This window comes from Pseudoalteromonas tetraodonis (genome assembly GCF_002310835.1).
In the GTDB taxonomy this organism is placed as follows: domain Bacteria; phylum Pseudomonadota; class Gammaproteobacteria; order Enterobacterales; family Alteromonadaceae; genus Pseudoalteromonas; species Pseudoalteromonas tetraodonis.
In genome coordinates, this window is sequence record NZ_CP011041.1 from 1,581,028 (window position 1) to 1,811,713 (window position 230,686).

Below are 230,686 nucleotides of genomic sequence, written 5' to 3' on the forward strand. Positions count from 1 at the left end.
AAAAATTTGCAAGCCCATATTCTAAAGGTAAATGCCGGGCAGGGCTAGTAAGTATTGAGATTGATTACTAAGTAACGGGGGGAACAGTTATTATGAATGGAAAATAAAACAACCCGCCGAAGCGGGTTGTTTATTCGTTACAAATGATGAACGTTTGTCAGGGGATTACCAAATACGAACACGTTCGTCTTCTGGTAAGTACAACTCATCACCTGGTTTTACATCAAATGCTTTGTACCATGCGTCGTGGTTACGAGGAGCTTGTGCTCTAAAGCGACCTGGCGCATGCGTACCGCCACGTAATTGATTTAACATGCTTTGCTCAGTACGTTTTTCTTTCCATACCTGTGCCCACGCTAAGAAGAAACGTTGATCGCCGGTTACACCATCAATCACAGGGGCTTCTTTACCATTTAGGCTTAGTTTGTAGGCATGATAAGCCATGGCTAAACCACCTACATCACCAATATTTTCACCTAAGCTGTTGCGGCCATTTACAAAGTTACCTGGAATTGGCTCATATTTGCTGTACTGAGCCGCCAGTTTGTCGGCTTTAGCATCAAAAGCAGCACGGTCTTCGTCAGTCCACCAGTTACGTTGTATGCCGTTAGCATCTGATTTTGACCCTTGGTCATCAAAGCCATGGCCCATTTCGTGGCCAATCACGGCACCAATACCACCGTAGTTTACCGCAGGATCTGCATTTGGATCGAAAAACGGCGGTTGTAAAATAGCGGCAGGGAATACAATTTCATTAAATGAGCTATTGTAATAAGCATTTACACGTTGTGGTGTCATACCCCAGCGATTGCGGTCGGTTTTCTTAAGCTCTTTTTCAACGCTATCGGCTTGGAAAAACTCACGCATATTTTTTACATTAGCCATTAAATCATTTTTGCTAATGCTTAAGCCTTCGTAAGATTGCCATTCATCTGGGTAACCAATTTTTGGCACAAACGCCGCTAATTTTGCACGCGCATTCACTTTTGTTTCTGCGCCCATCCAATCTAGGTTATCAATACGCTCGCCAAGGGCTGTGCGTAAGTTTTCAACCAGCTCAGACATTTGTTGCTTTGATGACTCAGGGAAATAACGTTCTACATAAATTTTACCAATCGCAAAGCCTAGTGAACTAGTGCCTGACATTTGGCTGATCGCACGTTTCCAGCGCGGACGAGGCTCCTGCTGACCATTTAACTCTTTACCAAAGAAAGCAAAGCTGGTGTTAAATATGTCTTCTGACAACAGCCCAGCGTTACCATTAATTGCATGATATGTTAGGTAGTCTTTCCATACGCTTATATCTTCGTTGTTGATTAAATCAATCATGGCCTTTACAGGTTCAGGCTGCGACACGTTTAGCTGCGGTACTTTGTAACCTGTTTGCGCAAAGTATAAATCCCAATTAAATCCAGGGTACTGAGTACTTAACTCGTCGCGTTTTATTTGGTTTAACGTTATGTCACGATTACGGCGTTTTTCACGTGGCCAATGACCTTCTGCAATTTTTGTCTCTAGCGCTAAAATTGCTTGTGCACGTTCAGTGGTATTTTCAACACCAGCAAATTTAAGCATGTCGGCAATATGTGCAACATACGCTTCACGAGTTTTGACAAAACGCTCTGCATCTTCAAGGTAATATGAACGATCAGGTAAGCCTAAACCACCAGCACCTAACGACATTTCGTATTTATTAGGATCTAAGCGGTTAAACCACATACCACCACCAATTGGGGCGCTAACACCAGTGAGCCATGAATTACCAAAGATTTTTGCTAAGTCATCAGTTGAGTCGACAGCGTTAATATCGTTAAGCAATGGCTTAATGGGAGTCACACCGAGCTTATTTAGCGTGTCGGTATCCATGTACGAATTATAAAAATCAGCAACTAGTTGCTCTTCTGCATTTAAATTTTCACGTGCTGCAATATCTTCAATAATTTCTTTTACACGCTCTTCACTGCGTTCAGCTAACGCAGAAAACGCACCATAGCGTGTTTTATCTGCTGGCATTTCGTAGTTGTCGTACCATGAACCGCTGGCATACATAAAAAAGTCATCGCCTGGTTTTACAGCTTCATTGCGGGCAGTTAAATCAACCCCAAAAGTGCCTAATTCAGCTTGCTCAGTTGCTTGTGGTTTTTCAGCGACTGCTGCGACTTGCTCAGTTTTTGTAGTTTGTGGCTCTGAACAGCCGGTAATAAATGTAGCGGCGAGTGCCGCTGCAATTAAACTTTTTTTCATTACTTTCCCCTATGAATTCACGTTATTTAATTCGTTATATTTTTGTTATAAAAATAGCTATTTGATTGTATTGATAACTTCACTTCAAACAAACCTTTTGAGGTGAATAACCGTACCGGTCGATAAGATGAATAAAATACTATCAAAATAGCAAAAAAACACTCAACTACTTAAATCGTTCTTGAGCGGCTTAGTTTATTGCGCCTTTGACTGCTTTTGCTGTAATGCCCACATACGGGCATATTCACCGTTTTGATTTAGTAGTTCTTGGTGTTTGCCTTGTTCAATAATTTCACCAGCTTTTAAAACAATAATTGAGTCTGCGTCGGTTATGGTCGAAAGTCGGTGTGCAATAACAATACTGGTGTGATCATTTGCCACTTCACGCATTGCTTTTAAAATAGCTTGCTCTGCATGAGAGTCGAGCGCAGAGGTTGCTTCATCAAAGATTAAGATGGGTGATTGCTTTAAAATAGCACGGGCAATGGCAATCCGTTGTTTTTCACCCCCTGAGACTTTTAACCCACGCTCACCCACGAGGGTTTTATCGCCTTTGTCTAAGCTATTTATAAAGTCGGTTAAGTGCGCCATGTTAATTGCTTTATTTATTTCATCTTCAGTTGCTGAGGGTCTGCCATAGGCAATATTCTCACGGATGGTGCTATTAAACAGCACAGTATCTTGGGGGACTATCGCAATGGCTTTACGCAAGCTTGCAAGAGTAACTGTATTAATTGCTTGTTTATCTATGCTAATAGTGCCTGATGACAGCTCATAAAAGCGATACAGTAATCGGGCTAATGAGCTTTTTCCTGCACCACTTGCACCCACAATCGCGACTTTTGAGCCGGCAGCAACATTAAAGCTAATGCTTTTTAAAATAGGCCTTTTACTGTCGTAGTGAAAGCTTACTTTATCAAAGCTAATTTCACCTTGTTTAATGACCAATTCTTTAGCCTCATGAGCATCCGCCACTTTAGGTTGTGTATTAAGCAGGCCGAGCATGTTTTCAAGGTCGGTGAGGGCACGGCGTATTTCGCGATACACAAACCCTAAAAAGTTGAGCGGTAAAAAGAGTTGAATCATATACGCATTGATCATCACCAGTTCACCAATCGTTAACTCGCCCGTGACAACTTCGCTTGCGCCAAGCCACATTAATGCGGTTATTGCACAGGCAATTATGAGTGCTTGCCCTGAATTTAGCGCCAGTAACGAGAGTCTGTTTTTTAATCGTGCTTGTTCCCAGGTTGCTAAAAACGTATCGTAAGTTTTAGCTTCATACTCTTCGTTATTAAAGTATTTAACGGTTTCGTAATTTAATAAGCTGTCGATGGCGCTTGTGTTACTTTGGTTGTCGGCAGCATTTGACTCGCGAATAAAGCGGTTTCGCCATTGGGTAACTGCCACGGTAAAAAAGATATAAATAGCCACAGCAAGTAGGGTGATCAGCGCAAACCAAATAGAAAATAAGGTGCCAAAAATAATCGCCACGGTCATTATTTCAAACAACGTGGGCACAATATTAAACATTAAAAAGCGCATTAAAAAGCTCAAACCACTGGTGCCGCGCTCTATGTCTCGACTTATACCGCCAGTTTGTCTGTCTAAATGAAAGGCTAAATCTAACGAATGCAAATGTTTAAATACTTTAAGGCCAATATCACGCATGGCATGCTCGGTGACTCGAGAAAATACAGCATCGCGTACTTCACCTAAAAACACGCTGGCAAATCGCAGTGCGCCGTACATAACGAGTAATAAGGTTGGGACGAGCAGTAGCGGGTTAATTGATTTATCAACCGCATCAATTATTTCTTTTAAAGCCCATGGCATGAGCAATGTCGCGCCTTTAGCACCGACTAGCGCTAATATGGCAATCAGCACACGACCTTTAAATTTAGTGATATAAGGCCAAAGAGTTTGAATGCTTTGTTTTAAATTCATAGCGTCGGGGCGTTTTACTGAACTTTGTCTGGAGCGCATCGAGGATCTCAGTATTGTTTTTATATAAATGAAATAGCTTAATGTTGGCTATTGTATTTTAATTAGCTGCCCTTATATACTAGCTATCCTTTATTTTAGTTTTAAATGACAGATGTTAAAATTTCGCGTTTTTTTAGCTACTTGCTTGTTTTTTGCTGCACTCTTTAGTGTGCAAAGCCATGCTATGGGCGTAAAGCACGAATTAAACAGTAACCAAAGCAGTTATAGCCATGTTGTTAATGTCGAAAATTTAACTAACGCTCCCACACCGTTAAAATCGCTAGGTAATTTACAGCATAAAAACTCAAAGCATTCTGAGTTTGCTGCGCATCAACCTAGGCTAACAGCCAATAACTCATTTTTATTTTTACACAGTGCGCAGGGCGATCCTGAATACGATGTAGTGCATGAGTTTTTTGCGCTAAATGGGTGTAGGCATATTTTTTTGCGACCGCAAGCAGTCACCATAAATCAGCCTTGGTATACTTGGGTTTTTAAAAGTAAAAAGTCGCGCTTGAGCGGCTGGAAAGATGCGAATCTGTTATACACCGCTGTAACCACCTACCACGCTTAAAGTTCCTTAATTATCGTTAATTGGTTTTAACGCATCGCGTTTTGACCTTAATTTTAATTGTGCCTAATAGGTACGTTACTGAGCTATGCCTAGTAATAAGGAACAACTATGTTAAGTTTTAAAAAACAAAAAAAGCCATTTATGGCTAAATTTAAATTAAGCTATGTAGCCATGTTGGTTGTATTGGTTTTACTGGCAATAAGCGCTTTACCTAATTTATACCCGAATAAATCGTGGTTGCATATTAGTGCCGCACCTGAGGTTAAAACACAAGCAATACCAAGTACTGAAAACATAGTGCGCTTTTTAAATAGCCAAGGGTTTGAGGTCAGCCAAGGGGTAGAAAACCAAGCAACAATTAATGTGCTTTTAAATACACCTACGCAAAGTGCCCAAGCTCAAGCGGCTATAAAATCGAATTACCCAAACACACAAGTTAAAATTGTAGAACATGCAACCAGCCCTATTTGGTTACAAGAGTTTGGTCTATCGCCCATAAAGCTGGGTCTTGATTTAAACGGCGGAGTATTGTTTGTACTTGATGTTGATTTAGATAAAGCCATTGATGAGCAATTACTCAGTGCTTACCAGCAAACGAAAGCCATTATTGTTAAACAAAAAGCCTATGGTGTTAAAGCAAAGCAAACTAACCAAGGCTTTGAAATAAGTGCATTAGAAAATGCAGCTGAAAAGCTAACCTCAGTTATTAGCGACCTTAAAAGCCGCTTTGAAAATCTAACTTTAACCACATCAACTCATGGCAACTTACAGGTCGTTAAAGTGAGTTATTCTGAGCAAGGGCGCAGCGCATTTGATAAACAAGTCATGAGCCAAACACTCACTACGCTTCGCTCACGCATTGAAGAGTTAGGAATTACCGAGGCGGTTACACAGCGCCAAGGTAAGCAGCGCATTCGCATTGAGCTACCCGGCGTCCAAGACCCAGCCGAGGCAAAACGTATTATTGGTGCTACCGCGTCACTTGGGTTTTATCAACTTAAAGAGATTGGCGGACAAACATTTAATTTGCAATCGGGTGGGACTATTAAGCTCGACCCTGTGCCTATTTTTACTGGTGAGCACATTAATAATGCCAATATTGGCCGTGATGACTGGGGTAAACCTTTAGTACAACTGAGCCTAGATAGCCAAGGTGGCGATGCTATGTCGGCGTTTTCTAAGGCGAATATAGGCAAGCCGATGGCAACGCTCTATTCAGAGTATTCACAAAATGCTAAAGGTGAAGTGGTTAAAAAAAGCGAAGTCATTAATGTGGCGAATATAGCCCAGCATTTAAGCTCACGCTTTAGTATAACCAATATGCAAAGCCAGCAAGCGGCTGCCGATTTAGCGCTATTACTCCGTGCAGGATCGCTTACGGCGCCAGTAACCATAGTACATGAACAAACTATTGGTCCAAGCCTTGGCCAAGACAACATTAACAATGGATTGGCGGCGTTAATGTTAGGCATGGGGTTAACGCTTGCCTTTATGGCGCTGTGGTATCGTCGTTTAGGGCTTATTGCAAATGTTGCGTTAGTTTTAAATTTAACGTCTTTAGTGGGGTTAATGTCATTATTACCTGGGGTGGTTTTAACACTTCCTGGTATTGCAGGTTTGGTGCTAACCATAGGAATGGCAGTTGATACTAACGTGATTATATTTGAACGCATTAAAGAAGAGCGCCGCAAAGGACGTCCTCCATATCAAGCGATACAAGAGGGCTATAAACAAGCTGCGAATACGATTTTAGATGCCAATATTACCACGATGATCACCGCGATTATTTTATATGGCATAGGTTATGGCCCTGTAAAAGGCTTTGCTATAACGCTGGCGCTGGGACTTATCACATCGGTATTTACTGGTGTGTATGTATCGAAATATTTAAGCCAAAGCTTATATTTAAAGCTGGGTAAAAAAGCAGGAGTAAACGCGCATGCTTAATTCTTTTTTAAAATGTGAGGCAGGGTCTCGTATACGTTATACAGGCATGCTGATCAGCGCCATATTTGTGTTGTTGTCGGTATTCACCATTGCACAAAAAGGGCTAAACTTTGGCCTTGATTTTACGGGTGGATACTTAACAGAGTTTACCACCAGCCAAGGTGTTGAACTAAAACAGCTTGAGCAATTTATTGCAAAAAATCATCAGGGTGAATTTGAGCTAACAGCACAGGGCAATAATCATTTTCAACTAACACAAGGCCCCAATAATACAAGCAATAACGATGACTGGAAAACGGCTATTAGCCAAAACCCAACTATAAATGCTGAGGTTTTATCATCGGCATATATTGGCTCTCAAGTGGGTGATGAACTATTTGAACAAGGCTGCTTAGCATTATTTGCTGCGATGGTCGCGGTAATGATTTATTTAGCTGTTCGTTTTGAATGGCGTTTGGCATTAGGCTCTGTGGTGGCTTTATTTCATGACTTAGTGCTGGTGGTTGGCTTATTTGCATGGTTACAAATAGAGTTTAACCTAACTGTTTTAGCCAGTTTGTTGGCGATTATTGGCTACTCATTAAATGACTCAATAATAGTTGGAGATAGGGTGCGCGAGCTGTTGCGCATACCAACAAACATCACACTCAAACCAAGCAGTATTATCAACAGTGCTATTAAAAGTACCTTAACTCGTACGCTTATTACCTCCGGGACTACGCTCGCAACGGTGGCAAGTGTTTGGCTGTTAGCAGGGGCGCCGCTTCAGGGATTTGCAATTGCTCTGTTTGCAGGAATAGTCGTAGGCACGTTATCGTCCATTTGTATTGCTGCAACATTACCCGAGCTACTTGGGTTAAGTGCTAAAAACTACGATAAGCAAGTGGATCAGCAAACGCAGGCATTAATGGATATGCCATAGGCTTAAATCAGCATTGTTGTTACACAGCAAAGGGATAGTGTTAGGTGTAGCAACAATGCTAAAATGGCAAAATTATTTTACCGTATTTAGTGAATTTCCAAATGAATAAAGCCCATGTTACAGAGCACCTGCGTTTTGCCTTAGAAGAGCAGCTTAATACTGCGAAAATTGCAGCTCAAACAGCCCACGATACCGCGACCCACGAAGAAAGTATTGCAGAAACTCAATATGATACGCTCGGGCTTGAAGCTGCGTATTTAGCGCAAGGTCACGCTGATCGGGTGAATGAGTGTTATAAAGAAATACAACTATTTGAAGCCATCTACAACGACGTCGTTACAGGCACAATAGCAGTCAGTTCATTGGTGTGTTTAGAAGATGATGCAGGCACACAAAAATGGTTTTATTTAGGCCCTGCAGCTGGTGGATTAACCGTTGATATTAAAGGCACAACTATTCAAGTACTTACCTCTGGTGCACCATTAGGCCAACAGTTATTAGGTAAACAAGTCGATGATGAAGTTAGTTTAACACTCGGTGATGTAAAACATAGTTACGATGTGGTTAAAGTGCTTTGAATGTAGTATTTATTTGTCTCTTACGCTGAGACGCAGCATCTCGTAGGCCTCTTTGTTAAATAATTGCCTGAAACTTATAGAATAAAATTAGAGATGAGCCGTTTATGAACTTAGTTTTGGTTAGTGATATATTTGGTAAAACAGCGGCTTTAAAAGCATTAGCTGAAGAACTAAACGCTCAGTCTATTGTCGATCCCTATGGCGGGGTGGATTTGGCATTTAACAGTGAACAGCAGGCCTATGAGTATTTTAGTCAGCATATTGGCCTTGATGAGTATGTCGCTATTTTACAAAAAGCGATTAAACCACTCGCTGGTAACATCATATTGATTGATTTTAGTGTTGGCGCATCGGCAATTTGGTCAATGTCTGCACATCCGGCGATTAAAACGATAGCTAAGGGCATTTGTTTTTACAGCTCGCAAATTAGGCACCATACTGAGCTAAACCCGGCATTTGAAATAGAGTTAATTTTTCCTCACTATGAGCAACATTTTGATGTAAAAGCACTTCAGGCTAAGTTGGCAACAAAGCCTAATGTTTCCGCTAAGTGTGTTGATTATTTGCATGGTTTTATGAACTCGCATTCGAATAATTTTAATCAACGCGCTTACGATGAAACATTAACTGTGTTATCTAATAAGCTAATATAATAAACTAGTTAAGGAGTGTTTATAACTCGATGTTAGCCGGTTTCACTCAATCACAACTAAGGCATTTATAGCGTGAACTTATAAGATTTGCTTGAGTCTGATAATCATTAACGGATAAGCAGTTAAATAAAGGACATAAATTTAAGGGAATATTATGGAGATAGGGATTTTTACCGTCACAATTACGGGTGTTTTACTCACGGCTTTATTTATAAAGTACTTAACTTTTAGGCCTGAGCGTGTTTTTTCTGATATTGGAGAAAACGTTCTACTTTGCAAAAAACCTCACTGGTTCAATAATAATAAAAGTAGAATGCAGCTTATTCCTAAAGGGGCGATAATTAAAATACAGCTAGCGTCAAATACCGTTACTTTATTTTGTAAAAGTGGCAATGTTATTGATATACCAGTTCCAAACTCAAAGTTTACTGCCGATGTTTTGCAAAGCGCAAAAACACACTTTCACAAAGCAGAAGTAGTAATACTAGACAACTAACACACCACTATGAGAACTGAATATAGATTTTAAAATTTTTTAAAAGGCGCTGAAAATCGATTAGTTAAAGTGGATGTCAGTTTGTTAATGTAATAAAGCGCCAAGATTACGCAGGTTATTGCTGTATTTAATTGTTTATCTCAATGGGTTTAGGCTTTTTTAACAAATTTAGCCGTCACCATCATTTCACCTATGCCATCTACTTTACAGTCAAGCTCATGATCTTTTTTATCAAGTACACGTCTTACTAAGGCTTTGGTGCCAATTTTAATAACTTGTGAGCTACCTTTAATTTTTAAATCTTTAGCTACGGTTACTTTGTCGCCATCAGCAAGTAAAGTGCCGTTTGCGTCTTTCACTAAAATAGCGTCTTCGTCATTAGTAACATTCGGGTTCCACTCATAGGCACATTCTGGACAAATAAGCAGCTGTTGGTCTTCGTAAACGTATTCACATTGGCATTTAGGACAAGCGGGAAGAGACATGATGATCACTTTTAGTATTAAATTTTGGCTATTTTAAAACACAAATTAGCAATAAAAAAGTTCATCAAAAATTTTTATCTTTACGCTAAAAATATCTCGTTTGTGTGCATCTAAAAAAGGGCATATAAATCACCTGTCGCTTAAGCAATTTAAGCGCTAACGTTTATAGTAGATATTCGTTAAAGCACCTATCGTATTAAGTGATTTGCTAAATGCTGCACTTAGTGCGATAGGTGTTTCTATTTGCTGTTTTATTCGCTGAGCTAACTGATTAGCAAGGCTGCTTTGTATATTTTGACTTAACTAGGAAAAGTCGTGTTTAAAACCTTAATTGTGGTTGATAACAATGAGCAAACGCTTGCTCTTTCATTTGAAAATGTCATTACATTTGACACCTATTTGCGTGACTACCCAAAACGCAACGAACCAAAAACCCGCATAATAAACCTATGTGATGCTAGCCAGTATTTAAGTAAAGGCTATTACTGTTCGTTACTTGCTGAGGCGCGCAAGCATCAAGTATTACCGAGTGTAAAAACAATTAACGCGCTTCGAAGCAATCAAGCGTCATTACAAAATATTGGCCATATTGATGGTGCTGTTTATTTTGGTCATGCGGGAAATGATCAACAAGCTAAAGCCGCTAAATCGGTATTTAAACAATATCCGGCACCTATTTTATTTGTTGATGAGCAAGGCCTATTACAACAAGGATCATTAGCGTCACTAAGCGAGCAGCAGTATGCTGCGTTTATTGAAAAGCTAAATGAGTTTACCCAAACGCAATGGCGTATTGGTAAAGTAGAGCGCCGTTTTCGTTGGGATATGGCGATATTGGTTGATCATAACGAAAAAGTACCGCCAAGTGATAAAGATGCAATAGCCCGTTTTATAAAAGCAGCAGCGAAACATGGTATTAACGCAAAAGCACTCAGCTTTGAGGAAATAGACAATATTGCCCAATTTGATGCGTTGTTTATTCGCCAAACAACAGCGATTGATCACCCAACGTACCGCCTTGCAAGTAAAGCGCAAAGCCTAGGTTTAGTGGTGATTGATGATGCGGAGTCTATTTTACGATGCTGTAATAAAGTGTACTTACATGATGCATTCAATTATCAAAAAGTACCGAGCTTAAAAACCGTGGTGGTCGCAGATCAATCAAAAGACACAATTGAGCAACTAGAAGCGTCGTTTACTTATCCGCTGGTATTAAAAATGCCAGAAGGGTCGTTTTCTAAAGGCGTGTATAAAGTTGCTAATCGTGATGAATTAGAAGCTAAGCTTAGTGAGTTATTTGCTTTAAGTGCGCTAGTTCTGGCGCAAGAGTACATGTACACAGAATACGATTGGCGTGTAGGGGTACTTAATGGCCGTGCTATTTATGCGTGTCGTTATTTAATGGCGCGTAACCATTGGCAAATATATAACCATGACGCAAAACGCTTTTTCTCGGGTGGCTTTGAAACATTGCCTACGTTTGAATTACCTAAAGCTGTACTGGATGCTGCTTTAAAAGCATGTAAAACCGTGGGTAAGGGTTTATACGGTGTGGATGTAAAAGAGCATCAAGGCCGTGCGTATGTGTTGGAAGTAAACGATAACCCAAGTATTGATCACAAAGTAGAAGATGGTTACTTAGGTGATGAGTTATACATGATCATTATGGATGAGTTTAAACAGCGCCTTGAAGCACGAGGTCGCGGCTAATGCTTAACGCATTGTCTGATATGACGATTTTGGCAGGAGCGGGTATTAGTATTCGCCCTGCAAGCGCGAGTGATTTAAACGCCTTAGTGGCGCTTGAAAATGCCTGCTTTAGTAACGATAAGCTTAGTGCGCGAAGTTTAAAGCGTTGGCTTAGTGCTAAACATGGGATTTTATTAGTCGCCGAGCATAATTCGCAATTATGTGGTTACGGTTTGGTGTGGTGCCACAAAGGCACGCGGTTAGCGCGTTTGTATTCGTTAGCCGTATTACCGACGATGCAGGGCAAAGGAATCGCTAAAACGCTGCTTAAAGCCCTTGAAAAAGCCACTAGTGAGCGTGGGCGTATTTATTTGCGTTTAGAAGTGGCAGTAAATAACGACAGCGCCATAGGGCTTTATAAAAGTGTAGGGTATCGAGTTTTTGGTCAATACAGTGATTATTACGATGATCACAGTGATGCCTTGCGCATGCAAAAAAACATTCGCCAAACCAGCGAGTTGCAAGTTGAGCGTTTAACGCCATGGTATCAGCAAACTACCGAGTTTACCTGTGGGCCTGCGGCATTATTAATGGCAATGGGCTCGCTTGATAACAGCACAGAGCTGAGTCAGTCACATGAATTAGCTTTATGGCGTGAAGGCACCACCATTTTTATGACCTCGGGACATGGCGGTTGTCATCCGTTTGGATTGGCATTGGCTGCAAATAAACGGGGATTTAAAAGTGAGGTCATTGTTAATACCTCAGAGCCATTATTTTTAGATGGGGTACGCAGTGATAATAAAAAAACGGTGCTGGCGACAGTACATCAGCAATTTGTTGAAGGCATAGCCTCGGCTAATATTCCTGTTACCTATAAAGATGTTGAACTAACTGATATAGAAACGTGGTTAAACCAAGGTTTTAGTGTGTTACTGTTAATAAGCACTTATCGGTTTGATGGAAAAAAATCACCGCATTGGGTATGTGTTACTCATTTAGATGCGCACTGTGTGTACGTACATGACCCGTTTTGCGAACCAGGTAACGACAATCAATTAGCGATTGACTGTCAATATGTGCCAATTGCACGCAGCGATTTTAGTAAAATGTCGGCTTTTGGTAGTCAAAGGCTTAGAACGGCAGTTGCTATTGGTAAAAAATAATAGATTAGGATTTTAAGTGACATTTTTAGATTTTATCGATGTAGCCCCATACTCGTGGGCAGCTATTGGTACGGCGGCTTTTTGTGGGGCTATTATTGGTATAGAACGGCAATTGCGTGGCAAACCTGTAGGGATCCGTACTTCTGCACTGATCACCTTAGGTACTTACTTGTTTTTATCGACTGCGTTTAATTTACAAGGGGATGTGATTGATCATTCTCGCGTAGTCGGGCAAATAATTACCGGCATCGGCTTTTTAGGCGCAGGCGTAATGCTCGCAAAAGACGGTGCGGTAGTCGGGGTTACCTCTGCTGCCACCATTTGGGTACTGGCCTCCATTGGCGTGATGATAGCAACCGAAAACCTCGGGGCTGCTATTAAGCTCTCGGTGCTTGTGGTGGGTATTTTATACGGCGTTGACGTGCTAGAAGCTAAGTTTAAAAGCTTAAGTAAAGGCGTGCATGCTAAAGTGAAAAGTTATCATAAACGCTATTATCGAAAAGACAGTATTGATACCGAGCGCCACTAATTAGTGGCGTTTTTATGCGGGTAGTGCTTTGTTTTGGAAGCTAAGCGCATCTTCAATTGGTGCGGGGCGGCCAATAAAATAACCTTGTACACTGTCTACATTGAGTATTCTTAACGAGTTTAGTTCTTCTGCGGTTTCGATCCCTTCGGCAACAATGGTGCAGTCGATTGCTTTTGCAAATCCACACAGTGCTTTTGCCAGTAAAAATTTACGATCGTCTGTGTTTATATTTTGAGTCAGGCTAATATCTAATTTTATAATATCGGCCTCAAGCTCTAGTATGTGCTGAAATGAGGAAAAGCCAGCGCCTACATCGTCAATGGCCAAGCGCAGACCTTTGTTTCTGAGAGGCCTAAGTGCAGCTCGCATTTTTTCGTAATTAGAAATTGGCGAATGTTCAGTAATTTCTAATACCACCCTAGTGCAGTCAATCTGTTGTAATGTTCGTTCAAGTGCGCCGCTAAGAATGTGCGAAGGCGAGCAATTAATGGCAATGTAAGTTGTATTATTAAACTTTGCCATATTGGCTACTGCATTTTTAATGGCCAGCATTTCTAATGATTCACTTAAACCCACCTTACTCGCTTCTTTAAACCAGATATCAGGGGTTTTATAAGGGGTGGTAAAAAAACGTGCAAGCGATTCAAAACCTACAACTTTATTATTTAGTTGACTATACATAGGCTGAAAATAGATACTAATATCATTATCGCTAATAATTTGCTCAATAGTTGATTTTGTGTGGTTGTACGATACGCTTTTATCTAAACTCTTTTCAATTAATCCGGTCGCTATTTCTGAAATAATATTTAAAAAAGATAAATCGCGCTCATTTAAGCTCTCATCATGGTGTGATTTATAACAACAAAACGTACCATATAATTTCCCGTTCGACAGGTTGATAGGTACACCTATATATGCCCCTATACCTAATTTTTTTGTAACCGGCATCGCTTTGGTTATTGGGTTTGCTTTGGTATTAGTAATAATAGGGCTAAGCTTGTTGTCGGTGATTTGTTGGCAATACGTTTCATTAATCGGATCGGCATTACCCACTTTAACAATTTGGTTTTCAGAGGGGTTATCGACCACTTTAAAAACACGCTCATCGTTAATAAATTCAGATATAAAAGCAACATCCATATCTAAATGTTTACGAACCAAAGTGAGTAAGTTAGCTAGTTTAGCCTTAATGGATGCATTGTTGTGTTGTTCGACAAGCAAATTGGTTAATTCATCCATCGGCTATCTCCCTATGTTAATACCACTACACCTAATGAGTAATACTATAATTTATATATATAAAAAGATCTAATCAAGGCCTATCAATCTTTGTTCACGCATATTTAAATTTAGGCTAATTTTAGCTGTTATAGTAAGTAGGCTTACATATATGTTGTAGTTATTATCTATTTTTTAATCCTAGGCTGATATGCTTGAAGTTTATGGGAGGTAATTATTTAAAGGGATATTAATGCATCAGCATTCATTTGATAAAACAGAATCAGTCAGATTAACCGTATTCAAAAATATAAGCTTAATAATTACATTAGTTGCTTTAGTTGTCACTTACGTTAATGTGTTTATGAGTAAAAATTATGTTTTGGGCTTTATTGAACTTGCATTAGCTTTTTTTTGTATTTATACGTATCACCAAACGAGAACAAATCGCTCTAAATTATGGCATCGCTATGCTGTTATTTATACTTACTTTGCAGTTGTGTTGCTTGCTATCACCGCAATTAACTTAGAGACTGGCATATCGCATTGGGTGTGTACTCTTCCTGTATTGGTTTACTTATTGTTTGGAAAAAGCATGGCTTTATAAGCAGCTTTAGCTTTTTGATTACGTTGTTACTGCTGTTTTATGTGATCGACAAACGGTTAGTTGAAATAAATTTTAAGCTCATCATTAATCTTTCTCTGACGTATATTATCGTGTGGGGTGTTTCACATGTTTTTGAATCGATGAGAGCCTCTAATCAAGAGGAAATTATTAATTTAGCATTACGCGACAGCTTAACGCAGGCTTATAACCGGCGTGCTTTTAAAAGCCATTTTCATAACCATATCGACTTTTCTAACCCCTATTGTTTTGCCTTAGCTGATCTGGATTTTTTTAAAAAAGTAAACGATAAATATGGGCACGATGCCGGTGATGCAGTGCTGGTACAATTAACACAGTTATTTAAAAAACATTTAGGCGATGAACATGTTTATCGTTTTGGCGGTGAAGAATTTACATTGGTGGTAAATGACGACATAGAGGTCGCTATAATCACAATGGATAAGCTAAGAACTGACATACAAAATCATCAATTTACTTATATGCAGAGCACGTTAAACATCACTATTAGTATTGGCTTGGTCGGTATTGATGCACATGAGCATACTCACCTGAGTGAAATTTTAAGATTAGCCGATAATTATTTATATTTAGCTAAAAACAACGGTCGAAACTGCGTTGTCAACGGCCTGACTAAAATATCAAACAAGGGCAAAGAAACATTAACCAAATAACTTTCGTCTGACTACTTTTCTGTATTCGCTCGGGGTTTGGCTCAATACCTTTTTAAACACACGGGTTAAATGGCCTTGATCGTTATAACCAACTTCTAACGCGACTTCCTGAATTGATAAGTTCGATGAGGCCAGTAATTCTTTTGCACCTTCAACACGTAGCTGCTGCCAGTACTCTATAGGGCTTTGATTTGTAGCAAGTCGAAACCTGCGTGTAAACGTGCGGTAGCTTAAGCTAAATTGTGCCGCGACTTCTTGTAAATCTAACTCACTAGATAAATTAGTTTTTAACCAAAATTGTATTTGTGCAATAAGTTCATCAGCATGTCGGTTAACGGCGCCTTCTAAATAGCGTTGATCTTCGTAGGGTTTACGTATTTCATGTGAAAAGTTCCGCTCAACATGCTGCGCCGCTTCTTTGCCATAGTATTGGCTAATAATATGAACAATAACGTCAGCTAAGGCATTTAAACTGGCTACCGTATACATGCGCTCTGATTGGGTAATAAAAAAATCAGGTTTTAAGCTAACGTTTGGATAATCTTGAGAAAATTGCTTGGCATAATGCCAGTGAGTGGTTGCAGGGTGACCATCAAGTAAACCGGCTTCTGCGAGCAAACAATTGCCGGTACCAACACCAATAATATGGCTTCCCATGGTAAAACTCTCATTGAGCCAATTAACTATTGGTTGATTCGTTTTAACAACAGGGCGTGGATTACGCCAAATACCCGGAACAATGATTAAATCGCAATAGGGGGCGTTATCACTGCTGCAATCAGGCACGATGGCTAAACCTGTTCTGGTTGCAATAGGAGCCATATTTTTTGCAATTAAATGAATATTCAGTGCTCTGAAGTTTTTTTTACTAGTGTGTCCCTTGGCAAACGCTTCACCTGCTCTGAGCATTTCAATTGGCAAGGTTAAACTAGTTACCAGTAGGTGCGAGTAAACAGCAATGGCTATATTTAATGGTGGATTTGTTGGATTATTGCTCATTTAAATGCTCCGACCAGTTGTTTTTGGCCTTTTGTGCTTAATATTTGGCTATTAAAGCACAAAGATGTGTGCGTAATCCATTTAAACTAACTTCATATTCTTATAACACGTTTTTTAAAGGTAAATTATGACCGCATTACCCGTCATTGTCGGCATGGGAGGCATTAATGCCGCTGGCCGTACTTCTTTTCATCAAGGTTATCGTCGTATCGTGTTAGATAGCTTAGAGTCTCAAGCTCGCCAAGAAACATTTTTAGGCCTCGTCACATTAATGAATTTAGTGAGTGTTGTGAATGGACAACTACAAGACATGCAGGGCAATAATGTTGAGCAAAGCGACATAGAAGCACGTTTTGGTGAGCAAATTATTGCAGGTACATTAATTCGCAAAATTGAAAAACAACACTTTGATGTAGATGCCACGCCGTGGCAGCAAAAAATGACGTTAACCGCATCGGATGAAAACGCGATTGTGTTTGAAACACGCCGTCGTGATTTACCTTCGCCAGTACCTGAAAGTTGGCACGTTGAAGAGCTTGAAAATAAAAAAGTGAAAGTAACTATTGCGGCTCAATTTGATATTAAACATGATTCTACTCGCGATAATCCAATTAAATCTGCTGGGCAACTACCCACAGGGTTTGATCCGTCAATTATGTACAATAGCCGCTACCAACCTCGTGGTTTACAAGCTACTATTTTTGCTGCCACCGATGCAATAAAATCAACCGGACTTGATTGGCAATACATTATGAATAGTGTTGAGCCTGATAAAATTGGTACCTATTCAGCATCGGTTATTGGCCAAATGGACGATAAAGGTTTAGGTGGGTTAGTCAAAGCGCGCCAGCAGGGTGATCGCGTCAGCACTAAGCAGCTAGCACTGGGTTTAAATACAATGTCGACCGATTTTATCAATGCCTATGTTACGGGCAATGTAGGGACTACTTTTTCTACATCGGGTGCGTGTGCTACTTTTTTATATAACTTGCGCGCAGCAGTAAATGATATACAAGCAGGGCGCACACGTGTTGCAATTGTGGCAAGTGTAGAATGTGCGATTACCCCTGAAGTGGTTGAAGGCTTTGGCAATATGAGTGCGCTGGCTAATATTGAAGGTTTGCGCCGCTTAGATGATTTAAGTAATGACGATGAACCTGATTATCGTAGAAGCAGCCGCCCATTTGGCGAAAACTGTGGCTTTACTTTAGGTGAAGGCGCACAAGTGGCTATATTAATGGATGATGCGCTGGCACTTGAACTAGGTGCAGACATTATGGGCTGTGTGCCTGATGTATTTGTTAACGCCGATGGAGTAAAAAAATCAATTACTTCACCTGGGCCTGGTAACTACATTACCATGGCAAAATCGGCTGCACTTGCCAGTAGCTTACTAGGTAAAGAGGCATTACAGCAACGTAGCTTTATTTTAGCCCATGGTTCAAGCACACCACAAAACCGCGTAACTGAGTCGTTAATTTATCATAAAGTAGCGCAAACATTTGCAATAGATAATTGGAAAGTAACCGCCCCTAAAGCGTATGTTGGCCATACTATAGCACCTGCCAGTGGCGATCAGCTTGCCATTGCCTTAGGTGTATTTAGTCATAATATTATGCCGGGTATTACCACTATAGATAAAGTGGCTGATGATGTTTATGCAGATCATTTAGATATTCGTAACAGTCACTATGATTGTGGTGATATGGATATTGCATTTATAAATTCTAAAGGGTTTGGTGGTAATAATGCAACAGCCACAGTGCTTTCAGCAAAAGTAACGATGCAAATGCTTGCTAAGCGTCATGGCGATGAAATGATGGGGCTCTATACCAGCAAACATGCAGCGGTAAAAGAAGCACAACAGCACTATCAACAACAAGCAGATTTAGGTCAATACACGCTAGTTTATCGTTTTGGTGATGGGCTGATTGATGAAAATGACATTGTTATTGATGAGCACAGCATTCAGCTGCCAGGCTTTGAAAAAGCAATTATATTCAATACAACACATTCCTATCAAGATATGTTCTAAGCACACATACTTGTTAGCAAGGCGCTTTTTAAGCGCCTTTTTTAATGTATGAACCCATATTGTAGTTTAACTAATGCGCTAATTAGTTCCTTAACAAAAATATTAAAACTTCACCTCTTTGCAAATACTTCAAATTACTAATCTCTTCTTCCGCATTAAAAATAAAGCACCTTGATAAATTGAAAATATTAGGTTTGTTGCATACAATATAATAATTAATTAGTAGTATGTTATTTATTTTATTAAGTTAAAAAGTATTATTTATTATGCATCAAGAACTTTATAAATAGTTACTATAATTTTTGCTCAGATAGGTTAAATACTCAATTTTATTAATTACTTTAGGAGTAGTGATGAAATTAATACCATTAAAACGCTGGCTTATAGGGCAAAAAAGTCTCACTTTATGTACTTTACTCTTTCTGTCTAAACTTAGTTTTGCGTCTATTATTTTATTTGATGACAAACCACGTAATGGTACTTCATTGTGGTCAACCTCATCAAGTGAATCGACTTTAACTAAAATTGGTGAGCCTGTAGCTGATGGCGAAAGAGCTATATTAATGCAGGTACACTACTGGACTCAATCAGGATTACGTATTGCTCAAGTACCTCCTTTTAAAAATTCAATACTTGAGGCAAAAATATACAGAAAATCAGGAAATAAGGGCACTTTAATGTTTCGTCGCGGTAACGATTCATTAAAAATAAATCTTGATGAAACCAATAACGAATTTTGGACATTGGATGGTTTGCCTGGCCATAATAATTTTTCAGACGATACATGGCACACGATTAGAATCAATCTCAATGGCTTTAATCTTGATGAAAATGAGAAAGTCCTGGCTATTGGTATTCAAGGCCCTCTTGGAACAGGTAGATTTTACATGGACTCGGTTTCCTTTGTTGAGGGAGAGCCAGATAATAACATTTCTCCGCCGTTAGCTGGTAATTGGGAGCTGACTTTTGAAGATACTTTTAATTCAACTTTATTAAACCCTAATAATTGGCATGTTGGAAAGCAATATCTAGGAATGAGTGGTATCGCAGGTAATGCTGGGCGAGAAACTATTCGCATTGAAAATGAAATGTTACGGTTTGAAGCAGAAAAAAACACATTAAATCAAGGAACCAATCGTTACTTTTATAAAGCCGCTGAGGTAAGTACTTTTCGTAAATTTAGACAAAAATATGGTTACTTTGAAGCCAAAATTAAGTATGACTCAGTACATGGTGCTTGGCCTGCATTTTGGTTACTACCTGACAAAGGCATTTATGGTAACGATACTTATAGGAGGCAGTCATTATTAAAATTTAATCTTGATGATGTATCTACTACTATTTCTTCTGCATTATTAAGATTTAAGATCTCTGAAGCAAACACTCAAAGCAGCATAGCTGTGCATAAAACACTTTCCGCAGATTGGTCCCAAGATACTGTAACTTGGAATACTAAACCGCAGGTCGATCCCTTATGGTTTAGTCATAGCTATGGAGAGGTTACGGGAAACATAATTGAAGTGGATGTTACCAGTTATATAAGAGAGCAAAAAAGTTCTGGTAAAGAGGCGAGCTTTGCATTGATTGACAATTATATGCGTAGCCAGCTTATAAAAATTTTTAGCAGTGAAGCGAATAATATTTCTGATAGGCCCGCTTTAATTGTAAATGAAGAAAGTTTATTCCCGACTGAAGATGCTTTTGTGCGTGGAGGTAATTATGCAGATACTAATTATGGTCAAGAACCATTTCTTTTAATTAAAGACACTTGGGGAGATACCTCACCTACATTCGATCAGGGAATGGAGTTTGATATTATGGAGAGTTTAGGTATCTGGGGGGAAGACATCAGTATCTCAGCTCTGCATTGGGATGGTTACGGTAGCCAACATAAGTCAGTAAATTCCGGCGAGCTTTATCATAATTATTCCTCAGATGGTTTCCATATATATGGCATGCATTGGCAGCCTGGTTATGTCGGTATGTATATAGATGGTGAAAAAGTCTGGGAGCACTATGACGACCGAGTTGGAAGTTTACCTTCTTATATTATTTTATCGTTACAAGTAGGTGGTTGGGATGGTAATGAAAAGAATATCAGTGATGATTTTGAGGCTAACATGCTAGTAGATTTCGTTAGGGTCTGGAGTAATTCAGAGTTCAATTAACAACAAGAGCGAACCAAAGCGTTATCATTTATAAATGTCGATTATGATGCATTAAAAAAAGCACTCAAAAAATTAAATTAATCTATCTGATAAAGTGACGAAACATTTTATCGAGTATTTCCCCCACAATATATTGTGGGGGCGATTACTAAATATATTTAGCAATCAGGCTGTTTTTATTACGATATTTCCAGTTTAAGTAGCGCTTAGAGAGTAAGGCGGTAAGCACAACCACTACAGCTATCATCGCCATGGTCGCAATATAACTCATACCATACCCAGATGGTAAGCCAACAAGGGTTTCACCATAGGTCATATCACTAAAGTTAAAACCAAGAGCAGGTATTAAAAGCCAACTGATAGCATGTAGCAAATACAAGTGAGTGAGGTAGGAAAACATGCTGGTTTTACCTAGTACTTGCAGAAAATTTTGCGAAAAACTAGCCTTTAAGTGGCTCAACAGTTTTAACGCAATTAAACCAAGCCCTACAGTAAGTAACATAAATTGTAACGACAACGGATATTTAGTCGGATTTAAAAACGACATAATAGTCAGCAGTGGATCTGTATGTGTAGAAAACTGTGACATATCACCGTATAAATTAAAGCCGCGTAGTATTGAATATAGTGCTAGGCAGCTCATACCCATAATAAACGCGTAATTCATCACTTTTTTACTATAATGCTGAGATTTATAATATACACCTGCACAATAAGCCAAACACATGAGTCCAACAATAGGCGCAACGGGGTAGGTCGTTCTAATAGAAAAACCAAACGGCAGTGCTAATACATTTTTTTGATGAACGATAGACCACAGTGTATGCGCTATTGTATTAGTTTCAAAGGTAATGCCATCAAGTAAGTTATGACCAAATACCAGTAATAAGCCAGCTATAAATACAGGGTATATACCTGTTAAGCGAAGCAAGCCAAGCACCACAAAGCCCCAGCCAATCGCCCAAATTACTTGAGCATATAACATCGGGAAAAGAGGATTAAAACTCCATGACCATGACACAATTGTAAACTCAAATAAAATAAGCACTAAGCCTCGAACTATTAAAGCGTTAGCAAACTGACGAGTACACGCGTATTTATGCTCTGTAATAGCGGCAGAGAGGCCTGCTAAAAATACAAATAATGGCGCACAGAAATGCGATATAAAGCGTGTGAAAAAAGTAAGCGCATCTGTTCCGGGTATGGTCATGGGATCAGTTACTGAATAATTTAGACAATAATACATGCCGTGATCTATCACCATAAATATGATGATAATGCCGCGTAATAGATCAATATGATGCAAGCGACTTTGCGATAAAGATAATGACATAAATATAATTAACAAGAATGAAAAAAATGAACTTGATTATATGTTATATTATATCAAAAGGCGAGTTTGAAGATTGAATTTAACAGGGTGATCGCATCAGCGCTAAGCAATTAATTATAATTTTCATTATTTAAATTTTTTAACATACCTAAGCGTTATGAAGTTTATTACTGCCAACAAAATAGCTATTTCATAGCGGCTGTACGCAATAGCGATACCAATTAAACCCATATTCCAAATACTCGCAGCTGTTGCTGTTCCAGATGTAGACTGGTTATTTTTTAAAATAGCGCCGCCACCAATAAAACCAATACCTGTAATAATACCTTGTAACATTTTAGATTGCGCCTCTGCGCCCTCCAAAACTGACATAGCAATCAGTGCATAACCACATGATGCGACGGCAACTAAAGGAAACGTTCTTAGACCTGCACCATTATGGCTATGCTCTCTATCATATGCCATTGGCAGGGCAAGTAAATACGCCATGCCAAGATGAATCAAGTTATCAATAATGTCTCTCCACTGTAGATCAATTTCCATTGCTATTTCCACGGATAAATTTTAAATAAGTAGCAAAAATTGAACCAAGGTATTAATTTAAATAAAATCATTGTGTTACCTTTGTTTTATCGAGGGGGATGAGTGGCGTTAGCAATATTTACACAATAAAGTGCGTTTTTACCCAGCAATGAATTTCAGCTGCGTACCACACAAGCAAACTCTATTATGTAAAATTGTGGGGCTTACATATTTTTACAACACTCCCTTTTTAAGTCGTATATAATTTGGCTTATTTGCAACGAGAGTTTACATGCGCATTTTATTAATTATTATCTTTTCAAATGTATTAAGTGGTTGCACAGTAATGGGTATATTTTTGGATGAAACGGCGAGATCCAAGTTAAACATCAATAGCACTAATAGTTTTGTAAAGGATAAAGATAGTTTTAGTTTTAGCAAACTTGGTTACGAAACTGATAAAGCCATAATTGAATTTATAAAAGAAGATAACGGTGTGATTAAAAAGTGTAGGCAGGTTACTAAGGTCTTAAAAGAATGTGTAGAAGTAGATAAATCTACTCTACACAGTAATGAATCTAAGCCGATAAAAACTGATGATGAAATAATAAGTGTTGGTCTATAAAGCTATTAATAAAAAAGTAACTATGATCGTAGCCAGCGTGCATTTCGAGCTGCAGCGGATACGCTTTTTTATTAGCGATATCGACCAAATTTTGCGGCTTAAGCTGCTCTTCTAAAAAGTTATCAGCATCACCTTGGCTTACCAGCATAGGTAAATAGTTAGCTTGCTCGGCTTGTTGCATTAATTCGCAAGTATCGTAGTGTGCCCACGTTGTTTTGTCGTCGCCTAAGTAGCCTGTAAATGCTTTTACACCCCACGGACACGCCATAGGATTAACAATAGGACTAAATGCCGAAGAGCTGGTGTACGATTGTGGGTTTTTAAGTGCAATCATCAATGCGCCGTGCCCGCCCATTGAATGACCACTAATTGCTTTTTTATCTGTAACAGGAAAGTGTTGCTCAATTAGTGCCGGTAACTCATTAACAACGTAATCATACATATTAAAATGGGTGTTGTAGGGCGCTTTTGTGGCATTAAGGTAAAACCCAGCACCTTGTGCAAAATCATAGCTGTCTTCGTTTGGCACGTTATCACCACGTGGGCTCGTATCTGGCGCTACAATGGCGATACCCAGCTCCGCTGCTTTTTTAAATGCGCCTGCTTTTTGCATAAAGTTTTCATCGGTACAGGTTAAACCTGATAACCAGTACAGTACCGGCACCTTATTGGTTTCACTGGCGCCTGGCGGTAAAAAAACTGCAAAACGCATAGTACAACGAGTGCTTGAGGCGCTATGGCTGTATTGCTTATGCCATCCGCCAGCTACTTTAGCGGTTGAAATATTTTCTAACATAACAATCCTTAAAAGCCGTTACTTAATAGCAACGGCTTGTGATGGTAATTAAGTGAAATGGGCGTATTAGTAATGAATTACAGTACGAATACTTTTACCTTCATGCATTAAATCAAAGGCATCGTTAATTTCTTCTAGGCTCATGGTATGAGTGATAAAGTCGTTTAGCGCAAATTCACCCGCCATGTAACGCTCCACAATTTCAGGAAGTTGTGAGCGGCCTTTAACACCACCAAATGCGCTACCACGCCATACACGGCCAGTAACAAGTTGGAACGGACGAGTTGAAATTTCTTGGCCAGCACCGGCTACACCAATAATCACAGACTCTCCCCAACCCTTATGACAACACTCAAGCGCAGAGCGCATCACATCAACATTACCAATACATTCAAATGAGTAATCAACACCGCCATCGGTCATCTCAACAATGACTTCTTGAATTGGCTTGTCAAAGTCTTTTGGATTAATTAAGTCGGTAGCACCTAGTTTGGTCGCCAAGTCAAATTTAGAGGTATTAATATCAATACCAATAATACGGCTAGCACCAGCCATTTTAGCGCCAATAATGGCAGATAAACCAATACCGCCTAAACCAAAAATAGCCACGGTATCGCCCGCTTTTACTTTAGCCGTATTTGTTACAGCGCCCATACCGGTAGTAACACCACAGCCTAATAAACAAATTTCTTCTAACGACGCTTCTTTGTTTACTTTAGCCAATGAGATTTCTGGCAATACTGTGTATTCAGAAAATGTAGATGTACCCATATAGTGGTAAATAGGCTCGCCATCTTTGAAAAAGCGAGTGGTGCCATCTGGCATTAAGCCTTTACCTTGCGTTTCGCGAACTGCTGAACACAAGTTTGTTTTACCTGAAGTACACATTTTACATTCACCACATTCTGCGGTGTATAAAGGAATAACGTGATCGCCAACTTCTACACTTGAAACGCCTTCGCCCACAGCGTAAACCACCCCAGCGCCTTCATGACCTAAAATAGCGGGGAAAATACCTTCAGGATCTTCACCTGATAAAGTAAAAGCGTCTGTATGGCACACACCAGTGGCAGTGATTTTGACCATTACTTCGCCTTTTTTAGGCATCATCACATCAACTTCTTCAACGCTTAAAGGCTGATTAGGGCCCCAGGCAATCGCTGCTTTTGATTTTATAAATTCAGACATGTGTATATCCTTTGTAGTGGTTTGAATATGAATTGTAGACCCATACTGTTTGGGTGATGAGGTTATTGTATTTGTTTCTCAGATAATGATAATCTTCAATTTAATAAAACACTTTTACAGTATGGTAATAATTATGCGTTGGGAAGGTATTGATGAGTTTATTGCTGTTGGCGAAGAGGGGAGTTTTACCCAAGCTGCACAGACGTTAGGTTTATCGGTTGCTCATATTAGCCGCCATGTTACAAAGCTAGAACAACGGTTAAATACGCAATTATTAACACGTACCACTCGAAAGGTTGTGTTAACCAAAGAGGGCGAGCAGTTTTTACACCAAGTTAAACATTTACAGCACGCAATGGACGAGGCCACTCAAGGCTTAGCATCGGTACAAACCTCACCTAAAGGTAAAATTAAATTAACAGCACCGGTTATGTATGGTGAAAGTTTTATTATGCCCATTGTGCATTCATTTATGCATGATCACCCAGAGGTAGAAGTAATCGCAACGCTCTCTAACGAGCAAGAAAACTTATTAGAGGGGGGCTTTGATTTAGCCATTCGACTAGGCCATTTAAAAGATTCAAGCTTAAAAGCGCGGCGCTTGAGCTCGCGACGATTTATTATGTGTGCTTCACCTGCATATTTAGCGCGTTTTGGTGAGCCTCACACTTTGGGGGAGCTTAACAATCATCAATGTTTAATTGGCAATAGTAGTTATTGGCGAGTAAATGAAAATAATCGTGATAAACATATTAAGGTCGCAGGGCGATTGCATTGTAATAGCGGCTGGGCACTGGTTGACGGCGCTATAAAGGGTTTGGGTATTGTTCAGTTGCCTGATTACTATATTGAAAATGAAATTAAATCCGGTCAGTTAGTACCTATATTAACTGCATACCAACCACAACAAGAGGGCGTGTGGGGTCTATATCCGCCACGGCAATTTGTGGCTACTAATGTGCGGGTATTACTTGATTACTTAGTAACAGGGCTGAAAGTTTAGCAGGGTTTACTGGCTTGTTTAAAATATAGCCAAGTGTCAGATTTATAAATTATTTCTTACATTTATGGTGATATTCAATTGCGCTGAGTTCGTGCTACTATAACGCCACACTTTTGGCATTAATGTTTTAATTAATATGTTTCAACCTGTTAGCCTATTTATCGGACTCAGATATAGCCGCTCCTCTAAAGGCAATGCGTTTATTTCGTTCATTTCGTTTTTTTCTATTGCAGGTATAGCGATTGGTTTAATGGCGCTTTTTACGGTCAGTAGTGTAATGAACGGCTTTGAGAGTAGTTTAAAATCAAATATGTTGGGGCTTATTCCTCACGTTGAAATACAAGCCAAAGATCACTCCAAAGCGCAAATGAATTCGCTAAAACCTGCGCTTGAGCAATCACCGTATGTTGATCATGTTAGTTTATATCGCCACGGTGAAGCCATATTGCAAACCAATAAAGATCTTCACGGGGTGTTATTACAAGGCCTTTACGACAACAACGGCTCGCTATATAAAATCACCGACAAAATAGTGCAAGGCAATTGGCAAAATGTACTAAACAATAATTATAATATTGCAATAAGTCGTTATTTAAGCCGCAAACTTGGCGTTGGTTTAGGTGATAAGTTACGTGTAATTATGCCTAACGCATCTACGTACACCCCACTTGGGCGCATGCCAAGCCAACGTTTATTTAAAATTGCTGCTATCTATGAAACTGGCTCTGAAATAGACATGGGACTGGCATTTACCAGTGGCGTATCACTACAACGGGTTTTAAAACTTAGCAACAATACGGTACCTAATTTAAGCGTGTCACTGCATGAGCCGTTTGCACTTGACCAATTTATGCAAGACAGCCAACACATACTCAATGACTTTAAACTCACCGACTGGCGAAGCAGTCAAGGCACTTTATTTGCCGCCGTTGCGATGGAAAAACGCATCATGTCTATGCTCCTTGGCTTAATTGTGCTGGTGGCGGTATTTAATATTGTATCGGCACTGACCATGATGGTCAGTGAAAAACAAAGCGAAGTAGCAATTTTGCAAACATTAGGACTCACACCAAGCCAAGTGCAAACCGTATTTATGGTACAAGGGCTCTATAACGGAGTAATTGGCACGGCCGTGGGTGCTTTTTTAGGTCTTTTATTAAGTTTATATATAAATGAACTGCTGGCTTTGGTTGGTTTAAATTTACTATCGGGAATTTCACTCCCCGTCAAATTTGATGTGGTTAGTTTAAGTGTTATTGCCGTTTTAAGCTTAGCAATGAGCTTTTTAGCGACTTTATATCCAGCACGCCAAGCCGCTAAAGTAAACCCAGCAGAGGTATTACGTTATGAATGATTTAGTAATTAGTTGTGAAAAAATAAGTAAAGTGTACCAAGACGGGCAAAATCAGGTTGAGGTATTAAAAGGCGTTGATTTAGCCCTAACGCAAGGTGAAATGCTGGCAATTGTAGGCAGCTCAGGTTCAGGTAAAAGCACCTTGTTACATATTTTAGGCACCTTAGACACGGCCAGTGCGGGTAGTGCAAAAATAAAAAACCAAGACGTTGCTAAGTTATCTCGCTCGCAGCAAGCGGCTTTCAGAAATAAAAACTTAGGGTTTATTTATCAGTTCCACCATTTATTAATGGAATTTAGTGCGGTTGAAAACGTTGCCATGCCATTACTCATAAAAGGGTTGAGCGCGAAAGAAGCCAAAAAGAAAGCACTTAACATGCTAGATAAGGTAGGCCTTGCACATAGAAGTAGCCATAAGCCTTCGGCTCTTTCTGGTGGTGAACGTCAGCGTGTTGCCATTGCACGCGCTTTAGTGACAGAGCCTGCGCTGGTGCTTGCTGATGAGCCAACGGGTAATTTAGATAAGCAAAATGCGATTAAAATTTACGATTTAATTAATGAGTTAAATAAAAGTTTAAACACCAGCTTTGTGGTAGTGACTCATGATTTAGAACTGGCAGATAAGCTGGGTAAAATAGCGTACTTAGATGATGGTAAACTATCAATAAAAGAGTCTAGCCATGTTGCTTAGTGCCTTTATTAGTAAACGCTTTAGAGCCTATTCAGGCCATAAAGATGAAAAAAATGCCTTCGTAAGTTTTATAGCCAAAGCATCCACTATTGGTATTTTACTTGGTGTTGCCGTGTTAATTGTGGCGTTATCGGTGATCAATGGTTTTGAGCAGCAATTAGTGCATCGCTTATTGAGTGTAGTGCCGCAAGTTGAATATGTTGCCCCAAGTAGGCCGATTGCCGATTGGCCCACTAAAGTCGAAAAGTTAAAACAGCAACCACACGTAACGGGCGCAGCCCCATTTATTGCTGTTAATGGGATGGCGCAATTTAAAAGCCAATTAAAAGCGGTTGAGATCCGAGGTGTTGAGCCTTCGTTGGAAGGTGATGTGTCAGCCATAAACCAATTTACACAAGGTAAATTAGTCAGCCAGTTAACAGGTGATGATGTTATTTTAGGCAAGCAAATTGTTAAGCAACTTAATATCGCATTAGGTGATAATGTGACCTTGTTAATCCCGCAAATTAGTGAAAAAGGCCAGTCATTACTCGCCCCAAAACGCGTTACCCTCACGCTTGCCGGCATTATAGAAATGGGCGGACCAATCGACAGCAGCGCTGCTTTTATTCATCTTAACAAAGCACAACAAACCTTAGGCTATGATCAAAGCCAAGTAACAGGGTTACGCTTGCGTGTTGATGATGTGTTTTCGGCGCATCAAATAGCGCTTCGTGTTGGCCAGACCATTACCGATTATGTGTATATTTCGAGTTGGCTCAGAACGCAAGGTAGCTTGTATCAAGATATTCAAATGGTGCGCACGATTGTTTATATTGTGGTGTTTTTAATTATCGCGGTGGCGAGTTTCAATATTGTGTCTTCACTGGTAATGGAAGTGCGTGAAAAAGAAGGCAATATTGCTATTTTAAAAACCATGGGTGCCAAAGACAGTACCATATTGGCTACTTTTGTCATGCAAGGCTTAACCCAAGCATTTGTGGGTGTACTTTTAGGCTCAATTGTTGGCGTGATTTTAGCAATTAATATTAGTGAGCTATTTACTTGGCTGAGCTTATTACTGGGTGAAAACCCGCTAGAAGGTGTGTACTTTATCGAATTTTTGCCCAGTAAATTAGTTTGGCAAGATATTGTGTTGACCGTTATAGCCACCTTTGTGCTTGCGATATTTGCTACGCTATATCCAGCATGGCAAGCAACACGCGTAGATCCGGCAAAGGTATTGGGTAATTAAACACAGTATTTAATAGGGTGCTTAGTGTAACTCTGATAAACTGCGCCGCTACTAAACAGCTTTTGTTTGCTGAGCGCTTATTTACCTTGGGATTTACTTTGACAAATAACGATATTTTACGCCGTATTCGCTACACCTTTGATTTAACTGATTCAGCTATGGTTGATGTTTTCGCCGCAGCAGCGCAGAGCGTAAGCACTGAGCAGGTGATTGCATGGTTAACTAAAGAGGGCGAGCCTGGGTATACCCCAATAAGTGACACTGAATTTGCGGTATTTTTAAATGGTTTTATAAATACCAAGCGCGGCAAGCGTGAAGGTGAGCAGCCAGAGCCTGAAAGTAAATTGAACAACAATATTATTTTTATGAAGCTACGTATTGCTTTAAATATGAAAGCAGAAGACGTGATCGCGACCTTGGCGTTGGTTGATTTTGATTTAAGTAAACATGAGCTAAGCGCATTTTCACGTAAAGTTGAAAACAAGCATTACCGTGTGTGTAACGATCAAATATTGCGTTTATTTTTAACCGGTGTACAGCGTACTTTTCGCCCAGATGGCGAAAAAGCTTAATGCATTTTATGGAGGTTGAATACAACCTCCATTTTGACCTCTCCACATTTACTCAATTATCAGTCTATCCTTCTACAACTTCAGTCTCATAAAGCAGTTTATTTTGTCGCTCTCGTAAAAATGTAGAGTCGTATTTTGTTTTACTATTTTTTTAATACTTTTAACGTGTTATTCATTCAAATGGGTGTTTTTAGCATATAAATTCTTTTTTAATGAGTTTTTATACAAAAGAAACAACAATTTAATTCAACATCAAACACGTGCATCCAGTTTATCTATGATGTTAAAGTGTGAAAATAATGATCGGATAATTAATTTCTTCACTAACAATAGCATTGATCATTTTTCCTATTTCAAATTAAAAAATACCTACATGGAAGAATAAATATGAATTATATACACACAACCATTGCGCAGTTAAAACAAACGAGCCCTGCGCAATGTGAGTTTTATCAAGCAGTGGAAGAAGTGCTTGACTCACTTGAACCTGTATTTGCGCAAACAAGTCATTACCAACAACAAGCAATTATTCAAAGAATGGTAGAGCCAGAGCGCCAACTAATGTTTCGTGTGCCTTGGGTTGACGATGAGGGCAATATTCAAGTGAATAAAGGCTACCGTATTGAATTTAATTCGGCGTTAGGGCCTTACAAAGGCGGCTTACGTTTTCACCCGAGTGTAAATGCCAGCATTATAAAGTTTTTAGGCTTTGAACAAATTTTTAAAAATGCACTAACAGGTTTGCCTATTGGTGGGGGAAAAGGCGGTGCGAACTTTGATCCTAAAGGACGCTCTGATGGCGAAATTATGCGTTTTTGCCAATCCTTTATGAACGAGCTATACCGCCATATTGGCCCGACTACCGATGTACCTGCCGGCGATATTGGCGTAGGTGCCAGAGAGATTGGCTATATGTTTGGTCAATACAAACGCTTAACAGGGCGTTATGAAGGGGTGCTAACGGGTAAGAGTTTACTTTGGGGTGGATCGCTTGCCCGTAAAGAGGCCACTGGCTATGGCGCTGCCTATTTTGCTAATAATATGCTTGAAGAGCGTAACGATAGCTTATCGGGTAAGCGCTGTTTAATTTCAGGCTCTGGTAATGTGGCTATCTATGCCATGGAAAAGTTATATCAACTTAATGCAACGCCAATTACCTGTAGTGACTCTAAAGGCACTTTATACGATGAGAATGGTATTGATTTAAAGCTGATAAAACAGCTCAAAGAGCAATCAAGAGGGTGTTTAAGTGACTACTTAGACACTCATCCTCAAGCTAATTACACACCGCGTGACGAATATCCTCAAGATGGTCATACGGTATGGCGCTACAGTGCGGATGCGGCATTCCCTTGTGCCACGCAAAACGAGTTAACTCAAGCTGATGCAAAAGCGCTTCTTCATAATGGCTGTAAATTAGTATGTGAAGGTGCCAATATGCCCTCAACCAAAGAAGCGATTGATTGCTTTATTGAAGCAAAAATTGCTTATGGCCCTGGCAAAGCGGCTAATGCCGGTGGCGTGGCAACCAGCCAACTAGAAATGGCGCAAAATGCCAGTATGCAAAGCTGGACGTTTGAAGAAGTTGATGAAAAGCTCAAGCAAATAATGAAAGATATTTTCATAACAGCAAGCGATACCGCAAAAGAATTTGATCAGCCTGGTAATCTATTACTAGGCGCTAACATCGCTGGTTTTAGACGTGTAGCCGATGCAATGATTGAACAAGGCGTTGTATAGTAGCGCCTCGGCTATTTAATTAACTCTCTACTTTTATTCGTTATATCCTGAATAAGAATTGTTCAGGATATAGCAAAAATAATGTATAATATTATTTAATAAGGTAAATTTAACTCGCTAATTAATAACAATAAACTATACTTTGGATAAGGATCAGTGAGCTTATTAAGGAGAGTGCAGGTGCGACTTATTCCCGCAATTTTTTATTTTTCAAGTGCGACAGAGCACGACTTCCAAAATCAACTTAATAAAAGCTCAATGCGCCTTGCTGATGCATCACTCTACCTTGTAACACTTTTTTTATTGTCTTTTATTTTTATGGCTTGGTTTAATCAACAAGAGCCTGCTAATTCAACAATAACAATTTTACGTGTAGTTATGGTATTGCTATCGATAGTTCTGATTATTATAAATAAAACACTAAGTTCAGAGTACTTACATTCGCGCTTTTTTATTTATGCGGTTTTATTTTGTTTTTTATTTAGTTATTTCTTCTGGGTATATGTTCAGCGTTACGGTGAGTTGAAAGAGGGAGGGCCTATGCTTGTAGCGGCTGCATTTATAGCCATACCGATGCTGCACTTAGGACATAAACTGGTTTTATGGTCAATAATCGGCATTGCCTTGATATTTATTGAGCTTTTTTCTTCTACTTCGATTGTATGGACACTTTATTTTTATTTTAGCATGGTGATTGTATTGGCTATTGTGCAATATCAACTAGATACCTTATTAAGAAAGCAATATAAAGCGGAGTTATTTGAAACGGAAAAAGCTAACACCGATCAGTTAACAGGTATGCATAATCGGCATAGTTTTGATCGGCGCTGTAAAGCATTAATTAACAAGTTAGCGCCATCACAATATTTAGGGTTAGCCATGATTGATATCGACTATTTTAAAAAATATAACGATAACTACGGCCACTTAGAGGGAGATAACGTACTAATAGCAGTAGCAAACCGATTAAAACATTGTGACGCTGATATTGTGGTGCGCTTTGGTGGTGAAGAATTCATATTAGTAAAAACATTGCTAGCGAATGAGCTAGATTGGTTAAGTGACTTACCTAAGTGCTTCGCAGACGACCCCATTGCACACCAATATTCACCTTTTAACCGTATTACTGTCTCTGCCGGTATTGCAATTGATCAATACACGACATACAGACCTTCAATAAAATCATTGTTAGCAACAGCTGATGTAGGGGTTTATAAAGCTAAAAATGCAGGACGAAATATCAGTATTACCGATTTTGTTGACCCTAAACAACCTGAAATTGAGTAAGACAATGCAAAGCACTAAGCCGATAGTGCTTCGCATTGAATCGGATTACGAAAATGCAGACTCGGCGAGCTCTTCTTGCATTTGTTCACGCATTTTAAATTTTTGCAATTTGCCGGTTACCGTCATCGGGTAATTTTCAACAAAGCGAATGTATTTAGGTTGTTTAAAGTAGGCGAGTTTGTCCTTTAAAAACAGACGAATTGCCTGCTCATCAAGCACTTCACCTTCTTTAGGCTGGATCCAAGCACAGACTTCTTCACCGAATTTTTCATCACTAATGCCAAAAATAGCGGCGTCTTGTATACCCGGATAGGTGTAAAGCACTTCTTCAATTTCACGCGGATAAATGTTTTCACCACCACGAATAATCATGTCTTTAATTCTGCCAACAATGCTGACAAAGCCCTCACTGTCCATTACCCCTAAATCGCCCGAGTGCAGCCAGCCGTCATTGTCGATAGTAGCTTTGGTTTTCTCTTCATCATTCCAGTAGCAACGCATAATGCCGGCCCCACGGCTACATACTTCACCAGGCTGCCCGATTTTTTGAATGTCACCAACCTCATCAATAATTTTTACTTCGGTGTGTGCAAGTGCTCGGCCAACCGTAGTGACTTGACGCTCAATAGAAGAGTCGGTTTCGGTAATGTTATTAATTGGGCTGCATTCTGTTTGCCCATAGGCAATTACCACCTGATTCATATTCATGAGTGTTTGTACTTTACGCATCACCTGTTCAGGACAAGTTGAGCCTGCCATAACACCCGTTCGCAGTGTACTTAAGTCATACTCGTTAAAGTTATTAAGCTCTAACTCGCTTATAAACATAGTGGGTACACCATGAAGGCCGGTGCATTTTTCTTGTTGTACCACCTCTAATGTAGTTTTTGGATCAAAAGAATCACTTGGATAAATTGCAGCGGCCCCTTTACTGACACACAATAAACTGCCTAATACCATGCCAAAGCAGTGATATAGCGGAACAGGAATACAGAGCTTATCGCGCTCAGTAAAGTGCATAGCTTGTGCGACTAAAAGCGCATTATTCAATATATTTTTATGCGTCAACGTAGCCCCTTTAGGGTTTCCTGTTGTGCCAGAGGTAAATTGAATATTGATATCTTGATTGCAATCGAGGGTTTTGGCCACCGCTTGCAGTTCTAATTTATGTGCATCGGTGGGCATGCTCATAACCTCATTAAAGGAAAACATCCCATCGACGGGTTCATCACCAATACAAATTACATTTTTTAAAGTGGGTAATTTGACTGCGGTTAACTCACCTTTGTTACAACCGCTAAGCTCAGGAGCTAAACTTTGCAGCATATTAATATAGTGGCTGCCTTTAAATTCAGTGGCGGTAATAAGCGTAGAACACTCCACACTGTTTAGTGCATATTGCAGTTCACTGGGACGATACGCTGGGTTAATGCATACCATAATGGCACCTATTTTAGCGGTGGCAAATTGTGTTAAGCACCACTGTATATTGTTCGGTGACCAAATACCGACCCGTTCACCAGGTTTTACCCCTAAAGCCAGTAACCCCATAGCAAGTTGATTAATCTGCTGTTGAAATTGCTTATAGCTCAAACGTATATTTTGATGGGCAACGACTACGGCCAGAGCGTCTGGGTTATTGTCGACAATGCCGTCAAAGTAATCGCCTATGGTTTGTTCTACTAGTGGTGTGCTCTGAATTCCTTTAAAATAGCTGTTTGATAGCGGTATAGTGTTTATTTGCTCTACTTCTTTTATCACTTTTTGTGTCGCTTTCATGACATACTCCATGTTTTTATTTTTGAGAGGCCTGCTGTTTAAATAAACACGAATTGTCGACAAAAGGAAGAGGGTTAGACTAATGTATTATACCAATCGGCAATAATACTAAATCATTTTGAGGGGGCAAATCAGACGCTAGCTGTGTAAAAAATTTCTCATTTAGAACAACTACCTAACGAAATTTTTGCTTTGATATCGACACGATTTTCCTCCCTCAAAATTAGATCACTTAGTTAAGCGAATTGGTATTGCTGTTTTTATGTAGAATTTAAAGACAAAAAAACGCGTACTCTCTAGCGAATACGCGTTTTTATAAGGATGTAATTAATTTACATTTCGTCGCTGCGATACGTTTTTTTCATGATGTAAACGTAAGCATTAACAAATGCATTTTCTTGATACTTTTTAAGACCGGTGTCTTCAAACGCGATAGGTATCGGATTACGTTTTACTTGTTCTTTTATTTCGGTGGTTGAAAACACGCGTACATCGAGATTATCGATTAACTGAATAGCGGTTTCCATTTTGAATCCTTTAGCGCTGCCAGCAAACTTACCTTTAGGTTGGCGTTCGCGAATGGCAACCGAATCAATTTGATAATCTTGCATTAACTTGGCAAAATCAAATTGAAATTTACGCATTATTTCAGTGTCGTTACCGTTACCTAAGGTAAAGCGTGTTTGGCGCACGTCACGAATATCAAAAACGTCGTTATCTTTACTTAAAATACAAAGTAGTACATCGCTACCGGTAATTTCTACACCACATGTTCTCATTGTTAATCTCTACTATAACTTAATTACCGGTTATTATACGCAACACGCATTAAAATGCGAGTTTAAGCACTTTGTGTGCTGCTTTAATATAGTGCTTTACGTTAATTTGATGCGGCGTGACTGAAGAAAAATTATTAATTGCACATTTATGTTAAAAATGCGTGGTTTTTAGTAGCTTAAAACTTGTAATTAACGCTGCAGCACGCGACAATATCTTTTTTGTAGTTGAGCAGACTCAGCATCTACATTAGCCTTTGAGGGCGAAAAATAGTCAATGCTTATTCGTAAAAGCGTTGTCGAGTCATTCTCATTTAATTAATTAAAAAATACACGTGATACATTGTAGGTGTCACCACTGTATGTAAGGATTTATAATGCCAGTTATTACTCTCCCTGACGGTAGTCAGCGTAGTTTTGAAAACCCTGTAAGCACGCTTGATGTTGCAAACGATATTGGCCCTGGTCTTGCTAAAGCAACCATCGCCGGCCGTGTTAATGGCGAACGTGTGGATGCATGTGATTTAATTTCAGCCGACTCTCGTCTTGAAATTATTACAGCAAAAGATGACGATGGTTTAGAAATTATTCGCCACTCGTGTGCGCACTTAATTGGTCATGCTGTTAAACAACTTTTTCCTGATGCAAAAATGGCGATTGGTCCAACAATTGATAACGGTTTTTACTACGATATTGATATGGAACATTCGTTATCTCAAGATGATCTTGATGCTATTGAAAAGCGTATGTTACAGCTTGCAAAAACAAACTACGATGTAGTGAAAAAAACCGTTAGCTGGCAAGAAGCACGCGATACGTTTGCGGCGCGTGGCGAAACATACAAAATAGAAATTCTTGACGAAAATATTGCTCAAGATGATCGCCCAGGTTTATACCACCACGAAGAATACGTAGATATGTGTCGTGGACCACATGTTCCTAACATGAAATTCTGTCAAAACTTCAAAATTATGAAGGTAGCAGGTGCATACTGGCGTGGTGATTCTGAAAATAAAATGCTGCAGCGTATTTACGGCACAGCGTGGGGCGATAAAAAGCAACTTAAAGCGTACTTAAAGCGTTTAGAAGAAGCTGAGAAGCGCGATCACCGTCGTATCGGTAAAGCACTTGATTTATGGCACTGGCAAGAAGAAGCGCCAGGCATGGTATTTTGGCACAACGATGGTTGGAGCATTTACCGTGAATTAGAAGAATTTGTGCGTGAAAAATTACGTGAGTACCAATACGAAGAAGTAAAAGGTCCAATGATGATGGATCGTTCGTTATGGGAAAAATCAGGTCACTGGGAAAAATATTCAGAAGCCATGTTTACCACGGAGTCTGAAAAGCGTGAATACGCAATCAAGCCAATGAACTGTCCAGGTCACGTACAAATATTTAACCAAGGTTTAAAATCATACCGTGATTTACCACTGCGTATGGCTGAGTTTGGTTGTTGTCACCGTAACGAGCCATCAGGCGCACTTCACGGTTTAATGCGTGTGCGTGGCTTTACCCAAGATGATGCGCATGTATTCTGTACTGAAGAGCAAATCATGGATGAAGTATCGGCCTGTATTAAAATGGTTTACGATACGTATGAAACATTCGGCTTTGAAAAAATTGTAGTTAAACTTTCAACTCGCCCAGAGCAACGTATTGGCGAAGATGAAATGTGGGACAAAGCAGAGCTTGCACTTGCTGACGCACTTAAAGCAAATGACATTGAATTTGATTATTTACCAGGTGAAGGGGCGTTTTATGGCCCTAAAATTGAATTTACTTTGTACGATTGCTTAGACAGAGCGTGGCAGTGTGGTACAGTGCAACTAGATTTTGCATTACCGGGTCGTTTGGGCGCTACTTATGTAGCTGAAAATAACGAACGTCGCACACCTGTTATGATACACCGCGCTATTTTAGGGTCTATTGAGCGCTTTATCGGTATCTTAACAGAAGAGTACGCTGGTTTATTCCCAACGTGGCTTGCGCCTAAGCAAGTGGTGATTATGAATATCACCGATAAACAAGCACCTTATGTGCAGGAAATTGTACAAAAATTAAATAAACTTGGAATTAGAGCCGCTGCTGACTTGAGAAATGAGAAGATTGGCTTTAAAATCCGAGAACATACACTTAAGCGTATTCCTTACTTACTGGTTGTTGGCGATAAAGAAGTTGAACAACAAGAAGTAGCAGTACGAACTCGCACAGGTGAAGACCTAGGCAAATTTAATGTCGATGATTTTATCGCTAAAATCAGTGAAGAAATCAAAAATCGACAGTAAAAATCGAGCGTGTAGGGCAATCACAAACGGCCAACTACACGCTTATATTATTGATATTCTTGGAGGAACGTACCATTAGAGGCGGCAAGAAAGGGCAACAAACAGCTCAAAAAAATCGTATTAACGAAGAAATTACAGCGCTAGAAGTTCGTTTAATCGACATCGACGGCGAACAAGCTGGAATTCAGTCATTAAAAGACGCGCAAGCTATGGCTGATGCAGCGGGTGTTGATCTTGTAGAGATCAGTCCAAACGCTGAGCCGCCTGTTTGTAAGGTTATGGACTACGGTAAGTTCATCTTTGAAAAAAGCAAAGAACTAAAAGAGCAGAAGAAGAAGCAAAAGCAAATCCAGATTAAAGAAATCAAATTCCGTCCGGGAACGGATGAAGGCGATTATCAGGTTAAGCTGCGCAACTTACGTAAGTTCTTAGAAGCTGGCGATAAAGCTAAGATAACTATCCGCTTCCGTGGTCGTGAAATGGCTCACCAAGAAATTGGTATCGAATTATTAAACCGTATTAAAACCGATTTAGAAGAGTTAGCAGTTGTTGAGTCTTTCCCAAATCGTGTTGAAGGTCGTCAAATGGTTATGATGATGGCACCGGTTGCTAAAAAGTAATAATTAGGCGATAATACGCACCGAATTTAGCTCAGGTTTGCAAGTGATGTGAAAATGTCCACCTGAGTTAACCGGTTTTAAAGTAAAATTGCGGTATTTATATCGGGTTTTCACCGGAACATAGCAGTAAGTTAGGCCTTTAAAGTGGAGCTATAGCAATATATCTCACGCCTTCTTACTAAATTTAAAGCAATACAATTGGAGTTATTGCAATGGCTTACAAGCTAAAAAGTCACAGAGGCGCAGCTAAGCGTTTCAAAAAGACTGCTTCTGGCGGTTTCAAGCGTAAACAAGCGCATCTTCGTCACATTCTGACTAAGAAAACTTCTAAGCGTAAGTTACACCTACGTCCTAAGATGATGGTTCATAAAAATGACCATGGTCTAGTTTCACGTATGTTACCATTCGCTTAATAGGGGTTTTTAGAAATGGCAAGAGTTAAACGCGGCGTTGTCGCACGTGCACGTCACAAAAAAGTTTTAAAACAAGCGAAAGGTTACTACGGAGCACGTTCACGTGTTTACCGCGTAGCTTTCCAGGCTGTTACTAAAGCGGGTCAATACGCTTACCGTGACCGCCGTGCTAAGAAACGTACTTTCCGTCAACTATGGATTGCACGTATCAATGCTGCTTCACGTCAAAATGGTCTGTCTTACAGCCGTTTTATCAATGGTCTTAAAAAGACATCTGTAGAAATCGATCGTAAGATCCTTGCAGATATCGCTGTTTACGACCAAGTTGCATTCGCAGCGCTTGTAGCAAAAGCAAAAGAAGGCCTAGCGGCAGCTTAAGTTTTTGTATAAGTAATGAAAAGGAGCCCATGGCTCCTTTTTTTGTGCCTGTAATTTATTATCTTTTTTATGCGCTTGTAGGCTTTTTCCTTTATTTATTACCGTTGTGTGTTCGTTTTTTAGGTACTTATTAGCCCTTTTTATTCAGTAGATGTTGATAGCGTGGCTGGGCTGCAACTAAAAATGCCGTTGGCTGTATTTTTTTGTTGAACCACCGCAGTTTTGGCAACTAGAAAAGTTTAATTGCTATAATTTTTCTTAATTAATGGGTTTGTTAGAGAAGTATATGTTTATAAGTTTATTGGTTTTATCTGCAAGTATGGCAAATAGCAATCATTTACCGCCATTATTACCATGGGAAGGTAGTAGTACCTCACTATTGCAACAACAGGGACCCTTAACCACAGACTTTGAAATTTCTGCTGGAGTCTCGTCTCCCAATTATGCTAATACCATGGCATTTGTTGATAGATTAGTGGCTGCGAATCCCACTCAATTTAAATCAAAAACGATTGGCTATAGTAATAGTAAACGAGCAATAAAAATGTTGATTGCCAGCGAACAAGGTTTTTTTAATGCGGGGCAAATGGCCAATAGCACCAAACCAACCGTGCTTATTCAGGCTGGTATTCACGCTGGTGAGATTGATGGTAAAGATGCGATGTTTATGCTGCTTAGAGACATTGCTACGGGTAAACGACGCGATATATTAAAAAAGGTAAACATTTTATTTATCCCAATATTAAACGTTGATGGTCACGAGCGTAGTAGTGCGTTTAATCGTATTAATCAGCGTGGCCCTGTCAAAATGGGTTTTAGAACAAACGCAAATAATCTTAATTTAAATCGTGATTACACTAAGCTTGATACGCCAGAGGTTAAAAGCGTCCTTCAAGTAATTAATGATTATAATCCGAATTTGTATATTGACGTACACGTGACTGATGGGGCTGATTACCAATACGATGTAACCTATGGCTATAACCCAGTATTTGCTAGCGAGTCGCCTGCCATTTCAGATGCGCTTAACCGTTATTTTAAACCAATGATTGATCAAACCCTCACTGAGCAAGGCCATGTTCCGGGCCCTTTAGTGTTTGTTATGGATAAGCAAGAATTTAAATCAGGTTTAGCAGGTTGGGTTGCCACACCGCGGTTTTCAAACGGGTGGGGTGATTTAAAGTCATTGCCTACCATTTTAGTTGAAAACCATTCTTTAAAGCCATACAAACAACGCGTGTTAGGGACTTATGTGTTTATAGATGGTGCTATTGAAGCATTATCAGCGCATAAAGATAAACTCGCTAATGCAGTAAAAAAAGAACAAGAATTTGTTCCTAAGCAATTAATTGTTAAGCGTGGTTATTCTGAGCAGCCTGATCATATCGCGTTTAAAGGTATTGCTTATTCTAAAAGCCTGAGCCCATTGTCAAATCAACAAGAAGTAAGCTATTTGGGTAAAAAACAGGATTATGACAAGCTGCCTATTTTTTGGCAAAAAGAGGTGCAGCACACGGTTGAAGTACCAAAATCATTTTTTATTCCACCTGTTTACACCGATATTATTGAGAAATTAGCCCTGCATGGGGTGTCAGTTAATAAGCTCAGTGGTGCCAACACTCAGCCATTAAAAATGGCAAAAGTAGCGCAATATAGTTTTGATAAAGCGCCATTTGAAGGGCGTTTTAGAGTGTCGGCTAGTTTTGATTATGTACCAGCTACAAATGTGGATTTAGATGGTTGGTTTGAAGTGAGTACGCAGCAAAAGGCAGGAGAGTTAGCTGTCCACTTGCTACATCCTGAAGCACCAGATTCATTTTTTGCTTGGGGAGAGTTTAATACTATTTTTCAGCGCACTGAATATATGGAAAATTATGCTTTGATACCGTTTGCTGAAAAAATGCTTGCTGATGACCCCAAATTAGCCCAAGAATTTGATAAAAAAGTAAACCAGGATAAAGACTTTGCTAAGAACGCTGATGCACGTTTAAATTGGTTATATGAGCATAGCCCATTTTATGATCAAGCTTATTTGAAATACCCAGTTTTAATGTCATACGAAGAGAATATAGTTATTCCAGCACAAAAAGATAAAGAAATATAAGATGAAAATAATCACTATTCCCGTAACCCCGTTTATGCAAAATTGCCGCATTATAGTATGTGAACAAACCCAGCAAGCTGTCGCGGTCGACCCTGGCGGTGATGCTGAAAAAATTAATGCATCACTTAAGCAGCATAATTTATCATTAGCAGCGATTTGGTTAACCCATGGGCATTTAGATCATGTAGGCGCTGCGCATAATTTACGCGAGCAACACAAGGTAAAGATGATTGGGCCTCATGAGAATGAACGTTTTTGGTTCGACAATTTACCGATGCAAGCCACTATGTTTGGCTTTAAACCGATCAACTCCTTCTATCCTGATGAATGGTTAGCCCATGGTGATAGTATCAAGGTTGGGCAGCTTGAATTTAAAGTACTTCATTGCCCAGGGCATGCGCCAGGGCATGTTGTGTTTTATCAACAAGCACACAATACGGTTATCGTCGGGGATGTTATTTTCAAAGGTTCAATAGGGCGTACCGACTTTCCTAAAGGCGACAGCAAGCAGCTAATCGAATCTATAATGCAACATATCATGACATTACCACCGAACACTGCAATTTTAAGTGGCCATGGTGACAACACCCATGTTGCTCATGAACAGGCTACTAACCCATTTGTAAGTGGCCAGTTTGGTTGATGTGCATATTTGTTAAAAATAAGCAGACTGCTTTTTAAAAAGGCTGTATAATTTAACCAATTTATTAGATAAATAAGAAATAAAATGTCTCTAAATCACGTAGATCGCCAAATATTGGCACTTTTACAACAAGATGCAAGTTTATCAACTGCTGAGATTGCAGACAAAGTCGGACTTTCTCAGTCTCCTTGTTGGCGTCGTATTGCTAAATTAGAACAAGATGGCTACATCAAAAGTAAAGTCGCATTGCTTGATGAAAAAAAGCTGGGCTTTGATATGTTGGTTTACGCCCATGTACGTTTATCAAACCATGGTAAAAAGAATTTAGCTGAGTTTGAAAAATTAATACTTAGCTATGATGAAGTGACTGAATGTTACACCATGGCTGGCACTATGGACTTTATGTTGCGTATTATTTCTCAAGGCATAGAAGGTTATGAGCACTTTGTACGCGATAACTTGCTTAGCTTAGAATATGTACAAGAGGTTCATTCTAATGTGACCATGACGTGTGTTAAACGAAGCACGGCACTGCCACTTTAAACTTTACTAAGCAGCTAAAAACACACAGGCTGAATTAACTATAATTGTGAAATGAGCGCTAATTTGATAAAATCTAGCGCTTTTTTTGTTAGCGAAATAAAACTGAGGAACTCAATGTTTAACTTACTCAGCAGAGCGCCAAGCTCTGCTAAAAACGATATTCTCTCTGGATTGACAGTGGCACTTGCCTTGATCCCAGAAGCTGTTGCATTTGCCTTTGTTGCAAATGTAGAACCTCTTGTTGGTTTATACGCCGCATTTATTGTGGGCTTAATTACGGCTATTTTTGGTGGTCGTCCGGGTATGATTTCGGGTGCAACCGGTGCATTAGCGGTTGTGATGGTAAGTTTAGTACTTGATCACGGAGTGGAATACCTATTTGCCACTGTGTTGCTGATGGGACTACTACAAATATTGGCTGGGGTATTTAAGCTCGGTAAATTTATTCGTATGGTTCCGCATCCTGTTATGCTCGGTTTCGTTAACGGTTTAGCGATTGTTATATTTTTAGCCCAGCTTGGACAGTTTAAAGTGCCTGATGGTGCTGGCGGCCAAATGTGGATGACGGGCAGTGCGCTTTACATCATGTTAGGTTTAGTGGCGCTAACGATGGCAATTATTCACTTTTTACCAAAATTAACTACCGCGGTGCCTTCATCACTGGTTGCTATTGTTACTGTAACGGGTTTAGTGATTGGTCTTGATTTAGAAGCACGTACGGTACTTGATTTCTTAAAAGGCATGACAGGAAATGAAGCTGCAACCATTGCCGGTGGCTTACCACAGTTTCATATTCCTATGGTCCCTTTTAACCTAGAAACACTACAAATTATCTTTCCATATGCGCTTATTCTTGCAGCAATTGGCTTAATTGAATCGCTGTTAACGCTAAGCTTGATTGACGAAATTACAGAAACCCGTGGCCATTCTAATAAAGAATGTATTGGCCAAGGTGCGGCCAATGTCACATGTGGTTTCTTTGGTGCAATGGGTGGCTGTGCCATGATTGGCCAATCTATGATCAACATTAATTCAGGTGGACGTTCGCGTTTATCAGGTATTAGTGCCGCATTGATGTTACTTGCATTTATTATCTTCGCTTCAAGCTTAATCGAAATGATTCCACTGGCGGCATTAGTTGGGGTTATGTTTATGGTGGTGCTGGGTACGTTTGAATGGGCGAGTTTCAAAATGATGAAACGCGTCCCTTTATCTGATGCTTTTGTAATTGTATTAGTTTCGGGTGTAACGGTTATTACCGACCTTGCGATTGCGGTGTGTGTAGGTGTTATTGTCTCTGCGTTAGTGTTTGCATGGCAGCATGCAAAACATATTTACACAACTAACTATATTGATAAAGAAGGTTCAAAAGTGTACGAGCTACATGGGCCTTTATTTTTTGGTTCGGTTAAAAACTTTGCTGATTTATTTGATGTTAAGAATGACCCTAAAGATGTGATTGTTGAGTTTAAATACAGTCGCGTTGCGGATCATAGTGCGATTGAGGCCATCGACAGCTTAGCTGACAAATACAATAAAGCGGGTAAAAAGCTGCACTTGCGTCACTTAAGTAAAGACTGTACTGAACTACTTCATAAAGCACGTGACTTAGTTGAAGTGAACGTAATTGAAGATCCGACTTATAAAGTTGCTTCAGATAAGCTTGCTTAAAAAATAAAAGTAAACATTGATAAGCGAAAGGTGGATGCCTTTCGCTTTTTTTATGCGTTTTAAACCATCCGCAAGGGGTAATTGCAACACGAGTTTTAATTTGTTTAACGTAACAACTAAACCAGAACTGAGCATCCATCCAGTGTTTATTTAATTTATTGTTTGCGATAGGGCTATTAAAAAGTAAGACAGTTGGTAGTGCTATACCTGACGATAAATCGATATAATAGTGACAAATTTACAAGGTAATAATTAATTTTGAATTGGCAGTCTTTAATTGATAACAGACAACGTTTTTTCTGGCTTTTGCAAATTGCAGGCTGGATAGGTTATGCGTTAGTTAACTATATTGGTTCTAAAGTATTCGAAATGCGTGATATTTACGTATTCGTTATTTTACTAAACGCCTATGCGGGCTGTTTAATGACTGTGCCTCTGCGTTATATTTATCGCAAAATTTGGAATGCCTCACCTTGGGTATTAATTATTGTTGTATTTGGCGCCTCTTATATAACCGGTACATTATGGGCCGTGGTGCAAAAGTTTAACCTGTGGGAAATTTATCGCCACGGATACCGTCCTGAAGAATGGTTTTATTATTTACAACAAGGACTTGATTCTGTTTATATTATTTTGTGTTGGAGTGGTTTGTACTTTGGTGTTAAGTATTACCAGTTATTACAAAGTGAACGTCAAAAAGCCTTAAAAGCAACCACAATGGCGCACGAAGCGCAGTTAAAAATGCTTAGATACCAGCTAAATCCTCATTTTTTGTTTAATACGCTCAATGCAATATCAACCTTAGTTTTGGTAAAAGAAAATAAAGATGCTAACTTGATGGTATCTAAATTGAGTGACTTTTTACGCTATACGCTTAATACTGATCCAATTAAAAAAGTGCCGCTGGAGCAAGAGTTACATGCATTAATGCTCTATTTAGAAATTGAACGTGTACGTTTTGATGAGCGCTTACAAGTTAATGTGGACGTGAGTGAGCAGGCCAAACAAGCGCTAGTGCCAAGCTTAATATTACAACCGATCATCGAAAATGCCATTAAGTACGCCATTGCCCATATGTCAGAAGGTGGTGTTATTGATATAAAAGCGCAAGTTTTTGCTAATGAATTATTACTTGAAGTGGGCGATAATGGGCCTGGCACTGATATTGAAAATGGTCAGTTAGTTAATGCACAAGGCGTAGGGGTGGCAAACACCCGAGACAGATTAAAAACGCTCTACGAAAATAATTACTCGTTTGTATTATCACATAATACGCCAAGTGGGTTAAAAGTTAATCTGCGAGTCCCGTTTGAGAAGGCTGTGAAGAAATGACAAGAATAAAAACGCTTATTGTTGATGATGAACCATTAGCACGTAAAGGTTTAGCCGTCAGGCTTGAAGAGTTTTCTGATATTGAAGTGATCAAACTGTGTAGCTCAGGTTTTGATGCGATTGAAAGTTGTAAAAACGAAAAAATTGATCTTGTCTTTCTTGATATTCAAATGCCTGGTATGAACGGTTTTGAAGTCGCACGTGCTTTAAGTGAAAGCAGTAAAGATTTACCTGCCATTGTGTTTGTTACGGCGTTTGATCACTTTGCTGTTAAAGCATTTGAAATTCATGCTTTAGATTACATTTTAAAACCCGTTGATGATAACAGATTAAAACAGGCGGTAGAAAAAGTGCATACCTATTTAAAAACTCAGCAGGATAACGCCCATAAGAAAAAACTAGCGAGTTTCGTAGCAGGGATAACAGGCAATAACTGCGAAGAAATTTTAAAGAAATTAGCCACAGGCGATACCCTTACAGATCGTCGTTATCCTGAGTCATTGGCCGTAAAAGAGCAGGGCGAAATTGTCAGAGTACCCGTTGCTACAATACAGTGGGTAGATGCGGCAGGTGATTACATGTGTCTGCATTGCCAAGATGGGCAAACGCATATATTACGTAAAACCATGAAAGAGCTTGAACAAGAATTGGATCCAAGCTTATTTGTACGTGTTCATCGCAGCGCGATTGTTAACACCAAACAAATTAGCAAGCTGGTAACTCAGGTTAGTGGTGAATATTTATTAGTGTTAGATAACGGACAAGAGCTTAAAGTAAGTAGAAGTTACCGTGATAAAGTAAAAGCAGCATTAGCTAGCTAACTTTAATAAATAGCATAAAAAACGCGAGCTTTTAGCTCGCGTTTTTTATGCGCGTTACAGTTACGAAACTGTGACTATTTTCATCGTGTTGGTTGCACCAATCGTTTCCATCGCATCACCGTGGGTAATAATCACGGTATCGCCTGCTTGTAATGAGCCTGCGGCTACGAGTGTGCTTAGTGCATCTTTAACCATGCTATCTTTTTCACATTTTGTAGAGTCAAAAAATACAGGGTAAACACCACGATACAGCGCTGTTTGACCTAATGTACTTGCATGACGTGAAAGTGAATAAATAGGCAGTCCAGAGCTAATACGCGACATCAATTTTGCCGTGCTACCTGACTCAGTCAAGGTGATAATCGCTTTAACAGAGTCTAAGTGGTTAGCTGCATACATAGCTGATAAGGCAATTGATTCGGCATTAGAAGAAAAACGGCTGTCTAAACGATGTTTAGAAACGTGTGTTTCTTTTTGTGATTCAGCACCTAGACAAACACGCGCCATAGTAGCAACGGTTTCTTCCGGGTAATCACCAGCGGCTGTTTCAGCAGAAAGCATCACTGCATCTGTGCCATCAAGTACTGCATTGGCAACATCCATAACTTCTGCACGTGTTGGCATAGGGTTATCGATCATCGATTCCATCATCTGCGTAGCGGTTACAACGGTACGGTTCAATGAACGAGCACGACGAATAATGAGTTTTTGTTTACCCATTAGTGCAGCATCACCAATTTCAACACCTAAGTCGCCACGGGCAACCATAACAGCGTCAGACGCTAAAATAATGTCATCAACTGCCTCTTGTGTTTCTACTGCTTCAGCACGCTCAATTTTAGCTAAAAGCTGTGCATTAGAGCCTGCAGCTTCCGCAAGTGAACGCACATAACGCATATCATCGCCACTGCGAGGAAAAGAAACCGCAATGTAATCAACGCCAATTTCAGCAGCAGTGATTAAATCTTCCTTATCTTTTTCCGTAAATGCAGGTGCCGTTAAGCCTCCACCTAAACGGTTAATCCCTTTATTATTAGAAAGTACGCCGCCAACAGTCACAATGGTATGAACTAAGTGACCTTCAACACTTTCTACGGTGAGTTGAATTAAGCCATCGTTTAATAGCAATAAATCACCAGGGGCAACATCTTGTGGTAGCTCTTTGTAGTCAATACCGACGGCGTTAATATCGCCTTGGCCTTTTTCCATTTTGGCATCAAGAATAAATTTTGCACCAACAGATAAGGTCACTTTGCCTTCTTTGAAGGTTGAAACGCGAATTTTTGGGCCTTGTAAGTCAGCGAGAATCGCGATGTGCTTACCAAGTTTAGTTGCAATATCTCGAACAGCTTGTGCACGGTCTTTATGATCTTGTGCAACACCGTGTGAGAAATTTAATCGAACGACATTTGCGCCTGCACGAATAATTTTTTCTAAGTTATTATCTCTATCTGTTGCAGGTCCAAGTGTCGCGACTATTTTTGTACGTCTTAACATTAAATTCTCCTGTGTGCTTTTTTTAAGCAAGTTGACGGTTATTTTGTTTTTAGCGATTACTAATAAAGAGCAATCTTTAGTTTTATGCAATTTTTATAACATTGCGACTATTATATACAAAATGAATATGTCATCATTATGACACCGGTGTCACAGGGCGTCAATGATCTAAAAATTTAAATAGCACTGCTATTTCTTCCCCTGAGAGGGCGGTTGTTTGATATAATTGCGGCGTTTATTTTAGCTGTAATAAATGCATGTAGCTTTGCTCATGGCTGCGGTCTGAGTATAATGCACGCGGTATTATTTTAATTTACTAACCAAATAGTTGTTACCGAGGAGGGCACTAAATGCAAGTTGCATTAGTAGGGTTAGGCGTTATGGGGAAAAATCTTGCCCTGAACTTGATTGAAAAAGGGATAACGCTTGTCGCTTATGACAAAAACCCAAATGCGGGTGAAGAATTACTAAGTTGTGCTAAATCACAAGGCATGGCTGATAAACTTCACATTGTCTCTGATCTAGGGGATATGGTTAGGCGTTTAGAAGCACCGCGTTCTATTTTATTACTTGTGCCTGCTGGCGAGTTAGTTGATGCGGTTTGCAACGAGCTTATTGAAGCGGGTGTTCAGTGTAGTGATATTATTGTTGATTGTGGTAACAGTAATTATAAAGACGGTATTAACCGTAAGCTCAAATACCAAGATAAGTTTGAATTTGCCACTATGGGTATTTCAGGCGGTGCCGAGGGTGCACGTCACGGTCCAGCTATGATGGCCAGTGGTTCTGAAGGTGGCTGGGAGCGTGTCGAGCCATGGTTTACAAAGGTTGCTGCAAGCTATAAAGGCGAGTCGTGTTTTGCGCGTGTGGGCCAGTCAGCTAGCGGCCATTTTGTAAAAATGGTTCATAATGGAATTGAATACGCACTCATGCAACTGATTGCAGAAATGTATCAGCTATTGCGTCACGGCACTAATCGCTCACCTAAAGAAATTGCAGAGATATTTAACGAATGGTCTCAAGGGCAGCTAAATAGCTATTTACTGTCAATCTCAAGCCATATTTTATCACTTGAAAATTCGCATAATGTGCCGCTTGTAGATTTAATTGACAATAAAGTAGGCGCAAAAGGCACCGGTTTATGGACAGCACAAAACGCCCTTGAATTAGGTATTGCGGTACCGTCGCTAGTGGCTGCTGTACAAGCTCGTCATTTAACCAATGCGTGTAATACCACTGCCGCACAAGAAATGACATACAGCGCACAAAATACCACGCAAGTTGATATTGATTTAGATGAATTAAAAGATGCGTTTACCCTTGCGAGCCTATTGGCATACCGTCAAGGACTTGCATTAATTAAAGGCGCTTCACGAACTCATCAATGGAAAGTTGATTTAGCGAAAACGCTACAAACATGGCGTGCAGGGTGTATTATCCGTGCTGATTATCTAGATAGTGTAGCGCAAGGCGTTGAGTTTATTGATACGCTTGAAAAAGAGTCATTAGCGATGCGTAAAGTGACTGGCCAAGCCGTTATGACGGGTCTGGCGTTTCCTGTGCTTAGTGCAACACAAACCTACTTAGCAACGTTAACAACACCAAGTAATGGGCACTTAGTTCAAGCCCAGCGTGATTACTTTGGTGAGCATGGCATTAAAACCCACAGTGGTGAAACGTGTCATTTAACTGACTTAGTTGATATTGACGCAAAAGTTCGTTAATAAAATCTAAGTAATCAAAAAGGACGCTAAGTAGCGTCCTTTTTTGTTATTCGCTTAACTGATTACTTAACGGGTCAGCTCACCACGCAGGTTATCTTGCATTAAATGGCGAATTGTTTCAATTTCTAGGTTTTGACTAAACAAGTAATGCAGCTTAGTTAAGCATGCTTCTAAGGTCATATCGTAACCGCTGATCACGCCTATGTTTAACAGCGCATTACCCGTGGCATAACCGCCCATGTTCACTTGGCCTTTTAAACATTGGGTTAAATTAGTAATAATAACACCCCGTTTACTTGCTTCATCCAGAATATCTAAAAACTCAGGGTCTTGTGGCGCATTGCCTACGCCAAAGCTTAGCAGTACGAGGGCTTTAATATTGCCATTAACTAAGCTTTTTACTACTTCTTTGCTGATCCCTGGGTATAAATACAGCACGCCAATAGCTTGCGGTGTAATAGGGGTAACTTGGAGTTCATTTTCTACATACGGGCTTAATTGCCCTTTGATCAGCTGAATATTAATACCTGAAAGCGCAAGCGGCTCTAAGTTAGGTGAGGCGAATGCATCAAACCCATCTGCATGGGCTTTGGTGGCACGATTACCTCTGAACAACTGATTATTAAAAAATAAGCTGACTTCTGCAATTGGGTAGTTAGCCGCTAAATACATGGCATTAAGTAGGTTAACTTGACCATCAGAGCGTAATTGAGACAGCGGAATTTGTGAGCCGGTCACAATAATAGGTTTAGTTAAGTTTTCAAACATAAACGACAGAGCTGATGCAGTATAGGCCATAGTGTCAGTACCATGCAGTACCACAAAGCCATCGTAATCTTGGTATTTACTTTTTATGTCATCGGCGATGAGTTGCCAATGAGCAGGTGACATATCTGAAGAATCTATAAGCGGGCAGTATTCATGAATATCAAATAATGGCATTTCTTCACGATTAAACTCTGCGTTATTAACCACGGTTTCGGTTAAAAACCCTTCAGCAGGAATATAGCCGCGAATTGATTTTTTCATTCCTATGGTACCGCCAGTGTAAGCGATATAAATGCGTTTACGTTTCATAAAAAAAGCCCAGTAAAAAAACTGGGCTTAGTATAACGCTAACTGCTAATCAATACAGCCTGTTAAGGCACTATTGTGCAACTGTACACTCTAAACAGCGGGCATAAACACCTTGTGGATCGTTATAATCTTTTAGGTTTTCTACTTCACTGCTTAATTGTTTAATAACACTTTGCAGATTAGCTTGGCTGGCTAATACTGCTGTTTTTTGTGTTTCAAGCCCAAGTACTGATTTAACGGCGGCACTGCCGAAAATATCTTGAAGCATTTTTTCTTGTGGGCTAAGCGATTGCTTAATTGTTTTAACGTCATAGTAGTTAAGCTTTGCAAGCTCTGCAGCTGCTTTAATCGCATCTTGTTTATTACCAAGTTTATCAACTAAACCAAGCTCTTGAGCTTGAGAGGCAATCCATACCCGACCTTGGGCAATTTTATCAACTTGCTCTGGGGTCATATTACGTGCCTCAGCAACCACATCTAAAAAGCGTCCATACGCTTCTTCAACACTCATTTGAATAACTTTAGCCATTTTCTCGTTAAGTGGGCGAGTGATTGAAAAACCTGCCAATTCGGTGGTCGCTACGCCATCTGAATACACGCCTATTTTAGCGAGGGTATCTTCAAATGTCATAAAGGTACCAAATACGCCAATTGAACCGGTAATTGTACTCGGCGCTGCCCAAATTTCATTGGCCGCCGATGCAATCCAATAACCGCCTGATGCAGCTACTGAGCTCATTGATGCAATAACGGGTTTACCAGCAGCTTTAAGTGCAAGTACTTCAGCACGAATTACTTCTGAGGCAAACATGCTGCCACCGCCTGAATCTATTCGTAAAACCACCGCTTTAACCTTGTCATCAAGTCGCGCTTTGCGAAGTAGGGCTGCAGTTGAATCACCACCAATTTCACCAGCACGGCGCTCACCATCAACAATAGTGCCTTTAGCAACCACAACAGCGACTTTTTCAGTCATAGGGTTATCAAACTCAATAGGCGGTTTTACTAAACTTAAGTATTCACCAAAAGAGACTTGTTTAAATGTTTTTCCATCTTCATTTTCTCCAACCAATTCAATTAATTGTTGGCGAATTTGCTGATTGGTTTTTAATGAATCAACCCATTGGTTATCCAGTGCATATTTACCGGCATCACCATTAGCGGCTTGCATTTTAGCTAAATAAACATCCATTGTTTCATCAAAGTTTGACTCATCAAAAGGACGTACAGCACTAACGTCTTGCTTATATTCATTCCATAAAGCACCAAGCCATACACGGTTTGCTTCTTTAGCTGCCTCTGACATATCGTTTCTGATAAACGGTTCAACGGCCGATTTAAAGGTACCTACACGGAATATATGCTGAGTGACTTCTAATTTTTCTAATGCGTCTTTGAAGTAAAGCGGGTACATACCGTAGCCTTCAATAAGCACACTACCATAAGGATGCATCGCAATTTCGTCTGCATGCGCGGCAATGTAATATTGTGCTTGGGTGTAGTAATACCCTGAGGCAATCACTTTTTTACCAGTTGCTTTAAATGTTTCAAGTGCCTGTGTAATTTGTTTGAGCTTATTTAAATGTGCTTTTGGCATTTCTTGTAAATCAAGCAAAATAGCGCTTATACGCGAGTCTTGTGCTGCTTCATTAATTACTTCAACTACATCGTCGAGCAATATTTCACTGGGTGAGTCAGCACTGGCCGTTGCATCATTAATAGCGGCTTCAACAGGGTCTATATAGGTTTTTTCTTCGACAATAGGGCCATTAAGGTTAAGTCTAAGAACAGAGCCCTCTTCGACAATAATTTTATCACCGTCACTTGATACCGATACGATAAAAATGACGACCAAAAATAAAAACAATACGTTGAGTATTAAACGACGTGAGAAGTTGATCCCCGTCCATATACCTTTAAATACCTTTGCTATCAAAATAGCTCCTTAAATTGGTACAGCTAAAACGTTATTGCCATCTTAGCGTAGAATATAAATAAATTTAACTGCTAAATCGTAACGAAACATTTATAAATTCAATTACACTTGAGATTAAACACGTGTTTATTTAATAAATAATTACTGAAATTATGGCTGTAGTCACTACTTTTAACTCACGCTATTGGTCAAGATAAACGCAGTCAACAGGTTTTAAGTTAAAAAATTATTAAGTTTAATCTGCTCATATATTGCTTATTGTTGGTCATTAAAGCAGAATTGACTAAATGCACACAGGTTAGACCAGTTATTGGGGCACAGGATGTTAGAACAAAAATTAGAACTAAAACACACACAATTACGCAACCGTTTAGTAATGGGATCAATGCATACCGGCCTCGAAGAGGGATGGCATAATCGTAAACGCCTACGTGCTTTTTATGAAGCACGTGCTAAAGGTGGCACAGCAATGCTCATTACGGGGGGATATAGCCCTAATCTTCGCGGCAAGTTAACGCCTATTTCATCATCATTTAATAGTTATTATGATGTTTTTAAACACCGTGCTTATACGCAAGCTGTTCATCAACATGGTGGTAAAATTTGCCTGCAGTTATTGCATGCTGGGCGCTATGCCTATCATCCATTCAATCAAGCCCCAAGTGCGATAAAAGCACCGATCAACCCTTATAAACCTAAGGCTATGTCTTTAAGTTCAATTAAAAAAACCATTAAAGATTTTGCTCACTCTGCATATTTAGCAGAAAAAGCAGGTTACGATGGCGTTGAGGTGATGGGCTCTGAAGGTTACTTAATTAATGAATTTATGGCACCGCATACAAACAAACGAGACGATGAGTTTGGTGGCAGTCTTGAAAACAGAATGCGTTTAGCTGTTGAGATTGTAAAAGCAGTAAGAGCTAAAGTTTCAGATAAATTTCTAATTATTTTTAGACTGTCTGTTATCGATTTAATTCCGAATGGCTCAACTCCTGAGGAAGTAACACAACAAGCTATTGCACTTGAAAAAGCAGGTGTTGATATTTTTAATACTGGCATTGGTTGGCATGAAGCTCGAGTACCGACAATTGCAAGCATGGTACCCCCAGGCGCATTTAAAGAAGCGTCAAAGCGGTTGAAAGATGTCATTAGCGTGCCTGTTATTGCCGTAAACCGCATTAATACACCAGAAATTGCCAATGATATTTTAACGGCGGGTGAAGCTGATTTAATCTCTATGGCGCGTCCTTTACTTGCCGATCCTGAGTTTTTTAATAAATACCAAGCGAAGCGCTCTGACCATATTAATATTTGTATTGGGTGTAATCAGGGCTGTTTAGACCACGTATTTAAAGGTAAACGTGCCACGTGCTTAGTTAATCCACAAGCGGGTTTTGAACTTGATTACCCTCTAGAAAAAGCCGCAACAGCTAAAAATGTATTAGTGGTTGGAGCGGGTCCTGCTGGGCTTTCTTCAAGTTGTTACTTAGCGCAAAAAGGTCACAATGTAACGCTTATTGACCAAAAGCAGCATATGGGTGGGCAGTTTAATTTGGCCATGCAAATACCAGGTAAAGAAGACTTTAACCATACATTGGCTTACTTTACCAATGAACTTAAGCGTTTAAACGTCACTATTGAATTAGGTAAAGCATTTGATGATGGTATGCTAAGCCAGTTTGATGATGTGGTTTTTGCCACGGGTGTAAGGCCACGTGAAGCCTCTATAGAATGTAGTGATGACAAACGTGTTTTTGCCTACGATGAAGTCATTCGCGGTGAGGTTGAACTTGGTAACTCGATTGCGATTTTAGGCGCAGGCGGTATTGGTTTTGATATGGTGGCATTTTTAAGTGAACATAAATCACAAAGTATCAGCGACTTTAAAACCCAGTGGGGAATAGAGTGCGATGCTCAGCCTCACAAAGATGATCGTCAACTTTATATGCTTAAACGCAGTGAAGGGCGCTTTGGTGGTGATTTAGGTAAAACAACTGGTTGGATACATCGTCAAGTTGCTAAACAACATGGCGTTAAGCAAATTGCCAATTGCCAATACCATCGTTTTGATAAAAACGGCCTAACTATCAGTGTTGCTGGCGAAACGCAAGTATTGCCAGTTGATACTGTGATTGCTTGTATTGGCCAAGTGTCTAATGACGAACTATTTAAGGCGCAAGCAGAGAATGCCAAGGTTCATGTTATTGGTGGCGCTAAACTAGCAGCGGCTATTGATGCCAAGCGCGCTATACTTGAAGCTTTACAAGTTGCACGCAGTATTTAATATGCAATTTAAGTAAGTACACGGGTCTGATTATTTTTTAAAGATAGTTAACTTTTAATCAGACCCTTATATTGTTGTTTTTTACCTTACCCCATTCCTTGTATAGCTAATAAAGACGCTATTGCGACTTTCAATGGTGCCTCGGCTACAACGCTTAACTGGCAAAATTAAACCTATAAAGCCCCTCATTAGTTCGACCTAATTATTTACACGCAAAAGGCGAGCGCCACTTTGTAATGGCACAAATACACGGCTATTTTGGTTGCGATATTATTTGTGTGCTTTTTTAACCTAGGTACTTTCTTGATAAGCAAATAATAACAGCGGGTGCCCATTATATTTTAACCTAAGGGTTTCAATGGTATGCTATTGTTTTGTCTTTTGAGTAATTATAATGGATGCTATTGAGCTTTTATTAACCCGCCAGTCAGATGCAAAACTGACAGAGCCAGGCCCTAATGAAGAACAACTAAACATTATTCAGCAGGCTGGGCTCAGAGTTCCCGATCATGGCTGTATTGCGCCTTGGCAATATATTATTGTTCAAGGGGATGCACGTCATAAGTTGGGTGAAATTTATTATCAAAGCGCTTTGGCCGAGCAGCAAGCTGAAAAAGTAATTAATCGTGCTAAAGAGTTACCCCTTAGAGCACCCATGATCATTATTGCCATTGCAAAATATCAACAACATCCAAAAGTACCAAGAATAGAACAAGTTCAAAGTGCAGGCTGTGGCGTGCTGGCTATGCAACAAGCCGCATTTGCACAAGGGCTTGGCGGTATTTGGCGCACAGGTTACTTTGCACAAAGCCCCAGTGTTAAACACGCGCTTAACTTAAACAATGATGATGAAATAGTGGGTTATTTGTATTTAGGGACGCCAGCAGTTGAGTGTAAAAAGTCACCGCGCCATAAACCAGAAAACTATTTTAGTTTTTTGTAGCAATAGGATGAACTTTTTATATTCAATATAGTCATAATTCATTAAGTTAATCGTGTTACACTACCGCGGTTAATATTGTAGCTGCGAGAAGCGCACGGAAGCACCATACGCAATAAATCTTCTTCAGTTTGTTTTTTAATCGGTTGTTTTTTGGTAATGTATGGAAAGTCTTACCAATAATAACGATAAAGAAGACGAAAATGATGGGAAATTTATTTTTACGTGAAAAAGAAAACTGGTTTGCTTGGTCAATCTGGGGTGTTGTTGGCGCGCTTGCGACATTTTATGTTGCAATGAATACACAAACAGCTCACTTTATTGCTGCAACTGCGATGGGTGTCCTAGTACTGCTTACATGGTGGATGCAACAGTCTCGACGATTTGATTTTGGCAGAGCCTTTAAAATATGCTGCTATGTTCTATTATTCACCGTACTACCTTCGTTTGTGTTAGTTGTGATCCCAAGTGATGATTTAAACCGCTTCGATTTAATATTTCAAAGTATTGCATTTTTAACTGCCAGCTTATTGGTGTGTTTAGTATGTTCTTGGATTGCCCGCAGACCTAAACAATATTACTAGGGTTTATGACTATCCTGATTAATATTTAACTATTTAACCGGTTTTAGTAAAATAGGGCTTTACAAGCTAAGCGTATGATCTTATTATGCGCGCCGTACGGAGAGATGGCAGAGTGGTCGAATGCACCGGTCTTGAAAACCGGCAGGGGTTTATAGCCCCTCTAGGGTTCAAATCCCTATCTCTCCACCATTATTTAAAAAACCGCCTTATTGGCGGTTTTTTGCTATCTGGAGCTTTATTATGTCACAGTCCCCGGAGTTATCCTTTTCTAAACGTTTACTCAAGCACATCCTGCTATGGACTGTGTTTGGTTATTGTTACCAAAGTGCCATATCGTTATTACAAAAAATGGCCATTGATGCATACCCAGATAATGCGCTGATGATGACTTTCTTATATGGCATCGGGTTTAATCTTTTATCCGGGCATTTAATCACAAAATACGATCATTTTTGGCCAGTGTGGGGCGCGTTTTACATTGGCATTATCGGTTTGGTGGCTGTGCCTCTTTTGTTGATCGGCGTGGTCGGATTGTTGCCGATGAGCTTACTTGTTGGAATTTTGCTCAGTTTACCTGTGTGTACCTTTGCTATTGGTTTAATTAAAGAAAAACTCAATAAAAACTAGCCCCAAACGGCTTTTATTTTGTGATAGCATATACGGGTCTTTTAACTAACAAAACGTGAATAACACATTATGTCAGATAATTTTACTACAGATGCTGAAAAAGCAAGTTACGGTATTGGCTTACAAATGGGTGAGCAACTTAAGGCTAACCCTTTTGAAGGTTTAAACTTAAATTCAGTATTTGAAGGCATGAAAGATGCGTATGCAGGCAGTGCTTTTCAAGTAGAGATCCCTGAGATCCAAGCTGCATTTGAGAAAATCAACGAAGAGATCCAAGCTCGTCGTGAAGAAGAAGCTAAAGTATTGGCTGCTGAAGGTATTGCATTTTTAGAAGAAAACGCAAAACGTCCTGAAATTACAGTTACTGAGTCAGGTCTTCAGTACGAAGTACTTGCAACAGGTGAAGGCGAAAAGCCAACTGCAGAGTCTACAGTACGTGTTGATTACCACGGTACTTTAGTAAACGGTACTGTTTTTGATAGCTCATACGAGCGCGGTCAACCTGCTGAATTCCCAGTAGGTGGCGTGATCAAAGGTTGGACTGAAGCATTACAAATGATGCCAGTAGGTACTAAATGGCGTTTATACGTTCCTCATGAGCTTGCTTATGGTGAACGTGGTGCCGGTGCTGCAATCGCACCTTACTCAACTCTAGTATTTGACGTTGAGTTACACGCAATTCTTTAATTAGAATTTAGTTGTAAAAAAACCGCATTCATTATTACGAATGCGGTTTTTTATTGTCTGATTAAAAATGAGCGCGTTTTAAAAGTAGCCTCTAACGCCAAATTGGAAGTTACGTCCAGGAAGAGGTGCCGTATCTTTAATAAATGAACTATGTACAAAACCAAGTTCATCAGTAATGTTATCAACACTTAGGTATAGCTGCGTGTCAACTGCGCCTAAATCAAGTTGATAATTGGCTTGTAAATCAATTAATGTATAGCCATCCGTTGCCGTTTCGTAAGCACTAATATCATTTTGCTCAAAGTAATGGGTTCCTGTTAAGGTAAATTGCGCATTACCTAGAGTATATTGTAGTTCTGAGCCCAATTTATTGGCAGGGATACGTGGTAAATTACCTTCATTATCTTTTAGTTTGGCGCGAGTAGAGTCACCAAATACTTTTACCATGGCGCTGGGGTTTATTTGATAATGTGCATCAAATTCAAAACCATAAAGCTGCGCATCTTTACTGGTAAATTGATAAACATCAATTGCATCGCTGTGTCCATTGGCAGCAGACTCAAAGCCATCCATCTCATCAAACACTAATCCGGTGTTTTGTTGATAATAAAAGTTTTTAATATCGTTATAGAAAAAGTTGACGGTGTAGCCAAAGTCACCGCTAAAACGACGTAAACTAATATCAAGATTGGTTGAGGTCTCTTGTTTAATTTCTTCAGGTTCAAAATGCGCTTCTGCCCCTTCAATATGATAGCCCAAACCAAGCTCATAAGTACCTGTGGCAACATGCACACCATTAGAGAGTAACTCAGCTGAAAGTGGCGCACGCTCTGAATGTGATAAGCTAACGGCTAGGTTGTGACTTGGCATATACTCCCAAATCGCACCGGCTGAGGCACTTACATTAGTAAAGCTTTGGGTGTAGTTAATAGTCTCATCTGCCGATACAGGTTGTTCATCATGGCTGTGCTGATGTGTATCTACATCACTTTTGATATCATAATCTTCTAGGCGGGCGCCAAGCTCTACGGTGACATCGCCAAATGTGCGTTCTTCAAGTAAATATAACGCATGAGTGGTAGTGACACTTGCAGGCGTAAACGCTTCTTCGCCAATTGCATCGTAATCAGATTCACTATAGTGATAGCCAATCATGCCATGCCATTGGCCTAACTGATGCTCTACATTTAAACGTGCTTCAGTGGTTTCGTTACTAAACGTGGTGCCAATCGCGCCATCTTCAATTTCACTGTGAGTGTAGTCGGTGTAGCCAAGACGAAGATTAATCGATTCAATCCAGTTATCATGAAATGCATAACTTACCAGTCCTTGCCAACGATCTTGCTCTAAATGAGCATAAACGGGAGTTTCTGCGTGTTCTTCATCCGCGTGCGCTTCATGATCGCCTTCTTCTTCATGGGCATGACCGTGATCATGTGAATGCCCAGGAATGCCATAATCTGTTTCAATATTGCCGTATGAAAAGCCAACAGTTAAATGCTCACCGACATAGCTGGTACCAAAGTTTACTGTTTCACTGTCGATAAAGGTATTTTCAACTGAAGTGGCTGTTTCTTCATCGCCCTCAATGTGTACTTCACCTTCTTCATGTTCATCCGGTAGGTTAAAGCGAGGCGTTTGATAGTCATCACCACTGCGTTTGGTGCCATCAAAATGAAAATTAAAGTTATTGCTGCCTGTTTCTAATTTTGCCGCATAGGTGTTCGCATTTGAAACGGTATCGTGTGTGTATTGTGCCGCTCCCGAGAGTGCGTCAATATTATTGGTTGGAATACGGTTATCAACCACATTTACTACACCGCCAATAGCACCAGAGCCATATAGTAGGGTGCTTGGGCCTCGTAGTACTTCAATTTGTTCAGCGGCTAAGCTATCACTTGATGTTGCGTGATCTGGACCGATACGTGATGCATCACTGCTATCTAAACCGTTTTGAGTAATTTTAACACGAGGACCACCTAGGCCACGAATAATCGGACTTGAAGACACAGGACCGAAGTAGCTAGCGTTTACTCCTGGTATTCCTTTAAGTGTTTCACCTAGGGTCGGTTTCGCTTTATTTTTTAGTTCATCCCCTGATAGTACGCTTACAGGTGAAATCATTTCTAAGCTATTTTTATGCAGTGCCGAGGCATACACAACCACAGTTTCAACCGAAGACGGCTTTAATGTAACAGTAATTGTATCGTCTACATTCTCAAGCGATATACGTGAATCGATGTAGTTATCTTTACTAATATGTAATTGGCTTTTAGCATCTATGTCGATGCTAAACTGACCTTGTTCATTGCTTTTCACGCTTTGTGACTTTCCATGAACATGGATAGTTGCATTAGCAATAGGTTGTTTTTTTGAATCTGTTACTGTGCCGTTAATCGTTGCTGCTAGGGCAGAGTGAGAACACAAAACAGACAGTAGCGCTGAGGATATGAGTGTTAACTTTGTCATAATTACTTCGAATCGTGGTTGTTATGTTGTGATATAATATAACACTACAAAATGGCATCATCAACAATGTTATACTATAACTTTTAATTTTGCGTTGAATGGCAAAATAATCGCGTTAAATTTACATTACCAGCTCATTATTACAGATCAGTGCATTTGTTATATTTATTCGCTTAAGAGCGGCTGTCTATCATTAGTATGTCTAATTTTTTTTGTGCTTTGAAAGGATTTTGTTTATCGATTAGTTCAAGCATTTCACAGTCATCGTTTATCATTTCTGAAATTAAGCTTGGGTAGTGTCGGCAATCTTGAGGACGGTCATGGTAAATACTGCACGTATATTTATCTTTTTCTTGTGGATATTTTTTACTGCTAAGTACTAAAAATGGGCATTGCGTTAATTGCTCGCCTGTTTTGGGAGCAAACCATAACTGATCGTTTTTAACATATTGAAATATTTCTGGGTTGAATAACGCCCACATTTCAATTTCATCCTGATTTGTATCTAAATCTGCCGCACCATATTTAGTGCAGCATTTACCGCATTGATTGCAATTTTGCATAGGGTAGGTATTTACTATTGCGACTTAAATTAAGCGTTAAGTGTAGCACTGTAATATCCAGGTTTTTAAATTAAACCTCTGTTTTTATCGCTTATAATACTTTTGTAACAACGCAGCGCTTAATAATAATGTACTATTAGGGAATATATTTCGAATACGATGCCTTTAATAAATCAAAAAAGGCGCGTTAATAAGGTAGCAATTAATTATGAATACTAAAGTATACAAAGCGGTTCACGATTTGGCGGAAAAGCTGATGGCAGCGGCTAATAAAAATGATACTAAACAGTTTGAATCTTTATATGCTGAGCTAAAAGCTATTTGTATTGAAAACGAAAATACAGCGAAAGATCACCCTGTTCAGTGGGAAACATTGGCTGATTTCACCGAAGAGCTAGAAGAAGCTATTGAGACTTACGAAAAAGCGTTACAGAAGTCGATAGAAATTAATAACAAAGATCATATGTCGTCTGTTGCCTTTTCTATGGCTACTTTACAGCTTGAGCTGGGTGATAAAGAAGCGGCAATTAAAAATCTGCAAGATGCTAAAATCAGTGCAAATAAAATTGAAGACAAAGAATTAAAATCAGAGATCCATGAGTTATTAGAATCATTGGTTGAAGAAGAAGGCTAGACAATTTTATAGCCATTATTAATAATCAGCGTCAGTAATAATACCATTGGCGCTTTTTTTTTTTGATAAAAGCAAATTCTGCGTCATTAAATATTTATGCTTAAGTTAAGTCACTAAGCAAATCTTTTGGAGAAAACATGCTAGCGCAAATAGAACAATGGATTGATAAAACGAATAGCGAGTATGTTCATCAAAGAATATGCTGTGATACATTTGTTAGCGAATTTGCTGGCTTTTACCCGCATGATTTTTTGAAAACTGCATTTTATGTGGTTGTTGAACACATTCCCAAGCCTGACTTTACTGGTTTACGTGAAATTGGTTTAAGCGATTTTATTGACATGGATGTAGCAGGGATCACCTATAAAAACACTTATTACATATTACCTCATGTTGCGCGTAATTTAAGAGTGCATTTTCATGAGCTGGCTCATGTCGTTCAATGGCACGAGCTCGGTGCTCACGCTTTTATTATGCGCTACATCAATGAAATCCAAACCTGTGGTTATGATGATGCTCCGCTTGAAAAAATGGCCTATGCACTTGATGCGCACTTTACCAGCAATGGAAATAAATTTAATATTCCTGACTATATTACTCAACAGCTTTAGTTAATAAATATTATAAAAGGAATTTATATGTTGCGCTTTGTGCTCTATTTACTAGCTTTATCTGCCCTTGATGTAAAGGCAGCCGATTTTAATCATGATATTGTCAACGCATTGATCCACAGAACAACGCAACAAGTAACTTACGATAGCGCCTATCATAGGCTTGAATACCCTGGTGGCGATGTACCCGCTAATATTGGTGTATGTACTGATGTTATAATTAGGTCGTATCGACAGCTTGGTATTGATTTACAAAAGTTAGTACATGAAGACATGCAGGCCAATTTTCGCGCATATCCTTCTAAGCGTATTTGGGGATTAACCAAGCCAGATAAAAACATTGATCATCGACGTGTACCTAACTTACAGGTTTACTTTGAGCGCCATGCTCAAGTGTTATCTAAATCGCATAATGCAGCTGATTATAAAACCGGTGACATAGTCACTTGGATGCTGCCAGGCAATTTACCGCACATAGGTATGGTCGTTAATCAAATAGCGCAGGACAGTGGTCAACCGCTTATTGTGCACAATATTGGTCGCGGACCTGAAATGAGCGATATGCTTTTTGCTTATACAATTACGGGTCATTACCGATTTGTACCTGCTACTTATTCAGAGTAAATAACACGGCTATAATCGCGATTACTTGAGTAATAATTGCAGAAACAGGTAAGTGAATAAAGCGAGCTGTTAGGCATTATACTGTGTGGTTTGCTAGTTACTTTAAATTAATACTGATATCACCATTGGGCTTGCAGCAACACAATAGTATTTCACCATCACGCACAAAGGCTAACGGTTCTTCATTGTAATTGACTTCACCAGAGACAAGCGTAGCACGACACGCACCACAATATCCCTCACGGCACTGGTAAGCAACATCAATTTTATTCGATTCTAAGCAGTGTAAAAGAGAAGGGCAGCCAGCGGTAAAATCTAAGCACTGGCTGTTATCTGCAAGCGTGACACTTGCAGTGGTTCTATCAGTCATTATAAATCAAAGTCACCAAATTCAGCTGCATCAACCTGTGAATCAATTTGACCTACAAGGTATGAGCTAATTTCCGCTTCTTGTGGAGCAACTTGCACGTTATCAGAAACAAGCCATGAGTTGATCCATGGAATAGGGTTACTGTTATTATCAAACTGTGCTGGTAAACCAATAGCAGTCATGCGTGCATTGGTAATGTATTCAACATACTGACATAAAATATGTTTATTTAAGCCAATCATTGAACCATCTTTAAACAGGTACTCGGCCCATTCTTTTTCTTGCTCTGCAGCGTCAACAAACATCTTGATTGCTTCTTCACGGCACTGTGCAGCAACAATTGCCATTTCAGGGTCGTCTTTGCCATCTTGCATAATATTTAAAATATGCTGAGTGCCTGAAAGGTGAAGCGCTTCATCACGGGCAATAAGCTTAATAATTTTAGCATTGCCTTCCATTAGCTCACGCTCTGCAAACGCAAATGAACACGCAAAGCTGACATAAAAGCGAATAGCTTCAAGAATGTTCACTGACATCATCGCCAGATACAATTTCTTTTTCAGCTCAAATAAATTAACCACAACGGTTTCACCATTAATGTCATGTTTGCCTTCACCGTACAGGTTGTAAAGCGACACCGAGTTAATTAAATCGTCGTAATAAGTGGTTACGGCATCGGCACGTTCACTAATTTTGTCATTGCTAACAATGTCGTCAAAAATGAGTTCAGGGGCTTGAGTTACATTACGAATAATATGTGTGTATGAACGGCTGTGAATGGTTTCACTAAACGCCCATGTTTCAATCCATGTTTCAAGCTCAGGAATTGACACAATTGGCAATAGTGCAACGTTAGGCGAACGGCCTTGAACACTATCAAGTAAAGTTTGGTATTTTAAGTTACTTAAAAAGATATGTTTTTCGTGATCAGGAAGCGCTTGAAAGTCTAAACGGTCTTTACTTACGTCAACTTCTTCAGGACGCCAAAAGAAAGACAATTGTTTTTCAATCAGCTTTTCAAAAATAGGGTATTTTTGTTGATCGTAACGTGACACGTTAACGGTTTGACCAAAAAACATTGGCTCTTGCATTTGGTTATTATGATTTCTGCTAAAAGTAGTATAAGACATGTTTATCACTCAAAAAACTATCACTAAAACTATCAGGACAAAGCGGGCAAGGCGCCCGCTTTAAGTTTAACTATTAAATTTTACACGCGCCGCCTGCACAATCATCATCTTCCACTTCTGGAGCGTCTTCTTGTGCGTCTGATGCGCCATCACGGGTGTTATGGTAGTACAGCGTTTTAACACCTAGCTTGTAGGCACCAAGTAAGTCTTTTAATAAGACTTTCATAGGTACTCTACCGCCTTCGTATTTATTTGGATCATAATTAGTATTTGCTGAAATCGTTTGGTCGATAAATTTCTGCATTATTCCTACTAATTGTAAGTAACCATCGTTTGATGGGATATCCCACAGTAACTCATAGCTATCTTTAAGGCGTTCGTACTCAGGGACAACTTGTTTTAAAATACCGTCTTTACTTGCTTTAACACTAATATGGCCACGCGGTGGCTCAATGCCATTGGTTGCATTAGATATTTGCGATGATGTTTCTGATGGCATTAATGCGCTCAGTGTTGAGTTACGCATACCGTGCTCTTTAATGCTGGAACGTAACGCGTCCCAATCAAGATGAAGTGGTTCATCACAAATTTTATCTAAATCACGTTTGTACGTATCCGTTGGCATAATACCTTGTGAGTACGTTGTTTCGTTAAATTTAGGACAGGCACCACGCTCTTTTGCCAGCTCATTAGATGCTTTCATTAGGTAGTACTGAATCGCTTCAAATGTTCTGTGCGTAAGCGCATTTGCGCTGCCATCTGAATAACGCTTACCGTTTTTAGCTAGGTAGTATGCGTAGTTAATAACGCCTATGCCTAGCGTACGACGTCCCATAGTTGCATTTTTAGCTGCAGGTACTGGGTAGTCTTGGAAATCAAGTAGGTTATCAAGTGCGCGTACCGCAAGCTCAGCTAACTCTTCTAGTTCATCTAAAGACTCAATGGCACCTAAGTTAAACGCAGATAATGTACAAAGTGCAATTTCACCTTCTTCATCATTCACGTTGCTAAGAGGCTTAGTTGGTAACGCAATTTCTAAACATAAGTTAGATTGACGAATAGGCGCCACTTTTGAGATAAACGGACTGTGTGTATTACAGTGGTCAACGTTCTGTAAGTAAATACGACCCGTGCTAGCACGTTCTTGAGCAAACATAGAGAACAGCTCAATCGCTTTAATTCGTTTTTTACGAATTGACTCGTCTTGCTCATATTTTACATATAGCGCGTCAAACTCGTCTTGGTCTTCAAAAAATGCATCGTAAAGGCCAGGCACGTCAGAGGGGCTGAATAACGTAATGTAATCGTCTTTAATTAAACGTGAGTACATGAGTTTATTAAACTGTACGCCGTAATCTAAGTGACGTACGCGGTTATCATCAACGCCACGGTTGTTTTTAAGCACTAATAAGTTTTCAACTTCTAAATGCCAAAGCGGGTAGAAAAGGGTTGCTGCGCCACCACGTACACCGCCTTGCGAACAGCTTTTAACCGCTGTTTGAAAGTGCTTATAAAACGGAATACAACCTGTGTGGTACGCTTCACCGTTACGAATAGGGCTACCTAGTGCACGAATACGACCTGCATTAATACCAATACCAGCACGTTGAGAAACGTATTTAACAATTGCTGATGATGTAGCATTAATTGAGTCTAGGCTATCGCCACACTCAATAAGTACACATGAGCTAAACTGGCGTGTTGGTGTACGTACGCCCGACATAATTGGCGTAGGTAAAGAAATTTTAAATAATGAAACCGCATCATAAAAACGTTTGATGTAATCAATACGTGTATCACGAGGGTAATCAGAGAATAAGCTTGCAGCCACTAAGATATATAAAAACTGCGCGCTTTCGTAAATTTCACCCGTTACACGGTTTTGAACTAGGTATTTACCTTCAAGCTGTTTTACTGCTGCGTAGCTAAAGTTAAGATCGCGAGAATGGTCTAAGTACGCATCTAGCTCATCTAATTCTTGCTCTGTGTAATCAACGAGTAAATGTGCATCGTAGCGTTTTTGTTCAACCATGTTAGTAACATGGTCAAAAAGACGCGGTGGTTCAAACTGGCCATAGGCTTTTTTACGTAAATGGAATACAGCTAAACGAGCAGCAAGGTACTGATAATCAGGCGATTCTTTTGAGATCTGATCCGCAGCAGCTTTAATAATCGTTTCGTGGATGTCTTTAGTACGAATACCGTCATAAAATTGAATATGCGATTTTAGTTCAACTTGTGAAACCGAAACGTTATTTAAACCTTCGGCGGCCCATTCAATAACGCGATGGATCTTATCAAGATCGAGTGGCTCTTTACGACCGTCACGTTTGCTTACAGATAACTGTTGGTTCATAGCTTTGCCTGTATTCCTTGGGAATTAAATATTTTTGACCAATGCGTGCACCTAAAAAAGCGCAGTGCCTATTCGTTTATTGTTATTTTCACCGGTTTGGTGAATTTAATTGAATAACATTTAGCCACAATATCTGGTGTTGTTCAAATTAGAGATCACAAGATAGTGTGGTCTGGGATCTTTTGCAAGGGACAGAAACCGCTCTCATTGTGGATAACGTTGGGATAACGCAATTGTGTTAGTAGGCATTAACCTTTGATCATTCGGTTAAGTTGAAATTTGTAAAAATCAACTAAGGAAAGATTAAATTTACGCTTTTTTAAAATAAATTTTGTCTGCTTTTTTTATCATCAAGCTTTGCGTAAAAACTAACACAATCACAATATGTAGTGTTTATTAATTAACATGGCACTATATGTGGTTAAATGCATCTATAGGACTGTGCCAATTAAAATCCGCATTCCAAGCCAATGCCTCGTCAACACTCGGTACATATCCCCATAGTGCGGTTGCGGTGTGCATATTGGCTGCTTTACCTGCCTGAATGTCACGCTGCGCATCACCTATATATAAGCAACGCGAAGGATCTACACTCATTTGCTCAGCGCAATACAGTAAAGGAAGGGGTGAGGGCTTAGATTCAGCTAAGGTATCACCGCTAACCACAATACGTGCATTTTTTAATGCAGGAATCGCTTTGACTAAAGGATCAGTTAAAAATCCGGGCTTATTAGTCATAATTCCCCAGGGTATTGCTTTGTTATCAAGTGCGATTAATAATTGCTCTATTCCTACAAAACATCGAGTATGGGTAGCAATATTGGCAGCATATTGCGTGACTAGCTCATGTAAAAGTTGCTCTTGCGGCTGTTGTGCCCAGCTTTCTTTAAAACCAGCAGCCAATAAAGCGGCAGCACCGTTTGAAGCCGCGGGGCGATATATATCACTGCCCACTTGGGGTTGTTGATGATTTTGCAGCACGGTGTTTAGTGCGGCGCCTAAATCATCAGCGGTATCGAGTAAAGTGCCATCTAAGTCAAACAGCAATGCTTGATATTCCATTGGGGCAATGGGGGTTTGAGAGCTTGCCATCACGCTAACTTCTCAAAATGCAGCATATAATTTACGCTTACATCATCATTCATTGTGTATTGCTTAGAAAGCGGGTTGTAACTTAAACCAGCACTGGCACGTACTTTTAAGCCAGCTTGCTCTGCCCATGCAATTAATTGTGCAGGTTTAATAAATTTTTTATGGTCGTGCGTACCTTCGGGGACCATTTTTAACAGTTTTTCTGCCCCGACAATAGCGTATAAGTAAGCTTTTGGGGTTTTATTAAGAGTAGAGAAAAAAACATCAGCCCCCGGTTTTGCCAATTTAGCCACCGCATGAATAATAGATGCAGGGTCGGGGACGTGCTCTAACATTTCCATACAAGTGATCACATCAAAGCGCTCAGGGTGCTCATCTGCAAACTGCTCTGCAGGTACTTTTATATACTCAACGGGGACACTTGTTTCTAAGCTGTGTAACTTGGCGATAGTTAAAGGCTCTTGGCCCATATCGATACCTGTTACGTTTGCGCCCATTCGCGCCATGCTGTGACTTAAAATGCCACCACCACATCCTACATCGAGGGTTTCTTTATCAAATAATCCTTTGGTTTTGTCTGCGATGAAATCTAATCGTAATGGATTAATTTCGTGAAGCGGCTTAAATTCGCCTTCTAAATCCCACCAACGTTCTGCGATGGCTTCAAACTTTGCTATTTCTGCGTTATCTACATTTTGATGTTCGGTCATAAAATACTTCCTCGTCAATCTGAGGCCATTATATAGGCCTAAATTGATAAATCGCAAAGTTTTGCGCCTGTAAATTAAAATTAATTGTGATAGCATGGTTACTTAGAAATAATAACAAACACTCTTAATACCTAATACTGGGTTGTTAAGAGCTGATACTGAAGGAATGTGATATCAAATGACTGATCTCGCCAATGAAATTCTGCCAGTCAATATTGAAGACGAGTTAAAAAACTCCTACTTAGATTACGCCATGAGTGTAATTGTAGGACGTGCATTACCAGACGTACGTGACGGTTTAAAACCTGTTCACCGCCGCGTTTTGTTTGCAATGAACGAGCTTAGTAATGACTGGAACAAGCCTTACAAAAAATCGGCCCGTGTGGTCGGTGACGTAATCGGTAAATACCACCCACACGGCGACAGTGCAGTTTATGACACCATCGTACGTATGGCTCAGCCATTCTCACTGCGTTACATGCTAGTAGATGGTCAGGGTAACTTTGGTTCGGTTGATGGTGATTCAGCAGCGGCAATGCGTTATACAGAAGTACGTATGGCAAAAATGTCGCACGAATTATTAGCCGATCTTGAAAAAGAAACGGTTGATTTTGTGCCTAACTACGATGGCACAGAGCAAATTCCTGATGTGTTACCCACTAAAATACCTAACCTGTTAGTTAATGGTTCATCGGGTATTGCGGTTGGTATGGCAACAAATATTCCGCCACATAACTTAACAGAAGTCGTGAATGGCTGTTTAGCGCTTATTCAAAACCCTGAATTGACCATTACTGAGTTAATGGATTACATTCCTGGGCCTGATTTCCCAACTGCGGCGATTATTAACGGTAAAAAAGGCATTGAACAAGCTTATCAAACCGGTCGTGGTAAAGTGTACATGCGTGCGCGTGCTGACATCGAAACCGATGAAAAGACGGGTCGCGAAACCATTATTGTTCATGAAATCCCTTACCAAGTTAACAAAGCACGTTTGATTGAAAAAATCGCCGAGCTAGTTAAAGATAAAAAAATTGAAGGGATCAGCGCATTACGTGATGAATCAGATAAAGATGGTATGCGTATCGTTATCGAGATCAAACGTGGTGACGTAGGTGAAGTTATTTTAAACAACCTTTATTCACAAACTCAGTTACAAACTGTGTTTGGTATGAATATGGTTGCGTTAATTAATAACCAACCTAAGTGTTTCAACTTAAAAGAAATGCTTGAAGAATTTATTATTCACCGCCGTGAAGTTGTTACCCGTCGTACGGTATTTGATTTACGCAAAGCCCGCGACCGTGCGCATACGCTAGAAGGTTTAGCGATTGCACTGGCTAACATTGACCCAATTATCGAACTTATTCGTAAGTCGCCAACACCTGCTGAAGCAAAAGTTGCATTAACAGCGCGTCCATGGGAATTAGGTAATGTTAAAGCCATGCTTGATAAAGCAGGCGAAGACAACGTAGCACGCCCAGATTGGTTAGCAAGCGAGCTTGGTATTCGTGATGGTCAGTACTATATTTCTGAGCAACAAGCTCAAGCAATATTAGACTTACGTTTACATAAACTTACTGGTCTTGAACACGAAAAAATTCTTACCGAATATCAATCATTACTTGAGTTGATTGCTGAGTTATTATTCATTTTGGCAAATCCAGAGCGTTTAATGGAAGTTATTCGTGATGAGCTCGTTGAAATTAAAGAGCAATATGGTGATGAGCGCCGCACTGAAATAAATGCTGCAGCACATGATATTAGCCTTGAAGATTTAATCAACGAAGAAAACGTAGTTGTTACGCTTTCACATGAAGGGTACGTTAAGTATCAAGCATTAACTGATTACGAAGCGCAGCGTCGTGGTGGTAAAGGTAAATCAGCAACTAAGATGAAAGATGAAGATTTCATTGAACGTTTATTGGTTGCCAATACGCACGATACTATTCTTTGTTTCTCTACAGCGGGTCGTTTATATTGGCTTAAAGTATACCAGTTGCCACTTGCCAGTCGTGCAGCGCGCGGTAAGCCAATTGTTAACTTATTACCACTTGAAGCAGATGAACGTATTACTGCAATCCTGCCAGTACGCGATTATGAAGATGATAAATACATCTTTATGGCGACGGCGTTCGGTACGGTTAAGAAGACGCCATTAACGGCATACAGTCGTCAACGTGCAAGCGGTATTATTGCGGTTAACTTAAACGAAGGTGATAGCTTAATCGGTGTTGATATTACCGATGGCAGCAACGAAATTATGTTGTTCACTGATGCGGGTAAAGTTGTTCGCTTTAAAGAAGCTGAAGAAACAGCTGTTGTTGATGAAAATGGTAACCCAGTACTAGACGAAGAAGGCAAACCTGAAATCCGTTTCAAAGGTGTACGTCCTATGGGCCGTACTGCAACGGGTGTTCGTGGTATTAAGATGCCAGACGATCAGCGTGTTGTATCACTTATTGTACCAAAGAATGATGGTGCAATATTAACAGTGACAGAAAATGGCTACGGCAAGCGTACCCAACTTGAAGATTACCCATCTAAGAGTCGTGCAACTCAAGGTGTTGTATCAATCAAAGTGAGTGAGCGTAACGGTGCTGTTGTTGGTGCTGTACAGGTTGATGACAACGACGAAATAATGATTATTTCGAATCGTGGTACCTTAGTACGTACTCGCGTTAATGAAGTTTCTACGGTTGGACGTAACACCCAAGGTGTTATTTTGATCAGAACTATTGACGAAGAGCAAGTAGTTGGTTTACAACGTATAGAAGAAATTGAAGTGACTGAAAGTGACTTGGTTGATATCGAAGACGTTGAAACAGTAGATACAGTTATTGATGAAGTGGCGGATGACAATCCTCCTTCAGAATAATTAGATTGAAAAAAGCGGCCTTGGCCGCTTTTTTTATGTGGTTGAAAAAAATTAAATTAGTTTAATTCAAGTTAAATTACTGGAATGAGGAAAAGGTAATGAGTATATATAATTTTTGTGCAGGCCCTGCAATGTTACCACCGGCTGTTATGCAAAAAGCGCAAAAAGAGTTTTTAAACTGGCAAGGTCTTGGTGTATCGGTGATGGAAATAAGTCATCGTAGTCATGAATTTTTAGCATTAACCGCTAAATGTGAAGCCAGCCTGCGTCGTTTAATGAATATCAGTGACGAGTTTGAAGTGCTATTTATGCACGGTGGTGGTCGAGGTCAATTCAGTGCCGTACCTTTAAACCTTCATGTTAACGGTAAAAAAGCAGTTTATTGTGAAAATGGCGTTTGGTCAAAAAGTGCAACCAGCGAAGCCGATAAGTTTACAAATACACACGCTGTTGATGTGCGCAATGATGATAACGGCCTGTTTTCTATTAAGCAGGTAGCCGATTGGGTTTTACCTGCTGATGCGTCTTACATTCACTATTGCCCGAATGAAACCGTAGACGGCCTTGAAATATTTGACGTACCCAGTCATCCAACGGCGCCGATTGTGGCCGATATGTCATCGACTATTTTATCGCGCGAAATTGACGTTAATAAATTTGATTTAATCTACGCGGGTGCACAAAAAAATATCGGTCCATCGGGCATTGCTATTGTGATTGTTCGCAAAACGCTACTTGAGCGTGAAGGGCTCGCCAAGCCGGGTATTTTAGATTACGCCCTTGAAGCAAAACAAGGCAGCATGTTTAACACCCCACCGACTTTTGCTTGGTATTTAGCGGCTGAAGTATTTGCATGGCTTGAGCAAACCGGGGGTGTAAAAGCCATGGAAGCTCAAAATATTGCCAAAGCGCAGCTGCTTTATGATTTTATTGATGGTTCAGATTTTTATACCAATAAAGTAGCGAAGCATTGCCGTTCACGTATGAATGTGCCTTTTTGGCTGGTTGATGAAAGCTTTAATGATAAGTTTGTTAAAGAGTCAAAAGAAGCGGGCTTGTTAGCGCTTGAAGGTCATCGTATTGTTGGCGGGATGCGCGCCAGTATTTATAACGCGATGCCATTGGGAGGTGTACAAGCCTTAGTTGACTTTATGGCTAACTTCGCCAAGGAGAATAGTTAATGGAGCAACTTTTCTTAGCCCCTATTTCACAAGTGAATGGCAGTGTGACATTACCGGGTTCAAAGAGTTTATCAAACCGAATTTTATTATTAGCAGCATTATCTAACGGCACCACGGTTGTTGAAAATTTACTCGACAGCGACGATATTCGCCATATGCTGGGTGCGTTAAAGCACTTGGGCGTTAATGTAACGCTTAATACTGAACGCACCGTAGCAACCGTAGAGGGCGTAAGTGGCGTGTTTAATACGCCAACTGAGCCGTTGTTTTTAGGTAATGCAGGTACAGCGTATCGGCCATTAACGGCAGTACTGAGTGCGATTGCTGGTGAGTATGAGTTAATTGGTGAGCCGCGCATGGAAGAGCGCCCTATAGGGCATTTAGTTGATGCATTACAAGCCTTGGGTGGTAATGTAAGTTATTTAAAAAATAAAGATTACCCGCCACTTAAAATTATCGGTGGGCAAATAGCCGGCGGTGAAGTCGAAATTGACGGCAGTATTTCAAGTCAATTTTTAACGGCGCTGCTCATGGCTGCGCCGTTATTTAAAGGCGATACACACATTAAAATTAAAGGTACCTTAGTCTCTAAGCCTTATATTGATATTACGCTGGATGTGATGGCGCGCTTTGGTGTAACTGTTGAGCATGATAATTACACCACGTTCTTCGTTAAAGGTGCCCAGCAATACCAAGCGGTTGAGCGCATAATGGTTGAAGGTGATGCTTCATCGGCTTCTTATTTTATTGCTGCTGCAGCAATTGCCGGTGGCGAAATAGAAATTAAAGGCGTTGGCGCTAAATCAGTTCAAGGTGATATTGGCTTTGCTAAAGTGATGGAGCAAGTGGGTGCCAAAATTGATTGGTATGACGAGCGTTTAGTTGTTCGTAAAGGCGAGCTTAACGGTATCGATATAGATGCTAATGCGATACCTGATGCTGCAATGACCTTGGCGACTGTTGCCTTGTTTGCTAAAGGGCCAACCGCTATTCGTAATATTTATAACTGGCGGGTAAAAGAAACTGACCGTTTACATGCAATGGCCACCGAGCTTAGAAAAGTAGGGGCTGAAGTGGTTGAAGGGCACGACTTTATTGAGATCACACCGCCAAAGCAATTTAATAATGTGGCTGTAGATACCTACGACGATCACCGTATTGCCATGTGCTTTGCAATGGTGGCAGTAGGGGGTAAGCCCATAACGATTAACGATCCGGCCTGTACTTATAAGACATTCCCAACATTTTTCAAAGTGTTAGCATCTGTCAGTAAATAGGCTATTTATAAGTATTTATAAAAAGTTACATACTAAAAGCGGATAATCTTTATTAATTGGCGTATAATGTGGCGGTTTATTTTGGTGTGCATTGAAGGAGGTTTTAAATGCCGGCGTTATTAATGCCCGTAATCACCGTAGATGGCCCAAGTGGTTCTGGTAAAGGAACTGTTTGTCGCCTATTGGCTGAAAAATTAGGCTGGGATGTGTTAGATAGCGGAGCAATTTATCGCGTACTATCACTTGCAGCACTTCATCACCAAATTGCGTTAGATAACGAAGAAGCACTCGTCCCATTAGCTGCAAATCTTGATGTGCAGTTTTTGATAGACAGTGACACTAATGCAGGAAAGATTATTTTAGAAGGCGAAGATGTCACAACCACTATTCGAAATGAAGAAGTGGGTGCTGCAGCGTCTAAAGTGGCCGCATTACCGCGTGTTCGAGAAGCGTTGCTTCGCCGCCAGCGTGCGTTTAGAACAGAAAACGGTTTAATTGCCGATGGCCGCGATATGGGCACTGTGGTATTTCCAGATGCGCCATTAAAGATATTTCTAACCGCAAGTGCAGAAGAACGTGCTCGCAGACGTTTTGTTGAGTTGAATGAGCGCGGGCTTGATGTTACACTAAGTGGTCTATTACAGGACATTCAAGCACGTGACGATCGCGATATGAATCGTGCCGTTGCGCCGCTTGTACCTGCAGAGGATGCGATTGAGCTTGATACTAGCGAACTCAACGCGCAGCAAGTCTTTGATAAAGTTATAACTTTATTAGATGCGAGCATCTCAGAAGGTAAGCTTCCTAAACGAAGCTAAATACATTTTATGCACCAGCAGGATGCCAGTGCTATTTTAACAACCCCATGCAGCATGGTTGCTTATTGGTATTAATATATGAGACGTATATTCGTATGTCAGAAAATTTTGCGCAGTTATTTGAAGAAAGCTTAAAGGGTTTTGAAGCAGAGCAAGGCTCTATCGTTAAAGGTACAGTAATCTCAATCGAGAACAACATTGTACTTGTAGATGCTGGTCTTAAATCAGAAAGTGCTATCCCTGCAGAGCAGTTCAAAAATGCTGCTGGTGAACTAGAAGTTGCTGTTGGCGACGAAGTAGATGTTGCACTAGATGCAATCGAAGACGGTTTCGGTGAAACTATCCTTTCTCGTGAGAAAGCGAAGCGTCACGAAGCGTGGATCCGTCTTGAGAAAGCATGTGAAGAGCAAGAGACTGTTACTGGTGTTATCAACGGTAAAGTTAAAGGCGGTTTCACAGTTGAAGTTGATTCAATCCGTGCTTTCCTACCTGGTTCACTTGTTGATGTTCGTCCAGTACGTGACACAACTCACCTTGAAGGCAAAGAGCTTGAATTTAAAGTAATCAAGCTTGATCAAAAACGTAACAACGTTGTTGTTTCACGTCGTGCAGTTATCGAATCAGAAAACTCACAAGAACGTGAAGAGCTTCTTGCTAACCTTGTTGAAGGTCAAGAAGTTAAAGGTATCGTTAAGAACCTTACTGACTACGGTGCGTTCGTTGACCTTGGTGGTGTTGATGGTCTACTACACATTACTGATATGGCGTGGAAGCGTGTTAAGCACCCTTCAGAAATCGTTAATGTTGGCGACGAAATCGCAGTTAAAGTTCTTAAATTCGACAAAGATAAAACTCGTGTATCTCTAGGCCTTAAACAACTTGGCGAAGATCCATGGGCAGCTATCGCTGGTCGTTACCCAGAAGGTTCTAAACTTTCTGGTCGTGTAACTAACCTTACTGATTACGGTTGCTTCGTAGAAATCGAAGAAGGCGTTGAAGGTCTAGTACACGTTTCTGAAATGGATTGGACTAACAAGAACATCCACCCTTCAAAAGTTGTATCACTAGGTGACACTGTTGAAGTTATGGTTCTTGAAATCGACGAAGAACGTCGTCGTATTTCTCTTGGTCTTAAGCAATGTATTGCTAATCCTTGGCAGGAATTTGCTCGTCTACAAAACAAAGGCGACCAAGTTACTGGTAAGATCAAATCAATCACTGACTTCGGTATCTTTATCGGTCTTGACGGTGGTATTGATGGTCTTGTACACCTTTCAGACATTTCTTGGAATACACCTGGCGAAGAAGCTGTACGTGAATTCAAGAAAGGCGACGAAATCACTGCTATCGTATTGCAAGTTGACCCAGAGCGTGAACGTATCTCTCTAGGTGTTAAGCAAATCGAAGCTGACCCATTCAATAACTACCTTGATGCAAACAAAAAAGGTGCTATTGTTAAAGGTAAAGTGACTGAAGTTGATGCGAAAGGCGCAACTGTTGAACTTATCGAAGGCGTTGAAGGTTACATCCGTGTAGCTGATATCGCTCAAGAGCGCGTTGAAGATGCAACTACTGTTGTTTCTGTAGGCGACGAGATTGAAGTTAAATACGTTGGTGTTGATCGTAAGAACCGCACTTTAAGCTTATCTGTTAAAGCTCTTTTCGAAGCAGAAGAGAAAGAAGTACTAGAGAAGCTTAAGAAAGAAGAGCCAGTGTTTGAAAACGCAATGGCAGCTGCTTTCGCAAATGCACAAAAAGACTAATTAATTATAGTCTTTTAATTGGAAGGGCAGTTTATGCCCTTCCACTATTTCTTTTTAAGGAAACGCTATGACTAAGTCAGAACTGATAGAAACACTTGCTGAACAACATTCACATATTCCTGTGAAAGATGTTGAGAACGCTGTTAAAGAAATTCTTGAACAAATGGCCGGCTCATTATCTTCTTCAGATCGTATTGAGATCCGAGGTTTTGGAAGTTTCTCTTTGCATTACCGTGCGCCTCGTACAGGCCGTAACCCTAAAACAGGTGAAACTGTAGAGTTAGATGGTAAGCATGTACCTCATTTTAAACCAGGCAAAGAACTACGTGACCGTGTAAACGAGAGCATTGCTTAGTAAACTTATTGGAGTAGTTACTTGTTCAAGGTATTAAAAATTATTCTGGCGGCACTTTTTTTAATTGGTGCGTTTGTATTGGGTTCTCAAAACCCACAATTAACACAAATTAACTACATAATAGCCAGTAATACATTACCTTTAGCCGTTATAATAAGTATCTGCTTTTTGCTAGGTGTTGTAGTGGGTTGTTTTGTGAGTTTTAAATTGTTCACGCAATTAAAGTGGCAAAATTACCGTTTAAAAAAGCAATTAACGCCTGAAAAAGATAATAAAAAGCGTATTGCCAACAAAGACACCTAATTATGATTGAGCTGTTGTTTTTACTGCTTCCCGTTGCTGCCGGTTATGGTTGGATCATGGGGAAAAACAGTGCAAAAAATCAGGCTCATCAATTTAATCGTCAAATTACTTCTGAATACAGTAAAGGGTTAAAGTTTTTACTGGATAGAGAAGAAGATCAGGGGCTTGAGCACTTAATTAATTTGCTCGAAGTAGCTGCTGACTCTGTTGAACATTATTCTACTTTAGCCACCATGTTTCGCCGTCGTGGTGAGCTTGACCGCGCAATAAAAATTCATGAACTGCTGCTAAAACACCCAAGTCTTAACGAAAAACAAGCCGCTAATAGCCGTTTAGAACTAGCCGAAGATTATATTATGGCTGGCTTATTAGACAGCGCAGAAGAACATTTAATATGGCTGGTAAAAAATAGCCATGCAGATGCACTCGATCCGATTATTTCTTTATATTCACAAACCCGTGAATGGGAAAAAGGCATTAATATGTTTGAAGCGCATACTGAGCTTTTTTCAAAAGAACAACACTTTAAAGCCATCGCTAATTTTTACTGTGAGCATGCCATTACCAGTAATAACCCACAACTCATGCGCAAAGCCATTAGCTTAAACTTTAAAACAATTAGGCCTTTATATGAGCTTGGACTGTCAGCTTACACCAAAGAAGATTACGTAAAAGCAATTTACTATTGGCGAGAATTAATCTGCCAATTTACTTTTTTTGCGCCATTGTTTATTGAAAAGTTAGCTCACAGCTATAAGCAATTAAAATTAACTCACCAATTTCATGAACTCATTACTGAGTTACTAGAAAAGGGTGGGGTGATGATAAAAATACAGCATTGCCAAGCCTTGCTTGAGCAAGGACACACTGAACAAGCCTTTGAATTTTTAACTGATAATTTAAAACGTCAACCCACTATTCGTGGCTTTAGTTTTTTATTACAGTTAATGAGTACAGAAAATAAAAATACAAAAGATGTGCTTAATCAAATCGATAAACTTGTTACTTCGTACATCGCCACTAAGCCTGACTTTCAATGTCAGCATTGTGGCTTTACTAGCTACACCATTTATTGGAATTGCCCTTCATGTAAACACTGGGAAACCATTGTGCCTAGCAGAGGCTTAGACGGATTTTAATCTTTATACTTTTCGCTCACTAGTAGGATAGTTATGTCTTTCGAAAAATCAAAAAAAATTCTTATCGCGCTTGATTATGATGATCAGCAAACTGCTTTAGCATTTGTAAAACAGTTATCACCAGATACCTGTCGATTAAAAGTGGGTAAAGAAATGTTTACTTATTTTGGTCCTGCATTTGTTAAAGAATTGGTCGATTTAGGTTTTGATGTATTTTTAGATTTAAAGTTTCACGATATTCCAAACACCGTTGCTAAAGCGGTGACTGCTGCGGCTAAAATGGGTGTATGGATGGTCAATGTACATGCATCGGGCGGTTATGAAATGATGCATAAAGCTAAACAAGCACTTGAGCAGTTTGGCGACAAAGCGCCATTACTGATTGCGGTAACTGTATTAACCAGCATGGACGAAGCTGAACTTGAGCGTTTAGGTATAACTAAATCACCACAAGAGCAAGTTATGCATTTAGCTAAATTAACAAAGCAAGCAGGACTTGACGGTGTCGTGTGTTCCGCGCAAGAAGCGCAAAGTTTAAAGGCTGCTTTAGGGAAAGAGTTTAAATTAGTTACGCCAGGTATTCGCCCAGCGGGCAGTGATGCAGGCGATCAAAAACGTATTATGACACCTAAAGAAGCGATTGAAGCGGGTAGTGACTATTTAGTGATTGGGCGTCCGATCACTCAGGCACAAAATCCTGTAAAAGTACTAAATGATGTAAATGAATCAATAGCTTAAATTAAAAATTAGCATAATTGAGAGCAGTTCCTTACAACTGCTTTTCTTTGTGCTACATTTAAATTATGGGTGTGCAGTGAGGGATTTGCTTTGCGTATAATAATATTTTTAGTTGTAATTATCATTAGTGGCTTTGCTGTAAATAAATATGTTTTTTCAACTAAAATGTATGATGATGTTTCAAATGTTACTGACTTGGTATCTGGTTACCCCGTTGATTTATTCAAGTTTAAAAAAATTGCTCAAAATTATGCCCAGCATCTGTGTTACACCAATGAAGGTGTGTTAGCAGGAATAGATGTTAGCAGCAGAGACTGTGTTGCGACACATGATGAAATGCAAAATGAGTGTACAGAAAAAGTTTTTAGGCTAGCGCCGTTAAATCTAGATTCTAAAAAAGAATTAATTGAATACTCAAATGAATATTCTCGCTGTACCTTACCTTATAAAAATATTAGGTTATAAATTTCAGATACTAAAAAGCCACTTAGGTTTAAAACTTAAGTGGCTTTTTATTTAATTATTTTAAACGAATAGACTTAGCTTCAATATCAATTAAGCCTTGTTTAAATAAACCGCCAATGGCTTTTTTGTAATTTGCTTTGCTGGTCGAAAAGACTTTTTTAATTAATTCAGGATCAGACTTATCGCCTATGGCTAATATGCCACCCTCATCCTTTAGTTTTTCCATTATTTTTTCACCAAGCTCGCTTACTTTACCCATGCCTGGTTTTTCAAGTATGACGTCAATTTTTCCGTCTTCACGTACTTTTTGAATAAATCCTTTTAGCTTTTGACCAACAAACAGGTTTTTAAACACCATGTTGTAAAACACGACGCCAAAATGGGATTCTTCAATAAGCACCTTGTAACCAATATCAGTTTTGCCTGCAACAATTAAGTCAACTTCTTGTAAGTGACTATACTGAGGCTCATCTTTTGATAAAAAACGGTTAAAGTTAGTTGAGGCACAAATACGCTGACTGGCGTTATCAAGATATAAACGCACTAAATATGAGTAGCCTTCTTGCATACGTGGTTTTTGTTCATTAAACGGTGCGAGTACGTCTTTTTCTAAGCCCCAATCTAAAAACGCGCCTATGCTGTTTATTTCTTTTACACGCAGTAGGGCATATTCACCCACTTGAGCATGCGGCTTTTTAGTTGTGGCTGTTGGCAGGTTTGCATTATCTAAAAATGTGAATACACTGATGCTATCGCCGGCTTCAAGCTCATGTTTTATTTCATGTTTAGGTAAAAAAACTTCACCTAAGTCATGCCCATCTAAATAGGCACCTTCGTTGCTGACTTCTTTAACAAAAAGGGTTTGGGTGGTTCCTAGGTAACTCATAATTATTCCTGCTCAGGCTTTTTTTTACGACGCATCGGGGTATCACCATCAATATTAAGAGGTGCTTTAATTGGGGCCGCTGGCTTTTTCGGTTTTGCTTTTCGTTTTGGCTGTGGCTTATTCGCGGTCACTGCTTTTTTAGTCGGTTTAATTGGCGCTACTTTTTTCTCTTTAATACCTTTAAATTTCGCTTTGAAACCCTCAACAGCAGCAAACGATAATTCATCATTTAAAAATGATTTTATTGCCAAGTAACTTGCCCAATCTTTAGGGCCCACAAGTGATAATGCGTTACCTTTAAAACCAGCACGACCAGTTCTACCAATACGATGAACGTATTCTTCTGCGTGTTTTGGTAAATCAAAGTTAATAACATGGGTAACACTGAGTAAATCTAAACCGCGCGAAGCAACATCTGTAGTAATTAATATTTTAAAGTTTTCACGGCTAAACGCATCCATAATATCAAGGCGCTTACTTTGAGTTAAATCCCCAGCTAATGCGACAGATTTAAAGCCTTTACTATTTAATGATTCACTTAAACGGCTGGTATCAGCTCGTGTGGCAGTAAATATAATGCACTGGCCGACGTTATCTTGGTTTAAAAAGTGCTCAAGCAGTGCTTCTTTATGATCAAGGTGGTCAGCTAAATACAATGTTTGTTTAATATCACTGTGTTGCTCATTGGCTGCACTGAGCATAATTTGTTTTGGTTTTTTTAATAAATTACGCGATAACGCATCAACTTGAGCATGATCTAATGTCGCCGAAAACAACAAAGTTTGACGAAGACGATGATCGGCCAGTTCATTAATTAATTTAAGTTGATCGGTAAAACCTAAATCTAAAATACGGTCAGCTTCATCAAATATAAGTAACTCTAGGCCACTTAATTGTAATGAACGTTGCTTTAAATGATCGGCTAAACGACCCGGTGTGGCGACCACAAAGTGAGGGTCGTTACGCAGTGCTTTAATTTGGTCGTTAAAATTTTCGCCACCGAGGATTTTAACGGCCTTTATGTTGGTACCGGCAATAAGTAATCGAAGTTGAGTAAAAACTTGGGTCGCAAGCTCACGAGTTGGAGCAACAATAAGTACACGAGGATCACGTTTACTGAGTGCTTTTTGTTTCATTACACGCTGCACAGCCGGTAATAAAAACGCTAAAGTTTTGCCTGACCCAGTTTTTGACTGAGCGAAAATGTCATGTCCCGCCAGTGCCGTTGGCACAGCATGAGCTTGAATATCGGTAGGCTGGGTGATCCCTTGGTGCGCTAATTGTGTTTCTAGGCGAGTATCAATCCCAAGATCAGTAAAGTGCAATGTATGTTTCTCCAATATGAGCAAGTCTGTATAAATTTATCCGCGCATTATAGCCCACTGAGCTACTGCGCTAACAGTAAAAAGCGCATTATCATCCATTTTTTTGCATTTAAATAAAAAAAGCGTAAAATACGCGCCCCATATGCGCCGGATTTACGATTCGGTAAACCGCCCCTTGCGGGTTTTAAAAGCAAAATAGGAATACCATGACTGCTGTCCATAAAGATAATGTAACCAGCGAACACTTTGTTGTATGCGCTCTGTATAAATTTGTTTCTCTGCCGGATTTTGAAGCACTTCGCCAACCTTTACTTAATGTAATGGAGCAAAACGAAGTACGAGGCACTTTATTAATTGCCGCAGAGGGGATTAACGGTACTGTCTCTGCAAAACGTGAAGGCATAGATAATTTACTTGCGTGGTTAGACACCCAACCAAATTTAGACAACATTGTTACCAAAGAATCATTTGATGACGAATGCCCGTTTTATCGCACAAAAGTTAAGCTGAAAAAAGAAATTGTGACTATGGGTGTTGAAGGCGTAGACCCATTAAAAGTAGTGGGCAGTTATGTTAAGCCACATGAATGGAATGCCCTTATTTCTGATCCAGAGGTGATCCTTGTTGATACCCGTAATGATTACGAAATTGAAATTGGTACGTTTCAAAACGCAGTAGATCCAAACACTAAAACGTTCCGTGAATTTCCTCAGTGGGCCAAAGAAAACCTAGACCCATCAAAACATAAAAAAGTAGCCATGTTTTGTACTGGTGGTATTCGCTGTGAAAAATCAACAGCCTATATGAAAGAGCAAGGTTTTGATGAGGTATATCACCTTGAAGGCGGCATATTAAAATACCTAGAAGAAGTGCCAAAAGAAGAAACCATGTGGGAAGGCGAGTGTTTTGTATTTGATAACCGTGTAGCGGTAAATCATGACTTACAAAAAGGCTCATACGATCAATGTCACGCATGTCGCATGCCTATCACAGAAGAAGAAAAGCAAAAGCCAGAATACATGGAAGGGGTGTCGTGTCACCACTGTATTGACAATGTAACCGATGAACAACGCGCTCGCTTTGCAGAGCGCCAAAAGCAAATAGAGCTTGCTCAAGCGCGCGGTGAAGGCCACATTGGTAACGAAGCACAAGCTGTTTTACAACAACGTAAAGAAGCTAAAAAAGCGCAAAAAGAAGCACAGCGAAATAAATAAGCGGTACTTTTTGTTTGTACGTTATTAATAAAAAAACCTCAGTTTTAACTGAGGTTTTTTATTTTATACTCTTTTCACAATTGCTTGTATCTGTAGTAGAGAGCGTGACCTTGTTGGCAGCATTGACGAGCACACATTTTGTGTTTTTATCGAGCTTTTTCTTTTGAATAACGGTAAATTCACCTTCATCAGCAGCATATAGATTATACTGATACGCGGTGTTGCCCCCTTCAAATAAAGCAGTAAATAATCCACCGACTAGTCCACCAACAATGGCGCCGCCAATCATTTCTTCTTTGTTGCCATCCAAGCTATCTACAAAGCCAAACCCCGCACCAGCAGCTATTCCAGTTCCCACTTCTGAGGAGAGTGTTACTTTTTGTATTGATTCAACAGACGCATAATAACGTTTAACAACTTGATTTTGATCTGCCCGATCAATCCCTGGTGATGCACAGCCTGATAGCAAGATCACCATAATTAAACTCTTTTTCATAAATGTGCCTTTAATAAAAATATTGATGAGCTAAATCATAGTCATAAATGTAATTTAAATATGTGTGGATTTTGTATGCAGCTGTAAAAATATGTAAGAGTGGCTAGCATGCTTAATTTCAGCTTACTGTTTTGCTAATTTATCGTACTTAGCTATTTATTGATCATAGAGCTGTTAAACTACGTAACATAATGCAAATAATAATTAATTAGGGTGAACCTTTGAAATCGCGAATTTTTTTTACCAGCGTGTTTTTTTCTTTAATGTCGTTAAGTTTATCTGTAAAGAGTGCCAATGTCGTGGTGGAGCAGGTAGCGATGGAACATGCTAAAGAGCAAGTTCAGGCTGTCGGTAACGCCGAAGCAATTCATTCGGTTATTTTATATCCGGCTGTGGGCGATAAAGTAACTGCGGTGCATTTTAAACCGGGTGATAGCGTAAAGGCCAGTGATGTGTTACTCGAACTTGATTCACGCAGACAAAAAGCGGCACTTGAAGAGGCAAAAATAAAACTTGCTGACACCCAAAGAACCCTCGCACGTTTAAAGCAAAGCCAAGCAAAAGGGGCTGTGCCACAAAGTGATGTGGATGATGCAAAAACAGTTGTTGAATTAGCAAAAGTGACCCTTACCCAAGCAGAAACAGAATTTGAAGACCGCCAAGTTCGTGCGCCTTTTAACGGCACTATGGGACTTACCGACGTTGAAGTGGGTGACAGAATTACTCCCCAAACGGCGATTGCAAGTATTGATGATACGCGTGCTTTATATATAAACTTTAACGCCCCAGAATCGGCCGTTTATATGCTGCGCAATAAAGGCAATGTAAAAGTATTCCCTTGGCAGTCACAAAATGCTGTAAACGCAAAAATTGCTTATCTAGATTCACGAATAGACCCACAAACCCGCACCTTACGTGTAAAAGCGCAGCTTGAAAACCCGCAGCAAAAGTTCTTACCTGGCATGAGTTTTCGTGTTCATATTGAAGTAGAAGGGCAACGTTTTGCTGCTGTACCTGAGGCGGCATTACTGTGGGGAGCAACAGGCCCTTACGTATGGACAAGTGTTGATAAAAAAGCCACTCGAATTGATGTTAAAATTGAACAGCGCCTTGCAGGTCGTTTATTAGTTTCGGGGGCTTTAAAAGAACAAGATAACTTAGTGGTAGAGGGCGTACAGCGCTTACGAGCTAACCAAGAGCTAAGCTTCTCAGCGCCAATCGCTAATACGCAGGAGTAGCCATGAAACAGCAACCTATGATGCAAGACTTGCCATCAATGGCTATTCGCCGCCCAGTGCTTATTGTGGTACTGAATTTACTGATTATTATTGCCGGAATTGCCGCCATAGCTGGCGTAGAAGTTCGAGAGCTTCCAGATGTAGACAGACCCCGTATTACTGTATCAGCCTCGTTCCCTGGTGGTTCACCTGAAACCGTTGATACCGAAGTTACCAGTAAACTTGAAGGTGCCGTGGCCCGCGTGAGCGGTGTTAAATCGATTCGTGCACAAAGTGAAGAAGGTAATTCACGCATTGTGGTTGAATTTAGACCGGGTGTTAATCTTGACGACGCCGCGAATGAAACGCGTGAGTCCGTTGCTCGAGTGCAAAGAGAGCTCCCTGAAGAGGTAGAGCGCGTTTCTATTATTAAGGCTGATAACGACGCTGAAGCGGTGGTTTCATTAACAGTATCAAGTGAAAGCTTATCGTTAGAGGCTTTAACAGAGCGGGTTGATGTTGACTTAGCGCCGCAGTTTTTAACTATTCCTGGCGTTGCCGACGTACGATTAAACGGCGATAGAGAACGTGTGCTCAGGGTTCGCATTGATCCATTAAAGCTCAGCAGTTTTAACTTAACGATTCCAGATGTTGCCGATGTACTCAGACAAGCCCCCTTTGATGTGCCTGCAGGGAGTTTAAAATCAAACGATCAGCAAATAATAGTGCGCGCTGATGCAACGTCTGTTACCCCCGCACAGGTGGGCGATATTATAATTCAGGGCGATACCCGTATTAGCGATATCGCCGCGGTATATTTTGGCCCAGCCGATCCGCGCTCTATGGTAAGACTTAATGGTAAACCTGTTATTGGTATGGAAATTATTCGCCAAGCACAGTCCAACACCATCGAAATTTCTGATGAAGTACTCAACCTTATAGAGGGAATGCGTGAGCGCTTTCCTGAGATGGAGTTTACGCTAACATCAGATGATGCGCAGTTTATTAGAAGCTCAGTAGATGAAGTGATTAACTCATTGGTTCTAACGGTACTGCTAGTGATCATCACCTTATGGGTGTTTATTGGTTCATGGCGTGCAACATTAGTCCCAGCATTTGCCATTCCTGTTGCGCTTATAGGTTCATTAGCTCTGATATGGGCACTTGGGTTTTCAATTAATATTTTAACCTTATTAGCACTGGTATTAGCGACAGGATTAATTGTTGATGATGCAATTGTAGTGAGTGAAAATATTCAACGCCAGCGAGGGTTAGGCCTTGGAAGGCGTGCCGCAGCGGTTGTTGGTACCCGTGAAGTATTTTTTGCCGTTATTGCCACCACTGCAGTATTAGCGGCTGTGTTTGTACCCATCGCATTTTTACCCTCTACAGCAGGGCGTTTATTTAGGGAGTTTGGTGGCGTACTAGCTGGTGCGGTAATTATATCTAGCTTTGTTGCGTTATCGTTAGTGCCGGCGCTCACCTCTAAACTAAAGCTTAAGCAAGGTGGTTTTCATCCCTTTGCGAAATTTGGTAACGTGCTTGCCAATATTTATACCAAAACAATTCATAAAGTACTGGATCATGCGTGGGTTACCTTTATTGTTTGTTTATTAGTTGCAGGCGGTTCGGGTGCTTTGTATATGAGTTTAGATAACGAACTGCTCCCTACTGAAGACCGCGGTAAAATTAGAATATTTGCCCGCGGACCTGATGGCGTAGGCTTAAATTTTATGGATAGACAAGCCATTAAAATGGAAGATACCTTACTGCCTTTCGTTGAAAGTGGTGAAATTGAGTCTATTTACACTGTGGTTGGGCAATGGGATCCCAATATTGTGTTTATTACTGTGCCATTAAAGCATTGGGATGAACGTAACTTTAGCCAACAAGAAATTATTAATAAAATTCGCCAGCCTTTAGGTAACATCCCTGGTGCACCTGCTTACCCTGGTGGTGCAAATAGCTTAAATTTACGTGGCCAAGGTGGCGGCATAGAAATCGCTTTACTGGGACAAGATTACCTTGAAATATTTAAGGCTGCACAGCAGTTTTCAGCTGATCTTGAAAAAGCCGTGCCAGAGGTTGCGCCGGTAAGAGTATCGTATCAGCCATCGCAGCCGCAATTGCGTGTTAATATTGACAGACGACGCGCAGAAGAACTTGGCGTGTCTTTAAGTGATATCGCAATTACGTTAAGAGCCGCTATTAATGGTGACGATATCGCTGATTTAAACATTGGCGATCAATCTATTCCTATTATGCTACAGGCACAAAATCAAACTATTAACGACCCAAGTGATTTAGCAAACTTGTTTATTAGAGCTCGTAATAATCAATTGGTACCGCTCAGTAGTGTCGCTAACATTTCAGAGGAAGGGGTTGCTGCCGAGCTTGAGCGTCATGCTCAGCGCCGTGCCATAGAGCTCAGTATGGAGCTGCCTGAAGGCTTAACAATTGCCACCTTAGTGGAGCAAATAAAGCAAGTGTCTGAGCAATCATTACCAGCAGGTATTACCCTTGCGTTTAAAGGGGAAGCACTGACATTTGAAGAAACCTCCAACGAAGTATTAATGACCTACGTATTGGCATTTTTAATTGTGTTTTTAGTACTTGCGGCGCAATTTGAAAATGTTAACAGTGCAATCGTGGTAATGATCACTGTACCATTTGGGATTACATCGGCCATTTTAGCGCTGTATTTAACCGGTACCTCACTGAATATTTACTCGCAAATAGGCCTAGTGATGTTAATTGGGTTAATCGCTAAAAATGCGATTTTATTAGTCGAGTTTGCTGATCAATTAAGAGATCAGGGGCTGAGTGTTCGAAAAGCGGTTGAACAAGCTGCATTGGTACGTTTAAGACCAATCACCATGACCTTAATATCGACCTTACTAGGTGCGTTACCCCTAATTATGTCAACAGGTGCCGGAGCAGAAGCACGTAATGCCATTGGTTGGGTGGTATTTGGTGGACTAGCCTTAGCGGTATTGTTTACGCTTTACTTAACACCGGTGATTTATTTAGGATTAGCCCGCTTTACCAGTCCTCGTGGCGATGAGTCAAAGCAATTAGCCCAAGAGCTGGAGCAACTTGACTAACTAATTACGCTAATTGGCTATTTTTCTTTGAAAAAATAGCCAATTAAGCCCACAATTCAACTAGATTAAAGCCACAAGGATCACCTATGCAGGCCGAGCAAGTTGAAATAGCCCAATTTTTAGTTGAACACCCCCCTTTTGATACGCTTGAGAGCGAGGCACTAAACGAACTAGCAATGCAAATTGAAGTTGCTTATTTTCGTGCGCAAACTGATATTTTACATTTAGGCCAAGATATTAGTGACTTATATATTATTCGTAGTGGCTCGGTTGAAATTTCACGTCGTAATGGCGAGCTCTATAATCGTTTAGCCACAGGCGGCATTTTTGGCCAAATGGGCCTATTGATGAACCGCAAAGTGCGCTTTCCGGCTCGTGCCCTAGAAGACACCTTAACCTATTGTATTAACGTTAATACCTTCAACGAATATTGCGATAAATACGAAACCTTTGCCGATTTTTTTGAAGTGGATGGTAACGTACGTTTGCACCAAGCCATTGTAGAGCAAGCCGACAGCAATGATTTAACCACCGCGAAAGTAAAGTCATTATTACACCGTGATGTGGTCACAGTAACAATGCAAACTGCTATTCAAGACGTCGCATTTTTAATGACGCAAGAATCGGTCTCTTCAGTGTTAGTTACCGACATAGAAAAACAAATAAGCGACGATCCAGAAGAAGACGACGGTCAAGTTGTTGGGATCATAACCGACAGAGATATTCGCACTAAGGTGGTTGCCCAAGGGTTAACATATGATACACCCGCCAAAGAAGTAATGACATCAAGCTTAGTACTACTTGATAGCAACGCCTATGTGTTTGAAGCCGTATTAGCCATGCTAAGAGATAACTTACATCATTTACCTGTGGTACATAAAAAACGACCTATTGGGGTAATATCGCTGTCTGACATTTTACGTTATGAATCACAAAGTAGCTTACTGTTAGTACGCGGTATTTTAGCGCAGCAATCAGTTGATGACTTAGTTCATTACGCGCGCCAATTACCTAATGTATTTGTACGTATGGTTAATGAAGATGCAAATTCGCATATGATAGGAACCGCTATGGCGGTCATAGGCCGTACCTTTAAACAGCGTTTGTTAGCACTGGCCGAAGAAAAATTTGGCGAGCCGCCTATTCCTTATTGTTTTATAGCCTTAGGCTCAATGGCCCGCGACGAGCAGCTAATTGTGACTGATCAAGATAATGCTCTCATTTTGGATAATAGTTTTGATGAGGCACTGCACGATGAGTATTTTCAAAACCTATCAGATTTTGTGTGTGATGGTTTAGCTAAATGTGGCTATACCTATTGTGACGGTGAAATTATGGCGTCGTTTAAAAAATGGCGTATGACCCGTACACAATGGAAAGAAAAATTTGCTAGTTGGATGGCCGAGCCGAAACCGCAAGCACTACTTAATAGTTCGATATTTTTTGACTTAGATGGTGTATGGGGCAAGCTAAAATGGGCCGATGAGCTTAAAACGCTGGTGGCCAAAGAAAGCAAAGTAAACAAACGCTTTTTAGCGAACCTTGCTGCCAATGCCCGCAATAGAACGCCGCCACTAGGATTCTTTAACGGTTTTGTGCTTGAGCATAATGGCCAGCATAAGCGGTCAATGAACTTAAAACGCCGTGGTACGGCGCCGCTATCTGATGTGGTGCGCGTGCACGCCTTAGCGGTTGGCTCACGTAAACAAAACTCCTTTGAGCGCTTAGAAGATATTATAGAGGCAAATTTACTGCCTAAAGGTAAAGCACAAGATTTACGTGATGCGTTTGAGTATATTGCCACAGTACGTATTCGTCATCAGGCGTGGCAAATAGAGCAGGGTGAAGCCCCAGATAACGATCTAGACCCCCATTTACTTTCACCCTTTGAGCAAAGTAATTTAAAAGAAGCCTTTGCTATTTTAGAAAAAGCGCAAAGCTTTTTAAAATTTAGCTATTCTGCGCACCCGGGTGTGAAATAAGTTATGGCTAAATCACCGTTAGATTGGTCACAGCGCTACGAGCAGTTATTGCAAACTGCGCAAAACCCGTTACTTAAAGACTTTTATCAACAAGCGTTTACCAATCAGGCTGCTCCACTTAAAGATGTCCCTTTTGTGGCGCTCGACTTTGAAACAACCGGCCTTGATGCGAATAGCGATGATATTGTTAGTGTGGGGCTGGTGCCTTTTAATGTAAATCGTATTTATTGTAAAGAGAGCCGTCACTGGGTGGTGCAACCACGACGAGATTTAAGTGAAGAGTCAATCGTTATTCATGGAATTACTCATTCAGAAGTGGATGAAGCCCCTGATCTTAATCGAATTTTAGCGCCACTGCTTGATGCCCTTAAAGGCAAAGTGGTGGTGGTACATTATGCTGCAATAGAACGTCATTTTTTTTATAACGCGCTACTTATGCGTATAAAAGAGGGCATAGAGTTTGCACTAGTTGATACGATGGAAATAGAAAGGCGGGCGCTTAAAGCGCGGCAGGGGTTATTAGGCAGGCTGTTTAATTCAAAGCTAGGATCACTTAGGTTAAGTGATACACGGGAGCGTTATTCATTGCCACTGTATCAAAACCATAATGCGCTTACTGATGCACTAGCCACTGCCGAGCTGCTGCAAGCGCAGCTGAGTTACCACTATAGATCAGACACGCCAGTGAGTGAAATTTGGCTTTAGCTATTGAAGCATTACTGTTAAAAATAGAGCACAAAAAAAGCCGCAATTTGCGGCTTTTTTATTATGGAATGTGTTATTTAACTGGGCGAGGCTCAGTTCGTAAACCTAAAATTAAGCTTACACACATCAATAACAATACAATGGTAAATGGCAGACCGGTTGATATAGCCCCCGCTTGCAGTGCTTCAATCGCTTGAGTGCCACCAATCCAAAGTAATGCAGCAGCGATAGCACCCTCAACAGACGCCCAAAAAATACGCTGTGGTACCGGCGCATCAATCTTACCACCTGCTGTGATTGAATCGATTACAAGTGACCCTGAATCAGAAGAAGTAATAAAGAATACCAGTACTAAAACAATAGCAATGAAAGATAAAACGTTTGCCATTGGCATTTCATCAAGCATTTGGAACATCGCCATAGGCACACTTGTTAAACCGTCAGTTCCTAGGGCACCAATTCCATTAACTACTTGGTCAATTGCGATGCCGCCATAAATAGACATCCATAAGATAGTGACTGCTGTAGGAATAAGTAGTACAGCGGTTAAAAACTCACGAATTGTACGACCACGTGAAACACGGGCAATAAACATACCTACAAACGGTGACCACGAAATCCACCAAGCCCAATAAAATACTGTCCATCCATGCATCCATGTTTCATCTTCACGACCATGTGGGTTACTTAACGGAATAATGTTTTCTACATAGCCCATTACCGTGTTTGGTATATTACCCATAGATACAGCAAAACCAACTAAACATACAAATACCAGTAGCACTAAAGCAATAAGCATATTGACATTACTTAGTAGCTTAACGCCACCATCAATGCCTCGAATAACTGAGACAATGGCTAATAACGTCACCCCTGTAATAACCAGAATTTGTGAACCTACGCCACCTTCAAGGCCAAATACGTGGTTAATACCCGCTGAAGCTTGTTGAGCACCTAATCCTAAAGACGTTGCCAAACCAAATAAGGTCGCAAGCACAGCTAAAATATCGATTATATGCCCCGGCCAGCCCCATGCTTTATCACCTAAAATAGGGTAAAAAATTGAGCGTATAGAAAGCGGTAAGCCTTTATTGTATGTGAAAAACGCTAAAGAAAGCGCGACAACTGCATAAATGGCCCAAGGATGAAGACCCCAGTGGAACATAGTTGCGCCCATTGCAAGCTTTGCTGCTTCTGGGGTGTTGGCAGCCACATTAAGCGGTGTTTCATACCAGCCGGTGTAATAAGCCACCGGTTCAGCAACTCCCCAAAACATTAAGCCAATACCCATACCTGCTGCAAATAACATTGCCAGCCAAGAAATACGAGAGTGAGATGGTTTAGCATCGTCGCCGCCTAAACGGATATTGCCGTAAGGCGAAAAAATTAAAACTAAACAAAAAATAACAAAGAAGTTAGCAGCCCACATAAACAGGCCGTCAAAATTATTAATAATATCGGTTTTAATACCATCTAGCGTCGTTTTAGCTACTTCGGCATCAGATACTAATACGGCAATTAAAAACAGCGCTATTAACCCTGCACTTATTCCGAATACAGGGTTATGTATATCAAACCCCCATTTTTGCACGTTGTCTTGACCTACGGTGTAGTCCGTATTGTCAATACTGTACTTGTCATGATTCTCGCTCATGCAATACCTCATTGGTTAATGAAACAGGCTGGCTTAATGCCAGTTTTTTATAGTTCACTGTATTCGTCTTATTAGATTCTTTGCCAAAGCTAATAACACGAATAATTAGAAGACTAACTAATTTAATTGCCCATCATACCTTTACTGCTAGGGGAGTTAAATATTAAATACGAAAGAATTAACACTTTGCTAAAATTTTGAGCTGACTTTGTCTTTTTATTGTACATGTCTGGTCGCTAAGAAAATGAAAACTAACGCGTTAGCACTTTATTTTATAGTCGTAAATAGCAATGAATGCAAAAGCTAAGTTAATGAATGTTCATATTAATAGGGCGTATAAACAGATAAATCACTTAATTGGATACGCTAAAAGCGTACTCTGATTTTTAAAACTAAGAGTAATTTGTTAAATGGGCTTTTTTATGACTTTTTAATTACATTTTTATAGCTTTGGATTTTTAGCCAAGGGGAGGTTAATAGAATCAGCAATGAAAATAGCGATGTTAAAGTAGTTTTTATAAAAAAGTGGCTTATTTATTTTGCGGTTTAAACTAATTTGGCTTCCTCGTTTATTTTGACGATTAACAGCTTAACTCACAAAGAGGATAAAGTGACGCTGAGCCTTTAGAGAAGTAACAAAACCACATAATTAAACAAAAATGATGAGGCAGAATGGCTTTTACTTTCTCATTTTCTTCTCATTCACTTCTCTCAGTGCAATAAGCATTTTAAGAAAATTACGCACAAAGACACCAAAAAAAGCTGCAGCTTTAACACTGCAGCTTAGGATGGTTAAATTTTTATTTGTACGCTTCGTTATGAACGCCCGCAGCGCGCCCTGATGGATCGGCATTATTTTGAAATGATGCATCCCATGCAAGTGCTTCTGGGGTTGAACACGCAACTGATTTACCATGTGGTACACACTTAGCCGAGGCATCGCCTGGGAAGTGCGACTCAAAAATACTGCGGTAAAAATACGCTTCTTTAGAGTCTGGCGTGTTAATTGGGTATTTAAATTTGGCATTCGCCAATTCTTGATCCGTTACTTGCTCATTAACAAACTCTTTTAAGGTATCTATCCAGCTGTAGCCAACGCCATCAGAGAATTGCTCTTTTTGACGCCATAACACTTCATCTGGGAGGTAGCCGTCGAAGCCTGCACGTAAAATGTGTTTTTCAATTTTGCCGTCTTTACACATTTTAGCTTCAGGGTTAATGCGCATTGCCACATCAACAAACTCTTTATCTAAAAATGGTACGCGTGCTTCCACACCCCAAGCCGCCATTGATTTATTGGCACGTAAACAGTCAAACATATGGAGCTTTGAAACTTTACGGTTCAGCTCTTCATGAAACTCTTGTGCATTAGGCGCTTTATGAAAATATAAATAACCGCCAAATAATTCATCTGCACCTTCACCTGAGAGCACCATTTTTATACCCATGGCTTTAATTTGACGGGCCATTAAGTACATTGGGGTTGATGCACGAATGGTGGTTACATCGTAAGTTTCAATGTGGTAAATCACTTCTTTAAGTGCATCAATACCTTGTTGAATAGTAAAGATAATAGGGTGGTGAATTGTTCCAATCATATCAGCTACTTTTTGCGCTGCGGCTAAATCGGGGGAGCCTTCTAAACCCACCGAAAAGGAATGCAGTTTAGGCCACCAAGCATCACTTTCATCGTTATCTTCAATACGTTTTGCAGCAAAGCGCTGGGTAATAGCGGAAATAACCGATGAATCTAAGCCACCCGATAGCAATACGCCATAGGGTACGTCACACATAAGCTGGCGCTTAACCGCCGCTTCCAATGCATCTTTTACATCTTCTGCTTTGGCATCGTTGTTTTTAACAGCGTCGAAGCTTTGCCAATCACGTTGATAGTAAGGGGTTAATTTGCCGTCTTTGCTGTAAAGGTAATGCCCCGGCGGAAACTCTTCAATGTGCTTACAAATAGGTGAGAGCGCTTTGAGCTCTGACGCTACATAAAAGTTACCGTGCTCATCGTGACCTGTGTACAGTGGAATAATACCAATGTGATCGCGACCAATTAAGTATGCGTCTTGCTCTTCATCATATAAACAAAAAGCAAAAATACCATTTAAGTCATCTAAAAATGCCGGCCCTTTTTGTTTATACAGGGCTAAAATCACTTCACAATCTGACTGGGTTTGAAAATCAAAGTCGATCTCTAAGTTAGCGGCCAGCTCTTTGTGGTTATAAATTTCGCCATTAACCGCTAAAATATGGGTTTTTTCTGGGTTGTAAAGGGGTTGAGCACCGCTTGATACGCCAACAATGGCTAAGCGCTCATGCACTAAAATTGCTTTATCAGATGAATACACACCAGACCAATCTGGCCCACGATGACGTAACAGTTTAGACATTTCGATTGCCTGAGTGCGTAACTGGCTGGGATCCGATTTAATATCGAGTACACCAAAAATTGAACACATAATTTTTCCTCATTCCTATTAAGTGCCTACGATAGCGAGTTTGCTAAAGACTAACCTTGTTTTATCAGAAATAAATAACTAAGTCACACGGCTTTTTTAAATTAATAAGAATAATTTATGCACCAAACATGTTGCTGGTGCACCAATATGGTGAGGTTAATAGTATGATAGCAACGGATTGTACAATTTTTGATTTAAAACCGGCAGGGTTTAGCGTTTCATGCTGATGTAAATTTATATTTGCACCAAGTGGGTGCAAATATAATCATTAAGAAAACAGCGTTATCGTACTATGTTAATTAGCCCAATAGCGATTTAAACTCAGTTTAAGCTGAGATAGATGCGCATCGAGTTTACTTTTTGCCGCGGTTGCTTGTTCAAGCGTTACAAACTCAAAAGTAATAGAATCGGCGGTTCTAAACTGAGCAAACTGATGTAAATCCGCCTCTATTACATGGCCTATCAATGGGTAGCCCCCCGTTGTTTGTGCATCATTTAACAGCACAATTGGGTTGCCATCAGGTGGGAGTTGCACGCTTCCCGGTGCTACCGCGAGTGAGTGCAGTGAGAGCGAGTGTTGCATTATTTGGCTATTATTATGATCTAAGCGTACTCCCATTCGATTACTATTCGGGTTAATAGTAAATGAGGTGGTACAGAAAGCGTTTATACACTCAGGTGTAAGTAGTTCATGATGTGGGCCTTGATGTAGCCGAATAACTTTTCGTTTAGGCGGTGTTAATGCACCTTTATTGCATAGCCAAGGCTGAGTATATGGGGTTATTTTTATAATATCGTCGCTTTGTAATGCTCGGCCATTAAAACCACCAATGGCTGCCCCTAAGTCGGTTGATTTAGAACCCATAACTTCAGGGCATTCAATTCCACCTTTTACAGCAATGTAAGCTCTGGAGCCACCGCGTCCTGTATCAAATTTAAGTGTTTGTTTTGCTTTTACCGGATAACTCCACCCGGGGTAAACGGCTTGAGCGTCAAGTTTAGCGTTTAAGTCGGCTCCATGCAGAGCAATGACGGTATCGCACTCAAATTGCAATTCACATAACCCAACGGTGAGTTCAAGTACGGCATCGTTATCGTGATTATTTACTAAGCGATTGGCAATAATGTGCGCATAGGCGTCTAAGCTACCCGAGCGGCTAACCCCTAAATGACGAAAACCCACACGGCCTAAATCTTGGATTGTAAGCTGTATACCGGGTTTGATTACTTTAATCATTGTTTACTCCTTTTAACAGGCACAAATTCAAGGGTGTCACCGGGTTTAAATAAACAAGGGTTTGAGGCGGTTGCATCAAATAAACAGGCATCAGTATGAGCAATAATATGCCAGCCACCAGGTGAGTTTTCAGGATAAATGCCTGTTTGGTCTGCCCCAATCGCAATCGCGCCTTTAGGAACACTGACTCGTGGGTTATCACGCCTTGGGGTAAACAGTTGAGAATTGAGCCCATGTAAATAAGGAAAACCGGGCACAAAACCTAAAAACAACACATGGTAAATTTCTTTACTGTGTAAATTAATTACCTCATCTATTGTTAGCTTGTGATAATTAGCCACATAGTTTAAATCCTCACCTTGGTAATAGGTGTCTATTTTATGATGCTGACTTTCAAAGGCGTAATCATCAACCTCATCCCATAGTTTTGTTAAGGTGTTTTGCCATTGATGTAAATTACTGGCTGATTTTAAATACAAGGTTAATGAGTTCATCCCGGGGACTAAATCTATAAACTCATTGGTGTTTTTACAATACTGTGACAGCGCCCAGAGTTTTTTTTGCGTCGCAAGTATGTGTTGTTCGCTGTAGTGAGAAACATCAAAAAGCAGACTAGAATTTGTTAATATTTTTATACTTGGCAAAGTGCTCATACAGATAACTTATTAATATTGTTTGTATTTAAGCTATCACAGTCGTTGTGCTATTACGATATTAATAGACAAACTCGGATCGATTAAATTCCCGTCTTCGTAAAGTTTTATTGCGTGTGAAATTTATTCTTGAGTTTACAGGTCTGCTTTAGGGTCTGTTGACCTTTGCGGATTAAAATCGCTCCTAGGCAGAACCCGAAGGGCAGCGCCTGTTTGGCATTGATGCTCCGTTATCGCCTATTTATGGGGAATAACCACACCACATAGGCTCTGCCTTGCCTAAACACCAAACAAACTGCTGCAAATTTAACCTTGAAAGGTCAACAGACCCTAGAGTAACTAAAACTAAGAGGTCATCGTATGTTTAAGCGGGTAATACTATCGGCGTTTGCCATTGTGGGCTTACTAAGTGCAATGAGTGCTATATCGTCAGATGAAATAATCAAACCAACTGATTTAGATGCAACCATGCATGTTGAAAAAATAGTGCTGGGTTCGGGCTGTTTTTGGGGTGCAGAAAAACGCTACGAAGCACTTAATGGTGTGTTAGACGCTGAATCGGGTTACGCCGATGGCCGGGGGTTTAAGCCAACCTATAGAAATATCACTAAGTTATCCCGTCGCTTTGATGAAGATAATTACGCCGAAGTGGTGCAGGTTACTTTTAATAGTAATATTATTTCAGCAAGAGAGTTGTTGCAAAATTACTATGAGAGCCACGATCCAACGCAAAAGAATCGTCAAGGTAATGATGTAGGCACGCAATATCGCTCTATTATTTTAACCACTACCGATCAGCAAGCGAGCATCGCAAAAGCGGTCACGAGTGAGTATCAGCAATTATTAAGTAAAGCCGATTATGGAAAAATAGTGACGCAAATAAAGCCACTTGAGCGCTTTTATTCGGCTGAAGAGTATCATCAAAATTACCTTGAAAAAAATCCAAACGGCTATTGCCCTGATCATTCAACCGGTGTTGTATTTACTCAAAGTGATAAACCGAAGGTAGATAATACTGCATTATTAAATGGCAAACAGATTGTTATTTTAGACTCGCAAAGTTATTGCCCTTACTGCGAAAAGTTTAAAGCGGCCGTTGCCAATGATTATAAAGGCACAATTCCAATGACTTTCCGCCATGCTGATCAGCTTGATGGGTTAACGATTAAATCGGCGACATGGGCTACACCTACCATATTATTTTTAGAAAATGGGGTTGAGGTCTATTCTCGCCAAGGCTACATGAACCCAGAGCAATTTTATAAAGCATTAGGTGCGTTTAAGCTTGGCAACAGTGAAGCTTATAAGGTGGCTTTTAATGCTAAAACCGACAGCCCTTACTGCAAAGAATATGCTATTTTTAAAAACACGCCCGATGGCATCTTTATTGATAAACTAAGCGGTGAGCCATTATTTGATACCCGCGATAGATTTAACTCAGGCACCGGTTGGCTTTCATTTACCCACCCAATAAAAGACAGTGTAACCCAACATGAAGATAATAGCTGGGGAATGCAGCGCATTGAGCTTAAGTCTAAAAGTACCGGTATTCACTTAGGGCATTTATTTCCGGGTGAGGGGCCTAGAGGGCAAGATAGATATTGTATTAATGCGACTGTTTTAGAATTTGTAGCCAGAAAACAGTAAATTTTAAGCAAAAAAAAGCAGCGATGATTAAGTAGATACTTAACGGTCGCTGCATTTCAATTGACAACATCTTCACACACAATAAAGATTCGGGGGGTTGTATTAGTACAAAACTAACTCTGGCTTATTGTTGTTGATGAGAATGAAAATAAAAACAACCCAAGCTCAGTCACCACCGGACTTGAGTTGTTTTTTACACTGACAACATCTTCACACACAATAAAGATTCTTAAGTTTATTGGCGGGTGTAAGGGTAAAAATAAAAACAACTCAAGCTAAGTCACCACCGAACTTGAGCTGTTTTTTACACTGACAACATCTTCACACACAATAAAGATTCTTTTTTACTAGCTCGTTGTTACAAACTAATGAAATCTGATTTTGGTAACACGTTTTATATTTTTTAGCGTGTTGCCGTTTGGTTGAGTTAACTTTAGAGCTTTTACTCAATTTCGACAAGCGATAAAAACAAAACTAATAAGTGAAAAAAACTAACTTATGGGGTTTTAGATTTTTTCAATAAATAAAGCGCTGATAAATAAGCGCTTTTTTTGTTTTTCGGTAGGGGGATTTTAAAAATAAAAGTTGCACACTTTAAAATTAGCTAAAAAGCGCTCAACAAGGAGCCCTTAATTGAATGTGCTATTTAGTTTGCCTAAAGGTGTTAATCACCCATTTTGCAAACAAATCGAGAGGGTGATTAGCGGTACTTGAGCCATGCTGAACTAAATAATATTTGTCTTTTGTTGTTAGTGGTTGCTCAAACAGTTTGTAAAGCCATTGCTCATCCAGCCAGCTTTGGCTTATTGGTAAAGGAATAAGCGCGATGCCCATACCTTGCTGTGCAGCGCGTGCAACGCCAAACATACTATCTATTTGAATAATTTGTGCAGGGGAAAAGTCATCAATACCGACTTTTTCAGCCCATTGATGCCATGCCCAAGGCCGTGCTTTATGCACAATAAGCGGCACTTGATTGAGCGCCTGGCAGTGATCGTTTTGCCACTGATCGAGCAGCTTTTTATTACACGCTGGAATATATTCTAAATTAAATAACTCAGTAGCCAGCCCATCAAGCGGTTTACTTGAAGATAAAATGATTGATAAATCACTTTGGCGAGTCAGCTCTTTGCGCGTTTTAAGGGTGTCCATGTGTAAATTAATATTAGGATGCTCACTCGTCCACTCACTCAGTTTTGGCATTAGCAATTCACTGGCAAAAAACTCGGGCAGGGTAATGGTTAAATTTACATTTTGTTGTAACTGACTAAATTCGGTAATGGTGCTTTCCAGCATATTTATAATGGGGTAAATCGCTTCAAAAAAGTTTTTTCCAGCTGGCGTTAAGCTTATGGAACGGGTTTGCCTTTGAAATAAATCAATGCCCAGCTGCTCTTCTAGCTGCTTTATTTGATGGCTGACCGCCGATGGCGTTAAATACAGCTCTTTGGCGGCATGTTTAAAACTTAAGCTTTTTGCGGCAAAACAAAAAGAGCGAAGGCCGCGAATAGGTGTTTGCATGGTATCCAATATAAAGTTATTTCAATCACCTTATTACAGGCAATTATTAAACCAAAAATAAAAGTTAACTATATCAGTTATTTAATTTTTTTATTAGGGCGAATTCACCTAAGTGGTGCGTTAAATTCTCACTATAGTGCAAAAGCTAAAATAAAGGCAAAAAAAATCCCTCTTGCGAGGGATTTTGGGTAACTCAGCGCCATTGGCACTGGGAATGAGGTCGGTACAGGGTGAAATTGTGAGTAGTTTAAAACACCATCTCAGGAATATCACCGTCAACAAGCAATTTACCTGCCGTTTTACTAATAATTTCATCAACTGATACGCCTGGTGCGCGTTCTAGCAAATGAAATGCGCCGTCTTTAACTTCTAATACGGCTAAATCGGTTACTATTTTTTTAACACAGTTAACGCCCGTCAGCGGTAACGTACAGCTTTCTAATAATTTAGAATCGCCGTGTTTACTGGCATGGGTCATAGTAACAATAATGTTTTTTGCACCAGCAACTAAATCCATTGCTCCGCCCATGCCTTTTATTAATTTTTTAGGGATCATCCATGAGGCTATAGACCCGTTTTGGTCTACCTCAAATGCGCCCAGAACCGTTAAGTCTACATGACCACCCCGTATCATGGCAAAACTATCTGCACTATTAAATATAGCTGCACCGGTAGCTGCCGTCACGGTTTCTTTACCCGCGTTGATCATATCGGCATCTACAGTGTCTTTAGTTGGGTATTCACCCATACCTAATAGGCCATTTTCGGACTGTAGCATAACTTCTATGCCATCGGGTACATAGTTTGCGACGAGTGTCGGAATACCTATGCCTAAATTAACATAGTACCCATCTTGTAGCTCTTGAGCGACGCGCATTGCGACTTGTTCACGTGATAATGCCATTTTAAGTGCTCCTGCTTAATCTCGTGTGGTAACACGTTCAATGCGTTTTTCAAAGTTGCCCTTGATCACGCGATTTACAAAAATGCCAGGGGTATGAATTTGACTTGGCTCTAGCTCACCGGGTTCAACAATCTCTTCCACTTCGGCAACGGTAATTTTACCTGCGGTTGCGGCCATTGGATTAAAGTTCATTGCGGTATGGCGAAATACTAAATTACCGTAACGGTCTGCTTTCCATGCTTTTACAATGGCAAATTCGCCCGTGATTGACTCTTCTAAAATATAAGGGCGACCATTAAATTCTTTTACTTCTTTACCCTCAGCTACTGGCGTACCGTAACCCGTGGCGGTATAAAAAGCAGGAATACCGGCACCACCAGCACGCATTTTTTCTGCTAGAGTCCCTTGCGGTGTTAGCTCTACATCAATTTCGCCATTAAGTAGTTGTTGTTCAAAAAGAGCATTTTCGCCCACATAAGAGGCAACCACTTTTTTAATTTGTTTGTCTTGTAATAAAAGCCCTAAACCAAAGTCATCAACGCCGCAATTGTTCGATACGACCGTTAACTCTTTGGTTTGCATTTTTTTAATTTGTGCTATTAATCCCTCGGGAATACCGCATAAACCAAAACCACCAGCGATGATAGTATCGCCGTCTTTTAAACCTTCCATTGCAGCTTCGTAACTCGAAACTACTTTATCAAAACCGGCCATGAGTGACTCCTCATTCTATGCTATTGCAATTATTGTGTGTGTAATGCCACTGAAACTTTACTAACAGGCTGTTTATTAAGCGCATTAGTAATTTGCCAACCTGCTTGTGCGAGCCTTTTTAAATCAATTCCATGTTCAATGCCAAGCCCTTGCAGTAAGTAAACAACATCTTCGGTGGCAACATTTCCTGACGCACCCTTAGCGTAAGGGCAGCCACCAAGGCCAGCAACGGCAGCGTCAACCGTTGAAATACCTAGGCTTAAGGCAGCGTAAATATTTGTGAGCGCCTGTCCATAGGTATCATGAAAGTGTACTGCAAGCTTACTTTTATCAATATGCTTGAGCAGCAATGTAAGCAGCTCAGTCACTTTACCTGCGGTGCCGACACCAATAGTATCGCCAAGGCTCACTTCATAGCAGCCAAGCGCTAATAACTTTTGTGCCACGTTTAAAACAACCTGAGGGTCAACGTCTCCCTCATAAGGGCAGCCTAAAACACAGCTTACATAACCACGAACGCGTATATTATTGGCTTTAGCAAAAGTCATTACCTCGCTAAAACGATCAATACTTTGCGCTATTGAACAATTTATATTTTTTTGACAAAACGCTTCGCTGGCCGCCGTAAATATAGCAAATTCTTTAATACCAACAGCATGCGCAGCTTGTGCGCCTTTTAAATTTGGCGTTAAGGCACTTAAATTAATCTCTGGAAGGTCAAGCGCACTGATCACCTCGCTTGAGTCTGCCATTTGTGGCACCCATTTGGGAGATACAAATGCACCAGCTTCTATGTCTTTTAATCCCGCGGCGGCGAGGGCATTAATAAGTGTTACTTTATCTTCAGTGCTGACGGTTTTTTCATTTTGTAAACCATCACGTGCGCCCACTTCAACAATACGAACTTTGTTTGCAAAGGCACTCATTAAGCACCTTCCTGAACAGTCGTATCTTCAACAATGGCTAACAGTGCGCCGTGTGAAACTAGTTCACCTTCACCAAAGCAGTAACTCTGTAATATGCCGTCATGCGGTGCATTAAGTGTATATTCCATTTTCATGGCTTCGATAATAACAACGGCATCACCTTTAGTGATAGTGCTACCTACTTCAATTAAATGTTTTACTACCGTGCCATTGAGTGGCGCAGCGAGCGGCAGCGCGTCATTTTCGTGTGAACTAATATAATGTTTATCAACATATTCAAACTTAGTTTGCAGTGCTTTATTCATTACAGTAATTGCATTGTCAGTTATGCTGACATGTGCGCTGTGCTTTTCACCGTTAATAAATACGTTGCACACACCATTATTTAACGTCCCTTGAACACTGTATACGCCCGTACTGTGTGTCACATTGTAACCCTGCGCAGTTTTGATAGCGCTTAGCGGTAAATCTACAAATGGGATTTTAATTGCCTGCGGTGCATTTAAAGTAAACCCACTCAGTTGTTGCCAAGGGCTGGCACTATTGTTTTGTGCTTGGTGCGTGTTTAACGACTCTAAATAGGCAAAAGCGGCAATAAGCTGGCTTGATAGCAATAATGACTCATCAACTGCAGCGAGTGAATCACCTTGCTCAGCAATAAAGTGTGTACTTGGCGCGCCTTGTTTAAAACTTGCGTGGCAAGCTAAGTTATGTAAAAAGCCAATATTGGTACTAAAGCCTGCTAAATGAAATTGCTCAAGCGCCTGTTGCAAACGAGAAAGCGCTTGTTCGCGATTATCATCATGAACAATTAACTTTGCAATCATTGGGTCGTAGTAGGGGCTTATTTCATCACCTTGGGCAATCCCGGTATCTATGCGTACAAATTCACTATTAACGGGGACATGTAGCGCTTCAATGGTGCCTGAGCACGGAATAAAGTCATTTGCAGGGTCTTCGGCGTAAATACGCGCTTCAAAGCTATGGCCTTGCAGTTGAATATCAGATTGCTTTAACGGCAGTGTTTGCCCGCCCGCAATATTAATTTGCCAGTTCACTAAATCAACACCGGTCACCATTTCGGTCACTGGGTGCTCTACTTGCAGGCGAGTGTTCATTTCCATAAAGAAAAATTCATTACCGCAAAGTAAAAACTCAACAGTACCCGCACCACGGTAATTAATGGCTAATGCACAGCGTACAGCCGCTTCGCCCATTTCTTTACGCAGCGCGTCAGATAAACCTGGAGCAGGGGCTTCTTCAATCACTTTTTGGTGTCGGCGTTGCAACGAACAGTCACGATCACCCAAATAAACACAATTACCGTGATTATCTGCAAATACTTGTACTTCAACATGGCGAGGTTGATTAACGTAGCGCTCTAATAGCACTAAATCGTTACCAAAACCGGCAATGGCTTCACGTTGGGCGCCTTCAAGTGCAGCTATAAAGTCTTTCGGCTTTTCTACCACTCGCATCCCTTTACCGCCACCGCCAAAGGCCGCTTTGATAAGAACAGGGTAACCAATTTTTTCAGCCTCAGATTGCAAAAAAACAGGGTCTTGTTTATCACCATAGTAACCAGGTACCAAAGGAACGTTTGCCGCGGCCATTATTTCTTTAGCACGGGTTTTTGAGCCCATTGCTTCAATACTCGTTGCTGGTGGGCCAATAAAAGCAATGTTATTTGCTTCACAGGCTTTAGCAAATTCACTGTTTTCTGATAAAAAGCCGTAGCCTGGATGAATGCAATCAGCGCCACTGGCTTTAGCAACCTGCAAAATTTTATCTGCGACTAGGTATGAATCTTTACTTGGCGCAGCACCAATATGGTAGGCTTCGTCGGCCATTTTTACATGTTGCGCGTTTTTATCTGCATCTGAATACACCGCAACCGTGGTTAAGCCCATTTGCTTTGCGGTGCGCATAATACGACAGGCAATTTCGCCACGGTTAGCAATCAGAATTTTTTGTAATTGTACTGTGTTCATAATGCGTCCTAGAGTTGCCATTGGGGAGGGCGTTTATCAAAAAAGGCGCTCAGTCCTTCTTGGCCTTCAGTTGATACACGAATTTTAGCTATACGCTCTGCAGTCAGTGCAATTAGCTCCTCGTTTATCTCTTTATTGGCAACATCGTTAATAAGTGCTTTTGCGGCTTTAACGGCAATAGGGCCGTTATCAATCAAGGTTTGCAGCAAATTATCGAGGGCTGTCTCTAAGTTCCCAGTAATTTGATGCACTAAACCCAGTTGCTTTGCTGTGTGGGCATCAAACACTTCTGCAGTTAAAAAATATCTGCGTGCAGAACGCTCACCAATGGCCTTAATCACATAAGGGCTGATCACGGCAGGTATTAGCCCAAGTTTAACTTCACTTAAACAAAATTGTGCATCGTCTTTACTAAGCGCAATATCACAGCAGGCAATTAAGCCTAATGCCCCACCAAAGGCGGCACCTTGTACCGCACAAATTGTAGGATGCGGGCTCTGTGCTAATACTTGCATAAGTTTAGCCAGTTGCATTGAATCAGCTAAGTTATCGTTATAGTTATTATCTGCCATCGATTTCATCCAGGCTAAGTCGGCACCGGCTGAAAAATGTTTACCTTCGGTTTTGAGTACTAAGGCACGAATATCGAGTGTATTAGCATGTTCAATACATTGAATAAGCTCATGGATAACGTCGCTATTAAACGCATTACGTTTTTCTGGGCGGCTTAAAACGAGTACAGCCACATTAGATTTTGTTATTTGTAGTGTTACTGACATTGTGCGCTCCGGTTACATTCTAAATACGCCAAACTTAGACTCACGCTGTGGTGCATTTTTAGCTGCTGTTAATGCAAGCCCTAACACATTACGTGTATCGACAGGGTCTATAATGCCATCGTCCCATAAGCGGGCACTGGCATAATAAGGATGACCTTGTTGTTCGTATTGACTAATAATTGGCTTTTTAAAATCGCTAACTTCTTGCTCGCTCATGCTTTCGCCTTTACGGGCTAATCCATCTTGTTTAACTTGTGCCATAACACCGGCAGCTTGCTCACCACCCATGACTGAAATACGGGCATTTGGCCACATCCACATCATGGTCGGTTCAAATGCACGGCCACACATTCCATAATTGCCGGCGCCATAAGAGCCACCAATAAGCACGGTGAATTTTGGTACATCAGCACACGACACCGCCATCACCATTTTAGCGCCATGTTTAGCAATGCCTTCGGCTTCGTATTTTTTACCGACCATAAAGCCAGTAATATTTTGTAAAAATACCAATGGAATGTTGCGCTGAGCACACAGCTGAATAAAGTGCGCGCCTTTTTGCGCCGACTCACTAAATAAAATACCGTTATTAGCCACTATGCCCACAGGGTTGCCATAAATGCTGGCAAAGCCTGTCACCAATGTTTCGCCAAAGTAACGTTTAAATTCATCAAAAGACGAGTCATCGACAGTGCGGGCTATTACTTCACGCACATCAAATGGCTTTTTAAGATCAGTACCAACAATGCCGTAAAGCTCGTTAATATCGTAACGGGGAGCTTTTACGTCATCTAATAATGGGGCGGTAGGGCGTGTGTAATTAATTCGCTCTATGCATTGGCGTGCAATTGATAATGCATGCGCATCATTTTCAGCGTAATGATCGGCCACACCCGATGTTTTACAATGAACATCGGCGCCGCCAAGCTCTTCTGCGGTAACTTCTTCACCGGTTGCCGCTTTTACCAGTGGTGGGCCTGCTAAAAATATAGTGCCTTGCTCTTTAACAATAATACTTTCATCGGCCATAGCAGGAACATACGCACCACCTGCGGTACATAAGCCCATAACCACTGCAATTTGTGGAATGCCTTTACCCGACATACGTGCTTGATTGTAAAAAATACGCCCAAAATGCAGTTTATCTGGAAATACATCGTCTTGCTCTGGCAAATTAGCACCGCCAGAATCAACTAAGTAAATACACGGTAAGTGGCAACGCTCAGCAATATCTTGTGCGCGTAAATGCTTTTTAACAGTAAGGGGGAAATAGGTGCCACCTTTAACTGTCGCGTCGTTTGCAATCACCATACATTCAACGCCTTTCACGCGACCAATACCTGCAACCACACCGGCACAAGGTATCTCTTGTTCATACACACCAAATGCAGCAAATTGCGATATTTCTAAAAAGGGTGAGCCTTCATCTAATAAAGTACTGATACGGTCACGAACAAACAGCTTTCCTCTGCTTTCATGGCGCTCTTTAAGTGCAGCGCCACCACCTAAGCTAATATTGGCAACTTTATCGCGTAAATCATCCACCAGCGCCGACATATTTTTGTGGTTTTGCACAAAACTAGGATCGTGGGGATTAACGCTCGATTTTAAAATCGTCATAAATTAATCCTTAACGGCTTTCAGTAAATAATTCACGACCAATTAACATACGGCGTATTTCTGAGGTGCCTGCACCAATCTCGTATAATTTCGCATCACGCAGTAAGCGACCTGTTGCGTATTCGTTTATGTAGCCATTGCCGCCTAAAATTTGGATTGCATCAAGGGCCATTTTAGTTGCAAGCTCTGCAGCGTATAAAATTGCGCCAGCTGCGTCTTTACGGGTGGTTTCGCCGCGATCACAGGCTTTTGCTACTGTGTACACATAAGAGCGGGCTGCATTCATTTGTGTATACATATCGGCAATTTTGCCTTGAATTAACTGAAATTGACCAATAGGACTGTCAAACTGCTTACGCTCATGAATGTAAGGCACCACAATGTCCATACATGCTTGCATAATTCCTAACGGGCCTGCAGCTAAAACAACTCGCTCGTAATCAAGGCCGCTCATAAGTACCTTAACGCCTTCGTTTAAGTTACCTAAAATGTTTTCTTCGGGTACTTCGCAGTTATCAAATACCAGTTCACAGGTGTTTGATCCGCGCATACCGAGTTTGTCGAGTTTTTGTGCGGTAGAAAACCCCGGGAATGTTTTCTCAACAATAAAGGCGGTAATACCTTTCGCACCGGCGTTTAAATCTGTTTTTGCGTAAATAACCAGAGTATCGGCGTCAGGGCCATTGGTGATCCACATTTTATTGCCGTTTAAAATGTACTTATCGCCTTTTTTCTCGGCTTTAAGTTTCATTGATACAACATCAGAGCCTGCGTTAGGCTCACTCATGGCCAAGGCACCAATGTGTTCACCGCTAATTAGTTTAGGTAAGTATTTTTCTTTTTGTGCTTGTGATCCATTACGGTTTATTTGATTAACACACAGGTTTGAATGCGCACCGTAACTTAAACCAATAGAGGCACTTGCACGGCTAATTTCTTCCATGGCAATAACGTGCTCTAAATAACCTAAGCCAGCACCACCAAATTCTTCATCCACGGTCATGCCAAGCACGCCCATTTCACCCATTTGCGGCCAAAGTTCATTGGGGAACGCATTATCAAGGTCAGTTTTTTCAGCTAGTGGGGCAATTTCTTGACTGGCAAAGCTGTTTACGTGACTGCGGATCATATCTGCAGTTTCGCCAAGGCCAAAGTTCATTTCTTTATATAGTGAAATAGTGCTCATGATTAATTCCTGTGTGTTGATGACGTTGTTATATTTTATTCATCTATTTTGCTAAGCGTGTCGCGACAGCGACGTTCAGCGGTGACCAGTTCCATAAGAACCACTTTAATGTCATCCATCTGTTGTGAAAGATCGGCTTTTTTCTCACTGATAAGGTCAAGCATAGTAACTAACTGTTTTGCACTTGATTTATCAGCATCATACAGTTCAAACAAACGACCTGTTTCAGCTAAGGTGAAACCTAAACGTTTACCGCGCAGTATTAGCTTAAGGCGTACCTTGTCGCGCTTTGAGTAAATACGTGTTTGGCCATTGCGCTCTGGCGATATTAACCCTTGGTCTTCGTAAAAACGGATAGAGCGGGTAGTAATATCAAATTCTTTCGCTAATTCGCTGATACTAAAAGTTTGTTCGTTTTTAGCCGGCTCATTGGCTGAATTTGCAAAGTTTGTTTGATTATCTGATTTCATTGTAATGTTTACCTCATTCGAATATCACCAATATAAGTGAAGTTTACGTAAAGGTAAAGTGCGATCTGGTTGTTATACTTTAGACGTACAAAATAAATGCGGATTTACAGTAGAAGTTGAGTGTTTATAAACGTTATAAGCCATTTGTGGAGGTTGTCATACATTTTTAGCAAGCTTGCTTTACAGTTTTCACACTAATTAGAAAGTTGATTTTAGATTTACGTTGGCGTAAACGTAAATTTTATGTATGCTCGTATTTATCAGATTAGTTTAAACATTAAGCTAAACATAATAAAACATGTTTGCGTTAATAGAAAATGGAGCCTTTTATGTCTTTCGAAAGCGTTGTAATTGTAGCAGCAAAACGCACCCCAATGGGTGGATTTATGGGCGCACTAAGTGATGCGCAGTCTACTGAACTAGGTGCTACAGCTATTGCAGGTGCACTTGCTCAAACGGGTTTAAGCAATGATGCAATTGATGAAGTGATTATGGGCTGTGTATTACCAGCTGGCTTAGGCCAAGCGCCTGCACGTCAAGCAATGCTTAAAGCGGGGCTTGCACTTAGCACCGGTGCTACCACTATTAATAAAGTATGTGGCTCGGGTTTAAAAGCAGCGATGTTAGCGAATGATTTAATTAAGGCGGGTTCTATTGAATCAGCAATCGCTGGTGGTATGGAAAGCATGACCAATGCGCCTTACTTTATTCCTAAAGCCCGTGGCGGTATGCGTATGGGACATGGTGAAATAAAAGATCATATGATGAGCGATGGCCTTGAAGATGCTTACGACAATAAAGCAATGGGTTGTTTTGCTCAAGACACAGCCGATGAATACGGTATTGGTCGTGAGCAAATGGATAATTTTGCATTAAGCTCACTGACTAAAGCAAAAGCTGCAATTGAAAATGGTAGCTTTGAGAACGAGATTACTCCGCACACTATAAAAACGCGTAAGGGTGACATCACCGTTTCAATCGATGAGCAACCTGGCAACGCACGACCTGAAAAAATTCCAAGCTTAAGAGCTGCATTTAAAAAAGACGGCACCATTACTGCCGCTAACTCATCGTCTATTTCAGATGGTGGCGCAGCACTGATTTTAATGAGCGAATCAAAAGCAAAAGCAGAGGGTTTAACGCCACTGTGCAAAATTGTGGCTCACAGCACGCATTCTCAAAAACCCAGTGAATTTACCGTAGCGCCTGTTGGTGCAATGAACAGCGTACTTGAAAAAGCAGGGTGGACAACCGCCGATGTTGACCTATGGGAAATTAACGAAGCGTTTGCCATGGTTACCATGCTAGCTATTAACGAGTTAAAGCTTGATGAGAACAAAGTTAATGTTAACGGTGGAGCCTGTGCATTGGGTCATCCTATTGGTGCCAGCGGTGCGCGTATTTTAGTAACACTTATCCATGCACTTAAAAACCGGGGTCTTAAAAAGGGCGTAGCCTCTTTATGTATTGGTGGCGGTGAAGCCGTTGCCATGGCCGTAGAAGCACTTTAACTAATAATAAAGCCGCAGCAACTATAACAAAAACGCTGCGGTACCCAATTTAATCAATAGGATTTTAATTATGCACCAAGTACCCTTACTCATTAACGGCGAATTTATTCAATCAACTTCAAATGAATTAATTGATGTTGTAAATCCTGCTAATCAAGAAGTGTTAGCGCAAGTACCTTGTGCTACAGACGCTGAAATGGACGCGGCTATTGCCTCTGCCAGCGAAACGTTTAAAACGTGGAAAGACGTACCAATTACAGAACGTGCGCGCATTATGATGAAATACGCGGCGCTGTTAAAAGAAAACCATGACGAACTAGCCACTATTATTTGTCATGAATTAGGTAAAACATTTGAAGATGCAAAAGGCGATGTGTGGCGTGGTATTGAAGTAGTCGAGCAAGCTGCTAATGCACCATCATTAATGATGGGCGAGACGATGGAAAACGTAGCGCGTAAAATCGATACCTATTCATATATGCAGCCACTAGGTGTATGTGCAGGTATTACCCCATTTAATTTTCCGGCCATGATCCCACTTTGGATGTTCCCACTGGCAATTGTGTGTGGTAACACCTTTATTTTAAAACCGTCTGAGCAAGACCCACTTACGCCAATGCGTTTAGCTGAGCTATTTATTGAAGCGGGTGCACCAAAGGGTGTTTTACAAGTTGTGCACGGTACAAAACCACAAGTAGACCGTTTATTAGAAGACAAAGCGGTTCGCGCTATTTCATTTGTAGGTTCATGTGGCGTAGGTGCATACATTTATTCTAAAGGCACACAACATCTAAAACGTGTGCAAGCCTGTGTGGGCGCTAAAAACCACATGGTAATTATGCCTGATGCAAGCAAGTCTCACGTAGTTAATAACTTAGTAGGCGCATCGGTTGGTGCGGCAGGCCAGCGTTGTATGGGTATTTCAGTGGCGGTATTTGTTGGCCAAGCAAAAGACTGGGTTGATGAAATTAAAGCTGGCTTTGAAGGTGTACGCCCAGGTGTATGGGATGATGCAGACGCTGCATATGGTCCGCAAACATCACCAGCTGCAAAAGCGCGTATTTTATCATTGATTGCCGATGGTAAAGCGCAAGGCGCAACCTGTTTAATTGATGGCTCTGACTTTACTGTTGAAGGGTTTGAGCAAGGTAACTGGATAGGCCCAACGTTATTTACTGATGTAACCAAAGAGATGAACTTGTACAAAGAAGAGATTTTTGGCCCAGTACTGGCGTGTATGTTTGTAGATACGCTTGAAGAAGCCATCGCCCTTATTAACGAAAGCCCTTACGGTAACGGTACCTCATTATTTACATCAAGTGGTGCAGCTGCACGTAAGTTCCAACACGAAATTGAAGTGGGTCAAGTGGGTATTAATGTGCCTATTCCTGTGCCACTGCCATTTTTCTCGTTCACGGGTTGGAAAGGCTCATTCTACGGCGATACTCACACCTATGGTAAACAAGGTATTCGTTTTTACACAGAAACTAAAACTATTACCTCTCGTTGGTTTGAGGATGACATTGCCTCAGGTCCAAACATGAGTATTAATCTTAAATAATATTGCACTGAATAATTAATAAAAAAGAGGGGCACAACACACAGTGTTGTCGCTCCTCACTAATTACTCCCGTTATGGGATGCTTTGACAACAAACAAAACACACTTAAAGAGGTCTACCATGGACTTTAACTTATCTGAAGATCAACAAGCCTTTGCGCAAACCGCTCGCCAATTCGCAGAGTCTGAACTAGCACCACACGCTGCCAAGTGGGATCGCGAACATATTTTTCCTAAAGACACAATAAAAGCCGCTGGTGAGCTAGGTTTTTGTGGTTTATACACCCCAGAAGAAGCCGGTGGCTTAGGTTTATCTCGCTTAGATTCAAGCATTATTTTTGAACAGCTGGCGATGGGCTGTACCGCAACAACGGCTATGTTAACTATTCATAATATGGCAACCTGGATGATAGCCAGTTTTGCGACCGATATCGTAAAAGAGCAATACGTTGAACAATTAGTAATGGGTGAATTACTTGCATCGTACTGTTTAACTGAGCCAGGCTCGGGTTCTGATGCTGCGTCATTAAAAACTAAAGCAGTGCGTGACGGTGATGAGTATGTTATTAACGGCTCAAAAATGTTTATTTCAGGCGCCGGTGAAACAGAAATTCTAGTGGTCATGGCGCGTACGGGAGCCGATGGCCCTGGTGGTATTTCGGCTTTTGTTGTACCTGCAGATGCATCAGGTGTTGAATACGGTAAAGCAGAAGAAAAAATGGGGTGGAATGCACAGCCCACACGTTTAATTAGCTTTGAAGATGTGCGTATTCCAGCCGCAAACTTATTAGGCCAAGAAGGTGAAGGCTTTAAATTCGCCATGCAAGGTTTAGACGGCGGCCGTATTAATATTGCCACTTGCTCTATTGGTACAGCCCAAGCGGCACTTAATACGGCCCGTGAGTATTTAAAAGAGCGTACCCAATTTGGTAAGCCATTGGCTGCGTTTCAAGCGCTACAGTTTAAAATTGCCGATATGAATACCGAGCTTGTAGCAGCACGCCAAATGGTGCGCTTAGCGGCGTTTAAACTCGATACTAACGACAGTGAAAAAACCACTTATTGCGCCATGGCTAAACGTTTTGCCACCGATGTTGGTTTTACCGTGTGTAATGACGCGCTGCAAATTCACGGTGGCTACGGTTACATAAAAGAATACCCGCTTGAGCGCCATGTTAGAGATGTACGTGTTCATCAAATTCTTGAGGGCACTAACGAAATTATGCGTGTGATTATTGCGCGTCGTATTTTAGCCGAATCAGCCAGCGAAGTTTTATAAGGAGATTAGTATGTCAAATCCTAGCATTGAGTTAACTATTGAAGGCCATGTAGCTATTTTAACCATGTCGAATCCGCCAGCGAATACCTGGACGAAAGACACCTTAGTGGCGCTTAAAGACACGGTTAACCAATTAAATACCAATAAAAATATTTATGCGTTAGTACTGACTGGTGAAGGCGAGAAGTTCTTTAGCGCCGGTGCCGACCTAAATGTATTTGCCAGTGGCGATAAAGGTGTAGCTGCAGATATGTCACGTGTATTTGGTGAAGCGTTTGAAGCGCTAACTAATTTTAGAGGTGTGTCGGTTGCAGCCATTAATGGCTATGCAATGGGTGGCGGCCTTGAAGTAGCGCTTGCTTGTGATATTCGTATTGCAGAAGAGCAAGCACAAATGGCGTTACCTGAAGCAAAAGTGGGTTTATTACCGTGTGCTGGTGGAACGCAAAACTTAGCATGGCTTGTTGGCGAGGGCTGGGCAAAACGCATGATTTTATGCGGTGAGCGCTTAAAAGCCGATAAAGCCCTACAAATTGGCTTAGTGGAAGAAGTGGTTGCACAAGGTGAAAGCTTTGCCGCAGCATTAAAACTGGCAAACCAAGTAGCAGAGCAAAGTCCATCGTCGGTTGCTGCATGTAAAACCTTGATTCAAAAAGGGCGTCATCAACCAATGGCGAATACATTGCCACTGGAGCGTGAACTGTTTGTTGGTTTATTTGATACCGAAGATCAGCAAGAGGGCGTGAACGCCTTTTTAGAAAAACGTAAAGCTATTTGGGTGAATGGCTAATGACAGAACTTACTCGTTTAAATTCAGCTGATGCTGCCGTGGTATTTGAAACAGCAACCACAGACAATGGCCGACTCATTGGTTTTGCAACCTTAAATGCGCCTAAATCGTTAAATGCCCTTAATTTTGAAATGATCAGCTTACTCGAGCCGCAACTACAGCAATGGGACAAAGACGATAACATTGCATTAGTGGTTCTTAAAGGCACTGGTGAAAAAGCATTTTGTGCCGGTGGCGATGTAGTGAGCTTACACAAAGCAATGAGTGAGGGAAAACCGAGCTCACTGGTTGAAGAATTTTTTACTCAAGAGTATCAGCTCGATTACCTAATTCACTGTTACAACAAACCCATTTTAGTGTGGGGTAACGGGATTGTAATGGGCGGCGGTTTAGGTTTAATGGCCGGTGCCAGTCATCGCGTAGTGACTGAAACATCACGCATTGCTATGCCAGAGCAAACCATTGGTCTTTACCCTGATGTAGGTGGCAGTTATTTTTTACATAAAATGCCTGCGCATGTTGGTTTGTTTTTAGGGCTGACCTCGGCATCAATAAATTGTGAAGACGCTAAGCTTGTATCGCTTGCCGATCACTTTGTAAATGCCGATAAATACCCAGAGCTTGTTGAAGCGTTACTCAATACTAAATGGGGTAAAACAGCAAGTTTAAACCACGACAAGCTAAGTAACTTGCTTATTGAGTTAGATAACAACTCTAGCCGTATGCCTAAAGGCAATTTAAAAGCCAACTTATCGCTAATTCAAAAGTTAGGCGACTTTGACACCTTACAGCAGCAGGTAGATTACATTTTAAACCTAACCACAGATGACAAATGGCTACAACGTGCACAAAAATCGTTGGCGCATGGTTGCCCTTTAAGTTGTGCCTTAGTAAGTGAGCAGCTCAAACATAGCAAAGGTAAAAACTTAGCTGAGTGTTTTAAAATGGAATTGGGCATGTCGGTTCGTGCCGGTGAAGTGGGCGAGTTTCAAGAAGGTGTACGTGCCTTACTAATCGATAAAGATGGTGCGCCACAGTGGCAGTTTAAATCGTTAGCTGATGTACCAAAAGAAGTAGTAGAGAGCTTTTTTGCAAACCGCTTTGGCGAGCAACATCCGCTAGAGCCGTACTTTTCACAACTAAATTTACAAGGGTAAAGCGATGAGTAAACTTAATATAGGATTTATTGGTTTAGGAAACATGGGCGGCCCAATGGCAGCAAACTTAGTTAAAGCAGGCCACAGTGTGCGCGTGTTTGACTTAAGTGCAGAGGCCGTGAAAGAGCTTGTGAATCATGGGGCTAGTGCGGCGCAAAGCGCCAGTGACTGTGCTCACGAGGCTGATGTGCTAATTAGCATGCTACCGGCAAGCAAACATGTTAAATCACTTTATTTAGGCACAGACGAGCAATCGGGTTTAATTAAAGTACTGAGTAAAAGTACCTTAGTGATTGATTGTTCAACTATAGATGCACAATCAGCACGTGACGTTGGCCATGCCCTAAGTGAGCAAGGTATTGCGTTTGTTGATGCACCGGTATCGGGTGGTGTAGCAGGTGCAACAGCAGGAACGCTTACGTTTATCGTTGGTGGTGAGCAAGCTGCATTCGATAAAGCCAATACTGTATTAGTCGATATGGGTAAAAACATATTCCATGCTGGTGATATTGGTGCTGGGCAAGTTGCCAAAATATGTAACAATATGCTGTTGAGTATTTTAATGGCAGGCACCAGTGAAGCCATTCAAATGGGCATTAATAACGGCCTCGACGCAAAAGTACTCAGCGACATAATGAGCGCAAGTTCGGGTCGTAACTGGACGTTAGAACTTTATAACCCCTGCCCAGGTGTTATGGAAACCGCACCAGCTAGTAACGACTATAAACCCGGCTTTATGGTTGATTTAATGGCTAAAGATTTAGGCCTTGCTATGGAAGCGGCGCAACAAAGTAATTCACTGACGCCAATGGGCTCAATGGCTAAAAATTTATACACTATGATGCAGCACCAAGGTGCAGGCAGTGATGATTTTAGTGCCATTTTTAAATTGTTTTCGAAGTAGGAAAGTATTGTGGAAATAAAAAATAATACCGTAGTTATTACCGGTGGCGCACAAGGCTTAGGTTTTGCAATGGCGCAAAAGTTTGCCTTAATGGGCGCTAATATTGCCTTAATTGATATGGCGCAAGCCCAATTAAATGAAGCAACCGAGCAACTATCTGCATTAGCAGGCGTAACAGGCACTATTAAAGGCTACAGCGCCAATGTAACCGTTGAGAGCGAAGTTGAAGACGTTTTTAATACTATTAACAGTGACTTTGGCCACATTGGGGTATTAATTAATAACGCCGGCATTTTACGCGATGGTATGTTTATAAAAGCCAAAGACGGCAAAGTGGTTAAAAAAATGTCGCTTGAACAATTTCAATCAGTGATTGACGTTAACCTAACAGGTGTATTTTTAGCAGGGCGCGAAGCTGCAAGCCACATGATTGAATCAGGCAAAGGTGGCGTAATTGTAAATATGTCGAGCGTAGCGCGTGCGGGTAATATTGGCCAAACTAACTATGCTGCCTCAAAAGCCGGTGTTGTGGCACTAACCACTACATGGGCTAAAGAGCTTGGCCGTTTTGGTATTCGCGTTGGCGCCATTGCCCCAGGTGTTATTAGCACCGCAATGACCGATGTAATGAAGCCCGAAGCAAAACAACGCATGCTTGCTGTAACGCCCGTAGGGCGCTTAGGTGAAACCGCTGAAATAGCCCATACCGCACAGTATATTATCGAAAACGACTTTTTTACTGGCCGTGTAGTAGAGATAGACGGCGGTATTCGTTTGTAAACTAATGTTTATAAACGTATGAGTGTTAGTTGATTAAAAAGCACAGCCTTTTGGGTTGTGCTTTTTTTGTTTTAAGTCGGACATTTATAATTTTGAAAAAGGGCTGATGTATCCGTAAACGTAGTACCTCCATTAATCGCATACCACTGCCATAAAGTAATCCACAGGGTAAATAATGCTTCGCAGAGCACACTTTAAAAAATTGTTTATTTCTTGTTGCGTTAAAACTACCGGTAGTTTAGTTGCTCGTTTACCCTTAATAAAACCTAATGATAATGAGAGTGGCTTTTTAATCACTTCTTTAAATAAAAAGTTAAACGCATTTAAGGCTTGTGATTGAGTATTAGAAGCAACATTTTGTTGGTTGACTAAATGATTTAAAAAAGTTCGACCTCATTATCTCACATCGTTGTAGGGTGCCTCATAGAGTTAAAACGAATAAACGAAGCTATCCAGTATAAATAAGCTTTAACGGTACTTTTAGCATAACGCTTTAGATACATTTGTTCGGCTATCATAGTTAAAAAAGGTGATTTCATGACATGAATCTTTAGTAAAAAAGCAACTGTATATATGGACAGTGTTTATCGTCTTGTCCAATATTACTGATCTCCACCATTTTGGTGTATTTCTAAATTAAAGAAAAAAACTTAAAGTTAACTAATTATTTACAGGTGTTTATTAGATGGTTAAGATAAATGTATTGTAATATATGGACATTTGTTGGTTTATAAAGCGACAAATGTCGTAGACAAAATTGTTAAGTTGCACACACATATGGAGTAGTAAAATTGGAAGTTTTGAAAGATGTAGTTTTAGAATGGGCACTTTGGATTGACGTAATTGCACTTGTACTAATAGCATTAACTAGATTTTTCTCAAATACGAAATCTAGTTGGGCGGGTGTTGGCTGTATTTTAATTGTAATAGCACTTGGTAATGCTATTTCGTTAGTTAGCGTTGGTATTAACCCTACAGAACATATTGCTTCGTTATTTGGTTTAGCAGTGTTGGGATCATTAGGAGTTAGATTATTTAGTAATTGGCTCACTGATGGAGCAACTTAACAAGGCAAATCACGCGGAGGGCTAAAGCTGTCGCATTTTTTGCTAAAAACCAAAGGCGCAAAAAATGCGCCAGCACGCCGCCAGTGTTTGCGGCGTTGAGTAAATAAATAAACTGACACCCACTCTAATTTTTGCAGTTTGGCGAACTAAGTACTAGGCTTTAATCAGTGTGAAAAAAGCTGGGTGTCTTATGGCAATCGCAAGAAAGCGTCAAGTAAGCTTGGTTGATACAAAGTATTATCACTGTATTTCACGTTGCGTTCGTCGTGCTTTCTTGTGCGGTGAAGACCATTTTATTGGTCAATCGTATGAGCATCGCAGAAGGGTGGGTTGAAGATAAGTTACTCGCACTAACCAAGGTATTTTGTATTGACGTATGTGCTTATGCTGTTATGAGTAACCAGCAAAATGTCGGAACATTTTACAACAGCGCAGCTGGCCCGGAGGGCGGAAGGCAGGATGCCTGAAGTACACGCATTTAGTGTTGTATGTAGATGATAAGAAAGCTAATAGGTTAAATGATAAAGCGATTGTTATTCGCTGGCACAAGCTGTGCAAAGGCACCGTACTTACGCAAAAGTACATACAAGGCGAAAAGCTAAGCAAAGCCGAACTTTTCTTTTTTAATCAAACAGTAAAGGAATACCGAGAGCGCTTATCAAGTATTAGCTGGTTTATGCGGTCGTTAAATGAAGACATTGCGCGCAGAGCAAATAAAGAAGATAACTGCACTGGCAGGTTTTATTCGCTGCCATCCATGGCGCTCACCCTTCGGGCTGCCTAACGGCATTCAAATTTATTCCCTATAAATTTATGGGAAGGTCGCTTTAAATCACAAGCACTCCTTGATGAAGCGGCGCTTGCCGCGTGTATTGCATACGTCGATTTAAACCCTATTAGGGCTAAGATGGCTATCACTCCAGAAGAGTCTCACCATACCAGTTTACAAAAACGCTTAATATACGCAAAAGAAGGCAAGCAGCCAAAACAACTACTTCGCTTTGCAGGTATGCCGAGTCAAATTATGCCAAAAGGGCTGCCGTTTAAGCTTAAGTCGTATCTTGAATTAGTTGAATTAACAGGGAGAATAATGCGAAAGGATAAACTCGGCCATATTGATAACACTCAACTTCCTTTACTGGAAAGACTCAATATATCTCCTGAAAACTGGTTAAAACTCACTACACAATTTACACTCGTATTTCACGGCGCAGTTGGCAGGCCGACCTCACAAGCAAGTTATTGTGAAAATTTGAATCGAAAACGGCGAGCTAATACAAGTAATTGTGAAAGGCTATTAGCATAAACTATAAATTACTCAGTAGAAAAGTTGAAACTGCATCATGCAGTTATTTTTATGCGTGGAATTTAGATTCAAGTGTAATAATGGCTTATTTGCTAGATGAAACGAAAGTAACGTAGTCGTAAAGCATAAATTATTAACCTATAAAATAAATATAAGAACTTAGCTTTTGCTTGTTAAATTAAAGTGGGTGTCATGTTAGTTCATCATGTTAGTTAGAGCGCTGTCAGATGCTAATTTGTTGTTGATAATAAAGTACGTGTTCAATGTCAATTATCAAACCTATGGTAGCCCGCGCGTATTTCATTCGCTAAAAAAGAAGGTGTGAACATAAGCCAAAAGCGTGTTGCCTGCTTAATGCTAGAAAACGGTTTAAGAGCCAAAGCATTTAATAATTACAGTAAACCGGCGAAGGTGAAGTTCTTTTATAAAGAGGTGTCAAAATTAAAGGGTTATCTAGACTATTTTTATAATAGACAGCGATTGCATTCAAGTTTAGGATATAAATTGTCTGCTGAGTTTGAATCGGCAGTTAATTGAAACGTGGACGGTGTCAACTTTATCGGGTGAAGATCACTTGTGAAAGCTATCGTCTTTTTTGTTTCAAAAAAACGCTATCTCACCAAATCGGTGTTTAAGGCTTTAAATGGCTTCGTATTTGCCATCATTTTAGTTAAGGAATAATAAAGAATGGATAATAATAAGTGGTATAAAAACCCTGAGATGATAGTTGCTTTATCTGCTCTTCTTATAGGGTTAGTTACTGCTTTTACGTCAATTTATTCAGCCTATGTTGATCGTGAATATGCAAGAGCATCAGTTTGGCCAAGGTTGGAAATATTCAGAAGTTTTAGCGAAGATTCATTTGGTTACGGTGTAAGTAATAATGGAACTGGCCCTGCATTGATAAAATATGCAAAAGTGAAGGATGATTCTAAATACATAAAAAAATGGATTGAAATAGAGGCATTTCAGAATATCAGACAATCACACCTTAGCAATCGCACATTGTCACCTCAAAGCAACATTACCCCAGTTTCTTACAAAGGAGAGAATGCAAAAGCTCTTGTCAAAGCCGATGATTTAATAAGTATAGAACTTTGTTATTGCTCTATTTACAAAGAATGTTGGGTTATTGATAGAGAAAACCGTCCAAAATCAGTGGAAGCTTGTATTGCCGACAATAAGCAAACATTTCTACAATAAACGCTAGTAAACAATAATTTAAAGCGGTACTGCTAACAGTTTACTCGGTTTCGTGCGCCGACACAGTTTTAGAAACAATTATCACCCCCTCGAAACAAAAGGGGGTAAATCTTGACTTCAGACATCAAAAGAGCCAATGCTGCAAGTGTTGGTTAGTCAAAACCACTCGCACTCAATACTCTGCGGTTTATTAATGTTTAAACGCGTGATAATTTAAAAAACGGTAACTTAAGGTTGCCGTTTTTTTATGCCTATTATTTAAGTTTATTTTAAGCTTGCTCAGTTATTATAACTAATACTTAAATTCCAGAATCATTAAACTATTGAACTGACTTATTAACTCATTCTATGTTTCAGATCATTAAACTGTGAGTGATTAAAGGTTAGCCTGTATACATGTACTCATATGCATAAGTGAGCTTTTAACTTTAATGCGTTTATTAGGAGGTATTATGAATTTTAAAAATACAGATACTCATTACAATACACTCTCTGTTGCTTTGCATTGGTTGATGTTTATTTTAATTGTGACTGTGTACGGTAGTATTGAACTTCGCGAATTATTTGATAAAGGCACTGAAACCCGTGATGCCTTTAAAATGTGGCACTTTATGTTGGGTTTATCGGTTTTAGCTTTAGTAAGCGTGAGGGTAGTTGCGCGTGTAGTGGGTGGTGCAGCACCTGCTATACAACCTGAGCCTGTAAAATGGCAAGATAAGTTAGCTAAATTTGTACACCTTGCGCTGTATGTGTTTATGTTTGCTATGCCAATTGCGGGTTGGTTAATATTAAGTATGGCAGGTAAACCTGTGCCATTTTTTGGTTTAGAGCTGCCTCCATTGGTAAGTGAAAACAAAGAGCTGGGTAAAACCATTAAAGAAATACACGAAACAGCGGGCGAAGTTGGTTATTACGTAATAGGCTTACATGCGGCGGCTGCATTATTTCATCATTACATTTTGGCTGATAACACCTTTAAACGTATGCTGTTTTCTAAAAAATAAACACATCACCTATAAAAAGGGAGACCATGTGTCTCCCTTTTTATATTAATTAATGATGTGTACTCTTAAACCCAATTCTAAACCCGCCCCAATGTTTACCGTTTACATAAATTGGCACCGAGAGGTCATGCAGTATTTCACCGGTATCACGTTTATAGGTTTGTAATAAAAAGCTTTCGGTGTGGCTACCACAGCGAATTCCTGTCGGGTCATTAAAAATACGTTTAGTACGGTTGTTTACTAAATCTTTTTCAAAGTTACCGGTTAGGGCTTGGCTATAGCGTTTGTTATGAGTAGGAAAGTAGCCCTTTGTATCAACGGCACCTGCAAAAATTATGTCTTTATTTTCCAGTATTGGTTCTTGAATAGCCGGCAGTGATTGATCTGTAAGTTTATCGTAATCGGTTGTGTACTTGGTTGGATTAGTATTCTCGATGGGTTTATAGTTTTGCGAAAAAAGTTGTTGCTGGGTTATTTTTCCGCTTTGGATCCAACCCTCAAAACATTCGCCAATTGCTTTACTGGCGTGTTTAGCCGACATCAGGATTGGTTTAAAGAATGCGTCATACTCTATGTTTTCAAGCTCTCTAAATATTGATTCTGATCCCAGCGATAAAGAAGACGCTTGCTGAGAAATTGTACTGCCTTTTTTAGTAACTTCGCCCAATAAACTACTGATGCTAGTGACTGAGCTATTTATTTGGGTGGTTGCATGCTGAAATGCCGAAACAGACTGATGCATACTATCAAGCGCGGTAGATGAGGCACCAATATCTTGGTTAATCGTTAAAAAGGATTGAGTCACGTTTTCTAGCTCTGATTTTACAGAAATACTTTGCTGTGAAACCTGCTTCATATCTTCATTGGTTTTTATACTGTTGGCGTTAATGTCTGTGAGCATGTCTGCAATTTGTTTGGTTGCTTCATTGGTTTTATTTGCAAGGTTACGCACTTCGTCGGCAACAACCGCAAAACCACGACCTTGCTCACCTGCACGAGCGGCCTCTATGGCTGCATTTAAAGCAAGTAGATTGGTTTGCTCTGCAATGTTTTGAATAACTTGGGTAATGCTTTGTATATCACTGGCACTTTTTAATAATAAATCTAATTGCTGGGCCACTTTATCTATAGAGCCTGATAACGAATCAATTTGGCTGGTGGCCGTTTGTAAGCGGCTATCGGCAGAGCTTGAGGCTTGCGCTGTTTGTACCATTGCTTGATTAATAGTGGTCATGCTGTCACTGAGTTCAGTACTATTTTGTGAAAGCTCGTGTGTGGCACGCCCGACAGTTTCACTCTCGTTATAACAAGCGTCTATTTCTTTAGATAAGCTATCAACATAAAATGACACTTCAGCTGCGCCTATGGCATTTTTTGAGGTGGCTTTGGTAATGTTTTGTGCAATTTTGTTATTGAACGACTGCACGGCACCTAGTGACGAATTGTTATTTGCTGATTCAGATTTTGCTGGTTTTATATAAAAAATTGCAGATAACATCACTATAATTGCTGCAGTAATGGTGGAGAGCTGTTCAAAATAGAAAAGAAAACAAATGCTTAAATAAAAAATGCTGTAGAGCAGGTAGGTTATTTTCATTCCTTTGACCTCGTTACTAATTGTTCCTTCTATCTTTGACTATAAATCAAACAAAATCAAATAATAAACACACTTTTAAGGATTTATTAATAGTGATGTATTGAGCTCTATAAAACTGTTTTCGTACAAAAAGCGCCAAAGTAGTAAACCTACTTTGGCGCTTTTATTAGTATTAATAAACAATTAGTTAGCTAATAACCATTCGCTTAATAAGCGAACACCAAACCCCGTTCCCCCTGGTGAAAGTTCATCTTTACCTTTTTTCACTAAGGCATTACCTGCAATATCGATATGCACCCAACGGGTATCGCCAGCAAAATGCTCTAAGAAAGTGGCAGCAGTGGTTGCACCTGGGCCACCTGAACCCACATTTGTTAAATCAGCTATGTCAGACTCCAACATATCTTTATACCCTAAAGGTAGGCGCCATAGGTTTTCGTTTACTTGTTTACCGGCTACCGTTAGTTGAGATACTAGCGTATCGTCATCTGAGAACACTGCCGCGTATTCATTGCCTACAGCACGGATTTTTGAACCGGTGAGTGTTGCAACATCAATCATAATTTCTGGTTTGTAGTGCTCACGTGCATACCACATAGCATCACTTAATACTAAGCGTCCTTCGGCGTCGGTATTTAAAATTTCAACACTTAAGCCCTCAGCGGTGCGAACAACATCACCTGGGGCTACAGCGAACTGCGATACCATATTCGCAGCCATACCCATAACGGCTACCACGTTTTTGTCAGCTTTAGCTAACGCCATTGCTTTAACTGTACCAAGCACTGCAGCAGCACCGGCCATGTCTGACTTCATACGTGCAATAGATGCACCGGTTTTAATGCTGTAACCACCTGAGTCAAACGTAATGCCTTTACCAACAAGGGCTATAGGGGCATCGTCAGACCCTTTATAATGGGCAACCACTAAACGGGCACCTTGCTGGCTACCTCGACCAACAGCTTCTAATGCACCCATACCCAGTTCTTTTATTTCTTTAGGCTCCAATACTTTGATGGTTACGCCCAAAGATGCTAATTCTTTTGCCGCATTAGCAAAGTCAACAGGTGTCATTTCGGTAGCGACTTCAGATGTTAAATCGCGGGCTAAAAACACACCGGCTTGAATACTTTCTAATTGGGTGTAAAGCTTGCGAGTTTGCTTAGTGTTATCAACATCAAATGTATAGCTAACTGTTTCAGTGTTTGGTTCTTTTTTATAGTTTTCAAAACGATGATCGCGTAAGTTTGCACCATGGGCAAAGTTAGCAGCAAGTAATGCATTGTCACTTACACCGGTTACATCTTCAAATACAACGCTGGCAGTGCCTACTTTGGCTTTAACTAGTTGAGCGTGAATATTACCGCCTAACTTAGCTGCTTTTGCTTTATCAAACTCGCTAGTTTTACCAGTACCTACGACTAAAACGCGGCTGTAGTTACTTTTACTTGGCGCAACAAGTTGTGCCACTTTAGCGTAATCGCCGGTAAAATTTTCTATATCAATAACGCGTTGCAATTGGCCATCGAACTGCTTGTCGAGCGCTTTAAATTGGCTGTTATTTCCATCTTGGCTATAAAATACAACCAGCGTATTTGCATCGCTGTTCACTTTTGAAGAAAAATTAAAGTCTGCGGCTTGGGCATTCATGCACATACTCAGAGCAAGCGCGATTGAAGAGGCTTTTATAATACGTTTCATTTTTTTAACCTAAGAATAATATAAAGGTGTGTTTTACCCTATTTACGATGCTGTGGTTAAGTAGGATACGGCGAAATAGCAAATAACAGCGATATATGTCTTAACCATTACTAAATATCATGACATAACGGCTTGATAAACATATTGTCATGCTTAAAGGTTTAATTCACACAATGCTCGCGTTACTATCAAATATAAAGGTAACACTGCGCTTTTAACAACTAACCTAGAGAACCCGCATTGAAAGCTAAAGAAATTCGCAATTTTTATATCAACGAAGAGCAGTCGGTTTATTTGCTGTCACACCGTGATGCAAAAAAACATCGTCAGTGGCTTAATATTTGTATTAAACAGCTCACTTTGCTTGGGTATAAAAAGGTAGAAATGATTGGCTCAGGGGCATTTGGGTTTGTATTTGCAGGGGATGATGAACATGGCCTGCCTTGGGTGTTTAAGTTTTCTAGAATTACGCTCGCACAAAGTGTACGTGATCGCCTTGAAGATGAAGCGTATATGCTTTCGCAAATCAAAAATCCCTTAGTGCCAACATTTTATGGCTTTGAGCGAATAAAAAAACAAGGCATTTTGATGATGGCGCGCGCTATTGGTGAAGACCTTGAAAAAGTATCACTAAAGCAAGGGCGCTTACCGGCCGCCAAAATAATGAGCTTAGCGGTTAAATTAAGAAATGTGTTGCTTGATTTACGTCGTCATAAAAATGGTTTAATCCCGCAGCCTATTGTACATGGTGATATTAAACCCTCTAACTTGGTGTGGGATGAAAATGAAAAGCAGCTTTCATTGGTTGACTGGGGAAGCTCTGTTTATGCCCAAGTAGATGAACAAGGAAACCCAATTGCCAGTAATTTTATGGATTTAATGTCAGGTGACTTAAGTACCACTAACGCACGTATGGGCGATGTGTATTTTATAGGTGATGCGCAAATGTCGGGTGAAAAGTCATCCCCTCGTTTTGATGAGCAGGGGGTTGCATCAACCCTATATGCACTTGCCTCGGCGCAGTCTTGCCGATTTGGTGCTCAGGCTATACCGGCCAGTAGTTTAATGCTACCTAAAGAGCTGGCGAATGTAATTGATGGCATGCTTTCAAAAGAGCGTAGTGTAAGGGATAGAGCCGGCGACTATTTTATGCGTAACATAGAAACCATGGCAAAAGCGTATTTACCACAACTACCAAAAACAGAAACTAAAGCGGCAATTCCGTTTTGGTTTAGCCAAGACCCCGAACCCGAAACCGTAGTTTATAGCTCTAGAAAACAATTTTTACGCCAAGCCGATCATAAACAACAACTTTTAGATGTTAACGATGCTCAGCTTGATAGGTATTATAAAGAGTTTTTATTTGATACTGGGGATACCGAAAAAGCGTTTTTAGCCTCTATTAGCCGCTTAGCTAAATATCCTGTAGTAGGAGGGCTCAGCTTTCATTGGAAAGATGAATCTTTGTATGTTGAATCGTCACTCATTATGCATGACGAGACCCTCGCAACCGCATTCACCGATGCAGTAAACAACACAGTAATGTTAGCCCAGGCTATTAGCCAAAAAGGCTTATTTAAGTGTTGTTTATTTGATGCCCGCAAAACGATTCAGTTAGAACGTGATGGCACTGGCGCGTTTAAATTTAACCAGTTACCTGAGCTTGATTATGAAGTGGTTAATGTAAAAGCCAGCGATGTAACGCGTCCGCATTCATATTTTGAAGATGGTAAAGACCCCGATGAGCAATTGCAACTGCCTAAAAAAGTGATTAAATGTGTATTTGAGCTAAACCAGATACATCATACCGGCTGTATTATTTTTGAAGCGCTGCCAGATAGGATGAAAATTCATCATTACTACAGATTACTTGATGCCAGCAAAGAAGTAGAATTTAAACGTTTACTAAATAAGCTTATGCAATACGCGGTAAATATTACCGACGTGGGGGTGGCTGGGTTTATGAAGTTGCCGTATAAAAATACTCGCGAGTTTAGTTTATGCGAGCAGCAACCCAGCAATTACTACCCTAAAAATCCAAAACAACTACTTAATTAATAAACCGCTCGCTTAAGCTGGTGGTTTTAAAATTGAAAGTACAAAAATAGAAAGTTCAATGGCAAAATCTAAACCACAAATTACATTACAAAGTTTCGGCATATATAGTCACTGGGACAAAGACAGTAAATCGCTACCGCAAATTACTCAATTCACTACGCAAGTCAAAGCAGAACTTGATGTAGAATTTGGTCTGATAGTTAATATTAAAAAAGCTAAAGGCGAAAAACTACATTTTTGTATTTACCACCCAGGTATTATAGATACCAATGGCGAAGTGATGCTGCCTTTTGAGGGGACTGTATATGTTAAAGACAACGACTGGTCGTTTTATTTAGGCGATACGGTATGGGAGCCTATTGAGGATAAAATAGGTGACTGGCGTATGACCTTATCTTTAGCGGGGAAAGTGATTGCGGATAAAACATTTAATCTTATTAATGAAAAAACTAAAACTGAAGACGACTTTTGGAAATACCGCGGTTATTAATTACTTCAGTTTGCAGTAACGCAAGAGCTAACGTTTATTGTTAACTCTTGCCTAAAATACGTATTAGTTACCCCACGGGTTACTTGAATTTGAACGTTGCTTACGGGTACGCGCACGTTGTTTTGCTGCTTTTTTTTCTTGAATACGTTTTGCATCAGAAAAGCTTAACTCGCAAGGCTCCCCTGGTTTATCGCCTTCAGGAATAATGCGGTCGCGTGGAGGCAGTTCGTATTGTACGTCATCTGGGCGAGGTAAGTTTTTAAGGCGGTACAAATAGAAATTATCTACTTTTTGTTGTGCCCACTCGGTTTTACGCAAAAATTTAACTGCAGATTTAATGTCAGGGTTATTTTTAAAGCAGTTAAGTTGTAAGTAGGCATGCAGGAGTTCCCACCCATATTGCTCAACCAGTTCTTCAACCACTTGCTCTAATTTAACGCCTTGCAGTGGGTTATTACTGAAAAGTTCTTGGTTGCTCATAGGTGTTCTCTCGTTATTAAAAAATCAGCGAACATTATAAATTTAATAACGAGAGTTTAGTAGCAAAAATGCTTAACTTTGACAATTAACCACTACACGTCCACGAATTTGGCCCTGCATTAGTTGCTCGGCGCTTTCAATGACTTGATCAAGATTTATTTCAGTTGAAATTTTATCCAAGTAATCGGCATTAACTAATGAAGCTAAACGTTCCCAAGCTTCAACACGATCCGCTTTAGGGCGCATAACGCTATCAATACCCATTAATGAAACCCCACGTAAAATAAATGGTGCAACCGAGGCCGGTAAGTCCATACCTTGAGCAAGCCCGCAAGCAGTAACAACCCCCCCATATTTAAGTGATGCACAAATATTTGCAAGTGTATGGCTACCCACAGAATCAATAGCTGCAGCAAAGCGTTCTTTTTGCAGAGGTTTACCAGGGTTAGAAAACTCATTTCTATCAATTACATTAGTTGCTCCTAATGATTTTAAATAGTCTGCTTGCTCCATACGACCTGTTGCAGCGGTGACTTGATATCCTAGCTGGCTTAGTAAATAAATAGCAAAACTGCCTACGCCACCATTAGCACCGGTCACTAAAATTTCACCTGACTCGGGAGTAACGCCTTGCTTTTCTAGTGCAATAACACTGAGCATTGCCGTATAACCGGCAGTACCAATTTGCATAGCTTGTTTAGGTGATAAGTTAGCGGGTAGGGGAATTAACCAATCACTGCTCAGTGCCGCTTTTTGAGATAAGCCACCCCAGTGCTTTTCGCCAACACCAAAACCATTTAAAATAACGTGGTCGCCACTTTTAAATTCAGCACTGTCGCTGCTAGTCACTGTACCCACTAAATCAATCCCCGGCACCATAGGAAAGCTACGTACAACAGGGCCTTTACCCGTGATGGCTAAGCCATCTTTATAATTTAAGGTACTGTAAAGCACATCAATTAATACATTTTCGTTTGGCAGATCGTCACTGTTTATGGTGCTTAGAGCTGCAGTGTAGTTGTCGTCTTGCTTATCTATAACAATAGCTTTGATAGAATTGCTCATTAGATTTCCTTTTAGACCGATCGTCTTTAAATTAGTAATAAAAAATGCATTAACTGAGTAATGCGCGTAAAAACATTTCTGTGTATAAAGTAAGTGGCTTACTTGATTGGGTTAGTTTAGCTCGCATTACTGCGCCTTCCCAACCCACCCAAAAATATTCACTCATTTGTTCGGTATTAATGTGTGGATTAATAGTTTGTTGCTGCTGGGCTAAATCTAAACATCGTTTTAATTGTTGTTGCCAAGCGATGTAGCTTTGCATTAAACGAGTTTTAAAGTCGTCACTTAAATGATTAAGCTCTTGATTTAAGTTACCCACCAAGCACCCGCGTTTGTAATCATACTTTTGCATTCCAGCAATTGCGCTTTGTGTGAAATTAACAATGCGCTCAAGTGCGGGGACTTCAGATTGCTCTAGGTAAAATTTAAGTTTATTTATAAAAAAATCGTCGTAGGCATCAACAAGAGCCAAACCATAGGCTTCTTTACTTTTAAAGTAATGATAAAAAGAGCCTTTTGGTACTTTTGCTTTTTTTAATATGGTATCGAGCCCGGTGGCACTAAAGCCAAACTCAGTTAAGGTTTCTAAGCCCACACGAATGAGCAGCGCTTTTGTATCTGCGCTGTCTCTGGCTATTTTGGGTGGGCGGCCACGCCTAGTTGCAACTGCTGGTGTTTTGTTCATGCTTCATATTAGACCGATCGGTTTTAATTAATCAAGCTTTTATTTGGGATGTTTTTAAAACAGCTCTGACGTTCATTTTTTGATTACAAATTAATTGGGAACTTAAGGGTATATTGTTAGTCACAAATATGACACTTATGTGTTTTAAACGATGTATCGGAACATTTTAATAAAGTTAAATTGGTTAAAGTTGAGCAATAAAATTATTTTTAAATTAATTTATCATTGCATCAGCAGCTTAGTTAAAGTCAAACAAATTAATTGTATTTTGTGTTTGAATTAAACATTTTTGTTGGCTATTTATTAAATGTAGATGAACTTAATGCTACAAAAATATAAATATAAAGGTGAGGATTTTACCGATGAAGAGACAGAAAAGAGATCGTTTAGAAAGAGCTCATTCTCAAGGTTTTAAAGCTGGTTTAGCTGGTCGCTCAAAAGAGCACTGCCCTTATCAACAAGTTGATCCTAAGTCTGAGTGGCTTGGTGGTTGGCGCGAGGCAATAGAAAATCGCAATATGTATAAAACATAAACTCACAACGAATTTAAGCAAAAAAGCCTCTAGTTAGAGGCTTTTTTGTTGCGTGCGTTAAAATTAAAACGCGCTAGTGTCTTGGAATAAGCCCACTTTTAAATCTTTTGCTTCGTATATAACGCGGCCGTCTACTTCAACAGTGCCATCAGCCATGCCCATAAACAACTTACGTTTAATAACGCGTTTCATATCTAAACGGTAAGTTACTTTTTTAGCCGTTGGTAGAATTTGGCCAGTAAATTTAACTTCACCTACACCTAATGCGCGGCCAAGACCTGGGCCACCAGACCAGCCTAAGAAAAACCCAACCAGTTGCCACATTGCATCTAAGCCTAAACAACCCGGCATTACAGGGTCGCCTTTAAAGTGGCAGTCAAAAAACCAAAGGCTAGGGTCAATATCTAGCTCAGCAATAATTTGGCCTTTACCGTGCTCACCACCATCATCGGTGATAGAGATGATACGATCCATCATTAACATGTTGTCACTTGGTAAACGACAATTTCCTTCACCAAACATTTCACCTTGACCACAAAGGATCAAATCTTCTTTTGTATAGCTATTTTTAGGTTCCATAACACTTTATCTTTGCTTAGAAATTGCCCCGTACTTTAGCGTACACTTGTACGCTAAACAACTCGGAGCAGTTAAAAAATGGTTTAAATATAGCCAATCAGTCAATGCAACTGATTTTAGTATGATTAAACCGCGCAATTACTAACAGAAATCATTATAATTAGGGCTGACTTTTAATCAGTTTAAAGGAAATTTATGACCCTTTTTGTTAACTCACTCACTGTGATTGATTTTTCTTACTTATGCAATAAACGCGGTGCAGTTGGCGAAAGTTGGATTGTTGATTTGACTTTACATGGCAAACTAAATGAAGAGTCTATGGTTTTAGACTTTGGCTTAGTTAAAAAGCAAATAAAAGGCATTATTGATGAGTGTATTGATCACCGTTTAGCTGTTCCAAATAACATAAACGGTAGCATTAATGAATTTGCTGATCATAAAACATTAGATTGTACATTTGGTGAGAATAAGCACCTTGCAATGAGTGCGCCTCATCAAGCTTTTTGCCTGATAGATACCGATAAGATAACCATTGAGTCGGTCACAGAGTATTTAATTGCCACAATACTGCCACAGCTTCCTGATAATATTGAAAAAATTGAACTGGTATTAAAGCCTGAGCACAACCAAAGTTTTTACTACCACTACAGCCATGGCCTTAAAAAGCATGATGGTAATTGCCAGCGCATTATTCATGGCCATCGTTCACAAATAGGGATCAGCTTAGGTGGTATCTCTATGCCTCGTTTACAAAAACAGTGGGCTGATAAATGGCAAGATATTTACTTAGCTACCAGCGAAGATCAAATCAGCGCCTCTGAATTAAAACACATTATCGCCAAAGAGGATGACGTGTGTTTTGCATATACAGCCGCGCAAGGTTATTTTGAAATGGCTATTAGCGAATCGCGTTGCGACATTTTACCCATAGATACCACAGTAGAATGTATTGCTGAGTATATTGCCGGCCAAGTAAAACTGCAGCATCCAGAAAAAGACGTAAAAATTACCGCTTATGAAGGCGTTGGCAAAGGGTCAATTAGTTATGCTTAAATCCTTATTAGTGTCAGCGTTAATTGTATCAACTAGCTTTAGTGCTATAGCGCTTGAGCTAAAAGGGCATTTAACTCAAGGCGGCCTAGTAACTGGGCAATTAGATAACGCTAAGTCGGTAAGCCTCAATGGTAAGTCGTTAAAACTTGCTGATAATGGGTTGTTTGTATTTGGTTTTGGCCGTGATGCAAAACCTGTACATACATTAAGCTGGGTAGATAAAACCGGTAAAAGCCACAGCCAAGATTTAGTTATAACCCTTCGTGACTACAACATCGATAAAATAACCGGTGTTGCAAAAAAATATGTATCGCCACCAAAAGCGGTCAGTGAACGTATTAGCCGTGAAGCGGTTGCGGTAAGAAAAGCGCGCGCTGTTAACTCTGACCTAGAGTACTTTTTACAGCCTGTGCTTAGGCCTGCCGAGGGCCGTATTTCAGGTGTTTATGGAAGCCAGCGTTACTTTAATGGTGAACCACGCAGACCACACTTTGGTTTAGACATAGCAAATAAAACAGGCTCTCCTGTGTATGCGCCGATCAGCGGTACCGTGGTATTTGCTGAACCAGATTTATATTACTCAGGTGGCACATTAATTTTAGATCATGGTCACGGTGTTACCTCGACTTATATTCATTTAAGCAAGCTAGATGTAAAAGTGGGGGATAAAATTACACAAGGTATGAAAGTGGCTGAAATAGGTGCTACGGGCCGTGTAACCGGCCCGCATTTAGATTGGCGATTTAATTGGCAAGGTGAACGCCTTGACCCTGCATTATTGATGCAAGACACATTAGCAAACAAAAAGTAGAGATTATGACTCAAGTAGAGCGCGAAGCAATTATTGCGCAGCGTATAAAAGATTCGACCACATCGGTTACAAAAGCGGTATTTCCTGGGCGTACTAATCACCACAATACGCTATTTGGTGGTGATGCATTAGCGTGGATGGATGAGGTTGCTTTTATAGCAGCTACCCGTTTTTGCCGTAAGCCATTAGTGACTATTTCATCTGATAGGGTAGATTTTAAAGAGGCTATTCCAGCAGGTTCATTTGCCGAATTAATCTCAAAAGTGTCGCATGTAGGGAATACCAGCCTAAAGGTAGATGTTGAGATATTCCTAGAAACCATGCACAAAGATAATAAGCATTCTGCTATTACGGGTAGTTTTACCTTTGTTGCCGTGGATGATAACCACAGACCAACACCGGTAGTATGCGATAAAATGCTACATGGCTTTGAGTTATAACGCGAAATAGTAAATTAATATAAGCACCAAACTAGGTGCTTATATTAAAACCCATTAAGAACACATCATACTATATTTATTAATGCTGCAAACTTAGCATTAATGTTTGTTTGAGATAATGAGTAAAAAAGGAGGGTGTAAATTTCAAAATAAAAAGGCGTGCACAAAGCACACCTTTTAAAAATTAAAGTACCATGGCGGCTATCCAGCCGAATACCAATAGCGGTAAATTAAAGTGAATGAAGGTTGGTACCACTGAATCCCAAATATGATCGTGCTGACCATCAGCATTAAGGCCGGAAGTTGGCCCTAATGTAGAATCAGAGGCAGGGGAGCCGGCATCACCTAATGCGCCAGCAGTACCAACAAGTGCAGCGGTTGACATAACGGAAAAGTTTAGCTCTAAACATAAAGGAACAAATAAGGTGGCAATAATAGGTACCGTTGAAAACGAGCTGCCAATTCCCATCGTTATAAATAAGCCGACTAATAAAATTACAGCCGCAGCCATCGGCTTATTACCATCAAAAATAGCGGCGCTACTGTGAACTAAGCTGGCTACGTGCCCAGTTTCTTTCATGACCGCGGCAAAGCCTTGTGCTGAGATCATAATAAAACCAATCATGGCCATCATTGCCACGCCTTTACTAAATACGTCGCCGTTTTCTTCCCACTTAACCACACCGAATACACTAAATATAACCACACCAACTAGGCCGCCTAATATCATAGAGCCACTGGCATTTTGAGCAATTAACGACGCAACAACAGCAAATAAACCAACCATCATTACTTTTTTGGGGTTATCAATTTCTGTTTGTTTACTCTCAACGGTAAGGGCGGTATTTGTATATTCTCGGCGTTTTCTATAAGTAATAAACAGCGCAATTAACAACCCCACGAACATGCCAATAGCAGGAATAATCATCGCCAAAGGTACGCTGGTATTGACTATTTCAAGGCCATTATCCACTAGGTTTTTATGTAATATAGAGTATAAATAAATTCCACCAAACCCATAAGGGAGTACCATATACGAGGTGGCTAAACCAAAGGTTAAAATACAAGCAATAGCGCGTCTGTCTAATCGCAATTTGTTAAACACCACTAATAGCGGCGGAATTAGAATAGGAATAAACGCAATATGAACAGGGACTAAATTTTGTGAAGAAATAGCACAAATCAAAATAATAAACAGGATAAAATAGCTGAGCAGGGTTTCACTCGAACCTGTTTGTGCATTAACTTTTGCCAATAACTTCGCGGCTAAAATACGTGTTAGGCCTGACTTAGAAATTGCCACGGCAAATGCGCCCAACATAGCATAACTTAAAGCAATCTCGGCACCTGACGATAATCCTGAATTAAATGCATCGATGCTTTCTTTCAATCCCATGCCAGCGGTTAATCCGGCAACCAGTGCACTTATCGTCATTGCAACAATCACATTTACACGGACTAAAGTGAGTCCAAGCATTAAAATAACGCCGATAATTACTGCGTTCATAGATTTCTCTGTTTTGTAGATTTAATTAATTTTATCAGATCTTTAGCCTGATTTTTACGATCTTTATTAAATGGATGCCTTGCATAGCGCACTTGCTTAAATAACTCACAAAAAGCGGTTATTTGTTGCTCTGCATGGGGAACTTGTTTGCTAATGTGTTCTAAAGTTTGAGTTGGCGTGGCATTTTCAGGACAGCTAATCGCGTGTTTATTAGCCCAACGAATAATTTCATAATACTCATTGACCAGTGGCGGTTGTTTTGTTGAGGCTTTAGGTCTGTTTAAATAAATAAAGTAAGCCGTAAAGCTCAAAATTAAAATAATAATAACCCCAAGTGGCACGAGCCAAATAAACTTATTACCAAATAAGGTAGCAAATAAATCTTGTTGTTTGTCTTTATCAAACCCAAGCACCCAACTAGACCATTGATAATCTAAGTTTTCTAATTCAAGTCTAAGCCAATTAATGGCGGCATAGTTACTTAAACTAACGAGCCCAAAGTTAATATTATTTTTGAATTCGTCATTAAGGGTAGCACTTTGTGACAAGGAGCCGTTTAACCGCTCGGGTGCGACAACCGCCGTGGCATCAAATATTTTCCAACCGGCACCGGTATATACTTCAACCCAGGCATGCGCATCGTATTGACGAATAGTCATGTAATCACTGTTTTTATTTAACTCGCCACCTAAATAGCCACTGACAACACGCGCAGGAATACCTGCACTTCTAAAAATAAAGGCGGCGGCACTGGCATAATGCCCGCAAAAACCGCGTTTATTATCAAACATAAACTGATCGAGCGTATTTTCGCCGCGCATGGGTGTAGGTGTAAGTGTATAGCTAAATTCATTTTTTGAAAAATAGCTTAAAAGTCGATTAAAAAATTCATCGGCATTGGCGCTATTATTTTTTAATTGTTGCGCTAACTGCTGAGATTTTTGATTATTACTAACAGTTAATTGGCTATAAAACCGCTGTTGGGACTTATTAAGCGATGTACTAGATAACGGTTCACTATTAACTGCATATTGTAAAACCTTGGATTTATATTGTTGTTTTCGTAATAAACCTAAAGTATTGGCAATAACATTGGGGCTTTCACTGCTTGAAAAACCAAGCCCATATAGCCAATCTGAAATAGCAGGCTCAGCTATAACCGTATACTGAGCCTCATTTTCACTCGTGCTTTTTTTAGCGGGTAATATCAACGCTTGCTTTAAAAAGGATGATGTTTTCCACGCTGCACCATCAAATTCATCATGTACAATAGCGCGCCAATAATAGGGCGTAGGGGGTGGTGTACCATTAAATTTTGCTCTAAATACCAGTTCATCAGAATTTGATAACTTTGCTATATCAAACGGATCGACTTGTTCAGATAATCCTGTTTGTGCCATTTTTGGACCGGGTAGTTGCCAAAATGCCGGAAGTTTAGGTAAAAATAATAAAAGTATTACGGCTAAAGGAAAAGCCAGTAGCATAATTTTAGCACTTTGTTTTGAAGAGAGTTTTAAGCTATGACTAGACTCTAATAACCCTAGCACCGCAAAGTTTAAAATATAGAAGGTGCTTATAACTAAGGTAGTAAAAATGGTTTGGCTAAACAAATATACCGCTGAGAGTGAAAAGAACGTAAGGGTAATGATCAATTGGTAATGCTGTTTTGATTTTGCCTGCAATAATTTAAAAACACACGACAATAACAGCATGGCTACAAACAATACAACGGTATCTTTAAAGCCTATGCTGCTTAGCATAATAATTAATGCAATGGCGGCCAATCCATTAGCAAACCACGCGTTGGGTTTCTGCTTTTGTTTAACTGTTAAATAAATATTCCAGCCACATAACACACTAAGCATTGCAATAAAGGGCAGGGGTAAGTGTTCTGTAAAAAAACTGACTAGCCCTAAATAAATAAACGATAGAGCAAAGTTAATAACGCGATGGTTTTTAATCTCATTCATTATCATTACCGACTTGGCTTAACGCTTGTAAACAACGCTGATAATGCAGCTTGCCTGAATTGGTGGTGATTAATTTATTAGGAAGTTTTAAAGAATAATTAATATCACTTTCAAATGCTTGGCAAACTAAAAAACAGAGTTGCCCTAAACGCTCTTCAGTATCGCCCGTGACTAAGTTAAAATCGAATTGTGCATCCGCTGATTTAAAATCACTAAATTGTTTTACAAGTAATTGCTGTGTTTTTGCATAGTGCTTCCATGATATTCGCTGTAACCCCATTTCTGGCAAATGAGTAATTAAACTTTCAAATTCATCATCACCTTTATGTTTTTCAGTGCCTTCATCGGTATTATTTGCAACTAAGTTTTGGTGTTTTTGATTTGTTGTTTTAATTATTGACGGATAAACATACACTGCTTTATTCGGTTGTATATAACTCCACACACTGACTAAACCAAAGGGGTAATTACTGGCAATTTTTATTGGCTTTAACTTGTAACAGCCTCGCTTGGTGTAAGGTAATGATAATTGGCATTTTATTACTTCATTTTTAACGCGCGTAATGTAACACGCATTTTTTAAATCCTTGGGGTAACTCAATGTAATGGATTGGCAAGGATCATCGGCTTCTATTTGCCAAACTAGCTGTGGTGTCTGAGGCGCAAAACTGTCAATGGCGTATTTAAAGCTGACAGTTAAACCTCTGGCATTACTGTAGCCCAATAACAATGCAAAAATTATAATTACAAACATTAAATAAGCCATAAACAGAATTAAATTATTTTGATAATTAATCCCCATTACAAAATTTAATGATGCAACAACGCTAAAGTAAACGCCAAGCGTGGATGGTAAAACATAAATAGTATTATGTTTTAAGGTGATGCTATTTTTTTTGTGCTTATTTTTTAATAAGGCAGTTAAAATCGCGCTTTTTATATCGTGAATAAAAGTAGGGCGCTTAAATTTATAAATACGCATTTACCTAAACGGGCACTAAAACATGTTTTAAAATGGCCGCTATTTGTATATCGCCCGCATCACTATGTAAACCTAATCGATGCTGACACACACTTGAAAAAACAGCCTGTACATCTTCGGGTAGTACATAATCACGGCCTTCAATATAAGCCCACGCTTTGGCCGATTTAGCCAGTGCCATACTGGCTCTTGGGGAAAGCGAAGTCGTTAATGTTTGAGACTCACGAGTATAAGTCACTAACTCAATTATATAATCAACCACTGGCGAACTTAGCGTGATATTTGATATAGCATCTTGAATTTGCTTAAGTTGATGTTGTTCAATTCGCTGCGGTAACTGCGAATAATCACGTTTTAGATTATTTAACAGTAACCGTTTTTCTGCATCTTTAGGTGGAAACCCTAAACTTATTCGCATTAAAAAACGATCTAGTTGTGATTCTGGTAACGGGTATGTACCTGCCTGATATAATGGATTTTGAGTCGCAATTACAAAAAATGGAGTAGGGAGCGGGTACTTGTCTCCATCTACTGTTACTTGATGTTCTTCCATCGCCTCCAATAAAGCACTTTGTGTTTTAGGGCCCGCGCGATTTATTTCATCAGCGAGCACCACTTGGCTGAAAATTGGGCCTTTATGAAATGAAAAACTATGTTCATTATTATTAAATATATTGGTGCCAATAATATCAGCGGGCAATAAATCGCTGGTAAATTGTATACGCTGATAAGATAACCCCAGAACTGCAGCTAATGCATGCGACAAAGTGGTTTTTCCCATGCCGGGTAAGTCTTCAATTAGTAAATGGCCTTCACTAAATAAACAGGCTAACGCTAATTTTATTTGTTGTTGTTTACCAAATATAACGGTAGATAGGTCATCAATTATTGTCGTAACAATGTGCTGCATAATTTCCTTTAATCTATGAGTTCTAAACGTTTCATTACCGCATCAACTTTTTGCGCGTTAAAGGGCTTAGCTATAAATTCTTTTGCGCCTAGCTCCCAGGTATTTTGCACTGTTTCAAAGCTATTGTGGCCTGAACACATAACAACATGTGCATGAGGGTGTTCGTTGTTAATTGACTCTAAAATTTCAATGCTTTCAGAATCAGGTAAATCAACATCTAAGAATATAACGTTGGGTGATTTTTCAATAAGCAGAGGTTTAGCACAATTAAAATTATCGCACTCAATAATGTCATCAAAACCTAAACCGGCTAATACTTGGCTTAAATCAGCGCGGATCTGTTTAACATCATCAATAATTAAAATTGGTTCGAGTGGGCGTACAAATTCCATATGAATACTTCAATGTTTTTTACGGCTTGTGCTTTAATATTAAGCTAAGCATTAAGGAACCTCAAGGTGATAACTATGAATAACTATAATAGTTGTTTAAAGTCACTTAATGTCCGATACCGCCTAGTATTGGACTTAGCAGGCTTGAAACTTTTAAAATAGATCACTACTTATATATAGGCATGTTACTACCTATAATTTATATTATGTTAAATAGAATGTATATGTACTTAAGCAAACTAACTATCGGCAATTACGTCACTTATAAACATGGTATTTTAGCCCTTTTATTCGCACATTATTTATTTATAGTAATATGCTCTACTTTATTAAATATAAAAACGCTGTAATGACATTTTAATCAATCAAACTATTTAGCTCATCAATTAATTGCTTAAGCTGTTTAGTTTCGTCGTTTAGCTTTTGCTGATACTTTTTAACTTTTTCATGCTTACCTTGGCGCTTAGCTTTTTTAAGATCGGTTTTATATTCTTCAATTTCGCTATTGGTATCATCTATTTTTTGTTGCAACTCTGCTTTTAATCCATCATGAGTACAATATGCGTTTATATTATTGAGTGCTTTATTAAGACCTGCAACTTGGTGTGAATTACCTTGGCGTTTTGCAGTTAATAACTGGTGGTTAACTTCACAGGCTTTTTTCGCACACCCCGTTAAATCTGCACAATCATCTTTGGCCAATACGACTGTTGAACCGGCAAATAAAAAACTTATTGTAATACCTTTAATAATCGTCATTTTAGAGTTTTTATTATCTCGCATTGGTCATTATTCCTCTTTAATTCATTGTTAGCGGCAAAATACAGATAACAGCCCTTGCAGCTCTTCATTTATAACATGTTGTTTTACAACATCTTGCATAGGAGTATTTGATACTTTGTTATTTAAAATACCCACCATTTTAGCGCTTTCTCCAGCACATAAAGCCTTAACACTGTGTACGCCTAATCTTATTGCTAACATACGATCCGCTGCAGATGGATTACCGCCGCGTTGTAAGTGCCCTAGCTTAGTTACGCGCAAATCTATACTGGGATTAACGGCACTTATTTTCTCACATATATGTTCAACGCCAATTTCATCACCTTCAGATACCACCACAATAAAAGCATGCTCACTGTGATAATCGCTAATTTTATCCACTAAATAAGTTATGTCTTCATCACTTTCAGGTATTAATATCGAATCGGCGCCAGAGGTTAAACCGGCATAAGTGCCAATATAACCAGAATCACGTCCCATTACTTCAATAACAAACACCCTATTATGTGATTCTGCAGTATCTCTAATATTATCAATACATTGCATTGATGTGTTTACTGCGGTATCAAACCCTAAGGTGTAATCTGTACCCGCAATATCATTATCAATAGTGCCTGGAATGCCTATATACGGTATGTCAGTAATTTGTGATAACCATAAACACCCTCTAAAGGAGCCATCTCCACCTATCACAATTAAAGCGTCAATATTATTATGTTCAATTGTGGCTAGTGCTTGATTTCTACCGGCATCACCTTTAAATCTTTCACTACGCGCTGTTTTTAACACAGTACCACCTAAGTGCATGGTTTGTTGTAGGTTTTTGAAATCAAGTGTCACTAAATCATTATCAATTAAACCCTCAAACCCTTTTCGAACGCCCGACACTTTTATTCCGTGTTGTTGAGCGGTTTTTACTATGGCAAATAATGCGGTGTTCATCCCAGGCGCATCGCCCCCTGAGGTTAATACGGCAATGTGTTTAATTGGCTGCATCGGTTCACATCCTTCGATAAGCTAAACTTTAATAATTCATAATAGCTGTTTATGAGTAGGCTGTGTAAAGTAAGCGCAGTAAAGTTGATCTACATAGGGTTTATTTGATTGTTTAATTAGTATGAAGGGAGCAGTTATAAATTGAAAAGTTGGTATGTTGCTTTTGCTTTTGCTTTTAAAACAACATACCGTAATTTTTAATGAAGAGCCGCTGTAAAAGGAATGTTTTTACAAATTTCGGCTTCTATTGTTAGTAACTCGTCTAAGCGTTCGTCAACTTCTTGCTTATCAAAGTATTCGTAGGCGAGTTCCACAAATAAATTTTTATGTTTTTCTTCTGATTTAGCAATTGCGACATAAAAATCTTTTTCTTTTCCTTCAGGTAGTGCCTCGGCAACTAAAGAAAAACGTTCATGTCCCCTCGCCTCAATTACCCCACCTACTAATAGTCTGTCCATTAAAAAACCGTCACGACCATGCCTAAAGTGTGCACGAATTTGTTTAATGTATGGATCTTTTTTATCGTCACCCAAATTAGTATCGCGTTCAATTAATAGTTTAAGTACTTGTTTAAAATGAATTAACTCTTCAAGAGCTAAGTCAGTCATGGCTTTAACTAATTTACGCTTATCCGGATAATGTGAAAGCATTGACATAGCCATGCCAGATGCTTTTTTTTCAGCAGCGGCGTGGTCTTGTAAAAAGGTTTCAAAGTCGGCTAAAACAACTTCGGTCCATTCAAATGGCGTGTGGTATTTTAATTCAAACATAGGGATACAACTTATAAAATAATGCGTGGATTTTAGCGTATTTAAAAATAAAAATCTTTGATCGCGATTTAAATTTAACCTTCATAAGGCAAAAACTTATCGATCCGCCCTTTCGCCGTCGACTCAATTTTTAATGGGTGCTTTATATCGTTCCATGCAGTGACTTTACCGCCCATGTTCATTTTTTCAAAGCCAGCTAAGCTGCTGGTAATATTTAAAAACTCACATAGCTTATTAAAGCTCTCGGGATTTGCTATATCAATGGCTAAAAAATCATTAGGCCGGTCAGCAAAATAAGCATTAGCACTATTAAAATGAGTGTTATAACAATTAGTTAAATATTCATCCTGATTAATGTTTTCGAGTGAAAAATCATTAAACGTATTTAAATAACAGCGCTTTAAATGAATATTAAAGCCCCCATCAGCACGCGTTAAATTAGTATGCATACGCAGTAAAAGCTGTTTGATTGAAGGCAGCCACGCGCTAAGTTCTCGCTTTAAATATACAAATTTAGAACCTGAGTAATATTTATCTAATGTTTGATAATCGTTAAATACAGGTGTGTCTGCGATAGCCACCGCATTTTCAAAACAAGCGTTAGTGTAAGCAGTATGGGCAGTAGGTATACCAAAATCTAAAAATGCATTACATACGCTAGTCGTCCCAGTACGTGGTAAACCAATAATAAATATTTTTTGTGTCATGGCGTTTTAAATGTCTTTTTCTGAAAACCAAAGTGATGCATCATTAAGGGGTGTTAATGCGGGTAATTGATTGTTTTTTAATTTAATGATGTTTTTATTTTTTATATCTGCATGCTCAATCGCACTGCGATGATAAGCCTTAAACAAACGATCAAACTCACCGTTTTTACGCATAATAGCTAAGCCTTTCTCAACCGCTTGCGCTATTTCGGGCTTTTCTTTACTAAAAAAGAAGTAGATTGCACTTGGGTATTGCAACAATAAGTGTGGCACTATCGTGAGGTTAGCACCGGCTTCATCTTTAAAGGTATTGAACTCAGTTTCAACCTCTAACACAGAACGAGGAAATACATCACCTCGGCCTTTTATCAACATATTAAATAACGAACTATATTCGATTGATGTCGATACAGTTAAGCCGTTATCCTGCAGTATTTGTGTGTCAGGCCAATCATGCCCTTGAATAAAGTGTATGCTTTTAAAGTCGCTCAGGGTATTGATGTTTAATAAGGTATTCACTTTATCCTGTGTAGTTACCAAAACACGCCACCCATATAACCCCTTAAATATAGGCACTCTAACGGGTAGTAATTGTTGCTCACGCTGTTTAGAGGTCATGGTCCAAGCTACGTTTATTTCATCATTATGAAGAATTTGCTTTAACGCGCGGCTCTGTGGCATCGAAATACTTGAGGGTTGTAATGTAAAATTCTCTCCGCTGAATTGCAGAGCTGTTCTTAATAGTACTAACGGGTATAATATTTCATCTTCACCACTGCGCATTGTTTTGGGGTATACAACATGCAAACTAGAAACGGTGTTTTTGCTATTATTTTCTATTGCCCATGCAAATGTTGTCAGTGAACTGAAAAAATATAAACATGTAAAAAAAATAGCTAACCGCATAATCGTTTATCTACTTAAAAGTAATAACACCGCGCTTACTATCACAATAGCAAAGGTGAACATCATGCTCAATCCACGTGCCTTTAAATTATTGTTAATGATGGCAGAACCATGAACAACACGGCTGATAAATAATAAACCGCCTAGTGCATGTACATAATGACTAGCTAACCCTTGATACTCCAATAAAAAAACTAAAATTAAGCTAATGGGCACGTACTCAATAAAATTACCATGCGCTCGGGTTGCACGTTCAAGCGCGGTATTACTGCCATTACCTAACGAAATCCCTTCGGCTTTACGTATTTTTATAATATTAACACTCAAATAAATATAATAAAGGGCCAATAAGGCCGCATAGCTAGATATGATCACAGTATAGTCCATTTAATTTTTCAGCAATAATAACACATAAGTTAAGCGGTAAATCAGTAGTTTTATCATGAACTATGCTAGAGTAATTTATACATTGGAATAGAAATAAGTAAGGATAATATGTATTTAAGAACAAAAATCACCAATCACTATCGTGAAATAATAAACAGTATTGGCTTTTATCCCTCGCTCCTGTCTGTTGCGTTTTTAATTTTTGCTGTACTCACTATGTCTGTTGAGTATTTAGCCCCTATAGAGCAATTTAAATCATTAATCTCATTTGTATTAGTAGACAGTGCAGAAAACGCACGAACCATATTAAGCACCTTAGCTGGTAGTATTATTTCGTTAACCGTATTTAGTTTTTCTATGGTGATGGTGGTTTTAAATGCGGCCAGCGCTAGCTTGTCACCCAGAGTCGTTCCTGGGCTTATTACCCGTAAATCGCATCAAATGGTATTAGGGTTTTATTTAGGCAGTATTATTTATTCTATTATAATGCTCATTAATATTAATAAGTTAGATAACGGAAATACGGCAATACCCTCATTAGGGGTACTCTTTGCGTTAATTTTTGGTTTGATTTCTTTGGGCTTGTTCGTTTTTTTTATTCACTCTATTTCAAAAGCAATTCAGGTTGATAACGTATTAAATGGTTTATTTAGACAAACCAAACAAGAGATCCAAGACATCATCAACAAACAAGGCGATAACCCCGTTGATAACTTTCCTGAATTTTCAAATTGGCATTCAATAAAAAGTACTACTGAGGGTTACTACAAAGGGGTTCACACAAATAAGCTGTGTGCTATTTTGGCTGAAGAAAAAATAAAACTTTTTATTACTGTTAAGCAAGGTTACTTTACCGTTAAAGGCTACCCTTTCTTAAAGTGTAATAAAGACATTTGTGAAAACGAAGAGTTAATAGAGAAAATTTTAGACTGCTTTATTTTTTATATAGAAGAATACATCAGCGATCATTACCGTTATGGATTAACCCAAATTTCTGAAATTGCGGTAAAAGCAATGAGCCCCGGGATTAACGATCCGGGCACAGCGGTTAAAGCTATTGATATGCTGAGTATTTTATTGATTGCTCGCCTAAAGATTAATGCGATTAACTACGCGTATTATCAACCAGAAGAAGCCCCTTTGCTCTATTTCCATGAAACCAGTTTTGATGAATTACTGCACGATAACTTCACTCCTTTGCGTAATTATGCCAAAGCAGATGCCTATGTAATGACCAATGTTATTGAAGCATTTAAAAATATTTTGTTTATTGCCAACGAGGATGTTGAAGCTCGAAACAGTGTGTTTAATTATTTAGGTGCCATTGTTGATGATATTAATCAGCACATTTGTAATGAGTATGACCGGCGAGAAATTAGAAATATGCTACAAGCAATAGTGCGAATTAGTGAGTTACAAGGTAAGCAGTTGGTGGCACGTTTTGAGCAGCACCAACCTATTAGCGAGTAGGCTCTGTAAAGCTATTTATTCTGCCGAGGGGCAAAGAGTTATCGCTCCTCGGCAGCGCCTATTTGGCATTGAAAGATCATCAAACCCTAATCTATATAATAAATTGCATAGCTTGACGCGCTAATAGTAATTTCACCCGCATGATAGGCTTCTGGGACATAATTACCAGGTGCACTGTCTGCCATCATTACTTTTTCACTGCGCATGTACGGTGTTGATGGCATATCAAGCGGGGTTAACGACGCGCTATATAAGCCTTTTAACTCTACATCAAAGTCGTCACTTAGCTCTTTTGCCGCGACTTTAGCTTGTTTAATTGCCATTTTTTGTGCTTTTTTATGCAGCTCATCGTAGTTGCTAGCTAAAAATTGCGTTTGTCTAATTTCATTAATGCCATTATTAACTAAGCTCTGTAGCAATTCAGGGTATTTATTAATTGCAGAGAGTTTAATGGTGAGCGTTCTTGATACTTTAAAGCCAGTAAACTCTTGTTTACCTGTTTCACGATTATATTGGTTATCACGGTATATAGAAATTTGACCGGCATTAATATCCGCATCATCTACCCCTAGTTTTTTTACTAAACTTATTGCACTAGCCATAGTGGTATCGGTTTGTTTTTTTGCTGCAATTAAGTCTTTATCTATTTCAGTAATGCCCACCGTTAATAAAACATGATCCGGCATCGTCGTTACTGAAGCTTCACCTTTAACATAAATATGCGGCTCTTCTGGGGCGTTGCTTGCATAAGCTGATGTACTGAGTAATGCGGCGATTAAAATCGAAAGCGTTTTCATAAGTCTATCCTTTTAAATTTGATTGCCTCAGTTAACACCTTATGCGGTTAATTAAAGATGAACAAGCATAAAAAAACAGGCAAAAGCCTGTTTTTTAATCTCTACTGTAATTAAATACTGCAACGCTTGTAGTTACGGTATTTTGGTAACCAGTAGTTTTTGTCGATGGCTGCCCACAGCGCATCGTCTGAAATTTCAAGGGCTACGCCCTCTTCAATTGCTTTTTTAGCCACTGCAAACGCAATACGTTTACTAAGCGTTTCAATTTCAGTCAGTGCCGGTAGTAAGCTGCCTTTACCTGTATTAGCTAAAGGTGACGACTCAGCCAACATTTCGCTCGACATTATTAGCATCGCATCGGTAATGCGGGTTGCTTTGGCGGCAATAACACCTAAGCCAATACCTGGGAATATGTAACTATTATTACATTGTGGAATTGGGTAAGTCACACCGTTATAAACAACTGGGTCGAATGGGCTGCCAGTTGCAACAATTGCTTTGCCATCGGTCCATTTAATTACATCTTCTGGATACGCTTCAACTTGCTTAGATGGATTACTTAACGGGAAAATAATTGGCGATTCACATTTAGCATGCATAGCGCGAATGACTTGTTCGGTAAATAAGCCAGGTTGGCCTGATACACCAATTAAAATATCTGGTTCAGCACAATGCATTACATCTAATAACGACGCGTATTCACCGCTGTAGATCCAATCAGCTAAGCAGCTAGTTGGTTGTGCAAGCATTTGTTGAAAGTCACGTAAGCCTTGCATACCATCTGTTAATAAGCCAAAACGGTCAACCATAAAGACTTGGCTACGTGCCTGTGCTTCACTAATACCCTCAGCAACCATAGTGCTAACGATTTGTTCAGCAATACCACAGCCTGCAGAGCCTGCGCCTACAAAAACAACTTTTTGAGTTGATAATTTAGCACCTTTAACACGACATGCTGCTAATAAAGAGCCCACAGTGACCGATGCAGTTCCTTGAATATCATCATTAAAACTACAAATTTCGTTGCGGTAACGCTTTAATAATGGCATTGCATTAGGCTGAGCAAAATCTTCAAACTGCAATAACACATTTGGCCAGCGACGTTTTACTGCTTTAATGAATAAGTCTAAAAACTCATCGTATTCATCTTGTGTAATACGTTTATGGCGAGCACCCATGTACATTGGGTCGTTTAATAATTTTTCGTTATTGGTTCCCACATCGAGCATAACCGGTAACGTATAAGCTGGGCTAATACCGCCACACGCGGTATACAAAGAAAGTTTACCAATTGGAATGCCCATACCGCCAATACCTTGGTCGCCAAGACCTAAAATACGCTCACCGTCGGTAACAACAATCACTTTTACTTTGCCTTTTGTGGCATTACGTAAAATATCGTCAATGTGAAAGCGATCTTCATACGAAATAAATAAACCACGGGCACTGCGATAAATATCAGAAAACTTTTCACAGGCATCACCCACTGTTGGGGTGTAGATAATAGGCATCATTTCTTCGATATGATCGCGCACTAAACGGTAAAAAAGCGTTTCGTTATTATCTTGAATGGCGCGTAAATAAATGTGCTTATTTAAGTTGTCGTTAAAACTTGAGTATTGTTGGTAACAACGCTCAACTTGTTCTTCTATTGTTTCGTAACGAGGAGGAAGTAAACCAGCAAGATTAAAGTTTTCACGTTCTTTTTGGCTAAAAGCACTTCCTTTATTCAATAGCGGGGTTTCAATTAGGCCTGGGCCAGAATAAGGAATATAAAGATAATTTGGATCGGTATTTGTAGTCATATTTCCAAGCTTTACTGAATCTTAAGTAATGATCTGCCATTATCATTGTTAAAGGCTAAATTGCAATGACATTTAAGCTTGTCAGACCATTGAAAATTTACAAATACAAGCGCTACTTTAGTATAAAGTCACTCATATTTGGTGAACATGTTAGCAGGCTGTTGTGAATTTATAAAAATTAAAAACGGGCATTAGACCAGCGTTTGCTGTGTGCAATGGTTACAACAGTGTCAGTTATTTTTAGGTTTGCTAATTTTTTACATTAGTTAACATACTATTTTCAATCAAATAATCATTAACTATTAAGCTATTACATAAATAACAGCAGGTAATACATTAGCTGCAAACCTGCTGTTGATTATACATGTTTTAGAATTTAAATGAGGCTTTATTATTACTTAAATCCGATAATGCCATCCCTTCCCTGCGAGGATCGGCGGCGCCATACAAACGGTTATTTTTAACTTCTACCGCATGCAGCCCAGAGTTTAAGTCAATCACGCGCACATCATGGCCGCGCTTTTTAAGCTTTGGTACCACTGCTTCAAGTGCAGTGCCTTTTTCTACGCTGGTGTAGTCGTTGCGATTAGTGGTTCGCGGTAAATTAATGGCTTGTTGCGCGTTTAAATTCCAATCTAAAACGCCAATAACAACTTGCGCTACATAATCAATAATGCGACTACCACCAGGAGAGCCGACCACTAAACGTAAGCTCCCATCTTGATTAAATACCATTACGGGTGACATTGAGCTGCGCGGACGTTTATGGGCTTCTACTCTGTTAGCCACTAACTTGCCATTTTTACGCGGCGAGAGTGAAAAATCAGTCAGCTGATTGTTTAAAATGAAGCCATTAACCATGACCGTCGAACCAAACGCCATTTCTATAGAGCTGGTCATCGAAACAGCATTGCCTTTGCTATCAACAATCGAGACATGTGACGTAGACGGAAGTTCAAAAGAGTCATCATTTGCGTAGCTTAAGTAATCAACTGGATCACCAGGAAATGCTTTTTTATCTTCTTCGCTAATTAACTTTGCGCGGGTAGCAATGTAATCTTTGTTTAATAACTCCTCGGTAGGGACTTGGGTAAAATCAGGATCGCCAATGTATTTATTTCGATCAGCAAACGCAATGCGCGATGCTTGGCTAAAGTAATGAATAGCCTCTGCGCTATTAGCTTTAATATTGGCCATATCTTTATGTTCAAGCAAGCCTAAAATTTGTAGCACCGCTACACCGCCACTACTAGGTGGTGCCATTGAGCACACTTTGTAAACGCGGTATTTAATACATACAGGGGCGCGCTCTTTGCTGGTGTAGTTAGCAAGATCTTGTACAGATAATTTACCCGGGGCAATTTTTGATTTCTGCACTGCACTTACCATGGCTTTTGCATTATCACCTTTATAAAAAGCATCAATCCCTTGTGAGGCAATGTCTTTGTATAAATTAGCAAGCGGCTGGTTTTTTTTAATACTGCCTACTTTGATCACTTCACCATTGGGGAAAAAATACTCATTGATCACCGGCATACTCATAACACCCGGGTTTAACTGCCTAACGAGTAAGCCATGTAATCGTGGAGATACTTCAAACCCTTGTTCGGCTAGTGCAATAGCTGGCTTAAATAACGTTGCCCATGGCAAATTACCATATTGTTTATGGGCACTGGCAAACGCATGTAAAATACCTGGTACACCCACAGAGCGACCACCTACAACTGCTTCAATCCATTTAACAGCTTTGCCATGTTCATTTAAAAACAGGTTTTCATCGGCATTACTGGGGGCTGTTTCGCGACCATCAAAACTGGTGAGTTTATTGTTAGCTTTGTTGTAATACATCATAAACGTACCACCACCAATGCCTGATGACTGCGGCTCAACTAATGTAAGCACTAATTGGGTGGCAATTGCGGCATCTACGGCGCTTCCGCCTTGGGCTAAAATGGCCTTTCCCGCTTGTGAGGCATAAGGATTTGCAGCCGCAACCATGTATTTATCGCCAGGTACTAATTGCTTTTGTACTACCCCTGTGGCGGCTTCTGGTTCACGGGTTTCAATTTGGCTTGCTTGCTGTGCAAATAAAGGGAAAGACAGTGCACTTAAAGAGAGAGCAAATAAAGAGTTGAGCTTAAAATTCATAATTACTGATTAAACTTAAATTGCATGGAAGATAATTGGCATCTTAAAGTTAAACAGGCACAATATGCAAAAATAAATATAAAAAAATGATCATTAAATGCTTAATTTACCCCTTCAGCCGCGTTATGTTTTACCCCCCTTGTGTTTAATTGTATTAAGTACGCTCTTAGCATGGCTTGGTATGAACAATGAGCTTGAGTTTAATCGCCCATTAATTGAACAAGGCCAACTGTGGCGTTTATTTACCAGCCAATTTGTGCATGCTAACTGGGCACATTTAGGTTTAAATTGTGCCGGTATAGCACTTATTTGGTTGCTTCATGGCGAATACACAACGCCTAAGCATTACAGCTTTAATATTGCACTCCTTGCGCTTTGGTGTGGCTTGGGTGTTTATTGGTTTTGTCCAACAATCATTATTTATACAGGGCTGAGTGCGCTATTGCATGGCGTGATCGTGTGGGGGGCCATAAAAGATGTCACCGTTGGGCTAAAATCAGGCTATATCTTGTTTATTGGCGTATGGATAAAGCTTATTCTTGAGCAAGTTAATGGTCCAAGCGCAGAAATTGGTCAACTTATTCAATCAACGGTGGCCGTTGATGCGCATTTAATTGGCGCAATTGGTGGGGTTTTATTAGCTGTGCCGCTGGTTGTAAAACACATCAAAAACGATAATAAACACAGCTAAAAAAACGCCACATAAGTGGCGTTTTTATTTTTAGTCGATTAAAGCGTTTCTTTAAACAGTTTATAAATTCGACGGTATTCATCTAACCAGCTCGAAGGCTGAACAAAACCATGCGGTTCTACTGGGAAGATTGCTGTTTCAAAGTTTTCTTTTTCAAGTTCTATTAAACGCTGTACTAAACGTACTGAATCTTGAAAGAACACATTATCATCAACCATAGGCGCATTTATTAATAAATGCTTTTTAAGCCCTTCTGCATAATAAATAGGTGAACTACGCTCATAGGCAATCGGGTCAACATCAGGGTGATTCAAAATGTTAGCCGTATAACCTGTGTTGTAATGAGCCCAATCAGTCACTGGACGAAGCGCTGCACCTGATTGAAACAAGTCTGGCGCGGTAAATAACGCCATGAAGGTCATAAACCCACCATAAGAGCCACCGTAAGTCCCTACCGCTTGGGTATTAACATTGGCATTATCCGCCATCCATTTTACGCCATCGGCTAGATCTTGTGTTTCAGGTGTTCCCATTTGGCGATAAATAGCCGTTCGCCAATCACGACCATAGCCTTTAGATGCGCGGTAATCCATATCCATTACTACATAACCTTCATCTGCTAGTAATGAATGGAACATAAATTCACGGAAGTAGCCAGACCACCCCATGTGTGAATTTTGCAAGTACCCTGCACCGTGGTTAAAAATAACCGCTTTGCGGGTTTTGCCTGTTTCACCCTCTTGATAATCAGCGGGGTAATAGACTTTGGCGTATATGGGCTGATCTGTATGACTTGATGGCACAGCAACAATTTTAGGCGCTGTGAGTTTTTTAGCTAAAAACGCATCAGATACCGTATTGGTTAAACGAGTCGCAGTTGTGTTTGCTTTAGCCTCTGCCACATAAAGTTCAGTCGGCATAGTGATTTTAGAATGTCTAAGTAATAACTTAGATTGATCAGGGCTTAAGGTGTAATCCGTCATACCGTTTAAGTCGGTTACTTGCTCACTAACACCTGTTTGTGGATTAACGCGGTATATCTCGTAAAGACCCGGATGCTCAATATTCGCTTTATAGTAAATAGCACTATTGTCATCAGTAAGGGTTAAGTCAGACACTTCAAACTGACCTTGTGTTAAAGCTATAGCTTTGCCATTTAAAGGTTTTTTATAAAGCTGACTGTACCCCGACTCTTCCGATAAATAATACAGCGTGGTTGAATCATTTAACCAACCAAAGTCGTTAAACGCATACGCAATCCACGCATCGTCATGTAAACGGTGTTGAGATACGAGTTTATTATTTTCAAAATCAACGGTGGCCAACCAACGATCTTTGTTATCCCACGCTTCAAGCATAATCGCCACTTGGCTGCCATCATCGTTCCAGCTGATAGGCGATTGATCCCATCCCCAGTCTGAAATTACATTAATGCCACGCGGTTGTTTCTTAGACTTATACGTTTTGCCTTCGCGGGCATAGTTTTCTTTTTTAACCTCAGCGAGTACATCTTCATCAAAACCAGGCAAGGTATTAAACCCTAAAGTAGTTTGGCTTTGATCTGCAAGGTTAATATAAACAATTTCAGAAGTTTGCTCTTTAGCGTCAGCCACACGACGGCGAACTTTTTTAGGCTCTATAGTCGCATCATCAGTGATGTAGTTAGGCATAATGTCGCCTTCACCACGCCATGAACTTTTTTCTTGAACAACCACAATTAACGCGTCGCCATTTGGAGAAAGCTGGGCCTCATCAACCGTGTTGCCATCGCCTAAATAGTAATGCGTGTTGGCAATTGAGCTATTTTGGGTTTTAACTTGCTCATTTCGCGCATACTTGTCTTGTTTGTTTTTATACTGCAGTGCAATGTAATCAATCAGCTTATGTTGTTCTTTGGCAATATAAGTTGTTGGCTCTTTTACGCCTTGTGGTTTGTCAGCCAGTTTTAAATTAGCAATTTCACGGGTTAAACCTGTGGTTAAATCTACTTTAAAAAAGATATTACCTTGGCGATACGCTAAGTTACCATCGTTTAAAAATTGTGGTTTTGACTCGGTGGCTGAGCTTTGCGTAATTTGCTTAATTACGCCTGACTGTACGTTTTTAATAAATATGTTGCCTTCAAACACATAAGCTTGAAGTGATTTATCGTTAGAAAAAACAGCTTTACTTGAGCCTACGCTGTGAAGCTGATTTAAAGCCACTTGCTCTGCTGTTTGAGCGTTTACAGCTTGAGTGAATAAATCTCTTAGCTCACTACCCTGTTGTTTACGCGCGTAAATAACGGTACTTGAGTCAGCACTCCAAAATGCACTTTGCGGTTGGCGTCCAATCCAATCAGGGTGAGCCATCGCTTGTTCAAGCGTAATTTTTGAGACACCCATGTCTGCAGGTGTGTTAACAACACTTGCAACCTTGGTATTTGTTTGAATAGCTGAGTCATTAGAAGTTGTGGCGGTTGCTGTACAGCCCGCTAACATAACACTTGACGCAACAGCCATTGCAACAAGTGTTTTAGAAGATGAAAATTTAAAAATCATAGTGCTTCTTGACGGTTATTATAATTAACCGTATTTAAGCAGAAGCACCTTTATAATTGCAATTATTTAAGATAAACAACGCTGATATCGGGGTGAGTAACCCGTTTATTCAACCGTTAAATCAAGCCATACCATACGGTGGTCACTTGATGCGTTTCTATCTTTGATTAAACGGTACAATTCGCTTTGTTTTTTCGGCCAAAATACGCCACCATCTTTAATGGTTAGTCCATAATTTGAAGGCAGAACGTAATCAACGCGTGCCTGCCAGTTAGCAGTGTAATTTTTAGCATAAGCTTGTGGGTATTGCTCTTTAGCGCCCTCACTGGTTGGAATAAAACCGGCATTAATCATCGGGCTTTTAAGTAACTGATCTGTTGTATTTGTGCGCTTTTTATCGCCCTCAGGGGCGGCATTTAGGTCACCTAAAATCACAAAGCGTGATTTTGCTGCAAGGCCGCCCTTTTTACCGTTATCGTCATACAGGTAACTTTCGTTATTAACGTAATCAGCAATTAATCTAATTTCATCATGATTACGAATGCCGTTTCTGTCTTCATCACCATCAAACACAGGCGGCGTAGGATGCGAGGCTAACATGTGAACTACTTTATCATTTACTTTTACCGGTATATCCCAAAACGATTTAGAGCTTAAACGTAAAGCATTCCATTCTTCTTCGTTATACCAATTTGTATTGGTTTTTGGATCTACCGGCATTTTCACATTCGGTAAATCTTTGTGCTTAAACGTTTGCAGGGTTCTGATGTTGTCAAAATCAATGGGGTAACGAGACAAAAACGCCATTGCGTAGTGGCCTTCAAAAAATCCAAAACCTTGCGCATCGCCCATCACACCATTTTTTTTGCCATCGTTGTCTAAATCAAACTCTGTGGCTAAGCCTGTGTTAACTGGTGCAATGTAAACATAAGGATAATCGATAGCAGCTTGATCATTTTGCCCTACATTTAAGTAATGGGTTTTAAAGTATTCTATCCCTTGTGATTTAGGGACGTAGTCAAATTCATTTAAAAGCACCACATCTGGACGAACGCGTTGAATTATTTCAGCAATATTTTTAATTTGCTGGTGGTCAGAGCGCAGCGCGTTAACTAAGGCATCGCTTTTTACTTTTTCATTTTTAGCGGTGTAATTGGTTGCATCCATACTGACATTAAACGTTGCGACCCGTAATGACTCTGCGTGAACATAGCTTGCTGAAACCAGTGACAATAAAAAGCCACCAATAATTTTAATACCGAGATCATGTCTCATTATATGAATCCATCTATAATTGATAATAAAATAACACTGCTAACCACGATCCAAAGAATCACAGCCATTAAAAACGGTTTAATTCCTGCTTGCTTTAGTACCGATAACGACAAACCACTGCCAATTAAAAACAGTGTCATCACTAGTATTTGCTTCGCTGCAATGTTTATCAACTCCCAATAAGATGAAAGCGACGGCACATAGCTATTAATTAATGCGGCTAATAAAAAGCCTACAATAAATAATGGAATACTCGCCTTTTCATCTGAGCGCATAAACACACCCGCAAGCGTAGTGTATGGAATAATCCACATAGCACGAGTAAGCTTCACTGTTGTTGCTATGCTCAGTGCCACTGCACCATAAGTAGCCGATGCACCTACCACGCTGCTGGTATCATGAATTGCAAGTGCAGCCCATAATCCAAACTGCTCTTGGGTTAGTTCAAAATAATGCCCAATTGCAGGGAATAATAATAACCCTACACCATTGAGTAAAAATACGATACCCAGCGCCACAGCCACTTCATGATCTTTGGCTTTTATAACCGGTGCCATGGCCGCAATAGCGCTACCACCACAAATAGCGGTTCCAAAGGAAATTAACACGCCTGTGTTACGATTAAGTTTAAACACTTGAGTTAAAATTTCGCCAAGCCCAATTATGGCAGTAATACTGACAATTGTTAACACTAAAGAGGTGCGACCAACCTCAATTACCTGATTAAAATCAACAGCAAACCCCAACCCCACAACCGCCAACTTTAGCATCCATTTACTGGCCTTTTGTGATAACTCAGCAAACGGGTTACCCAAGGTAATCGCAAATAACGCCCCCATAACCAAGGCACTACCAGCGCCGATAAATGGAGTGATGCACAAAGCCAGTAATATTATAAATACAGGTTTATGTAATTTAGCGATAATCATAACGTTAAGCGCGAATGAGTTTATTAGTCAGTTTATGGACAACGGGGGCAACAAATATAACCGTTGGAAAGGCAATACAAAAGGCAAATAACCACGCTTTAAGCCAGATAGATACGATGTTATCGACCATACCAACATTAAATAGAGAAATAACTAACGACATAAAACCTGACATGAAAAGTGCCATAAAAAAGGCAAACACAATAGTACGAAACTTTGGATGGATCATTGAAAAGAACCTTTAGAAGGTAAAGCGATATATTGAAGTTAAGTTCAATTTATCGCTTTGTTTTTTAACTTATAATAGCGATTTGCTGGTAGCTAATACACCGGGGTAATCTTGCTCTGGTAAACACATTGCGAGTTCACCAAGGCGTTCACCTAATTGCTGTAAATTATCAGCAGATACATTAATGTGGCCCATTTTGCGACCAGGTTTTACACTTTTACCGTACCAATGGCTGGTAACATCTGCTGTTTTTAACACATCAGTAGGGATTTGTGCTTGGCCTAATACATTTATCATAGCAGTCGGTTGCTTAAGTTGCGTACTACCTAAAGGTAAGCCGGCAACAGCACGCATATGGTTTTCAAATTGCGAGCAATGAGCACCTTGTTGCGTCCAATGGCCTGAGTTATGAACTCGCGGCGCAATTTCATTAACCAGTAATGTACCTTGCACATCAAAAAACTCAATGGCGAGTACACCCACATAGTTAAGCTCATTCGCAATTCGGGTAAATGCCGTGATTGCTTGTTGTTCTAGTTGGCTATTATTGTTTTTACCTGCAACCGAAAGCGTTAACACACCCTCGGTGTGCTCGTTTTCAGTTAATGGATAAATAGCAACATGGCCGTGTTTATCGCGCGCACCAATAATAGAGACTTCACGTTCAAACGGGATCATTTTTTCTGCAATTATGGTGTGCGGAGCGTGCTCAGTGCCTGATGCAATAAAATCAGCCATTTCAGCCCAAATCTGTTCAATTTGATCGTCTGATTTTAAACGCCATTGGCCTTTACCATCGTAACCCGCTTGGCATGTTTTAATGACTAATGGCTTACCAAGCGTTTGAACCGCGAGTTCAAGATGCGCTTTTTCTGTAATTAATTGATATGGCGCGCATGCGACCGCGGTTTTATCTAGGAGCGCTTTTTCAAGCGCACGGTCGCCACCGGTTTTAATGGCTTGTTTGCCTGGATAAAACTTATTGCTATTACAACACTGTGTAAGTACATCATCTGGAATATGTTCAAACTCGGCCGTAATAGCATCAGCGTTTTCTATCGCTTGTTCGAGCGTTGTTGGGTACACTTCGTTTGTAAGCGGATGTACAATCTTTTTGCTGCCTACATCATAAGCAACCACATTTAAATTAAGCGGTGCACCAGCTAAGCTCATCATTCGTGCTAGCTGCCCTGCCCCTAAAATTAAAATATTCATGATCACTCTGCAGGATTTGGGTTAGCTAAAATAGTCTCAGTTTGTTCTTTACGGAACGCTTCGATTTTTGCGAAGATTTCTGGATTTTGACATCCTAAAATTTGTGCCGCTAATAAACCTGCGTTTGCAGCACCGGGCTCACCAATAGCAAGAGTACCTACCGCAACACCTTTTGGCATTTGGCAAATAGATAACAGAGAGTCTACACCGTTTAGCGCTTTAGATTTAACGGGTACGCCTAAAACTGGCAGAGATGTAAACGCTGCCGCCATTCCCGGTAAGTGCGCCGCGCCACCTGCGCCTGCAATAATAACTTTAATACCGCGTTCTGCGGCTGAACTTGCGTAATCGGCAAGTAATTGAGGAGTGCGGTGGGCAGAAACCACTTTAGTTTCATACTCAATGCCAAATTTTTCTAGCATAAGGGCGGCGTGTTCCATGGTTGGCCAATCTGATTTAGAACCCATAATAATGCCAACAGTCATAAATACTCCTCAGTAATGTATTTTAAAAATAGCGGACTTATGTCCGGTTTTATGGCGGGTATTATATACTTAAATGCTGCACTAATGCGACCAGCAGGCAATAAAAAAGCCATGTTAAACATGGCTTTTTTTAAACAGCGAAACAATCAGCAATTAAGCTTCTTTACTCGCTAAATATTCTGAGTAGTTACCTCTAAAGTCGATAACTTTACCGTCTTTAATTTCCCAAATACGGGTGGCAACTGATGATACAAACTGACGGTCGTGTGACACAAACATCAAGGTACCTTCATACGCTTCAAGTGCTAAGTTAAGCGCTTCAATTGATTCCATATCCATGTGGTTGGTTGGCTCATCCATTAATAAGATATTTGGTTTATGCATCATGATTTTACCAAACAGCATACGACCTTGCTCACCACCAGATATTACTTTTACAGATTTTTTGATATCGTTTTGTGAAAACAACATACGACCCAAGAAGCTACGCACTACTTGCTCATCGTCGCCCTCTTGTTGCCATTGCTCCATCCACTCAAACAAATTCATGTCTTTTTCAAACTCATCGGCATGATCTTGTGCATAGTAGCCAATGTTTGCATTTTCAGACCATTTAAACTCACCGCTTTTAGGCGCTAAACGTCCTGCTAAAGTGTTTAATAATGTTGTTTTACCCACACCATTTTCACCAATAATAGCAATGCGTTCACCTACTTCAACTAGGCCTTCTAATCCTGAGAATAAAGTTTCTTCAAAGCCTTGCGATAAGCTAGTCATTTCTAGTGCGTTACGAAATAACTGCTTTTCTTGTTCAAAACGAATAAAAGGTGTTTGACGTGACGACGCTTTTACTTCGTCTAATTGAATTTTATCAATTCGTTTTGCACGTGAAGTGGCTTGCTTTGCCTTTGATGCGTTGGCAGAAAAACGCGATACAAACTGTTGAAGCTCTGCTATTTGGCTTTTCTTTTTGGCGTTTTCACTTAATAAACGTTCGCGTGCTTGAGTAGCTGCAAACATGTATTCATCGTAGTTACCCGGGTAAATACGTAGTTCACCGTAGTCAATATCGGCCATGTGCGTACATACCGAATTTAAAAAGTGACGATCATGCGAGATGATGATCATGGTACAGTCACGTTGATTCAATACATCTTCAAGCCACTTAATTGTATAAATGTCCAAGTTATTGGTAGGCTCATCGAGCAGCATGATATCAGGGTCTGAAAACAAAACTTGAGCTAGAAGCACACGAAGTTTAAAACCTGGTGCAATTTCTGACATAGGTCCGTAGTGCTGCTCTGTAGCAATACCCACACCTAATAGTAACTCACCCGCTTTAGATTCAGCCGAGTAACCGTCCATTTCAGCAAATTCAGTTTCAAGATCGGCTACTTTCATGCCGTCTTCTTCACTCATTTCAGGTAGGCTATATATACGGTCACGTTCTTGTTTGATATCCCACAATTCTTTATGACCCATAATCACGGTATCAATAACAGAATATTCTTCGTAGGCGAATTGATCTTGGTTTAGTTTAGCAACGCGCTCATTTGGATCAGTACTTACGTTACCCGAAGATGGTTCTAATTCACCACTAAGGATTTTCATAAAGGTCGACTTACCACAACCATTAGCACCAATTAAACCATAACGGTTTGATTCGCCAAATTTAGCTGAGATATTTTCAAATAACGGTTTAGCACCAAATTGCATGGTGATGTTTGCTGTACTAATAATAGCGCTACCCTCCAAGGGAGACTGAAGTATTTAAATTGCGCGCAGTTTAAACCAAATCACCGTTTTTTTCTATGAAAGTTTATAGCACCAAACCCAAAGTACTGGGCGAGTAAATGTGCTAAAAAGGTGAGTAAAACTCATTATTGTACTGTTGATGCAGTAAAAAAATGTTTCATAAAAAAACAACTAGCATAAAACCCTTTATAAATTATTTAATCGCGTTTACAGGCGACTTGGTCGCATTTTACTTTTATTAACAATTAATACGGCTATATTAACGTTTTTTATAGTATTAGAGTTTTAGCTCTACCCATGCCGACAGGCGCAACTATGAAAAAAATTCAACACTCCCTCTCCTACATTTAAGCCTAATGTCTTATTCCAAAATTAAATGGCTGTTTATACGGCTACAAAATAAAAACAGCATTAACTTAAAATGAACAAGCCTCGTGTTTTGTGCTAATTATCATTGATAATTTTTCACTTTTGAGCCTTTTATTGCTTTGCTAGTCTGCACGACTTCGAATTTAGTAATTATAAAAACGTCTTTAATTTAGGCAAGGCACACACAATGAAAAGAAAATTAGTATCGCTAGCAATTGCGGGTATTTTAGCTGCTCCAAGTATTTCAGCAGTAGAAGTGTTTAAGGATGAAAAAAATACAGTCGCAGTAGGCGGATATATTGATGCGCGAGTGATAAATACTCAAGGTCAAAACGAAATCGTCAATGGTGCCTCACGAATTAATTTTGATTTTAAACGCCAACTAAAAAACGGCTGGGAAGCAATGGCTTTAGTTGAATGGGGTGTCAACCCTGTTGGCAGTAGCGATATTGTATACAACAACCGTTTTGAATCTATTCAAGATGAGTTTTTATATAATCGTTTAGGTTATGCAGGACTTAAACACGATAAATACGGCCAAATTACGATTGGTAAACAATGGGGTGCGTGGTTTGATGTTGTGTATGCTACAAACTACAGCTATGTATGGGATGGTAACGCTGCCGGTGTTTACACTTACAACAAAGACGATGGTGCAGTAAATGGTACTGGTCGTGGTGATAAAACACTGCAATACCGTAATAGCTACAACGACTTTGACTTTAGTGTTCAAACTCAGTTAAAAAACAGCGCTTTTTATACTTGTGATGTAAGTAATATTACAGAATCACAATGCCAAGCAAATTTTGAGTCTGGAGATGCTGCTGCACAACAAGTTGAATTTAACTATACGTTTGGCGGTGCAGTAACCTATAACGTGACTGATAAGCTAAAACTGACTGCGGGTATTAACCGCGGCGAGTTTGAATTAACGTATGGCGACGGAACAACCCGCTCTGTTGACGATTTAATTTATGGTGCAGGTGTTATTTGGGGCAATATTGATGCGCCAGGCTTGTATGTAGCCGCTAATATCAACAAAAACGAAAACCACGATACAGATAACATAGGTCGTTTAATTAAAGATGCGATTGGTATTGAAACATTTGTGTCGTATCGCTTTGATAACGATTTTAGACCATTTATTGCCTATAACTTATTTGATGCAGGTGATGACTACGTAATTCAACCAAACTTTAATGCCGATCCTAACGATGTATTTAAGCGTCAGTTTGCAGTTATTGGTGTGCATTACTTAATTGACCAAGACACACAACTTTATGTAGAAGCACGTAAAGACTTTGGTGATTTTGAAAGTAATAATAAACAGCAGCAAGCGCTAATGGAGCAATCTGAAGATGACGGTATTGCTTTTGGTTTTAGATACGTTCTTTAATATCAGTTGAGCTTTCAAGCTTAAAATCACAAAGCTAAACTTAAAGCCCTGCAAAATAGCAGGGCTTTTTTCGATTTGTTTAGTTGAAGCTTGAGCTATTTTTTCTTAAATGCTTTTTTTAACGCACGCGTCCCCTCTGTTGGCCCTAGAATAAGCCATAAAAAAGCAACCCCTCCTGGGACTAAAACTACTTTTAATATTGGCCCTAGCAAATAAGAATAAAAATAAATTAGTGGAATAAAAAGTACATAACCAATAACACGTTTGATAAACTTCATGTAACATCCTTATAAAAATGAGCGCGCTCACAATATTAATTGAGCGCGCTCAATTAATCAAATAATGATTTAGCCCTTTTATTTAACAAACAAGTAAAGCATTGAAATATAATGAGTAAAAAAGAAAAGACACGCGATAAAATTTTAGCTTCAGCATGGGAATTATTTTTGCTGCAAGGTTACGATCACACATCAACAAGAGAAATAGCGGTTGCAGCCAATGTTGCTGTAGGTACAGTGTTTAGTCATTTTGAAAATAAAATTGATTTATTGATGGCCGGTATGCAACAACAAATAGCCGTTATTATTAACCAAGCAAAGCAGTTAGATACGCAGCACTCCCCTCGCTTAAAGTTACGTCATTACGCTCATCCGCTTTATTCTTTTTATTGTGAAAATAGTGAATTTAGTAAGCTATTAATTAGCGACATCATTTGGAGAACGTCTTTTTTTAAAGCGCAGATGGATGAATTTAAACAACTGCTTTTTAGTGAACAAACGAAGTTTGATGAAACAAAAGCAAGCGTAATGATGGACTGTTATTTTATGACCTTAATCGATGGGTTAAACGATCCCTTACCAAATGCTGAAAATATGCTTAGACAGTTAAGTAATAAAATAGCGCTTTTGTAATTAAGTCCTAAACGTATAGATCGGTGCTGATATAAATAAAGCACCGCCCACCTTTTTTGTTATTTAAATTCTTTATTTAACGATCCAGATAGCCAAACTCAATAAGCGTTATAAACCCACCACTCCACTTATGAGTAAATCGATAATTTATATTACGCCATTGCTAAGATTACATTTAAACACAATTAAGTATGATGTGTTCTTGCATGTGTTACCTTACATCCACCAGCCATTTACACCATAAAATAATTTATAGCAAAACGGCTTAACTGTACATATATACAGTTAAGCCGTTTTGCTAGTACTACTCTTAATTAAAGTTTAACAATATTATTAATTAATAAATTCATCATAGGCCATTAAAGCCCCCGTAATACTCAATGCTGGATTATCATTATGCTTTGCATCAGGGTTTACTTTACTGCCCCACACTAACCAGTTACTAGTATGGCTTACTAAACTTTGCTCCAAGTTATTATACGCCTCAAGCATTAATTTATGCTCAGCCCCGCCAACAGTAAAATATAATAAGGCGGGTCTATAGTAGCTCTGTGTTTTAACTTGTAAAAAGCTATTAAAATGATTTACTACGGTCATATCGTCATACCAAGCCGCAGGGCTAAATGCAAAGTAACCATTAAATAGCATTGGTTTGGTATGCAGCGTATATAAAGTAAAACTGCCCCCTGCCGAAAATCCCGTTAATATACGGTTTTCAGTTAACCTGTAGTTAGCCTCTAAATAAGTAAGTAGCTCTTGCTCTATAAAAGCTAAAAACAAATCAGCTTTACCAAAAATTTCTGGCGAAGTTTCATGTTTAGGTCGAGGATTTGTATTTACGTCCTTCCTTGCATAAGGTGGTACAAGATCACGATTTCGGGTATCAGTAAAAAACTGATTAGGTATAGCAACTAAAATAGCCTCATTTAATATACTTTCAGGATTTAATGCTTTTAGCGCTTTATCCCAATTAGCTAAATTAAAATTACCATCTGTTTTTATAATAAGTGGATACGCTTTATTTTTATCAAAATCATCGGGGAACCTTATAAATACCTTACGAGACTCATTAAGCACTTTCGAATCTAAGGTTACATCAACAAAGTCTGAAACATTATTTTGATAATAACTAAACCCAGTTATTGCAAACCCAAATACACTAACAGCAAGCAACACATTTAAAATAATCGCTTTTTTAATTCTCATGCGTCACCCATTTTAGTTAATTGCTTATGCCATACACCGTTATTAAGTTGCTGCTTAAATACAAAGCCAAGTTTAGTAAGCAAGTTATAACAGCGTACGTTTTTACCATGAATTTCTGCATATAAGTGCTCAATGTTTATAGAGCTATGCACTTCACTGACAAAGCCTTTAAGTACTTCTTGCATTAAGCCTTGCTGCCAATAAAAAGGATCGAGTTCGAAGCCCAAATAAGCACTTTGGGTTTGGCTATTTATGTTATATAAACCACAGGTACCAATTAGGTCACCAGATATATTATGTTCAATCGCAAGCCGAACACCTTCACCTTGGTAATAACTCGAGATATCATCTTGAATTAACTGCTTAATATGCTGTTTATTTAGCGGGGTTTTATAATCGTTAAACTCATAAACGAGTGGATTATTTAAAATTGTTAATAGCGCTGCGCCGTGTTTGTGGGTAATTAAACGTAAGGTAACGCGGGGTAATTTTATAGTTTTAAACATGCCTACGCCAAATAAAGTAAACGCGCTTTAAATAGCACTTTATAGAGCGTCATTATTAACTTACCATACCGTATTCACAAGCATTAATTGAGATAAACTATGAGTGACAATTTTAAAGTAATACAACCAACTACTACTGTTTACTGCCCAAAACGTGGTGAAGGTTGGACCCTTACCGGCATTACTAATATTAACGAGTTTACGTCGGTTATGTTTGATGGTGTGCGTTACACCTTACCAGCGAGAGAAATTGTAGAGCAGTTGCTGCCTAACCAATTAGCGCGTGAACAGCAAAATAGCTAAATTAAACAAAATTTATCACTTAACCATATGTACACAGTTTTCTGGTAATGGGCTTAAGTCATGATTTTCTGGGGTATTAGCAGCAACTTTAAAGCCTAGCTTTTTATAAGCCGATACTGCTGCTAGGTTGTATTTATAAATAAACAATGAGCAATCATTAACATTTAAGTTTAATTGCCCATGTTTACATAATGCTTTAATTAGGGTGGCTGCAATTCCCTCCCCCCTTCGTATAGGGTTTACTATTAAACGCGCCAAATGACATTTGTTTTTTTGTTGATAATATTGCCCAAAAGCGAGTAATACGTTTTGTTGTCCAACCAATACAAAAGAAGTCGAGACATCAAGGTTTAAGTTTTCAATAAAAGTCTGCGCCGTAAATGGGTACCTAAAGTAAGGGCCAGCCCATTAAGTTATGTCATGTTGATCATTAAACCAACTCATTAGCTCGATAATATGCGTATTATTAAGTGGTTGTAATGTCATTCGCCTTGTTGATTCCTTCAAAACGCATCATCTTCGCTATACACATTTACGCCAAGCTCGTCTTCATCATCAAACACCACAAACGTAATGGGCTTACAGCATACTTGACAATCTTCTATGTATTGCTCATCAATATCAGCCACATCAATTAATACTTCTATGGTTTCACCGCAGTAAGGACAACTAATTGACTTTTCGGTTAACTGGTTCATGATTTCCCCTTTCAAATTTACATAAGGTTATAATTTCACTTTAGTAAACAACCCTATATAAAACAATGCTCGTAAAGTGACTTAATAATTCAAATTTAAACAGCGTTAGCTAAAATATTGTTTAACTTAATTAAATCAACTAAGCCATGTTGGTTCTGATTTAAAAAATAATCGCATTGCCAACGCTGAGTAACTTTAGCAGAATTACTAAATGCGCCAGTCCCTTTTAATGCCCTACTTTCGCTCCAAGGCGGAAATACTCTAAAAGCCGTTTTACCTTTATGGTTTCTACCTGTGACGATGCCTTTTTTAACTAACAACTCAACTGGAAATAAAAAGAAACCTTTTTGTATATTTGCTACTTGGTTATTAATAGTGGTTAATCCATCACTTGAAACCGCTACTAATAAATAGTCAAACTCATTGGCAAATGGAATTGGTTTAAAATTACTCAAATCCGCTGGGCGTTTCCATAGTGCTAAAAAAGCGCCAGGTCTGTCGGGTGTAATTTTAGCTTTTCTGTAAATTATACGTTTTTGGTTTAAAGTAAATGCATAGCCATGGTATTGGGCATTTTGATTATGAGGTATCAACTCATCAGCGTTTGGTAGTTTATACCCTGAGGGAGCAAAGTTGTTTTGTAAAATGATTAATAATTCATCATGCAAATGATCATTCGTCATTAAACTTTTCATATCTCGCATCCGTTTTATATAAAGTTAGTTCAAACCCTTAAGCAACTTTGTAATGAAAGAGTTTTTAAAGTTAGCGGGTCTTACTATACAAGTATTTATACATAACTAAAGGTGAACATTTTTATGAAACACACATTAGCGCTAGCATTGACCTCTATGGGGATTTTGTTTAGCTCATTAACATACGCTAAAACCGAACAAGCTATTTTAGCCGGTGGCTGTTTTTGGTGTATAGAAAGTGACTTTGAAAAACTCGAAGGTGTAACCGATGTGATCTCAGGGTTTACTGGTGGTGAACTTAAAAATCCAACCTACAATGGTAATCACCAAGGCCACTACGAAGCTGTTCTGGTTACCTACAACACTAATGTATTAAGCTATCAAGATATTTTAAACCATTACTGGGTGAATATTGATCCTTTTGACGCAAAAGGTCAGTTTTGTGATAAAGGCCCAAGCTACCGTAGTGCGATTTTTGTTGCTAATGAGCAACAGCGACAATTAGCTAAGCAATCTAAACAAGCCGTTATGAATGAGTTTACTAACCAAACAGTAGTAACCCCTATTCTCGATGCTAAAACCTTTTACCCTATAAAGGGCGATGAAAGTTATCACCAAGATTACTACAAAAATAATCCTATTCGTTATAACACCTATCGCTGGCGTTGTGGCCGTGATAGTCGCCTAGAAGACATTTGGGGCGATCGAGTTACCCACTGAGTTTAAAAAACCAAAAGGCTGCAAAAAATGCAGCCTTTCTAATATTTAAGCAAAGTAATAGCAGACTAATTATTTATTCTATTCTCAAAGCTGCAGGCCCACTTAAAAATTCATTTTTTAAGACGGTTAAATAGGCTTCCTATCATGGTGATTTCTTTTTATAGGAAATACCTTAAACCAAAATGCCATTTCAAAAACAAAGCCCGCAATAATAAAAATAAATAAGCCGGTAGTGCTACCGTATGAATAACATGAAATAGCGGCAATAATTAATGCAGCTAAAATCAACCATTTTATAAACACATTCATCTTTAATACCTTCGGTTCTGTTGATTTATCGTGGCAAATTCCATTTAGGTAATCAGATCCTATGCATCATGATTATTCACCAAAAAAGTGTGTCTAGCGTAATTACTCGTTTATTGTTTGTCTATTAAAACGTATCGTAAAATGTTACGCATTGTTTCTACTGAGTTTTTATTTTAAAAAACGCGTTATTTGCAGAATCTTTAATTACTAATACCTCAAGTAAGTACACCTTCGCTCACAATAATTTATTAAATATTCTAATACAAAGGTAAATTTCTTGTTGCCACAAAAGGGACTAATGAGTACTTTAATTAAATAATTAGTTTTATAACTTTAACTAATTATTAAGTACTAAATACAATTTCATGTCTTAAATTAATACAGGAGATTTACCTTGCTTGATATCATAGCGCTTTTTATAAAAGTAAATCATTACAAAACATTTAATGAAGCGTCAGTAAAGTTAAATATTCCTTTACCCACTTTACAAAGAAAAATAAAAAAACTTGAAGAAGACTTATCGTTAGCGTTGTTTTATCGTGAAAAAGGAAGTTTGCGATTAACAGAACCTGGAAAGAGTTTTTATAGCCACTGCCTAGCCCATGTAGAAGGTTTACAAACTACGCTGTGCAATTTTAAGAATTTCAGTGAAAATAAAGTGAGTAAAATTAAACTAATAGCGCCGCAAAACTTTATAAAGAGTGTGTACTTCTCAGGCGTTATAAATCAATTCACATTACTTTATCCAAATATTAAGATTCATATGATGCTATCGGATGAACGCCTTGATTTAAAAGCCACCGAGTTTGATTTAGCCATTAGAATTGGAAAACTAGATAGCTCACAAAATATATGTAAAGTCATTAACCAAATGAGTTTTGCTTTAGCTTGTTCATCGAGTTTAATTGAGCAATATGGCATACCAAGTAATTTTGACGATTTAGCTAAACTACCCCACATATCGTGCTCGCCATTCGAAAACTGGTCCTTTAAAACAAATAAAAATGAACAGGTAATTTTTAAACCTCAACCTAACTTTATTTCTAACGATATAGAAATGTGTGCCTTAGCTGCTATTGAAGGAAGAGGTGTATATTATGGCCCTAAATATTGTTTATTACCGCATATAAAAGACGAAAGCTTAGTTGAAGTATTAACTCAGTTCAAACCCATAAAGCGAGATGTAAACCTTTTATGGCCTGATAAATTAATTCCAAAAAGCACACGCTATTTAATTGATTTTTTAGAGCACTCTCTCAAAGGAATCAAAATGTAGCTACCGCAGCATTAATAATTTAATTAATTTTTGTAATGTTTAAGCAACTAATATTTTTGAAAAATCAACTTTCATATAACACTCTATAAAAATAAAGCGAGTTCTTTAGAATCAAAATTGGTCCAAAATTAGATTATTTAATTAGGACCTCATTTAAATATAATTTTAAAGGATGTAACTTAATGAAAAAAATATTACCCCTATTGCTGTTGTCGCATACAAGTTTTGTAAGTGCTAATACAACTGCAATTTATCCAGATCAACTTAAAAATGAAAGCTTAGGTGCTGGAGTTTGCTCAGCTGATAATAGACTAATTACAAAGGCTGAAGCGCAAACCTACAGAAATGAACTTACTAACAAAATGGGTAAGTGGCAAATAACGGGATTAGCTAATGGCTGGGTTATTATGGGTTCTGGCTACGCAGGTGAAATAAAACAAGGGACTGCTGCAAATTCTTGGTGCTACCCTAACGATCCTATTAATGAGATCCCTACATTAAGTCCCGTAAAAGTATCGCCAGGCAGTCAAAGCCAAATTGAATGGGACTTAGTAAATCAAAAAGAGGTGTTTATAAAACCCCTTTCATACCTTGCTCATACAATGGGATTTGCGTGGGTTGGTGGCAATCGCTCAAGCTATGTTGGTGATGACATGGAGGTATCTAAAGCGGGCTCAGGATGGAAAATACAAGGTTACAACGGTGGCAGTTGTGATGGTTATCGATGTGATGAAAAGTCAGCTATTACCGTATCTAACTTTCAATATGTGATGGATAACGAGTCATATAAAATAACAGGTGATATTGTTGCTGCCGACAAAGAACTAATAAAAACGTTAACAGTCCCTGCAGTGAATGACACGTCAGCAGCTCAAATGTCAGTGGTTACAATTGAATACGATGCGGCAACCAACTGGTCTAAAACCAATGATTACAGTATTTCTGAGTCTGTTACATTATCTAATACATGGAAGTCTCCCTCTGTTACTGGCGGATCAGACACTTCGTTATCAGTCACAATCGCAGCGGAGCAAGCATGGGGAACAAGTAATGGCGGCTCAGAAGCTGAGCGAGTAGTTGTACAGGCAAGAACCAATGTACCAGCATACACACAGCTTAATGCAAAGGTCGATTTGTTTAAATCATCAATATCGTATCCTTATGCATTCGATGCTGATATTACCTATGATCTATCTATAAATGGCTTTATGCGATGGGGAGGCAATGCTTTATTAACCCACCCAGAAAACAGACCTAACGACACTGCTAATTTTGTAATTGGCCGTTGGGCAGGTCAAGATAAAAGCATTGAGTATCAATGGGAACACCGCTATATACCAGGTGAGAATAAAAAATGGGATTGGCCTTGGATGATACAACAAACAAGCTTATCAACAATGCAATACTATTTAAGCCATGTTTTAAGACCTAAAAAAACAACCCTAACAGGCCACTTTTATGCACAAAGCCAATTTGCGGGCAGTGTTTACTTTGGTGACGAAACCCCAATTGTCACTAACCAAAGAAGTAAGCGAAGTGTTTCATCTAGTGAGTACTCTAGTGCAGAAAAGTTAAAAAAAGAGTTTGAAGATGCGGGTTTTAAAAATGTTGTTGTTAATATTGAAATGATTGATTTATAAACACCTGTGGGCTCTCATAATGAGAGCCCTATTTCATAAATTTAAACAAAAATATTATTACTACTCACCTACTTTACTATTCCCTTTATTAAAATACATATACAGCTGAACCAACCTCGCCTTTAGTTTATTGAGAAATTATGCTTTGATGCATTAATAAAACTATTAATCGCATTAGTCTATTAAACATACACCAGCACAAAGTGATTATAAAAATAATAAGAGAACAACAATGGCACAAAATACAAACAACAGCGTAGTAATACTCAGTGCGGTTCGTACCGCTATCGGCAGCTTTGGTGGCAGCCTCAAAGATTTTAGCCCAGCTGAGCTTGGCACTTTGTGCGCAAAAGAAGCCCTAAATCGGTCTAAACTATCTCCTAACCAAGTAGGTTCATGTGTGGTAGGCAAAGTTATTCATAACGGCCCTAAAGACGCATACCTTTCAAGAGTCATTGGTCTCGATGCTGGGTTGCCTATAAGCAGCCACGCTGTAACGCTTAATCGCTTATGTGGTTCAGGGCTTGAAGCAATCATACAAGCGGCACAACAAATTCAATTAGGTGATGTAGATGCAGCCATTGCTGGCGGAGCAGAAAGCATGAGTAGCTCTGCCTATACCCTTGAAAGTAACCGCTGGGGGCAAAAAATGGGCAATAGCACTATGGTCGATGAGCTCACCACGACCTTACAAGACCCATGGGATAATAACCCGATGGGAATAACTGCTGAAAACATCGCAGAAAAATATTCAATTAGCCGTCAGCAGCAAGACGAGTACGCAGCAAAAAGCCATCATAAAGCCGCAAAAGCGATTGCTGCAGGTCATTTTAAACAGCAGATTGTGCCTATCGAGATTAAATCACGTAAAGGCACGAACGTTTTTGACACCGACGAACACGTTCGCGCCGATACCACAGCCGATAAACTTGCCACTTTAAAGCCCTACTTTAAAAAAGATGGCACCGTTACCGCAGCAAGCTCATCCGGTATAAACGATGGTGCAGCCATGTTGGTACTTATGTCAGAGCAAAAAGCCAATGAACAAGGCTTAAAACCGCTGGCTCGTTTAGTGGGTTATGCCAGAGCAGGCGTTGATCCTACTTTAATGGGTATCGGCCCTATTCCTGCAGTACAACAGGTATTTGAAAAAACCGGCTTAACCATTGACGATATGGATGTAATTGAGTCTAACGAGGCCTTTGCAGTACAAGCTCTGTGCGTTGCAAACGAGTTAAATTTCCCTGCCCATAAAGTAAACCCGAATGGCGGCGCCATTGCGTTAGGGCACCCTGTAGGCGCAACAGGTGCAATTTTATCAACTAAATGCTTGTACGAACTCAAACGAATTAATGGCAAGTTTGGGTTAGTCACAATGTGTATTGGCGGCGGGCAAGGCATTGCAGCCATTTTTGAAGCGCTTTGATTCTAAGTTCATAACAACTATTTAATATCACATTAGGTTTAAACATAAAGGCTTTATACACAAGGAGTACTAAGAGACGCTTTGCTTTTAGAGGAAATAAAAACGTGGAAGTTATATTCTTTCGTACTCCCCCTCTTGAGTTTCTCTTTGTGAAAATCGATTTTAAGGCTTTTTTCACTTAGGGAGATAAAAGTTGCGTCAACTTATAGGTTAACTATCAAACATGAAAAAACTCTCGTCTACAAAACGTGTTTTATAGTTAACTTTCTTACGCCTACTAAAACACCACCAAATGAGATTAAAAATAATATTGGCAAAAACAGTAATGTTTCTGTGTTTTCTATATTTATAGCTGGGCTGCCAATAACCGCAAGCGTATTAATTAACAGCAGTATCAAACTTGATTGCAGGTAGCCCTTGTATCCAATAGCCCCAGCAAATAAAAGCATAATAAATGATCCTGATATTGCAGGCGTAAAAGGTGCGGCTGCGAGTAACATGCAAACAAACGAAAATATAACAGCACAATCAATTATTATTTTAAACATAACATCCTCCATGGTGTTTAACAGTTAATTCAATATAGCTTAATTTAAAGCACCTTATCGTGCCTTTATTCCACCAGCTATTTATAGCTGTATTATCAAAAATCGTATTCCACCTAACAGGCTTCAACAAAATTTTTGGTTTATTAATAACCCCAATATAAAAACTACTTATTCCCAAACTGCCGTTCACAAGGCTCACCATCTCTATCACCGTCCATTTTGGTATTGGGGCAATGTTGAATAAAAAATAACGCCTCTGCATAGGAGGTCATTTGGCTACAATGTTGGCGGCCATCACAACGAAATGTTGGTGGTGTTTTAGTAGGTGAGTTTGAACTAGCGGGCATAAATGACTCTAAATTAGCATTAGTCACTACAGGTGTTTGCTTGGTATTTAAATAACCGGTTTTATACACACTAAAACCAATACTAAAAATAATACCAAGCGTTATAAGTTTCATTAATGGTGAGTTTTTACGTGCGGTTTTACTTATTCTAACCGGCCTTGTTGAAGTGTTTATGTGTGGTTGTGCTAATACGCCCTCAATACGGCAATTTACAGCTTTAGTTTTACCGTTGGGATCAGTTGCTACCTCAAAGTAAATAATGTCGCCCACTTTAGGTTTACGGCTCATGTGTTTGAGCGATGATATATGTATAAAGGTATCGTGTTGCAGTGTGGTTGATTTAATAAAGCCAAAGCCTTTATCGTCATTCCACGATTTTAATAATCCTTTGTTCATCCTTAAGTCGTCCATTTCATTATTTTTAATTTCACAGCCATTTTAAAAAGAGGCTTAAAACCAAGCAAACCTTGGTGAGCCCACCTAACAACCGCAATTTCACATGTTAACTAACTCATTTTGCAAAAAAGCGTATTTTTGCTTCTTTTAATGTGCTTAAAAATACAGAAAACGCACAAATTCCGCCCCCCATAAACGCAATTTGAAAGCTTGATAGTGACGAGAAACTAAATTGCTGAGAATACATGTACTGCCCAAATAACTGTGCAAAGGTAGCCACACCTAAAATAATTAACAATGGGCACACAACTAGCGTAAACCAAAACCAAATACGTTTAATACCTTTCATAATTAATACCTTTCATAATTAATACCTTTCATAAATAACCCTTTTCCTTAATTTAACTCAGAGATTAATTAGCTTGTGAGTCACCAGCATTTTAAAAGCAGCTTATAAGGCTGCCACATGAGTTTGATGTCTGAAGTCAAGATTTGACCCCATTTGGTTTTTACCATTAAGTTTTTTACCTGATTGAAGTGCCTTAACTGCATCTTCGAAGTTGAATTGATTTGTCATGTGTCATTCCTATTTTTATCAGTTTACTGAAATGACACAGATCTTTGAACACTACCAAGCGAATAGCCCGCAAGTTTTTTATCCCTGTTGAATTGCTTGTTATATTTTCATTGAGTGATTTGAAATGAATTCATAAAATCTAATCAGCTCATTTCCTTTAAAGTTCTTATCAAATACAAGGTCATAACTAGACACAAGGTCAGCTATTGATTTAGCTAATTCTAATTTTGAAGGCAAACGCCCAAGGTCTTCATTTAACCTTTTATAGAGGGTGTTTTTAGTCGACTGTGGATTAGTCAGTGCTTTTCTTACCTTATCCTCATTATGCCCAAATTCTATAAGTGACTCATATAGTAGTTCTTTGGGGTAAGCTTCTTCTAAGTCATAGCTAAAAGCAAAAATATCATTTTTTTCTAACAAATTATTACTCACATGATCCTTCATACCCCAAAGGTTCATTTCATTTAATTTATTTGGATTTCCATCTACGTCAACTTGAATAATTACTTTATAACCTTTAGATTTAAACTCATTCATTAGCAGTCTAATTACACTATATTTCTTACTACTTTCTCCACCATAACTCTTAACTTCAACCTTATCTAAATGAAAAGATGAATGAGCTTTTAACCTTTTAACAAACTCTAACTCTGATTCGCCCTCTACCAATAACATAATTCTTTTAGAGGATAAAAAATCAATCTCTTGCATAATAGAACAAGCTTTATCAAGGTTTCCTCTTGTTTCAGAAACCATGCCTATTAAATTTGCCCCTATAGTTCCATCGTATAAATCGGGTATAAAATTCGCTATTTGAAACGATCCTATAAATGACTCTGAATCAATACAATACTGAGTTAGATAGTAAAGTACATCTAAGAACTTCTCTTTGTGTCCAGTAGACAATTTATTGTAATCATCATTACTAAGTGATGAGATCCCTGTAATGAATGAACTAACTACACCACATTTAACTTCTTCAAATAAGTCAGGATAAAACAGGCGTTTCTTCGTATATTTACAATAATCATTTCTACCGCATTTTATGCAGTCAAAATATGGGACCCATTCATCTATTAACAATGGTGCAATATCATTCAAAGTTTTTTCTGCATCAATGTACTTTCTACTCAAGTCGTCAAATGACTTATAGCTAACTTCCATAATACCCTCGTAGAAAATATAACAGCTTATTGAACACCACTTTGGGGGTTTATAACACCCAAAACGGCGTATATTAAATTGCTCAATAATTCCACTAAATAACCTCAATGTAAACAAGTTATAAAACACTCGTTGTTAAAATACACCAAAACGACTTTTAATAATGTTATGGGACAAAACCCCAGTACTGTATAAATAAACAGTATCGCTAAATATGCCATTTTTTGCTTATAAAACACTCAACTCACTGGCTGGTAATTTAGCTAAGTGGTTTTAATTTTTGCTGCTGTTTATTATCATGAGCGTATTCCCTGCCTTTTTAAATCCATTAAGGTTTTTCAGTCATTTCATTAAGGATTATCTCATGTCTAGCTATAACGAATCTCCAGAGCAAATTGCACAGGCCACTGAGGGCTATGTGATGCAGCAAACCATGTTGCGTATTAAAGATCCAAAACCGTCGCTGGCATTTTATGAAAACGTATTAGGTATGAAGCTTTTAGGAAAGTACGACTTTCCTGGTATGGAGTTTACTTTGTACTTTTTAGGCTATGAGCAAGATATGCCAAAAGGCGATGATAAACAAAATACTCAATGGGTGTTTCGCCGCCCTGCGCTGATTGAGCTTACCCATAACTGGGGTACTGAAAACGACGACAGCTTTACCGGTTATCACAGTGGTAATGAAGAACCAAAAGGCTTTGGCCATATTGGTATTAGCGTGCCCGATGTATACGCTGCCTGTGAGCGCTTTGCTAAGTACGATGTGGAATTTGTAAAACAGCCAGATGGTGGCTCAATGAAGGGGCTTGCCTTTATTAAAGACCCAGACGGTTACTGGATTGAAATACTTTCGCCAGAGGGCATTACTGAGATTATTCAATCGCAATAAAAACCATTAAACATAAAAAAGCCTGCAAATGCAGGCTTTTTGTTTACAAGTACTGTGAAAAACTTGAATTTTTTTAACGACGTAGTGCGTCTATACGTGCGTCAAGCGGTGGGTGAGATGAAAACAACTCAGCCATGCCTTTACCACTGGCAATACCAAAGGCCATCATTGAGCCTTCTAATTGCGATGGGTGGTTTTGCTTTAATCGCTCAAGGGCTGAACGCATTTTATCTGCACCAACCAGCTGAGCTGCGCCGTTATCGGCTGCAAATTCACGCTTACGGCTGTAATGGGCAACCACAATGCTTGCCAATACGCCAAATAATACTTGGAATAACATATCGAATAAGAAGTAAGTCCAGCTGCTGCCGCCCTCTTCTTCATCGCTATTGATAAAGTTATCTACAATGCCAGCCAGTACTTTAGCGGCAAAAATAACAAAGGTATTAACCACACCTTGAATAAGCGTTAGCGTTACCATGTCGCCATTAGCCACATGCGATACTTCGTGCGCAAGCACAGCTTCGGCTTGCTCTTGGGTCATGTTGTGTAATAAACCTGTGCTTACCGCCACCAGCGAATTATTTTTACTCGGGCCCGTTGCAAACGCGTTCATTTCTGGGCTGTCGTAAATCGCCACTTCTGGCATGTTAATACCGGCTTTTTTAGCTTGAGCAGCCACAGTGCTTACCAGCCATTGTTCGGTTTCGGTACGAGGTTGGGTGATCACTTGCGCACCGGTTGATTTTTTTGCGATCCATTTCGACATAAATAACGAAATAAACGATCCACCAAAACCAAATACAGTCGCAATTAGTAAAATTCCGCCAAGGCTACGATGGCTTAAGCCCAGCGCGCTCATTATTATTGAAAGCACCACACCTAATACCAACATAACCGCGAGGTTAGTTAATAAAAACAAAAATACACGTTTCATACGAGTTCTCCAAAAATAACATTTATTGCTGAGCGATTTACTATGTTTGATCGGCTTTGAGCAATCACTGCGTTATGACACACTATGTCATAACGTCAGCGCTATTCTGTGACAAACTATGTCACAACACAAGGGTTATTTATGGATTTATCGATAATTTTTCAAGCAGGGTTTTATAAATTTGTAATTTAGGGGTTTGCTCGGTATAGGGGCTTATAGCAAGCAGTGGAAATGGTAAACGTGTTTTCAGTGAATCTAGGTTTGCTTGGTATTCATCCATAGTGGCATCAACTTGGTTTGCAATCCACCCTACACAATTAATCCCTAAGCTTTGCATGTGTGCAGCAGTGAGTAAAGCATGATTAATACAGCCTAGTTTCATCCCCACCACTAATATTACGGGTAGTTGCTCTACTTTTACCCAGTCGTATAAATATTCGTTGTTATTAATTGGTAATGCCCAGCCGCCCGCGCCTTCGGTTAACAGGTAATCGGCACCTTGCTGCTTAACATGTTGATAAGCCGTGCTGAGCTTTTCTACTGTTATGTTTAGTCCCGCTTGATCTGCAGCAATGTGCGGAGCTATTGGCGGCGCAAATGCAAATGGGTTAATTATGTCGTATTTAGCACTGACTGTGGCACTTTCCATTAGCATTAGTGCATCTGCGTTTACGAGCTGCTCAAACGCCATTTCACACCCAGAGGCAATCGGCTTAAAACCTATTGCGCGTTTTTTATGTTGCGCGAGTAACTTTAACAGCAAACTGGTTACATGAGTTTTACCGGCGTCGGTATCGGTACCGGTAATAAAAAACTGGTTCATGGCATGGCCTTATTATTTTTACTGGGCTTTTTCTAATGATAACAATACTACATGGTAAGATACATGGGCTTTATTGTTTATAATCGGATAGGCATCACATACTTTTTGCAGCGCTGATTTGGTTAATAAACCACGACGACTTGTTGCATGATTTTGTGTGGTGGCACCAATGGCTTTAATCGATTTTATAGCCGCTAATGCACTGCTGTGTTGATCGGTATAAATGACTTTTTTTGATGCGTTTATCTTAAACCCGGCCTTTTCGACCGATTGGTTTATATTATTATGGCTTGCAAACTGATTAATATGATTATGTGAATCAAGCACTGCAAAGGCGGTTTTGATCTCGTTTAATGACCCTGCAACAACCGTACTAATATAGGCTTGCCCGCCTGGTTTTAATGCTTGGTAAAGCGAGTGCATTAAGGCTTCTAAATTAGCAGACCACTGCAGCGCAAAATTACTAAATAGCACGTCAATACTGTTAGCTTGCAGCGGTAAATTATCCATGTCGGCGCACAGTTTTGGGGTGTTTAAATTACTGCTTTTTAGCATGTTAAAACTCAAATCTATGGCAACAACTTGGCCAAATAATGTCCTTAAAGCCTGAGTATTAACAAGCGGCCCTGCGCCTAGGTCAACACAGAGCTTATTAGGGTTTGCACTAATGAGTTTAAATAAATCATTTGCCGCTTGTTTTTGCACATTAGCATGCTGGCTATACTTGTTTGCTGCTTTTGAAAAGTTATGCGCTGTGGTTTTTTTTAAAGCCCGAGTCGCTAAATACACAGTTGTAGGGCTAAGTGGCTTAGTTTTAATTGCCTGCGGGCTTATCATGAAATAACCTTTTGTAAACCACCAACGAGTTGTTTTATATCCTCATGGGTGTGGGCTGCACTTAAGGTAATACGCAAACGCGAGGTATTGTGTAAAACAGTTGGCGGGCGAATAGCCGTTAGCCAAATGCCCTGCTGCTTTAGTTGCTCACTGGCTTTTAACGTTTGCTCGGCGCAGCCTAAAACAATCGGTTGAATCGCGGTGTTTGAGTCCATTAGCGCAATGTGCTGCTCTTTTGCTAGGCGTTTAAACAGCGCAATATTAGCGTTTAATTTGGCTCGCTTGTCGTTGGCGTCTCTTATGCTTTTAATACGCGCCAAGGTATGAGCGGCAATAAACGGTGACATAGCGGTTGAGTAGGTATAATCACGATTAAACTGCAGCATGTAATCTATAAAATGCTGCGAACCTAATACGCACGCCCCACTACTAGCAACCGCTTTACCAAAGGTGATCACTAAAATATCTGGCAAGGTGTCGGCTGCAATTAAGGCTTCACAACTGCCAAGCCCCGATTTTCCTAAAACACCAAAACCATGGGCGTCGTCTATCATTAGCCAGGCGTTATGCTGCTTTGCTAAGGTAAATAGCGCTTTAATTGGCGCGGTATCACCATCCATTGAGAACACACCTTCAGACACGATGAGCTTATTGCGCGCTTTTGATTTTTCTAGCCGTGAGCGTAAATGGTTTATATCGTTATGGTTAAAGCGTACTAACGCGGCGTTAGCGTGTAATGCGCCATCAATTAAACTGGCATGATTGAGTTTATCTTGAAAAATCGCACTGTGTTGCGCTGTCGCTTTATCTTGGAACAAGGCTTTAATCACACTGCTATTTGCGCTAAAGCCCGAATTAAACAACATACCTGCCTCATAACCCAAAGCACTGCATAAAGCTTGCTCAAGCGCTTGCTGTGGTTGTTGATAACCCGTTACTAGTGCTGAGCTGTGGCTACCTAGTAATGGCGCGCTGGTTAATTCCACCGGCGAATCGCCAAACCCTAAATAATCGTTACTCGCAAAGTTAAGGTAGGTTTTATCATTAACCGTAATAGTGCGCGCTGTTGCGCTTTGTACTAAATAGCGTTTACGCAATAGCTGCTGTGCTTTGCGTTCATCTAAATGGGTGTTTATAAATTCAAATGACATAAATGCTTTAACCTTCAACGCAATACTTTAAACAATTAGCATAGTACTGAGCACTTTACGCTTCGTAAAACAATTCTGAGGTTGCTTTATCAGCCACTTGCGATGACAAAGACGCAGCAACGGCTTCATCAGAATAGTCTTCGGCTGTTTCTGGGTTCATCCCGAGCTTTTTAATTAATTGCATGTCGGCATCGGCTTCTGGGTTTTCGGTAGTAAGAAGTTTATCACCATAAAATATAGAGTTAGCACCGGCAAAAAAGCACATTGACTGCATTTGTTCGTTCATTGCTGTGCGCCCTGCTGATAAACGTACGTAGCTATGGGGCATCATAATACGTGCTGTGGCAATGGTACGAATAAACTCAAACTGGTCTAAGTCATCAACGTTTTCAAGCGGTGTCCCTTTCACCTTTACTAGCATATTAATTGGCACACTTTCGGGCTGCTGGGGTAAATTAGCTAACTGCATTAATAAGCCATAGCGGTCGCTTGCTTGCTCACCCATACCGACAATACCGCCGGAGCAGACTTTCATACCAGCGTCTCGCACATTACCAATGGTGTCTAAACGATCTTGGAATGTCCGAGTTGATATAATTTGCTCATAGTATTCAGGTGAGGTGTCTAGGTTGTGGTTATAGTAATCAAGCCCTGCACTGCGCAGTTCATGGGCTTTTTCGTTATTTAACATGCCTAAAGTCATACAGGTTTCAAGGCCAAGGGCTTTTACTTCTTTTACCATTTGCGAAATGTATGGCATGTCCCTGTCTTTTGGATCTGACCATGCTGCCCCCATACAAAAACGGGTAGCGCCTTTTTGTTTTGCTAACCGCGCTTGCTCTACCACTTTTTCTACTTCTATTAGGCGTTCGCGTTCTAAATCAGTTTTGTAATGACCCGATTGCGGGCAATATTTACAGTCTTCTGGGCAGGCACCGGTTTTAATAGATAACAACGTAGAAATTTGTACTTCGTTTGGATTAAAATTAGCGCGATGCACAGAGGCGGCTTTAAATAATAAATCGTTAAATGGCATTTCAAATAAGGCTTTCACCTCACTGTGTGTCCAATCGTGTCGAACTGTTGCAAGCTCCATAATACTCTCTTTTATTTTTTGCTCTTGGTGTTATTGGCTTAGAATACGTATTGCCGTACCATTGTCAACGAAACCCACTTAGCTAAAGTTTACATATGATTAATAAACAAACGATAGACCTTGATTTTGATCGTCAGCACATTTGGCACCCCTACACCTCAATGACTCAACCTATTCCGGTTTACCCCGTAACGCATGCAAGTCACAACCTTATTCACTTAGAAACGGGCGAACAACTCATTGACGGTATGGCCTCATGGTGGAGTGCTATTCACGGCTATAACCATCCGGTTTTAAATGAAGCGATGCACGCCCAGATAGATAAAATGAGCCATGTAATGTTTGGTGGCATAACCCACCAGCCGGCAGTAGAGCTCTGTAAAAAGCTGGTAGCGATAACGCCAGAGGGATTAACAAAGGTGTTTTTAGCCGACAGTGGCTCAGTAAGTGTTGAAGTAGCCATAAAAATGGCGCTGCAATATTGGTTAAGCCAAAGGGTTACAACAAAACAAAAATTAATGACCCCGTTCAAAGGCTACCATGGCGATACGTTTGCAGCGATGAGTGTGTGCGATCCTATTAATTCTATGCATAGTTTGTACGCTGGTTTTTTGCCTGAGCATATTTTTGTGCCTGCCCCTATTAGCCAATTTAATAGTGCGTTTAATCAAGCTGAGGCCGATGAACTCGAAAGCTATTTTTTAAAGCACCACCAGCAAGTCGCCGCGTTTATTATTGAACCTATTGTGCAAAACGCCGGGGGGATGAATTTTTATCATCGTGAGTATTTAGCCTGTGTGCGTAAGCTCTGCACTCAATATGATGTGCTGCTTATTTGCGATGAAATTGCCACCGGATTTGGCCGCACCGGCAAATTGTTTGCTGTAGAGCATGCCAATATAGAGCCCGATATACTGTGTATAGGTAAAGCGCTGACTGGTGGCGCAATGACCCTTTCAGCAACCATAACTAGCGACAAAATAGCCACAGGAATCAGCGAAGGAGAAGCTGGGGTTTTGATGCACGGACCTACATTTATGGGAAATCCGCTGGCCTGCGCTGTTGCTTGCGCCAGTATTGATTTATTACTAAGCCAAAACTGGCAACACTGTATCAGCGAAATAAATACTCAATTACAGCAGCTGCATAAATGCCAAGCGCTCAGCGCCGTAGCGAATGTACGTACTTTAGGAGCTATTGGCGTAGTAGAGCTTACAGAAGAGGCTGGTAGCATTGATGTCGCTAAAATTCAGACTTATTTTGTATCTCAAGGAGTATGGATACGCCCCTTTGGTAAGCTAATTTATCTAATGCCACCGTATATAAGTGACAAAAACAGTATTCGCGCTTTATGTGATGCTATTTATAACGCCATAAAAGGTAAACATTACGTATAGATAGGTTAACTATTATTAAGGGTTACGTTAAAATTTATGCAAATAATTAGTTTGCTGCCTATTCGTCCCAAAACATTGGTATTTTTAGCCCTGACCTGTCATTTAGTGTGTTGATCTGAGTGATCTTTAGGGATATGATAATGCCTATCATTTACAATAACATTTATGGACTCACTTGCTATGAAAATATTACTTAAGCCTGCCAAGACATTAAGTGCAAGTTTTTTACTCGCCTCTGCGATTTTTGCACAACCTGTATTTGCTAATGGCCCTATTGGTGAGCATGTTAATCACCTTCAAGCTAATTTAAAAACTTACAATGAAGACGTTGAATGGATGATCTCTAAAGTCGATACCATGGTAAGCGATTACGAGAAAAAAGGCGCAAAAGCAGTCAATAGTGATGATTTGGTTGAGTACTGGGAATCAGTTAAATTCCACAGCGCAATAGAAACTAATTACGTGCCTGTCTATGCCTCTATTTGGCAAGGTTTGTATGGCATAAAAATGGCTATCGATAATAAAAAACCAGCGTCAGAAGTACGCAAACAACAACAAGCAATGAATAATGCCCTATGGCAAGGATTAGGCGCAGTTAAACTGGCGGCTAAGTTTCAACAAAAAGGGTTATTAGATAGCGTAAAAGCTACAGCAACTAAAGAAATGACGCAAAGTGCGACTATCGACGAAATTAAACATAAATTAGACCGAGTGGTCGCTAAATACGCAGAACGTTTAAGCGATGAAGCCACCAACATAGTGCACGATACTTACCTACATTTATTTGAAGGTGTTGAAGGTACACTAATTGAACAAGACGCGAAGTTAGTAGAAGTTCTAGAAAAAGACTTTAACGTAACACTTCCACAAGCAATTTCTAATAATAAAAGTGTTGATGAAGTTCGTGATGTGGTTGTTGATATGCAAACCAAACTAAGCCGCGCTCAAACGCTGATTGAAAAAGCAGAAAAAGCACGTAAGGATGTATTTTAAGTGAAACGCAGAACCTTTATTCAAGGCTTAGCTGCGTTAGGGGTAGCGGGTGCTTTACCGCTATCGCTTTCACGCGCTTTTGCCGCTGATATTGCTATTGCAAACCCCGTGTCTGTTGATACATTGCCTAAATTAAAAGGTGCATTGACGCTTTATTTAGGCCGTGGTGAAGGTGGCTTATACGAAAACGTATTACAAGCCATTCAAAAAAAGAACCCTGATCTTGACCTTGCCATTCGTCGCGGCCCTACCGCAGCGCTTGCCAACACCATTGTTGCCGAAGCAAATGCAGGGGTAAAACGTGCCGACTTATTTTGGGCAGTCGACTCTGGGGCAATTGGTTTAGTTACCGATGCCGGCCTTGCCAAGCCCATGCCGAGTGATTTATCAGCGCAATTACAGCCACAATTTAGATACGATGAATGGGCACCTGTTACTGGCCGTATTCGTACTTTGCCTTTTAATACTGAGCGTTTAACCAAAGAGCAAATTCCAACAAGCATTATGGAAATAGCCGACAGTGATTTAAGTATTGGTTGGGCGCCTGCTTATGCTTCTTTTCAATCGTTTATAACTGCTATGCGACTTTTAGAAGGTGATGATAAAACAGCTAAGTGGCTCAAAAAAGTTAAAAAACGTTCTAAAACCTACGCAGGTGAACTCGGTGTGGTAATGGGCGTTGAACGTGGTGAAGTAGACATTGGTTTTGCTAATCATTACTACACGCTGCGCTTAAAATCAGGTAAGCCAGATGCAAAACTTGATTTAGCCTTTACGCAAAATGATGCTGGGTGTTTAGTTAACGCTTCAGGTATTTTATCGTTATCTGAAGACCCACTGGCAATCAACTTTATGCGCTATTTACTTAGCATTGAAGTGCAAAGTTATTTAGCAAGCGAAGCCTATGAAATCCCACTAGTTAATGGCATTACTCAACCCGATGGATTGCCAAAATTAACCAGTATTTCGCCACCTAAAATTGATTTAACCCAGTTGGCTGATTTACGCCCAACTATAGATTTAATGCGCAGCAGCGGCGTTTTATAATGCGAATACCTACATCTTACCCAATGGCGCTGCTTGCAGCGCTAGTGACCCTGACTCCTATTTTTGTTTTAATTACGCTTGCCTCTGACGCAAGCTCTTTTTTTGATAGCCATAATTTAACTATTTTAGGCAATACCCTGTCGTTAATGGGATTAACTGTATTAGGTTCAATTTTAATTGGTGTGCCCTTGGCATTCATTAGCGCCTATGTGCAGTTACCGTTTAAAAAGTTTTGGCTGGTGGTGTTTGCAGCCCCGCTTGCTATTCCCAGTTACATTGGCGCTTTTACGCTTTATGCTGCATTTGGTCCCGGCGGTGAAATAAACAACTTACTTGGTTTTGAAACCCCTTCTATGTATGGGTTAACGGGAGCCGCCATTGTCATGACCTTGTATACTTTTCCGTTTGTTATGATGACTACCCGTTCGTCTTTACTTAGTTTAGATGCCAGTATGGTCAACGCTGCTCGCACACTGGGTATGTCGATGACGCAAAGCGTATTTAAAGTTATTTTACCCCGCGTAATAAATGGCATTGCTGCAGGGTCATTATTGGTTGCGCTGTATACCTTATCTGACTTTGGTACTCCCGCAATGATGCGCTTAGATACGTTTACCCGTGTTATTTATGTGGAATACAATGCTTTTGCCTTAAGCCGTGCGGCTATGTTGTCACTGCAACTGATGGTGATTGTTGGCTTTTTATTAATGATTGAATCACAGATAAAAACCGCCTCAGAGCGTCAAGGTCGTTCGCTTATTTTATTCCCTAAAAAATGGCAACTAGGCGCTATGTTTGCCACCTTTGCGCCTATTTTATTACTCGCTATTGGCCTACCTTTAGCAGTATTTACTTTGTGGTTAGTGCGTGATGGCTTTAGCTCGTTTGATTTTAGTATTGCCTGGCATTCAACTTACGCTTCAGCCATTGCCGCTATTGTTACAGTTATTGTTGCCATTCCGGTTGCCCATGCGGCTTTAAGTGGTAAGGCCGGTAAAGTAATGGAACGCGTTACTTACTTTGGTTTTGGTATTCCGGGTATTGTTATGGGCACAGCGCTTGTGTATGGCGGCTTACAACTACCGTTTTTATATCAAACGCTGGGCTTATTGATTATTGCTTATATGCTACGTTTTTTACCACTTGCGGTAGGTTCTGTGCGTACCAGCACCGAGCATCTTGACCCAAGCTTGGTAAAATCAGCGCGGGTATTAGGCGCAAGCCCGCGCGAAGCCTTTACGCGTATTACTTTACCCCTGACTATCCGTGGTATTATTGCAGGTGGCGCCTTGGTCTTTTTAGAGTCAATGCGCGAATTAGAAGCCACACTTTTATTAGGCCCCACTGGCTTTGAAACGCTATCTACCTACTTATGGCGTGTTTACGAAGCCGGTTATTTTGGCCGTGCCGCTATTCCTGGCTTATTGTTGGTGGTGATTTCTGCGGGTGCTTTAGCTATTATGATGTCTGGCGAAAAACGCAACCAGTTTGAACATTAAGGATTTATAAAAAATGCTATCTGTAAGTCAGTTGTCTATAGATTATGGCAGTAATCGTGTTGTTAGCGATTTAAATTTCACCTTAGGTGAAAGCGAAATATTAATGCTTGTTGGTCCAACAGGTTGCGGAAAAAGTACTATTTTACAAGCGTTAGCGGGGCTTTTACCGATTAGCGAGGGTGAAATTAAAGTGGCTAAATGGACAGCAACACCAAAGCATACTGTGGCGCCTGAAAAACGCAGCGTAGGTATGGTGTTTCAAGACTTTGCGTTGTTTCCTCATTTAACAGTTGAACAAAACGTATGTTTTAAACTAAAAGACAGCAGCCCTGCCGATCACTGGCTAAAACTTCTTGGTTTAGATGCATTTAGGCATAAAAAACCAGCCACACTGTCAGGCGGGCAAAAGCAACGCGTAGCATTAGCGCGTACCCTTGCCCACCAACCTGACTTTGTATTACTTGATGAGCCGTTATCTAACCTTGATGCTGCCTTAAAAGATATGTTGCGTTGGGATATCCGCAACGCATTAAAAGAAGCTGGTGTACCGGCAATTTGGGTAACGCACGATCAAGAAGAAGCGCTTTCGGTGGGCGATCGTGTGGGTGTTTTAAAAGGCGGTGAAATACAACAAATTGACACCCCAGAGCAGTGTTTTAGTACCCCAAACAACCGCTTTGTGGCCCGCTTTTTAGGTGAAGCCAGCTTTATAAAAGGAACCCTAAATAACGGCCAAGCGCTTACCGATATTGGTAATGTACCTGCAAACGGTGTTGATTGTGACACTGGAGAGGTAGAAGTTTTACTCCGTCCAGATGATGTATTATTAGTACAAAGCAGTATTGGTAATAATGGTGAAGTAATTTGGGTACGCTTTGAAGGCGGTAGCCGTTTATGCGCGGTTAAACTTGCATGCGAAACCGTGGTAACTAGCCGAGTAAGCCATGAAGTGGTTGTACACCCAGGTGACAAGGTACATGTTTCGCTCAGTACATCTCACCCATTGGCGGCATTTAAAAGCTAGCGCGTAATAACACGAGTAGTTTTATGAAAAAGCCCTAATTTTGGGCTTTTCTTATAATTACCACTCAAACATGTAGGCCATTTTACTAATGGTTTTAAGCGGTATGTTATGGCTGTTGCGCTTGGCATATAAGTGCTGCATTGATTTGTCTTTTACTTCACCAACAATCACTTCTTTTACTTGATACCCTAAAGCTATCGCTGCTTGCGAATAGGCAATGAATTCCCATTTTTTAATGTTAGTGTTATCAACAATAACCAGTTCAATACCTTGTGCTAACGCGTTAATAAAACGTGCTAGGTTTAGGTTATGATATTGCGATAATTTAAACTTATCGAAATGATATTCACCCTGCTCGTTTACAAAGTAATCATCTGTTGAGCAAATAAAATAATTGCTTTCATCTGCGCCCGATAATTCGTCAGCGAGATTTTGCGCATAATATGACTTACCACTGCCTGGCAGTCCTCGTAAAATAAAAACTTGTTTCATAGCATCCATTTTTTATTAATGGTAAACGTTAATTCGGTTTGATTACTAATAATGCCACAAATTGATGAATTTTCAGAGTAACAAATGGTAATAGTAGCCATTTAACACTAAAAACTGGTTAAAAAAACCGCGCATGACTAAAAACTTTTAAAGAGTTGCCCACAACAGTTTTTTTATTTTACTTTACTAGGTATTATACAAGGTTCAAGTGCAGTGACCTTACATACATAAATGCATGAGTAACGCACAATTAATTTATATAGTTAGGCAACTTATATCATTGGAGTGAAGATGAGCCATTTAGCGATTTCAGAGCTATTAAAAGGCAATGTTGCGGTAGACAGCCAAGTAACCATTAAAGGCTGGATCCGTACACGCCGCGATTCAAAAGCAGGAATATCATTTTTAGCCGTTCATGACGGTTCGTGTTTTGATCCTATTCAAGCGGTAGTTCCTAATTCACTGAATAATTATGATGAAGTTACAAGCTTAACAGCAGGCTGTTCTGTGTCGGTTACCGGTGTATTAGTACAATCAGCAGGACAAGGGCAATCTTTCGAAATTCAAGCTAACTCAGTGACTGTGTTAGGTTGGGTTGAAAATCCAGATACTTACCCAATGTCGGCTAAGCGCCACAGCATTGAGTATTTACGTGAGCACGCTCACCTTCGCCCGCGCACCAACATGATTGGCGCAGTAACGCGTGTACGTAACTGCTTAGCACAAGCGATTCATCGTTTTTATCATGAGCAAGGCTTTTACTGGATCAGTACACCAATCATCACAGCCAGTGACTGTGAAGGTGCGGGTGAAATGTTCCGCGTATCAACCCTTGATATGCAAAACCTGCCAATGACAGATAAAGGCGAAATTGATTACAGCGAAGACTTTTTTGGTAAAGAAGCATTCCTAACGGTATCTGGCCAGCTAAACGGTGAAACATATGCATCTGCTATGTCAAAAATTTACACCTTTGGTCCTACGTTCCGTGCAGAGAATTCAAATACATCTCGCCACTTAGCTGAATTTTGGATGGTAGAGCCAGAAGTTGCGTTTGCTGATTTAGAAGATATCGCAAAATTGGCTGAAAACATGCTTAAGTACGTGTTTAAAGCCGTATTAGAAGAACGCCGTGACGACATGGAGTTTTTTGCTCAACGTATCGAAAAAACAGCCATTAGCCGTTTAGAGGAATTTGTTGAAAAAGACTTCGCACAAGTTGATTACACAGACGCTGTAGAGATTCTAAAAGCGTGTGGCAAGAAATTTGAGTATGCTGTTGAATGGGGTGTAGATTTACAGTCTGAGCACGAGCGTTACCTAGCAGAAGAACACTTTAAAGCACCGGTTGTTATTAAAAACTACCCGCGCGATATTAAAGCATTTTACATGCGTCAAAACGAAGACGGCAAAACTGTTGCGGCAATGGACGTAGTTGCACCTGGCATTGGTGAGATCATTGGTGGTTCACAACGTGAAGAGCGTCTTGATGTATTAGATGCACGCCTTGACGAAATGGGCTTAAATAAAGAAGACTACAGCTGGTACCGCGACCTACGTAAATACGGTAGCGTGCCACACTCTGGCTTTGGTTTAGGGTTTGAGCGCTTAGTTGCTTATGTTACTGGTATGGGTAACGTACGTGATGTAATTGCATTCCCTCGTACTAAAGGCAGCGCAACGTACTAAGCCACGCTTTGTAACGTTAAATAAAAAAACCAACCTAAGGGTTGGTTTTTTATTGTCCTAAATCTTTATAAATATCTTGCGCTTATAAAGCATATTTGAAATTAACCAAAAGCCAATAACATGTAATAAAGCAAAGGTGAACGATGCCAATTTAGCGCTCATAACTAAAGCGAGTTGCTCATACATCCAATCCCCCAAGTTTAGCTCGCCAATATTAATCAGTGAATAGCTCAGTACCCACACACCCGATAACACATAAATAAACAACGGATTCGAGCCATACACAATTAATGGATTAACAAGGCGTTCGGGTTTTACTATGTCGCAAAGCCACACAAAAAAGGCCAGTACAATACAGGCAATCCCTGAGGTGTAAATAACGAAGGTACTGGTCCAAAGCGATTTATTAATTGGCATAATCAGCGAGCCTAATTGCCCTAAAGCGATACCAACAACCCCAATGACCAACAAACGCTTAATACTTGTCCATTGACTGCTAGAGCTGGTAAGTAAACGGGTAACCTCAAAGCCAAATAAAACACTTACTACACTTGGTAAGGTGCTCAAAAGCCCTTCTGGATCAAACGCTAATCCTTTACCTTGCCACAAATGCGATTCACCTAATACCGCTATATCAACCGTTCTAACTAAGTTATTCTCTAGTGTATACGCATTATTAGGACCAACACTTAAAAGCAGTAACCAATATGCAATTAAAATAACAACCGATAAGCTGATCACCCCTCGCCTGTTGAGTAACAATACACAGATAGACGCTAAAATATAGGCAATGCCTATTCGCTGTAATACGCCCAGTATTCTTAAGTTTTCAATGCTCGTGGTAAAGGGATACATATTTAACGCTAAGCCAATAGCAAAAATAATTGCTCCTCGTTTTATCAGCCGTAACACTTGGCTTGCATTAGCTGTGCTGTTGGTTTTTTTAAATGAAAAAAACATCGCAGAGCCAATAATAAACATGAAAAACGGAAAAATTACATCCGTTGGTGTACACCCATGCCAATCGGCATGAAGTAAAGGGGCATACACGTGGGACCACGAACCCGGTGTATTTACCAGTATCATTAATGCGATGGTTAACCCCCGCATAGCATCAAGCGCTTTATACCTTGTCATTTTGGCTCCTATTTAATAATTTGTATGACTACAAATGACAACGCTGTCACTTTGTTATAAAAAAAAGCTAAGCGCAAGTAATTTAGATAAGTGGCGTTATTGAATTAAAAAAGCCGCAGAATCAAGAATGAAACGGCGGCTTTAAATCAGAATATTTAACTTTATATAATGCTGTGGTTATTTAACTTTATAAAGCTTGTTCAAGTTCAGGTAATACATCAAATAAATCAGCAACTAAACCGTAATCAGCCACTTGGAATATTGGCGCATCTGGGTCTTTATTAATGGCCACAATAATTTTTGAGTCTTTCATGCCTGCTAAATGCTGAATGGCACCACTTATACCTACGGCAATATATAAATTAGGCGCAACAATTTTACCTGTTTGACCTACTTGCATGTCGTTAGGGACAAAGCCTGCATCAACCGCTGCACGTGAAGCGCCAATTGCAGCTCCCAGTTTATCGGCAATACCATTAAGAAGTGCAAAGTTTTCACCATTTTGCATACCTCGACCACCTGAAATAACTACATCAGCTGCAGTGAGCTCTGGGCGTTCAGATTCAGTTTGTTCAACACTAACAAAACTACTTAACTGTGAATCAGAGACCGTATCTAAGGTTGTGACATTAGCTGGTGCTTGTTCGCCTTGTAAATCAAAGCTACTTGCACGCACGGTGATCACTTTTTTACTATCGAGCGATTTAACCGTTGCTATGGCATTTCCCGCATAGATTGGGCGTTTAAACGTGTCTGCGTCAATAACATCAGTAATTTCTGAAATTTGTGCAACATCTAATAATGCGGCAACACGCGGCATAAAGTTTTTACCTGTCGTTGTGGCACTTGCCACGATATGGCTATACTCATCTGCAAGTGATAACACTAGATCTGTCATGCTTTCAGCAAGTTGATGTTCGTACACCGCGTTATCTGCAAGTAATACATTTGTAACACCCTCGATGCTCGCAAGTGACTCACTCATGGCACCTAAGTTTATGCCAGCTAACAATACATCGACATCAAAGCCTAATTTTTTAGCGGCGTTAATGGTTTTTGAGGTTTCTGGTTTTAAGGCACCGTTATCGTGCTCTGCAATTACAAGAGTTTTCATTTAAATCACCTTTGCCTCTGTTTTAAGTTTTTCTACAAGCTGTGCAACGTCTTCAACAATAATGCCGCCGCTGCGTTTTGCTGGTTCTTCTACACGAACGACTTCAATACGCGGTGTTAAATCGACACCTAACGAATCAGCCGCAATAACTTCTAGCGGTTTACGTTTAGCTTTCATAATATTAGGTAGCGACGCATAACGAGGCTCGTTTAAACGTAAATCGGTGGTTACAATCGCTGGTAAATTAAGTGCAACAGTTTGCAAACCGCCATCAACTTCGCGGGTTACATTCACTTTGCCATTTTCAATAACGACTTTTGAAGCAAATGTACCTTGGCCGCGATTAGTTAATGCAGCGAGCATTTGGCCCGTTTGATTATTATCAGAATCGATAGATTGCTTGCCTAAAATAACCAGCTCAGGAGATTCTTGCTCAACCACTTTCGCAAGTAACTTTGCAATATGGAGAGATTCTAGGTTTTGCTCGGTTTCAACATGAATCGCTTTATCAGCGCCAAGGGCAAGTGCTGTGCGTAATTGCTCTTGTGATGCTTTAGCGCCAATAGTCACAACAACCACTTCGCTTGCAGTACCCGCTTCTTTTAAACGAATTGCTTCTTCTACCGCAATTTCACAAAATGGGTTCATTGCCATTTTTACGTTTGTTAAATCAACACCGCTATTATCAGGTTTAACGCGAGCTTTTACGTTGTAATCAATCACTCTTTTTATTGGTACGAGAACTTTCATAGGGACTCCATAATTATTTAAACCTATAAGCTAACGTATACGTCAACCTATTTATTTTATGAAATCAGACTACTTCCTGTTGACGTAAACGTCAACCTAAAATAACCTTAAACTATTCACAACCTGTAACGTTTAATTTGCATCACAAAATAACAGGTTGCTTAGCTTACTTTTTGCCTACAGGGCAAAAGTGAGTCCGTCATAGATAAAGAGGTTATTATGATTGAACGCGAAACCATGGAATTTGATGTTGTTGTTGTAGGGGCAGGCCCTGCTGGGCTTTCAACAGCAATTAAACTCGCGCAGCAAGCACAAGAAAAACAACAAGAGTACATGATTTGTGTGGTTGAAAAAGGCTCTGAAGTGGGCGCGCATGTATTATCGGGTGCTGTTTTTGAAACCAAAGCATTGGATGAGCTACTGCCAAACTGGCAAGAATTGGGCGCGCCTGTTACGACTAAAGTCCAAAGCGATGAAATTTATTGGTTTAATAACGAACAAAAAGCAACCTCTATTCCTCATTTTGCAACCCCAAACACATTTCATAATAACGGTAACTACATTGTTTCTATGGGGAATGTATGTCGTTGGCTTGCTGAGCAAGCAGAAAACTTGGGCGTTGAAATATTTCCAGGCTTTAGTGCTCATTCACTTATTATTGAAGATGATGTTGTTAAAGGCATTATTACCGGTGATATGGGGCTGGATAAAAACGGCGACGAAAAAGACGGTTACATGCCGGGTATGGAGTTACGTGCTAAATACACGGTATTTGCTGAGGGCTGTCGCGGCCATTTAGGTAAGCAACTGATCAATCAGTTTGCTTTAGACGATGAATGCTCGCCACAGCATTACGGTTTAGGCTTTAAAGAAATTTGGCAAGTGGATGAATCTAAACATCAGCTTGGTAAAGTAGTTCACGGAACCGGTTGGCCATTGAGTGGCGATACTGGCGGTGGTGCTTTTATGTATCATAGCGAAAACAACCAAGTGTTGGTTGGTTTAATTGTTGATTTAAATTATTCAAATCCACATTTAAGCCCATTTGATGAGTTTCAGCGCTTAAAACACCACCCGGTATTTAAAAACACCCTTGAAGGGGGTGAGCGTATTGCTTATGGTGCGCGCGCCATTGCCAAAGGCGGTCTACACTCTTTGCCTAAAATGCATTTCCCGGGTGGCTTGTTAGTGGGCTGTGATGCAGGCACGCTTAATTTTGCAAAAATTAAAGGTAATCATACGGCTATGAAGTCAGGCATGATAGCCGCTGAGGTCATTTTTAATGCGCTACAAAACGATTTAGCTAACACTGATTTAACCCAGTACACCGCTGAGTTTAAAAAGTCATGGGCGTATAAAGAGCTGTATCAATCTCGTAACTTTGGCCCTGCAATGCATTCATTAGGTAAATTTGCAGGCGGTGCATACAACACCCTTGATCAAAACATATTTAAGGGTGCCCTACCGTTTAGTTTTAAAGATAACGTACCCGATCACGCCACTTTAAAAGACGCTGATCAAGCTGAAAAGATTGCCTATCCGAAGCCTGATGGCAAACTCAGCTTTGATAAGCTTTCTTCGGTATTTTTATCAAACACTAATCATGAAGAATCGCAGCCGTGTCATTTAAAACTCAAAGATGCATCAATTCCGATTAAGGTAAATTTAGTTAAATTTGATGAACCTGCACAGCGATACTGCCCTGCCGGCGTTTATGAAGTACAAGAAGTCGAAGGCGAGCGAGCCTTTGTGATCAATGCGCAAAACTGTGTGCATTGTAAAACCTGTGATATTAAAGATCCAAGCCAAAATATCACCTGGGTCACTCCTGAAGGTGCTGGCGGTCCTAACTACCCCAATATGTAACAACCTTTCTAAAGAAATTATAAACTTATCCTAAATTGCAGGGGCTTCGGCCCCTTTTTTGCGCTATGCTGTTAAGTAATATGAATAAATGAGAGTGTGTTATGGCGTCGTCGAGTGTAATTTTTCGTTTTTTAGCAGAGCCTACCGATGTAAATTTTGGTGGTAAGGTGCATGGTGGTGTGGTCATGAAGTGGATTGACCAAGCAGGCTATGCCTGTGCTGCAGGTTGGAGCGGTCATTACTGCGTAACCGTATCGGTTGCAGGCGTTAAGTTTAGCCGTCCTATTTTGGTTGGCCAAATTGTTGAAGTGGAAGCCAAAATTGCACACACCGGCAAAACCAGTATGCAAATTTTCATTCAAGTACGCTGTGGCGACCCTAAAACCCAAAACTTAGTTGAAACTAATCATTGTGTAATAAGTTTTGTTGCTATGGATGAGACGGGTTACCCTGTTGCCGTTCCTGAATTCACATCTGTTACTGACGAAGATAAAAAGCTAGAAAATTACGCCATTAAAATGAAACAAATAGCGATAGAAACAGAAAACTTACTTTATCAAGTTTAATTAAGTACCTTTTGCAGGTATGTATAAACTACAACAAGCTGTAAATTCTACAATTTTTATTTTTTACAAATTAACAGTACGCTTAACAGCTGGATGTTTTGCGTACTGAAACCACCAAAAAAGTTCAATAAATACACTTTAAGAGCAAATATTAAACAAAAAAAATATTGGCATGTTCACTGCAATTAGTAAATCGACGTTTGATGAATCTATCGAACATTAGATTTTATTTTTTAAAGGAGCTATACAATGATTAAAACACTTTCTCTTTCTGCACTTGCTTTAGCAACACTGGGTTTTAATTCAGCAGCACAGGCTGATGTTACCGACATGGACTCTCCACGTATTTATACGGGTATTGGTTACGGCCAATATTCATTTCAGTTTGAAGATAGCGAAAACGACACCGATTTCGATGACGACGCGCAAATGTTAAAAGGTTATATCGGTACTCAATTTAATGAACATTTCAGCCTTGAACTTGCTTATCAAAATTTTGATGAAGTGAGTGACATAGACAGTAAAGCAGAAATTGATGGGGTATCACTAGCAGCGCGTTTTGCAGCGCCAATCACTGAAGATTTTTCTGTTTATGCAAAAGGCGGTTGGTTTGAATGGGATGCTGATTTAACTCAAGAACTACCAGTAGGCAGCGTTAGCGTATCACAAGACGGTGGTGACGTATTTTATGGTGCAGGTATTGAATATGCTTTCACAACCAATATGCAAGTGCGTTTAGAGTATGAGCGTTACGAATTAGATGATGATATTGATCCAGAAATGGACGTTGCGTCAGTATCTTTCCAATATATGTTTTAATAACAACTCAATAGTTGCAATGTAAGGGTAAGGCTAGGTTTAGCCTTGCCCTTTTTTATCCCACATTTAAACCAGTCAGTCTAAACTCTCTTTATGCTGATTATATTAAGCTAATGCCACCAATGGTAATTACAGGTAGAATACCCCCCTATTTTATTTGTTAGCGAGCATTATGAGCGATTATCAGATTTCGGCTATTGGCCATATTCAATCACCGTATAAACAAAAGTTTGCCATTCCTAGACAACCTCGATTAGTGCCAGAAGCAAAAGCTAAACTTATTTTTGCTCCAGATTTTAATCGTGAAGAATTTGTTCGTGGTTTAGATGAATTTAGCCACATTTGGCTGTTATTTCGTTTTCATGAAACCGCGGATAAAGGCTATTCAGCAATGGTGCGCCCGCCGCGCCTTGGTGGCAATGAACGTAAAGGCGTTTTTGCCACACGCGCTACATTCAGACCTAACGCTATAGGGATGAGTGCTGTTAAGTTAGAGGGAATTGAATACAAAAATGGGCAGTTAGCGTTATTGCTCGCCGGTATTGATTTACTTGATGGTACACCTATTGTTGATATTAAGCCTTATTTGCCCTATTCAGACGCTTTACCTGATGCAAGCGCTGGATTTGCCGATACGCGTCCAGAAACTCAAATGAGTGTTGAATTTAGTGAGCAAGCTTTGGAATTTATAAATAAACAAAGCCACTATCCTGAGCTACAAGCATTTATCAGCAATGTGCTAAAACAAGATCCTCGCCCAGCGTATAAAAAGCAAAAACAAGGCATGCAAAGTTATGGTATGAATTTGTATGAATACAACATTACCTGGCAAGTGACTGACTCTCATCATCTGGTTACTCATATAGAGCCCAGTTAAACTAACTTTAAAACCCTGCTATGGCTATAAAATGCGATAAAAAATCACTTAGCGCTTTAGTGTCAATGCATCCGCTGGTAAACTGAGCGCCTTAATTAAAAGAACATATTACTCTATTTCGGAAAAAACATGCGTACTAGTCAATATATACTCGCTACACTTAAAGAAACGCCATCAGATGCGGAAATTGTATCGCATCAATTAATGCTTAGAGCCGGAATGATCCGTCGCGTCGCTTCGGGTTTATACACTTGGCTACCCTCTGGTTTACGTGTGCTTAGAAAAGTAGAAAACATTGTACGCGAAGAAATGGATAAAGCAGGCGCAATTGAAATGCTCATGCCAGTAATTCAACCGGCTGACTTATGGGAAGAATCGGGCCGCTGGAGTGAGTTTGGTCCTGAGCTTATGCGCTTTACTGATCGTCACAATCGTGAATTTGCTATGGGTCCTACCCATGAAGAAGTGATCACCGATTTTGTCCGCAAAGAAATTAACAGCTACAAGCAACTGCCTATTACTTTGTACCAAGTACAAACTAAAGTACGTGACGAACGTCGTCCGCGCTTTGGTGTTATGCGTGCTCGTGAATTTACTATGAAAGATGCCTACTCATTCCATTTAACCGATGAATGTTTAGATGCAACTTATCAAGTTATGCACAAAGCCTACTGTAATATTTTTGAACGTTTAGGCCTTGATTTCCGCCCTGTTATTGCTGATACAGGCTCTATTGGCGGTAGTGTATCGCATGAGTTTCACGTACTTGCTGAATCTGGCGAAGACGCTATTGCCTTTAGTGATGCTAGTGACTACGCCGCTAATATTGAAAAAGCAGAAGCGCTAGCGCCAACTGAATCGCGCCCTGAAGCAAGCAAAGAGCTAAAAGCATTCCCAACGCCTGATGCTAAAACAATTAATGAGCTGAAAAAACACTATGGTGTAAAACCACATCGCGGTGTTAAAACACTGATTGTTTATGGCGCCCCTGATGAAGACGGAAAACGTGGCTTAGTTGCACTAGTACTGCGTGGCGATCACGAGCTTAATGAACTTAAAGCTGAAAAACACCCACTGGTTGCTGCACCATTAGAAATGGCAACCGAGGCAGATATTGTGGCTGCCATTGGCGCAAAACCGGGTTCTTTAGGCCCTGTTGGCTTAAACATGCCCATTATTGTTGATAGAACCGCGAATGTAATGGCTGATTTTGTAGCTGGTGCCAACAAAGACGATGAGCACTTTAGTGGTATTAACTGGGATCGCGACGTAACAGACTACGAGGTTGCTGATATCCGTAATATTGTTGAGGGCGATCCTAGCCCGTGTGGTCAAGGCACGTTGCAAATTAAGCGCGGTATTGAAGTTGGTCATATTTTCCAACTAGGTACTAAGTACTCAGAAGCAATGAAAGCAGGTGTATTAAGCGAATCGGGTAAAAACCAAACAATGACTATGGGTTGTTATGGTATTGGTGTATCGCGCGTAGTTGCCGCTGCCATTGAGCAAAATAATGACCAATACGGTATTACCTGGCCTAAAGCCATCGCCCCTTTCGATTTAGCAATTGTGCCAATGAATATGCATAAATCGCATCGCATCCCTGATATTGCTAATAATCTATATCAAGGTTTGAAAGATGCAGGTTTAGATGTGCTATTTGATGACCGTAAAGAGCGCCCTGGTGTTATGTTTAACGACATGGAATTACTCGGTGTACCTTACACACTTGTAATTGGTGAGCGTAACCTTGATGAAAACAAGGTAGAACTTAAAAACCGCCGCACTGGTGAAAAGCTAATGATAGATATTGATAGCGCGATTGAAACAATCAAAAATCAATTTAATGCATAAGCTTAAAATTAATTAAAAAACCGCTGTATAGTTTTTTCATACAGCGGTTTTTTATTAATTTCTGTAAGCCAAGCTCGATTTTTTAAGTACTCATTTCAGCACTAAAACCTAGTAATAATTAATAAAAAAGGTCGCTCTGCGACCTTTTTTATACTTATGAATTATCTAAACAACACATCTTCACGGTTAAACCATTTCACACAAAATGCCAGTAGTGCCCCAGCGATGAGTGCTGTTGCTAGGAATATCAATCCCACCAGCGTGTAATCAACAGTGCCTTTAACAATTTCTTTAATCGCTAAGGCGACGTTAGTTACCGGAATAAACGCCGTTTTAGAAGTAAGTTCCATGTTAGGCATTATTGAAATAATAATCGGGAAAAACACGACCATGCTTAATGGCGTCATGTAATTTTGCGCTTCTTTAAACGAGCGTGCATAGATTGATATTGCCAGAGCTAATGCAGAAAAGGTTGCTGCTATAGGCAATAATAATACAAAAATCATTAGTAAGTCTGTGATAGCCAATGTACTAAAAGCGGCTTTGATAAATTCAAGATCAGCAAAAGCCAGCGCTAAGGCTATCCAACACCCCATACTAATAACGGTTATCGTAGTTGATGCAATTGACGTGGTGAGTAGAGTAATAAATTTACCCAATACTAGCTCAGTACGAGTAATAGGTGTAAGTAATAAGGTTTCTAAGGTACCTCGTTCTTTTTCACCGGCCCCTAAATCAATAGCTGGATACGTTGCGCCTACCAGTACTAACGGAATAAGTAGATAAGGTAAAAACCCACCCACTTTTTCACCTAGGTTTTCGCGCTTATCGGCAGTGTCTACTTTAACTACATTAACTGGCTTTAAAATAGATTCTTGTGCGCTTTTATCTATACCAAAGCTCAATAATTTACTTTCTTGTAAAGTATCGCTGTACTCTTTAGCAAGCTCTTTGACACGCTCAAATAAGAAGTTAATTGATTTTGAATCATTAAATACAACTTGCCATTCGCTTTGCTGTTGCTCATTTAATGTTTGCACTGCATCACTTGGTAGGTATATTCCCATGTCGATATCGCCAGCGTTTACACCAGCTTTTAGCTCCTCAATACTGTTGAAGGTTTTATCACCTTTATATAACTCAAAGCTTTTGTGATAAAACACTTTATCAGTAAATTCTGGTGCATATTCGCCATTGATAATCACATAGGTATTTACTTTTTGTTCAGCATCAAGCGCAGCTTGCGAGGATATAAACGCAACCACAGCAAATAACAACGGGAAAACCACAATAGGAAATACCACCACGAACAATAAAGTTTTTTTATCGCGTAGTAGCTCGGTTAATTCCTTTTTAAATACTTCAAACATCATATTTCTCCGTTAATATGTTCATAAACGCTTGGTTTAATTCTTCACTGTTGCCTGCTTGTTTAAATTCAGCGAGCGTGCCATCAAAACAACTAACGCCTTCATTAATCACCGCAACGCGGTCACATAAAAGGGCTACTTCATCTAAATGATGCGTAGAAAAAATAACAGGAGTACCTTGTGCTTTTAAGCCTTTAATAAAGTTGATCACCGTTTGGGTGGTCATAATATCGAGGCCTGTAGTTGGCTCATCGAGAATAACAACGTCTGGGTAATGTACCACAGCACGCGCAATGTTGGCTTTTTGCTTCATGCCGGTTGATAGGTTCTCAGCGCGTTTATCAATAAATTTATGCATATCAAGTAAGGTAAATAACTCTTCACAGCGTGCCTTAATAGCCGGCTTGCTCATGCCGTGCAGTTTTGCAAAGTACTCTATGTTTTCTTTTACCGTTAAACGACCATATAAACCAGTAGAGCCGGATAAAAAACCAATACACTTGCGCCCAATGAGTGGCTTTTTAATTATGTCGTTTCCTGCAATAGTAATACTGCCATCATCCGGTTTTAAAGCGGTAGAGATCATTCTTAATGTCGTGGTTTTGCCCGCACCATTAGGCCCTAACAGCCCTAATACTTCGCCTTTTGCACAGCTAAAGCTGACATTTTTAACCGAGTGAAAATAATCTTTATCTTCACGGGGGTCTATATCATCTATTTTATTTTTTTTATGATCTTTAGTGAGCTTAAACTTCTTTTTAAGCGCGGTAACTTCTATCATTTTCGTGTCCTTCGTTTCGGTCTAAAATAGTCCGTGTTATCGTAAAATGATGGATTGTTATTCTCATCACACCAACCAGGAACACCTAATAAAGGTAAAGGTGAAAGCTGTTTGTTATCGGCTAAACAATCATCAGTTTTAATCATCTCATAAAGGCGCTGATCTAGGTACTGGTATTGAGTTACTAAATCTTTACAAAATATTTCATTCGGTACATTTACAAATAAGGCTTTGCCAGTCAGTCCAATATAAGGTTTGGTTAACATTTCATAATTGGCATGGCCAAACATGAAAGGTGCAATGGTTTTACCCCACTGCTCTCTATGTTCGATGAAGGCTGTTTTCCATTGATGATCTCTTAACCACTCTTTCCACTGTGATTCGCTAATAGCTAAAACCACACCGCATTCGTCAAACAAGGTCAGTGCGTTACGGTGTTTACTTCGTTGTTTTAACCCATGCAACGCTATTTCATCAACATGACGCTGATTAATAAGGGCTTTTGTTTTTGGAAATAAGCACCAAATAAAACCACCAAACAGATCATGCCAGTTTTGTTGTCGGGTGGGCACGTCCCCTGTTTCAAAAATGACTTGTTCATAATAGCGCTCAGCAAAATCAACCTTGGCATCATCGACAAAACGAATTGGCAGATTATTAGCATTGATGGCGTTTAAATACGGGGTAAAGTACGCAGGCTCAGGCCAGTCTGTTTGCTGATCTATTTTAAACAGCTGACGAAGGTGCTCAAATGCACCTCCATTTATACTCGTTACTTGAAATTGTTCTGGGGGAGTAAAACGCTTCATTGTTACCTTTACTGTACATTTTTATCAGCAACAGTTTACCGCAAAAACTGGTTCTAATTAACAGAAGTTCATATACTAACGCCACTTAGAACAAAAAAAGAGCCAATATGAAACGTTATTTTTCTTTGACCCTAATAACAACGGCAATTTTAGCCGGTTGTGCAACAACAAGTATCACATCTGATGATGTCGCTAAAGGCTACAACAGCATTCAAGCGGATGAAATTGCTAAGCATGTAAAAGTGTTAGCTTCTGATGAATTTGGTGGACGTGCTCCTTCATCTGAAGGTGAAAAGCTTACGCTTGATTACTTAACAAAAGAATTTACTGCTTTAGGCTTTGAGCCGGGTAATGGCGACAGCTTTTTCCAAGAAGTGCCGCTTGTATCGTTAGAAGCAGACTCTGATATGGTGCTTAATATTGGCGATAAAGACTACCAATACAAAAAAGACATGGTTATGGGTAGTAGCCGTATTAGTGCGCAAGAAGGAATTGAAAACTCGGAGCTTGTATTTGTGGGCTACGGTGTTAACGCACCTGAATATAACTGGAATGATTACGAAGGCCTAGATGTTAAAGGTAAAACCGTTGTTATGCTGGTAAACGATCCGGGTTTTGCAACTAAAGATCCTGCTTTATTCACCGGCGATGCAATGACCTATTACGGGCGTTGGACTTACAAATACGAAGAAGCAAGCCGTCAAGGTGCTGCAGGCGCTATTATTATTCATGAAACTGCTCCAGCGTCTTACCCTTGGTCTGTGGTTGAGAACTCATGGAGTGGCGAGCAATTTGGTTTCGTAAAAGAAAACAATAATATGGACCGTGTTGCTGTTGAAGGTTGGGTTACTGTTGATGTAGCAAAAGAGCTTTTTTCTAAAGCAGGCCTTGATTTTGAAACCGCCAAAGCAAACGCTGCCAAAGGTGCTTACCATGTTGATATGGGCGATTTAACAGCCACTGTGAATGTAAAGAACACCATCAAAAAATCGGTATCTTATAACTTTATTGCCACTCTTCCTGGTAGTAAAACACCCGATGAGCATATTATTTACTCTGCGCATTGGGATCATTTAGGAACGGATAAAAACCGTAAAGGCGATCAAATTTATAACGGCGCACACGATAACGCAACAGGTACAGCCGGTATGATAGAAGTTGCCGAAGCCTTTACCAAACTAGGTAAACGCCCTGACCGTTCAATGACCTTTTTAGCGGTAACCGCTGAAGAGCAAGGTTTATTAGGCTCGAAATATTATGCTGCGAATCCAGTTATTCCAGCTAATAAAACCGTTGCAAATATTAATATGGACAGCTTAAACCTATTAGGTAAAGTAAAAGATATTAGTGTGGTGGGTATTGGTAAATCACAAATGGATGAGCTATTAGCAACTGCGGCCAAAGAGCAAGGCAGAACAGTATCGGGCGACCCTAAACCATCTTCAGGTGGTTACTACCGCTCAGATCACTTTGCCTTTGCTAATATGGGTGTTCCTGCCATGTATGCCGGTGGCGGTACACAAGCGTTTGATGAAGAAACTGCAAATTACCGTAAGCGTATGAGCTTAGTACTGCGTGGTTGTTACCACCAACCTTGTGATAGATACCGTGATGAGTGGGATTTATCAGGTGCGGTTCAAGATTTACAATTATTTTATAAAGTAGGTTTTGATATTTCACAACAAACTCTGTGGCCTACGTGGAATGAAAACTCAGAGTTTCAACGTAAAAAGTAACTACTGCGCCAACACTCAAATGATATTGATTATCATTTAATAAAATAGTACAGTGCGATCTCATTCTTTAATTAGGTCGTACTGTATGTTTTTAACATCCCATTTAGGAGTTATTTCGCCAGCTGCAAAACGTGTTTTTCATCAAAATAAACGCCTAATTTTACCTCTGTTAATTTTAGTCTGTCTAGCCCTGCCCGATTTACGCACCATAACAATTACTGCACTCAGTGATGCTTTTTTTCAAGTGAGTGTGTTTGTTGCTGCGACCTTATTTATTTACTACTACGCGATTGATCATTTACCCCAACTAGAGCTTCGTTACCTAAATGCTAAGTCACCGGTATTAGAGGTCAGCTTTGCTGCTTTTTTAGGCATGTTACCAGGCTGTGGTGGCGCGATTATTGTGGTGACTCAATTTACAAAAGGCCAAGCTAGCTTTGGCGCAATTGTGGCTGTATTAACGGCGACTATGGGTGATGCCGCGTTTTTATTATTAGCGACTCGCCCTACCGAGGGTTTAACCATCATGGCAATAGGGTTTGTGGTTGGTTCTGTAACGGGTTTAATCGTCAACACACTTCATAAAACAGGCTACTTATGCCCAACTGATCAAAAGCACACACCACAGATTACCCTTTTACCGACGAAGATAATTACGCTCAGTAAGCCTATTTGGTACATCGCTATTATTCCGGGGTTACTCATTGCCTTTTTACTCGCTTTTAATATTGATTTGAGCCAATTTGGGCAGTACACCACATTCACTGTTACTCATTTTGGCGCATTAATGGCGTTGTTTGTCGTATTTATGTGGGCGTTATCTTCAAAAGGTGAAAGCTATAAAGAAGTAACCTCAGAAGATGATATATGCAGTCCACCTTCAAAACTCACAAAAGTACTGCAAGATACTCATTTTGTAACCGCGTGGGTGGTTGCCTCCTTTATATTATTTGAACTACTGGTGACAGTGTTTGGCCTTGACTTAAAAACATGGTTTTTAAATTATGCTTATATGGCCCCGCTCATAGCGGTATTAATTGGTTTTTTACCTGGCTGTGGCCCGCAAATAATTGTTACCACTTTATATATTCAAGGGGTTATTCCGTTTAGCGCATTAGCGGCCAATGCCATTTCCAACGATGGCGATGCGCTTTTCCCAGCCATTGCCATGACACCTAAAGCGGCTATTATTGCCACGCTATATACCGCTATTCCAGCATTAATGGTTGGTTATGGCCTGTATTTTCTGAGCTAAATCAGTCTAGCTTTTATTTATTTAGTTATAAAAAAACCAGCTAGTTGCTGGTTTTTTAATTTATAAATGAATATAAAGACTTAGCGCATAGCCATCATCATTTTAGCTGGCTGCTCTAAGTATTCTTTCCATAAATTATTAAAGCGCGCGATAGTGCCGCCATCAATTACACGGTGATCCCCTGACCAACTTACTTGCATAATTGCACGCGATACCACTTGCCCTTGCTCGTCAAAGCGCGGAAGGTGCTGTAATTTACCTAAGGCAACAATCGCCACTTCTGGCTTATTAATAATTGGTGTAGCTATAGTGCCACCAATCGCACCAATATTAGAAATACTAATAGTACCGCCTTTTAAATCATCTGGTGCTACGCGGCCTTCTCGAGCTGAGTCAGTTAATTGCGTTAAATTATTAGCCACCTCTACAATACTCTTAGTTTGGCAGGCTTTAATATTTGGTACTAATAAGCCCACTTTAGAGTCCACTGCAACCCCAATATTGTGATCATCGTAGTAGGTAATTTCACTGCAATCATCGTTTAGTTTTGAGTTGAGTACCGGGAATTCAGTCATTGCCAACGATAACGCCTTAATAAAGAACGGCATCATAGTTAACTTAACACCCTGTGCTTTATATTGCTCTTTAAGATCAGTTCGAAGTGCAATTAAATCAGTTAAGTCAATTTCATCACTGTAGGTAAAATGTGGAATAGTAGAAACCGACGCCACCATTTGTTTTGCCATGGCCGCTTTAATGCCTTTAATTACTTCTGTTCGCGTTCCACCCGCGCTAGTTGCGTGTTCAGTACTACGAGTGTTTTTACTCTGGGTAGTTTGTGGCTTGTTAAGCTCAGAGGTATCCATGCCAGATGGCACTTCATTTTTTATAAACGCTTCAATATCTTGTTTATAAATACGGCCATTTTTACCACTGCCTGGTACGCAGGTTAAATCAACGTCAAGCTCACGCGCCTTACGCCTAACCGCCGGTGATGCAACCGCTTTTTCATTAACTATCGCAGTTTGCGTTTGCTTAGCAGGTGCGTCTGACGTTGCGTTACTTTGTGCTTTTACAACTGCTTGGTTAACATCAACGTCTTCTTTTGCGACTTGCCCTGCAACCGTCATTTGAAATAATGGGCTATGCACCTTTGCAATTTCACCTTTTTGATAATACAGCTTTTGCACTGTACCGGTGTATTTAGCCGGTATTTGTACTAATGCTTTATCGGTCATTACATCACAAACGGCTTGGTCTTCTTCTATTTCATCGCCCTCTGCCACTAACCATTCAACAATTTCACACTCAACAATACCTTCACCAATGTCGGGTAAAATAAAGTCTTCTAAGTGTTCACGAGCACTTGTTGGTGAAGAAGCTGTTTGAGTCTCTTCACTAGGCGCTTCACCGGCAACATCCATTGCAAATAACGGCGCATGTACTTTAGCAATATCGCCTTTTTTACAATGCAGCTTAGTGATCACCCCATCGTGTACCGCTGGAATTTGCACTAAGGCTTTATCTGTCATCACATCACAAATAGGCTGATCTTCTTTTACAGTGTCGCCTTCTTGTACCAGCCATTCGACTACTTCGCATTCAACTATGCCTTCACCAATGTCGGGTAATATAAAATCTTTAGCCATGGAAGCCCCTAAAAGTTCACTGATTGTTTAATTGCGGCCATTACTTTTAATGCATCTGGAACATATTCTTTTTCGAGCGCCAGCGGGTATGGCGTATCTAAACCACACACACGTAAAATAGGCGACTCTAAATGCAGAAAACACTCTTGAGCGATGGTTGCGGCTATTTCTGCGCCAAAACCGTTAGTAATAGGTGCTTCATGACTAACAATAAGACGGCCTGTTTTAGTAACTGATTTAGCAATCGTTTCAACATCCCATGGTAAAATACTGCGAAGGTCAATCACTTCACAGCTAATGCCCTGTTCACTGGCTTGCTTTGCCGCTGCTTCTATAATTTCCATTTGTGCACCCCACGCTAATAAAGTAACGTCAGTACCCTCTTGAACCACTTCAGCTTTACCAAGTTCAATGCTGTAATCTTCTTCAGGCACTTCACCAGTTGAAGCGCGGTATAAACGTTTGGGCTCAAAAAATAGCACTGGGTTGTCGTCTTTAATACAGGCACGCAGTAAGCCTTTAGCTTGGTACGGGTTACGCGGCACGACAATTTTTAACCCTGGCGTGTGAGCAAAGTACGCTTCTGGCGATTGCGAGTGATACAAACCACCAGCAATACCGCCACCGTAAGGTGTACGAATCGTTAGATTACCCACATTAAACTCATTACCACTACGATAACGAAACTTAGCCGATTCATTCACAATTTGATCAAACGCAGGAAAGATGTAATCAGCAAATTGAATCTCTGCCAATGCAGGTGCACCAAAGGCTGCCAAACCATTTGCAAAGCCTAAAATACCTTGCTCTGTGAGCGGGGTATTGAATACGCGATGCTTACCGTACTTTTCTTGTAACCCTGATGTTGCTCTAAAAACACCGCCAAAATAACCCACGTCTTCACCAAAAATACACGCTTGAGGATGTTCATTCATGGTGATATCTAAAGCAGAATTAATTGCATGTAGCATGTTCATTTTAGCCATTACTTAATTCTCCCTGCTGTTGTTGGGTAGGCGTCTGGATGTGCTTTTATATGCGTTTTAAGTTCATCATATTGACGTTGTAAAGATGGAATTGGCGTATCGTAAACATCTGAAATTAGCTCTTCTAACGCCGGCTTATCAATTACTTCAGCACGTTTTAGTGCCGCTAAAATATCATCACGAATTGTTTCTTTCGCTTTGATATCTTCTGCGTCATCTAACCAATTTTGTTTTACTAACCATTTTCTAAAGCGCTCAATTGGGCATGTTTTATAGTTTGCTTCTTCATCTTTTGAACGGTAACCGCTTGGATCATCTGATGTTGAATGCGCACCTAAACGATACGCTATCGATTCAATTAATACCGGTTCACCTTGTGTTGCAGCAATTTCGCGGGCTTTTTTAGTAGCCGCGTAAACGGCGAGCGCATCACTGCCATCAACACGAATAGTTTTAATACCATAACCCACACCACGCGATGCAATCCCATCGCCTTTAAATTGCTCATCGGCTGGGGTTGAAATAGCATAACCATTGTTACGTGCAAAAAAGATAACCGGTGCTTTATGTACTGCAGCCATATTTAAGCCTGCATGAAAATCACCTTCTGAAGCAGCCCCTTCACCAAAATAACAAATAGTAACGTTATCAATAGTACTTGCTAGTTCACCTGTTTTAGCATCAATGTGTTTTACTTTTTGACCATATGCGTAACCCGTAGCCTGTGGGATTTGTGTTCCCAAAGGTGATGAAATGGTCATGTAGTTAAGTGCTTTAGAACCATAATGGATCGGCATTTGACGGCCTTTACCTAAATCTAATTCATTAGAAAACATTTGGTTCATAAATTGATCAAGGGTAAAACCACGATAGTGTAAGGCTGCTTGTTCACGATATTGCGCCATGATCATGTCATCTTGTTCAAGGGCTGCAGCAGAGGCTGTTACCGCCGCTTCTTCTCCTAAACACTGCATGTAAAAGCTAACACGCCCTTGGCGTTGAGCACCCTGCATACGTTCATCCAATAAACGAATAAAACGCATGGTTTCGTATAATTTAATAGCGGTGTGTTTAGAAATATCAGGTGCAGGAGCACTAGGATGAATGTCGCCGTCCTCAGTTAAAATACTCAGGGTTGGAATATTAAGTGCGTGGCCGTCAATAAACTCAAGCTCATGATTAATATTCAGCGATACGTTATTGGGATTACTCATAACCTACCTTCTTTTGTTGTCGGTATCACAGCGCCCCTTTGGATTATTATTATGGGTGATAGTTGCTGAATAAACTTTGCAACATCTGCACTGTATTTAATTAAAGCTGCCAACACTTTACGTTAACGTAAAGTGTTATTCAACAAAACTGTGACCAAAGAAAAGTAAATAATGAGCAAAAAACTGGCAAGTTAACTATACATATAATTAACCACTTATTAATCAGTTGGTTAAAGTTTCATAACAAGTGGTCTGATGTGTTGATTTAGCTAAAGCGGCTATCCACTTGCATAGGGACTACTGTAAGTAATGCACGTTGCCCAATGGCAACCTGTGCGTTAGGAAAAATAATTGCTTCCCCTTCTACGTCGGCATATATGGCATTATCGCCATCGGTGGCTAAAAGCTCACCCTTTGCAAACCCTGTAAAATTCTCGGCATCGTCAGAAAACGGAAAACTAAAGTTTTGCTCTGTTCGGTTAATAGTTCGATGAACAGAAAACAACTCAAAGTCGCTTGCATTAAATTCTGGGTATTTTACTTCTTTTTGGCTAATTAATGCAGTTAGAGTTTGTTTTGTTTTTGCAAAACGAGTCATATCATTTTCACCAAAGGGTTTCACTTGCCCAAGCTCTACAGTAAATGAGTCGGCACCATGCACAAACGACGAATAGTAGCTAAACGTGGTGGCTGGCGACTTCATCATCAATACTGTATTCACACCACAGCTTAATAAGAACTGCAGTTGCGACTTTTTCCAAGGCTTGCCATGTAAGAATGGGTAAACAGCAAATTTTTCGTTTTTAGAACCGCGAATAGCGGTATGTAAATCATAATGACAGCGATACGTACCCTGCTCTGAACGGGCGTAAAAATCGCTAACATATTGCTCAAGTTTATCAGCGCGAACGCGTTCGTCGTTCATCGCTATACCATCGACAGTGTGGTGGCCGTTAAACAAGCGGTTTAAGTTCTCTTCTACAAATCGTTTACCAATATTAATTGACTGAGGATTACCAAAAATAAATAAAACACGTTGCTGTAATTCAAGTTGCCCACTAATAATGTGTTTAATGAGTTCATCGCAAATTTCAATGGGGGCTGTTTCATTGCCATGAATGGCACTGGATAGCACCACATTTTTTGAGGTAACACAATCAGGCTCAAACTCAATCACACCGGTGTCATGCACGGTTACTTTAGTCTGGTTGTTAAGCGTAAATTGACCTGCATCTAAATGCCATTCATGGTTTCGCGAAAGCGTTAAAAAATCACCATCTTGTTTTAATTGATTAATATATTCTGCAGTGGCTGACATAACGATAAAAGCCCTTTTTTTGTAAATTATAGATACAAAAACGGCTGATAAAATCAGCCGTTTTTAGTTGTAATTGTATATTAGCTAATCACTGAATCAACCAGTTTTTTAGCTTCTTTTTCTAATAAGGCTAAGTGCTCTTCGCCTTTAAATGATTCTAAGTAAATTTTATAAATATCTTCCGTACCTGACGGACGCGCCGCAAACCAGCCGCTTTCAGTTACCACTTTTAGCCCACCAATAGCTGCATTATTACCTGGCGCATGAGTTAGCTTTTGTAAAATAGGCTCACCCGCTAAGGTATCTGCTTTTACGTCATCAGCACTGAGTGCTTTTAATCGCGACTTTTGCTCAGGCGTTGCTGGCGCATCTAGGCGTTTATAAAGTGGCGCACCAAACTCTTGCTCTAGTTCTTTATACAGCGCAGACGGTGTTTTACCTGTAACAGCAAGAATTTCAGCGGCGAGTAACCCCATGATAAAGCCATCTTTATCTGTACACCAAACCGTGCCATCAAAACGTAAGAAAGCCGCTCCAGCGCTTTCTTCACCACCAAAGGCCAATTTGCCTTTGTTTAAACCCTCAACAAACCATTTAAAGCCAACGGGTACTTCTTTTACTTTACGCTTGTTGCGCTCAGTTACTTTGTCAATCATTGAGCTAGAAACAAGGGTTTTACCGATTTCAACACTGGCATCCCAATCACGATGCGTTAGTAAATAGTCAATCGCTACGGCTAAAAAGTGATTAGGATTCATTAACCCATCTGGTGTTACTATGCCGTGACGGTCATAATCAGGGTCATTACCAATCGATAAATCAAAATCATCTTTAAGGGCAATTAAATTAGCCATTGAATAAGGTGATGAGCAATCCATACGAATTTTGCCATCTTTATCAAGCGGCATAAATGCAAAACGTGGATCAACACTGTCATTAACGACCGTTAAATCTAAATTATATTTTTGCGCAATCACTGGCCAAAAGTTAATGCCTGAGCCACCTAATGGATCAATACCAATCTTGATGCCTGCATCGCTAATCGCTTTTAAATTAATAATGTTTTTTAAATCATCAATATAAGGCGTCATTAAATCTTCGTAGCGAATAAAACCAGAACGTGAAGCTTTAGCAAAAGGAAACAGTTCTACTTCAACTAAGTCTTCTAATAATAATTGATTGGCTCTGTCTTCAATCCATTTTGTAACGTCTGTATCTGCAGGACCGCCATTGGGCGGGTTATATTTAAAACCGCCATCTTCTGGTGGATTATGAGATGGAGTCACTACAATGCCATCGGCAAGCTCATTAGGATGATTTTTATTATAACTAACAATAGCATGGCTAATAACTGGCGTTGGAGTAAAGTCACCATTTTCTTGGGTGATCACTTGGACTTCATTAGCAACCAACACTTCAATTGCTGAGTTAAAGGCCGCCTCGCTCAGTGCGTGGGTATCTTTACCTAAAAATAACGGACCAAATATATCGTTCTGTTTTCTGTAATCACAAATAGCTTGGGTGATTGATAATATGTGCGATTCGTTAAATTTTACATCGTAGGCACAGCCTCGGTGTCCTGAGGTACCAAATGCAACACAATGCTCGGGGTTTTGCTCTAAGTCAGGCTCATTTAAATAATACGCAGACACTAACTTTGGTACATTCACTAAAGCCGATTGTGGTGCAGTTTTACCTGCGCCGGAATGAATTGCCATGGTCTTTCCTTAAAGATAATCACGAATTTTTTCAGCTTGCTCGTTGCTGTAGCCTAAACTAAGTGCAACTTCATGCAGCATCATTTTTTTACGCGTGGTATTAGAATTGGTCATCACCCAATATTCACTGTCAGTGATATTTTTTGGGTTCATACTACTACCGCTATTCACTAAGTCTTCTTTACTGGTCGCGAAGTAAACACGATCGCGGCCTTTTATATCAAGCACCGCAGAGAAGTCTGTTTTGTGCGTTCGGTAAAATGCACTTAATATAAATAAGAAACGACCAACAACACCTTTTTGCATTGCCAGCTCTTCTTTATTTAAAATGTTAAATACGTTTGCATTTTTTTTATTTACCGGCGGTTTTGCCACTTGGGTTGGCTGTTCAACGTCTGCTATAGGTTGTTCTAGTGATGAATTAGACACACTAACGGTTTCATTTTTATGATCAGTGTCTAGTTTAGTGGTGTTAATTTTTTCGCCGTTGAGATTTAATAAACGACGTAAAATAGTGGATGCACTCTCACCAATACTCTGTGTATTGCTTGCAATGTACTGATATAACTCGTCGTCTATGTCGATTTGTTTCATGTTCTTCCTGTCATTACGGGTCACATTTTTCTTTCGATATGATTATACCCAAATCACCTCAAGATGCGAGTTTCAGTTGGAATTAAAAGCGATTTAGGCAAGGCATTGATTGCAAACAATAGTCGTTCTATTGCTAAAACCAATAACGCAGTATAAATCGCTTTTAAACCAACCCTCTGGGCGTTTCACAGGAACTTACTCTCATCGTTGTTAATTTTTAAAAGGGATCACCATTGTTGCAAACTAACGCCTTGATATTAAGCCCCGGTGAAACGCTGAATTCTGTATCTTGTGATGGTTTGGGTATATACCCAATCCAGTTAGAAATGCGAGTTACAACCCACGCGACTCTAAACATAGTAGTAATTAATAATGACCAAATAATCAGGAAGCTAGGTATTTTTGAGTCCAACATACAAATAATATCTGTATTTTTTGCTTTTTAGGGTAATGCTCGGCAAACTATGCGCAAAATTGAAGGAGGCGTCTATGCAATTAAATTACAAACAAATTGGTCAAGGTCCAAATGTTATTTTGATCCATGGACTGTTTGGCTCTTTAGAAAACCTTAATGTGATTGCAAAACCATTAAGCGAGCATTTTTGTGTAACCAACGTTGATTTACGTAATCATGGCCTTTCGCCCCACAGCGATGAAATGGATTATACTGCAATGGCTAATGATGTTGTTGAATTAATGACGGCATTAAACATACAAAAAGCGCATCTGGTTGGGCACTCTATGGGCGGCAAAGTGGCGATGCAAATAGCACTGAGCCATACTGATTTAGTCGATAAACTAGTGGTTCTTGATATTGCGCCTGTGAGCTACCCTGCGCGCCATACTCAAATACTTGAGGCTTTAAATGCAGTTAAAAATGCAGATATTAGTGATAGAAAGCAAGCTGATTTAGTAATGCAACCGTATATAGAGGAGTTAGGTGTACGTCAGTTTTTATTAAAAAGCTTATATAAAAATGATGATGGGCACTTTGTTTGGCGCTTTAATTTACCTGTGCTCGATAATAAATATTCAACTATTACCGCAAACATTAATGCAAATAATTCTTGTTTGTGCGAAACTCTGTTTATTAAAGGTAATGACTCTGACTACATTTTAACCGAGCATCGCGAAGCGATTAATGCGCTGTTTAAAAACGTCAGTGCAATAATCATTCATGGTGCGGGTCATTGGTTACATGCCCAAAAACCACAGGCTGTAAACAAAGCAATCAATGATTTTTTAACTGCAGTTTAATGTTATTTTTATGGCGTGTTTTTGATTTATCACACTAAATAATTAAAGATTTATGTGCTATAGTACGCGCCGTTTAATTTAAAGGTTATACGTCGATGGTCAGTCAGTTTATTAACGAATTTGATACCTTAGGGTTGTATTTTGGCTTAGCAGGTATTTTTATTTTTATCGGCTTGGCAATTAAAGACGTACTGAAAAGCGGCAATGTGCCTAAATTTGGTCGTTATATTGTGTGGCTGGTACTCTTTTTAGGTTGCTCTGGCTTTATTGCCAAAGGACTTATTCAGGTATTTTGGCAAGGTGCGGGTGTAGGTTAAGCATGGCCAAGTCAGAAACAGATAGAACAACGCTTGATTTATTTGAATACGAGAAACGTCCAGGTAGACCTAAAACTAATCCCCTTCCTCGGGATATGCAGTTAAAGGTTAATAAACGTAATCAAATAAAAAGAGATAAGGCACGTGGTTTAAAGCGTGTTGAATTTAAAGTTTCGTCACAGCTGTATCAGGCACTGAGTGATATGGCAGATGCACAAAATATTAGCCGCAGTGCGTTGATCGAAACAATTTTACAAGAAAGATTGGCTATTGATAGATAAAAGGTTTAAATCCATGGCAAGTGTAGGCATTTTTTTCGGAAGTGACACAGGTAACACAGAACACGTAGCAAAAATGATCCAAAAAGAATTGGGTAAAAAGCTCGTTGCTGTGCATGACATTGCAAAAAGCTCTAAAGAAGAGATTGCTGAGTTTGATCTGATCTTATTCGGTATTCCAACTTGGTATTATGGTGAAGCACAATGTGATTGGGATGATTTCTTTCCTGAGCTTGAAGAAGTAAGCTTTGAAGGTAAACTAGTGGCTATTTTTGGCTGTGGCGACCAAGAAGACTATGCAGAATACTTCTTAGATGCTATGGGCATGATCAACGATATCGTAACAGAACGTGGCGCTATTGTTGTTGGCCATTGGCCAACAGACAGTTATGATTTTGAAGCATCAAAAGGCATGGCTGATGACAAGCATTTTGTTGGTTTAGGTATTGATGAAGACCGTCAGCCAGAATTGACTGAGCAGCGCGTTAAGCAATGGTGTGCTCAGGTATATGATGAAATGTGCTTAAGTGAGTTAGCAGATTAATCCCCCCTTTTAATGCTAACTGTTTAAAATATTATCAAACAGTTAGCATTTTCCGCGTTAATATTGATATAGATCAATTGTTCTTTGCACTTCCTGCTAAGGCACGTTATCCTAACTGTTATTGTGACGAGTACATCTTGCAAGATGTCTAGTATAACTAAATAAAATTGAGACAGATTTAATGACTGATCATAACTTGGAACTTAAAAAAGCCGGGCTAAAGGTAACTTTACCGCGTATTAAAATTTTAGAGATTCTTCAATCTCCAGATAACCAACACATAAGCGCTGAAGATGTTTACAAGGTTTTATTAGATCTAGGCGAAGAAATTGGTCTTGCGACTGTTTACCGTGTTTTAAATCAATTTGATGATGCAGGAATTGTAAGCCGTCACCACTTTGAAGGCGGTAAGTCAGTATTTGAACTTTCTGGCAGCACTCACCATGACCACTTAGTGTGTTTAAAATGTGGCAAGGTTGTTGAGTTTGAAGATGATTTAATTGAACGTCGTCAACTTGAAATAGCTGAAGAAAACGGTATTAAGCTGACCAATCACTCTCTTTACCTATATGGCGAATGTGAAGATAAAGACGCGTGTAAAGCGTTTGCGCAAAGCAATAGTTAAAAGCCTATTTAGTTTAATAAAAAAAAACCTGCGATTAAGCAGGTTTTTTTATAACTAAAAAACAGAGCAATATTATTTGTGCTCTATTTTAGCCCACGAATCACGTAAGCCTACCGTTTGGTTAAATACCACGTTTTCTGATTTAGTATCACGTGAGAAATAACCGGTACGCTCAAACTGAAAACCTTGTGCTGGTACAGAATTAGCCAATGAAGGTTCAAGTTTAGCATTAGAAATAACCACTAATGAGTCTGGGTTTAACGTGCTTTCAAAGTCCTCTGCGGCTGCAGGGTTAGGCACACTGAATAAACGGTCATATAAACGTACTTCAGCTGTCACTGACCCAGGCGCAGATACCCAATGAATAACCCCTTTTACTTTACGACCATCGCTTGGATTTTTACCCAATGTTTCAGGATCGTAAGTACAGTAAATAGTTGTAATTTCACCATTGTCGTCTTTTTCAACACGCTCTGCCTTAATCACATAAGCACCACGTAAGCGTACTTCTTTATCAAGCACTAAACGTTTAAACTTATTGTTCGCTTCTTCACGGAAATCTTCGCGTTCGATAAAAATTTCACGCGTGAAAGGCACTTCACGGCGACCCATTTCTTCTTTATTTGGGTGATTAGCCACAGAAAGCGTTTCTACTTTATCGGCTTCATAATTCTCAATCACAATTTTCACTGGATCAAGTACAGCCATTGCACGCGGAGCATTTTCGTTTAAGTCATCACGGATACACGCTTCAAGCATGCCCATTTCAACCATATTTTCCTGCTTAGTAATACCGATACGCTGACAGAATTCACGTACAGATGCCGGTGTATAACCACGACGACGCAGACCCGCAATGGTTGGCATACGCGGATCATCCCACCCTTCTACGTGCTTATTAACCACTAAGTCATTAAGCTTACGCTTTGACATAATTGTGTATTCAAGGTTTAAACGTGAAAACTCAATTTGTTGCGGGTGACATTCAAGGCTGATGTTATCCAATACCCAGTCATATAAACGACGGTTATCTTGGAACTCTAGCGTACATAATGAATGAGTAATGCCTTCAAGTGCATCAGAAATACAATGCGTGAAGTCGTACATTGGGTAAATGCACCACTTATCCGCTGTTTGATGATGATTAGCAAAACGTATACGGTATATAATTGGATCGCGCAGCACCATAAATGAGCTGGCCATATCTATTTTAGCGCGAAGGACACATTCACCTTCTTTAAATTCACCGTTACGCATTTTTTCAAATAATGCGAGGTTTTCTTCAGGTGATGTTTCGCGGTATGGGCTGTTTTTACCAGGCTCTTTTAATGTACCACGGTATTCGCGAGCTTGATCTGCAGTTAAGAAACAAACATACGCTAAGCCTTTATTGATAAGCTCTACCGCATAACCATAAAGCAGATCAAAATAGTTTGACGAATACTTAATCTCACCATCCCAATTAAACCCTAACCACTGTACGTCTTCTTTAATTGAATTAACGTAGTTAATATCTTCTTTTTCTGGGTTTGTATCGTCAAAACGAAGGTTACATAAACCGTTATAGTCTTTGGCGATACCAAAATTTAAGCAAATTGATTTTGCATGGCCAATATGTAAAAAGCCATTAGGTTCAGGTGGAAAACGGGTATGCGTTGTGGCATGTTTTCCACTTGCTAAATCTTCATCAATTCGGGTTCTAATAAAGTTATTTGGGCGATTCTCGATTTCCGCCATAGGATTATAAACCTCTGTATATTGCGTGATAACAAAACTACTGCATTATTACAAAAACCAACCTTAACATACAGTAATAGATGCGGGTTTATGCAGTTATTACCAAAGTTTGTTAGATAAGGGATAGTTTATGAGCAAAATTTGTTTTAGCGCAATATTAAAGTCATTAAAGCGATTTATAGTAAACGAATAACCCCAACTTAAAGGAACGAAGATGGCCTCATTAAATCAACACCGCATATATATTCCAAGTAATGCACGTGCAAATCATTACTTATTAGCCGAAATTACACCTAATGAAGATTTTTATAAAAACTTCAGTAATATTAATGCTTGCTATGAACGAATTGCGCGTCAGTTATTTGCATCATGTGATGAATATGAACTGCATAATGTCCATTTACTCGCAAATGATAAACTCCCAGTGGTGAGATTTCATGATGAGTCTTACCAACTTGAAACCGATAAGCAAATGTTGTTTTTTTATAACCCTCGTTACCATGAAGCGCATAAACTTCATCACACAGAAAATCAGCAAAGTAAAAAAATACGCCTATTGTTTTTAGCTACTGGTGAAGATATACGTGCCCACTCTGCGCAATTTCATACCAATGTACAAAAAGTATTGAGTCATTTACAAGATCAGTTATTCTTAGACCAGCCAAGCTTTAAGCTGCGCGATCATCAACATTTAACCTATGATTTATTCGCTAAAGAAAAAGGTAATAAAGAAAGCTATGGATATAAACTAAGAAGTTTATACCCTCGTTATCAATCCAGACAATGCGCAATACCTAGTAGCCATGCTGAAATGACTTACGTCACCTTCTCTATTCCCGTGTCACGTAATATTAAAACGCAATTTCAAACACAAATTAATAGCCATACTTATAAACCGTTTTATAACCACTTTTTGCAGTTATTTACTCAACTTTGTGAAGATAATAAACTCACCCATGCAGCGATGGTTGCCAATGGGGCAATGCCAATAATTCGTAATAGTGAAGTAGATAGAAATGAGGGAAATGGTGAGTTACAAAAAATTAGTTTTGATATAGAAGATTCAGCGCCGCAATTAAAAGTATTTTTTGATGAAAATAAACTCGTAGAGACGCTACATTTTGTGATTGTTGCCGCCGCACATAACAAACATGAGATTGGCTATGGTCGCTTTATGAACCAAGTAGAGAAAACCGTTCATGCATTCTGTGATGAATTAGCTATTAATAAGCAGCGCCAAGATTTATCTCTGCGATTTTTTCAACATATTAGTTACCCGTTTTAAGATTAAGGGCAATACGCTCTAGCCATACATAACAAAAAGGCTCGCAATTGCGAGCCTTTTTTAAAGAATAACCGCTGATTACCAGCCTGTTTTTTCTTTAAGTGCTTTACCGATATCAGCCAGTGAACGTACAGTTTTTACGCCCGCAGCTTCTAATGCAGCAAATTTCTCATCAGCAGTACCTTTACCGCCTGCGATGATTGCGCCAGCGTGACCCATACGCTTACCTTCTGGTGCAGTAACACCAGCAATGTAAGAAACAACAGGTTTAGTTACGTTAGCTTTGATGTACTCTGCAGCTTCTTCTTCTGCAGTACCACCAATTTCACCAATCATTACGATTGCTTCAGTTTGGTCGTCTTTTTCGAACATTTCTAAAACGTCGATAAAGTTAGTACCTGGGATTGGGTCACCACCAATACCAACACACGTAGACTGACCAAAACCAGCATCTGTAGTTTGCTTAACCGCTTCGTACGTTAAAGTACCAGAGCGAGAAACAATACCTACTTTACCAGGCTTGTGGATGTGACCAGGCATGATACCAATCTTAGTCTCACCAGGAGTGATAACACCTGGACAGTTAGGACCGATCATACGTGTACCTGTTTGATCTAGTTTAACTTTAACGTCAACCATATCAAGTGTAGGAATACCTTCAGTGATACAAACAATTAGCTCGATGCCCGCATCGATTGCTTCTAAGATTGCATCTTTACAAAAAGGTGCTGGTACGTAGATAACTGATGCAGTTGCGCCAGTTGCTTCTACAGCGTCACGTACTGTGTTAAATACTGGAAGACCAAGGTGCGTTTGACCGCCTTTACCTGGGCTTACACCACCAACCATTTGTGTACCGTACTCAAGCGCTTGCTCTGAGTGGAAAGTACCTTGACCACCAGTGAAACCTTGACAGATAACTTTTGTATCTTTATTGATTAATACAGACATTATTTGCCCTCCGCAGCAGCAACAACTTTTTCAGCCGCGTCTGTTAATGATTCAGCAGCGATGATGTTTAGATCAGACTTAGCAAGTACTTCACGACCTAGTTCAGCATTAGTACCTTCTAAACGTACAACTACTGGTACTGTTACACCTACTTCTTTAACTGCGCCAATGATGCCTTCTGCAATCATGTCACAACGAACGATACCGCCGAAGATGTTAACTAAAACAGCTTTAACGTTGTCATCTGAAAGGATAATTTTGAATGCTTCAGATACACGTTCTTTCGTTGCGCCGCCACCAACATCTAGGAAGTTAGCTGGCTTGCCACCGTGTAGGTTTACGATGTCCATAGTACCCATTGCTAGGCCTGCACCGTTAACCATACAACCTACATTACCATCAAGGGCTACGTAGTTAAGCTCGAAGCTTGCTGCGTGAGCTTCACGCGCATCTTCTTGAGATGGATCGTGCATTTCACGGATTTTAGGTTGACGGTAAAGTGCATTACCATCGATACCGATTTTACCATCTAGACAGTGAAGGTTACCTTCATCTGTGATTACTAGCGGGTTGATTTCAAGTAATGCGAAATCGAAATCGTTGAACATATTACCAAGACCCATGAAGATCTTAACAAACTGTTTCATTTGCGTTGGGTTAAGACCCAATTTAAAACCAAGCTCACGTGCTTGGTAAGCTTGAGGACCTACTAATGGATCGATCTCAGCTTTGTGGATAAGTTCTGGTGTTTCTTCAGCAACAGTTTCAATTTCAACGCCGCCTTCAGTAGACGCCATGAACACAACTTTACGAGAAGCACGGTCAACAACAGCACCTAGGTACAGTTCGTTAGCGATGTCAGTACAGCTTTCTACTAAAATTTTAGCAACTGGCTGGCCTTTCTCGTCTGTTTGGTAAGTAACTAGGTTTTTACCTAACCAGTTAGCTGCAAACGCTTTAACTTCGTCGATAGTTTTAACTAGCTTTACACCGCCAGCTTTACCACGTCCACCTGCGTGAACCTGAGTTTTAACAACCCACATATCGCCGCCAATCTTTTCAGCAGCTGCTGCAGCTTCTTCAGGTGTATCGCAAGCGAAACCTTGAGAAACTGGTAAACCATATTCGGCAAAAAGTTGTTTTGCCTGATACTCATGCAAATTCATGATGCTTTATCCAATTTTTTATATTAAAAGAGTTGAATATTTATGCAAATAAACAACTATCCCAAATTGCGTGCCTAGTATAGATCTCATGGCGCTACATGAAAACCCCAGTATGACCATAGGCACAAAAAAAAAGCTGTGATTTTAACTCACAGCTTATATTTCATACTACTTAATTAAACATCCAGCAGTAAACGTGTTGGATCTTCAAGTAACTCTTTAATTGTTACTAAGAAACCAACTGATTCTTTACCATCGATTTGGCGGTGATCGTAAGATAACGCTAAGTACATCATAGGTAAGATTTCAACTTTACCGTTTACAGCCATTGGACGATCTTGGATTTTGTGCATACCCAAAATTGAAGACTGCGGTAAGTTAATAATTGGAGTAGATAGTAACGAACCGAATACACCACCGTTGGTGATAGTGAAGTTACCGCCGGTCATATCGTCAAGTGTTAGCTTACCATCACGACCTTTAAGCGCTAGCTCACGAATACCCTTTTCGATTTCTGCAACAGATAGCTTGTCACAGTCTTTAAGTACAGGTGTTACTAAGCCACGAGGTGTAGAAACAGCAATGCTGATGTCGAAATAGTTGTGGTAAACAATATCATCGCCATCAATAGATGCATTTACATCTGGGAAACGCTTTAACGCTTCAGTCACTGCTTTCACGTAGAAAGACATGAAACCTAAACGGATACCGTGGCGCTTTTCAAATACTTCTTGGTACTGCTTACGAAGATCCATGATTGGCTTCATGTTAACTTCGTTAAATGTAGTTAACATTGCAGTTGAGTTTTTCGCTTCAAGAAGACGATTCGCAATGGTTTTACGTAAACGTGTCATAGGCACACGTTTTTGTGTGCGGTCACCCATAGGTGCTGCTGGCGCTGCTTCAGCTTTTGCTGCTGGAGCAGGTGATTTCAAGAATTGATCAACATCTTCTTTAGTCACACGACCATTTTTACCTGAACCTTTGATTTTTGATGCATCAAGGCCTTTCTCAGCAATTAAACGACGAACTGATGGCGTTAACACATCTGAACTGTCGCTTGAGCTTTCTTCTTTGGCTGCTGGTGCATCCGCTTTAGCGTCAGATTTAGCGGGTGCAGCGCCTGCTTTTACTTTACCAATTACTTGCTCACCAAGAACAGTATCGCCTTCGTCATGAATGATTTCACCCATAACGCCGTCTTCTTGGGCAACCACTTCAAGTACAACTTTATCTGTTTCAATATCAACCAAGTTTTGGTCGCGTGTTACCGCGTCACCTGGTTGAACATGCCAAGTAGCAATTGTTGCATCTGCAACTGATTCTGGAAGTACAGGTACTTTAATATCCACTTCTTTACCTTCTGATGCTGGTGCTGATTGCGCCGCCGGCGCGTCTTCTGATTTTTCTGATGCTGAGCTATCTTCTTTTGGCTCTTTACTTGGTGATGCTTCTTGCGCATCACCAATTAAACCGATCACTTGGTCACCAAGTACCGTAGCACCTTCTTCTTGTGAAATTTCAGTGATCACACCGTCATTTTGTGCAACCACTTCTAAAACCACTTTGTCTGTTTCAATATCTACTAAGTTTTGGTCACGGCTTACTTTGTCGCCAACACTTACATGCCATGTAGCAACGGAAGCATCTGCAACCGACTCAGGAAGAACAGGAACTTTAATTTCTGTGCTCATTGCTTATCCTTTCTTTTCTATAGTAAGCGCGTCGGCAACGAGCGCTTGTTGTTCTTTAGTATGTACTGACATATATCCACATGCAGGAGATGCTGATGCCTTACGGCCTGCATATTTCAATTTTGCACCTTGTGGAATTGCATCAACAAAGTGATGTTGTGAACAGTACCAAGCGCCTTGGTTTTGCGGCTCTTCCTGACACCACACAAAATCAGTAACGTGTTGGTAACGTTCAATAATTGCTTTCATTTCGTCATGTGGGAACGGGTAAAGCTGCTCAACACGAACAATTGCAATATTGTCTTGCTCAAGTTTACGACGCTCTTGTAATAGTTCGTAGTAAACTTTGCCGCTACAAAATACAACACGTTCTACTTTCTTAGCATCAATCTCATCAATTTCATCAATGATGTTGTGGAATACACCCTCAGAAAGCTCTTCTAGCGATGACGTTGCAAGTGGATGACGTAGCAATGATTTAGGTGTCATTACAATCAGTGGACGACGCAGTGGTCTAACTGATTGACGACGTAACATTGCGTACACTTGCGCCGGTGTTGATGGCACACATACTTGCATGTTGTGATCAGCACAAAGCTGTAAAAAGCGTTCCAGACGAGCCGAGCTGTGCTCTGGACCCTGACCTTCATAGCCATGAGGTAACAAACACGTTAAGCCACATAAGCGACCCCACTTTTGTTCACCTGAACTTAAGAACTGGTCAAATACCACCTGTGCACCATTAGCGAAATCACCAAATTGTGCTTCCCACAATACTAATGAAGTCGGCTCTGCAGTTGCATAACCATATTCAAATGCTAATACCGCTTCTTCAGACAGTACTGAGTCGAACACTTCAAACGTACCTTGATCTTCACTAAGGTTCTGTAATGGTAAATACGTTGCACCATCTTTTTGACTATGAACAACCGCATGACGGTGGAAGAAGGTACCACGGCCTGAATCTTGTCCAGTTAGACGAATATCAGTGCCTTCAGCTGCAATAGTTGCATACGCTAAAGTTTCTGCCATACCCCAATCAAGTGGTTTTTCGCCAGCAGCCATTGCTTTACGATCATCGTATATTTTTTTAACACGAGATTGTGCTTTGTACTCTTCTGGGTAACTTGCAACTATGTTACCAAGTTCTTTAAGCTTTTCTACCGAAACGCTAGCATCGTAATCAACACTCCATTCATGGCCTACATACTTAGCCCAATCTGAAGAGTGTGATGTTTCTGGCTGTATTTCTTCAACAACACAGTTGCCATCGTCTAAACCATTACGGTAATCATCAGCAAGCGCTTTCACTTCATCTTCTGTGAAAGAACCTTCAGAAATCAGCTGATCCGCGTAGATTAAGCGAGGTACTGGGTGTTTTTTAATTTTTTGGTACATAATTGGCTGTGTAGCGTTAGGCTCATCAGCTTCGTTATGACCATGGCGACGGTAACAAACAAGGTCAATCACAACGTCACGTTTAAACTGATTTCTAAAATCAAGCGCGAGTTGCGTTACAAAAGCAACCGCTTCAGGATCGTCAGAGTTTACGTGGAAAATTGGTGATTGAACCATTTTCGCGATATCAGTACAGTAATCAGTTGAGCGTACGTCGTCTTTTTTACTTGTTGTAAAACCAACTTGGTTATTAACAACAATACGGATACTACCGCCACAACTAAATGCATTAGTTTGCGATAAGTTAAACGTTTCTTGAACAACACCCTGACCTGCAATTGCTGAGTCGCCGTGGATAGTGATTGGAAGTGCTTTGCTGCCTGTTTTGTCATTAAGACGATCAAGACGTGCACGCACAGAGCCCATAACCACCGGATTTACGATTTCTAAATGCGACGGGTTAAACGCAAGTGCCATGTGCACGTTGCCACCTTTAGTCGCGAAATCTGATGAATAACCCATGTGGTATTTAACATCACCTGAGCTTAACGTTTCTTTGTGCTTGCCAGCAAACTCATCAAAAAGTTCTGATGGATTTTTGCCTAGCACATTAACAAGAACATTTAAGCGACCGCGGTGAGCCATACCAATAACGGCTTCTTTTTGGCCACTTTCACCGGCACGGTGAATAAGCTCTTTTAACATAGGCACTAACGCATCGCCACCTTCAAGTGAGAAACGCTTAGCACCCGGGAACTTAGCACCTAAATATTTTTCAAGACCATCAGCCGCCGTTAATCCCTTGAGGATTCGTAGCTTTTCATTTTTATCAAATTTTGGCCTAGACTGAACAGACTCTAAACGCTGTTGTAACCAACGCTTTTCTTCTGTTGATGTGATGTGCATATACTCGGCGCCAATAGAACCACAGTAAGTGGTTTTTAGTGCTTGGTATAACTCACCTAAAGGCATAGTATCGCGGCCAACGGCAAACGATCCTACGTTAAATTCGCGGTCAAAGTCAGCATCCGATAAGTCGTGGTACTCTAGCTCTAAATCTCGTACACGTTCTCGTTGCCAAATACCTAGTGGATCTAGGTTTGCATTTTGGTGTCCACGAAAACGGAAAGCATTAATAAGTTGCAGTACTTTAACCTGTTTAAGGTCGCCACCACTGCCCTCTGCTACCACTACTTCTCTATGCTTGTTTTTAGCAAGCGCCGCAAATTGTGAACGAACTTCTGAATGTTTTACTTCAACATCCACACCATCTACTTTTGGTAACTGTTCGAACACTTCTCGCCATTCTTCTGGCACCGAAGTCGCATCGTCTAAATACGCTTCATAAAGCTCTTCAACATAAGCAACGTTACCGCCGTTTAAATGTGAAGATTCTAGCCATGCCTTCATCACACCTTCGTGCATTTATAAGCCCTTTTTTTTAGCGCAGAAATTAATAGTTATATAACAAGATGGCTAATAAATTATTAGCCATCTTTCGTCTACTAGAAATTAAACCGAGCGGTTTAATAACATAGATTTTATTTGTCCAATTGCTTTGGTCGGATTAAGACCCTTAGGACAAACGCTAACACAGTTCATGATACTGTGGCAACGGAACACACTGAATGCATCGTCTAAGTCAGCTAAACGCTCTTCTGTTGCTGTGTCTCGGCTATCAGCTAAGAAACGGTAAGCATGAAGAAGGCCTGCTGGACCTATAAACTTATCTGGATTCCACCAGAAAGAAGGACACGATGTAGAACAACATGCACATAAAATACACTCGTAAAGCCCATCTAATTTATCACGTTCTTCGATAGATTGAAGACGTTCACCTGCAGCAGGCTCATCATTAATTAGATACGGTTTTACTTTTTCGTATTGAGTGTAGAACTGACTCATGTCAATAACAAGGTCACGAACAACAGGAAGTCCAGGTAATGGACGCACTACGATTTTACCTTTGCCATTTTTTTGCAGCGTAGATAAGGGAGTAATACATGCTAAACCGTTCTTACCATTCATGTTTACGCCGTCTGAACCACACACGCCTTCACGGCATGAACGACGAAACGATAGTGTAGGATCTTGCTCTTTTAATAGTAAAAGTGCATCCAATACCATCATGTCTTGGCCTTCCTCAGTTTGCAAAGTGTAATCTTGCATACGAGGTGCGTTATCAACATCCGGATTGTAACGATAAACTGAAAATTGTACTTGTGCCATCGTCTCGCTCCTAGTAGGTACGTGCTTTAGGTGGGAAAGCTTCACGTGTTTTAGGCTCGTAGTTTACTTTACGCTTGCTCATTTCATCCGTTACCGGATTAAATACTGAGTGACATAACCAGTTTTCGTCATCACGATCTGGGAAGTCAAAGCGAGAGTGTGCGCCACGGCTTTCAGTACGGAAGTTTGCAGCTACTGCAGTTGAGTAGGCTGTTTCCATTAAGTTGTCTAGTTCTAAACATTCAATACGCATGGTGTTAAAATCTGATGATTTGTCATCAAGACGCGCGTGCTGTAAACGTTCACGGATTTCTTTAAGTTCAGTAAGACCTGTAGCCATTGAGTCACCTTCACGGAATACCGAGAAGTTAAGCTGCATACATTGTTGTAGGTCTTTCTTGATTTGAACTGGGTCTTCGCCTTGACCAGCTGTTGAGTTTTCCCAACGGTTAAAGCGCGCAAGAGACGCTTCTAGGTCAGACTCTGAAGCCGCTTTAGAAATTTCAACGTCATTTAGGTATTTACCTAAGAAGTTACCTGCTGCACGGCCAAATACAACTAAATCAAGTAATGAGTTACCACCTAAGCGGTTAGCACCATGTACAGATACACAGGCAATCTCACCAACAGCAAATAAACCTTGTACTACTTTTTCGTTGCCAGCAGCATCGATATTAAGTACTTGACCATTTACGTTTGTTGGCACACCACCCATCATGTAGTGACATGTTGGGATAACTGGAATCGGTTCTTTTGCAGGATCAACGTGAGCAAATGTTTTAGCAAGATCACATACACCTGGAAGACGTAAGTTAAGCGTTTCTTCGCCTAAGTGGTCAAGTTTCAACTTAAGGTGAGGACCCCAAGGACCATCACAACCACGACCTTCACGAATTTCTGTCATCATTGAACGAGCAACAACGTCACGAGACGCTAAATCTTTAGCATTTGGTGCGTAACGTTCCATGAAGCGTTCGCCATCTTTATTTAAAAGATAACCACCTTCACCACGACAACCTTCAGTTACTAGCGTACCAGCGCCAGCTATACCTGTCGGGTGGAACTGCCACATTTCCATGTCTTGCATAGAAATACCAGCACGTGCAGCCATACCAACACCGTCACCGGTATTAATGTGAGCATTGGTTGTTGATGCGAAAATACGACCTGCACCACCTGTCGCTAACACAACTGCTTTTGATTTGAAGAAGGTGATTTCACCTGTTTCAATTTCAATCGCTGTACAGCCTACTACATCGCCATTATCGTTTTTAACTAAATCAAGTGCATACCATTCTGAGAATACATTGGTTTTGTTTTTAACGTTTTGTTGATAAAGAAGATGTAATAATGCATGACCCGTACGGTCAGCTGCTGCTGCAGTACGCGCAGCCTGTTCACCACCAAAGTTTTTCGATTGACCACCGAAAGGACGTTGGTAAACACGGCCATTTTCAAAACGCGAAAATGGTAAGCCCATGTTTTCTAATTCAGTAATAGCTTCTGGGCCAGTTTGACACATGTATTCGATAGCGTCTTGGTCACCGATAAAATCGGAACCTTTAACGGTATCATACATATGCCATTCCCAGTTATCTTCATGCGAGTTACCTAACGCGACTGTAATACCGCCTTGAGCAGATACAGTGTGTGAGCGTGTCGGGAAAACTTTAGAGATTAGCGCACATGTTTTGCCAGATTCAGTAATAGCAAGAGCAGCGCGCATACCTGCACCACCGGCACCAATTACTACGGCGTCAAATTCACGAACAGAATATTTCACTTAAACACCCCATAAAACGATTAAACCCACAGCTACGTAAGCAACAGCCATTAGGTTTAGTACAAAGCCTAAAAAAGCACGCAATTTAGCGTTCTTTACATAGTCGGTAAGAACCTGCCAAAGGCCGATACGGGTATGAACCATAATGCAAACTAGGGTGATTAACGTTGCCCCTTTCATTGCTAGGTTTGAGAATAGGCCTGTCCAGGCTTCATATGTGACTTCTGGCATTGCTAAAAAATAGCCAATAATAAAGATTGCATACGCGCTGATTATTAATGCCGTTGTGCGTAAAGATACAAAATCTTGTACGCCATCACGTTTAAGAGTTGCTTGATTTAAGACCATATCCACACCCCTGCCAATACAGCAAACACAACGCCAAGTGCCATCGCAATTTTAGCGCTAGTATTGCCTGATTCAAGTTCTTCCCAATGCCCCATATCCATAATAATGTGACGGATACCACCGATAAGGTGATAACCCAATACAGAAAGGGTGCCCCAAGCTATAAATTTGGCAATGAATCCGTTAAACAGACTCTTGACGAATTCAAAACCTTCAGCTGAAGAAAGAGACTCTGACCAAGCCCAAATGACAAACGTTAAAGCAAAAAATAATGCAACACCGGTGACGCGGTGAAAAATTGAAGCTTTAGCCGTTGCCGGCATAGATATAGTTGTTAGATCTAGATTTACAGGTCTTTGCTTTTTCACAGTTACTTGCCCATCTTGCCCGCAGTGGGGCTCATCTACTTGTTTTTCTAAAACCCACCAAATGTTTCTGGTGGAACTATCAAAATAAACGTATTGATACTAATAAAGTTCACTTTTTATGAAAATTATTATGTAAAAAAAAGTTTACCCAAATACAAATTGGTTAAAAACCTCCGTTAGTATATATAGCCGGAGACTCTTTTACAATTCTTGTTTACTTTGAGTCGTTTGCGAATTAGCCAATGGTATAATATTCAATCTATACCGAATATTTATTATACATATGTGCATAATACTTATAAAAATTGACTTTATACCCCTCTTTCACGTTAAAATGTAAAGATGTGCTTAGAATAGATTTTAGAATATAAAAATCAGAATAGTTATCTTAATAGGAGATACATAGATGGCAGATAAGAAAGCCACGGTCCATATTGATGGGCTAGATCCAATCGAACTTCCAATTTATCAAGGTACTGCTGGCCAAGATGTAATTGACGTACGTACACTCGGCTCACATGGTCACTTTACTTATGACCCAGGTTTCATGTCGACTGGTTCTTGTGAATCTACCATCACTTACATCGATGGTGGCAAGGGTGTTTTATTACACCGTGGTTACCCAATCGAACAGTTAGCAGAAAGCTCTAACTACGTTGAGTTATGCTACTTACTATTAAATGGTGAGTTACCAACTAAAGAGCAATACGATGATTTCGCTACAAAAATCACTCGTAGCACTATGCTAGATGAAAAAATCGCAAACTTCTTCCAAGGTTTCCGTTTTGACGCTCACCCTATGGCGATGCTATGTGGTGTGGTTGGTGCTTTATCTTCTTTCTACCATGAAGATCTGGATATCACTGATGCAGTTCAACGTAAAACAAGCGCTATTAAATTAGTTGCTAAGTTACCAACAATTGCAGCAATGGCGTACAAAACAAACATCGGTCAACCATTTGTATACCCACGCAATGACTTAAGCTATGCAGAAAACTTCTTACACATGATGTTCTCTGTGCCTGCTGAAGAATACAAAGTAAACCCTGTCACAGCTAAAGCAATGGATAAAATCTTCATGCTTCATGCTGACCATGAGCAAAATGCATCAACGTCTACAGTACGTTTAGCAGGTTCTTCTGGTGCTAACCCTTATGCATGTATTGCTGCGGGTATTGCATCACTTTGGGGCCCTGCTCACGGCGGTGCTAACGAAGCATGTTTAAACATGTTAGAAGAAATTGGCTCAGTTGATCGCATTGACGAATACGTAGCAAAAGCAAAAGATAAAGCGGACCCGTTCCGTCTTATGGGCTTTGGACACCGTGTTTACAAAAACTTCGATCCTCGTGCAACAGTAATGCGTCAAACATGTCATGAAGTGTTAGCAGAGTTAAACATTCAAGATCCATTGCTTGATATCGCAATGAAACTAGAGCAAATTGCACTTGAAGACCCGTACTTTGTTGAGAAGAAACTTTACCCTAACGTAGATTTCTACTCAGGTATTATCTTAAAAGCAATCGGCATCCCTACCAGCATGTTCACTGTAATCTTTGCAATGGCACGTACTGTAGGTTGGATCTCACACTGGGACGAGATGCTTTCTCAACCTGGCCACAAGATCAGCCGTCCACGTCAGCTTTACACAGGTGAAACACACCGTGATTATAAAGCAACTGACAAGCGCTAAGCATTAAGTTAGTTTAAAAGGCCGCCTCTGCGGCCTTTTTTATTACCTGCTACTTGAGAATTATCTTAAACAGATTACAATTCCTGCCCACTTGATTAACTTTATGAGCCTATGTCTGTGTCCTCGTTTGATCCTAAAAAAATCCGTAATGACTTTCCTACTCTAAATCAGACAATTAATGGCTACCCTCTTGTTTATTTAGACTCAGCAGCAACAACACAAAAACCACAATGCGTGATTGACGCTACGACACAGTTTTACACCTTACAGAATGCAAATGTTCACCGCGGACGTCATACGCTGAGTGAGCAAGCTACAGCGGCTTATGAGCAAGTACGTCAACGCGTTGCCGATTATTTTCAGGTAACCAGTAGCGAAATTGTCTGGACCAAAGGCGCCACTGAAGCGATTAACTTAGTTGCTCATGGTTTAAGAAATACATTAACAGCTGCTGACACTATTTTAATTAGCCCAATCGAACACCACGCTAATATCGTGCCGTGGCAAGAACTGGCAGCGCAAACCGGGGCAACATTAAAAACTTTACCACTTAATACAGATGCTACGTTTGATATAGCACAGTGTTGTGAAGTGATTAAGCGCACCAACCCTGCACTACTGGCTATTACTCACGCCTCTAATGCACTAGGCAATATTACTGATTTAGCCCCCTTAATAGCCTCAGCGAAGGCGGTAGGCGCGCTAACCTTAGTGGATGGCGCACAAGGGGCGCTGCATTTAAGACCGGATTTAAAAAAGCTCGATTGTGATTTTTACGTGTTTTCTGCTCATAAAATGGTGGGGCCGACAGGGCTAGGCGGTTTATATGGCCGTTATACAGCCCTTAATGCACTATCGCCTTATCAAACAGGCGGTGAAATGATTGAGAAAGTAACCTTAACGCACAGTACTTATCGTGACGCTCCCGCTAAATTTGAAGCAGGAACGCCAAATATAGCCGGCGTTTTAGGTTTTAGCGCTGCACTTGAGTATTTAATGGCGCTTGATCTGCAAACATTACAGCACTATGAACAGCAGTTGTTTATTTATGCAGCGAACGCATTGGGCAAAATAGACGGTATTATTATCTACAGCGACCTCAAATCGAATATTGGCACACTTTGCTTTAATTATAAAAATGAACATCCTTATGATCTGTCAACTTTACTTGACGGCTATGGTGTTGCTGTACGAAGTGGTCATCATTGTACCCAACCTTTAATGAGTCATTTAAACCTAAATGGTTCACTGAGAGCGAGTTTTGCTTTTTATAATACGACTAAAGATGTAGACCAATTTATTGCCGCACTCAAAGAATGCATTGCTTTATTAGACTAATTTGGATAAATAATGACACACACATATCAACTCGTAACTAAAAGTATTCAAAGCAGTAGTAGCTGGCAACAAAAGTACCGCGAAATTATGTTACTCGGTAAAACGCTGCCACCTTTAGCCGATATATTAAAAACAGATGATGCGTTAGTGCCAGGCTGTGAGAGTAAAGTATGGATGTTTGTTGAGTTTGACCTAACCGAGAATGCACTGGTTGTAATTGGAGACTCTGATACTCGCATAGTAAAAGGCTTATTGGCGTTAATTTTAGCCCTGTATAACGGTTTAACACCCGAAGAAGTGTTAGCAGTAAATGCTTATGATGAATTTGAAAAGCTTGGCTTAATCAGTCATTTGAGTGCGTCAAGGGGCAATGGAGTAAAAGCCATGGTTGAAACAATACAAACCATGGCCAAACAAAAAGCGCTTTAAGCGCTTTTTAAATACTATTAAACCAAAACACTTTATCTAGGTATTTAGACGCGCACGCTTGTCTAAGTATTTTCGAACCGCTTTAGCGGCAACAAAAAAACCAAAACTACCGGTGATCATCGTCACTGAGCCAAAGCCATTATTACAATCCATGTTCATACTGCCATCAGCATTTTGCTTCGCATGACACACACTGCCGTCACTACCTGGGTAAACAAGCTGTTCAGTGGAATATACACAGTCAATATTAAATTTACGTTTTGGGTTTGAACTGAAATTATATTGTTTACGCAAAATGTAACGCACTTTTGCAAGTAATGGATCTTGAGTGGTTTTTGCCACATCGCCAAAGGTAATTTGACTCGGATCGGTTTGACCACCTGCACCGCCAGTTGTAATTATAGGCATTTTATTACGTTTACAGTGAGCTATTAACGCCGCTTTTTCTTTAACCGCATCAATACAATCTATTACATAATCAAAACCTTGAATATGTTCTTGAATATTATCAAGGCTAATAAAGTCATCAATCACATTCACCACACACTCAGGGTTGATAAGCTTGCAGCGAGTTTTCATCGCCTCAACTTTAGCTTCCCCTATTGTGCCTGTTAAGGCATGAATTTGACGATTTACATTAGTTGCACAAATATCATCTAAATCAATTAAGGTGATTTTACCTACGCCGGTACGCGCTAGTGCTTCAGCAGTCCAACTGCCTACACCACCAATACCCACAACACAAAAATGTGCTTGCTGTAACCACTCAAATTGCTGTTGACCATACAGACGTTTAATACCACCAAAGCGGATATCAGTTACTTGTTCACTCATTTACCAATCCAGTTTCCACGGCGTTTGCCAAGAATTAAAATCTTGATGTTTAATCAATTGCGCATACTCTTCACCAGATTCTGGCAACAGGGTATGTTGTATTTTTTGCCCTTTCCATAAAAAATCCAGCGCAAATGCATGTAAATAGGTACGCTCTGCAGGGCTGCCTGCATAACTTACATCACCCATTATGGGGGCACCCAAACTCTTTAAAGCAACTCTGAGCTGATGGGTTTTACCCGAATAGGGTTTTAATAGGTAAGCTCTAAAACCACTTTTAAAACTAAATGAATAAAACCGCGTAATAGCGGGATTTATTTGCGAGTTTAATAATTTAAAAGTACCCCGACGTGACTTCGCCATGTCTCCTTTAACCCAACCTTGCTTTTTTTTAGGCTTAGAATCACTTACAGCTAAATAAAATTTATTAATAGTATGCTCAGTAAACATCTGGGTAAACTTTGCCGCAGCGTCTTTATGCCGCGCTAATATGATCAGCCCTGAAGTCACTTTGTCTAGACGATGAACCGCAAACAATTTTTCGTTTAGTTGTTGCTCAGCAAGAACCACAAAACCAGGGCTTTCTTCTGAATGAAAATTAAGCCCTGCAGGTTTAGTTATAATATAAAAATCATCGTGCGTGTATTGCACCTTTAACACAGGCGTATCTGCTTTATTCACGCGCTTTACTTTGAATATGCGCAACGACTTTAGCTAAATCCTCTGGTGTATCAACCCCAGCATGAGGGGTCACCAGCGCTTGCTCTATTTTAATCGCATAGCCATGGTAAAGCACCCTTAGCTGCTCTAGTGATTCTAAAACTTCTAATGGTGATACCGATAATTGAATATATTGCTTTATAAAGCCAGCGCGATACGCGTAAATACCCACATGGCGTTGAAAAGGCGCTAAATTAAGTGGTTGCTGCTCTGCCATCATGGCACTTCTATCAAATGGAATGCTGGCTCTTGAAAAATATAAGGCATTTTTATTAATATCGCTGACCACTTTAACCGCGTTAGGGTTAAATACCTCATCACGCTCTTCAATGGCAACACTTAGGGTTGCCATAGGCGCGGTTGATTGCGCTAATAATGTAGCCACTTGTGACACGTTATCAGGGGATAATAATGGTTCATCGCCCTGCACATTAACTACGATAGTATCTTCTGATAAGTTTAGTAAATCAACGACTTCTGCTAACCGTTCAGTCCCTGATTGATGATCTTCTCGAGTCATCAATACATCATTGGTAAAGTGTTTAGCCGCATCAAATACTTTTTGATGATCGGTGGCAATAACCACTTTACTCGCTCCCGACAAACACGCTTTTTCATAGACATGTTGGATCATTGGCTTGCCACAAATATCAGCAAGTGGTTTACCTGGCAAACGAGTAGAAGCGTAACGCGCAGGAATAACAACTACGAATTCCACTTTTCTACCTCTTCAAGAGACAATTCTCGGGCTTCATTTTCAAGTAATACCGGAATATCATCGCGTACCGGGTAAGCAAGCTTTGCAGCTGTACTGATCAGCTCTTGGTTTTCTTTATCAAAGCGCAACTTACCTTTACACACGGGGCAAGCAATAATTTCGAGTAACTTCGTATCAAAGGCCATGATGGATCCCTTTTTCTTTTAATAGTAAATTTAATGTGTTTATTACCGCCGCTGTTGGTTGAGCATCAACAGGCAGGT

General features: G+C 39.9%; 210 protein-coding genes, 1 tRNA gene and 5 pseudogenes (1 of these 216 cut by a window edge). 107 read left to right on the plus strand and 109 right to left on the minus strand.

The window, feature by feature from the left end; translation table 11 throughout:
- Positions 1-165 precede the first annotated feature (165 nt).
- Positions 166-2,244: a M13 family metallopeptidase gene (locus PTET_RS07300; protein ID WP_096038408.1), complete on the minus strand. Its 2,079-nt coding sequence runs from the start codon at positions 2,242-2,244 to the stop codon at positions 166-168.
- Positions 2,245-2,439: 195 nt separating this feature from the next.
- Positions 2,440-4,230 carry an ABCB family ABC transporter ATP-binding protein/permease gene (locus PTET_RS07305; RefSeq protein ID WP_174818627.1) on the minus strand — a complete coding sequence of 597 codons (1,791 nt, stop codon included), beginning with the start codon at positions 4,228-4,230 and terminating at the stop codon, positions 2,440-2,442.
- Positions 4,231-4,342: 112 nt separating this feature from the next.
- Here PTET_RS07305 and PTET_RS07310 point away from each other — a divergent pair, with 112 nt between their 5' ends.
- The 6 genes from PTET_RS07310 (at position 4,343) to PTET_RS19205 (ending at position 9,400) form a co-directional block, all read left to right on the plus strand.
- Positions 4,343-4,804: a hypothetical protein gene (locus tag PTET_RS07310; RefSeq protein ID WP_013464830.1), complete on the plus strand. Its 462-nt coding sequence runs from the start codon at positions 4,343-4,345 to the stop codon at positions 4,802-4,804.
- 108 nt (positions 4,805-4,912) lie between these two features.
- Entirely contained in the window at positions 4,913-6,751 is a 1,839-nt protein-coding gene (secD, locus tag PTET_RS07315) for a protein translocase subunit SecD (protein ID WP_013464831.1), read from the plus strand.
- The gene (gene secF, locus PTET_RS07320; RefSeq protein WP_013464832.1) at positions 6,744-7,673 is read left to right on the plus strand and encodes a protein translocase subunit SecF; all 930 of its coding nucleotides are present in this window, start codon (positions 6,744-6,746) and stop codon (positions 7,671-7,673) included. Before secD ends, secF begins: the two co-directional genes overlap by 8 nt.
- A 101-nt stretch (positions 7,674-7,774) precedes the next feature.
- Positions 7,775-8,251: a GreA/GreB family elongation factor gene (locus PTET_RS07325; RefSeq protein ID WP_013464833.1), complete on the plus strand. Its 477-nt coding sequence runs from the start codon at positions 7,775-7,777 to the stop codon at positions 8,249-8,251.
- Between the two features lie 104 nt (positions 8,252-8,355).
- Positions 8,356-8,904 (plus strand): hypothetical protein, encoded by a 549-nt coding sequence (locus tag PTET_RS07330; RefSeq protein ID WP_013464834.1) that lies wholly within the window; start codon positions 8,356-8,358, stop codon positions 8,902-8,904.
- Between the two features lie 154 nt (positions 8,905-9,058).
- The gene (locus PTET_RS19205; protein ID WP_231893575.1) at positions 9,059-9,400 is read left to right on the plus strand and encodes a hypothetical protein; all 342 of its coding nucleotides are present in this window, start codon (positions 9,059-9,061) and stop codon (positions 9,398-9,400) included.
- A 149-nt stretch (positions 9,401-9,549) separates the two neighbouring features.
- Here the strand turns inward: PTET_RS19205 and PTET_RS07340 are convergent, their stop codons facing one another.
- Positions 9,550-9,885, minus strand: a complete 336-nt coding sequence (locus PTET_RS07340; protein ID WP_013464836.1) for a zinc ribbon domain-containing protein YjdM — start codon at positions 9,883-9,885, stop codon at positions 9,550-9,552.
- Positions 9,886-10,200: 315 nt separating this feature from the next.
- Between PTET_RS07340 and PTET_RS07345 the strand changes: the two genes are divergently transcribed.
- Genes PTET_RS07345 through PTET_RS07355 form a run of 3 tightly spaced genes read left to right on the plus strand, consistent with a single transcriptional unit; the run spans position 10,201 to position 13,269 of the window.
- On the plus strand, positions 10,201-11,595 hold the full coding sequence (locus PTET_RS07345) for a RimK family protein (protein WP_013464837.1): 1,395 nt from the start codon (positions 10,201-10,203) through the stop codon (positions 11,593-11,595).
- Positions 11,595-12,740, plus strand: a complete 1,146-nt coding sequence (locus tag PTET_RS07350) for a GNAT family N-acetyltransferase/peptidase C39 family protein (protein ID WP_064663748.1) — start codon at positions 11,595-11,597, stop codon at positions 12,738-12,740. Before PTET_RS07345 ends, PTET_RS07350 begins: the two co-directional genes overlap by 1 nt.
- A 16-nt stretch (positions 12,741-12,756) precedes the next feature.
- Entirely contained in the window at positions 12,757-13,269 is a 513-nt protein-coding gene (locus PTET_RS07355) for an MgtC/SapB family protein (RefSeq protein ID WP_013464839.1), read from the plus strand.
- Positions 13,270-13,281: 12 nt separating this feature from the next.
- On the opposite strand, the gene PTET_RS07360 is transcribed toward PTET_RS07355, so the two are convergent.
- Positions 13,282-14,511 carry a sensor domain-containing phosphodiesterase gene (locus PTET_RS07360; protein WP_013464840.1) on the minus strand — a complete coding sequence of 410 codons (1,230 nt, stop codon included), beginning with the start codon at positions 14,509-14,511 and terminating at the stop codon, positions 13,282-13,284.
- A gap of 232 nt (positions 14,512-14,743) precedes the next feature.
- Here PTET_RS07360 and PTET_RS07365 point away from each other — a divergent pair.
- Positions 14,744-15,198: pseudogene (locus PTET_RS07365) on the plus strand (GGDEF domain-containing protein); the annotation flags it as partial.
- Positions 15,199-15,237: 39 nt separating this feature from the next.
- The gene (locus PTET_RS07370; protein WP_081485450.1) at positions 15,238-15,789 is read left to right on the plus strand and encodes a GGDEF domain-containing protein; all 552 of its coding nucleotides are present in this window, start codon (positions 15,238-15,240) and stop codon (positions 15,787-15,789) included.
- Here PTET_RS07370 and PTET_RS07375 read toward each other — a convergent pair.
- Positions 15,778-16,788 (minus strand): GlxA family transcriptional regulator, encoded by a 1,011-nt coding sequence (locus PTET_RS07375; RefSeq protein WP_013464843.1) that lies wholly within the window; start codon positions 16,786-16,788, stop codon positions 15,778-15,780. The genes PTET_RS07370 and PTET_RS07375 overlap by 12 nt on opposite strands.
- A gap of 127 nt (positions 16,789-16,915) precedes the next feature.
- Here PTET_RS07375 and PTET_RS07380 point away from each other — a divergent pair, with 127 nt between their 5' ends.
- On the plus strand, positions 16,916-18,823 hold the full coding sequence (locus PTET_RS07380; protein WP_096038409.1) for a beta-ketoacyl synthase: 1,908 nt from the start codon (positions 16,916-16,918) through the stop codon (positions 18,821-18,823).
- Between the two features lie 353 nt (positions 18,824-19,176).
- The gene (locus PTET_RS07385; protein WP_013464845.1) at positions 19,177-20,991 is read left to right on the plus strand and encodes a CBM96 family carbohydrate-binding protein; all 1,815 of its coding nucleotides are present in this window, start codon (positions 19,177-19,179) and stop codon (positions 20,989-20,991) included.
- Between the two features lie 148 nt (positions 20,992-21,139).
- Here PTET_RS07385 and PTET_RS07390 read toward each other — a convergent pair whose 3' ends face one another.
- Both PTET_RS07390 and PTET_RS07395 read right to left on the minus strand, forming a co-directional pair.
- Positions 21,140-22,324: a DUF1624 domain-containing protein gene (locus PTET_RS07390; protein WP_020476964.1), complete on the minus strand. Its 1,185-nt coding sequence runs from the start codon at positions 22,322-22,324 to the stop codon at positions 21,140-21,142.
- Positions 22,325-22,450: 126 nt separating this feature from the next.
- On the minus strand, positions 22,451-22,867 hold the full coding sequence (locus tag PTET_RS07395) for an MgtC/SapB family protein (RefSeq protein ID WP_013464847.1): 417 nt from the start codon (positions 22,865-22,867) through the stop codon (positions 22,451-22,453).
- A gap of 271 nt (positions 22,868-23,138) precedes the next feature.
- Between PTET_RS07395 and PTET_RS07400 the strand changes: the two genes are divergently transcribed.
- Positions 23,139-23,471, plus strand: coding sequence for a hypothetical protein (locus tag PTET_RS07400; RefSeq protein WP_013464848.1), 333 nt, complete (start codon positions 23,139-23,141; stop codon positions 23,469-23,471).
- On the opposite strand, the gene fghA is transcribed toward PTET_RS07400, so the two are convergent.
- Together fghA and PTET_RS07410 are read right to left on the minus strand one after the other, a co-directional pair.
- A complete protein-coding gene (fghA, locus tag PTET_RS07405) occupies positions 23,425-24,267 on the minus strand; it encodes an S-formylglutathione hydrolase (RefSeq protein WP_013464849.1) in 843 nt (280 codons plus the stop codon). The two genes, PTET_RS07400 and fghA, sit on opposite strands and share 47 nt — an antisense overlap.
- Before the next feature lie 66 nt (positions 24,268-24,333).
- Positions 24,334-25,455 carry an S-(hydroxymethyl)glutathione dehydrogenase/class III alcohol dehydrogenase gene (locus PTET_RS07410; RefSeq protein ID WP_013464850.1) on the minus strand — a complete coding sequence of 374 codons (1,122 nt, stop codon included), beginning with the start codon at positions 25,453-25,455 and terminating at the stop codon, positions 24,334-24,336.
- A 130-nt stretch (positions 25,456-25,585) separates the two neighbouring features.
- Here PTET_RS07410 and PTET_RS07415 point away from each other — a divergent pair, with 130 nt between their 5' ends.
- The 7 genes from PTET_RS07415 (at position 25,586) to PTET_RS07445 (ending at position 33,336) form a co-directional block, all read left to right on the plus strand.
- The gene (locus PTET_RS07415) at positions 25,586-26,458 is read left to right on the plus strand and encodes a LysR family transcriptional regulator (RefSeq protein WP_029609976.1); all 873 of its coding nucleotides are present in this window, start codon (positions 25,586-25,588) and stop codon (positions 26,456-26,458) included.
- A 136-nt stretch (positions 26,459-26,594) separates the two neighbouring features.
- Positions 26,595-27,812, plus strand: coding sequence for a lipoprotein-releasing ABC transporter permease subunit (locus PTET_RS07420; protein WP_013464852.1), 1,218 nt, complete (start codon positions 26,595-26,597; stop codon positions 27,810-27,812).
- Positions 27,805-28,503 carry a lipoprotein-releasing ABC transporter ATP-binding protein LolD gene (lolD, locus tag PTET_RS07425; RefSeq protein ID WP_013464853.1) on the plus strand — a complete coding sequence of 233 codons (699 nt, stop codon included), beginning with the start codon at positions 27,805-27,807 and terminating at the stop codon, positions 28,501-28,503. Before PTET_RS07420 ends, lolD begins: the two co-directional genes overlap by 8 nt.
- The gene (locus tag PTET_RS07430) at positions 28,493-29,737 is read left to right on the plus strand and encodes a lipoprotein-releasing ABC transporter permease subunit (protein WP_013464854.1); all 1,245 of its coding nucleotides are present in this window, start codon (positions 28,493-28,495) and stop codon (positions 29,735-29,737) included. The genes lolD and PTET_RS07430 overlap by 11 nt, the downstream gene beginning before the upstream one ends.
- Before the next feature lie 98 nt (positions 29,738-29,835).
- Positions 29,836-30,309 carry a YehS family protein gene (locus PTET_RS07435; RefSeq protein WP_024601041.1) on the plus strand — a complete coding sequence of 158 codons (474 nt, stop codon included), beginning with the start codon at positions 29,836-29,838 and terminating at the stop codon, positions 30,307-30,309.
- A 387-nt stretch (positions 30,310-30,696) separates the two neighbouring features.
- On the plus strand, positions 30,697-32,049 hold the full coding sequence (gene gdhA / locus PTET_RS07440) for an NADP-specific glutamate dehydrogenase (RefSeq protein WP_013464856.1): 1,353 nt from the start codon (positions 30,697-30,699) through the stop codon (positions 32,047-32,049).
- A gap of 180 nt (positions 32,050-32,229) precedes the next feature.
- Positions 32,230-33,336: a GGDEF domain-containing protein gene (locus PTET_RS07445; protein WP_013464857.1), complete on the plus strand. Its 1,107-nt coding sequence runs from the start codon at positions 32,230-32,232 to the stop codon at positions 33,334-33,336.
- A 45-nt stretch (positions 33,337-33,381) separates the two neighbouring features.
- Here PTET_RS07445 and PTET_RS07450 read toward each other — a convergent pair whose 3' ends face one another.
- Positions 33,382-35,115 carry an AMP-binding protein gene (locus PTET_RS07450; protein WP_013464858.1) on the minus strand — a complete coding sequence of 578 codons (1,734 nt, stop codon included), beginning with the start codon at positions 35,113-35,115 and terminating at the stop codon, positions 33,382-33,384.
- A 332-nt stretch (positions 35,116-35,447) separates the two neighbouring features.
- The gene (locus PTET_RS07455) at positions 35,448-35,894 is read right to left on the minus strand and encodes a DUF3010 family protein (protein WP_010389888.1); all 447 of its coding nucleotides are present in this window, start codon (positions 35,892-35,894) and stop codon (positions 35,448-35,450) included.
- A 374-nt stretch (positions 35,895-36,268) separates the two neighbouring features.
- Here PTET_RS07455 and thrS point away from each other — a divergent pair, with 374 nt between their 5' ends.
- The 10 genes from thrS (at position 36,269) to PTET_RS07505 (ending at position 46,704) form a co-directional block, all read left to right on the plus strand.
- A complete protein-coding gene (gene thrS / locus PTET_RS07460; RefSeq protein ID WP_013464859.1) occupies positions 36,269-38,179 on the plus strand; it encodes a threonine--tRNA ligase in 1,911 nt (636 codons plus the stop codon).
- 59 nt (positions 38,180-38,238) lie between these two features.
- Positions 38,239-38,799 carry a translation initiation factor IF-3 gene (infC, locus tag PTET_RS07465; RefSeq protein ID WP_008110479.1) on the plus strand — a complete coding sequence of 187 codons (561 nt, stop codon included), beginning with the start codon at positions 38,239-38,241 and terminating at the stop codon, positions 38,797-38,799.
- Between the two features lie 212 nt (positions 38,800-39,011).
- Positions 39,012-39,212, plus strand: a complete 201-nt coding sequence (rpmI, locus tag PTET_RS07470; protein WP_004587840.1) for a 50S ribosomal protein L35 — start codon at positions 39,012-39,014, stop codon at positions 39,210-39,212.
- Positions 39,213-39,227: 15 nt separating this feature from the next.
- Positions 39,228-39,590, plus strand: coding sequence for a 50S ribosomal protein L20 (gene rplT, locus PTET_RS07475; protein WP_008110477.1), 363 nt, complete (start codon positions 39,228-39,230; stop codon positions 39,588-39,590).
- Positions 39,591-39,876: 286 nt separating this feature from the next.
- On the plus strand, positions 39,877-41,694 hold the full coding sequence (locus PTET_RS07480; protein WP_013464861.1) for a M14 family metallopeptidase: 1,818 nt from the start codon (positions 39,877-39,879) through the stop codon (positions 41,692-41,694).
- Position 41,695: 1 nt separating this feature from the next.
- Positions 41,696-42,337, plus strand: a complete 642-nt coding sequence (locus tag PTET_RS07485; protein ID WP_013464862.1) for an MBL fold metallo-hydrolase — start codon at positions 41,696-41,698, stop codon at positions 42,335-42,337.
- An 84-nt stretch (positions 42,338-42,421) separates the two neighbouring features.
- Positions 42,422-42,880: an Lrp/AsnC family transcriptional regulator gene (locus tag PTET_RS07490; protein ID WP_008110469.1), complete on the plus strand. Its 459-nt coding sequence runs from the start codon at positions 42,422-42,424 to the stop codon at positions 42,878-42,880.
- Between the two features lie 114 nt (positions 42,881-42,994).
- Positions 42,995-44,551, plus strand: coding sequence for a SulP family inorganic anion transporter (locus PTET_RS07495; protein ID WP_008110467.1), 1,557 nt, complete (start codon positions 42,995-42,997; stop codon positions 44,549-44,551).
- Positions 44,552-44,809: 258 nt separating this feature from the next.
- Positions 44,810-45,883, plus strand: a complete 1,074-nt coding sequence (locus tag PTET_RS07500; protein ID WP_008110465.1) for a sensor histidine kinase — start codon at positions 44,810-44,812, stop codon at positions 45,881-45,883.
- Positions 45,880-46,704 carry a LytR/AlgR family response regulator transcription factor gene (locus tag PTET_RS07505; RefSeq protein WP_008110464.1) on the plus strand — a complete coding sequence of 275 codons (825 nt, stop codon included), beginning with the start codon at positions 45,880-45,882 and terminating at the stop codon, positions 46,702-46,704. Before PTET_RS07500 ends, PTET_RS07505 begins: the two co-directional genes overlap by 4 nt.
- A gap of 60 nt (positions 46,705-46,764) precedes the next feature.
- Here PTET_RS07505 and pyk read toward each other — a convergent pair whose 3' ends face one another.
- Positions 46,765-48,201 (minus strand): pyruvate kinase, encoded by a 1,437-nt coding sequence (pyk, locus tag PTET_RS07510; RefSeq protein WP_008112452.1) that lies wholly within the window; start codon positions 48,199-48,201, stop codon positions 46,765-46,767.
- 350 nt (positions 48,202-48,551) lie between these two features.
- On the opposite strand from pyk, the gene gndA reads away from it, so the two are divergent.
- Positions 48,552-49,925: an NADP-dependent phosphogluconate dehydrogenase gene (gndA, locus tag PTET_RS07515; RefSeq protein ID WP_013464864.1), complete on the plus strand. Its 1,374-nt coding sequence runs from the start codon at positions 48,552-48,554 to the stop codon at positions 49,923-49,925.
- Positions 49,926-49,991: 66 nt separating this feature from the next.
- Here the strand turns inward: gndA and ansA are convergent, their stop codons facing one another.
- Positions 49,992-51,002, minus strand: coding sequence for an asparaginase (gene ansA, locus PTET_RS07520; protein ID WP_008112456.1), 1,011 nt, complete (start codon positions 51,000-51,002; stop codon positions 49,992-49,994).
- A 70-nt stretch (positions 51,003-51,072) separates the two neighbouring features.
- Entirely contained in the window at positions 51,073-52,938 is a 1,866-nt protein-coding gene (sppA, locus tag PTET_RS07525; RefSeq protein ID WP_008112457.1) for a signal peptide peptidase SppA, read from the minus strand.
- Between the two features lie 322 nt (positions 52,939-53,260).
- On the opposite strand from sppA, the gene PTET_RS07530 reads away from it, so the two are divergent.
- The 6 genes from PTET_RS07530 to PTET_RS07555 all read left to right on the plus strand — a co-directional run bounded on the left by PTET_RS07530 (position 53,261) and on the right by PTET_RS07555 (position 58,060).
- Complete coding sequence (locus PTET_RS07530) at positions 53,261-55,222, plus strand: oxidoreductase (protein ID WP_096038410.1); 1,962 nt, start codon at positions 53,261-53,263, stop codon at positions 55,220-55,222.
- Positions 55,223-55,616: 394 nt separating this feature from the next.
- Positions 55,617-56,165 carry an NAD(P)H nitroreductase gene (locus PTET_RS07535; RefSeq protein WP_013464866.1) on the plus strand — a complete coding sequence of 183 codons (549 nt, stop codon included), beginning with the start codon at positions 55,617-55,619 and terminating at the stop codon, positions 56,163-56,165.
- Between the two features lie 203 nt (positions 56,166-56,368).
- The gene (locus tag PTET_RS07540) at positions 56,369-56,746 is read left to right on the plus strand and encodes a hypothetical protein (RefSeq protein WP_174818629.1); all 378 of its coding nucleotides are present in this window, start codon (positions 56,369-56,371) and stop codon (positions 56,744-56,746) included.
- 98 nt (positions 56,747-56,844) lie between these two features.
- Positions 56,845-56,935: transfer RNA gene (locus PTET_RS07545), tRNA-Ser, on the plus strand.
- Positions 56,936-57,049: 114 nt separating this feature from the next.
- A complete protein-coding gene (locus PTET_RS07550; protein ID WP_013464868.1) occupies positions 57,050-57,373 on the plus strand; it encodes a hypothetical protein in 324 nt (107 codons plus the stop codon).
- Positions 57,374-57,442: 69 nt separating this feature from the next.
- On the plus strand, positions 57,443-58,060 hold the full coding sequence (locus PTET_RS07555) for an FKBP-type peptidyl-prolyl cis-trans isomerase (RefSeq protein WP_008112467.1): 618 nt from the start codon (positions 57,443-57,445) through the stop codon (positions 58,058-58,060).
- A gap of 78 nt (positions 58,061-58,138) precedes the next feature.
- On the opposite strand, the gene PTET_RS07560 is transcribed toward PTET_RS07555, so the two are convergent.
- Positions 58,139-60,529, minus strand: coding sequence for a TonB-dependent receptor (locus PTET_RS07560; protein WP_096038411.1), 2,391 nt, complete (start codon positions 60,527-60,529; stop codon positions 58,139-58,141).
- Between the two features lie 173 nt (positions 60,530-60,702).
- Positions 60,703-61,092 carry a YkgJ family cysteine cluster protein gene (locus PTET_RS07565; protein WP_096038412.1) on the minus strand — a complete coding sequence of 130 codons (390 nt, stop codon included), beginning with the start codon at positions 61,090-61,092 and terminating at the stop codon, positions 60,703-60,705.
- Positions 61,093-61,300: 208 nt separating this feature from the next.
- On the opposite strand from PTET_RS07565, the gene PTET_RS07570 reads away from it, so the two are divergent.
- The 3 genes from PTET_RS07570 (at position 61,301) to PTET_RS07580 (ending at position 62,961) form a co-directional block, all read left to right on the plus strand.
- On the plus strand, positions 61,301-61,726 hold the full coding sequence (locus PTET_RS07570; protein WP_008112472.1) for a tetratricopeptide repeat protein: 426 nt from the start codon (positions 61,301-61,303) through the stop codon (positions 61,724-61,726).
- Between the two features lie 137 nt (positions 61,727-61,863).
- Complete coding sequence (locus tag PTET_RS07575; RefSeq protein ID WP_096038413.1) at positions 61,864-62,337, plus strand: hypothetical protein; 474 nt, start codon at positions 61,864-61,866, stop codon at positions 62,335-62,337.
- A gap of 27 nt (positions 62,338-62,364) precedes the next feature.
- On the plus strand, positions 62,365-62,961 hold the full coding sequence (locus PTET_RS07580) for a DUF1287 domain-containing protein (protein WP_096038414.1): 597 nt from the start codon (positions 62,365-62,367) through the stop codon (positions 62,959-62,961).
- Between the two features lie 97 nt (positions 62,962-63,058).
- Here PTET_RS07580 and yfaE read toward each other — a convergent pair whose 3' ends face one another.
- The 5 genes from yfaE to ubiG all read right to left on the minus strand — a co-directional run bounded on the left by yfaE (position 63,059) and on the right by ubiG (position 68,619).
- A complete protein-coding gene (yfaE, locus tag PTET_RS07585) occupies positions 63,059-63,331 on the minus strand; it encodes a class I ribonucleotide reductase maintenance protein YfaE (RefSeq protein ID WP_008112475.1) in 273 nt (90 codons plus the stop codon).
- Positions 63,331-64,461 carry a class Ia ribonucleoside-diphosphate reductase subunit beta gene (gene nrdB / locus PTET_RS07590; protein ID WP_013464873.1) on the minus strand — a complete coding sequence of 377 codons (1,131 nt, stop codon included), beginning with the start codon at positions 64,459-64,461 and terminating at the stop codon, positions 63,331-63,333. Before nrdB ends, yfaE begins: the two co-directional genes overlap by 1 nt.
- Before the next feature lie 73 nt (positions 64,462-64,534).
- Positions 64,535-66,817 (minus strand): class 1a ribonucleoside-diphosphate reductase subunit alpha, encoded by a 2,283-nt coding sequence (nrdA, locus tag PTET_RS07595; RefSeq protein WP_016899924.1) that lies wholly within the window; start codon positions 66,815-66,817, stop codon positions 64,535-64,537.
- Positions 66,818-67,228: 411 nt separating this feature from the next.
- The gene (locus PTET_RS07600) at positions 67,229-67,909 is read right to left on the minus strand and encodes an HAD family hydrolase (RefSeq protein ID WP_096038415.1); all 681 of its coding nucleotides are present in this window, start codon (positions 67,907-67,909) and stop codon (positions 67,229-67,231) included.
- The gene (gene ubiG, locus PTET_RS07605) at positions 67,909-68,619 is read right to left on the minus strand and encodes a bifunctional 2-polyprenyl-6-hydroxyphenol methylase/3-demethylubiquinol 3-O-methyltransferase UbiG (protein ID WP_013464876.1); all 711 of its coding nucleotides are present in this window, start codon (positions 68,617-68,619) and stop codon (positions 67,909-67,911) included. The genes PTET_RS07600 and ubiG overlap by 1 nt, the downstream gene beginning before the upstream one ends.
- 178 nt (positions 68,620-68,797) lie before the next feature.
- Here ubiG and gyrA point away from each other — a divergent pair, with 178 nt between their 5' ends.
- The 10 genes from gyrA (at position 68,798) to PTET_RS07655 (ending at position 79,536) form a co-directional block, all read left to right on the plus strand.
- On the plus strand, positions 68,798-71,497 hold the full coding sequence (gene gyrA / locus PTET_RS07610) for a DNA topoisomerase (ATP-hydrolyzing) subunit A (protein WP_008465686.1): 2,700 nt from the start codon (positions 68,798-68,800) through the stop codon (positions 71,495-71,497).
- Between the two features lie 98 nt (positions 71,498-71,595).
- On the plus strand, positions 71,596-72,678 hold the full coding sequence (serC, locus tag PTET_RS07615) for a 3-phosphoserine/phosphohydroxythreonine transaminase (RefSeq protein ID WP_013464877.1): 1,083 nt from the start codon (positions 71,596-71,598) through the stop codon (positions 72,676-72,678).
- Positions 72,678-73,955 (plus strand): 3-phosphoshikimate 1-carboxyvinyltransferase, encoded by a 1,278-nt coding sequence (gene aroA, locus PTET_RS07620; RefSeq protein ID WP_036956456.1) that lies wholly within the window; start codon positions 72,678-72,680, stop codon positions 73,953-73,955. The genes serC and aroA overlap by 1 nt, the downstream gene beginning before the upstream one ends.
- A gap of 107 nt (positions 73,956-74,062) precedes the next feature.
- Complete coding sequence (gene cmk / locus PTET_RS07625) at positions 74,063-74,773, plus strand: (d)CMP kinase (protein WP_016899929.1); 711 nt, start codon at positions 74,063-74,065, stop codon at positions 74,771-74,773.
- A 95-nt stretch (positions 74,774-74,868) separates the two neighbouring features.
- The gene (gene rpsA, locus PTET_RS07630; protein WP_002961176.1) at positions 74,869-76,536 is read left to right on the plus strand and encodes a 30S ribosomal protein S1; all 1,668 of its coding nucleotides are present in this window, start codon (positions 74,869-74,871) and stop codon (positions 76,534-76,536) included.
- A 67-nt stretch (positions 76,537-76,603) separates the two neighbouring features.
- Positions 76,604-76,891 (plus strand): integration host factor subunit beta, encoded by a 288-nt coding sequence (gene ihfB, locus PTET_RS07635; protein WP_008114744.1) that lies wholly within the window; start codon positions 76,604-76,606, stop codon positions 76,889-76,891.
- A gap of 21 nt (positions 76,892-76,912) precedes the next feature.
- Positions 76,913-77,194, plus strand: a complete 282-nt coding sequence (locus tag PTET_RS07640) for a lipopolysaccharide assembly protein LapA domain-containing protein (protein WP_008114742.1) — start codon at positions 76,913-76,915, stop codon at positions 77,192-77,194.
- A gap of 2 nt (positions 77,195-77,196) precedes the next feature.
- Complete coding sequence (gene lapB / locus PTET_RS07645; RefSeq protein WP_096038416.1) at positions 77,197-78,333, plus strand: lipopolysaccharide assembly protein LapB; 1,137 nt, start codon at positions 77,197-77,199, stop codon at positions 78,331-78,333.
- 33 nt (positions 78,334-78,366) lie between these two features.
- Entirely contained in the window at positions 78,367-79,071 is a 705-nt protein-coding gene (gene pyrF / locus PTET_RS07650) for an orotidine-5'-phosphate decarboxylase (RefSeq protein WP_016899932.1), read from the plus strand.
- 90 nt (positions 79,072-79,161) lie between these two features.
- Positions 79,162-79,536, plus strand: a complete 375-nt coding sequence (locus tag PTET_RS07655) for a hypothetical protein (protein WP_016899933.1) — start codon at positions 79,162-79,164, stop codon at positions 79,534-79,536.
- A gap of 55 nt (positions 79,537-79,591) precedes the next feature.
- Here the strand turns inward: PTET_RS07655 and PTET_RS07660 are convergent, their stop codons facing one another.
- Both PTET_RS07660 and PTET_RS07665 read right to left on the minus strand, forming a co-directional pair.
- Positions 79,592-80,422: a CvfB family protein gene (locus PTET_RS07660; RefSeq protein ID WP_008114734.1), complete on the minus strand. Its 831-nt coding sequence runs from the start codon at positions 80,420-80,422 to the stop codon at positions 79,592-79,594.
- A 2-nt stretch (positions 80,423-80,424) separates the two neighbouring features.
- On the minus strand, positions 80,425-81,747 hold the full coding sequence (locus tag PTET_RS07665; protein ID WP_013464880.1) for a DEAD/DEAH box helicase: 1,323 nt from the start codon (positions 81,745-81,747) through the stop codon (positions 80,425-80,427).
- A gap of 206 nt (positions 81,748-81,953) precedes the next feature.
- Between PTET_RS07665 and trhO the strand changes: the two genes are divergently transcribed.
- Complete coding sequence (gene trhO, locus PTET_RS07670) at positions 81,954-82,961, plus strand: oxygen-dependent tRNA uridine(34) hydroxylase TrhO (RefSeq protein ID WP_013464881.1); 1,008 nt, start codon at positions 81,954-81,956, stop codon at positions 82,959-82,961.
- A gap of 58 nt (positions 82,962-83,019) precedes the next feature.
- Here the strand turns inward: trhO and PTET_RS07675 are convergent, their stop codons facing one another.
- Complete coding sequence (locus tag PTET_RS07675) at positions 83,020-83,457, minus strand: hypothetical protein (protein ID WP_013464882.1); 438 nt, start codon at positions 83,455-83,457, stop codon at positions 83,020-83,022.
- 221 nt (positions 83,458-83,678) lie between these two features.
- Between PTET_RS07675 and PTET_RS07680 the strand changes: the two genes are divergently transcribed.
- The 4 genes from PTET_RS07680 (at position 83,679) to PTET_RS07695 (ending at position 90,465) form a co-directional block, all read left to right on the plus strand.
- The gene (locus PTET_RS07680; RefSeq protein ID WP_013464883.1) at positions 83,679-84,695 is read left to right on the plus strand and encodes an efflux RND transporter periplasmic adaptor subunit; all 1,017 of its coding nucleotides are present in this window, start codon (positions 83,679-83,681) and stop codon (positions 84,693-84,695) included.
- Positions 84,696-84,697: 2 nt separating this feature from the next.
- Entirely contained in the window at positions 84,698-87,778 is a 3,081-nt protein-coding gene (locus PTET_RS07685) for an efflux RND transporter permease subunit (protein WP_013464884.1), read from the plus strand.
- Positions 87,779-87,864: 86 nt separating this feature from the next.
- The gene (locus PTET_RS07690; protein ID WP_016899937.1) at positions 87,865-89,760 is read left to right on the plus strand and encodes a putative nucleotidyltransferase substrate binding domain-containing protein; all 1,896 of its coding nucleotides are present in this window, start codon (positions 87,865-87,867) and stop codon (positions 89,758-89,760) included.
- 3 nt (positions 89,761-89,763) lie between these two features.
- Positions 89,764-90,465: a 3'-5' exonuclease gene (locus PTET_RS07695; RefSeq protein ID WP_013464886.1), complete on the plus strand. Its 702-nt coding sequence runs from the start codon at positions 89,764-89,766 to the stop codon at positions 90,463-90,465.
- A gap of 73 nt (positions 90,466-90,538) precedes the next feature.
- Here the strand turns inward: PTET_RS07695 and PTET_RS07700 are convergent, their stop codons facing one another.
- The 4 genes from PTET_RS07700 to pxpB form a co-directional block, all read right to left on the minus strand.
- The gene (locus PTET_RS07700; RefSeq protein WP_013464887.1) at positions 90,539-92,119 is read right to left on the minus strand and encodes a BCCT family transporter; all 1,581 of its coding nucleotides are present in this window, start codon (positions 92,117-92,119) and stop codon (positions 90,539-90,541) included.
- 800 nt (positions 92,120-92,919) lie between these two features.
- Positions 92,920-94,584 (minus strand): asparagine synthase B, encoded by a 1,665-nt coding sequence (asnB, locus tag PTET_RS07705; protein ID WP_013464888.1) that lies wholly within the window; start codon positions 94,582-94,584, stop codon positions 92,920-92,922.
- A gap of 295 nt (positions 94,585-94,879) precedes the next feature.
- Positions 94,880-95,821, minus strand: coding sequence for a 5-oxoprolinase subunit C family protein (locus PTET_RS07710; RefSeq protein WP_013464890.1), 942 nt, complete (start codon positions 95,819-95,821; stop codon positions 94,880-94,882).
- A complete protein-coding gene (gene pxpB, locus PTET_RS07715; RefSeq protein ID WP_013464891.1) occupies positions 95,818-96,474 on the minus strand; it encodes a 5-oxoprolinase subunit PxpB in 657 nt (218 codons plus the stop codon). Before pxpB ends, PTET_RS07710 begins: the two co-directional genes overlap by 4 nt.
- Before the next feature lie 360 nt (positions 96,475-96,834).
- Between pxpB and msrA (PTET_RS07720) the strand changes: the two genes are divergently transcribed.
- Positions 96,835-98,121 (plus strand): peptide-methionine (S)-S-oxide reductase MsrA, encoded by a 1,287-nt coding sequence (gene msrA / locus PTET_RS07720; RefSeq protein WP_013464892.1) that lies wholly within the window; start codon positions 96,835-96,837, stop codon positions 98,119-98,121.
- 642 nt (positions 98,122-98,763) lie between these two features.
- On the opposite strand, the gene PTET_RS07725 is transcribed toward msrA (PTET_RS07720), so the two are convergent.
- From PTET_RS07725 to PTET_RS07770, 9 genes are all read right to left on the minus strand, one after another.
- Positions 98,764-99,642 carry a LysR family transcriptional regulator gene (locus PTET_RS07725; protein WP_013464894.1) on the minus strand — a complete coding sequence of 293 codons (879 nt, stop codon included), beginning with the start codon at positions 99,640-99,642 and terminating at the stop codon, positions 98,764-98,766.
- 247 nt (positions 99,643-99,889) lie between these two features.
- Positions 99,890-100,546 carry a 3-oxoacid CoA-transferase subunit B gene (locus PTET_RS07735; protein ID WP_013464895.1) on the minus strand — a complete coding sequence of 219 codons (657 nt, stop codon included), beginning with the start codon at positions 100,544-100,546 and terminating at the stop codon, positions 99,890-99,892.
- A 15-nt stretch (positions 100,547-100,561) separates the two neighbouring features.
- Complete coding sequence (locus tag PTET_RS07740; RefSeq protein WP_013464896.1) at positions 100,562-101,260, minus strand: CoA transferase subunit A; 699 nt, start codon at positions 101,258-101,260, stop codon at positions 100,562-100,564.
- A gap of 29 nt (positions 101,261-101,289) precedes the next feature.
- The gene (locus tag PTET_RS07745; RefSeq protein WP_013464897.1) at positions 101,290-102,186 is read right to left on the minus strand and encodes a hydroxymethylglutaryl-CoA lyase; all 897 of its coding nucleotides are present in this window, start codon (positions 102,184-102,186) and stop codon (positions 101,290-101,292) included.
- The gene (locus tag PTET_RS07750; RefSeq protein ID WP_013464898.1) at positions 102,186-104,177 is read right to left on the minus strand and encodes an acetyl/propionyl/methylcrotonyl-CoA carboxylase subunit alpha; all 1,992 of its coding nucleotides are present in this window, start codon (positions 104,175-104,177) and stop codon (positions 102,186-102,188) included. The genes PTET_RS07745 and PTET_RS07750 overlap by 1 nt, the downstream gene beginning before the upstream one ends.
- Before the next feature lie 8 nt (positions 104,178-104,185).
- Positions 104,186-104,956, minus strand: coding sequence for an enoyl-CoA hydratase/isomerase family protein (locus tag PTET_RS07755; RefSeq protein ID WP_013464899.1), 771 nt, complete (start codon positions 104,954-104,956; stop codon positions 104,186-104,188).
- Positions 104,957-104,968: 12 nt separating this feature from the next.
- The gene (locus PTET_RS07760) at positions 104,969-106,576 is read right to left on the minus strand and encodes a carboxyl transferase domain-containing protein (RefSeq protein ID WP_024600979.1); all 1,608 of its coding nucleotides are present in this window, start codon (positions 106,574-106,576) and stop codon (positions 104,969-104,971) included.
- 10 nt (positions 106,577-106,586) lie between these two features.
- A complete protein-coding gene (locus PTET_RS07765) occupies positions 106,587-107,762 on the minus strand; it encodes an isovaleryl-CoA dehydrogenase (RefSeq protein ID WP_096038417.1) in 1,176 nt (391 codons plus the stop codon).
- A 35-nt stretch (positions 107,763-107,797) separates the two neighbouring features.
- Positions 107,798-108,232: a MerR family transcriptional regulator gene (locus tag PTET_RS07770; RefSeq protein ID WP_008114692.1), complete on the minus strand. Its 435-nt coding sequence runs from the start codon at positions 108,230-108,232 to the stop codon at positions 107,798-107,800.
- Between the two features lie 329 nt (positions 108,233-108,561).
- Here PTET_RS07770 and PTET_RS07775 point away from each other — a divergent pair, with 329 nt between their 5' ends.
- The 7 genes from PTET_RS07775 to PTET_RS07805 all read left to right on the plus strand — a co-directional run bounded on the left by PTET_RS07775 (position 108,562) and on the right by PTET_RS07805 (position 116,213).
- Positions 108,562-109,743 (plus strand): thiolase family protein, encoded by a 1,182-nt coding sequence (locus tag PTET_RS07775; protein WP_013464902.1) that lies wholly within the window; start codon positions 108,562-108,564, stop codon positions 109,741-109,743.
- A gap of 70 nt (positions 109,744-109,813) precedes the next feature.
- Positions 109,814-111,304 carry a CoA-acylating methylmalonate-semialdehyde dehydrogenase gene (locus PTET_RS07780; protein ID WP_013464903.1) on the plus strand — a complete coding sequence of 497 codons (1,491 nt, stop codon included), beginning with the start codon at positions 109,814-109,816 and terminating at the stop codon, positions 111,302-111,304.
- 120 nt (positions 111,305-111,424) lie between these two features.
- Positions 111,425-112,582, plus strand: coding sequence for an acyl-CoA dehydrogenase family protein (locus PTET_RS07785; protein ID WP_013464904.1), 1,158 nt, complete (start codon positions 111,425-111,427; stop codon positions 112,580-112,582).
- 10 nt (positions 112,583-112,592) lie between these two features.
- Positions 112,593-113,372, plus strand: a complete 780-nt coding sequence (locus PTET_RS07790) for an enoyl-CoA hydratase (RefSeq protein ID WP_013464905.1) — start codon at positions 112,593-112,595, stop codon at positions 113,370-113,372.
- Complete coding sequence (locus PTET_RS07795; protein WP_013464906.1) at positions 113,372-114,529, plus strand: enoyl-CoA hydratase/isomerase family protein; 1,158 nt, start codon at positions 113,372-113,374, stop codon at positions 114,527-114,529. The genes PTET_RS07790 and PTET_RS07795 overlap by 1 nt, the downstream gene beginning before the upstream one ends.
- Before the next feature lie 4 nt (positions 114,530-114,533).
- On the plus strand, positions 114,534-115,433 hold the full coding sequence (gene mmsB / locus PTET_RS07800; RefSeq protein WP_013464907.1) for a 3-hydroxyisobutyrate dehydrogenase: 900 nt from the start codon (positions 114,534-114,536) through the stop codon (positions 115,431-115,433).
- A gap of 9 nt (positions 115,434-115,442) precedes the next feature.
- Complete coding sequence (locus tag PTET_RS07805) at positions 115,443-116,213, plus strand: SDR family oxidoreductase (RefSeq protein WP_013464908.1); 771 nt, start codon at positions 115,443-115,445, stop codon at positions 116,211-116,213.
- Between the two features lie 102 nt (positions 116,214-116,315).
- On the opposite strand, the pseudogene PTET_RS19290 reads toward PTET_RS07805, so the two are convergent.
- Positions 116,316-116,752: pseudogene (locus PTET_RS19290) on the minus strand (phage integrase N-terminal SAM-like domain-containing protein); the annotation flags it as partial.
- A gap of 252 nt (positions 116,753-117,004) precedes the next feature.
- Here PTET_RS19290 and PTET_RS07815 point away from each other — a divergent pair.
- The 5 genes and pseudogenes from PTET_RS07815 (at position 117,005) to PTET_RS07835 (ending at position 120,793) form a co-directional block, all read left to right on the plus strand.
- Complete coding sequence (locus PTET_RS07815) at positions 117,005-117,280, plus strand: hypothetical protein (protein WP_013464909.1); 276 nt, start codon at positions 117,005-117,007, stop codon at positions 117,278-117,280.
- Between the two features lie 190 nt (positions 117,281-117,470).
- Positions 117,471-118,586 (plus strand): annotated as a pseudogene (locus PTET_RS07820) (transposase).
- Between the two features lie 211 nt (positions 118,587-118,797).
- A pseudogene (locus PTET_RS07825) lies at positions 118,798-119,021 on the plus strand (IS3 family transposase); the annotation flags it as partial.
- Between the two features lie 252 nt (positions 119,022-119,273).
- Complete coding sequence (locus tag PTET_RS07830) at positions 119,274-119,789, plus strand: hypothetical protein (RefSeq protein WP_013464913.1); 516 nt, start codon at positions 119,274-119,276, stop codon at positions 119,787-119,789.
- Between the two features lie 452 nt (positions 119,790-120,241).
- Positions 120,242-120,793 (plus strand): cytochrome b, encoded by a 552-nt coding sequence (locus PTET_RS07835; RefSeq protein WP_013464914.1) that lies wholly within the window; start codon positions 120,242-120,244, stop codon positions 120,791-120,793.
- Positions 120,794-120,842: 49 nt separating this feature from the next.
- Here PTET_RS07835 and PTET_RS07840 read toward each other — a convergent pair whose 3' ends face one another.
- The gene (locus tag PTET_RS07840) at positions 120,843-122,390 is read right to left on the minus strand and encodes a methyl-accepting chemotaxis protein (RefSeq protein ID WP_013464915.1); all 1,548 of its coding nucleotides are present in this window, start codon (positions 122,388-122,390) and stop codon (positions 120,843-120,845) included.
- Between the two features lie 183 nt (positions 122,391-122,573).
- Positions 122,574-124,091, minus strand: a complete 1,518-nt coding sequence (locus PTET_RS07845) for a leucyl aminopeptidase (protein ID WP_013464916.1) — start codon at positions 124,089-124,091, stop codon at positions 122,574-122,576.
- 240 nt (positions 124,092-124,331) lie between these two features.
- Here PTET_RS07845 and PTET_RS07850 point away from each other — a divergent pair, with 240 nt between their 5' ends.
- Entirely contained in the window at positions 124,332-126,149 is a 1,818-nt protein-coding gene (locus tag PTET_RS07850) for a protein kinase domain-containing protein (protein ID WP_013464917.1), read from the plus strand.
- 58 nt (positions 126,150-126,207) lie between these two features.
- Entirely contained in the window at positions 126,208-126,639 is a 432-nt protein-coding gene (locus PTET_RS07855; protein ID WP_013464918.1) for a DUF3859 domain-containing protein, read from the plus strand.
- 63 nt (positions 126,640-126,702) lie between these two features.
- Here the strand turns inward: PTET_RS07855 and PTET_RS07860 are convergent, their stop codons facing one another.
- The 3 genes from PTET_RS07860 to acuR all read right to left on the minus strand — a co-directional run bounded on the left by PTET_RS07860 (position 126,703) and on the right by acuR (position 128,869).
- Positions 126,703-127,119, minus strand: a complete 417-nt coding sequence (locus PTET_RS07860; protein ID WP_008114664.1) for a VF530 family protein — start codon at positions 127,117-127,119, stop codon at positions 126,703-126,705.
- Positions 127,120-127,191: 72 nt separating this feature from the next.
- Positions 127,192-128,184 (minus strand): acrylyl-CoA reductase (NADPH), encoded by a 993-nt coding sequence (gene acuI / locus PTET_RS07865; protein ID WP_058154590.1) that lies wholly within the window; start codon positions 128,182-128,184, stop codon positions 127,192-127,194.
- A 49-nt stretch (positions 128,185-128,233) separates the two neighbouring features.
- Positions 128,234-128,869, minus strand: a complete 636-nt coding sequence (gene acuR / locus PTET_RS07870) for an acrylate utilization transcriptional regulator AcuR (protein WP_016900341.1) — start codon at positions 128,867-128,869, stop codon at positions 128,234-128,236.
- A gap of 362 nt (positions 128,870-129,231) precedes the next feature.
- Between acuR and rmf the strand changes: the two genes are divergently transcribed.
- Entirely contained in the window at positions 129,232-129,402 is a 171-nt protein-coding gene (rmf, locus tag PTET_RS07875) for a ribosome modulation factor (protein WP_008114656.1), read from the plus strand.
- 63 nt (positions 129,403-129,465) lie between these two features.
- Here rmf and fabA read toward each other — a convergent pair whose 3' ends face one another.
- On the minus strand, positions 129,466-129,981 hold the full coding sequence (gene fabA / locus PTET_RS07880; protein WP_008114654.1) for a bifunctional 3-hydroxydecanoyl-ACP dehydratase/trans-2-decenoyl-ACP isomerase: 516 nt from the start codon (positions 129,979-129,981) through the stop codon (positions 129,466-129,468).
- A 195-nt stretch (positions 129,982-130,176) separates the two neighbouring features.
- On the opposite strand from fabA, the gene PTET_RS07885 reads away from it, so the two are divergent.
- From PTET_RS07885 to PTET_RS07895, 3 genes are read left to right on the plus strand one after another with little or no spacing between them, the layout of a single operon-like run.
- Positions 130,177-131,034 (plus strand): 6-carboxytetrahydropterin synthase, encoded by an 858-nt coding sequence (locus PTET_RS07885; protein WP_096038418.1) that lies wholly within the window; start codon positions 130,177-130,179, stop codon positions 131,032-131,034.
- Complete coding sequence (locus tag PTET_RS07890; protein WP_096038419.1) at positions 131,027-131,845, plus strand: M23 family metallopeptidase; 819 nt, start codon at positions 131,027-131,029, stop codon at positions 131,843-131,845. Before PTET_RS07885 ends, PTET_RS07890 begins: the two co-directional genes overlap by 8 nt.
- Positions 131,846-131,850: 5 nt before the next feature.
- Positions 131,851-132,285 carry an acyl-CoA thioesterase gene (locus PTET_RS07895; protein ID WP_008114650.1) on the plus strand — a complete coding sequence of 145 codons (435 nt, stop codon included), beginning with the start codon at positions 131,851-131,853 and terminating at the stop codon, positions 132,283-132,285.
- A gap of 184 nt (positions 132,286-132,469) precedes the next feature.
- Here the strand turns inward: PTET_RS07895 and PTET_RS07900 are convergent, their stop codons facing one another.
- From PTET_RS07900 to PTET_RS07950, 11 genes are all read right to left on the minus strand, one after another.
- Positions 132,470-133,792, minus strand: coding sequence for a Na+/H+ antiporter family protein (locus PTET_RS07900; protein WP_096038420.1), 1,323 nt, complete (start codon positions 133,790-133,792; stop codon positions 132,470-132,472).
- Positions 133,789-135,762, minus strand: a complete 1,974-nt coding sequence (locus tag PTET_RS07905) for a transglutaminase TgpA family protein (protein WP_096038421.1) — start codon at positions 135,760-135,762, stop codon at positions 133,789-133,791. The genes PTET_RS07900 and PTET_RS07905 overlap by 4 nt, the downstream gene beginning before the upstream one ends.
- The gene (locus tag PTET_RS07910; RefSeq protein ID WP_096038422.1) at positions 135,755-136,744 is read right to left on the minus strand and encodes a DUF58 domain-containing protein; all 990 of its coding nucleotides are present in this window, start codon (positions 136,742-136,744) and stop codon (positions 135,755-135,757) included. Before PTET_RS07910 ends, PTET_RS07905 begins: the two co-directional genes overlap by 8 nt.
- Positions 136,745-136,748: 4 nt before the next feature.
- Positions 136,749-137,654 carry an AAA family ATPase gene (locus PTET_RS07915; protein ID WP_096038423.1) on the minus strand — a complete coding sequence of 302 codons (906 nt, stop codon included), beginning with the start codon at positions 137,652-137,654 and terminating at the stop codon, positions 136,749-136,751.
- 8 nt (positions 137,655-137,662) lie between these two features.
- The gene (locus PTET_RS07920) at positions 137,663-138,046 is read right to left on the minus strand and encodes a response regulator (protein WP_013464929.1); all 384 of its coding nucleotides are present in this window, start codon (positions 138,044-138,046) and stop codon (positions 137,663-137,665) included.
- Between the two features lie 357 nt (positions 138,047-138,403).
- A complete protein-coding gene (locus tag PTET_RS07925) occupies positions 138,404-138,829 on the minus strand; it encodes a DUF1090 domain-containing protein (RefSeq protein ID WP_096038424.1) in 426 nt (141 codons plus the stop codon).
- 27 nt (positions 138,830-138,856) lie between these two features.
- Positions 138,857-139,825 (minus strand): ATP-dependent 6-phosphofructokinase, encoded by a 969-nt coding sequence (locus tag PTET_RS07930; protein ID WP_096038425.1) that lies wholly within the window; start codon positions 139,823-139,825, stop codon positions 138,857-138,859.
- Positions 139,826-140,022: 197 nt separating this feature from the next.
- The gene (gene miaE / locus PTET_RS07935) at positions 140,023-140,595 is read right to left on the minus strand and encodes a tRNA-(ms[2]io[6]A)-hydroxylase (protein WP_013464932.1); all 573 of its coding nucleotides are present in this window, start codon (positions 140,593-140,595) and stop codon (positions 140,023-140,025) included.
- A gap of 74 nt (positions 140,596-140,669) precedes the next feature.
- Entirely contained in the window at positions 140,670-141,302 is a 633-nt protein-coding gene (locus tag PTET_RS07940) for a sulfotransferase (protein ID WP_096038426.1), read from the minus strand.
- A 6-nt stretch (positions 141,303-141,308) separates the two neighbouring features.
- Positions 141,309-142,208: a substrate-binding periplasmic protein gene (locus PTET_RS07945; protein WP_096038427.1), complete on the minus strand. Its 900-nt coding sequence runs from the start codon at positions 142,206-142,208 to the stop codon at positions 141,309-141,311.
- A gap of 6 nt (positions 142,209-142,214) precedes the next feature.
- On the minus strand, positions 142,215-142,583 hold the full coding sequence (locus PTET_RS07950) for an MAPEG family protein (protein WP_096038913.1): 369 nt from the start codon (positions 142,581-142,583) through the stop codon (positions 142,215-142,217).
- Positions 142,584-142,703: 120 nt separating this feature from the next.
- Here PTET_RS07950 and PTET_RS07955 point away from each other — a divergent pair, with 120 nt between their 5' ends.
- Entirely contained in the window at positions 142,704-144,065 is a 1,362-nt protein-coding gene (locus PTET_RS07955) for a DUF2254 domain-containing protein (RefSeq protein WP_096038428.1), read from the plus strand.
- An 86-nt stretch (positions 144,066-144,151) separates the two neighbouring features.
- Here the strand turns inward: PTET_RS07955 and PTET_RS07960 are convergent, their stop codons facing one another.
- From PTET_RS07960 to ggt, 3 genes are all read right to left on the minus strand, one after another.
- Entirely contained in the window at positions 144,152-144,862 is a 711-nt protein-coding gene (locus PTET_RS07960; RefSeq protein WP_096038429.1) for an SIMPL domain-containing protein, read from the minus strand.
- Between the two features lie 110 nt (positions 144,863-144,972).
- Positions 144,973-146,667, minus strand: a complete 1,695-nt coding sequence (locus PTET_RS07965) for an NAD-dependent malic enzyme (RefSeq protein ID WP_036982701.1) — start codon at positions 146,665-146,667, stop codon at positions 144,973-144,975.
- Between the two features lie 369 nt (positions 146,668-147,036).
- The gene (gene ggt, locus PTET_RS07970; protein ID WP_036982702.1) at positions 147,037-148,815 is read right to left on the minus strand and encodes a gamma-glutamyltransferase; all 1,779 of its coding nucleotides are present in this window, start codon (positions 148,813-148,815) and stop codon (positions 147,037-147,039) included.
- Between the two features lie 97 nt (positions 148,816-148,912).
- On the opposite strand from ggt, the gene rrtA reads away from it, so the two are divergent.
- Entirely contained in the window at positions 148,913-149,506 is a 594-nt protein-coding gene (rrtA, locus tag PTET_RS07975) for a rhombosortase (protein ID WP_096038430.1), read from the plus strand.
- Positions 149,507-149,544: 38 nt separating this feature from the next.
- Here rrtA and PTET_RS07980 read toward each other — a convergent pair whose 3' ends face one another.
- The 7 genes from PTET_RS07980 to PTET_RS08010 form a co-directional block, all read right to left on the minus strand.
- Positions 149,545-152,046, minus strand: coding sequence for a S9 family peptidase (locus PTET_RS07980; RefSeq protein WP_096038431.1), 2,502 nt, complete (start codon positions 152,044-152,046; stop codon positions 149,545-149,547).
- A 105-nt stretch (positions 152,047-152,151) separates the two neighbouring features.
- Positions 152,152-153,321 carry an endonuclease/exonuclease/phosphatase family protein gene (locus tag PTET_RS07985; protein WP_033103442.1) on the minus strand — a complete coding sequence of 390 codons (1,170 nt, stop codon included), beginning with the start codon at positions 153,319-153,321 and terminating at the stop codon, positions 152,152-152,154.
- Complete coding sequence (locus PTET_RS07990; RefSeq protein ID WP_096038432.1) at positions 153,321-154,250, minus strand: YeiH family protein; 930 nt, start codon at positions 154,248-154,250, stop codon at positions 153,321-153,323. The genes PTET_RS07985 and PTET_RS07990 overlap by 1 nt, the downstream gene beginning before the upstream one ends.
- Positions 154,251-154,254: 4 nt before the next feature.
- Positions 154,255-154,479: a DUF2798 domain-containing protein gene (locus PTET_RS07995; RefSeq protein WP_013464944.1), complete on the minus strand. Its 225-nt coding sequence runs from the start codon at positions 154,477-154,479 to the stop codon at positions 154,255-154,257.
- A gap of 69 nt (positions 154,480-154,548) precedes the next feature.
- On the minus strand, positions 154,549-155,694 hold the full coding sequence (locus PTET_RS08000; protein WP_058154617.1) for a 5-(carboxyamino)imidazole ribonucleotide synthase: 1,146 nt from the start codon (positions 155,692-155,694) through the stop codon (positions 154,549-154,551).
- A 2-nt stretch (positions 155,695-155,696) separates the two neighbouring features.
- Positions 155,697-156,179: a 5-(carboxyamino)imidazole ribonucleotide mutase gene (gene purE / locus PTET_RS08005; RefSeq protein ID WP_058154619.1), complete on the minus strand. Its 483-nt coding sequence runs from the start codon at positions 156,177-156,179 to the stop codon at positions 155,697-155,699.
- Between the two features lie 153 nt (positions 156,180-156,332).
- A complete protein-coding gene (locus tag PTET_RS08010) occupies positions 156,333-157,919 on the minus strand; it encodes an ABC-F family ATPase (protein WP_076916071.1) in 1,587 nt (528 codons plus the stop codon).
- Between the two features lie 571 nt (positions 157,920-158,490).
- Between PTET_RS08010 and PTET_RS08015 the strand changes: the two genes are divergently transcribed.
- Positions 158,491-159,699, plus strand: a complete 1,209-nt coding sequence (locus PTET_RS08015; RefSeq protein WP_096038433.1) for a porin — start codon at positions 158,491-158,493, stop codon at positions 159,697-159,699.
- A 95-nt stretch (positions 159,700-159,794) separates the two neighbouring features.
- On the opposite strand, the gene PTET_RS08020 is transcribed toward PTET_RS08015, so the two are convergent.
- Positions 159,795-159,977, minus strand: a complete 183-nt coding sequence (locus PTET_RS08020; RefSeq protein WP_013464950.1) for a hypothetical protein — start codon at positions 159,975-159,977, stop codon at positions 159,795-159,797.
- Positions 159,978-160,088: 111 nt separating this feature from the next.
- Between PTET_RS08020 and PTET_RS08025 the strand changes: the two genes are divergently transcribed.
- Positions 160,089-160,610 carry a TetR/AcrR family transcriptional regulator gene (locus PTET_RS08025; RefSeq protein WP_013464951.1) on the plus strand — a complete coding sequence of 174 codons (522 nt, stop codon included), beginning with the start codon at positions 160,089-160,091 and terminating at the stop codon, positions 160,608-160,610.
- Positions 160,611-160,943: 333 nt separating this feature from the next.
- Here PTET_RS08025 and PTET_RS08030 read toward each other — a convergent pair whose 3' ends face one another.
- On the minus strand, positions 160,944-161,816 hold the full coding sequence (locus PTET_RS08030; protein WP_013464952.1) for an alpha/beta hydrolase: 873 nt from the start codon (positions 161,814-161,816) through the stop codon (positions 160,944-160,946).
- Complete coding sequence (locus PTET_RS08035; protein WP_013464953.1) at positions 161,813-162,322, minus strand: GNAT family N-acetyltransferase; 510 nt, start codon at positions 162,320-162,322, stop codon at positions 161,813-161,815. Before PTET_RS08035 ends, PTET_RS08030 begins: the two co-directional genes overlap by 4 nt.
- A 99-nt stretch (positions 162,323-162,421) precedes the next feature.
- Here PTET_RS08035 and PTET_RS08040 point away from each other — a divergent pair, with 99 nt between their 5' ends.
- Positions 162,422-162,625: a hypothetical protein gene (locus tag PTET_RS08040; RefSeq protein ID WP_013464954.1), complete on the plus strand. Its 204-nt coding sequence runs from the start codon at positions 162,422-162,424 to the stop codon at positions 162,623-162,625.
- Positions 162,626-162,640: 15 nt separating this feature from the next.
- Here PTET_RS08040 and PTET_RS08045 read toward each other — a convergent pair.
- The 3 genes and pseudogenes from PTET_RS08045 to PTET_RS08055 form a co-directional block, all read right to left on the minus strand.
- Positions 162,641-163,012 (minus strand): annotated as a pseudogene (locus PTET_RS08045) (GNAT family N-acetyltransferase); the annotation flags it as partial.
- 116 nt (positions 163,013-163,128) lie between these two features.
- The gene (locus PTET_RS08050; RefSeq protein ID WP_013464956.1) at positions 163,129-163,323 is read right to left on the minus strand and encodes a CPXCG motif-containing cysteine-rich protein; all 195 of its coding nucleotides are present in this window, start codon (positions 163,321-163,323) and stop codon (positions 163,129-163,131) included.
- 95 nt (positions 163,324-163,418) lie between these two features.
- Positions 163,419-164,018 carry a MepB family protein gene (locus tag PTET_RS08055; RefSeq protein WP_013464957.1) on the minus strand — a complete coding sequence of 200 codons (600 nt, stop codon included), beginning with the start codon at positions 164,016-164,018 and terminating at the stop codon, positions 163,419-163,421.
- 123 nt (positions 164,019-164,141) lie between these two features.
- Between PTET_RS08055 and msrA (PTET_RS08060) the strand changes: the two genes are divergently transcribed.
- A complete protein-coding gene (gene msrA / locus PTET_RS08060) occupies positions 164,142-164,738 on the plus strand; it encodes a peptide-methionine (S)-S-oxide reductase MsrA (protein WP_013464958.1) in 597 nt (198 codons plus the stop codon).
- A 126-nt stretch (positions 164,739-164,864) separates the two neighbouring features.
- On the opposite strand, the gene PTET_RS08065 is transcribed toward msrA (PTET_RS08060), so the two are convergent.
- The gene (locus PTET_RS08065; protein WP_013464959.1) at positions 164,865-165,047 is read right to left on the minus strand and encodes a hypothetical protein; all 183 of its coding nucleotides are present in this window, start codon (positions 165,045-165,047) and stop codon (positions 164,865-164,867) included.
- A 394-nt stretch (positions 165,048-165,441) separates the two neighbouring features.
- Between PTET_RS08065 and PTET_RS08070 the strand changes: the two genes are divergently transcribed.
- The 3 genes from PTET_RS08070 to bktB all read left to right on the plus strand — a co-directional run bounded on the left by PTET_RS08070 (position 165,442) and on the right by bktB (position 169,389).
- Positions 165,442-166,323 carry a LysR family transcriptional regulator gene (locus tag PTET_RS08070; protein ID WP_016900354.1) on the plus strand — a complete coding sequence of 294 codons (882 nt, stop codon included), beginning with the start codon at positions 165,442-165,444 and terminating at the stop codon, positions 166,321-166,323.
- A 182-nt stretch (positions 166,324-166,505) separates the two neighbouring features.
- A complete protein-coding gene (locus PTET_RS08075) occupies positions 166,506-167,963 on the plus strand; it encodes an aerolysin family beta-barrel pore-forming toxin (protein WP_013464961.1) in 1,458 nt (485 codons plus the stop codon).
- Between the two features lie 232 nt (positions 167,964-168,195).
- A complete protein-coding gene (bktB, locus tag PTET_RS08080) occupies positions 168,196-169,389 on the plus strand; it encodes a beta-ketothiolase BktB (RefSeq protein ID WP_013464962.1) in 1,194 nt (397 codons plus the stop codon).
- Between the two features lie 239 nt (positions 169,390-169,628).
- Here the strand turns inward: bktB and PTET_RS08085 are convergent, their stop codons facing one another.
- From PTET_RS08085 to PTET_RS08100, 5 genes are all read right to left on the minus strand, one after another.
- On the minus strand, positions 169,629-169,937 hold the full coding sequence (locus PTET_RS08085; RefSeq protein WP_016900355.1) for a DUF6419 family natural product biosynthesis protein: 309 nt from the start codon (positions 169,935-169,937) through the stop codon (positions 169,629-169,631).
- Positions 169,938-170,101: 164 nt separating this feature from the next.
- Positions 170,102-170,680 carry a cold shock domain-containing protein gene (locus PTET_RS08090; RefSeq protein ID WP_096038434.1) on the minus strand — a complete coding sequence of 193 codons (579 nt, stop codon included), beginning with the start codon at positions 170,678-170,680 and terminating at the stop codon, positions 170,102-170,104.
- A gap of 115 nt (positions 170,681-170,795) precedes the next feature.
- Positions 170,796-171,029, minus strand: a complete 234-nt coding sequence (locus tag PTET_RS08095) for a hypothetical protein (protein WP_008113861.1) — start codon at positions 171,027-171,029, stop codon at positions 170,796-170,798.
- Positions 171,030-171,131: 102 nt separating this feature from the next.
- Positions 171,132-171,257 (minus strand): hypothetical protein, encoded by a 126-nt coding sequence (locus PTET_RS19280; protein ID WP_255314600.1) that lies wholly within the window; start codon positions 171,255-171,257, stop codon positions 171,132-171,134.
- Between the two features lie 99 nt (positions 171,258-171,356).
- The gene (locus PTET_RS08100; protein WP_096038435.1) at positions 171,357-172,421 is read right to left on the minus strand and encodes a hypothetical protein; all 1,065 of its coding nucleotides are present in this window, start codon (positions 172,419-172,421) and stop codon (positions 171,357-171,359) included.
- Positions 172,422-172,785: 364 nt separating this feature from the next.
- Between PTET_RS08100 and gloA the strand changes: the two genes are divergently transcribed.
- The gene (gene gloA / locus PTET_RS08105) at positions 172,786-173,313 is read left to right on the plus strand and encodes a lactoylglutathione lyase (RefSeq protein WP_096038436.1); all 528 of its coding nucleotides are present in this window, start codon (positions 172,786-172,788) and stop codon (positions 173,311-173,313) included.
- A 73-nt stretch (positions 173,314-173,386) separates the two neighbouring features.
- Here the strand turns inward: gloA and htpX are convergent, their stop codons facing one another.
- The 5 genes from htpX to bioB all read right to left on the minus strand — a co-directional run bounded on the left by htpX (position 173,387) and on the right by bioB (position 178,157).
- On the minus strand, positions 173,387-174,250 hold the full coding sequence (gene htpX / locus PTET_RS08110) for a protease HtpX (RefSeq protein ID WP_096038437.1): 864 nt from the start codon (positions 174,248-174,250) through the stop codon (positions 173,387-173,389).
- Positions 174,251-174,389: 139 nt separating this feature from the next.
- The gene (bioD, locus tag PTET_RS08115) at positions 174,390-175,073 is read right to left on the minus strand and encodes a dethiobiotin synthase (protein ID WP_096038438.1); all 684 of its coding nucleotides are present in this window, start codon (positions 175,071-175,073) and stop codon (positions 174,390-174,392) included.
- Positions 175,074-175,091: 18 nt separating this feature from the next.
- Positions 175,092-175,910, minus strand: coding sequence for a methyltransferase domain-containing protein (locus PTET_RS08120; protein WP_096038439.1), 819 nt, complete (start codon positions 175,908-175,910; stop codon positions 175,092-175,094).
- Complete coding sequence (locus PTET_RS08125) at positions 175,907-177,061, minus strand: aminotransferase class I/II-fold pyridoxal phosphate-dependent enzyme (protein WP_096038440.1); 1,155 nt, start codon at positions 177,059-177,061, stop codon at positions 175,907-175,909. Before PTET_RS08125 ends, PTET_RS08120 begins: the two co-directional genes overlap by 4 nt.
- Before the next feature lie 55 nt (positions 177,062-177,116).
- A complete protein-coding gene (gene bioB, locus PTET_RS08130) occupies positions 177,117-178,157 on the minus strand; it encodes a biotin synthase BioB (protein WP_096038441.1) in 1,041 nt (346 codons plus the stop codon).
- 95 nt (positions 178,158-178,252) lie between these two features.
- Between bioB and bioA the strand changes: the two genes are divergently transcribed.
- The 5 genes from bioA to PTET_RS08155 all read left to right on the plus strand — a co-directional run bounded on the left by bioA (position 178,253) and on the right by PTET_RS08155 (position 184,117).
- A complete protein-coding gene (gene bioA, locus PTET_RS08135) occupies positions 178,253-179,554 on the plus strand; it encodes an adenosylmethionine--8-amino-7-oxononanoate transaminase (RefSeq protein WP_096038442.1) in 1,302 nt (433 codons plus the stop codon).
- A gap of 180 nt (positions 179,555-179,734) precedes the next feature.
- Positions 179,735-180,547 carry a hypothetical protein gene (locus tag PTET_RS08140; RefSeq protein WP_096038914.1) on the plus strand — a complete coding sequence of 271 codons (813 nt, stop codon included), beginning with the start codon at positions 179,735-179,737 and terminating at the stop codon, positions 180,545-180,547.
- The gene (locus tag PTET_RS08145; protein WP_033103420.1) at positions 180,548-181,594 is read left to right on the plus strand and encodes an extracellular solute-binding protein; all 1,047 of its coding nucleotides are present in this window, start codon (positions 180,548-180,550) and stop codon (positions 181,592-181,594) included.
- Complete coding sequence (locus PTET_RS08150) at positions 181,594-183,093, plus strand: ABC transporter permease (RefSeq protein ID WP_058154650.1); 1,500 nt, start codon at positions 181,594-181,596, stop codon at positions 183,091-183,093. The genes PTET_RS08145 and PTET_RS08150 overlap by 1 nt, the downstream gene beginning before the upstream one ends.
- Before the next feature lie 13 nt (positions 183,094-183,106).
- Positions 183,107-184,117 (plus strand): ABC transporter ATP-binding protein, encoded by a 1,011-nt coding sequence (locus PTET_RS08155; protein ID WP_058154652.1) that lies wholly within the window; start codon positions 183,107-183,109, stop codon positions 184,115-184,117.
- A 57-nt stretch (positions 184,118-184,174) separates the two neighbouring features.
- Here PTET_RS08155 and PTET_RS08160 read toward each other — a convergent pair whose 3' ends face one another.
- Positions 184,175-184,609, minus strand: a complete 435-nt coding sequence (locus PTET_RS08160; RefSeq protein ID WP_013464982.1) for an AAA family ATPase — start codon at positions 184,607-184,609, stop codon at positions 184,175-184,177.
- Positions 184,610-184,900: 291 nt separating this feature from the next.
- Between PTET_RS08160 and asnS the strand changes: the two genes are divergently transcribed.
- Positions 184,901-186,298, plus strand: coding sequence for an asparagine--tRNA ligase (gene asnS, locus PTET_RS08165; RefSeq protein WP_013464983.1), 1,398 nt, complete (start codon positions 184,901-184,903; stop codon positions 186,296-186,298).
- Between the two features lie 57 nt (positions 186,299-186,355).
- Here the strand turns inward: asnS and PTET_RS08170 are convergent, their stop codons facing one another.
- The 3 genes from PTET_RS08170 to PTET_RS08180 all read right to left on the minus strand — a co-directional run bounded on the left by PTET_RS08170 (position 186,356) and on the right by PTET_RS08180 (position 189,299).
- Complete coding sequence (locus PTET_RS08170; RefSeq protein ID WP_096038443.1) at positions 186,356-187,435, minus strand: acyltransferase family protein; 1,080 nt, start codon at positions 187,433-187,435, stop codon at positions 186,356-186,358.
- Between the two features lie 187 nt (positions 187,436-187,622).
- Entirely contained in the window at positions 187,623-188,549 is a 927-nt protein-coding gene (locus PTET_RS08175) for an electron transfer flavoprotein subunit alpha/FixB family protein (RefSeq protein ID WP_058154658.1), read from the minus strand.
- Positions 188,550-189,299 (minus strand): electron transfer flavoprotein subunit beta/FixA family protein, encoded by a 750-nt coding sequence (locus PTET_RS08180; protein WP_013464986.1) that lies wholly within the window; start codon positions 189,297-189,299, stop codon positions 188,550-188,552.
- A 219-nt stretch (positions 189,300-189,518) separates the two neighbouring features.
- On the opposite strand from PTET_RS08180, the gene PTET_RS08185 reads away from it, so the two are divergent.
- The 5 genes from PTET_RS08185 to PTET_RS08205 all read left to right on the plus strand — a co-directional run bounded on the left by PTET_RS08185 (position 189,519) and on the right by PTET_RS08205 (position 195,281).
- Complete coding sequence (locus PTET_RS08185) at positions 189,519-191,165, plus strand: electron transfer flavoprotein-ubiquinone oxidoreductase (protein WP_096038444.1); 1,647 nt, start codon at positions 189,519-189,521, stop codon at positions 191,163-191,165.
- Between the two features lie 101 nt (positions 191,166-191,266).
- Entirely contained in the window at positions 191,267-191,731 is a 465-nt protein-coding gene (locus PTET_RS08190) for an acyl-CoA thioesterase (protein ID WP_024602547.1), read from the plus strand.
- Positions 191,732-191,980: 249 nt separating this feature from the next.
- The gene (locus PTET_RS08195; RefSeq protein WP_058154661.1) at positions 191,981-192,550 is read left to right on the plus strand and encodes an outer membrane beta-barrel protein; all 570 of its coding nucleotides are present in this window, start codon (positions 191,981-191,983) and stop codon (positions 192,548-192,550) included.
- Positions 192,551-192,722: 172 nt separating this feature from the next.
- A complete protein-coding gene (gene tsaA, locus PTET_RS08200) occupies positions 192,723-193,427 on the plus strand; it encodes a tRNA (N6-threonylcarbamoyladenosine(37)-N6)-methyltransferase TrmO (protein ID WP_013464991.1) in 705 nt (234 codons plus the stop codon).
- A gap of 129 nt (positions 193,428-193,556) precedes the next feature.
- Complete coding sequence (locus PTET_RS08205) at positions 193,557-195,281, plus strand: proline--tRNA ligase (RefSeq protein ID WP_033103411.1); 1,725 nt, start codon at positions 193,557-193,559, stop codon at positions 195,279-195,281.
- Positions 195,282-195,442: 161 nt separating this feature from the next.
- Here PTET_RS08205 and PTET_RS08210 read toward each other — a convergent pair whose 3' ends face one another.
- Genes PTET_RS08210 through PTET_RS08220 form a run of 3 tightly spaced genes read right to left on the minus strand, consistent with a single transcriptional unit; the run spans position 195,443 to position 198,241 of the window.
- A complete protein-coding gene (locus PTET_RS08210; protein WP_096038445.1) occupies positions 195,443-196,651 on the minus strand; it encodes an ABC transporter permease in 1,209 nt (402 codons plus the stop codon).
- Complete coding sequence (locus tag PTET_RS08215; protein ID WP_096038446.1) at positions 196,644-197,432, minus strand: ABC transporter ATP-binding protein; 789 nt, start codon at positions 197,430-197,432, stop codon at positions 196,644-196,646. Before PTET_RS08215 ends, PTET_RS08210 begins: the two co-directional genes overlap by 8 nt.
- Positions 197,429-198,241, minus strand: coding sequence for a DUF3025 domain-containing protein (locus PTET_RS08220; protein WP_096038447.1), 813 nt, complete (start codon positions 198,239-198,241; stop codon positions 197,429-197,431). Before PTET_RS08220 ends, PTET_RS08215 begins: the two co-directional genes overlap by 4 nt.
- Positions 198,242-198,348: 107 nt before the next feature.
- Here PTET_RS08220 and PTET_RS08225 point away from each other — a divergent pair, with 107 nt between their 5' ends.
- Together PTET_RS08225 and PTET_RS08230 are read left to right on the plus strand one after the other, a co-directional pair.
- Entirely contained in the window at positions 198,349-199,977 is a 1,629-nt protein-coding gene (locus tag PTET_RS08225) for a M28 family metallopeptidase (protein WP_096038448.1), read from the plus strand.
- An 85-nt stretch (positions 199,978-200,062) separates the two neighbouring features.
- Positions 200,063-201,232 carry a putative manganese transporter gene (locus PTET_RS08230; RefSeq protein WP_096038449.1) on the plus strand — a complete coding sequence of 390 codons (1,170 nt, stop codon included), beginning with the start codon at positions 200,063-200,065 and terminating at the stop codon, positions 201,230-201,232.
- An 80-nt stretch (positions 201,233-201,312) separates the two neighbouring features.
- Here PTET_RS08230 and PTET_RS08235 read toward each other — a convergent pair whose 3' ends face one another.
- The 6 genes from PTET_RS08235 to seqA form a co-directional block, all read right to left on the minus strand.
- Positions 201,313-202,881 (minus strand): dihydrolipoyllysine-residue acetyltransferase, encoded by a 1,569-nt coding sequence (locus PTET_RS08235; protein ID WP_096038450.1) that lies wholly within the window; start codon positions 202,879-202,881, stop codon positions 201,313-201,315.
- An 8-nt stretch (positions 202,882-202,889) separates the two neighbouring features.
- On the minus strand, positions 202,890-203,867 hold the full coding sequence (locus PTET_RS08240; protein WP_013464999.1) for an alpha-ketoacid dehydrogenase subunit beta: 978 nt from the start codon (positions 203,865-203,867) through the stop codon (positions 202,890-202,892).
- A complete protein-coding gene (locus tag PTET_RS08245; protein ID WP_096038451.1) occupies positions 203,867-205,081 on the minus strand; it encodes a thiamine pyrophosphate-dependent dehydrogenase E1 component subunit alpha in 1,215 nt (404 codons plus the stop codon). Before PTET_RS08245 ends, PTET_RS08240 begins: the two co-directional genes overlap by 1 nt.
- Before the next feature lie 265 nt (positions 205,082-205,346).
- Positions 205,347-206,399, minus strand: coding sequence for a succinylglutamate desuccinylase (gene astE / locus PTET_RS08250; RefSeq protein WP_096038452.1), 1,053 nt, complete (start codon positions 206,397-206,399; stop codon positions 205,347-205,349).
- A gap of 80 nt (positions 206,400-206,479) precedes the next feature.
- On the minus strand, positions 206,480-208,117 hold the full coding sequence (gene pgm / locus PTET_RS08255; RefSeq protein ID WP_013465002.1) for a phosphoglucomutase (alpha-D-glucose-1,6-bisphosphate-dependent): 1,638 nt from the start codon (positions 208,115-208,117) through the stop codon (positions 206,480-206,482).
- Positions 208,118-208,126: 9 nt separating this feature from the next.
- On the minus strand, positions 208,127-208,711 hold the full coding sequence (gene seqA / locus PTET_RS08260; RefSeq protein WP_008113782.1) for a replication initiation negative regulator SeqA: 585 nt from the start codon (positions 208,709-208,711) through the stop codon (positions 208,127-208,129).
- A gap of 489 nt (positions 208,712-209,200) precedes the next feature.
- Between seqA and PTET_RS08265 the strand changes: the two genes are divergently transcribed.
- From PTET_RS08265 to fur, 5 genes are all read left to right on the plus strand, one after another.
- Complete coding sequence (locus tag PTET_RS08265) at positions 209,201-209,968, plus strand: alpha/beta fold hydrolase (RefSeq protein WP_096038453.1); 768 nt, start codon at positions 209,201-209,203, stop codon at positions 209,966-209,968.
- Positions 209,969-210,063: 95 nt separating this feature from the next.
- The gene (locus PTET_RS08270; RefSeq protein ID WP_008113777.1) at positions 210,064-210,285 is read left to right on the plus strand and encodes a DUF2788 domain-containing protein; all 222 of its coding nucleotides are present in this window, start codon (positions 210,064-210,066) and stop codon (positions 210,283-210,285) included.
- 2 nt (positions 210,286-210,287) lie between these two features.
- Positions 210,288-210,566 (plus strand): LexA regulated protein, encoded by a 279-nt coding sequence (gene ybfE, locus PTET_RS08275; protein ID WP_008113775.1) that lies wholly within the window; start codon positions 210,288-210,290, stop codon positions 210,564-210,566.
- Positions 210,567-210,579: 13 nt separating this feature from the next.
- Positions 210,580-211,107, plus strand: a complete 528-nt coding sequence (fldA, locus tag PTET_RS08280) for a flavodoxin FldA (protein WP_008113772.1) — start codon at positions 210,580-210,582, stop codon at positions 211,105-211,107.
- A 181-nt stretch (positions 211,108-211,288) separates the two neighbouring features.
- Complete coding sequence (fur, locus tag PTET_RS08285; RefSeq protein WP_013465004.1) at positions 211,289-211,732, plus strand: ferric iron uptake transcriptional regulator; 444 nt, start codon at positions 211,289-211,291, stop codon at positions 211,730-211,732.
- A gap of 72 nt (positions 211,733-211,804) precedes the next feature.
- Here fur and glnS read toward each other — a convergent pair whose 3' ends face one another.
- A complete protein-coding gene (gene glnS / locus PTET_RS08290) occupies positions 211,805-213,469 on the minus strand; it encodes a glutamine--tRNA ligase (protein WP_058154670.1) in 1,665 nt (554 codons plus the stop codon).
- Between the two features lie 214 nt (positions 213,470-213,683).
- Between glnS and PTET_RS08295 the strand changes: the two genes are divergently transcribed.
- Entirely contained in the window at positions 213,684-214,754 is a 1,071-nt protein-coding gene (locus PTET_RS08295) for a DUF3083 family protein (RefSeq protein WP_058154672.1), read from the plus strand.
- Between the two features lie 78 nt (positions 214,755-214,832).
- On the opposite strand, the gene sucD is transcribed toward PTET_RS08295, so the two are convergent.
- The 8 genes from sucD to sdhC all read right to left on the minus strand — a co-directional run bounded on the left by sucD (position 214,833) and on the right by sdhC (position 224,691).
- The gene (sucD, locus tag PTET_RS08300) at positions 214,833-215,705 is read right to left on the minus strand and encodes a succinate--CoA ligase subunit alpha (protein WP_024603036.1); all 873 of its coding nucleotides are present in this window, start codon (positions 215,703-215,705) and stop codon (positions 214,833-214,835) included.
- On the minus strand, positions 215,705-216,871 hold the full coding sequence (sucC, locus tag PTET_RS08305) for an ADP-forming succinate--CoA ligase subunit beta (RefSeq protein WP_008464053.1): 1,167 nt from the start codon (positions 216,869-216,871) through the stop codon (positions 215,705-215,707). Before sucC ends, sucD begins: the two co-directional genes overlap by 1 nt.
- 176 nt (positions 216,872-217,047) lie before the next feature.
- Positions 217,048-218,565, minus strand: a complete 1,518-nt coding sequence (gene odhB, locus PTET_RS08310; protein ID WP_013465009.1) for a 2-oxoglutarate dehydrogenase complex dihydrolipoyllysine-residue succinyltransferase — start codon at positions 218,563-218,565, stop codon at positions 217,048-217,050.
- A 3-nt stretch (positions 218,566-218,568) separates the two neighbouring features.
- The gene (gene sucA / locus PTET_RS08315) at positions 218,569-221,388 is read right to left on the minus strand and encodes a 2-oxoglutarate dehydrogenase E1 component (RefSeq protein ID WP_024603038.1); all 2,820 of its coding nucleotides are present in this window, start codon (positions 221,386-221,388) and stop codon (positions 218,569-218,571) included.
- Between the two features lie 87 nt (positions 221,389-221,475).
- Positions 221,476-222,192 carry a succinate dehydrogenase iron-sulfur subunit gene (locus tag PTET_RS08320; RefSeq protein ID WP_008112091.1) on the minus strand — a complete coding sequence of 239 codons (717 nt, stop codon included), beginning with the start codon at positions 222,190-222,192 and terminating at the stop codon, positions 221,476-221,478.
- 10 nt (positions 222,193-222,202) lie between these two features.
- Positions 222,203-223,975 (minus strand): succinate dehydrogenase flavoprotein subunit, encoded by a 1,773-nt coding sequence (sdhA, locus tag PTET_RS08325; protein ID WP_013465011.1) that lies wholly within the window; start codon positions 223,973-223,975, stop codon positions 222,203-222,205.
- A complete protein-coding gene (gene sdhD, locus PTET_RS08330) occupies positions 223,976-224,323 on the minus strand; it encodes a succinate dehydrogenase, hydrophobic membrane anchor protein (RefSeq protein ID WP_013465012.1) in 348 nt (115 codons plus the stop codon).
- Complete coding sequence (gene sdhC / locus PTET_RS08335; protein WP_076916082.1) at positions 224,314-224,691, minus strand: succinate dehydrogenase, cytochrome b556 subunit; 378 nt, start codon at positions 224,689-224,691, stop codon at positions 224,314-224,316. Before sdhC ends, sdhD begins: the two co-directional genes overlap by 10 nt.
- Positions 224,692-225,097: 406 nt before the next feature.
- Here sdhC and PTET_RS08340 point away from each other — a divergent pair, with 406 nt between their 5' ends.
- The 3 genes from PTET_RS08340 to PTET_RS08350 all read left to right on the plus strand — a co-directional run bounded on the left by PTET_RS08340 (position 225,098) and on the right by PTET_RS08350 (position 228,151).
- Entirely contained in the window at positions 225,098-226,384 is a 1,287-nt protein-coding gene (locus tag PTET_RS08340; protein WP_013465014.1) for a citrate synthase, read from the plus strand.
- Positions 226,385-226,495: 111 nt separating this feature from the next.
- Positions 226,496-227,722, plus strand: a complete 1,227-nt coding sequence (locus PTET_RS08345) for an aminotransferase class V-fold PLP-dependent enzyme (RefSeq protein ID WP_096038454.1) — start codon at positions 226,496-226,498, stop codon at positions 227,720-227,722.
- Between the two features lie 12 nt (positions 227,723-227,734).
- Complete coding sequence (locus PTET_RS08350) at positions 227,735-228,151, plus strand: SufE family protein (RefSeq protein WP_024603040.1); 417 nt, start codon at positions 227,735-227,737, stop codon at positions 228,149-228,151.
- 36 nt (positions 228,152-228,187) lie between these two features.
- Here PTET_RS08350 and tcdA read toward each other — a convergent pair whose 3' ends face one another.
- The 5 genes in view from tcdA to lpxK are tightly spaced (each overlapping or abutting the next) and all read right to left on the minus strand, a layout consistent with a single transcriptional unit that may run on beyond the window.
- Positions 228,188-228,985, minus strand: coding sequence for a tRNA cyclic N6-threonylcarbamoyladenosine(37) synthase TcdA (gene tcdA / locus PTET_RS08355; RefSeq protein WP_024603041.1), 798 nt, complete (start codon positions 228,983-228,985; stop codon positions 228,188-228,190).
- The gene (locus PTET_RS08360) at positions 228,986-229,666 is read right to left on the minus strand and encodes a TIGR01621 family pseudouridine synthase (protein WP_096038455.1); all 681 of its coding nucleotides are present in this window, start codon (positions 229,664-229,666) and stop codon (positions 228,986-228,988) included. It abuts the gene before it with no gap.
- Complete coding sequence (kdsB, locus tag PTET_RS08365; RefSeq protein WP_024603043.1) at positions 229,659-230,423, minus strand: 3-deoxy-manno-octulosonate cytidylyltransferase; 765 nt, start codon at positions 230,421-230,423, stop codon at positions 229,659-229,661. The genes PTET_RS08360 and kdsB overlap by 8 nt, the downstream gene beginning before the upstream one ends.
- Entirely contained in the window at positions 230,411-230,608 is a 198-nt protein-coding gene (locus PTET_RS08370) for a Trm112 family protein (protein ID WP_008112074.1), read from the minus strand. Before PTET_RS08370 ends, kdsB begins: the two co-directional genes overlap by 13 nt.
- Positions 230,598-230,686, minus strand: the 3' portion of a protein-coding gene (lpxK, locus tag PTET_RS08375) for a tetraacyldisaccharide 4'-kinase (RefSeq protein ID WP_096038456.1). 892 nt of this gene lie beyond the right edge of the window; only the last 89 of its 981 coding nucleotides appear in the window; the start codon falls outside the window, past its right edge; it ends in the stop codon at positions 230,598-230,600. Before lpxK ends, PTET_RS08370 begins: the two co-directional genes overlap by 11 nt.

Coding starts and splice junctions, on each gene's coding strand:
- PTET_RS07300 (WP_096038408.1), bottom strand. CDS start 2,244: ATGAAAAAAAGTTTAATTGCAGCGGCACTCGCCGCTACATTTATTACC.
- PTET_RS07305 (WP_174818627.1), bottom strand. CDS start 4,230: ATGCGCTCCAGACAAAGTTCAGTAAAACGCCCCGACGCTATGAATTTA.
- PTET_RS07310 (WP_013464830.1), top strand. CDS start 4,343: ATGTTAAAATTTCGCGTTTTTTTAGCTACTTGCTTGTTTTTTGCTGCA.
- secD (WP_013464831.1), top strand. CDS start 4,913: ATGTTAAGTTTTAAAAAACAAAAAAAGCCATTTATGGCTAAATTTAAA.
- secF (WP_013464832.1), top strand. CDS start 6,744: ATGCTTAATTCTTTTTTAAAATGTGAGGCAGGGTCTCGTATACGTTAT.
- PTET_RS07325 (WP_013464833.1), top strand. CDS start 7,775: ATGAATAAAGCCCATGTTACAGAGCACCTGCGTTTTGCCTTAGAAGAG.
- PTET_RS07330 (WP_013464834.1), top strand. CDS start 8,356: ATGAACTTAGTTTTGGTTAGTGATATATTTGGTAAAACAGCGGCTTTA.
- PTET_RS19205 (WP_231893575.1), top strand. CDS start 9,059: ATGGAGATAGGGATTTTTACCGTCACAATTACGGGTGTTTTACTCACG.
- PTET_RS07340 (WP_013464836.1), bottom strand. CDS start 9,885: ATGTCTCTTCCCGCTTGTCCTAAATGCCAATGTGAATACGTTTACGAA.
- PTET_RS07350 (WP_064663748.1), top strand. CDS start 11,595: ATGCTTAACGCATTGTCTGATATGACGATTTTGGCAGGAGCGGGTATT.
- PTET_RS07360 (WP_013464840.1), bottom strand. CDS start 14,511: ATGGATGAATTAACCAATTTGCTTGTCGAACAACACAACAATGCATCC.
- PTET_RS07370 (WP_081485450.1), top strand. CDS start 15,238: ATGAGAGCCTCTAATCAAGAGGAAATTATTAATTTAGCATTACGCGAC.
- PTET_RS07375 (WP_013464843.1), bottom strand. CDS start 16,788: ATGAGCAATAATCCAACAAATCCACCATTAAATATAGCCATTGCTGTT.
- PTET_RS07380 (WP_096038409.1), top strand. CDS start 16,916: ATGACCGCATTACCCGTCATTGTCGGCATGGGAGGCATTAATGCCGCT.
- PTET_RS07385 (WP_013464845.1), top strand. CDS start 19,177: ATGAAATTAATACCATTAAAACGCTGGCTTATAGGGCAAAAAAGTCTC.
- PTET_RS07390 (WP_020476964.1), bottom strand. CDS start 22,324: ATGTCATTATCTTTATCGCAAAGTCGCTTGCATCATATTGATCTATTA.
- PTET_RS07395 (WP_013464847.1), bottom strand. CDS start 22,867: ATGGAAATTGATCTACAGTGGAGAGACATTATTGATAACTTGATTCAT.
- PTET_RS07400 (WP_013464848.1), top strand. CDS start 23,139: ATGCGCATTTTATTAATTATTATCTTTTCAAATGTATTAAGTGGTTGC.
- fghA (WP_013464849.1), bottom strand. CDS start 24,267: ATGTTAGAAAATATTTCAACCGCTAAAGTAGCTGGCGGATGGCATAAG.
- PTET_RS07410 (WP_013464850.1), bottom strand. CDS start 25,455: ATGTCTGAATTTATAAAATCAAAAGCAGCGATTGCCTGGGGCCCTAAT.
- PTET_RS07420 (WP_013464852.1), top strand. CDS start 26,595: ATGTTTCAACCTGTTAGCCTATTTATCGGACTCAGATATAGCCGCTCC.
- lolD (WP_013464853.1), top strand. CDS start 27,805: ATGAATGATTTAGTAATTAGTTGTGAAAAAATAAGTAAAGTGTACCAA.
- PTET_RS07430 (WP_013464854.1), top strand. CDS start 28,493: ATGTTGCTTAGTGCCTTTATTAGTAAACGCTTTAGAGCCTATTCAGGC.
- gdhA (WP_013464856.1), top strand. CDS start 30,697: ATGAATTATATACACACAACCATTGCGCAGTTAAAACAAACGAGCCCT.
- PTET_RS07450 (WP_013464858.1), bottom strand. CDS start 35,115: ATGAAAGCGACACAAAAAGTGATAAAAGAAGTAGAGCAAATAAACACT.
- PTET_RS07455 (WP_010389888.1), bottom strand. CDS start 35,894: ATGAGAACATGTGGTGTAGAAATTACCGGTAGCGATGTACTACTTTGT.
- thrS (WP_013464859.1), top strand. CDS start 36,269: ATGCCAGTTATTACTCTCCCTGACGGTAGTCAGCGTAGTTTTGAAAAC.
- rpmI (WP_004587840.1), top strand. CDS start 39,012: ATGGCTTACAAGCTAAAAAGTCACAGAGGCGCAGCTAAGCGTTTCAAA.
- rplT (WP_008110477.1), top strand. CDS start 39,228: ATGGCAAGAGTTAAACGCGGCGTTGTCGCACGTGCACGTCACAAAAAA.
- PTET_RS07480 (WP_013464861.1), top strand. CDS start 39,877: ATGTTTATAAGTTTATTGGTTTTATCTGCAAGTATGGCAAATAGCAAT.
- PTET_RS07485 (WP_013464862.1), top strand. CDS start 41,696: ATGAAAATAATCACTATTCCCGTAACCCCGTTTATGCAAAATTGCCGC.
- PTET_RS07490 (WP_008110469.1), top strand. CDS start 42,422: ATGTCTCTAAATCACGTAGATCGCCAAATATTGGCACTTTTACAACAA.
- PTET_RS07495 (WP_008110467.1), top strand. CDS start 42,995: ATGTTTAACTTACTCAGCAGAGCGCCAAGCTCTGCTAAAAACGATATT.
- PTET_RS07505 (WP_008110464.1), top strand. CDS start 45,880: ATGACAAGAATAAAAACGCTTATTGTTGATGATGAACCATTAGCACGT.
- pyk (WP_008112452.1), bottom strand. CDS start 48,201: ATGTTAAGACGTACAAAAATAGTCGCGACACTTGGACCTGCAACAGAT.
- gndA (WP_013464864.1), top strand. CDS start 48,552: ATGCAAGTTGCATTAGTAGGGTTAGGCGTTATGGGGAAAAATCTTGCC.
- ansA (WP_008112456.1), bottom strand. CDS start 51,002: ATGAAACGTAAACGCATTTATATCGCTTACACTGGCGGTACCATAGGA.
- PTET_RS07530 (WP_096038410.1), top strand. CDS start 53,261: ATGTTAGAACAAAAATTAGAACTAAAACACACACAATTACGCAACCGT.
- PTET_RS07535 (WP_013464866.1), top strand. CDS start 55,617: ATGGATGCTATTGAGCTTTTATTAACCCGCCAGTCAGATGCAAAACTG.
- PTET_RS07540 (WP_174818629.1), top strand. CDS start 56,369: ATGGGAAATTTATTTTTACGTGAAAAAGAAAACTGGTTTGCTTGGTCA.
- PTET_RS07555 (WP_008112467.1), top strand. CDS start 57,443: ATGTCAGATAATTTTACTACAGATGCTGAAAAAGCAAGTTACGGTATT.
- PTET_RS07560 (WP_096038411.1), bottom strand. CDS start 60,529: ATGACAAAGTTAACACTCATATCCTCAGCGCTACTGTCTGTTTTGTGT.
- PTET_RS07565 (WP_096038412.1), bottom strand. CDS start 61,092: ATGCAAAATTGCAATCAATGCGGTAAATGCTGCACTAAATATGGTGCG.
- PTET_RS07570 (WP_008112472.1), top strand. CDS start 61,301: ATGAATACTAAAGTATACAAAGCGGTTCACGATTTGGCGGAAAAGCTG.
- PTET_RS07575 (WP_096038413.1), top strand. CDS start 61,864: ATGCTAGCGCAAATAGAACAATGGATTGATAAAACGAATAGCGAGTAT.
- PTET_RS07580 (WP_096038414.1), top strand. CDS start 62,365: ATGTTGCGCTTTGTGCTCTATTTACTAGCTTTATCTGCCCTTGATGTA.
- yfaE (WP_008112475.1), bottom strand. CDS start 63,331: ATGACTGATAGAACCACTGCAAGTGTCACGCTTGCAGATAACAGCCAG.
- nrdB (WP_013464873.1), bottom strand. CDS start 64,461: ATGTCTTATACTACTTTTAGCAGAAATCATAATAACCAAATGCAAGAG.
- nrdA (WP_016899924.1), bottom strand. CDS start 66,817: ATGAACCAACAGTTATCTGTAAGCAAACGTGACGGTCGTAAAGAGCCA.
- PTET_RS07600 (WP_096038415.1), bottom strand. CDS start 67,909: ATGGCAAGCTCTCAAACCCCCATTGCCCCAATGGAATATCAAGCATTG.
- ubiG (WP_013464876.1), bottom strand. CDS start 68,619: ATGACCGAACATCAAAATGTAGATAACGCAGAAATAGCAAAGTTTGAA.
- gyrA (WP_008465686.1), top strand. CDS start 68,798: ATGACTGATCTCGCCAATGAAATTCTGCCAGTCAATATTGAAGACGAG.
- serC (WP_013464877.1), top strand. CDS start 71,596: ATGAGTATATATAATTTTTGTGCAGGCCCTGCAATGTTACCACCGGCT.
- aroA (WP_036956456.1), top strand. CDS start 72,678: ATGGAGCAACTTTTCTTAGCCCCTATTTCACAAGTGAATGGCAGTGTG.
- cmk (WP_016899929.1), top strand. CDS start 74,063: ATGCCGGCGTTATTAATGCCCGTAATCACCGTAGATGGCCCAAGTGGT.
- rpsA (WP_002961176.1), top strand. CDS start 74,869: ATGTCAGAAAATTTTGCGCAGTTATTTGAAGAAAGCTTAAAGGGTTTT.
- ihfB (WP_008114744.1), top strand. CDS start 76,604: ATGACTAAGTCAGAACTGATAGAAACACTTGCTGAACAACATTCACAT.
- lapB (WP_096038416.1), top strand. CDS start 77,197: ATGATTGAGCTGTTGTTTTTACTGCTTCCCGTTGCTGCCGGTTATGGT.
- pyrF (WP_016899932.1), top strand. CDS start 78,367: ATGTCTTTCGAAAAATCAAAAAAAATTCTTATCGCGCTTGATTATGAT.
- PTET_RS07660 (WP_008114734.1), bottom strand. CDS start 80,422: ATGAGTTACCTAGGAACCACCCAAACCCTTTTTGTTAAAGAAGTCAGC.
- trhO (WP_013464881.1), top strand. CDS start 81,954: ATGACTGCTGTCCATAAAGATAATGTAACCAGCGAACACTTTGTTGTA.
- PTET_RS07675 (WP_013464882.1), bottom strand. CDS start 83,457: ATGAAAAAGAGTTTAATTATGGTGATCTTGCTATCAGGCTGTGCATCA.
- PTET_RS07685 (WP_013464884.1), top strand. CDS start 84,698: ATGAAACAGCAACCTATGATGCAAGACTTGCCATCAATGGCTATTCGC.
- PTET_RS07690 (WP_016899937.1), top strand. CDS start 87,865: ATGCAGGCCGAGCAAGTTGAAATAGCCCAATTTTTAGTTGAACACCCC.
- PTET_RS07695 (WP_013464886.1), top strand. CDS start 89,764: ATGGCTAAATCACCGTTAGATTGGTCACAGCGCTACGAGCAGTTATTG.
- PTET_RS07700 (WP_013464887.1), bottom strand. CDS start 92,119: ATGAGCGAGAATCATGACAAGTACAGTATTGACAATACGGACTACACC.
- asnB (WP_013464888.1), bottom strand. CDS start 94,584: ATGTGTTCAATTTTTGGTGTACTCGATATTAAATCGGATCCCAGCCAG.
- PTET_RS07710 (WP_013464890.1), bottom strand. CDS start 95,821: ATGATTAAAGTAATCAAACCCGGTATACAGCTTACAATCCAAGATTTA.
- pxpB (WP_013464891.1), bottom strand. CDS start 96,474: ATGAGCACTTTGCCAAGTATAAAAATATTAACAAATTCTAGTCTGCTT.
- msrA (WP_013464892.1), top strand. CDS start 96,835: ATGTTTAAGCGGGTAATACTATCGGCGTTTGCCATTGTGGGCTTACTA.
- PTET_RS07725 (WP_013464894.1), bottom strand. CDS start 99,642: ATGCAAACACCTATTCGCGGCCTTCGCTCTTTTTGTTTTGCCGCAAAA.
- PTET_RS07735 (WP_013464895.1), bottom strand. CDS start 100,546: ATGGCATTATCACGTGAACAAGTCGCAATGCGCGTCGCTCAAGAGCTA.
- PTET_RS07740 (WP_013464896.1), bottom strand. CDS start 101,260: ATGGCCGGTTTTGATAAAGTAGTTTCGAGTTACGAAGCTGCAATGGAA.
- PTET_RS07745 (WP_013464897.1), bottom strand. CDS start 102,186: ATGAGTGCCTTTGCAAACAAAGTTCGTATTGTTGAAGTGGGCGCACGT.
- PTET_RS07750 (WP_013464898.1), bottom strand. CDS start 104,177: ATGAACACAGTACAATTACAAAAAATTCTGATTGCTAACCGTGGCGAA.
- PTET_RS07755 (WP_013464899.1), bottom strand. CDS start 104,956: ATGTCAGTAACACTACAAATAACAAAATCTAATGTGGCTGTACTCGTT.
- PTET_RS07760 (WP_024600979.1), bottom strand. CDS start 106,576: ATGACGATTTTAAAATCGAGCGTTAATCCCCACGATCCTAGTTTTGTG.
- PTET_RS07765 (WP_096038417.1), bottom strand. CDS start 107,762: ATGAGCACTATTTCACTATATAAAGAAATGAACTTTGGCCTTGGCGAA.
- PTET_RS07770 (WP_008114692.1), bottom strand. CDS start 108,232: ATGAAATCAGATAATCAAACAAACTTTGCAAATTCAGCCAATGAGCCG.
- PTET_RS07775 (WP_013464902.1), top strand. CDS start 108,562: ATGTCTTTCGAAAGCGTTGTAATTGTAGCAGCAAAACGCACCCCAATG.
- PTET_RS07780 (WP_013464903.1), top strand. CDS start 109,814: ATGCACCAAGTACCCTTACTCATTAACGGCGAATTTATTCAATCAACT.
- PTET_RS07785 (WP_013464904.1), top strand. CDS start 111,425: ATGGACTTTAACTTATCTGAAGATCAACAAGCCTTTGCGCAAACCGCT.
- PTET_RS07790 (WP_013464905.1), top strand. CDS start 112,593: ATGTCAAATCCTAGCATTGAGTTAACTATTGAAGGCCATGTAGCTATT.
- PTET_RS07795 (WP_013464906.1), top strand. CDS start 113,372: ATGACAGAACTTACTCGTTTAAATTCAGCTGATGCTGCCGTGGTATTT.
- mmsB (WP_013464907.1), top strand. CDS start 114,534: ATGAGTAAACTTAATATAGGATTTATTGGTTTAGGAAACATGGGCGGC.
- PTET_RS07830 (WP_013464913.1), top strand. CDS start 119,274: ATGGATAATAATAAGTGGTATAAAAACCCTGAGATGATAGTTGCTTTA.
- PTET_RS07835 (WP_013464914.1), top strand. CDS start 120,242: ATGAATTTTAAAAATACAGATACTCATTACAATACACTCTCTGTTGCT.
- PTET_RS07840 (WP_013464915.1), bottom strand. CDS start 122,390: ATGAAAATAACCTACCTGCTCTACAGCATTTTTTATTTAAGCATTTGT.
- PTET_RS07845 (WP_013464916.1), bottom strand. CDS start 124,091: ATGAAACGTATTATAAAAGCCTCTTCAATCGCGCTTGCTCTGAGTATG.
- PTET_RS07855 (WP_013464918.1), top strand. CDS start 126,208: ATGGCAAAATCTAAACCACAAATTACATTACAAAGTTTCGGCATATAT.
- PTET_RS07860 (WP_008114664.1), bottom strand. CDS start 127,119: ATGAGCAACCAAGAACTTTTCAGTAATAACCCACTGCAAGGCGTTAAA.
- acuI (WP_058154590.1), bottom strand. CDS start 128,184: ATGAGCAATTCTATCAAAGCTATTGTTATAGATAAGCAAGACGACAAC.
- acuR (WP_016900341.1), bottom strand. CDS start 128,869: ATGAACAAAACACCAGCAGTTGCAACTAGGCGTGGCCGCCCACCCAAA.
- rmf (WP_008114656.1), top strand. CDS start 129,232: ATGAAGAGACAGAAAAGAGATCGTTTAGAAAGAGCTCATTCTCAAGGT.
- fabA (WP_008114654.1), bottom strand. CDS start 129,981: ATGGAACCTAAAAATAGCTATACAAAAGAAGATTTGATCCTTTGTGGT.
- PTET_RS07885 (WP_096038418.1), top strand. CDS start 130,177: ATGACCCTTTTTGTTAACTCACTCACTGTGATTGATTTTTCTTACTTA.
- PTET_RS07890 (WP_096038419.1), top strand. CDS start 131,027: ATGCTTAAATCCTTATTAGTGTCAGCGTTAATTGTATCAACTAGCTTT.
- PTET_RS07895 (WP_008114650.1), top strand. CDS start 131,851: ATGACTCAAGTAGAGCGCGAAGCAATTATTGCGCAGCGTATAAAAGAT.
- PTET_RS07900 (WP_096038420.1), bottom strand. CDS start 133,792: ATGAACGCAGTAATTATCGGCGTTATTTTAATGCTTGGACTCACTTTA.
- PTET_RS07905 (WP_096038421.1), bottom strand. CDS start 135,762: ATGAATGAGATTAAAAACCATCGCGTTATTAACTTTGCTCTATCGTTT.
- PTET_RS07910 (WP_096038422.1), bottom strand. CDS start 136,744: ATGCGTATTTATAAATTTAAGCGCCCTACTTTTATTCACGATATAAAA.
- PTET_RS07915 (WP_096038423.1), bottom strand. CDS start 137,654: ATGCAGCACATTGTTACGACAATAATTGATGACCTATCTACCGTTATA.
- PTET_RS07920 (WP_013464929.1), bottom strand. CDS start 138,046: ATGGAATTTGTACGCCCACTCGAACCAATTTTAATTATTGATGATGTT.
- PTET_RS07925 (WP_096038424.1), bottom strand. CDS start 138,829: ATGCGAGATAATAAAAACTCTAAAATGACGATTATTAAAGGTATTACA.
- PTET_RS07930 (WP_096038425.1), bottom strand. CDS start 139,825: ATGCAGCCAATTAAACACATTGCCGTATTAACCTCAGGGGGCGATGCG.
- miaE (WP_013464932.1), bottom strand. CDS start 140,595: ATGTTTGAATTAAAATACCACACGCCATTTGAATGGACCGAAGTTGTT.
- PTET_RS07940 (WP_096038426.1), bottom strand. CDS start 141,302: ATGACACAAAAAATATTTATTATTGGTTTACCACGTACTGGGACGACT.
- PTET_RS07945 (WP_096038427.1), bottom strand. CDS start 142,208: ATGCGGTTAGCTATTTTTTTTACATGTTTATATTTTTTCAGTTCACTG.
- PTET_RS07955 (WP_096038428.1), top strand. CDS start 142,704: ATGTATTTAAGAACAAAAATCACCAATCACTATCGTGAAATAATAAAC.
- PTET_RS07960 (WP_096038429.1), bottom strand. CDS start 144,862: ATGAAAACGCTTTCGATTTTAATCGCCGCATTACTCAGTACATCAGCT.
- PTET_RS07965 (WP_036982701.1), bottom strand. CDS start 146,667: ATGACTACAAATACCGATCCAAATTATCTTTATATTCCTTATTCTGGC.
- ggt (WP_036982702.1), bottom strand. CDS start 148,815: ATGAATTTTAAGCTCAACTCTTTATTTGCTCTCTCTTTAAGTGCACTG.
- rrtA (WP_096038430.1), top strand. CDS start 148,913: ATGCTTAATTTACCCCTTCAGCCGCGTTATGTTTTACCCCCCTTGTGT.
- PTET_RS07980 (WP_096038431.1), bottom strand. CDS start 152,046: ATGATTTTTAAATTTTCATCTTCTAAAACACTTGTTGCAATGGCTGTT.
- PTET_RS07985 (WP_033103442.1), bottom strand. CDS start 153,321: ATGAGACATGATCTCGGTATTAAAATTATTGGTGGCTTTTTATTGTCA.
- PTET_RS07990 (WP_096038432.1), bottom strand. CDS start 154,250: ATGATTATCGCTAAATTACATAAACCTGTATTTATAATATTACTGGCT.
- PTET_RS07995 (WP_013464944.1), bottom strand. CDS start 154,479: ATGATCCATCCAAAGTTTCGTACTATTGTGTTTGCCTTTTTTATGGCA.
- PTET_RS08000 (WP_058154617.1), bottom strand. CDS start 155,694: ATGAATATTTTAATTTTAGGGGCAGGGCAGCTAGCACGAATGATGAGC.
- purE (WP_058154619.1), bottom strand. CDS start 156,179: ATGACTGTTGGCATTATTATGGGTTCTAAATCAGATTGGCCAACCATG.
- PTET_RS08015 (WP_096038433.1), top strand. CDS start 158,491: ATGAAAAGAAAATTAGTATCGCTAGCAATTGCGGGTATTTTAGCTGCT.
- PTET_RS08020 (WP_013464950.1), bottom strand. CDS start 159,977: ATGAAGTTTATCAAACGTGTTATTGGTTATGTACTTTTTATTCCACTA.
- PTET_RS08025 (WP_013464951.1), top strand. CDS start 160,089: ATGAGTAAAAAAGAAAAGACACGCGATAAAATTTTAGCTTCAGCATGG.
- PTET_RS08030 (WP_013464952.1), bottom strand. CDS start 161,816: ATGAGAATTAAAAAAGCGATTATTTTAAATGTGTTGCTTGCTGTTAGT.
- PTET_RS08035 (WP_013464953.1), bottom strand. CDS start 162,322: ATGTTTAAAACTATAAAATTACCCCGCGTTACCTTACGTTTAATTACC.
- PTET_RS08040 (WP_013464954.1), top strand. CDS start 162,422: ATGAGTGACAATTTTAAAGTAATACAACCAACTACTACTGTTTACTGC.
- PTET_RS08050 (WP_013464956.1), bottom strand. CDS start 163,323: ATGAACCAGTTAACCGAAAAGTCAATTAGTTGTCCTTACTGCGGTGAA.
- PTET_RS08055 (WP_013464957.1), bottom strand. CDS start 164,018: ATGAAAAGTTTAATGACGAATGATCATTTGCATGATGAATTATTAATC.
- msrA (WP_013464958.1), top strand. CDS start 164,142: ATGAAACACACATTAGCGCTAGCATTGACCTCTATGGGGATTTTGTTT.
- PTET_RS08065 (WP_013464959.1), bottom strand. CDS start 165,047: ATGAATGTGTTTATAAAATGGTTGATTTTAGCTGCATTAATTATTGCC.
- PTET_RS08075 (WP_013464961.1), top strand. CDS start 166,506: ATGAAAAAAATATTACCCCTATTGCTGTTGTCGCATACAAGTTTTGTA.
- bktB (WP_013464962.1), top strand. CDS start 168,196: ATGGCACAAAATACAAACAACAGCGTAGTAATACTCAGTGCGGTTCGT.
- PTET_RS08085 (WP_016900355.1), bottom strand. CDS start 169,937: ATGTTTAAAATAATAATTGATTGTGCTGTTATATTTTCGTTTGTTTGC.
- PTET_RS08090 (WP_096038434.1), bottom strand. CDS start 170,680: ATGAACAAAGGATTATTAAAATCGTGGAATGACGATAAAGGCTTTGGC.
- PTET_RS08095 (WP_008113861.1), bottom strand. CDS start 171,029: ATGAAAGGTATTAAACGTATTTGGTTTTGGTTTACGCTAGTTGTGTGC.
- PTET_RS19280 (WP_255314600.1), bottom strand. CDS start 171,257: ATGACAAATCAATTCAACTTCGAAGATGCAGTTAAGGCACTTCAATCA.
- PTET_RS08100 (WP_096038435.1), bottom strand. CDS start 172,421: ATGGAAGTTAGCTATAAGTCATTTGACGACTTGAGTAGAAAGTACATT.
- gloA (WP_096038436.1), top strand. CDS start 172,786: ATGTCTAGCTATAACGAATCTCCAGAGCAAATTGCACAGGCCACTGAG.
- htpX (WP_096038437.1), bottom strand. CDS start 174,250: ATGAAACGTGTATTTTTGTTTTTATTAACTAACCTCGCGGTTATGTTG.
- bioD (WP_096038438.1), bottom strand. CDS start 175,073: ATGAACCAGTTTTTTATTACCGGTACCGATACCGACGCCGGTAAAACT.
- PTET_RS08120 (WP_096038439.1), bottom strand. CDS start 175,910: ATGATAAGCCCGCAGGCAATTAAAACTAAGCCACTTAGCCCTACAACT.
- PTET_RS08125 (WP_096038440.1), bottom strand. CDS start 177,061: ATGTCATTTGAATTTATAAACACCCATTTAGATGAACGCAAAGCACAG.
- bioB (WP_096038441.1), bottom strand. CDS start 178,157: ATGGAGCTTGCAACAGTTCGACACGATTGGACACACAGTGAGGTGAAA.
- bioA (WP_096038442.1), top strand. CDS start 178,253: ATGATTAATAAACAAACGATAGACCTTGATTTTGATCGTCAGCACATT.
- PTET_RS08140 (WP_096038914.1), top strand. CDS start 179,735: ATGAAAATATTACTTAAGCCTGCCAAGACATTAAGTGCAAGTTTTTTA.
- PTET_RS08150 (WP_058154650.1), top strand. CDS start 181,594: ATGCGAATACCTACATCTTACCCAATGGCGCTGCTTGCAGCGCTAGTG.
- PTET_RS08155 (WP_058154652.1), top strand. CDS start 183,107: ATGCTATCTGTAAGTCAGTTGTCTATAGATTATGGCAGTAATCGTGTT.
- PTET_RS08160 (WP_013464982.1), bottom strand. CDS start 184,609: ATGAAACAAGTTTTTATTTTACGAGGACTGCCAGGCAGTGGTAAGTCA.
- asnS (WP_013464983.1), top strand. CDS start 184,901: ATGAGCCATTTAGCGATTTCAGAGCTATTAAAAGGCAATGTTGCGGTA.
- PTET_RS08170 (WP_096038443.1), bottom strand. CDS start 187,435: ATGACAAGGTATAAAGCGCTTGATGCTATGCGGGGGTTAACCATCGCA.
- PTET_RS08175 (WP_058154658.1), bottom strand. CDS start 188,549: ATGAAAACTCTTGTAATTGCAGAGCACGATAACGGTGCCTTAAAACCA.
- PTET_RS08180 (WP_013464986.1), bottom strand. CDS start 189,299: ATGAAAGTTCTCGTACCAATAAAAAGAGTGATTGATTACAACGTAAAA.
- PTET_RS08185 (WP_096038444.1), top strand. CDS start 189,519: ATGATTGAACGCGAAACCATGGAATTTGATGTTGTTGTTGTAGGGGCA.
- PTET_RS08190 (WP_024602547.1), top strand. CDS start 191,267: ATGGCGTCGTCGAGTGTAATTTTTCGTTTTTTAGCAGAGCCTACCGAT.
- PTET_RS08195 (WP_058154661.1), top strand. CDS start 191,981: ATGATTAAAACACTTTCTCTTTCTGCACTTGCTTTAGCAACACTGGGT.
- tsaA (WP_013464991.1), top strand. CDS start 192,723: ATGAGCGATTATCAGATTTCGGCTATTGGCCATATTCAATCACCGTAT.
- PTET_RS08205 (WP_033103411.1), top strand. CDS start 193,557: ATGCGTACTAGTCAATATATACTCGCTACACTTAAAGAAACGCCATCA.
- PTET_RS08210 (WP_096038445.1), bottom strand. CDS start 196,651: ATGTTTGAAGTATTTAAAAAGGAATTAACCGAGCTACTACGCGATAAA.
- PTET_RS08215 (WP_096038446.1), bottom strand. CDS start 197,432: ATGATAGAAGTTACCGCGCTTAAAAAGAAGTTTAAGCTCACTAAAGAT.
- PTET_RS08220 (WP_096038447.1), bottom strand. CDS start 198,241: ATGAAGCGTTTTACTCCCCCAGAACAATTTCAAGTAACGAGTATAAAT.
- PTET_RS08225 (WP_096038448.1), top strand. CDS start 198,349: ATGAAACGTTATTTTTCTTTGACCCTAATAACAACGGCAATTTTAGCC.
- PTET_RS08230 (WP_096038449.1), top strand. CDS start 200,063: ATGTTTTTAACATCCCATTTAGGAGTTATTTCGCCAGCTGCAAAACGT.
- PTET_RS08235 (WP_096038450.1), bottom strand. CDS start 202,881: ATGGCTAAAGATTTTATATTACCCGACATTGGTGAAGGCATAGTTGAA.
- PTET_RS08240 (WP_013464999.1), bottom strand. CDS start 203,867: ATGGCTAAAATGAACATGCTACATGCAATTAATTCTGCTTTAGATATC.
- PTET_RS08245 (WP_096038451.1), bottom strand. CDS start 205,081: ATGAGTAATCCCAATAACGTATCGCTGAATATTAATCATGAGCTTGAG.
- astE (WP_096038452.1), bottom strand. CDS start 206,399: ATGTCAGCCACTGCAGAATATATTAATCAATTAAAACAAGATGGTGAT.
- pgm (WP_013465002.1), bottom strand. CDS start 208,117: ATGGCAATTCATTCCGGCGCAGGTAAAACTGCACCACAATCGGCTTTA.
- seqA (WP_008113782.1), bottom strand. CDS start 208,711: ATGAAACAAATCGACATAGACGACGAGTTATATCAGTACATTGCAAGC.
- PTET_RS08265 (WP_096038453.1), top strand. CDS start 209,201: ATGCAATTAAATTACAAACAAATTGGTCAAGGTCCAAATGTTATTTTG.
- PTET_RS08270 (WP_008113777.1), top strand. CDS start 210,064: ATGGTCAGTCAGTTTATTAACGAATTTGATACCTTAGGGTTGTATTTT.
- ybfE (WP_008113775.1), top strand. CDS start 210,288: ATGGCCAAGTCAGAAACAGATAGAACAACGCTTGATTTATTTGAATAC.
- fldA (WP_008113772.1), top strand. CDS start 210,580: ATGGCAAGTGTAGGCATTTTTTTCGGAAGTGACACAGGTAACACAGAA.
- fur (WP_013465004.1), top strand. CDS start 211,289: ATGACTGATCATAACTTGGAACTTAAAAAAGCCGGGCTAAAGGTAACT.
- glnS (WP_058154670.1), bottom strand. CDS start 213,469: ATGGCGGAAATCGAGAATCGCCCAAATAACTTTATTAGAACCCGAATT.
- PTET_RS08295 (WP_058154672.1), top strand. CDS start 213,684: ATGGCCTCATTAAATCAACACCGCATATATATTCCAAGTAATGCACGT.
- sucD (WP_024603036.1), bottom strand. CDS start 215,705: ATGTCTGTATTAATCAATAAAGATACAAAAGTTATCTGTCAAGGTTTC.
- sucC (WP_008464053.1), bottom strand. CDS start 216,871: ATGAATTTGCATGAGTATCAGGCAAAACAACTTTTTGCCGAATATGGT.
- odhB (WP_013465009.1), bottom strand. CDS start 218,565: ATGAGCACAGAAATTAAAGTTCCTGTTCTTCCTGAGTCGGTTGCAGAT.
- sucA (WP_024603038.1), bottom strand. CDS start 221,388: ATGCACGAAGGTGTGATGAAGGCATGGCTAGAATCTTCACATTTAAAC.
- PTET_RS08320 (WP_008112091.1), bottom strand. CDS start 222,192: ATGGCACAAGTACAATTTTCAGTTTATCGTTACAATCCGGATGTTGAT.
- sdhD (WP_013465012.1), bottom strand. CDS start 224,323: ATGGTCTTAAATCAAGCAACTCTTAAACGTGATGGCGTACAAGATTTT.
- PTET_RS08340 (WP_013465014.1), top strand. CDS start 225,098: ATGGCAGATAAGAAAGCCACGGTCCATATTGATGGGCTAGATCCAATC.
- PTET_RS08345 (WP_096038454.1), top strand. CDS start 226,496: ATGTCTGTGTCCTCGTTTGATCCTAAAAAAATCCGTAATGACTTTCCT.
- PTET_RS08350 (WP_024603040.1), top strand. CDS start 227,735: ATGACACACACATATCAACTCGTAACTAAAAGTATTCAAAGCAGTAGT.
- tcdA (WP_024603041.1), bottom strand. CDS start 228,985: ATGAGTGAACAAGTAACTGATATCCGCTTTGGTGGTATTAAACGTCTG.
- PTET_RS08370 (WP_008112074.1), bottom strand. CDS start 230,608: ATGGCCTTTGATACGAAGTTACTCGAAATTATTGCTTGCCCCGTGTGT.